Genomic DNA, 230686 nt, shown 5'->3' with positions numbered 1-230686 from the left:
AGTCAAAGGTTTTTCGTCCCATGACTATAATATTATTTTTCACCGTCTGATAAAAATATTCAAACTCCTTAGTATAAGACCAAGGCATCTGGCCTTTATTACCTATCACCCCTTGTGGGTCACATGCCATTATACCGATGATTTTTCTATTTTTCATAAGATATAGTGAATCATATGGTCTGCTACAAAAAATCTTTGATGCTCTATAACATTATGCACTCGTAAATAATCAACTACGTTTTCCATTAAATATTTTGATATTGCTATTATTTCTAAGTCTCTTTCTGATGCTTTGGAATTATAAAAAGCAGAAATATAAGATTTTCGTGAGTGTCCTAGCAATATCTCACATCCTAGATTTTTAAATTCTTTAATTAATATGTTGTAATATATAAATTTTGATAAACGGATTTTCCAAAACCAATTCCAGGATCAAGAATGATATTTTTCTATCAAATCCACATTTTTCTAATTTTGTTATTTTTTGTTCTGTCTATATATTTAAGCTAGCAAGCGGAGATTTATCGAAATCAAGACATTTTTGTTTTTGCGGTGGAACGGTTAATGAATGCATAGTAATAATTTTACAATTATAATCGGCAATTAATCGTAATGTATAATAGATTATTTTTAACCAAGTTGATACAGGAAATAGGGTATTTTTTAAAAACACGTTTAATTACTTCAGGAGTAAAACTATTAATACTGACTATAACTTCCTTAAGCTCTTCAAGAACATTATTAAGCCTTGCATATTCTTCATCTTCATTAATAATTAAAGCAGAAGGACGTGTTGATTGTGATCCAAGCTCAATTATTGTAGCCCTTCATTTATCAAGCGTACAAAATTTCTAACGGCATCTCCTTTATGAAAACTCAATCCTCCATCAGAAAAAGAATCAGGAGTAATGTTTAAAATACCGACAAATTGAGGATTTAAAACAAGAGAGCGTATAACTCCTTGATTTTCAATTAAATGTGCTATTTCTGCAAAGGTTTTATTGTTGTAAAAATTATTGATCGGACATGAATAACGACATTCCAAGCTTAAACCTGCAATTAGATGAATAAGAAACGGTCTGTTTAATAATTCAGGATGCGGTATCTTTAAATCAGGTAAATCTATATGACAATTATTCCAAAGTAGGATATCTAAGTCAATAACTCTTGGAGACCATTTATAGTAAGAGCTTGCTCGACCTAGTTGTTTTTCAATCTTTTTAAGCTTAATTAGAAGTTTACTAGGCGTTAAAGTACTTTTGCCCTGCACCACCATATTTAAATATGATTTATCCCAAGCTTTATCTGCATTAGGTGGTAGAATAACTTGTGTTTCAAAGGTGATTTTAATTTAGTAACGGTTACGTTTAGAAAAATCTTTTCTAATTTAGATTCGATAAAATTTTGATAAATAATATCATATATTTGTGCAGCTAAATACTCGATAAGATTAAAGTGATTTTCTTGAGAAAGTTTTTGTACTAGCCGTACGATTTCTGCATAACAAACAGTATCGTTTATATTATCCGTTACAGTAGCAAGGGGAGAAGTTAAGAGAAAGAGTTTTATGTTAATTTTTACAGGTTGAGCGTGGTGTTTTTCTTGAGTACTGCAGCCAAGATGTACCCAAGTTATTAATTCTGAAATATTAAGTTTACATGAATAATTTAAGTTGAAAGCTTGATACCTATCATAATATTAATGTTAGTTTAGTATAAGCTCTTTATAAAAGATACAATAGTTAAATTGATATACTGCCACTTTTTTTAAAGCCGACATGAGCTTTTTCAAGTTTTTTAATAAATCTAGGTGAATATGATTTAATGTCTTGTTCCTTGCCGCCTTCATATTTTTTAGCGAGTTTCATGCCCCCTTTGATCATATTATAGGCGAAGTTCATTAGCTTCGTTTCGCCTGCTATTCTTTTTGGGTTCATAAACATATAAATTTGGTAAACGGCAAAGCTTTTTAATAAACGTTTTAAGTCTATTCTAGCTTGTTTGGTTAAACCTTGTAATTTGTCTTTTGGGTTTGCAAGGTTTTTATTAGCATCTTTAACTATTTTAGAATGCTGATGCATTAAATAATTACTGACTTCGGCAACATTCTTGTTAATGAGCTTCTCATCCATTTTAAGCATTTTAAGCTTTAAGTTTTTAGTTTTATCTAAATACTTACGGATTAATAAGATAATCCGACTTTGCAGTTGAGTTAAATCCATAGTTTGTTCATTTAAGATAGCAAGCATTCGTTCCATCTCATATTCAAATTCTTCATTTTGGCTTAATTCTTCAAAAATTTCCTCTACCTCTTTACTTTCAAGTACAAGATCGTCACTAATACCCATTAATGCATCTTTTATTTGATCAGCAATTTTTTTGGTATCTTCGGAAAATTGATTATTTGTCATAATCTAATTCATCGTTAAATATAGCTATTTTTATACTAGCACCACATTTCTGCTTGTCTATAAAAATTGTATTAAGAGATATTAAATTTTTCTCATTGAGGATATTCTGAGGAATTATAACAAGCACCTAACATATTGCTAGAATCTTCATTATTATCATAATATGGTCTAAATGAAGCATTAAGGTTTAAATCATCGAACTGAAGTAAAGGTTCTTTAAAGTATGAATCATGTGACCGGCTTGTCGTAATATTCGTATAATTAGTTTTTAGTTTTTCTTCTTTAAATTTTTCTGCTAAATTTTTATATTTTTCAGTTTTTTGTATAAATTTAAGTTGACTACACGGTGAAGAAATTATTGATGTTAACTCTTTAGACAAATCATATAATATTCCATAAGGTTTAGGTCTTCCTTGTTCTGCTATGAGAGCTTTCGTATTAAGACAAAATACTTTTAGTGAATCTTGCAGACTTTTTTCTGATATATCTAGATTATATTGGTTATAAAAATCACCTTGGCTTGAATATAATTCAATTATTTCTGATGCTAATTTAGCTATATCTTGCGGATTCTTTTGCTGTATTTTCTTTTTTAGTTCTGATTCTTTGAGATGTAATAATTTATTAAAAGCTTCTTTTGCATAAGATATATGAGTAGTATTTTTAAAATATTCTAAAGCTTTTACATAATTTCCGCTCTTAAATTCAATCTTCCCAAGTTTTATATTTGCCTCTTCAGAACCAAGGTTAGCAGCGTTTTCATACAATCCTATTGAGTCTTTAGATAGTTTTGTTGAGCCATTAGGTGTACAGATTTGTGCTTGTTGACAATAAATTTTTGCTAATTGCTGTTTATATAAGTTTTCGTTTTTATAACAATCATTAATAGATTTATGAGTTTCTTTTAGTAATTTTTCTAATAAATTATAAATAGGTAGCGCTTGATCAGGTAACACAGGTTGATGTAAAAGCTTATCATATATTACTTTATCGAGATTTTGAGATATTTCTGTAATAGATTTAGAGGCGGTAATATACTTCCAAGGAGATTTAGCTTCTTGCTTGCTGACTGAGCCTATTTTTTTCTAAATTACTAATGCTATTATTTATAGTTATACCTAGTATATTATTAAAATTCTTAAAGCTCTTTATTAAAAATAATTTAATATTATCTAAATTTTCAATATCAGTGCTAGAATTGTTAATATGCTGTAAAAAGTTTTTTAAGTTATATATATTATAGATTACTTTTAAGTCTAAAACATCGTTATTTTTGATATCTTCATAAAATTTTTCAATAGTCTCATTTAATTTGTTATAAAATGAATCTTTATCTTTGCATATTGTATGTTTAAATGATTCTAATAACGTTTCTTTTATGTTATATGCCCCGAGGTAAATAAATCGTTAAACCATTTTGCAGAATTAAGTGTAACCAAATTTTCTTTTAAATTTGATGTTAGATAAATATTTAAGGTAATTTAGAAGATTCTCTAATTTATTTTCTGATTTCAGTAAATAAATTAGAGAATCTTCTAAATTACCTTGTTTCTAAAAGCTGATTTAATTTTTTAACGGTTTCTAAGAAAATTCCTATAGTTTTGGCATTGTCTTCTAACTGTTTATAATAATTTACTATATATATTAATTGTTTCAATTTGTCTGTTTTAGGCAAAACATCTTCAAAACTTAAATTATTTTCTATATATGTTTTAAGTTCATTGATACTAATTGGTACTTCTTTATTAATTACATTTATAGAATTTAAAATATATGTTAAATTTTCGTCGTCGATTGTTATTTTATTATATTCATCTAGAATGATATAATTATCATCTCTAATATTTAATAGCTTTGTATAGTTTTGTATAGTCTTTTGCTTGTTCGCTAGCTTGAGGTAATAAATAGAATCTTTTATTTTATTAATGATACTCTTTTGTTCATCGCTAAAATTACCGAGTTTTATAGTGTCATCAATAATTTTAGATATACGAGTATGATTATTGCTTGCTTGGGCTATCGGTCACTACTATAGATAAATTACCTTCATTTATATCAATATATCTCAATAATTTAGTAAATTGTTCAAATATACCGACAAGTTTTTCTAGATTGGCTTTGACAAGGGAAGAGTTAGAGTTTTTGGTTTCAATATTTTTTATTGCTAATATAAATTTAGTAGGAGTCATACTTAGAATTTTTTGTAGGAAAAATTTGTCAATAGTAGATTCAGAGGATGAATTAGCAGCATCCAAATAAGAACTGTTATATGTTAAATATTTTTCGTTTTTTATATAAAAACTATCTAAAATATTTGAACTTGCTGTTAGACTTTTTTTGAGAAGTCCCAATCTCCATACTCATTACTTTCTAATATTAATTCACCGTTTTTGAGAAAATTAGCTATGAGCTTTAAATCTTCTTTCTCTTGCCCTAATATAATTATAGTTATTACTCCTATCAATAATAGATTCATATTTTTCACTATCTTTATTAATTAAGTCGATAAAATTTTTATCCTTTAACATATCGGATATAAAATGTTCCATTTCTGCTTCCTTTATTTCTTCTTTTTTCAACATCATTATATCCCTCATATCTTCTACTTTATTGTGTTCAATATTATTTGTTATTTCAAACGAATTTTGATTTAGGAGTGTTTGTATCGGTTGAGTTGCATTGTTGTTGTCATTTAGTATTTGAAATAAATGGTCTTCAGAAATAGTACTATCTACTATTTCCGTATGTTCTTGTTTTTTAAATTTATCATTTAAACGTTTTATATAAACGGTATAATTGTACATAATTAATCTGTTTCTTAGTTGTTTTTTTATTTAATAACTTAGCTCAAAAATTTCAATTTAGTTAATAAATTAATTAATTTTAACTAAAAATATCACAATTTAGATATTACGATATTTAATATACTGAAAGATGATTTTTATTGCATATATGATAAGAATAAGGTTTATTATAAATAAATATTAATAATTACTTAGGTTATGAGAAATAATAAAAACCAAATGTATATTATAAAAATTTTTATAGCCCTAGCTATGATTACGGGCATAATATTTTTATGTTTATTGTATTCTTCAACTCCGTCTAAGCTTAAGATTGGTGCGAAAACTAGTAATATGGACGATTCGCCTAAAATTAAGTTTACTCTTATAGATCAAGAAGGAAAGAAATTTGATAGTACCCATTTGCAAGGTCATTTAAGTTTGATTTATTTTGGTACTACCTATTCCTTATATGACAATCAAACACTAAAAAGAGTAGAAGATATTATTAAGATTTTGAAGAAAGAGAATATTTTAGTACAAGTAGTTTTTATTACTCTAGATTCTGAGCATGATACAAGTGAAGTATTAAAAAAATATTTAGAAAAAATAGATGATAATTTTATAGGTTTAACAGGGAGAGTCCAAGATATTGAACAATTAGCAGATCAATTTAAGGTCTTCTATACATCCAAAATATTTGATGTAAAAACAAACAAATATGAATTACAACATTCTAATTTTGTGTATTTAATTAGCAGTCAGGGAAAATTTTTAAAGCATTATTGCTTAGGCTTACCGAAAAATGGTTAACAGATAATCTCTAAGCATTTCCTATTTGTGATGAGAAATGTATTTCATCAATGCCTAAGTGTTTTAATGCATTATGCCATTTACTTTCAGGATTATCGGCAAAAATAAATTCTTTATTACAATCCATAACCAGCCATAGATTTGTCTCTAATTCTTCTTCAAGCTGCCCTGGTTTCCATGCTGTATAACCGACAATGAATAAGCTATTTTTAGGTCCTTTACCGAAAGCTATATCTTCTGAAATTTCTAAATTAGAGCTTACTGCTAAATCATTATGGAAATCCAATAACAAATTTTTATTATAATCGCTAGAATGAAGAAAAAACCCTTTTTCATGTTCTACGGGTCCGCCAAGATATATAGGAACCATAACCGGGGTTGTTATTTCGTCATTTTTTATTTTAAAAAACGATTTTAAATCTATATGATTTACTAAACGGTTAAATATTAATCCTATTGCTCCTTCTTCCGTGTGTGATAACATATAAATTAAGGATTTATGGTAAATGCCTTTTGTAATTACATGCGGTGTAGCAACTAGTGTTTTACCGGATAAGTTATGAAAAATTTTATCGCCCATAAATAAAACTTTAATTATATAAGATTTAAATATATAAGATTTAAATCCAATTATTCAATAGAAGTTAACAATAATGATCACATTTTTTGATATTACTATTTTTGCTATTATTACTCTTTTCTCATTTTTCGGCTTATATCAAGGCATAATCGGGTTTGCAACTAGAATACTCGGTTTTATTACTTCTATAATGTTAGGATATTTTTTATATCCATATATTTCTGACCTAATCAAATATATGGATAATGAGATTATAAGAATAATTATTGCCGGTGTTATATCTTATGTTATTGCTTTAATTTTATGTGTTTTTATAGTTTATAAATTTCTTGCTATAATTTCATTTATGAGAAACGGTTTTATTGACAGATTTTTAGGGCTATTGGCAGGACTTGCCGTAGGTATTACTATCTCGTTAGTACTATTTTTTATAACAATGATCTTTACTTCTGAAAACTATTTTAAAAGTAAATCTTTAAAAGATTTTGTAGTAAGTAGCAAACAGAGCAAATATGGAGGAGTACTGAAAGTTTCCGTTACCACTGATTATTTATATGAATTAAGTAAAAATATTATAGTTATAATTCCAAACGAGACTTTAAAATCTATTGAAATATTTGAAAATAAAGATCTAAATAATTTCAAAAACTCTCTTAAGAAATCGAATGATTCTAACGATGATGAGGATGTATTTTCTCGAGAATTACAAGATGAGCTTTCTAATATATATGATGAATAGGATGTTATTTTGACGTCATTGCGAGGAAATTACGACATTGTTGTGCGGATCGAAAAACGCACTCGGTGTCATCGTGGCTTGACCACGGGATGACAACGGAAAACTGATCCACGCGGGCAATGCCTGCTCGCAATGACGATTACCTACCAAACAAACACCATAACCCCTACCTTTCATTAAACCAGCCTATTTCCCTTAAATTTCATAAATCACGCCATCGTAAATTCGTAAATAATTAATAAATATTAACTAATAGTAAATTTATTCATTAATTATTGTGCGTCGTAAATAAATAGTGTATAATTACCGATAAGTTAAGTGGTAAAATCATTAAAAGCAATAAGTTATAGGGGAAATTATAACTAATAAGAACAAAACTTTTTTTAATAAAATTTTACTAGCAACCAGTAGTATCGGGCTGCTTGCAAGCATGGGAGGGGCGGATATTATTCCGGCGGGAAATCCATCTTCTAATATAGGTACGATGAATGATTTGAGATATAATCACAACCATTATCTTCCACAAGATAATGACAATATTATTATCGCAGAAAATAACCATAGGGTTAATTTTGCCCAAAAATATTAATATTAATGATATTAATCTTTATGGTAATGGGGTATTTACTATTATTGAAGGCAATATTACTATAAATGCTTTAGGAGAAAGCGGTATAGTTTTTCAAAATCTCCCTACGGCATTCGGTATAAATATTGTGATTAATATTAATAGGGCTCACATGGCGAATGATGTAGCCGTACTATCAATTTTGAGGATGAGTAATGGAGTTCGTTTCTAATGGATATACTGATACTGCAGCTACCGGAACCGTTGCTTTACCGCAAGGATTACAAGTACAACAAGTAGGAGTGCAAGCAGCGGCACAACCGGCACATGCTCAAGCAAGAGCAGAAGCAGCGATAGTAGGCAACGTAATAGTAGCAAGAGAAACAGTAGATATGTTAGGACAGAGACAAGCACGACTAAGATATGGTAGCGGCTCCGGTGAGGGGTCAGCAACAAGTAGACAGAGAAAACTTAAGGTTAAGGCAAGCACAGAATGTACTAGCACGAATACAAGCTGAGCATCCGCAACAATTAGCAGATGCACAGCAACGATTAAATGCTGCACGTGCAGGAGCCGATATAGGGGACTAAAATCGAGCACAGCAAGCTTTATTTGATATTCGTAACGCTTCGTTTGTAGCACAGCTGGACTTAACAAATGCACAAAGAGAAGTACAGGTACAAATTGCAGTACTGCAGCGAGATGGACAAGCTAGACAAAGAGAGATACAATAACCAATTGATAATATAGCTCTAGAATTGGTTCAAGCTAGACAAGATCAAGTTGATGCAGAGACACAAGCTAACCTAGCCGGTTTAGTAGTACCGGCAGATGCACAAGCACAGCAACAAGCACAAGCTCAGCGTTAACGAAAGAGCTGAACAGCAAAGACTGCAAGCGGAGTATCGGCAACGTCAAGCTAACGAAATAAGAGTAGCAGAGGAATATGTTAAAAAACCTGAGTAGCAAAAATTAGCTGAGGCAATCAATAATGCTATCATTGTCCATATGGAAAATACTTTTGTAGCGGAAGCACAAAAGAAGTGATTAGAGAAAAATCTGCATTTGTTATGCAAAATCCTGAAAAACACGCTGTAGAGCTTGCTAAGGAATTAGTAAATAATAAAGCTGAGCTTAAAGAAGTAGCTAATGATGATACTGTTGTAGTGAGTAAAACAAAACAAGAACAATCCTTATTATTCGTAGCAAACTTAGCTCAAGTTGCACCTGATAATGCAAAAAAAGTAGTAGAGCATTTAACCGAGCAAGGAACAAGATCGGTTAGTGTAGTTACAGCTGAAGCAGTAACTACTAGTATTAATAATCACTTATCAGGCGGTACTATAAAAAGGATTATGGGTTGCCGGTACTTTCGGTTCAAGTAATCAAGATGCATATAAAGGTAATCCTAGCTATAAAGGCACGGTATCCGGCGGCACGATCGGCGGTGAGCTTTACATCGGGGAAAATAGTCTTGTCAGTATTGCATATAGCCGTATGAACTCTGACTTTAAGTTTAAAGGTTCAAGCACTGGTGATAAATTATCGGCAGAGCTATATTATTTCTCTATACGGTCAACAACAATTTAGTAATGGCTTTATATTACAAGAAATATTTTCAGCAAGTAACAGTAAAATCAACAAAAAGGACTTAAGACCGGTCGGACTTCATAGCTATAAAACTGCTAGCGGTAAATATACAAGCAAAGCTTATGGTTTTGAGGGTAATGTCGGTTATCAATTCTCTGCCATGGACGGTATAAATTTAATGCCTAATATTGGTATTAGATATAATACATATAAAGATACCCAAACCGGTACAGGTGTCAATAATATTTATGTCGCTGGTAAGTCCGGTAACTTAACTACAGGGATTGTAGGCATAAAATTAACCGCTCCTAAGAGATTATCAAACGATACTCAAATAGTACCGGGACTACATGCTTCTATAGAAAATAGCTTTAGCAATAAGCAACCTAAGGTGAAAGCTAGATTTATTTGGGCAGATAATTACTTTGAGAACACTACAAGTAGCAGCACACCGAAAGTCGGCTATAATGTAGGTGCAAGTTTACTTACCGCTCATAAGAATATATTTGCAACGTATAACTGTAATTTACGCAGCAAATATACTAGCCACCAAAGGTTCATTAAAGTTAAAGATATTGTTCTAAAAATATCATTCCTGTGCGGGATACCAAATCGTCATTGCGAGCAGCCGTAGGCTGCGTGGCAATCTCATGAAATAATAACAAACTCCTGAGATTGCTTCGTCAAATTACTTTGTAAATTTCCTCGCAATGACGAAAAAACAATATCCACGCAGCAATGCCTCATCGCCTTGTGAATTCCTTGCTCTTTTTGAAGTTAATCTTCATTTACCATTCTTCATTTCACATCAGTATACTCATAATTCCCTAACCGGTTTTAGTACTAACTTTTTGTTACTAAAGATATTGATTTTAGAAAAGAAATTACTTTTGGGCTTTTTAAAATCACGTTGATAATTTTCACCGGTTATAGCATTATAGCTAGTAATTAAAGAAGGTATAACCTCGTTATAATATATTTTATAAAGGTCATGCATAGTTTCTTTGGTAGTTAAATATCCCCATTTTACGGCTTGTTGTGGTACTCTTGCTAAGGCTTCAATGCAGGCTATCGCTTCTTCAATTTCAGGATTTTTATTTTTATACACGTCAGCTGCCGGTGATAAATTAGCTTGCATATCTTTAAACATAGCATCAATCATTAATGCCATATATTCATCGGTTTTAAATTTTCTTACAAATATTAGATTATTCCTACTGCTATAATTTAAAAGCCGAAATTTATATATAAAAATCATGAATTTTATAGCATAAACTTTTAAGCCGTTAACTTTATTTGCATTATAAAATTTAAGTTTCGTTTCATAATCTAATTGCTTTTTCATACCTGCTTTAAGGAGCTTACTCAGCAAATTATGACAATGTATTATGTCATTTTTTCTAGCAATTCGTACTTTATCGGTAGCTTTAGTACCGGAAAAATTAGCCGAATGGCGAGTTATTTGCCTGCCTTTATCATCTCTTTTTATATCGGCAAAATGCCCAAGCTCTTGGGCTGCGATAATCTGAAGTCTTGCTGCCGCAGCAAAGCCGTTGCCGTAAGTCGGATGATCTTTATTGTTTTCAGCAAAAGGATTACCGCCGCATGAAACAAAAATAGCTATGTCCTTGCCGTTAGTGCTTTGCATACCGCTATTACCGCCTACTCGTTGCCAGCTAACCATATCCATCATATCGCCGATATTATGTGAGTAGGTAAGAAATACTTCCGTCTTATTAAGAAGAAGCCACCTTATTACGATCGGATGAGCCGACTGAACAAAAATACGTGCTAGCATTTCGGTTACTTCTTGCTTAACCGGCTGTAGCTTTTGTATTTGCTTTTTTAAATTATCGAAAATTGATTTTATTTTTTGATCTGAAGCGGAATTTCTGTATAAATTTTGAAAAAGCTTGGTAGTTTCAGGGATTAAATGCGGGCTTGTTAGCTCTTCTTGACTAACCATTAAGCTTATATTAAGAGCAGGTTCGGTAAACCTTGCAAAATTGCAGCAATCATCGGTATCTATCCGTAATTTACCGGACTTAATTAATTGCATAGCCAAATGCTCATACTCTATTTCCATGTCCTGCTTATAAATAGCAGGAACACGGTCAAGAATGTGATATATGCTAGTCATTTTAAAAATTTAGTTGTTATTTTCTACATTACTTGTTGGTAGTACATCATCATTTTCGTCTATATTTAAAGTTATGAGCTCTAAGTTAAATACAAGTTCAGGTTCATTAGGTACGTGCTTCGGTTTAGGTTTTTCTTCAAATATGAGGTTTACAACAACATCTACCTTAGGGAATACTGTATCAAAGCAATCTTTAAAAAATTTATCTGACGATTTTAACTTTATTGCATCTAATGCTTTTTGTCTACCATCTTTATTTTTAATACAGATGTTAATTGCCTCTCTCCTAAAGAATCAATGAGAATAATCATCAAAAATTTTTGTAATTAGCTCCGGCTGTTGCTCGCTAAAATATTTGAGACATACCTTATTACCATATCTAAATATTTTATATGCTAAGAATAAGACAAAACAACCTTGTTCTTCTTCAGTAAATTTATCAGCAAAATATTTTTGATTAAGAAAATCTTCAACTCCTCTTCTGATGCCGGTTGAAGAAATCGCTATTTTTTTTAAAAGTGGTTTTGAGTAATCAACCGAAAAGCAAGATATCTTTATACTTCGCAGTTGTCCGCTTTTTGCTTTCTCAGTTATTATTTCAGATTCAGGTACTTGCTTTTCCATTTGCCATAAATCGTACTCTACATTGCCGGGAGTAGTTTTCTTTATATAATCCCATGATGTGCTTAATCCTTCTTTTGTAGTAGTTAAAATTTGATTTAACAACGATTTAGAACTCTTTAATATATCCATAACTAATCAAAGAAATAGCATCTTGAAACGCTAATTTTTCCATAGGATTACTATTCATTTCTTTGGTATTATTGGTATCATAACGAAAAAATTTATTGTGTATTGGCAATTTAGTCGTAAAGAAATTACTGAAATCTGTCTCATTATTTTTTTTGATTTCTACACTCCTTAAATTAGCAAAAAGTAAAGCTAATCTCTGTAGATCTTGTCCTACAGGTACGGTTATATCAGATTGTTTATTAATCATTTTACAAAATTTAGTAAGTACATCTACTAGCTTTTTTTCTTCCTTAGAGTTAAACATATTATAACCGGCATCATGCAGAACTGCTATTAGAGCAGTGGCAATAGAATTTTAAAAAACCGGACGCTGCTATGTCGTCAAGATAACAAACCCATTTTATAAGATAAGAGGCACTCACACGTTAAATACCCTGCATCAGGAACTACTAGGCCGTTATACTTACAGCACTAGCAGCAATACATACATTGTGTAAAGCCATATTAAAACATTTATAATATTCTTCTAATTTAGGGTTAATGACTTTCAATTCTTTAATTTGGTTGTTTATATCTGTAGTATACCCAACATTTGCAGATTGTAACATTTTTTTATGTCTGCAATTGCTTGCGCATGTCGAGCTATATCGTGGTCATATTGACTACTATCTCTCGATAACATCGGTGAATTAGTAGTTTTATTAAGTTCTGGAGTTATTTGACTGAGAATTTCCTGAAATTCTTCCTCATTCTCTGGACAAGATATATATATTTGTTAAGTACAGTACCAGCTTCGCTTAATTTGCCTGCTTTATAAAAAGCTTTTCCTAATAAAACATCAGTATCTTTAGGTTTAGATTTATATAGAGCTGCTTGTCGTAATGAAGCTACTGCCTTAAGGTAAAAGGTCTGTTTGTTCAACATTATTATAATACTCTCCCCAACACAAGTAAGTGATGCCTTCATAATAATAGATATGTAGAGAACCTTTATATTGTTTAATTTAAGGTAAATATATTAAGTGCTTCTTTATATTCATTTTTACTGAAAAGTTCTCTTCCTTTAGAGATTAATTGGTTTACGATCTCTTTCATATTCTAATCTATTTATGGCCGCCGTTGATAGAAATAGTCTCACCTGTTATAAATCCGGCATTTTCATCAACTAAAAATGCCACGGCTCTAGCTATTTCTTCCGGCTGTCCTAGTCTTTTTTTGGGGATATTATTAACGATTTTAACAAGCACGTCTTCGGGTACTGCTCCTACCATTTCAGTTGCAATATACCCTAGAGCTATACAGTTAATGGTGATATTTTTAGAAGCAGTTTCACGAGCAAGGGCCTTAGTAAAGACGATAATTCCAGCTTTAGCAGCAGAGTAATTAGTCTGCCCAAACTGCCTTGCTTGAGCATTAATTGAACTGATATTTATTATACGACCGTAATCTTGGTTTCGTATCTGCTCCATTACGCTACTAGACATATTAAAGCAAGAATTGAGATTAACGTTAATCACATCATTCCAATCTTGATGACTCGTTCTATGTAGCATTTTATCTTTGGTAATACCGGCATTTACAAGAATACTTACGATTTTTTAAACTCCTCTTCAATTTCCTTTACTGCTTTTCTACATTCTTCAAAATCTGCAACATTCCAGCGTTTGGTTTTTATACCGTATTTTTCTTCCATTTCTTTAGCAGTGTCGTAATTGCTGAAAAAATTAGCAACTACCGTAAGACCCTTATTTTTTAATTATAAAGCGGTAGCTTTATCTATTCCTCTAGTACCGCCTGTTACAATTGCAAATTCTGACATTATTTCTCCATACCTATATTTTGACGTTTATTAAATTTAACCGGTGGGGTTATACTTGGTTTAAGCTGTGATACCGATTTAGTTAACGGTTTAACAATTTTCCTATCACTGCGTATTGCGATGAATTCTCTAGGGTGATTTTTTTTATATTCTGCATCTATCTTTTTATCCATCTTTTTTTTGTCTGCAATTTTATTTATCAGTTAATGCCATTATAACAGCAAGTGTTTCTTTTCTACTTTTTGGAATGACTCTTTTATTTTATTTTTTAGTGCCGTAACAACCTATTTGTTGCACCGCCCAAATACTACCTGCTTGCTGAGCAATATCACAGTTTTTAAGTAATTGTTTATCGATGTCTGTTTCTTTTTATACCGGTATATTTTGATACTGCTTGAGATATTTTATTATGTTTATTAAGCCCTTCTCTATCTTTACCGCTGGCACACATTGTTAATATTTCCCTGAGGTAAATTTATTAAACTATTGGTTTTAGTTTCTTGTTTATTTTGTCTTATTTTCGCTGTTAAATTACTTAAGACATCTGATATATTTAGATTAATATTTTCTTTATCAAAAGATATAAAAGGAAGTTTTGTCTCGAAGGATACTCTAAAAGGAATATCTGCTTGCTCAATATTTTTTCTTAATGTTACAGCTTTTTTAAATATTTCTTTTTCCTGATCCGTTAAATTTGCATTGTTAATTGTTTCTGCTGCATTTCCTTTAGGTTTATTTATCCTAAAAAAACGTTCAAATTTGCTTCTAGGTTTAATATGTGCTTTTAATTAATCAATTCCTTTTTCAGTCGGTAAATTTTTTGCTATTTTGTTTAAAGTATCACTCACTCCTGCAAAGTTATTTGTTACTCCTATAAGCCTAAATAAATTAAGAGGAGTATTAGTATTTTTCCCACCGACATTTTCCATAGATTTTTTTGTCTGATCAACAATTGTGGGATCATTGCCACCAGCTCCTATAGGACCTGAGTTTAATGTATTAGTATGAAGAGTAACGCCGTCTTCAAGCCATTCTTGAGCTTGGCGTGCATTTAAGTCGGTAATTTTTTGTCTAGAATCTATATCATTTGAAATCGAGGCTTAATGTACCTGCATGTTTAGATGTAAGCAATGTTTCAAAATTTTTACCGTCTTTGTCGGTTATTGCCCCAATTTTCTCAAAGGCGTTTTTCATGCCAACAATTTGTCGTAACTGGGTTGGGATAACATGCCTACCGTTTTAAATTGTATCAGTATACTGATCAACAAGCTTCCTCTTCCATTCAGGCATTACATTATACCAGTTTTTACCGTCTCTATTTTGATATTCTTGCTTTTGTTCTTCTGTTAAGCCTTTAAAAGCTACTTCCGCTTCGACTACAATATGCTCTTTTCCCTCATCATTGATGACTTTTGACAAAGTTACTATATTACAATGCTCATCATTGAAATTTTGAAAATCTTTAGCAACATTTAATTTTTTATGAGCATTTTTAATACCATTTTTTCCTAGCAATTCAGCAACACTGTCAATTTCAGCTTGCATATTTTTTGAGATGTTTTCTTGTGATTTTTCCATGTTCAAAGCATTAATAATTTTACTGCTTCTTTATTTAATTTCAGCACAAGCTCAGGTTTATTTTTGCCCTTTGCTATGTTTATCGTTCCTCTGATAGCATTTAAATATTGCATTTCAAAAGCTTTAGTGCCTAAACAATTTTTTCATTGGGATTGTTACGACCGTCACGTATTAATATTGGAGTTTCACCGTTTTTCCCTTCAATTTTCGCTCTATCTATTTATTTCTAAAGTAACGCCTACTCCGGGTGTGGTTAAAAATTCTTTTGTATGATTTAATAAAAACTCCTTATCGTTATCAAATTGTTTTTTTAATGATGAAAGCATTATAAAATTCTATATGTAGTTGTGCATCTCTTGTTATTTTAATTAAAAATTATTATATATAAAAATAGTATAGTTAAAAATATAAAATAATATTATTTATATGAATATTGATAAATTTACTACACATGCTAAATCAGTGATAGCTAGTAGCCAATCACTTGCTGCTAAAAATGATCATCAGCAAATATTACCTTTGCATTTATTATCTAGTCTTTTAAGTGAAGAAACAGGTATAATTCAAACCCTTATTAATAATACCGGCGGTAATATAACCTTATTAAAAGATCAAGTTCAGCTAGAACTAAATAAAATCCCAAAAGTTCAGGTTGAGGGAGGGGGACAAGTTTATTCTTCTGCTGAAGCTCTTAAAGTTTTAGAAAAAGCTAGTAGCATTGCTAAAGACAGTGGGGATAGCTTTGTAACCATAGAGCGTATATTTGAAGCATTAACTTATGATAATACTATAGCCGGTAAAATTTTAACGAATAATGGAATTAATAATAAAAAAATAGCAACAGCTATTTTACAGCTTCGTAAAGGCAAAAAAGCAGATACCGAATCGGCAGAAAATAGTTACGATGCTTTAAAGAAATACGGCAGAGACGTAACAGAGCTTGCCGAAAGCGGTAAGCTTGACCCGATAATCGGACGTGATGAAGAAATAAGAAGAACGGTGCAGGTACTATCACGACGTATGAAAAATAATCCTGTATTGATCGGAGAACCTGGAGTAGGTAAAACTGCTATAATAGAGGGGCTTGCACAACGAATATTTAGTAAGGACGTACCTGAATCGCTTATTAATTGCCGTATTATTGAGCTTGATATGGGAGCTTTAATAGCGGGAGCTAAATATCGAGGCGAATTTGAAGAGCGTCTTAAAGCAGTGCTTAGCGAAATCAAAGAATCAAGCGGTGAAATTATTTTATTTATCGATGAATTGCATCTCTTAGTCGGTACGGGAAAAACTGACGGTGCTATGGATGCCTCGAATTTACTAAAGCCGATGCTTGCTCGTGGTGAGCTACATTGTATCGGTGCTACTACTCTAGATGAATATCGTAAATATATCGAGAAAGATGCGGCACTTGCTCGTCGTTTTCAGCCTGTTTACGTGAGTGAGCCGACGGTTGAGGATACTATATCAATACTTAGAGGAATTAAAGAAAAATATGAGCTGCATCATGCAGTGCGAATTTCCGATAGTGCAATAGTTGCAGCAGCGACGTTATCAAACCGTTATATTACCGATCGTTATTTACCTGATAAAGCTATTGATTTGATTGATGAAGCTTGTAGCCGTATGAAAATAGAGCTATCAAGTAAACCAGAAGAGCTTGATGAGCTGGACCGTCGTATTGTTCAGATAAAAATAGAGCTTGCAGCACTTAAAAAAGAAAATGACGAGCATTCTAAAAAGAAAATAGAGCATTTAACTACAGCATTAGAAAAATTAGAGTCTAAATCCTATGATATGGGAGCTAAATGGCAAGCTGAAAAGTCTAAACTACAGCAAACACAAAAGCTCAAAGAAGAACTAGACCGTAGCCGAAACGAGCTTGAACGTGCCGAACGTGATGCTAATCTCGCTAAAGCTAGTGAGCTAAAATACGGAATTATACCTGAGATTATGAAAAAGATTCAGGAAGCCGAAAGTATGGATAATAAAGGGCTGTTAAAAGAAATTGTATCGGAAAGCGATGTAGCAAGTATTATCTCTCGTATTACTGGTATTCCAATTGATACGATGCTATCAAGTGAACGTGAGCGTCTGCTTGTGATGGAGCAGAAATTACGGGAATCGGTAATAGGGCAGGATGAGGCAATTAAAGGTGTTAGTGATGCGGTAAGAAGATCACGTGCAGGGATTCAAGATATTAACCACCCGCTTGGTTCGTTCTTATTCTTAGGACCGACCGGAGTCGGTAAAACCGAGCTTACCAAAGCCTTAGCTGGTTTTCTTTTTGATGACCGTAATGCAATACTTCGTATAGATATGTCGGAATATATGGAGAAGCACGCTATTTCTCGCCTGATAGGAGCTCCTCCCGGCTATATCGGATATGATCAAGGCGGAGTGTTGACGGAGGCAGTAAGACGCCGTCCTTATCAGGTAATATTATTTGATGAGGTTGAAAAAGCCCATCCCGACATATTTAATATTATGCTGCAAATACTTGATGAGGGAAGATTAACAGATAGTCAAGGTATAACGGTTGATTTTAAGAATACTATAATAGTTTTAACATCTAATTTAGGTGCTGAGATACTCGTTAATCAGAAAGAGGACGAAGATACATATAAAGTAAAGGATGAGGTTATGGAATATGTAAAAGCAGTATTTAAACCTGAGTTTTTAAACAGACTAGACGAGATTATATTATTCCATCGCCTAAATCGTAATAATATTCATGATATAGTTAAGATACAGCTTGAAAGCTTAAAGAAAATTTTACTAGCACAAAATATTATTCTTGAATTTGATGAATCTGCCTTAAATTATTTAGCCGAAAAAGGTTATGATCCAAGCTTTGGAGCAAGACCCTTAAAACGTCTTATCCAGCGGGAAATACAAAATAATTTAGCCAAAATGATTTTAGCAGGCGAAATAAGTAGCGGTAAAACGGTTAAAATAAATGCAAAGGATAAAGAATTGAAGGTAACAATGAGTTGATTAATTTTTTCCGAATAACGAATTATTGCATAATCCACTATTCTTGTTAAAGGCACTGTTTATAATTATTGATTTTGTCATTGTGGCTATTAAAAGATTTGTTGCATAGCTCAAAAAACGCGTTTGATGTCATTCCCGCTTCCGCAGGAATGACACAAAACGAGCAATGCAACAAGACTACAACTAAAAGGAGTATGGTCATCTAGAAAAAGTAATAAAAAAATTCTATTAATTAGTATTAATAATATTCAATTTCAGCTAATGTTATACTTTCAGTACCTGATAATTTATAATAATCACTACTAGTAGAGTTAGGAATTTGTAAGTCAAATAATAGTGCTTTTTCTTCTTTATACGGATCAACTAAGTAAGAATCTGTAATATCTGTAACTATTGGCGATAAATAGGTTGTTGTTTCAATAAGCTTATCAATAGCATTCTGTCCGTCTTTTAATATTTTATCGACTAGTTTTTTATCTTTATAAAAAGTATTTACGGCCCCTATTAAGGTTGTTGATATCTCATATATAATAACAGCGTTTTTAATTATATTGGTTATATTAGAGTCTAATTTTGCTGTTTTAGAAAAAATTAAAGAAATAACAGTAGGATATTTATTAAATACATTAGGTAGTTCTAAAAAAGTATTTACGGCTGAATAGGCAGAATTGGTTGCTTCTGAAAAACAATTAAATGCTTTGTATATGTTTTCATAATTGCTATTGCTCATAAACTTACCTCTTTTTTATATATGTAATTGCCATGTTTCATGGTAATTACATATCATACTACTAAATTAAGAAGTGTCAATATTAAAAAATTATATTTCTTCTTATAGGATATCAGTAAATAAATTTTAATTACTAATATCCTCTAAACTCCACCTAGCTTTTGGACAGAAATTCAAAGGAGTAAATAACTTATTATTGTAACGCTCAAGTCCTGCATATGCAATCATTGCAGCATTATCGGTGCATAAGTGGATAGGTGGATAAATAAGCCGATAACCATATGTTTTAGCACAACTACTTAATACTTCTTGTAAATATTTATTAGCAGCGACACCGCCGGCAATAACTATATTCTTCTTATCAAAATTATTTGTTATTTGTTCATATGCTCTAATAGCATCTTGTACCTTACTACTTAGAATTTCTCCTATAGTAAATTGAAAACTTGCCGCTATATCATTGATTACAGTGTCATTAATTTCCTTTAAATTCATTATTAAAGTACGCACGGCAGTTTTAAGCCCTGAAAAGGACATATTGCAATTACCGCTGTTAATTATAGGTTTTGGAAATTTATATTTATGAGGATCGCCAAGTTTTGCTCTTTTCTCAATTTCAGGTCCTCCGGGAAAATCTAAGTTTAGCATTTTAGCTACCTTGTCAAAGGCTTCGCCTACGGCATCATCTATAGTAGATCCTAGTATTTTATATTTTCCGAGACCTAAAACTGCTACAAATTGGCAATGTCCGCCCGAAGCTAACAAGAGTAAGTAAGGATAAGGAATATTATCGGTTAGTCTTGCGGTTAAAGCATGACCTTCTAAATGATTAATTGCAATAAAGGGTTTTTTTAAAGCACTGCTTAGCGATCTTGCAAACATTGAGCCAACTATAACACCGCCGATTAAACCTGGACCGGAAGTTGCAGCAATTGTACTAATGTCCGTTAATTTAGTGTTGCTTTCTTTTAAAACATTTTTTAATGCTTTATCTAGATGCGATAAGTGAGAACGTGCAGCAATTTCAGGTACTACCCCTCCAAAAACTGCATGTTCTGTATTTTGTGAAATGATTACATTAGATAAGATTTCTCGATTTTCGGTGATTATAGAAACAGCTGTATCATCACAGCTTGATTCTATACCTAAAATTTTTATCATTAACACCCGCTTGCAATCACGATATCTATCTTTAATAATGCCTAATTTAAGATACCTTTAAGGTATTTAATTGATTATACAGCTTATAAATAGATTGTTCGGCATCAATAATTTTTTTATTAACTATTTTTAATAGTTTTTCCGAAGGTTTTTCTGTTATTTGCGTTGCAGAACTTACTTGCTCCGCTAAATTTTTAAGTGATTCTTGTATTTCTACAAAAGATTTTTTAAATTGTTCTTTGATAGTAATAGACGATTCTTCAAGCTCTTTAATTTTTAAGCATAGATTTTCTAATAAATGATCTATTTTAGTTTGCATTAAAGTCAATTTTTGCTTTTGTTTTTCACTAAGATAGCTTAAAGTTTCTTGCATTTTTGCCTGTATACGTACTTTTGTAGTACGTTCAAGTTCTGAAGCTAAACCGATTTTACTCATTAAAAATATTATCCATTTGTGAACGTCCAAATGATACCATTTTGTACCGTTACGATAATCTGAAGGAAAAGCATGATGGTAATTATGCCAATTTTCACCGAGTAAGAATAATGCCATCCACCAAATATCTCCGGCAGTGCCTTTGTAATATTTTTTACTACCGGCAAAGTGGCATAAAGAATTAACGCAGAAGGTTGCTTGTTGCTGTAGGAATCTACCAAGCCCCATAAATAAAAATCCTGCATATGCCGATTGCATAGTACCGCCGACTAAGTAACCGATAAATAAAGGCACGACAATATTCATAAAAGCTGCTATTTGCCAATAATATTTTAGCTGCCATTTTAATAAATTGTTTTTCCCGTGCTTAGCCCAAGTAATGCGATCAATAGACTTATAGCTACCGCTTCCAACTAGCATCCATACTATATGAGACCACATAAAGCCTAAAAATTTATTATCAAATTTTAAAGGAGTATGCGGATCTTGGTCTTGATCCGTATATCTATGATGTTTATAATGATTCGATGCCCAAGATAAAGCTGGTCCTTGTAATGTTCCTGCAGACAGCATAATTAAGACAAACTCGGCATATTTATTTATTTTATAGGAATTGTGAGACCATAACCTATGCAAACCGATCCCAACGGTAATATTATTAATATAATAACTAGCAATTATAAAAATAACTTCAGTGAGCCCTATTCCATAATCAAACGAATATTTAACTACAAGAGATATAATAAAAATAGGATAAAATATTAAAGCAAATAAAGCGGGCTTATTTAGTTTACTTAACATAAAATTTACAGTTTTTAGTTATAAAATATATAAATCGGCAACGAATAAAATCTTAATTATATTATACATAAATATTAATAGATATTAACATACTTAATGCATAAATACAAAGAAAATTTTGACAATAAAATTCTAGTTATCCTTATTTAGACAATAACCGATAAAACGAACGGTTGTAATAATTAAATTGTCTTTCCCTAAGGCCTCTCTAATCCTATTTATATGAACATCTATGAGACGTTCATTAAAGGTCTCTTCACTTTCCAATAAATATTTTATTATTTCTTCACGCAAAAATACTTCATTTGGAACCTGAAAAAAAGTCGTAAAATTTTAAACTCAGTAGGACCTAGACGAATATTCAGTCCGTCTTTGTATACTTTTTCATTATTTAAATCAATATTTAGATTCTTAAATTTAATAATATTATCTTGTACAACTGACTTGGAACGTCTCAATAAGCTCTTTAAAGTACCTACTATTTGTTCAGATAAGAAGGGCTTATAAAAAATAGCACGTTATCGTCTATTTCTGTTAAACGTTATTTATTGTTATTAAAGGATTTTCTTGTAATTCTGCACTAATAATCATGATAGCAAGCAGCTGACTAAAAAAATAAGTTAATGCTTTTTCTAGAGTTGAAGCCCTCATTATATTAAATCCTGCTCTCTCTATATCTCTATATCATTACTTAAAGAAATATTAACACTTTTTTTATTTTTTTCTTCTATAATTAAAACTTCAGGTAATAGCTTATCAAATACTGAATTAATCTTCATTAATATTTAGTAAATAATTAAAAATTTTTGTAATAATTTTCTAATTTATTAGGGTTTATAGCAAACTTTTATAGCAAACTTTTTATAAAAAGAAACAAAGAAATAATAATTTTTTAAAGATAATACTTGAATTTAATAGTTTTAGTTGCTATAAATAGCTTTATTTTAAAGTTTGTTTGTTGGAGATTTTATATATCATGAGCTTTTATGAATCAGTTTTTATTATACGCCAAGACGTATCATTAAACGATATAGATAAAATCGTTGATGATTTTGCTAAAATTATTAAAGATAATAATGGCACTATCATAAAAAAAGAATATTGGGGGTTAAGAACTTTAGCTTACAAAATCGGTAATAACAAAAAAGGACATTATTATTTTTTAGGTCTAGATATTACTGGTAATGTAAAAGAAGAGCTAGAAAGAAAAATGAAGCTTAACGAAAATATCATTAGATTTCTTACAATTCAAGCAGATTCAATTAGTAGTGCACCTTCACCGATATTAAAAAATCAAAGTACAGAGAATACTCCGGTAATTGACGTAACGATTAATAATTAAATTTGTAAGAATTAAGGTTAAAGATTAAAGAATGTTAAAAAGTAATAATTCTAGTGCAACAGCTGCTCGCAAGGTAGGAGATAAAACTGCTAAAAAAGTATTTTTTAGACGACGTAAAGGATGCCCTCTTTCTGTGCCTAATGCACCTGTTATTGATTATAAAAACCCTGAGCTTTTAATAAAATTTGTCTCTGAAGGCGGTAGAATGTTACCAAGCAGGATCACAAATGTTTGTGCAAAGAAACAAAGAAAGCTAAATAATGCTATTAAAATTGCAAGAATTTTAGCGTTATTACCTTTTGTATTTCAAGCTAAATAAAGGCATAATACATGGAAATTATATTAATAAAACCCGTAAGAAAATTAGGTAAAATTGGCGACATACTCAAAGTAGCAGACGGGTTTGGTCGTAATTATCTTTTACCGCAAAAATTAGCTATTAGAGCTACTGAGCCTAATAAAGAGCTAATAGTTAAACAAAAACACGAATTTGAAGCAAAAGATAAGCAAATAAGAGAAGAAGTAGAAAAAATTAATGCTCTTATTAAAGATCAAAAATTAGTTTTTATCCGTCAAACATCAGATGACGGTAAACTTTTCGGTTCGGTTACTAATAAAGAAATCGCCGATAAATTATCTGAAAATGTATCTTATAATATTTCTCATTCAAATATTATTCTTGATAAACAAATTAAATCTACCGGAATTTATACAGTTGAAATAAGACTCCATGCAGAGCTTAATGCTATAGTTACGGTTATTGTTGCAAGATCAGAATCAGAAGCACAAGATTATTTATGCGAACAAAAGACTGAAACTTTAGAAGATTTAGCTGAGTCAGCATAAATTTTTTTTATCGTCTAATTGTGTAGTTTTTTGTTACCATTGCAAAAGCAGAGCATTGTTTTATGGATTGAGAAACTTGATCTATGTCATTCCTGCGTAGGCGGGCATCCAGCATAAAACGAGATAAATCGAGCTTTTAATTTCAAAAATTTGCTGTATTTATACTTTTTTTCTGGATTCCTGCTTTCGCAGGAATGACATAAGAGCCATGCAACAACGTCCCGCCTACGCGGAAATGACATACTACTACGTTTGACCACAATATCCAAACACTTTATTATACTAAATAATACTAACATTTTTCAACCATGCTATATGAAAAATTTGAGTATAATATCAATAATCTAATAGGTAATTTTGACTTATCTAAAATATCGATTGCAGTATCTGGTGGGAGCGATTCGGTAGCACTTCTTTATCTTGCTAATATTTGGGCAGAAAAAAATAATATAGAATTATTTGTTATATCGGTTGATCATAACTTACGGGAACAGTCGAAGCAAGAGACCCATTATATCCAAAATATCAGTAATAGTCTAAATCGCAAGCATTATAGTTTATCTTTTGACCATCAAAATAATTTTTCCAATTTACAAGAAAGAGCAAGAGAAGGACGCTATGGTTTGATGACAAATCTATGTCTAGAACTCGATATATTAGTACTTTTAACTGCTCACCATGAAGATGATTACGTAGAAAATTTTTGTTTAAGATTAGAGCGTAATAGCGGTATATTTGGACTTAGTAGCAGTAATATCAATTGGTATAATAATATACACATAATTAGACCGCTATATAATATTCCAAAAAGTGAATTAGTAGAATATTTAGTCAGTCATAATATAACATGGTTTGAAGATGAGTCAAATTCATCTGATAAATATAGACGAAATGTTATTAGGCAAAAATTAGCTAAAGGTGCAGATTATATTAGACATCTTTCCAAACCAGCTTATAGAGAGGAATTTAAAGGAGACACGGAACGCAACACCGCAGCGTATAAAAAAGTACGTGAGGATGCATTGTTGCGTGGACCGGTAAAATTCACTGTGTCATCCCGTGGCTTGACCACGGGATCCATAAAGACAATAAAAAGTACTAATAATTTTAGTATTTTTAACTGGATCCCATGGTCAAGCCACGGGATGACAGAGGTAAAATTGATCCATGCAACAATGCCACGTGAGGATGCGAGTACTGGAACGGCGTCTAAATTACCTCTAGAAGCGAAGTTTGGAAAGATGTCTAAAGCCGCAATAATCTCACAACAACTTAAAACCAACAAACTTATAGAAAACGAGTTTAAGCCTGAATTAATATCGGCGATAGCTGAAGCAGTCAAGATTTTTGAATATGGCTTTGCTTTTCTTGATTTAGTTAAATTTGATAAGTTTTCAGATGAAGTGAAAGTACAAATAATTAATTTTTTACTGATAATAATTAGTGGACAATCTAGAGCAGCTCGTTTTTATTCGGTAGAACCTATTTTGAAATTAATTACTCAAGGCGTAAACTTTAAGAATACACTTCATGGTTGTATAATTAAGCGTATACAAAACGAGTTACTTATATACAGGGAATTCGGCAAAAAATTACCTGAGAGTAAAATATTACTAGATAAATCCGTTATTTGGGATAATAGATTTTGTATCACAAAAAATCAAGAAACTCCAAATTGTTTTGTAACTCATCTATCGTTAGAAGATTATAAAATAATAAAGAAACAATTAGATTTAGAACCTTTGAAAAATCTATCCTGCAAAAACCACAATGCAGTTTTATTGACCTTACCTATAATTAAAATACTTGAAAAAGTTATAGCAATACCACATATATCATATTATGATAACGACATGTGGAACTTTGAAGTATCTTTTTCTCCAAATTTTGTATCTCGTTTCACCCATTTTTGCTAACACCGGTATTTAAGAGGTTATCTGTAAATAAATTTTAACTACTAATTAAAATTTATTTACAGACCTCTCTTATACCAATAAAAATTTTTATTAGGTTTTATATCGATGAATAATCAAGGTAGAAGTATTTTAGCTTGGGCAGCACTTTTTATTTTTGTAATATTACTTTTTAATGTGTTCCAATCTGACGGTTTACTTGGCGGAAGAAATAATATAACTTTCTCGGATTTTTTAACACGAGTTGATGAAAAGACCGTTAATTCGGTAAAAATTCAGGGTAGAGTAATTGAAGGTACTTCAAATGACGGCTCTACTTTTAACACTTATGCTCCTGATTATCCTGATTTAGTAAATCGTCTTACTAGCAATGACGTTAATATTGAAGTAGTGCCTCTTGAAACAAGAATGAATACCTTTTTAGGCTTTTTAATTTCTTGGTTTCCTATGCTTTTATTGATAGGTGTTTGGGTTTTTTTCATGCGTCAAATGCATGGAGGTGGGAAAGCCATGGGGTTTGGAAAATCTAAAGCTAGGTTGCTATCAGATAAAGGACCAAAAATTACCTTTAAAGATGTAGCAGGTATCGATGAAGCAAAAGAAGAATTAACTGAAATAGTAGATTTTTTAAGAGATCCAAGCAAGTTCCAAAAGCTTGGCGGTAAAATACCGAAAGGCTGCTTACTTATAGGTCCTCCCGGAACCGGTAAGACACTTCTTGCTAAAGCAATTGCAGGTGAGGCTAATGTTCCGTTTTTTAGCATATCCGGCTCTGATTTTGTTGAAATGTTTGTAGGTGTCGGTGCAAGCCGTGTGCGTGACATGTTTGAACAGGGTAAACGTAATGCTCCTTGTATTATCTTTATCGATGAAATTGATGCGGTAGGTCGCCATAGAGGTATTGGTATGGGTGGCGGCAATGATGAACGTGAGCAAACCTTAAACCAAATGTTAGTCGAAATGGATGGATTTGAAGCAAACGAGGGAGTTGTAATCATTGCAGCTACAAACCGTCCTGACGTTCTTGATCGTGCATTACTGCGTCCCGGTAGGTTTGATCGTCAAATTGCCGTTGCAAACCCTGATATAAACGGTCGTGAGCAAATTCTAAAAGTACATTTAAAGAAAATTAAATATAATAGTACGGTACTAGCACGAATTATTGCTCGTGGTACCCCAGGCTTTTCCGGTGCTGAACTTGCTAACTTAGTTAATGAAGCTGCTCTTATTGCTGCAAGGCTTGGTAAGAAAGAAGTAGATATGCACGACATGGAAGAGGCAAAAGATAAGGTGCTGATGGGAGTTGCACGTCGCTCCATTGCAATGTCGGAGAAAGAAAAAAGGTTGACTGCATATCATGAAGGCGGACATGCATTAGTAGGACTTTATTGTCCTGCAGCATCACCTATTCATAAGGCTACGATTATACCACGTGGTAATGCTCTTGGGATGGTGCAAAGACTTCCTGAAACTGATGAATATTCTCAGAATCGTGAACAGATGGAATCATCTATAGCAGTTTATATGGCAGGAAGAGTAGCGGAGGAAATTATTTTCGGTAGAAATAAAGTTACCTCAGGAGCTTCGTCGGATATAAAAGGTGCAACTAATATTGCAAGAGCGATGGTTACAAAAGCAGGTTTAAGTGATTTAATAGGACCGATATTTCACGGTTCAAGTGGTGACGATATGTATGGTAGACAACCTAATAATGAAACCTCGGAAGCTACTGCAGAGTTAATTGATGCTGAAGTTAAAAGAATTATTACGCAAGGATATGAATTTGCAAAAGATATTTTAACAAAACATATAGATCAACTTCATACCTTAGCAAATGCTTTAATTGAATATGAGACATTGTCCGGTCAGCAAATTAAAAATTTACTTAGTGGTAGAGCTTTAGATTCAGAAGAGGAGAATAAATTTCCTTTTAATGATTCATCTACTATAAAAATAGATAAAGAAAAATCACCTGAGAAAACAAAAACAACTAAAGCTAAAAAAGAAAATGCCGCTTCCTAAGTTTAGTAGTATAATTTATGTATAAATTTATGGTTTTAGAAAAGCCTTGGAAATAAAGGGTCTTGAATGTGTTTTTTCTTCTGATATAGACAAAGACGTACAAGAAGCATATAAAAGAAATTTCGGTGATAAGCCATACGGTGATATTACGGAAATATCAGAAACCAAAATCCCTAAACATGATATTTTATGTGCCGGTTTTCCTTGCCAATCTTTTAGTATTTCAGGTAAGAGGTTTGGTATAGGAGATGTAGACTCTTGTATGAAATAATCAGAATAGTACAATATCACAAACCCTATATATTATTGCTTGAGAATGTTAAAAATATTCTGAATATTAATAATGGCAGCGTAATTGAAACTATAGACCAAAAATTAGATGAGATTGGCTATAAAGTATATAGAAATGTATTAAATGCTTCATTATTTGGAGTACCGCAAACAAACAAAGAGAAAGAGTTTATTTTGTTTGTTTACGAAAAGATTTTAGCAGTGAATATACACTCAAATATGTAAAACCGGAAGAGTCTTATGAAATGATTTTTCTTAATGATATTTTAGAACAGGATGTTGATAAAAACGTATATATTAATAGAGGTGATGTTATTTTAGATAAAACACCGGTTGAAAAGCAATTAAAACCAATTAGGATTGGTCAAGTTAATAAAGGCGGTCAAGGTGAAAGGATTTACAGCCCTTTCGGTCATTCACTTTATCAGCTTTTGGTGTTGGTGTCGGTGCTAGAACCGGTCTTTATTATATAAGTGATAAGATAAGAAGACTAGCAATCAATGCATGTAAATATTTAATGGGTTTCCCTCAAGATCATTATGTTGCAGATGGATTAAAGGGTTATCAGTAATTTCATAAATAATAGCAAATATATATGACTCAATAAAAAGAGCAGTAAATGCTCTTGATGTCATTCCCGCAGAAGCGGGAATCCAGTAAAACCTACAAAAAACTTGTTTTTTTAGGTTTATTTTGTTAGTACTGAGACTATTTTTTCTGGATTCCCGCTTCTGCGGGAATGACATCGGTATCCACGCTGGCAATATCTTGTGAGTAACTTTAAGTAGCATGGCAACCTAGAGATATTAATGTCATCCACGTAACAGGTATGAAAGATTGTGAATTAGCTAATTATTTTGTATAGTTCTAAAAACAAATTTTAAGAGAGTACTTAAATGGCAGAGTTAAGGTTACCGCCAAATTCAGTAGTAAAAAAAGGTAGAGAGCATAAAGAACAAGAGGAAATGCTTAAACCTAGAAAGATAAAAATTTATAGGTATGACCCTGATCTTGATGAGAATCCTACTATCGATAGTTTTGAGATAGATTTAAGCAAAACCGGACCGATGGTTTTAGATGCTTTAATTAAAATCAAAAACGAAATCGATTCTACTTTAACTTTTAGGCGTTCTTGTCGGGAAGGAATTTGCGGTAGTTGTGCAATGAATATTGACGGTACAAATACTTTAGCATGCATAAAACCAATAGAAGATATATCAGGCGATATCAAAATCTATCCGCTTCCTCATATGAAAGTAGTGAAAGATTTAGTACCTGATATGTCGCATTTTTATGCACAATACGAATCTATAGAACCTTGGCTCAAAACCGATAGCCCTACCTCTTCAAACTCTGAAAGGTTACAGTCGATTAAAGATCGAGAAAAGCTTGACGGTTTATATGAGTGTATATTATGTGCTTGCTGTTCTACTTCTTGTCCTAGCTATTGGTGGAACGGTGATAAATATTTGGGTCCTGCGATTTTACTACAAGCATATAGATGGATTGCCGATTCAAGGGATGATAATACCGGTGAACGTCTTGAAGCTTTAGAAGACCCATTTAAGCTTTACCGTTGTCATACGATTATGAACTGTACTAAGACCTGCCCGAAAGGCTTAAATCCTGCTAAAGCTATCGGTAAAATAAAAAGTTTAATTGCAGAACGTCACGGTGTGTGATGCTTAATTAATTATTTTTAAAAATGATAAAATAATGAAAAAAGCAAGTATTTTCTGTTGATTGTAATAATACCATGACACAAGGTGACATGAATTATTGTGTCGCTGCAGAATATAAGAAAGTTGATAAGAAACTAAATCAAATATACCAAGAAATATTAAAACATATTTCAGACAAACAAGAAATTTATGGATTAAGTACCGAGATGCTGATTGTGAATTTCGAAGTTTTAGGGTTTATGGCGGTTCCGTATATCCAATGGTACTGCTTATGTGTCTTACAGGAAAAACCGAAGAGCGTATAAAAGAATTTGAAGCCATGCTGAAATGTGAAGAAGGGGACTTAAGTTGTCTATTTATAATCAAGACTTAGAACCTAGGTTTTTTTGTGGACATTTCTAGTTGATTTGCTATTTTGAAGTATTTTGTAGCGAAAATTAATAAGATTTTTGCTGGAATAGTTATTCATTTTTCAAAAAAATCTTATAATTTGCAGCAACAAATAGCCAAAATTAAATCTTTTTAGAAATGTCCACAAAACCTAAATTAATTCATAATTTGTAATACTTTAAATAATTCTCCCATTTGTTTCGGTGATATTAGTCTTTTTACCTGTCTTTCTATTATTTGTGCCTGCTCAGACATCTTTCCAAATTCTACTTCTAGAGGTAATTTATACGTCGATCCGATACTCGCATCTTCACGTACTAAAGTGTACGCTGCGGTGCTGCGTTTCGTGTCTTCTTTAAATTCCTCTCTATAAGCGAATTTGGAAAGATGTCTATCATTAAGCTTGTCTTGCAATGTTTGTTTGCGTAATAAGATTCCATTTTCTATTAAAAAATCTCGTTGCGATATTGTATCTATTACGTTTATTTTGCTGTTTTTAGCTACCGTCTTTAATGCATAAAAATCCACATGTGCCGATAAATCAGCTTCTCCAAGATTTTCAAGGATAGGGCAATATTTATGGTTTTTAACCGCTTGTAATGTTTGATTATATTGATATCTAGTTCTACCATTCGGAGCTATATCATAGCCGTAATCTATTATTAAACCACTGCCGCTTAGTCTTTTTAGATGCTGCGCTATAAATTTTATAATTTCTATCGATTTATAAGATTCTTCAAGTATTGCCCCGTCTTTTGCTTCAATATGAGTACGCAGCAGATATTCTTGTAATTGCTTATTAACGCTTATTTTATCATATTTAATTCTTTCGTCTACCGGCTGCACTACAAATATTCTTTCATACCATAATTCCTTGACTTTAATATATTGCTTTATAGGTATAGCATCAAAGAATTCGTTAGCTATTATTATAGTAGGTTTTTTTGGTATATCTTCTACAAATGATTGATGACTAATCGGTAAATTAATATCTTGTAAATTAGCCTTTTGATGAGCAATAAAATTTTTATTAATTTCTATTAGTTCAATTGATAAAGCTTTATAAAATTCTGGTACTAATTTTGCAGTACGTAGTAAATCACGCATTAATAGACCTCGACCAGGACCAAGCTCTACTAAACTAAGACTTTTTGGGCAGCCAATTCTTTGCCACTCTCTGATACACCATAAGCCGATAATTTCACCGAATAGCTGTGAAATTTCAGGAGCCGTAACAAAGTCACCTTCATTAGCCAATGATTTTACTTGCTTATAATAGGAAGTAGGATTTAAGTTTAATATCTCCTGCATGAGGACATCGCAAGTAATATAACCGTTTTGATCAATTAATTGTCTTATTTTGGATTCGATTGACATATTAAATAACTTCCTAAAAGTAACATAGGTACAGATAAAATTTGTCCCATAGTTAAGCTATCTAAAATAAACCCGATTTGTATGTCGGGTTCTCTAAATATTTCAATAGTGATTCGGAAAAGACCGTAAAATGTTAAAAATATTCCTGAGTTTAAACCGCACTTTTTAAGAGTTTTGTGCTTAAATGTTGCATATGCTAAGATACTAAATAATACTAAACCTTCAAAAAAAGCTTCATATAATTGACTAGGATGTCTTGGCATAAAATCGCTATTCGGAAAAATCATACCAAAAGAAGAATTTGTAATACGTCCGTATAGTTCGCCGTTAATAAAATTAGCGATTCTACCTAAAAATAATCCGATAGGTACTACAGGGGCTATTATATCCGTGAGACTTAAAAAATTAATTTTATATTTTCGGCAAAACAAATAAGCAGCAATAGTCCCCCCTAAAGCTCCGCCATGGAAAGACATCCCGCCTTCATAAGTTTTTAAGATATCTATTGGATTTGAAAAATATCTAGAAGGGTTATATAATAAAACAAACCCTAGTCTGCCTCCGACTATTATGCCTATAACGGCATAAGTAATGAAATCTTCTAGATTTTTTTTGGTAATTTGAGGCTTAAATTTTTCTATAATTTTATTTGCATAGAACCAGCCTAGCAAAATTCCTATTACATATGAAAGAGAATACCAAGAGATAGCAAGTGGACCTATAGAGAAAATAATTGGATTGATATTAGGAAATGTCATAGATAAATAAGTTATTTAATTCATTTAACGTCTGAGTTATGGAACATTAAGTAAGTAATTGACGAGGCAATTCAGTTTTTTATTATTTTTATGGGTTGCCGCAGTTGCTTCGTGGCTTCGCAATGACAATATCTATATTTGCTTAGCAATACCAAATTCTTTTGAGTTAAAATTATTGATAAAAATAAAATTCTTAGTAATAATAAAAAAGATTTATATTTATAATAATAATGATAGGTAAAATATGCAATATTTAATGGATCTATATCATACCTCAAGTACTGAGTTAGTATTATTGTTTGTTATGTTAGTATCTCTTATACCGGTGATATTTCTAATTAAAAGATTAATTTTTATTCCTGTAAAAAATTATTTAACTAGACATCATTATGATGATTATGAAAGGATAAAAAAATATCCTATATTTCGTTATTTATTACATACTTTATTAGCACTTTACTTTGTATGTTGGGGAAAGATTTTTCATTCTACTTCTTTTAAAGCACATGTATTACTGGGAATCAAAGATACTATAGTAATCTTATATACTGGTATATCTGTGACGATGTTATTATTAACGCTTATAGATGCTTTTGCAGATCTGTATCACAATAGAATCAAAGCCGTTACAAAAAACGCACCGCTTAGCTTATATTTTCAAATATTAAAAATTATTGTCATAGTTATTGCAGCAATGGTAACTATTTCATATATATTAAATATTTCGCTTAGTACATTCTTAACAAGCTTAGGTGCAGCCGCAGCTCTTTTAACATTTGTTTTCAAAGATACCGTTTTAGGATTACTTGCAAGCTTGCAACTAACTACTCAAGAAATTATTAATATTGGAGACTGGATACGTATAGGCGCAATTGAAGGAACAGTTGAAAAAATTACTATTTCCGTAGTAACAATTAGGAATTTTGACCAATCTATTTCCACAGTTCCTACTTACAGTATTTTAAATTCTAACGTAACTAATTATAGAGGAATTAGTGAATCAGGAGCAAGAAGGGTAAAGAGAGTATTTAATATTAATATGGCAACTATTAACTTCTGTGATGCTACTATTTTAAAAGCACTAAAAAAATCTCCTTATATATCAAAGGATGTAATAGATAAAATCACTCTTGATAAAGACGAGAAAGATTTAACCAACATTAAACTATTCAAATTATATATTCAGGAATATCTAAAAAATAATCCGGCAGTTTATACCGAAGGGTTTACTTTTCTAGTAAGACAGCTTGAACCTACGATTAATGGGTTGCCTATAGAAATATATATCTTTGTTAAAGAAGTCAATTTAGTAGGTTATGAAAATATACAGGACAATATTTCTGAACATTTCATTTCTATACTTCCTGAATTTAAATTAAAAATATTTCAGAATGTAGGAGTGGTATAATATATCTGAAGTAAAATGAAAAGTAGTAAAAATAAAAAAATAAATTAAATTTGTATCCAAGATGGAAGTTGTCTTTCAGCTTGGATATTCACTACTTTTGAAAGCAAAGCAGTATATATACTACTTGATTATTTTCTCTAAATGCTTTAAAACTTAAAGCTTTAAAAATATTAAAATTTAAGACCTAGGAATGAATAATAATATAATTAATTTAATAGCCGCTATTATACTGTCTTTAAGTATAATTTTCGGTTGGCAGTATTTTGTTGTAAAACCTGAACAAAAAAAACAGCAACAGAAAATAGCAGTGCAGAAAGCAGAAAATTTAAAGAAACAACAGTTAAAAGCTTTAGTCGCACCTGCAACTGGTATTGTTGTTCAAGAAGAAAGTCAAGTACAGCGTATTAAAATAGAATCTGAATCACTTACCGGTTCTATTTCATTAAAAGGATTTAGATTTGATGATTTAATATTAAAGAAATATAAACAAGATTTATCTAAAAATAGTCCTGAAGTGAGATTATTTGCACCGGCTAATACAGAAAATGCATATTTTGCTGAAGTTGGTTTAGTTAGTAATTTATCTAGTGTAAAACTCCCTAACAACGATACTATATGGAATAGTGATAGTGAAATATTAAGCCCTGAAAAACCTGTTCATTTATTTTGGGTTAATGAAGACGGAGTTAAATTTTTAATTACTATTACTGTCGATGAAAACTATTTATTTACTATAGAGCAAACCATCGTTAATAATAGTGATAAAGAACTTCCTGTGCAATCTTACGGTTTAATAAATCGTAAATATATTGCCGTAGAGAAAGCGGTGAATATATTACATCAAGGACCTATCGGGTGTATAGACGAGAATCTTAAAGAATATTCTTATGATGATATTAAAGATAAGAAAAGTGAAAAATTTGCAGCAAGTAAGGTTGACTGGATAGGAATTACCGATAAATATTGGTTATCTTCCTTGATTCCGGATAAATCAAGTAATTACAGCTCGAATTTTAATTATGCTCTTAAGCAAGGGACTGAAAGATATCAGGTAGATTTTGTTTCACCGGTACAAATAATAAAGCCCGGCGAAAATTTTTCAATTAAAAGCAGAATTTTTGCTGGAGCAAAAAAAGTAGACTTGCTTGATAAATATGAAAAGCAATATGATATTAAATTATTTGATAGAGCTATTGATTTCGGCTGGTTCTATATAATTACCAAACCGGTTTTCTACGCCATGAATTATTTCTATGGCTATGTCGGTAATTTCGGTGTTAGTATATTAATTGTTACGGTTATAATTAAGCTATTAATGTTTACTTTAGCCAATAAGTCTTATCGTTCGATGAAAAAAATGAAAAATTTACAGCCGGAAATCGATAGGATAAAAAATTTATACAGTGATGATAAAGCACGTTTAAATCAAGAAATTATGGCTTTATATAAAAAAGAAAAAGTAAATCCGGTAGCTGGTTGTTTACCTATACTTGTTCAAATTCCAGTATTTTTCTCCATCTATAAAGTATTGTATGTAACTATTGAAATGCGGCAAGCACCGTTTTACGGCTGGATTAAAGACTTATCTGCACCTGACCCTACTACTATTTTTAATTTATTCGGCTTATTACCGTTCTCGCCGCCGTCATTTTTAATGATTGGAGCATGGCCTATTTTAATGGCTATTACTATGTTCTTACAGCAAAAAATGAGTCCTGAACCTGCGGATCCTATGCAAGCTCAAGTAATGAAATTTATGCCGCTAATTTTTTTATTTATGTTTAGTAGTTTTCCTGTGGGACTTTTAATATATTGGTCTTGGAATAATATTCTATCCATCATTCAACAATATTATATTAATAAATTTAATTAATTAATGAGAATAGATAAAAATTTACCTAATTATCTAACTATTGCTCGAATAATGGTAATTCCAGTTATTATACTGGTATTTTATATAAATAATTCACTTGCACGTAAACTTGGGGCATTATTATTTGTTTTAGCTAGTATTACGGATTTTTTTGACGGTTATATTGCAAGAAAATATAATTTAGTTACAAGTTTCGGCAAGATGTTTGACCCTATAGCAGATAAGCTACTTGTAGGTTGCGTTATTATCATGCTACTAAAAAAAGATAATGTAGATGAGATACCTTGCTTATTAATTTTAGCACGAGAATTTTTAGTTAGCGGTCTTCGGGAATTTTTAGCTCTAGTAAAGGTTAGTGTGCCTGTATCCAGACTCGCTAAGGTAAAAACGTTTTTACAAATGTTTGCTTTATCGATATTGATACTAGGCTCAAAAGGTTCAGGAATTATTTATTTAGATATAGTAGGGGAAATAATTTTATGGATTGCCGCTTTTTTAACAATCATTACAGGTTATTCTTATTTTAAAGCCTGTAAGAAATATTTTTAAATAGGAGAATTTTATGATACATGTAAAATATATAATTTTAGGGTTTATTATAGTGTCTAGTTTAAATCTTTACGCTGCTAACAATGATATAATTGCCAATAAGAAAGTTGTAAAGGTAGAAGTAAGTAATGAACATTTAAAAACATTAAATGAAGCTTCTACTCTTTTAATTAGTTGTGTAGATTTTAGATTAATAGACGGAACAGATAAATTAATGAAGCAATTAGGATTAGAAGATAATTTTGATAAAGTATCACTGCCCGGTGCATCGCTTGCTCTCGTTAACGACAAATATACTTATTGGGGAAAAACAATAGAAGATACTATTGAGATTTTGCAAGAATTACATAACATAAAACAAATTGTTTTTCTTGATCATAGAGAATGTGGAGCTTATAAAATACTTATAGGTCAGGAACAGCTAAATACCAAGGAAAAAGAAACGGCAACACATGCAGCAATTTTAAACAAGGCCCGTGATATAATAAAAGAAAAATTCCCTCAATTAAAAGTTTATACTTTTTTAATGGGTCTTGATGGTGTAGTAGAGCAGATTTATGAAATACCTAGCTAAAAGCGGAGTTGTTGTATGGATAGGTTTATCTGTCATTGCGAGGAAATTGCGTAGCAATTGACGAAGCAATCTCAGGAGTTTGTTATTATTTCATGAGATTGCCGCACAGCCTACGGCTGCTTGCAATGACGATTTTTGACCTGCACAATAACGGCTAAGAAAAGTAATTTATTTTGTATCTTTGCTCTTATTATCATTAGAATCAACAGTATTATTCTTTTGGTCATTTTCTACCGGTAGTTTAGAGATCGATAGTTTTTGTTTATATTTTTGTTGCTCTGCTAAAAAATTTTGAGCCTCTTTGGAAAGGCTGTTATATAGTTCACGTTTCTTCTTATTAATCTTAACTATTGCTACTCTATATTTTTGTATTTCCTCCCGTACTTCCGGTTTTATAGTACCGGCGTAAGTAGAAAAATCATCTATAATTTTTTGTGTTGTAACATCGTTAGTTTTTGCTGCATCTTTTTTTGAGCTGTCAGAAGTTGTACTATTGGCAAAGCAGCTTGTACTAAGTAAAATAGCTATTCCAAATATTATTTTTTTTATCATATAAACCTTAAGCCTTATTCTTGATAAGTAGACCATTTTTAAGTCTAATAGTCAATAGACTTCTTTTGGCACTCTACTTCTAGGGGTAATTTGTACGTCAATCCGGTACTCGCATCCTCACGTACTAGTGTATACGCTGCGGTGCTGCGTTCCGTGTGTCCTCCAAATTCCTCCCTATAAGCGAGTTCGAAAAGAAGTCTAATATATAATAGAAATTATATGTATTTTCTATTTGTATGTTATTGTTTGGTGAGTTTGGTGAGTATAAATATACTAATAGTTGGGAAAAATATACAATATTATAATAATAACGCTCAAGAGTTTTGTAGCAGAACAATCAATGCAGATTTGTCTTATAACTATAAAGCATTTACTAGCTATTTACCTGAACAAGCTCATATCTTAGATGCAGGTTGCGGAGTTGGTCGTGATACAAAATATTTTTTAAGTCAAAGATATCAAGTTACTGCTTTTGACGGTTCAACCGAAATGGTTAAATGAGCTACAAAAGCAACCGGAATATATGTACTGCACTCCACTTTTCAAGATATCGATTTTAAGGAGTCGTTTGATGGTGTTTGGGCTCAAGCAACTCTCCTTCATGTACCTTATAATGAAACAATCAATGTGTATAAAAAATTCATGCTGCATTAAAGCCGGAAGGCATTTTTTATGCTTCTTACGGATACGGTTCAGATATTATACAACGTGATGATCGCGATTTTTACAATATGCATGAAGATACAATAAAACCTTATTTTAACAGGCTTTTTAAAATAGTTAAAATATGGACGGAAAAGAGTAAGAGATTCTCTCCAAGTAAAGAGGCATTATGGTTAAATTTTATTGTTAAAAAAAGTAAAACAATATTATTAGATTAGTTTACTTATTTCTTGCTTTAATAATCAGTTTTAAAATATACGCAAAGGAATATAAAGGCTTAACATATAATCGTTATGAAAAAGATAAGCATGTGATTCATGTGTTAACTATTGATCCTAAGAATTTTGGGTTAAAACTAGTTAAAGCTCATAAGCAGGTTATAGGCAGAGAAACAGTAAACGTTATGGCACACCACACTAATGCAGCTGCTGTTATTAATGTCGGATTCTTTGAAATCGCCGGTAGTGATGACGGCAGACCAAGCCTTACTTTAATGATAGACGGCAAGCTATTTAGTCTTAGAAAACAACTACAAAGTTTGTTAATTATAGGTCAGGGCAATATTCAAATTACCAAGGCTAGTGCAAAAATTTTAGTAGCAATAGGCGATAAATCTGTTATTCCAAATCAAGTTAATTATTTTTCAAACCTAAAAGATATTACTTTCTATAATGATATTTGGGCGTCTACCAAATTAACGTCGTATACTAACAAAGAAATTTTGATTGATCAGAATAGGTCTAATGTTATTGTTACGGCAATAAGTAAGCATGGTGATAATCAAATTCCACAGAAAGGCTTTATATTGTGTCCTTTCCACAAGCAACAAGTTTGCCGGTAGTAAATATAAATGATTCTGTAAAGCTAATTTTGGAATTTATCTATAAAGACGGTAAGCTTATAAATTTAAGTAACACTGCTTCAATAGTAACCGGTATTCCCTTATTGGTTCAAAACGGTAAAAATGTTGTAGATAATCCAAAGCAAGATGATCCGGCTCATGCTTGTACTGCCGCCTTAGGAATGACGGTACTATAGTTGTAGTCGAGCATATTTATAAGCAACATGTAAAAGACCTTAAGCTTGTGCAAGTAAGATCAATATTACGGAAAGAGAAAGAAATAAATGTTGATAAATTAACAATCCCTGAAGCTTTAAAATTTTAGAAAAACACCTTGTTAATTATACTGTGATAGGATTAACTAAAACAGAACTTGCAGATTATATGTTAACTTGGATATGAATCGGCAATCAATTTAGACGGACATTATTAATGGGTGGACAAATTATAAATAATGTAACAGGTGATGAAGATGCAGCTTTAGGCGAACATCTCGTGCGTCCCGTATCCGATGCAATAGTATTATACCAAATAATATAAAGTAAATTTACGTTGCCTTAACATGGAACAATGTCATTCTTGTGAAGACAGGAATTCAGTAACTAAAAGATACAAATATATTTAATTTTTCATATTAAAAGCTTGGATAATGTCGCTTTTTTCTAGATTCCCGCTTTCGCGGGAATGACATACTCAAATTTTAGCTGGAATGATATTTGAGATTTAGAGAACTCTAAGATTTTATATTTTCCTGCTCCATTGCTTTTTTACGCATTTCTAAATATTCTTCTTTAGTCATTATTTTTTTGGGAGCTACATAATCTAAAAATACTTTTCCGTTTAGATGATCGATTTCATGCTGGATAACTCTTGCTAAAAATCCTTCTGCGATACCTTGAATTTGATTGCCATTTATATCATATGCGTGATAATGAATTTTCTTGAATCTTGCTACCGGTCCTGTAGCATTTTCAACAGAAAAGCATCCCTCGTAATCTTCATGTTTATCAATACCTATCGGTGTATATGAGGGGTTAATCCAAATAGTTTTAGGCATTGTATCCTTAAGGTCAGGATGCCATTTTTTTAACTCTGCATCTTCATGTACTGCAAATATTATTATACATTTTGATATGCCTATTTGCGGTGCAGCAAGTCCTGCACAATTTTCTTCTTGATCATATTTCTTTTCTAAAATAGATATATCACGTAAATCTTCTGAAGATAAAGGAAAGTTTAAAGTTTTTGCCTTTATTCTAATAGTTTTATCCTCTGAACTATTTAAGGTTTGAATGTTCAAAGTTACATATTGCGGTAATGAAATATTGTTTTCATTTTTCATATTACTTTTACAACCTGTTATAAAAATTATAGCAGTTAATAATAGAGCTGTTTTTAATTTGGACATATATTTTATTATAATAATTTATAAATAGAAAATTATAGATAGAAACTAAAATCAAGTAAATAAATTGTTATATTACTTTTACGCATCCTATAGTTAATAATTTTATTTAATTTCTTTTGAGAAAAAATCAATAGGTTTGACTTTTCTAACATATTCTAGTAGAATATTTATCTTCAAAATAAATAGAAAAATTTAATTTATGAATACTCCCAAAAGTGACAATTATCTCTCGGAACTAAGCAAGGTAATTTGGCCTATAGAAAGATATGAAAATAAGAAGTTTCTTCCTATGGCGTTTATGATGTTCTGTATTTTATTAAACTACTCAACGCTTCGTTCAATTAAAGACGGGTTTGTAGTAACGGATATAGGGGCAGAAGCAATAAGTTTCTTAAAAACATATATAGTACTACCTTCTGCCGTAATCGCTATGGTAATTTATGTTAAGCTCTGCGATATTTTAAAGCAAGAAAATGTGTTTTATGTTATTACTTCATTTTTCTTAGGGTATTTTGCATTATTTGCGTTTGTTCTTTACCCCTATCCTGATTTAGTTCATCCTGATCCTGAAACCATAGAATCTTGGAGTTTAGCTTATCCTAATTTCAAATGGTTTATAAGAATAGTTGGGAAATGGAGTTTTGCATCTTTTTATACTATGGCAGAGCTTTGGGGAACAATGATGCTTAGTTTATTATTTTGGCAATTTGCTAACCAAATTACTAAAACCGATGAAGCTAAACGTTTTTACTCAATGTTTGGTTTACTTGCTAATTTAGCATTGCCTGTAACATCCGTAATTATTGGATATTGCTTGCATGAAAAAACTCAAATAGTTGCAGAACATCTAAAATTTGTGCCTTTATTTGTTATAATGATAACAAGTAGCTTTTTGGTAATATTAACATATAGATGGATGAATAAAAACGTTCTAACCGATCCTAGACTTTATGATCCGGCATTAGTAAAAGAAAAGAAAGCTAAAGCTAAAATGTCATTAATAGACAGTTTTAAAATGATCTTTACTTCTAAGTATGTAGGTTATATTGCATTGTTACTTATTGCTTACGGTGTTTCAGTAAATTTAGTTGAAGGTGTTTGGAAATCCAAAGTAAAAGAATTATATCCGACGAAAGAGGCTTATACTATATATATGGGTAAGTTCCAATTTTATCAGGGTTGGGTTGCAATTGCTTTCATGCTTATAGGTAGTAATATTTTAAGAAAAGTATCATGGTTAACTGCAGCTATGATAACTCCATTAATGATGTTAATTACCGGTGCAGCGTTTTTTGCATTTATCTTTTTTGATAGTGTTATTGCTATGCATTTAACAGGTATTCTTGCTTCAGGTCCTTTAGCACTTGCTGTTATGATCGGTATGATTCAAAATGTTTTAAGTAAAGGTGTAAAATATTCTTTATTTGATGCTACTAAAAACATGGCGTATATCCCGCTTGATAAGGATTTACGAGTAAAAGGGCAAGCTGCTGTTGAAGTTATCGGAGGAAGATTTGGTAAATCAGGCGGTGCTATTATTCAATCTACATTCTTTATTTTATTTCCTGCATTTGGTTTTGTAGAGGCAACTCCTTATTTTGCTTCTATATTCTTTGTAATAGTAATATTATGGATATATGCCGTTAAAGGTTTAAATCAAGAGTATAAAGTTTTGGTAAATAAAACCGAAAAATAGAATTTGTTAAAATTTAATTTTATAAAAAAAACAAGTTTAAGAGTCTAGCAGTAAATAAATTTTCATTAATTAATATTCTTTCAAAAATCTTATAATTTGTAGCAAAAAAGCTCTTTAATTATTAATGAAAATTTATTTACTGCTAGACTCTTAAACTTGTTTTTTTATAGTCGGAGAGTTTATAATATGACAAATACAAGATCCAAAATTAAAACTCCAAGATCGCCATATGTAAAAAAATATAATAGTTGGCGAGTAAGGATTTTGTATTCTATTATTATAGGTTACGCAACTTTTTATTTTTGTCGTCAGAATTTTAATATAGCAACTCCTGCTATAAGAGAATATTTTGGGGTTACTAAAACACAAATTGGCTGGATATTAACTGCTTCATCTATTATGTATGGAGTTAGTAAAGCGTGTAACGGGTTTATTAGCGATAAAGTTAATGCTCGGATATTTATGGTTTTGGGTCTTTTATTTGTCGGGATCGTTACTATGCTAATAGGTTTTTCAGATTCTTTATGGCTTATAGGAATTTTATGGATAGCCAGTAACTGGTTTCAATCTATGGGCTGGCCTCCTGCAACAAAGATGCTTACTCACTGGTTCGCTTCAAAAGAACTTGGAACTAAATGGGCTATGGGTGCAACTTCTAATCAAATAGGTGGTGCCCTTGCTATGATAAGCTGCGGTTATTTAATCGATAAATTTGATTGGAGAGCTGCCTTTTTTGTCCCAGGTGTAGTTGCTTGTGTAGTATCGCTTTTTTTATATAATAGGCTTCGTAATTCTCCAAAAGAAGTAGGTTTATCTACCGTAGAGGAATATAAAGAATATCCACCTGAAGCTATAGGAGATTATGAGAAGCTATTAACTCCACAATTACTTAAAATGGTCTTTTGTAATAAGCTAATATGGTATGTTTGTTTAGCAAACATGTTTGTTTATATAATACGTTCCGGAGTAATTTATTGGGCTCCAACATTTTTAAAAGATTTACGTAATATAAGTCTTGCAAATGCAGGCTTACAAATCGGTTTATATGAAATGATAGGTATCCCAGGGGCATTAATAGCAGGTGTTTTATCTGATAAACTATTTCAAGGTCGTCGAGGTCCTGTTGCATCCATATGTATGGTATTGCTTAGCTTATTGTTAGTCTTGTTTTGGAAACTTCCTATTCACAGTGAATTATTAAGTATAGTAATTCTTTCTTTAATAGGCTTTTTTGTTTCAGGACCTCAGCTCCTTGTAGGTATAGCAGCTGCTGATTTTAGTACCCGTCAGGCTGTCGGTACGGCTAATGGATTATCAGGGTTATTTGGTTATTTAGGAGCGGCTATTGCGGGAGTCGGCGTAGGATGGATTAGCGATAATTATGATTGGAATGGGGTATTTATATTTTTCAGTATTTCTGCTCTTTTAGGAGGAGGATTATTTGCTTTAATATGGAATCGTTCAGCTAAAAAATACATTTAATAATTATAATAAATAGGTTACAAAATGACAATACAATATACTTTTTCAATGATTAAGCCTGATGCTATCAAAAGGAATAAAATAGGGCAAGTTAATACTTACTTAGAAAATGCCGGTTTAAAAATAGTGGCTCAGAAAATGAAATTTTTAACTAAATATGAAGCTGCATGTTTTTATGATGAGCATAAAGCAAGACCGTTTTTTAATAGCTTAGTTGAATATATTACTTCAGGAGCGGTAGTACTTCAAGTGCTTAAGGGGGAGGATGCTATAACTTTAAACCGCACCGTTATGGGTGCAACTAATCCTGCTGAAGCTGAAGCAGGCACTATTAGAAAAGATTTAGGCGAATCAATTGAGGCTAATAGTATTCATGGTTCAGATAGTGAAAATAGTGCGAAAAGAGAAATCGAATTTTTCTTTAATAAATCTGAAATTATAGAATAATTAATGCTAAAATATGACGTAATAGTTATAGGCGGTGGACATGCAGGCGTAGAAGCAGCCACTGCCTCTGCACGTCTTGGAGTTCCTACTCTCTTAATTACGTTAAAACCGGAAAATTTAGGCGAAATGTCTTGCAATCCAGCAATCGGTGGCATTGCAAAAGGCACATTAGTTAAAGAAATCGATGCACTTGATGGGTTAATGGGTTATGTTATAGACCAAGCCGGTATACATTATAAAATGCTGAATGAGACTAGAGGACCAGCAGTTTGGGGACCTAGAGCTCAAGCTGATCGAAAGCTTTATAAAAAAGCGATGTATCAAATATTAACAAATTATCCTAATCTAGATATATTATATGGAAAAGTGGAAGATATAGAAATTAAATCTTCTAAAATTGAAGCGGTTATTTTAAATAACGGTAGCAAAATTCTTTGTCAAAAAATTATATTAACTACAGGTACTTTTCTATCAGGTCTTATTCATATTGGACAAAAAAAAATTCCTGCCGGTAGAGTAGATGAAGAGCCTTCGTATGGATTATCAAATACATTAAAACAAATAGGTTTTAAACTGGCTCGTTTAAAAACAGGTACACCGCCTCGCATTGATGGACGTACTATTGATTATAGTAAAACAATTTTACAACCCGGCGATAAAATTCCTCGTCCTTTTTCTGAATTAACAAATATTGTTAATGTTTCTCAGATAAATTGTTTTATCACAAAAACAACCTCAGAAACTCATGATATTATACGTGAGAATCTTGATAAATCCGCAATGTATTCAGGGCAAATAGAAGGAATAGGACCGCGATATTGTCCTTCTATTGAAGATAAAATAGTCAGATTTAGTACAAAATCAGAACATCGTATATTTTTAGAACCTGAAGGGTTAGATGATTATACGATTTATCCAAACGGTATTTCTACTTCTTTGCCTGAAGATGTGCAACATAAATTAATCAAAACAATACCAGGATTAGAAAATGTAAAGATTTTACGTCCAGGTTATGCTATAGAATATGATTATGTTGATCCACGTGAAATAAGTGTTACGCTAGAGACAAAAAAAATAGCTGGATTGTATTTGGCCGGGCAAATTAACGGTACTACAGGATATGAGGAAGCCGCAGGGCAAGGTATAATAGCTGGTATAAATGCTGCTTTAGCAGTAAAAGATCAAGCACCGTTTATGTTAACAAGAGCAAACAGTTATATTGGAGTAATGATTGACGATTTAACAACATTTGGTACTATAGAACCTTATCGTATGTTTACTTCTCGCTCAGAATATAGATTATCTTTAAGAGCAGATAACTCTGATTTACGTTTAACAGAATTAGGTATGAACATTGGAGTCGTATCAGAAAAACGTAAAAAAATATTCACAAAAAAATGTGAAGATATAGAAAAAATAAAATCATTATTAAATACCTTGTCTTTAACTACTAGTAAACTTGCTAAAATGGGTATACAGGTTGCACAGGATGGTACATATAAAACAGTATTAGACTTATTTAAAATACCTAATTTTAATGTTGAACAAGCTATTAAAATTTTTCCTATACTTAAAGAAACACAAAATAATAACATTTTGCAATTACTCTATATTGAAGCAAAATATGCTTCATATTTAACTAGACAACACGCAGATATTAATTTATTTCAAAGTGAAGAGGCGCAGTTCATACCTAAAAATATTGACTATTTTAATATACCAAGTATATCATTAGAGATACAGGAAAAACTTTCTTCCTATAAACCTACTACTATTGGTGTAGCACGTCGAATTCCAGGGATTACACCTGCAGCAATTACGGCTATTATAATTTATTTAAAAACTAAATATAGTGATGAAAGTTCCACGTGAAATAATTGAAAAGTTAGAAATTTTTCAAAAGTTAGTTAAAAAATGGAATAAATCAATCAATCTTGTATCGGATAATACTATACATAATTTTTGGCAACGTCATATATTAGACTCATTACAATTAATACAATATATTGATAATAAAGACATACATTTGGTTGATATAGGAAGCGGTTCCGGTTTGCCTGGTATAGTATTATCTATAGCGGGGGTAACGCAAGTAAGTTTAATAGAAGCTGATTTACGTAAATGTATATTTTTAGAAAAAGCATCAAAGATATCAAATAATAATATACAAATAATCAATCAAAGAATAGAAAAAGTAGAAATAGATTGTAGTATATTAACTTGTAGAGCTTTCTCTAACTTAAATACAATATTTAATTGCATAAAAAATATTTCAGTACGAGAAAAATTTTTGTTATTAAAAGGAAAAAATTATTTAACTGAAATAGTAGAAGCTAAAGAGAGATGGTTATTTGGTTATTTAATACATCAAAGTATTACTTGTGAAGAAGGGAAAATTCTAGAAGTTAGTAATTTAACAAAAATGATATGAAAGTAATTGCTATTGTTAATCAAAAAGGAGGGGTAGCTAAAACTACAACTACTGTAAATTTAGCTACAGCTTTTGCTGCTGTAAATAAAAAAATTTTAGTTATAGATCTTGATCCTCAAGGGAATAGTAGTACCGGTTTTGGAATTAGTCAGCAACAACGCAAAAATACTATATACCAAGTATTAACAAATTTAATAGAATTGCAAGATGCAATAATTTCTACAGATATACCAAATTTAGAAATAATTACTTCAAACACTAATCTATCTGCGGCTGAATTAGACTTAACAAAATTAAAGGACCGAGAATATATTTTAATGAAGCTATTGGCAGAAATAAAAATATTATATGATTATATAATTATTGATTGCCCTCCTTCATTAAATTTATTAACGGTAAACGCTTTAGTTGCAAGCGATGAAGTACTGATTCCAATGCAATGTGATTTTTATTCTTTAGAAGGATTAAGTCATTTGTTAAAAACAATTGAAATTGTAGAGAAAAAATTAAATCCTAAGATAAAGATTGCAGGTATATTATTTACAATGTATGATAAGCGTAATCGTTTAACTGAACAAGTAGAAGATGATGTTAGAAAATGCTTAGGAGAATTAGTATTTAAAACCGTTATTCCAAGAAATATTAAACTATCTGAAGCTCCTTCATATGGAAAACCGGCTATTATATATGATTATAAATGTTCGGGAGCAGTTGCATATATAGAACTTACAAAAGAAATCTTAGAAAGATATGGCGAAAAATAAAGGACTAGGAAGAGGATTATCTTCATTACTTGGAGAAGAAGTTATTTCTATAGAATCAGAAATAGTACAAATAATCAATATTGATAAAATAAGACCAAACGAAAATCAGCCTAGAAAAAACTTTGAATATGATAAAATAAAAGAATTAGCAGATTCTATATTGAATAATGGTTTATTACAGCCTATTATTGTTGATAATAATTTCCAAATTATAGCAGGAGAGCGACGCTGGCGTGCATGTAAATTAGCAAAAGTTTTAGAGATACCGGTAATTATAAAAAATTTAGATGCTAGAGAGAGTATGGAAATAGCATTAATTGAGAACATACAAAGAACTGATTTAACAGTGATGGAAGAAGCTCGTAGCTTTAAATATTTAATAGAAAATTTTAATTATACGGCAGAAAAATTAGCTGAAAGGCTTGGTAAAAGTCGTAGTCATATAACTAATTTAGTAAGGCTTAATAATTTGCCGCAGTCTATTCAAGATAAAGTAAATGAAAATATACTAAGTATGGGTCAAGCTCGGTGTTTAATAAATCATGAACATGCAGAAGTAATAGCCGATCATATTATAAATAATGATTTAAATGTACGTCAAACAGAAGAACTAGTAAGACAATGGTATAAGAATGAGTATACAAAATCCCCGAACAATAATAACAAAATAGGAAAGCGTTTTTTAAAGGACAAAGCTACGGATAATGATTTAGAATTATTAGTAAAAGCTTTATCCGAAAAATTTGGTATAAAAATAACAATAGAAAATTATCCATTAGGCGGAAAATTAATATTTCATTATAAAGATTTGGAAGAATTAGACTTGATATTATTAAAATTAAATTAAAATGCCAGCATTTTATTTCTTAAGATAAATATCTAAACGAGAAAAACAATGATAGAAATTACAATTTCTGATTTTGAATTATATGATCATAGAGCAATAAATTCATACAATACAGTAGTAAATATATATATCAGTGTAAAATAATAATATAAGGAAATAAGTAATTTATGTCATATCAATATGTTTATGAAATGGTTGGTTTAAGCAAAATTATAAATGGTAAACGAATTTTAAAAGAAACAAATTTATCATTTTTACCAAAAGCTAAGATCGGTATAATAGGTCCAAATGGAGCGGGCAAATCGACTTTATTAAAAATAATGGCAGGTATTGATAAAGAGTTTGAAGGTAAAGCAACAGCTAAAATTGGTATAAAAGTAGGATATTTACCTCAAGAACCGTATCTTGATGCTAGTAAAAATGTTTTTGATAATATCATAGAAGGTCTTCATGAAAAGAAAAAACTTATTGATGAATTTAATGATATAAGTAACAAATTTGCTGCTGAAATCACTGATGAAGAAATGCAAAAGCTTTTTGATAAACAAGCAGAATTGCAAGAAAAAATAGACAATTGTGATGGATGGAATCTAGAACGTGAAATAGAGATCGCAATGCTTGCTTTACGTTGCCCACCAAAAGAAGCAGATATTACAAAAATTTCCGGTGGAGAAAAAAGAAGGGTGGCTTTATGTAAATTGCTTTTAGAGAAACCTGATATGTTGTTACTTGATGAACCTACAAATCATTTGGATGCAGAATCAGTTTCTTGGCTTGAGGATTATTTAAAGCATTATGAAGGTACTGTAATAGTAATTACCCATGATCGTTATTTTTTAGATAATGTTACAGAATGGATATTAGAAATAGATCGTGGAAATTGTATACCGTGGGAATCAAATTATAGTTCTTGGCTTGAGCAGAAGCAAAAAAAATTAGCTTTAGAAAGTAAAGAAGACGATGATAGAAAAAAACAATTGAATCGTGAACTTGAATGGATTCGTCAAACTCCAAAAGCTAGACAATCAAAAAATAAAGCACGTATTACAGCATATCAAGAGTTATTAAATAAACAACAAGAACAAAAAACTAATCCTACTCAAATAATTATACCTAACGGACCTCGTTTAGGTGATCTTGTTATTGAAGCAGAACATATAGCTAAAAAATTTAATAATAAAATATTATTATCAGATTTTAGTTTTAAAGTTCCACGTGGAGCTATTGTAGGAATTATTGGACCGAATGGAGCAGGTAAGTCTACTTTGTTTAATATTATTACAGGTAAAATAATGCCAGATAGTGGTTCTATTAAAATTGGTCAAACGGTAAAATTAGGTTATGTCGATCAATCACGGGATCATTTAGATGATAATAAGACTATATGGGAAGAAATTTCAGAAGGTCTAGATGAATTACAACTTGGTAATAGAATAATTAAAAGTAGAGCTTATTGTGCAGCTTTTAATTTTAGAGGCGGTGATCAACAAAAAAAAGTTGGACAACTTTCAGGTGGAGAACGTAACAGAGTACATTTGGCAAAATTACTAAAAGAAGGAGCAAATGTTATATTATTAGATGAGCCGTCTAATGATTTAGATATTGATACGTTAAGAGCGCTTGAAGATGCTATTTTAGATTTTGCAGGTTGTGTATTAGTGATTAGTCATGATAGATGGTTTTTAGATAGAATAACCACTCATATTATATCATATGATAAAGAAAATAATGCTACATGGTTTGAAGGAAATTATCAAGATTATCATGAATATATGCTAAATACTAACGGGGAAAGTATTTTAAATCCAAAATATAAACATAAGAAATTAATATAAATATGTCTTTAACGCAAATATTATTAATTTTGTTTGTAGGAATATTGGTAACAAAACCGCATGATATTTTTATAATTATTAAAGAATTAAAAAAAATAAAAGCGTATTTAATTAATATTAAGTCATCTATTGTAAAAAATATAGATGAATCGTTAGAAACAGAGCAGGTAAATTTTTATTTAAAAAAAATTATTAACATAGAAGGTTATTATCATGGTAGTTATGATTTAACAACAATAAAAGAAAAATATTATACACTAATAATTAATAATGACTTAATAGAAAATGAATCAGTACCTGATATAACAGAGAAACACTAATCCGTGCCTCGTTCAATTAATTAAATCTAAGAATTATGCAAAAAGTAGTAAAACTTAACAATATCAAAATAGGAAATGATTTACCGTTTGTTCTAATTACAGGGCCTTGTCAGATTGAAGGAAAAGATCATGCGTTGTTTATGGCAGAAAAACTTGTTAAATTAACTAGCAAGCTTGAGATTCCATTTATTTATAAATCTTCTTTTGATAAAGCTAATAGAACTTCCGTACATGGGATTAGAGGAGTTGGTATTGAGAAAGGTTTAGAAATTTTATCAAAAGTAAAATCTGAATTCGATTGCCCTATTGTTACTGATGTTCATTCAGAGAGTCAATGTACCGAAACAGCCGAAGTAGCAGATATTTTACAAATTCCGGCATTTTTATGTAGACAAACCGACTTGCTTCAAGCTGCAGCAAAAACAGGTAAAATAGTAAAAGTAAAAAAAGGACAGTTTCTAGCTCCGTGGGATATGAAAAATGTGCAAACAAAACTAGAAGCTTTTGGAGTAAAGGATATATTATTTACAGAGCGAGGAGCATGTTTTGGCTATAATAACTTGGTATCTGATATGCGTAGTCTTGCAATAATGGCAGAGTTAAATGTACCTGTAGTTTTTGATGCCACACATTCCGTTCAGCAACCGGGCGGGTTAGGAGGCAGTACCGGCGGAGAAAGAAAATATGTAGAGTTACTTGCAAAGGCGGCAATTTCTGTAGGTATCGCTGGTATGTATATGGAAGTACATCAAGACCCCGATAATGCTCCAAGCGACGGTCCATGTATGATGAAGTTGGATAATCTAGAGTCCATTCTTATCAAACTAAAAAAATATGATAAAATTACAAAAGAAAAATAACTTCAAATTTTACCTTTAAAAATATATATAAATATCCCCTATTAATTCAATTTTAAAATAGAAGTAATAATTTTTTACAATATAAAAAATAGAACTTTCTTATCGTTAGAATTTCACAAATTCGCCTTTAAATCTTTGTTGTAAATTTACTTATTTAGAATTTTTTTAAATAGTATTAATATTTATTTATTCAGCTTATAGATCAAAGATGTTTTTATTTGTATAAATGCAAATAATTTGTAGGTATAATTATTATATGGAATCAAATAAAAGCAGTTGGCAGTACACTGCTTGGTAGTCCTAAACAGGAACGAGTAATATAAAATTAAAACCTTATCAAGTAACCGATAATGTAGAATCTAATAAAGAACAAAAAAAATATTATAAAGAAGCATTAGAATGGCTTGATAAACTTACAGGATCGCAAGCTGAGCATATTATTATATCTATAAATGAAATAAAAGCCAATGCTCATTATTATTTAGGTATGATCTATGAAAATAGTAAATCGGAATTAGATTGGTTTAGAGCAATAAGAGAATATATTAGTGCTCTGGAAATTGAGAAAGATTTTAACTTTCTCTATAACCATGATACCGTACATTTTTAGCAATATTTGTAAAAAAATAGGTGGATTATTTTAAATTTAGGGAGATTCTATAAGGACGAAAATAAAAGCGAAATAGTAATTAAATTGCTTCTTGAAGCAATAAAATATTTCAAGGTAAGTTTAAGTATAGACCCGATAGAAGAGTGTAGTTTTATTCTTAGAGAAATTTTTAACATCCCTAAGAATAAAAAAGAAGTAGAGAATTATCTATCTTTAAAAAAAGATCTTTATATATCTTTAGGAGAATTTTTATTTAAATTAAATTTAATACCGCTAGCTGCTTTTGAATATTTAAAGTCTGCAAGTATAGCTAGCCCTCAGGAAGAACAAAAATTATTGTTAAAAGTTCATAAAGTTTATAGTACGGAGATGGAGGAAAATACTGCTTTTATACGCTCAATGCTTGACAAAGGTAAGATGGAAGATCTGAATATAGTTACTAAAGAGGCTGACAGAACAAAATTTTTAAGTGATACACAGACTATAATAAATGATTTTGTTTCACTGCCGGAGCCGCAAGCCAAGGAGTGGCCAGCAGTACAACAAAATCAAAATGAGCAATTGACTAATGATCAACAAGAAGTAAATAAATGCTGATTAATACAGGACATAGGCATTGGGTAAATATGAGATAATGATACAAATAAGATAATATTTATTTATAATGATCCTTTGGGCAGATCGTTAAATGATCGTCCTGACTTAGTAAAACTTATTACCGAGGTTTGCTCTGATGCAGAAATAATGGATTTAAAAACTCAACAACAAGAAGAAGGAAATACTTCGGACTGCGGAGTTTTGGTATGTGATGAGTTAATAAGACAATTTCAAGGTCTTAAAATTCTCTCTACGGAGCAATGTAAAGGACAAGGACTAAATTTAAGAAAATCTCAAGCTTGAAACATTAAAACAAAGTTTAATAGCTCTCAACAAGTCCAAGAACAACATAAGAACAACATGTTTATATTAACATTAGATAATAATGCTTCAGATAACGAAGAAGATAAAGATAATAACGTTAATAGTAATGAAGTAGAGCGTCCTCCTTATGATAATAATGACGAAGTTTAGGTAGGTGGAGCAACTATGCAACTTAATGATTAACATTAAAAGTTTGACGTTACGATGTCATTCTAATAACAATGCCCAATCGCAATACTTGCATTTACACCGAGAAAGAATTACCGCAGCCGCATTTTGCTTTAGCTTGCGGATTACTAACGTTGAAATATGAACTGCCTAGTTCTTCTATAAAATCAAGAGTGCAATCTAGCATAAATTTTTGAGAGATAGGATCAATAATAATTGTAGCATTATGTTTAGTAATGACATAATCATCTTGCTCTATATTATCTTTTGAGACTAGTTCGTAATTATACATAAGTCCTGAGCAACCGCCGCTATCAACCGAAACTCGTAGTACTAAATTCTTATCTTTTTCTAGCTTTACTAACTCGCAAACCCGTTCAAAGGCTCTATCTGTAATTGTTATCGTCACTTAAAATTACCTTGTAAAAGTCTCATAAATTATATAGTATATCTTGATATTTTTCAAGTTGGCTTTGTTGTGTGGATACCCAATCGGCATTGCGAGCAGCCGTAGGCTGCGTGGCAATCTCATGAAATAATAACAAACTCCTGAGATTGCTTCGTCACTTACTTCGTAATTTCCTCGCAATGACGAAAAGTTAGCACCACACAACAACGTCTTTCAAAATAAAGGATAACGATGCTTGCTTCATACGCTTCTGATCCTCTTAAAAGTAGGGGAAGATTATATAAGGAAATCCCGACCTCTTATAGAAACGAGTTTGAACGTGATCGTGATCGCATTATACATACTAATGCATTTAGGCGTTTGCAATATAAAACTCAAGTTTTTATTAATCACGAGGGAGATCATTACAGAAATAGGCTAACTCATTCTCTAGAGGTTTCGACTGTTGCACGTTCGGTCGCTAGTACTTTAAATTTATCAAATGATTTAGCTGAGACAATAGCACTTGCTCATGATCTTGGGCATACGCCTTTCGGTCATGCGGGAGAGCGGGCTTTAAATGAATGTATGAGAGAGTATAACGGCTTTTCTCATAATGCTCAATCTTTAAAGATACTAACATTACTTGAAAAAAGATATGCGGCTTATAATGGAGTAAATTTAACATGGGAAGTTTTAGAAGGAATAGTAAAACATAACGGTCCTATACTAGGCGAGATAAATGAATATATAGCAGAGTATAATAAGCAAAATGATTTAGAACTTAGTACCTATGCATCAGCAGAGGCTCAAATAGCAGCTCTTGCCGATGATATTAGCTATATTTCGCATGATTTGGAAGATAGTATCGGTGCTAAAATTATCGATTTTAATAGTCTTGCTGAACTTAAATATATTGATCAACATGTTGTTGAACTTAAGTCAAAATTTAAAAATATTAGTTCCTCATGTTTGATTTATGAGGTAGTACGTAAACTAATACATGAGTTAATTACTGATTTATTATGGCAAACAAAAGAAAATTTAAATAAAGAAAAAATTGCTAACATAGATGAGATACGTAACTTGAATTATCAGATAGTGGATTTTACGGAAAAAACTAATGAAAATATTAAGGAAACTAAGAAGTTTCTTCATGAGCGAGTTTATAAAAGTAATAAAATTACGGCCATCAGCCTTAAATGTACTAAAATCGTACAAGGTCTGTTTAAGGTTTATATGGATGATATTAATTTATTGCCGGTTAATTGGAAAATACTAATAGACTCTAATGAAACATATAGTAAAGCTAGAGTTGTTGCTGATTATATAGCAGGGATGACTGACCGTTTTGCCATTCAGGAATATAATCAGCTCTGCTCGACTTCCTACATAACTTGCTTCTAAGGGTCATTTGTGTGTCGCTCCGGTACTCGCATCCTCACGTACTAAAGTGTACGCTGCGGTGCTGCGTTCTATCTTATTAGCGAGCGTTTGTAAGAATTCTATTCGCTGAATTTTAATAACATTTAATAATTATGAATATATTTAATCAATTGAAACAAGATATAATTGTGGCAAGCAGGCAATTATATAATAATCAAGAAATAGCAAATACTGCTACTATTGAAACACCGAAAGATAGTTTTAACGGTGATTTATCAAGTAATATTGCAATGATTATTGCAGCTAAAGAAAGTATTGCTCCTCGGGAAGTGGCTTTAAAATTTAAAGAAGTCCTTATAACATTACCTTATATTGCAAGTATAGAAATAGCAGGACCGGGCTTTATTAATTTTACTATAAAAGCTGATAGTTGGCAGGCATCAATAAAGGATATTTTACAGCATGAAGAAAAGTTTTTTGAAATTGATATAGATAGAAGCAGAAATATTAACATCGAGTATGTTTCGGCAAATCCCACCGGTCCAATGCATATAGGGCATGCTAGGGGTGCGGTATATGGTGATGTGCTAGCAAGGATTTTGCAAAAGGTAAGTTATTCCGTTACAAAAGAATATTATGTTAATGATGCAGGCTCACAAATAAATGATTTAGTTAGTACGGTATTATTACGTTATAAAGAGGCTTTAGGTGAGCAAATTACTATCCCTACCGGGTTATATCCAGGAGAGTATTTAATTCCGCTTGGGCAAATTTTAGCGAAAGAATACGGCAATAAATTGTTAACGATGAACGATGCTGAAAGGTTCAAAATAATCAAAAGTTTTGCCGTAGAAAAAATGCTTGATTTAAATAGAAAAGATTTAGCAGATTTAGGGATTAAACATGATATATTTTTCTCTGAGCAATCATTGCATGATAAAGGTGAGATAGAGGAAACAGTTAAACTATTGGAGCGTATGGGGCTAATTTATGAAGGTACGTTACCTGCCCCTAAAGGTAAAATTCACGAAGAGTGGGATAATAGAGTTCAAAAATTATTTAAATCTACTAAGTACGGTGATAGTCAAGATCGTCCTATAGAAAAAGCTGATGGAAGTTGGTCTTATTTTGCTTCTGATCTTGCATATGCTAAGGATAAAATAGAGCGGGGAGCGAATCACTTAATTTATGTACTTGGTGCCGATCATAGTGGATATGTTAAAAGAATTGAGGCAATAGTTAAAGCTTTAGGTAAGGAGCAGGTTAAAGTGGACGTTAAAATCTGTCAATTGGTCAATTTCGTTGAAAACGGTGTGCCGGTTAAAATGTCAAAACGTCTTGGGAGCTTTGCTAGTGTACAAGACGTAAATCATGAGGTGGGGAAAGATATCATAAGATTTATGATGTTGACTAGACAAAATGATAAGCCACTTGATTTTGATTTGGTAAAAGTGAAAGAACAATCAAGAGAAAATCCTATCTTTTATGTACAATATGCACATGTGAGAACGATATCTATTTTATCAAAAGCTAGAGAATTAATGCCTGAATCTTATAATAACTTTGAATCAGGTAAGTATGATTTATCTTTATTATCCTCTGAAGAAGAAATTGAGATTATAAAACTTTTGGCTAGCTGGACCAAAACATTAGAAGCATCTGCAAAATATTTTGAACCGCATCGCATCGCATTTTATTTAATAAATTTAGCCTCAAAATTTCATTCTATGTGGAATTTCGGTAAAGAAAATAGCGATTATAGATTTGTAATTGAGAGCAATAAAGAATTAACTTTAGCACGCCTTGCTCTTGCAAGTGCCATACAGAAAGTTATAGCTAGCGGTCTCGAAGTGATAGGTGTAGAACCAATGAACAAAATGTAGTTAGGTTTTCATCGTCATTGCAAGGAGGTATTGCTGATACCGCGTCGTCATTGCGAGCAGCCGTAGGCTGCGTGGCAATCTCATGAAATAATACTCCTGAGAGTGTTTAGTCAAAACTTACAATTTTTCCTCGCAATGACGTTTTTCTATTATCAAATTACTAAATATGATCCATAATATTTTTATTAAAATATTTCTAGTATTTTTAGTATGTATATCTGCTATTTATTTTGGTTATCAATATTATCAGAATAGCAAGCCGGTAATTACTATTTATCCTGATGAGCTGCCTACAAAAATAAAACCGTCTATAATAGAAAATAACCAAATAGCTGCAGTACATAGTACTATATATGAAAATCTTATTGCTAAAGATACAAATATTAAAACCGTAAAATTGCTTCCTGACCCTGAGAAACCTATGAGTATAGATTCTCGCAACCAAAGCCAAAGCGATGAATCTTTTGATGAAATATCTAACCTTATTGCATTAATAGAGCCAAATAATAACTCCAAAAATGAAACGGATTTAAATATAATAAAGCTTGAAAAAGGAAGTAAAGCTAAGGTTAGTAATGCTAAAAATTGTAAAAATAATGAAAGTTATAAAGTACAACTAGGTTCGGTAAAATCTGAAGCAGAAGCAATGAAAGAAGGGGAAAGAATAAAAAAGCAATTCCCGAAAATTCTTAAAAATGTTGTTATCACAACCAAAAAAGTTAAATATGATGACGGCAAATTTTTCTATTTAATCTTAGCCGGTGATTATGGTAGTCTTAGTCAAGCTAAAGCGGTTTGTAAGAAATTAGCTTATAATAAGCAGAGTTGTGTGTTGAAGTGATATTTGTATACTCTTATGTCATTCCTGCGAAAGCAGAAATCCATCATAAAGCGAGATAAATCGAGCTTTTAATTTTAAGAATTTGCTGTGTTTATATTTTTTTTTCTGGATTCCTGCTTTCGCAGGAATGATATAGAGAACCACGCAACAACGATTGCTCGCAATGACGGTAAATAAAAACTAAATAACTTATGAAAGAAGCTAAAATAGAAAATGTTGACTTTGGTAATGCATTATCAGAGCGTTATCTTGCTTATGCGTTATCAACAATTATGTCACGTTCGCTTCCTGACGTACGTGACGGACTCAAGCCTGTACATCGTAGGTTATTATACGCAATGCTACAGTTAAGGCTTGAGCCGAATTCCGGCTATAAGAAATGTGCGAGGGTGGTCGGTGACGTAATAGGTAAATACCACCCGCACGGTGATGTGGCAGTGTACGATACCTTGGTACGCCTTGCTCAGCATTTTTCGTTGCGTTATCCTTTAATTGATGGGCATGGTAATTTCGGCTCTATCGACGGTGATAATGCAGCAGCTATGCGTTATACCGAATCACGTATGACAGACATATGTACGTTATTAATGGAGGACATCGATAAAGATACGGTAGATTTTCGCCCTACTTATGATTATTCCGATTTAGAACCGGTAATAATGCCGGCAAGTTTTCCGAATTTACTAGCTAATGGTTCTGAAGGGATAGCAGTCGGTATGGCAACCAATATACCGCCGCATAATTTACATGAGCTTTGTGATGCTCTAATACATTTAATCGACCATCCGAAAGCTGAAATTAACGATATAATGAACTTTATCAAAGGTCCTGATTTCCCGACCGGCGGCATAATTATTGATAAAGCTGAAGTTATTAATGTTGCATATACTACTGGACGCGGTAGTCTTAGAGTGAGAAGCAGATGGGAAAAAGAGGAGCTAAGTTACGGTACATATCAGATAGTCGTAACCGATATACCTTATCAGGTTCAGAAATCAAAACTTATAGAACAAATAGCAATATTACTAAAGGATAAAAAAATTCCCCTTGTTAGCAATATTAGAGATGAATCAACAGACATTATAAGGTTGGTTATAGAGCCGAGAGATCGGGGATGTGATCCGCAAATAGTTATGGAATCTCTATTCAAGCTAACGAATTTAGAAAGCCGCATTCAGTTAAATATGAATGTGATCGGCAGTAATAACGTGCCGAGAGTAATGAATATTTTAGAGATTTTACAAGAGTTTCTAGATCACAGACAAAATATTGTTACTCGCAGATCAACTTATCTTTTAAACAAAATCAAGCATCGTTTAGAAATTCTCAAAGGGCTTAGGATAGCTTATCTAAATCTTGATGAGATAATTAAAATTATTCGTGAAGAAGATGAGCCAAAAGCGATAATGATGGAGCGATTTAAACTAACCGAAATACAAGTAGAAGCGATATTAAATACCCGTCTTCGCTCGCTTCGCAAGCTTGAAGAGCAGGAAATTATTAATGAGCATAGTAATTTGCAGAAGCAACAAGCTATATTAGAAGAAATTCTAAATAATCCTAAAGAACTATGGAAAATAGTTAAAAAAGAAATCAAAACAGTACAAACGAAATTTGGATTAAATACGGTAATAGGAGCAAGGCGTACAAGCTTTGAGGAAGTAACGCTTACGAATCAAGTAGTTGATATAACGGCTTTCATTACTAAAGAGCCGATTACTATTATCTGCTCAAAAATGGGGTGGGTACGTTCGTTAAAAGGTCATAACACCGATTTATCGACTATCAAATATAAAGAAGGTGATGCAGAAAAATTTATTTTAGAAGCTTACACGACTGATAAAATATTAATAGTTAGTTCAGAAGGCAGATTTTTTACTTTGCTTGCCGATAATATTTCCAAAGGTAAAAGAACAGGGGAATCTATAAAGCTACTTGTGGATATAGGTAATAACGATATTACGAATATTTTAGTCTATAAACCTGATCAGCTTTTATTACTTGCAAGTAGTGTAGGTAAGGGGTTTTTAGTTAATTCAAATGAAGTAATGGCTCAAACAAAAACAGGAAAGCAAATTATGAATGTACCGGATGGTCATGTATGTATAGCTTGTTTACCTGTAAACGGGGATAGTATTGCTTGTATCGGTGAAAGTCGTAAATTACTGGTATTTAATATAGATGAAATACCTGAAATGAAAAAAGGGCAAGGTGTAACGCTGCAAAAATTTAAGAATGCTAAGCTTCTAGATATTAAAATATTCAATAAAGAAGACGGCTTAGGTTGGAATAACAATGGAAAAGTAAAACTTGAGAAAAACATTGTTGCATTTTTAGGCAAAAGAGGTAGTACCGGTAAATTACCTCCTATGGGTTTCCCAAAAAATAATAGATTTTCATCATAATCATCATAATTATAATAAAGATTGAGTATATACAAAAAAATAGCATATTTTATATGGTTTGATACAAGCAAATTATTTATAAATTCGCTTGTACCGTTCTATTATTAAAAGTTTTTATAGGCTTTTAAACTCATCTTACCTATTTAAATTAATAGATGTTACTATCTCCTACTCCTATAACATCAACCTGATCATAGTGTTACTCCTGTTTTAAAATAATAAAAATCATATATCACATGATTACCATATATTATGGTTGCATCACAATATATGGTAATCAGAGAAAATCAATATCTAAAAATAAAAAAAGTAAAATATATAATTTGATTTAATCAAAAGGCAGTATAGCATAAATTTTTCAAGGTTCGTCAGTACTTGAAGTACAAAAGCTAAGCATAATTTGACAAGAATTAGAGCGCTGTAAGCTAATAGAATGGTTGAAAGATTTAACAGAAGAGAAAACAAGATTATTACAACGATGGAACTATAAAGTTTATTGATAGTTCAATTAAAAAAATGGAATAATCAAGGCATAAGATTGCTCTAAGTCTTGATTATAATAGTGATGGCAATTAATTTGTAAATAATTAAAACTTAAGTTTTGTACCTATAAGACCAACAGTACCTCGTGTTGTTTTACTAGGTGCTTCAGGGTAATATACAGGTTTACCTTTAGCTTGGAAATGAGAAATTTCAGCATATGGTAATAAACCAGGCATGATCTTATATTCAGTAGCGAGGCTTACAGCATTAACGGTGTTTTTATATCTTGAAGTTTTAAGATATTCAAGACTTGTTTTTATAGGTCCTTGTCCATAAGCAACTGCTCCATTGTAATAATAGGTATCACGACCGACTTTATAATATTCCTTAGCGGTTAAGCTTTTACCTAAATTACCGTAAGAAGCACCACAAGAGAAATTACCGTAAGTAAATACAGCTCCAAGATTATATGCTTTTAAGTTAGAAAGCTTATAGGTATTAAGCACTTGAATTGTAGTTCCGTCCATTTTAGCATGAATAAGACGACGAGCAGGTTTACCGTATTCTCCGGTGACAGATAATTTTAAGTCTGCATCTTCGCTAATTTCATGTTCATAAGTTAAGCCGGCAGAAAAAGCATCCCTAATATTCTGATTAATAGTCATGGTTTCGTTATTCTCTAATTTAACCGTCTTTATTCCGGTTTTAGAAACACTAACTCCGTTTCTGCCTGAGCTTTCAAGCGTTAAATTATTTATATCTCTATTACCGCCTGTATTAGCAGTATCGGGAGTATAAGAAACTCCAGCTTGGAAGCCTTTCACTTTAGGCGTGAAAAAATTCAGTCTTCTAGCTCTCTCAGCTTTATCATTGATTTGATCAAAAGAATTAGAGTATGACTCAAGATAAAAGCTAGCATTAGTATCAAAATCCGATTTTAAACCATTATATCGCATATATTGACCGTCAAGTAGAGCATATCTAGACCATCCTCCGGTACCTGCAGTTACTTGACTACCGGTAATACGCAACTTAGCGCTTGCATCAGCAGGAGAGCCGAGTTCTACTTTACCGTAACTAGTTTCAATAAAGATATGTGATCCATTATAACTTGTAGAGGTTTTTGCTCTTGTAGTAGGCTGAAGCACTATTTTAGCACCTGCTATTACATCATTGATAGTTTTAGCAATAGTGGCCGCAAACGCTGCTTCCGTGTAAAACCCTAGCTTTTTCCTGTTATCAGTTACATTTTTATCAAATAAAATTAAATGATCCTGTTTAATATAACCGTTTTCAAATAAATAGAATCCTTCTAATTTTATTTCAGTATCAGAATTAGAAATAACAGGTGTTGAATTTTCTTCGGCAAGACCAGCCGATGCAAGGCAAATAATACTTGCAGTTAATAATAATTTTTTCACTTTAATAAAGCTCCTATAAACTTAAATAAAATTTACTATACAAAATAAATTTTAGTATTAATAAATATAACAACTACGCTGTAATATTAATAATTCTTTTCAGAATTGACAATAAAAAACTATTTTAATTTGTAATAATTTAATTTTAAGTATATAACGTTGTATTATTATCACTATTATTATTCAAGTAGTCTCAGACTTATAGTTTTAAAGAAAAATTTTGTATTGTAAATAATTATGAGTTATAATCATTAGTTTATTAATTAAATCAAGTTTTGATTATGGCTATAATGTCAGATAAGTGGATAAAAGAAGCTGTTATAAATCACAGTATGATAAGGCCCTTTGCAGAAAAGCAGGTAAGAGTGCATAATAAAGAAAAGATTATTTCTTACGGCTTATCTTCTTACGGCTATGATGCTAGAGTATCTAATGAATTTAAAATATTCACCAATATAAATTCTACTACGGTTGATCCCAAAAATTTCAGTGAATATAATTTAGTTGATAGAGAAGTAGATGTGTGTATTATCCCACCTAATAGCTTTGCCCTTGGCAGAACTATAGAATATTTTAAAATACCGCGTGATATATTAGTTATTTGTGTCGGCAAGTCCACTTATGCAAGATGCGGTATAATAGTAAATGTGACTCCGTTAGAACCGGAGTGGGAAGGACATGTAACTTTAGAGTTTTCTAATACTACTCCATTACCTGCTAAAATATATGCAAATGAAGGAGCTTGTCAGTTTTTATTTTTAAAGAGTGATCAAATTTGTGATACTTCATATGCCGATCGCCAAGGAAAATATATGAAACAAGTAGGCGTAACTTTACCGCTAACATAACTTTTTTATGTAGAAAATTATATTAAATTTTTAATAAGGATTTTTATGAGTACAATAAACACCGATACTAATGAGACAATGCCGCATATTTCCGTTAATGCACAATATATAAAAGATTTATCTCTTGAGAACCCTTCTGCCCCGTCTTCTCTTGCGGCTTTGGATCAACGCCCTCAAATTGATTTATCTCTAGATATAAATATTACTAATTTATCGGAAGAAAATTTCTATGAAGTAGAGTTAAATATCGAGGCAATTGCAAGAAATGAGAAATATAAATTATTTCAGATAGAATTAAAATATGCTGGAGTATTTAATTTAATTAATATTGATTCTGAACAACATCCGGTTTTATTATCCGTTCATTGTCCGGCAATGATATTTCCATTTGCCAGAAAAATTATAGCTAGCTGTACTCAAGATGCAGGATTCCAGCCTTTAATGATTGATCCTATAGATTTTGGTGCCTTATATCATAAGAAAATGTCAGAGCATCAAAACTAAGAAAATCATTTAATTATTTAATAAATTTCATTTTAAACGCCATGGTTTTTAAACCACAGATAGAGCTTAATAGTAAAAATTTTATCAATTTGATTAAATATTCTTTACTTATGTTATTAATGAATGTATAAGCACTAGATAAAAAATTATAATTTAGTTAACAATAATTAACTGTAAATTATAGCACAATATAAAAATTGAATTTTATGGAGAAAAATAATGAGAGTTTTGTTAATTGAAGGCGAGCCGGAAATGGCTAACTTAATTGAACTAACTTTAGCTTCAGAAGGGATAGTTTGCGATAAAGTTTCAGTTGGTGTAGAAGGTTTAAGACTTGGTAAAGTTGGTGGTTATGATCTAGTAATCTTAGACCTTATGTTACCGGATATTAATGGTTTTGAGATATTACTAAGATTGCGTACTGCAAAAATAAAAACCCCAATCTTAATTTTATCTAGCTTAACGGATACGTATCAAAAGATTACTGGTTTTTCTTCCGGAGCCGATGATTATCTAACCAAGCCGTTTGTAAGAGAGGAATTAATTGCTAGAATTAAAGCTATAGTTAGACGTTCTAAAGGTCATGCAGCATCAGTATTTAGGTTTGATAAGGTTAGCATAAACCTAGATACTAGAAGTGTAGAAGTTGACGGCAAAAAAGTACATTTGACGAACAAAGAATATGCTATTTTAGAGCTATTAATACTCCGAAGAGGAACTATCTTAACTAAAGAAATGTTCTTAAATCACTTATATAGTAGTGTTGATGAACCGGAAATGAAAATTATTGACGTATTTATTTGTAAACTTCGTAAAAAGTTAAGTGATGCTGCCGGCGGTAGAGATTATATCGACACAGTATGGGGACGTGGTTATATGCTAAAAGAATATGATGAGTTACAACAAAAAGAAATTTTAGCACAAGGAGCATAATTAATGCCTTTATCTAATTCTTTACTTGGTAAAAAAAGTACTTATAAAGATAGTTATGATGTGACTTTATTATTTAAAATTCCACGTATAAATCATCGAAACGAACTTGGAATAAATAGTAATAATCTTCCGTTTTACGGTGTAGATGTTTGGAATACATATGAACTATCTTGTCTTAATAAGAATGGTAAGCCATGGGTTGGAGTAGGCACTTTTTATATACCGACGGATTCTGAAAATATAGTAGAATCAAAATCATTTAAATTATATCTAAATTCTTTTAATAACTTTGTTGTTGAATCAGTAAAAGAACTAGAAAGAATGATCTTGCAGGATCTAAGTAATGTTACACACGCTAAAGTAACAGGACGTATATTTCCTATAAATACAAGAGTAGAATTTGGTGTTCCAAGCGGTAAAAATATCGATGATTTAGATATAGTATGCAATAATTACGGTGCACCCGATAATAGTTTAATTGAGTATGAAGATGTTTTGGTAGAAGAAGAGATTAATTCTAATTTACTCAAATCAAATTGCCTAGTAACCGGTCAACCGGATTGGGGTACAATCGTTATAAAATATAAAGGAAAAAAGTTAAAATATGATTCTTTTCTGAAATATTTAATATCTTTTAGAAATTGTAATGAGTTTGCAGAGCAGTGTGCTGAGCGTATTTTTACAGATATTAAAAATGCTATAAGTCCTGATTTTCTTTCTATTTATATAGTATATACTAGGCGTGGAGGAATTGATATTTGTCCCTATCGTTCTACCGATAAAAGTTATACTTTACCTAGCGATAAACGATTTATTAGGCAATAATCACTTTTCTAATCCATACAAAAATCCGTTTGTGAGAAAAGTATTGTCAGTGTGGATTGAAAAACGCATCCGTTGTCATTCCGTGGTTTGACCACGGAATCTAGCTTAAAATACTATTAATAGTATTTTAGATTTTTTTATGGACTCCGTGGGTCAAGCCACGGGGTGACACACAGTGGATTTTGCCGGTCCATCCAGCAATGTTCAACTATATAGGAATGACATAAACGAGCCACGCAATAACGCTGATCAAGGCGGGGTAACAACCAAAAAATAATTCACGTAAGCAAGCTTTTCGCAGGATAGCAGTTAGTATAATTTTATGATTCTTTTGTAGGATTTTGTGGAGGTTTTAGGCTTTCTACTATTTTATTCAGGTCTATTTGACTACAGATCCCCAGTAATACGGGATCACGAGGACGAATAGAATTCATATTCCAATGGCTACGGGTTCTAATAGCATCTATAGTAATTTTAGTAGTACCTATTAATTTAATTATTTGATGGTCTTGGATGTTCGGATAATTACACAATAACCAATATATAGCATCCGGTTTATCTTGACGTCTTGCTATAGGAGTGTATTTAGCACGCTGTTTTTTCTGATTTTTCATCAATTCATCAGCAGGGCTGTATGAAATTTGTAAATTAGCATTAGGATCTTTACTGCAACGCTCAATTTCCTCTAAAGTTAACTGACCGTTTGCAATTGGATTTAAACCTTTTATAGATTGTGCTACTTCACCGTCAGCCATACCTTTTATTTCAAATTCATGAATACCGCAAAAATCGGCAATTTGTTTAAAAGTTAAAGAAGTATTTTCAATTAACCATATAGCCGTGGCTTTTGGCAGAAGCGGTAATGTTTTTTGCGAATTCATGATAATTGTTTTTTTGGCTTAATTTAAGAAGTTATAACAAATAGAGTTATTTAAGTCAATCTTCATTTAGAAACTTAACTATCTCCTCAACTACTTTCTTAGCATCGCCGAATAACATAAAAGTATTATCGTGATAAAATAGCGCATTTTTTATACCTGCATATCCTGATGCCATAGAACGTTTAATAAACAAAATCGTACGTGCTTTTTCGACATCGAGTACCGGCATACCGTAAATTGGACTGTTCGGATCATTTTTAGCAGCAGGATTAGTTACGTCATTTGCCCCAATCACAAGCACTACGTCAGTGGTAGCGAAATCTCTATTAATTTCTTCAAGCTCAAGTACTTTCTCATAATCTATATTAGCTTCTGCAAGTAAAACATTCATATGCCCTGGCATTCTACCTGCTACCGGATGTACGGCAAAACGTACATTAATATCTGAACGTTCTAATATATCAACCAGCTCTTTTATGATATGCTGAGATTGGGCTACTGCCATACCGTAACCGGGAACAATTATCACCGATGATGTATTAAGTAGTAAATGTGCCGCATCTTCAGGGCAGCTTGTTTTTGCTATTTTATCGTCGTCTATATCCTTGTTAATTCCAGTAGGTGCAGGCAAAAACGCCCCAAAAATAACCTTAATTAATGAGCGATTCATCGCTTTGCACATTATATAGCTAAGTATAGCTCCGCTACTACCGACTAATGCTCCAGTAATAATAAGTAGGCTATTGCTAAGCGTAAAGCCTATACCTGCTGCCGCAAAACCTGAATAAGAATTTAGCATTGAGACTATAACAGGCATATCTGCACCGCCTACCGGTATTATTAGTAATACTCCGATTAACAGTGATAAAAAGACTATTAGATTAAATAAAAATATATTCTCTGAACGAATAAACGATATTACTAGAATAACCAATATTATTGCCATTAATAAGCATATATATTGCTGACCGTAGAATTTTAATGGGCTACTTTTCATTAAGCCTTGTAGTTTTAGAAAAGCTATAATTGAACCGCTAAAAGTTAAAGCACCGATAGAGACGCCTACTGATATTTCTATTAATGCATTAATAGGTAAACTTCCTGCTATTCCTATAGAAAAATTTTCAGGAGCAAGTACTGTAGCATAAGCTACAAATACCGCAGCAAGACCGACAAAAGAGTGAAATCCCGCTACTAATTGAGGCATTGCCGTCATGGAGATTTTAAGTGCGATAATCCCGCCGATTACAGCACCTAATAATATGGTTGCTATAATGGGTAATTTATGAGTAAAATCCGGTAGGAAAAAAGTAACGACGACTGCTATCGCCATCCCCAAAATACCTATGGTACTGCCTAAACGTGCTTGTTTCTGTGAGGATAAGAATTTGAGTGATAGAATAAAGCAAACAGCCGCAACTAAGTATAATAACTGGATAATTTGTAGGGACATAGGTGAATGTATGTTTATATTATTAGCTATTTAATGTCATACCGCGGCTTAACCGTGGTATCCAAAAAAATAAAAAAACTGGATCCCGCGATCAAGTCGCGGGATGACAAATACGCTTCAAGAACCATGCAACAAGGCTAAAAAGTAAATCCTATACCTATAGAAACTATTAAAGGATTAAATTTAACTTTAGAGGCCATGGTTTTATTACCCACTAAATTCGGTTTATACTCAAGTTGAGGATTTAAGAAAAATTGTCTTACGTCAATATTGATTAAAGTATCATCTTTAGCATAAAAATCTACACCTATTTGTCCTACGGCACCGTGTCCGTTTCTAATTTTAAGACCGGTAGCTTGCGTAAGCATATAAGAACCGTGATAACCTATACCTATATATGGTCTTATTCCACCGTAAGGAGCTATATGAAATTGTCCGGTAACTGTTGCAGGAATCATATAAATAGGTTTGTTTTTTCCTAGTTTAACATTATCAACGCCATAATTATGAGCAACGGCTGCAATAGATGTATATTTAGTGCGTAAAACATTAAAGCCAAGTGATAATTCAGTAGCTAAATAATTATTAAAGAATATAGTAGTGGACACATCACCTCCATAACCGTTTTTTGCCACTTCTCCTACTGAAACAGGTTGAGGAGAGGTAGGAGTAGATAATCCTTTTTGCTTAGCACTTGAAACAACACCTCCTAGACGCATCTTGAAAACTAAACTGCCTTCGTTTTCGTAATACGGTGTACTATCATAGTCAGGAGCAGAGTCTACATCATCATACATGCTTTTAGCAAAACTATTAATACTTATGCTGGATACAAACAAAATTATCCCTAATTTTTTCACTATTCTTAACATATAATTATAACCTTTACTTGCTTAAAATTGATTACCGTATTATTATATAAAATTTTTGTTTATATAATTTATACCATTGTCATAAAAGATAGAATTCTTTTATGCTAAAAGTCAAGACATTTAAGTAAAATTATAGAAATTATTGGAGCATATTAATGAATGATGCATTAAAAACATATTTAACCGGTATAGGTTGGTTTTTACTTAGTTTAGTAAGTAGTAGTGCCAATGATGTAATGTCTAAATATCTTGGAACTCGTTTACATAGCTTTGAAGTAGCTTTTTTCCGCTTCTTTTTCAGTAGCATAGTTTTACTACCTTTTGTTGTTTATTATGGTAAAAATACTTTAAAAACAAGTCGTCCTTTTGTACATATATTAAGAGGGTTATTATTATTTTTCGGTATGACTTCTTGGACTTACGGTCTTACCATAGCTCCCGTTACTACTGCAACAGTCGTAAGTTTTTCTATTCCTTTATTTACGTTAATACTTGCCGTATTTTTTCTGAACGAAAATATTATTTGGCCAAGATGGGTAGTTACCGTAGTAGGATTTATAGGACTTGTTGTTACGCTTAAACCGCATGCCGAGGATTTTAACCCAGAAATTTTGTATTTTGTATTAGCGGCTATTTCATTTGCTATGCTTGATATTATTAATAAAAAATTCGTAATAAAAGAATCGATGATTAGCATGCTATTTTATTCGGCAATAGTAACTGCTATAGTGTCGTTACCTGTAGCATCGCAGTATTGGCTAACTCCTAGTAGTTTTGAATTAGCTTTATTGTTTGTACTCGGTAGTAGCGGAAGCTTAATATTATTCTTCCTGCTTAAAGCTTTTTCCATGGTAGATGCAACCGCTACCGCTCCTTATAGATATTTAGAGCTGGTTATTTCGGTAATAGCGGCATATTTCATATTTAACGAATTTCCTGATAAAAGCACACTTCATGGAGCAGTAATAATAATTCCTACCACCTTATTTATAATATATTCCGAAAAAACAGCTATGAATAGAAAACATGAATCGCAGTAAACTAGTATTTTCAAGCGGTATCGCTAACACTTTTGAATGGTATGATTATGTATTATTCGGTTATTTTGCACCCATAATAGGAACAAAATTTTTTCCAAATGATGATGCTAATACTTCTTTACTGCAAGCTTTTTTAGTATTTGCTATAGGTTATTTGGCAAGACCGTTGGGCGGCATATTTTTTGGTGTTATCGGTGATAGATTTGGACGCAAAGTAGCCTTAACTAGTGCGTTATTTTGCATGTCTGCCCCAACCGTATTAATAGGAATATTACCAACTTACCATACTATCGGTATAACTGCGACTATATTAATGATTTGTGTACGAATTCTACAAGGATTATCAATGGGAGGAGTTTTGACCGGCTCTATTTCCTTTGTTATTGAGCATACTAACCATAAACACCAAGGCTTAACCGGTAGTATTTCAATGTCTAGTATATGCTCCGGTTTATTGCTTGGTTCTTTTGTTTCTTATATTGTTAAGAATATCCTAACAGCTTCACAATTTGATAGTTTTGGCTGGAGAATACCTTTTTTACTTGGTTTTTTTATTCTTTTTGCAGCATTTTATATTAAAAAAAATACACACGAAACACCGAATTTTAAAAATCTAAGAGAGCAGAACAAGATTTTACAATCACCGTTAAAAAAAGTCATTACCAATTATTGGTTTGATATATTAATCTCGATTTTTATAAATGCTCCCGGTTCGATAATATTCTATCTAACTACAATTTACTTGGTATCGTTTTTAAAAATCAGCCGCAACTTTACTGAAAATGAGGTAAATAGCCTTGCTAGCGTGTGTTACGTGATTATGATAGTCGTAACTTTATTAAGCGGTTATCTATCCGATATTATAGGTCGCAGGAAAATTTTTGTAATTAATCTGATAATAATTATTGTAACAACGCCATTTTTACTTAATAATTTTGAGAGTGGGGCCTTCACAAGTGTAATTATCTCACAATTGATACTTGCTATACTTGCTGCTAGCTATATCGGTCCTGAACCGGCATTACAAGCAGAATTGTATCCTACAAATATACGTAACACTGCTCTCTCTATTTCATATAACACTGCTACAAGTATTTTTGGTGGTACTACGCCTCTTGTCTTTGAATATTTAGTACACAAAACAGGGCATGTAACCTCAGCAGTTTATTATGTCATATTAAGCTGTATTTTTGCATTGATTGCCTTATCTTTTTACAAAAATAGAAGTTTAGATAAAATATGAAAAAATTACAAAAACTGCAAACCTAGTTGAATTTAATAACAAAATTGTAGTCTTTAGACCTAAGAGTTATTACTATGGTGATGCTTGTGAACATAAAATAACTGAAAAGGGATTAGTCTTTGCCAGTATCTCTGAGGATACATCAATTATTCCAGAACTTTTAAAGAAGTAACTAGTGACGAAGCAATTTCAAGGATAGATCTAGACTTATTCGGTACATGTCATAGAGTTACTACGAGTGTAACGGCTGACCTTCTACAACAAGAAGAAAATGGTTGTTTGGCAATGAGGCTTGTTACTGCAGAAGAGATACCCAAATTACACAAGTTAGTACAAGATAATAAAATGATATTAGCATGCCAAACCAAAGAAAAAATACTAAAGATTTTAAGTGATTATTTACAGAAAGAATTTGGGATGTATGCTAATGAAACTACAGTAGCATCTTATGATGGGGTACATATAAGTGGAGCGAATAAAGATAAGAGCTTTTTTGTAAATAGTAAACGAATTTCCAAAATTTTTCTTGATTTTATGACAAATATGTGGCAAAACGGGTTTGAAATAATCTTGCTACTATAGCTCAGGGGTAGAGCACTTCATTGGTAATGAAGAGGTCGAGGGTTCGATTCCCCCTAGTAGCACCACAACACATCCTAAACTTTGTGAGTTTTTAACCTTTCTTGAAAAACTCATATGCTGATTTTAGTCTAGTTTCTATCAGATACTATTATAGTATTATGTTTATTTTATAAAGCTAAGTTGCAAATAATATAAAACTAATGTATGATTTACATTTAAAATACGGTAACGATTATTTTATTATATGATAGACATTCTTCTTTTTGTACATATTACTATTGCAATATTGCTAATTATAGTTATTCTGATGCAGCGTAGCGGATCGGATGGAATTAGTAGTATAAGCGGCGGTAATAATATGGGAGTAGTCAGTGCTAAAACAGTCGGTAATTTTCTTACTAAAAGTACTATAATACTTACAACATTATTTTTAATAAATGCAATAGTACTTGCTAACCTTTCCTCAAAAAAGAAATCTGATTTAGTTTCTAAGATTAATGAAATTGAAGAAAATCAAGCAGAAAATAGTTTACCTATAGCTAAATAGTTACAGCTTTATCTTAGTAATATCTCTCATACTTGTCATTGTCTACCGTTGTTGGTATTGTTGCGTGGATCGGTAAAAGCCACTGTGTCACCCCGTGGCTTGACCACGGGGTGACAGATAAAAGTACTGGATTCCTGCTTTTGCGGGAATGACATAACAGGAGTCATGTAACAACACCTATGGATAAATGGCATGACATGAATTTAGTATAGTTTTCAGAACTCCCAATATATATTATTAGAGTACAGCAATATTTTTGCACCTAAAATAATTTTAGAAATGTCTATAGAATTTAATATAAAAGAAAAAATTTATATCATTTTATGTACGTTTTTTACAGTCCTTATTATAGTAGGGAAACTTAATATATCAAAAATTTGTTTACCTTAATATTTTTAATTTTTATATTCTTGAATTATCTATAGGAGCAATTTTTTACCCGTTAACTTTTTTATTAACGGATTTAATAGCTGAGTTTTACGGTAAAGAAAGAGCCAATTTTTGTGTAAAGCTTGCTATTATTTTTAATATAATAGTAGTTTTAATAATAATAATAAGTCTCATGGATAAATTGGAAGCTACTAATATCTTGTTTAGCATCAACTTTTGCCTGTTATATAGCTCAACTTGTTGATATTAATATCTATTTATGGATATGTAAAATTACTAAAGGTAAATATTTATGGATAAGAAATAATTTTAGTACGGCAATTTCTTTATTTATCGATACTTTTATTGTAATTGGGATTATGAGCTTATTTAATATTTTTCCTTTTGACCAATTATGTCATCTTGTACTTAATAGCTATTCATTTAAACTATTTTTTACTATATTTAGTACTCCAGTATTCTATGCAGGAGTTTGGTTAATAAGCTTATTCATTAAGAAAGGATAAGCTCTTAGGCAAAGCTTATCCTTATTTAAATTTTCTATTGGTGATTTACAAATTGACTTTTAGTTTAATAAGTCCTTGATGGCTTTGATACTTTCTATGCGTATAATAATTATACTCAAGTAGAACATTGATATTTTTTCTACTCATAAGTATATTACTACCGATATTATATCCAAGCTTAGGTTGTTTTAGTGTAATAATTGTTTCTTGTAATGTTTGTCCTTTAAAAGTCGCTTTTGCATTAACTTTTGTATTTTTATTATTGAAGTGATACTCAATATTACCATACAAACTTGGTGTTAATACTATATTGTTTTTGGTCACTATAGGCTTAAACATTATTTTACCGCCAAGGCTACTTTCAAATAATTGATTTGATTTCTTTTGAATCATGAGATTTTCTATATCTACATTATACTCTTTATAGTTGCTAGCTCTTGAATAATCATATTGAAAACCGATATTAGGAATAAAATGTAAATCGTATTTTGTACGATATTGATAATGTAATAAAGTTTGAAAACTTAAATTATTGTTTTGATATTTTCCAATTATATTATTAATACTTTTAGATCTATTCTTAATATAATTATGACCGTAAGATGTTATAGCCTGCAATGAGAAACCTTTAATTAGTTTTTTTAGACCGTAAATGCTTAAAAGATGACCGTTAACTACTGTTTTCCCTAGTTTTTTATTATATTTAATTTGGGATTCCAAACGGCTATAAGCTATTCCTATAACATCATGACTATTGATGAATTCAGCATCAGTCCCGATAGTTATGCCGGTTATACGATTTTGATATTTTGGAATATTCTTCCAAGTGCTTTGTTTGTTGATGCTGTATAAGCCGCTAATCCATACCCCTCTGTTTATACTAGTTTCTTCATCACCGGCCCCTATTGCAGTAACCTTTAATCTATCACTTATATTATAGTGAACAGGTTTGTGAAGAGTTGAAGTCGCCTTAACTAATATTGCTGCTTTCCCACTACTAGTATCATCAGATACCTGTTGTCTCTGTGTCGCCTCATCTTGTTCTGTAATTGCTTCAGTTTTGAATGACACATCGATAGCTTCATCTTCGCTTTCTAAAACTATATCTTTTTTTAATTCTTCGTCAGTGGTGCTATTGTCAGTGGTGCTATTGCTTTCTTCTAATTCTTCTTCATCAGTTGCATACCCTTCATCGTCTTCATCACTAGATCTTAATGCTAGAAGTGATTTTTTGTCATCTGATGATTTATCATTGTTGCTATCGTTAGAACTCAATAATCTCGGTGATAAAGCGGTTGTTGAATCAGATTGCTCTGACTTTGAATCAGATTGCTCTGACTTTTTATTGCTATCTTCAGGTTGTGTATAATCCTTTGTTGAGGATTCGTCATTTGTAGCTTTGTTTTCTTGTTGGAATAATCGTAATTTTTTCGAATCTAAACGTCCTATTTTCTTTTCATTGTTACTATTTTCTGATTGAATATCACTACCATATTTTTGTTCTAGTTCAGTAGACTCTGCTAGTACTTGTTTAACAAATAGAAACAATTCTTTATCTTTTGCTAACTCTAAAAGTTGAGAAGTATAAATATCATGTACTTCTTGCCCTATTTCAGTTCTAGGACCTATAAAATCAGAGTGAGCAGTATTAAATGCCTCTTTTACCGCTTCTTCTGGATATTTTGTCAATAGCTGTGTATAAATATTATGTATTTTTTGTCCTATTTCAGTTCTAGGACCTATAAAGCTAGAGTGCATAGTGTCGACTGCTTCTTGGATTTTTTCAAAATACTTATTATTTTGATGAGCTTTAGATAAATTTTTTGAATGCTCAAATGCTACTGATTCCACTATAGCTTTTTTTAATAAATCGGCATCGGAGTATTTTGCTTTATGTCCTGCTGCTTTATGTCCTGATAAAGTAAATTCTTCATATCTTAAAGCTATATCGGAGCTAAAGTGATAAATTTTTGGAGTTGTTTTAAAAGTAGATGTATTTGTATTGAATTGAGTAATCCCTAAACTTTTTAGATAAGCTAATTCCCAATCTTGTGAATCAGGCAGTGGCGGTGGTGGTGGTATATTTCCGGTATGGATTGGTTTTTTAGCTTTTTCTTGTGAGCACTCTTTAATAGCTTGTAATATTATAGGCCCCTTTAATTTACTAGCAAGAATGCTTATTTGTTCATTGCTCATGTCTGTAAATGAAGGCAAAGCTGATCTTAATTGATCTAAATTACCTGTTAGTGTGATAGTAGAAGCTTTTAAAAGCTCTTTTAATAATTCGGGGGCTTTTTCCTTTACTATAGTAATAAACTCATTGTGAGGTAATTTTGCTGTAATTAATTCTTCAAATTTTATTGTGTTTAAAATAGCTGTTCTTAAATCATCAAGTTTAGCCTGTGCTTGATCAGAATTAATTATTTTTCTTAAGTCTGTATCTGCTGTTATTAAAAAATGAGCTTGTTGTACTATAGTTAATATATTAGGGTTGTTAATTAACTCTTCGACTTTATTGCCAAATATATCTTGATCGAAGTTTTTTGCATTAGTATAGGCAAATGCTAATTGTTCAAACAGATCTTGTTTGCTCTGTAACTCTCTCATCAATTCTGATTTATTGAATTCAAGTTTAATAGGTCTCTTTAATTCTTCAGATATTTTACATGACGATAATAAAATACGTTTTACTGCATCATCAGTGTCTTCATTGAAAAGATTTGTAATTATCTCTTCACTTGTTATTGTTTTCTTACCATTTACGGTTATATCTTTTATATACTGGTCTTGAACAAGGGTGTTAAAAGCTTCTTTAGCTTTTTCTGCGATTTCAGGGGTTGAAATGCTAAATAAATTTACAAGAGTTTTCTCGTCAGCTCCTTGGTTGGCGTATGATTCTGTTAATATTTGACGTATAACATTTGTAAGATCAGCTTGTCTTTTTATAAGCTGATCTTGTAAATCATTAGCTTTTGTACCTCCTGTCTCAGTTCTATATTCTGCATATAGTTTGGCATAAGCTGTATCTGGCGTGCTTCTGTCTGTGCTGGTTGCACTAGAAGCTGTAGGTTGAAGTAGTGCTTTTGATTGAACAGTAGTATTGCGAGTAAACTGAATATATAATGAATGTATGTGAGGATATTCTGCTTGTAACTGATTTAAATCAAAATGGTTAGAGTTGCTACTAAAGCCTTGAAAATTTAAGGGAGGTGGTGGGGGTGGCATGCTTCCATTTAGCGGTAGAGGTGGTGGGGGTGGTATGCTTCCATTTAACGGTAGAGGTGGTGGATTCGGAATGCCGCTTTGTGTTTGTTCTAAATTATTTGCATTATTACCTACTGCTAACCCTAAAATTTTATTGGTTTCATCGCTGAGTTTACTATCAGATAATATTACTTTAATTACTGAATTTAATGTGTGGTTATTTACTTCTTTGGCTAGTTTTATCATATCGTCTTTAGTTAAACTATCTCTTATTAGCCCTTTATTTTTTAGTTCTATATTTATTTCTTTTACTATTTCTGGTGTTAAAATATAGACGCTTTTTACAATGTAGGGTTGTATTCTGTTTTTTAACTCTAATTGCAGAGTTAAAAAGTTTTCTACTGAACTCTTATCTTTACTTGCTGCTAGTTTGATAAGATCTAATCGTGCCTTTTCTTCAAATTGACTATTAGATATATTTCGTGTTGCATAGTCTTGAATTCTTTCAGCAAATATAGTTTTTTCTTCAGAAGAACTATTTTCTAATAATTCTTTTAAAATAGGTCTATTTTTAACGTCAATATTGGTATTGAAATCTAATTGTCCCTTATCATTGCTAAATAATACCCTTTGAATAGTATCATCATTAAAATCACTTAAGATAGCCGTTACTGCTTCTTGTTTATAAATACTATCTACTTGAAGAGTTAATGCTGCTATAGGATCTGTTTTAATAAGATTTTTAAAGTCTTCAATATTTTCTTCTTGTTGTATTATCCTATTTAGATTGTGTTGAGACGGCGTTAATTTACCCTTACTTGCTTTAGTATTAAAGTGCCTTTTAAAAGTACCTATAGGATCAAAAAAATATTTTTGTTTCTTTTGTCTACCCATGATAATCCCTGAAGATGTTTCTGTATTATTTAATCTATCATTATAGTCGTTTTGGCTTCCGCTCTTTTTTTGAGAGCGTCCGGCAGATGGGTTAGTAGTATCATTGTTGTTTAGCAACTGGTTTGCTGCTATTCCGGCTCTTATTTGGTCTATATAAGAATTTGCTTTTACTGCCCCTATCTTAAATTCATTCATTAATTCGTCAGCGTTAGGGATAATATTATTATCTATATAGTACGATTTTTTACCAAGCATCATCTGAGTTGCTATTGATGCGATATAGTTTGTTGCCTCACCTTTATCAGCACCAAATTTCTGCTCTAGTTCTTTTTCTGTAGGAATATGGCTATCGACTATATATTGTGGCTTTTCTTTGTCCATAACTTTAAGTCTTATTGACTTAATATAGCCGTCTCTATTATCATCACGAGATATACCAAACCTCTTTTTTAACTCTTTTTCTGTAGGAATATGGCTATCGGCTATATATTGTCCCTTTGCGTTTTCCATAATTTCAGTTCTTATTGAAGCAACAAAAGATTCTGCATCATCTTTATTCATGTTAAGAACAGTCCTTACTTCTTGCATTTCAGGGATAATATCATTATCAACATAATGTTTGTATTTAATATCTCTGTTTATTGAGTTGATATATAGTTCGATTATTGCTTTTTTGTCTTTTTCTGCACGACGTACCTTTTGATTGTGTTCTACATTATTGTCTATTTTGCTAGGGTCATAACTTATTCCAAGATTTGTTGCTGCTTCTATATCTGTAGGAACTACATCTTGATTAATATATTCTTGTTTTTTTGTATCAAAATCCTGTTGTTTTACTCTTTCGATGTATAATAAAATTTCAGTTCTTGCTTGTCTTGCTTTATGTCTAGTATTATATAAAAAACTTGATAAATCTGTTTCCTTATACTTTATTCCTAGATCATCTTGTGCTTGAGTAAAACTAGGAACTAAATCTGCTTCTTGCCATTTTTTGATTTTTTCATTTGGAGTCAAATCTTTCCAAATATTTTGTTGCTGTGTTGAATTGTGCTTTTCCCATGCCGGGATTTTACTAACTAAATCTTTAAAGCTTGCCGCTCTAGCACTTGTACTTAAAAAGCTACTAGTCAACAAACATGTTGACATGAAAAAAGTTAAAACATATTTTTTTGAGTGGGAATTTTGTAAATTCATTCAAACCTCGATTAGTTATTATTTTTTAAATACAAACGAGGCGAATCATATAATTTTTGTTAACCTATGTAAACATATTAATTACTAATTTTTGTTAACCAATGAATTTTCTAGCCAAAATGTGTTTAATATATCACATGCTAATGTATACTCCAAATTTTAAACTTTTTTCAAAAGGAGTATGTAATAATACTTTTGAAAGAAATGTACTTCAGTTTTTGGTAAATAAAATATGCAAATTCAATTTCACTTATATAACACTCTTAGCCGTACTAAGGAGGTTTTTAATCCTCAAGATCAAGCTAACGTAAAAATGTATGTATGTGGACCGACTGTTTATGATAATCCTCATATAGGCAATAGTAGGTCGGGAGTAGTATATGATTTACTTTATCGTATAGTTATAAAAATATTCGGTGAGAAGGCAGTAAAATATGTACGTAACATTACGGATGTTGACGATAAAATTATCGATAGAGCTGCACTACTTGGTGTTACTATTGATGAGTTGACTGATAAAGTTACGAAAGAGTTTCATAAAAATATGGCATATTTAGGTTGTATGCTACCTAGTATTGAGCCGAAAGCTACAAAGCATATTGATGTAATGATCGCAATAATAGAACGCTTAATAGCAAAAGATCACGCATATATTGCTGATAATCATGTTTATTTTGATGTTTTATCAGCGCCAAATTATACGGAATTATCTAACCGCAATTTAGAAGAAATGTTTGAGGGAGTGCATGTAGAAAATAGTAAAACCAAAAAAAATCCACAAGATTTTGTATTATGGAAACCGGCAAAGCAAAATGAATCGGCAAATATGAATTTTGAAAGCCCCTGGGGACTTGGTCGCCCTGGATGGCATATTGAATGTTCAGCCATGAGCTACAAATATTTAGGTGAGAATTTTGATATTCACGGCGGCGGAGCAGATTTAATCTTTCCGCATCATACCAATGAGATTGCTCAAAGTAGATGTGCTTTTCCAAATTCTACCTATGCTAAATATTGGGTACATAATGGGTTTCTAACGGTTAACGGTGAGAAAATGAGTAAATCTCTTGGTAATTTTATTACCGTAAGGGATTTAATGGATAAGCAAATTCAAGGAGAAGTAGTAAGGTTATTTTTATTAAGTAGTCACTATAGGCGTCCTCTTGATTATAATGATAAAGCTATAGAAGATGCTAAGAAAACTTTAGATTATTGGTATAGAGCTATAGAAAATATTAATGTGCAGAAAATAGATTTACCTCATGATTTCATGCAAAGCTTACTTGATGATATAAATACGCCGCGTGCCGTTAAAATCATTAATGACTACGCTAAAGCTGTTTTTATTTCTAAAACTGAAGAAGAAAGGCAGCTTAACGCCTCTGCTATTATTACTTGTGCTAATTTTATTGGTTTAATGAATAAGACTCCACACGAGTGGTTTAATAGCGGTGTGGATAAACTCTATATAAATGAGCTTGTAAATAAGCGTTTGGAAGCAAAAAAACAAAAAAATTGGTTATTAGCCGATCAAATTCGTAACCAGTTATTAGAGGAAAAAATAATTCTAGAAGATCAACCTGATGGTACTACTACTTGGCGAAAAGAATAAAAGCTTGTAAATTACGCAATATGCGTATATAATTATAGGCTTGTAAGTTGTCATTGCGAGGAAATTATGTAATAATTGACGAAGCAATCTCACAGGATATTTGATGAGATTGCCACGCAGCCTACGGCTGCTCGCAATGACGATTATCCAAAACTTAAGTAAAAAATTCACACGTAAGATATATGTTAGTTCATTAGAATGGACATCTTACGGAGGTATAAACTAACAATTAGGAGAATTTAAAAATGTCAAAAATACCATCTGTTAACATTAAAGCATTATTAGATGCGGGCGTGCATTTCGGTCACAAGACCTCACGTTGGAATCCTAAAATGGCATCTTACATATATGGTGAACGTGATGATGTTCATATAATCGATTTAAGACAAAGTGTCGCTTTAATGAACGTTGCTTTGAATGCAATATATGAAACCGTAAAAAAAGACGGTAAAATATTATTTGTAAGTACTAAAATACAGGCAAGCGATATTATAGCGGAATATGCCGAAAAATGCGGGCAGTATTACGTAAATCATAGATGGCTTGGTGGTATGCTAACTAACTGGAAAACTATTGCGGGTTCAATAGAAAAGCTAAATAAGTTAGACAAAACCTTAGAAAACGAAGAAGCACTTATGGGTTATACTAAGAAAGAGATACTCGATATGAGTCGTAAGAAAGATAAATTACTTCTATCTCTTGCCGGTATTAGAAATCTTAATTCTAAACCTGATCTTCTAGTAGTTATTGACACTAATAAAGAGCATATCGCAATTAATGAAGCGGTAAAACTTAATGTTCCTATAGTTGCAGTAGTTGATACTAATTCTAATCCTGATAATGTAGATTATCCGATTCCGGGTAATGATGATTCTATAAGATCAATAAGACTTTATTGTAGTTTATTTGCAGATGCGGCATTACAAGGACTTGAAGAATCAATGAAAGCTTCAGGAGTTGATATGGGTGCTATGCAAGAGCATACAGATAAGGCGTTAACTTCTAAAAATGTTTCTAAATTAAAACAAGCTAAAAAATTCTCTAAAACGAAAAATATTGATGAAGAGACAAATACAGAATTTGAGCAAGCATTAAATGATACCGATGAAAATAAAAATTCTTATAATGCATAAGTGTTGTTGCATGGATCGGCTTTTCCATTGTTATCCCGCGACTTGATCGCGGGATCCAGCTTAAAATACTAATATTAGTATTTTAAATTGTTTTTATGGACCCCAGGAGCAAGCCACGGGGTGACACCGAGGTCGTTCTTCGAGCTACAACCCAAGCCAAATATAATAATTAAGGAGAAAGTAAGGTATGAGTGAAATAAATATAAGTGCTGCAGCGGTTAAAGAATTAAGAGAAAAAACTGGTGCAGGTATGATGGACTGCAAAAAAGCATTAATAGAAACCAGCGGTAATTTTGAAGAAGCTATTGATTTTCTTCGTAAGAAAGGTTTAGCGGCTGCTGCAAAGAAAGCCGGACGCATTGCTTCTGAAGGTTTAACGGCTGCAAAAGTTGATGGGCTTACCGGAGTGGTAATTGAAGTAAATTCCGAAACGGATTTTGTTGCTAGAAATGAGCAGTTTCAGGATCTAGTTAAGGATATTGCAAATCTTGCAGTAATTGCAAAAACTATAGACACGCTAAAAACATTTAAAATGCAAAGTGGTAAATCAGTTGAAGAAGAAATTATAGAAAATATCGCTACAATCGGTGAAAATTTAACATTACGTCGTATGGATATATTAGAGATATCTGAAGGAGCAATCGGTTCGTACGTGCATAATGAAGTTGTACCGAATTTAGGAAAAATTTCCGTATTAGTAGGTCTTGCGTCTAACGCAAAAGATAAAGCAAAACTAGAAGCTTTAGCTAAACAAATTGCTGTTCATGTAGCAGGAAATAACCCGCAAAGTATAGATGATTCAAGCTTGGATCAAGCACTCGTAGAGCGTGAGAGAAAAGTATTTTTTGAAAAATCTAAAGAAGAAGGAAAGCCTGATAATATTATAGAAAAAATGGTAGAAGGTAGAATACGTAAATTCTTCTCGGAAGTTGTATTGCTTCAGCAAAATTTCTTATTTGAACCTAAACTTACCGTTGCGGAAGTAATTAAAAATGCTGAAAAAGAACTCGGTGCAGAAATTAAAATCGCCAAATTTATTAGATACGAACTTGGTGAAGGTATAGAATACGAAGAAAAAAACTTTGCCGATGAAGTAGCTGCCATTACGCAAGGTTAATGGGCTTGTTTCATAGCTTCAATGTCATTCCCGCGTGGATACCAAATCGTCATTGCAAGCATGTGTTGTTGCGCAGACACAATTCTATCCTGTCATCCCGCGACTTGATCGCAGGATCCAGTAAAAATATAAAAACAACTAGTATTAGTTATTTTTATGAATACCGTGGTCAAACCACGGTATGACACCGAATGCGTTTTTCTATCCACGCAATAATACCTTCCCGTGGTCAATTGAACTAGGTGACAGTAAAAAACTCGTGAATACTCACTCACACCTTTTCAAAGCAAACAAAGGCGAATTTAGGATAAGTGCTTATTCTAAACTCGTATTTATAATATCTCTCTAACTACAATCAACTATCTATTAATAAATAATTTTCGGTTTTTTACTTTATAATAAAAGATTTATATTGACTTAATAATAGAAAATCTTACATTAATTATTATTATTAGTTTAAATGAAGAGCGTTTTATGTCAAGGACAAAAGAGGAATATGCTGCACAAATTTATGCTGTCAAAGAGCATCGTAGGAGACAAGCTAATTATAGTGATAATGATGCCGAATTACTTGGAGTTATTATAGTGTCGGTGATGCATGTTATAAAGCAGTAGAAGGGGCAGTAAAAGTTACCGTCACAGGAAGTAAAATTATAGAAAACGCCTATAAGATAGGAAGTGGACAAATAGCAGTACTCGGTACTGATGCCGAAAGTAAAATAACTTATATAACAAAGCATCCTTCGTCTCGAGGTAATACGAGTACTCCCACTCAGTCGATGACAACTCATCCTGTAGATCCTTTAGAGTAAACTCCCCCTAATACTCCTACCTCTAAAAGAGAAAAGGCTAAAATATACGGAAAAAAACTGGTAGATAGTACAAAGATTGGAGCTAAAACCCTTTCAAACGCTTATAAAGTGACAACCGGTACAATAGAAGTCGTCGGTCCAGGAAGTGATTTTAACAGTAATGGTAAGGAAAAATTTATATTTTCTGAACCTACTAAGCGTAAAGTTGTTCAAAAAGAATTTAAAACCGAAAACGGTTATAAGTGCGGTATTGTGTTGGAAGAGACAATTGAAGCTTCCTTAACATTAAGATTGAATAACAAGTGTATAGTTAAGATTAAAGAATTTAGAAGCATGATTGTCCCTGATACTACAGAAGATACTTTTGATATTTCGCTAATTTTAAAATATTCTGATGGGACAAACATGCTTAAAGCAGATCCTGCTTTTTTAAAGATACATTACGGTAGAGACGGAAAATTAAATAAGTTATCGTTGCCAAACCCACTATAATTTTTCATAACTAATGGTATCCGGCCTTAACCGTTTATAAAGGTGAATTATGTTCTTTGCCTATAAGTAGTGGTATTATAGGTATTTGAATAAGAAAATACTAGAAAATAACGGAAGTATAGAAATCAGTCACGTAGATCCTGAATTTACTATAGAGCTTTTAGGAGAATAAGAGTTTTTAGTTAAATTCTATCAAAGAAACTTCGTAATTACTTTTAAATATTCATCTAGGACTTTTTGGTTGTCCTTAACAAATTTTAAAGCATTTTCGCGGTAAGCTGTAAGTTCTAGAGCATTATTAGACCTGAGTAGATATGTTAGTTTAATTAGTAAATCTTCACCATTTTTGATTTGGATAGCTGCTTCATTTTGCAGTACGCCTTTAGCGATATCGGTGTTTTTGCTCATATCAGGACCGAACATAATACAATTAGAGAAATATGCTGCTTCTAAAATATTATGCCCGCCTTGTTTAAAAGAACCGCCGATAAAAGAAATTGTAGATACAGAAAAAAATAGTCCCATTTCGCCGAACCTATCAACTATATAAAGATCATCGCTTAAAACAGGTAAATCATTTTGCGACTTAGCGGTAGCGGATAAATTATGTGACTTACAATTATCGATAATTGATTTAACTCGCTCAGGATGTCTTGGAATTAAGATAATATAGCAGTCTAAAAACTGCTCTTTTAGGTTTTTGATTATAGGCAAAATCACCTCTTCATCTTCGGGGTGAGTGCTGGCAAATAGCACGACTCGCCTATTGTCTAAATGTAAGCTTAATTTTGATAACTCTTCTTGATTGACCGGAAGTTTTTCGTTGGCAAATTTAATATTGCCTAAATTCACTGCATCTGATACGCCAAGTTCATTGAATTTTTGTAAGTCACGCTCGCTTTGCACGATAATTTTACTGCAATTTTTGAGAATAAGCTGAAAAAAGCTTTTTCTTTTTAGCCAAGCTTTAAACGATTGATCGGAAATACGAGCATTAACTAGTAGTAATTTACACTGCTTTGCTCCCTCATTAATAGTACACGGCCATAATTCCGATTCTATAAAAATGCCTAAATCAGGTTGCCAATTTCTTAAAAATTTTCGAGTAAAAATAATATTATCTATCGGTAAAAATTGGTGAACTGCTATTTTAGGTAATTTGGTAGTTAATATTTTAGCGGAGCTGTTAGTCCAAGAAGTGACTAGAAAACGAACGTCCGGGTAGCGTTTATTTATATTATGTATTAATGTTAAAGCTACCATAGACTCGCCAACGCTTGCTGCATGAATCCATATCAGCCTTCGTGTATAACTTGCTTCTAAAGGTAATTTATACGTCGGTCCTAACCCTTCATCCTCACGTATTAGTGTATACGCTGTGGTTCGCAGTGAAGTGTCTCCTTTAAATTCCTCTTTATTAGCGGACGTTTGCACGAAGTCTAATAAATCGTCTTGTCTGTGTTTGCCAATAGCAAAACGCTCTTGTATGCGTCTTATATCTTCTTTACCTATTAACAAACGTATAAGAATTATGATAAAATAAACAGGTAATAATATAAAGCTTAAAGCATAATATAATAACATCATTGCTTTAAACTCTCTGTTAAGCTTGCTAATTGTTTTTCAAGGCTTATATGGTTTTGTATTTTATCATTTGTGAGTTCTAAAGGCAAGCCAACTATGATTTTAATGGTACCAAACGGTAGGGGTATTATTAATTTATCCCAACTTTTTAATCTGAAACATCTAGAAGTGGAGCTGACTATAGTAATAAGTTTTGTGTTATATCTATAGGCAATTTCGGTAATACCGCTATTTACTTTATATACCGGTCCTTTAGGACCGTCCGGCGTGACTATTATATTTGCACCTTGAGATAACTTACCTATAATATTACGTAAAGCTCCAATTGGATTTTTATTAGTAGAACCTACTATCACTCTGCAACCGAATTTTCCTACTAGATTGTTTAAAATTTTTCCGTCTAAATGCGGTGATATTAAAGCATAGAGATTTCTATGTCCTATAAACATAGCCGGACTTAAGGCAAGCATATTATGCCAAAATGCAAAGATTACCCCTTGTTCGTTTAGGAATTTTTCCTTATTGCCGTTATCGTAAAATATAAATTTCTGCTTTGAAGTAAAGTAAACAAAACGCAAATACCAATATAGTAAAATAGTAATTATACTAAGTACGTATTTATTATTTTTTAAAAATTTTTTAAAAACTTTCCGCATTATTTTTTTGTTGGTTTAGGTGGCTTTTTAACTTTTCCGTCATTGCGAGGAAATTACGAAGTAAGTGACGAAGCAGTCTCAGGATATTTAACGAGATTGTCACGCAGCCTATGGCTGCTCGCAATGACGATGTGGTATCCATGCAAAGCCTTAAGCAGGAATGACATCGATTGTTCTCTCAATTCTAATACAAGCTTTTTCTAGCTCTTCCATAGAAGTAGCATAAGAAATTCTAAAATATCCCTCTAAGCCGAAAGCGATACCAGGTACTACGGCAACTTTTGCTTCTTCAAGTAAATATTCGGCAAAATCATTACTATTTGCAATAATTGTTCCTGATTTAGTTTTATGCCCAAATATTTTATCGCATTTAACAAATAAGTAAAACGCTCCTTCCGGCTTATAGCATTCAAAATATTTTACTCTTTTCAAAATTGATAAAGCAAGATCACGCTTTTTTTGACAATTTAAAGCATTAGGCTTTATATAATCTTGAGGACCGTTTAATGCTTCAATAGCAGCCATTTGACTTATTGAACAAGGGTTTGAAGTACTTTGCGACTGAATAATAGTCATTGCTTTAATCAAAGCTTTAGAGCCTACACCGTATCCTATACGCCAACCCGTCATAGAATAAGCTTTAGATACTCCGTTTACGGTAAATATTCTCTTTTTTAAATCAGGTGCTATTTGGGCTAATGTATAAAATTTAAAATCGTCAAAAGTAATATGCTCGTAAATATCATCGGACATTACGTTTACATGTGAATATTTTCTTAAAACTTTAGCAATATTTTCTAGTTCTTCAAAATTATAGCTTGCACCTGTTGGATTACTAGGTGAGTTAATAATAAGCCACTTAGTTTTATCCGTAATTGAACGTTCTAAAGCTTCTGCACTTAATTTAAAGTTATTTTCAATTCCGCAATTTACAAAAACAGGTGTTCCTGTGCTAAGTGCAACCATATCAGGATATGAAACCCAATAGGGTGCTGGAATAATTACCTCATCCCCTTGGTCTAAAGATGCCATAAACAAATTATATATAACTTGCTTACCGCCGGTGCTTACTATTATTTCATCAAGTTCGTAATCTATATTATTTTCACGTTTGAATTTGTCTTTTATTGCTTGCCTTAAAAGAGGCATACCCTCAACGTTAGTATATTTAGTAAAGCCGTCTTTAATCGCTTTAATCGCCGCTTCCTTAATATTGTCAGGCGTATCAAAATCAGGCTCACCGGCACCGAGTGTGATAATATCAACTCCCGCTTTTTTAAGTTCAAGAGTTTTTTTAACGACTGCAAGGGTCGGCGATGGTTTTATAGAACTTAGCCTCGTAGAAATAATTGACATAATTTGAGTCCGTATTAAATGAAAGCTATAGTAAAATCGGTAATTTCAAGAAATAAATATTAATTCTTATAATGAAATCTACAATTATATATTATAATTTGTTTAGTATTGACAGAATATATTAGTCTATGTTCGTGGTTAATTCTACGTGACCATAAACCTGATAATATATGTTTTAAAGGTTCGGGCTTACCTATACCTGTAAACGATGCTTCTTGGATATTTTTTATTAGAATTTTAATACGTTCATATTTTTTAATATCGTATTTTTTCCAATACACTAAATCCTTCGCTGCTTCTAGTGTCCACTCAATCTCAATCATCTAAATTAACTTTAGCAAACTCTCCTCTTTTTGCTTGTTCGATAGATTTTTTTATTCGATTTGCATTAGCCAGATTAGATAATAAATATAATGTTTCTTTTGTAGATTCATATTCTTCTTCGGTTAAAAGAATAATATTCTTATGATTCTTTCTTTTAATAAGATAAGGGACATGATCGTTTTCTACGGTATTTAGTACAGAGCTTAAGTTTTTTCTAAATGAAGTGCCGCTAATTGAGTTCATGAGCTACCTACTGATGTACATATAACATGTACATCCTAGCTTCAATGCCATTAATTTACAAGTAAAATTATTATTTTATTTAAAAATTTATCAATATATGCTTTATTATAGTAAGTAATATTAATTTAGTAATTAAACTATGCTCGGTAAAATAAAAGACAAAATCAAACATTATTGCTTAACTATAATAAATGTACCGAATTTTATTAAGAATAAAATTTTAGAATTTAAAAATTATATAAGTGATTGTAAATATAAATTCTCTCGTTTAACCGAAACTAATTATCAACTTGGACTCGATCATTTATATAGAGGTAATTTAAATGATGCATTACTTAGGTTTAAACTAGTCGATAAATTTTTTAACCCTAATGATTCTAAAGTATATTCTCAACTCGGATGGGTTTATTTTTTAAAAAATAATTACAGGCAAGCTATAGAATATTTAGAAAAATCTAATGAAAAATATAAAACTATATTTATAAATTTTTTGAAAAATTATAAGGATATTATTGAAATACCTCAAGAAATTTGTGGAAAATATCGTGATTTAACTGCACAATATTATCCTACTATTTTTAATAACGATAAAAATATCCATCTTCCGTATAGGTTTGTTAATGAAGCACTTAAGCAGATATCTGATTTACCGGATAATTACTCTATTTTGGAACTTGGAAGTAATATAGGGCTTGTAGGTTATGAAATACAAAAACGTTTTCCGGAACGTTTTACTTTAACCGGTGTAGAAGTTTCTGCTTTAATGAATAAGTTACAAGAAACATATTACCCGAACACTAAAATTTACGATCAAATATATAATATTGCTATCGATGAATTTTTAAAACAAAACTCTAATAAATTTGATATTATTTTTAGTTTTTGCGGATTATCATTTACTAACAATTTAATGGAATATTTTAATTTAATATACTCATCTCTTAATAAACAAGGGTATTTTGCCCTTTGTTTACCGAATGCGACGAAGACACAATTTTCAGTAAAACGCAAAGAATTTATTTTTAACTTGAATGAAATAAATAATTTTTTACAACAACATAATTTTACCATATTAACTTCGGAAGAAATAATACTAGCGGAAAACAATAAATATAGTATTATTCTTTGTAAGAAAACAGCATAAATCAATGAGAATATTAATTATATTATCCATTATTTTATGTTCATTATCGATAAGAGCTGATCTTGAATATGTTGATAATGACATATATAAATATAATGGTGGAAGCAATGAAAACGGTTGCGTGGAAGTTTATGATCCATATGAAAAATTTAACCGTAAAGTGTTTGTATTTAATTCTGTGTTAGATTATATAATATTGCGTCCTTTAGCGATAGGTTATAAGAACATCACGAATGATTACGTAAAAGCACGCGTTAATAGTTTCGTCAGTAATGTCGATACACCGCTTACTGCGGTAAATTACGGGCTTCAGTTAAATTACGATAAAACTATGAAAAGCGTTTGGCGGTTTCTCATTAACACTACGCTTGGCATAGGCGGTTTATTTGACGTAGCAGGTAAAGTAGGTTTGCCGTCTGATCGTCAAACTTTCGGTAGTACCCTCGCACATTATGGAGTTGCCCCAGGTCCTTATTTAGTATTGCCGATAATCGGTAGTACTAACGCAAGAGATATGACGGATTCGGTAATTACTAATTATGCTCTTAATCCATTAATGTACTACACTCATAATGATTTTGACTTAGGAGTACTAGCAGTTAGTAAAATAAACGATCGATATGTTGTATTACCGTTTAGTGATTATGTGATGAAGAATTCTACCGATCCTTATTTGGCTATTAGATCAGCATTACATCGTGCTCGTGAAGCATCGGTTCAATATCCTGAAAATTTTAAATGTCCTAAACCCAAGAATTAATGAAATTAAAGAGGATTATATGCAAAAAATTATTACAGGTTTATTTTTATTAGTGATGACGTTTTCCGCTTATTCTAATGAAAAAGTGCCTGCCGGTTTGAACAGTTACGTTACTAATTTAGTAAATGAAGCTTCTAGTATATTAAACGATAGTAAATTATCTGAGCGAGTAAAAATTGCTAAAGCACGTGAGTTAATGTCTCAGAACCTAGATTTTGATTGGATGGCTAAATATACATTAGGCAGAAATGGGATAAAAACTTTATCAGGTGGGCAGGTTCAGGAATTCATCAAAGTTTACTCTAAATATGTTACTAAATCTTATACTGATTTAATAAAAGATTATAAAGGCAAACAGCCTAAAATAGTAGGAGTTCGTCCTTTAAGCTCAACCGATTTTATGGTTGCTATGAATATCATTAGTAATAAAGAGCAAGACCCTATTAAAGTAGAATATCTTGTACGTGAAATGAAAGGAAACGGAAAAGACGTTTTTAAAGTTTCTGATATAATTACGGAAGGTGTAAGTCTTATTGGAGCTCAACAAGACGAGTTTACCGATACTTTAAAAAATCAAGGCTTTAAGGCACTAATACAAAAATTAGAAAGTCGTTCTTAAGCTTATTTCACTGTCATCTTAAATCGTCATTGTGAGGAGGTATTGTTGCGTAGACACCTCGTCGTCATTGCGAGGAAATTGCATAGCAATTGACGACGCAATCTCAGGAGTTTGTTATTATTGTATGAGATTGCCACGCAGTCTACGACTGCTCGCAATGACTATTAGATATCCACGCAACAAAGCCCGCTCGCTAATAGCGTTGAACAACATAAATCATTCACATGAAAATCTTAGCAGGCAGTAGTAATAAGTTACTTGCAACGCGTTTAGCTATAGCATTATATATTAAATATATTGAGCCGAAAATTACCTATTTCAATGATTCCGAAATAAAAGTAGAAATTCAAAAATCGTTTCATAGTGAAGATATAATCATAGTACAATCCACATCAAAATCCGTTAATGATCGCTTAATTGAGTTGTTTTTGCTAGTAGATGTAGCAAAAAAAGCGGGAGCAAATCGAATAATTTTAGTAATGCCTTATTTTTGGTTATGCAAGGCAAGATAATATAAATTCTCAAAATATAATTCCTGCTAAGTTAATAGCAGATTTTTTAGAGACGCTCGGAGTAAACCATGTAATTTATTGATTTACACTCCGATAAAATAGAGAAATTTTTTAATATTCCTGTTTCTAATCTTGAACCTATAAATTTATATATCCCGTTTTTAAGAACTTATAGCAATTTCGTTATAGTTACACCTGATAAAGGAAGTATCACTCGAGTTCAAAAAATTAGTAATTTACTAAATATAGATTCAGCTTATATAAACAAAGAAAGGGATATAAATAATAATTGCGAGATGATATCAATAACAGGTAGTGTAGAGGGCAAAAATTGCATATTAATTGATGATATTATAGATAGTGGAGAAACAATCGTAAAAGCAGCGAGATTTTTAAAAGAACATTCGACTTTATCGGTTATTGCTTTTATAACTCATGCAGTGCTTTCTGCTGGTTCTAAAAATTCGATAATAGACCTCTTGGAGAACGAAGCTAATAAAGAGGAATTTGTAGGAAACACGGAACGCAGCACCGCAGCGTACACTTTAGTACGTGAGGATGCGAGTACTGAATTGACGTACAAATTACCTTTAGAAGCAAGTTATGTAAGAGGTCTATTAGACAATATTTTTATCACGGATACTATAGAAACAAGTGACTTATCTACACAATTTCATATAATATCCGTATTGTCTATCATCGTAAAAGAGTTAATAAATATACTATGAGCTTGTGTACTGTAGAAATAAATCTATCTACAATAAAAAATAATTACCTTTTATTACAAGATATTTGCAAAACCTCATTAGTCGGTGCTGCCGTTAAAGCTAACGGTTACGGTCTTGGAGCAGTACAAATTTCTAAAGCTTTAATAGAAGAAAATTGTAGGCATTTTTTTGTGGCCTCAAGTGAAGAAGGAGTGAATTTACGCAACGCTTTAGGATTAGATGTTAATATTTTAGTTCTTAACGGCGTTTTTGAACATGATGCTTTAGAGCTGATAAAATATAATTTAACACCTGTCCTAAATAACTTAAAACAAATAGAAATTTGGCAAAAATTTAGTAATTTGAAAAATCGATTATTGCCTTGTTATTTACATTTCAATACGGGGATTAATCGTCTTGGCTTAAGCTCTGATGAGATAGAGCAGCTAATTAATGATCGTGATTTGTTAAAAGGGCTAGATTTACAATATATTATAAGCCATCTAGCTATATCCGAGGAAATAGATAATCCTTATAATCTAGAACAATTAAACAGATTTAAAGCTTATTTACAATATTTCCCAAACGTCAAAGCAAGCCTTGCTAATTCCGGCGGCATATTTTTAGGACAGGATTACCATTTTGATTTAGCAAGACCGGGGGCAGCCTTATATGGTCTTAATCCCTTAACAAAGAACCCCGTAACCTTAAAAGCTCCTATAATTCACTTACAGAATTTGACACTAGATAGCCATATCGGTTATAATATGACTTTTACAACTAAGCGTGATAGTGTCATTGCAACGTTACCGCTTGGTTATGCCGATGGGTTTAGTCGTAATTTTAGCAATCAAGGTGAAGTATTTATTAACAGTCGCAGCGTTCCTATAGTAGGGCGGGTATCGATGGATTTAATAAATATCGATGTTACCGATCTACCACCGTCCGAGATTTTTCTAGGGCAGGAAGCGGAAATTATCGGAAATTATTGCACGCCCGATAAAATAGCGAGTATTATAGGTACTATCGGGTATGAGGTATTAACTAACCTTGGTAGTAGATATACAAGAAAGTATATCGGGTAGATATCTGTGTCATACCATGGCTTGACCACGGTATCCAGAAAAAAATTAAAAAAGACTAGTTCCCGCGATCAAGTCGCGGGATGACATTATAGGTTACTGGATTCCTGCTTTCGCAGAAATGACATAGCGTACTTAAATTAAATAGAAAAAATACAAATGTTATTCAATATAGCTAATTCGGTCGGTAAACGTACTGTAAAGTTTGCACAAAGTGTAGGTAGTTTCTCTCTATTTAGCTTTGCTGCCGTTAGCAGTATCATAAGACCGCCTTTATATTTGAGTTTAATCATCAGACAATTATTATTTATCGGGTTTCACTCGCTTCCGGTTGTTGCGATGACGACTTTTTTCTCAGGTGCGGTACTTGCATTACAGAGCTATATCGGTTTTTCCCGTTTCTCAGCTGAAAGCTCTATTGCAGCGGTAGTAGTATTGTCGCTGACTAGAGAGCTTGGACCTGTCTTAGCTGGACTAATGGTAGCGGGAAGAGTTGGGGCATCAATCGCCGCCGAAATAGCCACAATGAGAGTAACAGAGCAGGTAGATGCTTTATATACTTTATCTACCGATCCTATTAAATATTTAGTTTTTCCAAGAGTAATAACAGCTATTATTACAATGCCTTGTCTTGTTTTAATCGGGGATATAATTGGTGTTATGGGCGGTTATTTGGTAGGGGTATATAAACTTGATTTTAATAGTGCAGCTTATTTAACCAGTACTTTTCAGTATTTAGAACCGATTGACGTAATTTCTGGTCTTGTTAAAGCGGGAGTTTTTGGGTTTATTATTTCTATAATAAGTTGCTATAGCGGCTATTATTCAGGTAAAGGGGCTAAGGGAGTTGGAAGAGCAACTACCTCGGCAGTAGTAAATTCTTCTATCCTGATCTTAATCAGTAATTATTTAATAACCGAATTATTTTTTAAAGTATAGGTATACTCATTTAATTTGAAAAATTGGTTTTGTTGTTTTATATTTTTTGACCGCAGCGTACATAAACGTACGTGAGGATCAAAAAATATAAAACGCCTAGCTCTTTTCCAAATTAAACGAGTATACAGTTTTTTTGTTTATTTGGAGTATGCATGAGTGTAGAAGAATTTAAAATTAAAATTCGGTCATTATATAAATCATTTGCTAATCATAAGGTGTTAGACGGAATAGATTTGGATGTAAAAAAGGGTAGTTCATTAGTTATTTTAGGTGGTTCCGGTAGCGGCAAATCAGTTCTAATTAAAAATATAGTAGGATTGATTAAACCTGATAAAGGTAAAATTTTTATTGATAATGTAGAAATCCAAGATATCTCAAGTAAACAAAAATTTGAGATTATGGATGGTATAGGTTTTTTATTCCAAGGCGGAGCATTATTTGACTCCTTAAATATACGTGATAATATTACTTTCGAGACTAAAAAATTATCTAAGAAAGAAAAAAACGACCTTGCCGGTGCAAAGCTTAATTCCGTTGGTTTATCCCCTAGAATACTCGAGCTTTATCCTGCCGAATTATCGGGAGGAATGCAAAAAAGAGTAGCCCTTGCTAGGGCTATTTGTAGTACACCGTCGATTTTATTTCTTGATGAACCGACCACAGGGCTTGATCCTATCATGGCAAATGTTATCAACGAATTAATTATAAAAATCCAAGAAGAGTTAGAGGCAACTACGATTACTATAACTCATGATATGATTAGTGCCGCAAAAATAGCTAAAGAAGTAGCTATGATTTATCAAGGAAAAATTAAATGGTACGGTAGTAAAGATGAAATGCGTAATAGTGATAATCCTTATTTAAAACAATTTATAAATGGATTAACTACTGGGCCTATAGAGGTATAAAATGTTTAAGAACTTATTATGTATAATAATATTTCTAGGTATAAATCTAAATGTTTATGCTATAAATTCTAGCTCTTATACGACAGATGATATACTAAAAATAGTAATTATTCTTGGAATAGTTATTTTAATTTTTAGTCCTGCAAAATTCCGTATAATCGTTATCGGTACTATGTTAGGCTTGTCTTGTGCCTATTTCACGTATAAATACATCGTACCTATCTTTATTTCTTTACTAAATGGACCATAAAGATAAATATTGCTATTAGTGATGTCCCACATCTCTTCTATTTTCTCTTCTAATAGTATCAATTTAATATTCTACAATTAATCTAAAGCTCTAACTCCCCCGTGATAGCCATCTAATTCAAAAGAATTGGGATGTATATTTTTACATGCATCTAAACCTATTATACCTATTATATTAATCATATTAGTATTATTATCAATACCATTAAGTAGTACGCATATCTTCCAAGTATTTATATGATTCAGGCGAATCATTACCTCCAATTATTCGTACTTTTATTAAATCTTGTTCTATCAATTCATTCTGATTAAAGTCAGTAATTAATTGCTCTAACTGTTGTGAATTAATATTTCTAGCTAATGCTATTTTATTTAATTTTATGGAAAAGAAACTACAGGCAATCTCTTCATTTAAATCTTTAGTATAAGTTACTAAATCATCATTTATATCAAAAATTTTATATTCTTGTGAGTTAATTTCAATTTGCATAGTTTATTTACTTTGTTGATTATTTTTGTGTAAAGCAATATTTTTATTGGGAAGAGTATAGCTAGGTGCAGCTATTTTTGTCTTAGTACTTATATCTTATCACTTGTTAAGTTTAATTTTGGTTCATTTTTTGTTTTATTACTACTAAAAATATTTATGAACAAATCTTTTATTTTTTGTACACTTTTTTGTATCTAGGATTTTTTAATATTACTATCTTGTTGGTAGGTAGAATGAGTAAGTGCTAATGTTTTATTAATTTCTGAACGTACACTTTCCAACGGATTTAAATTGTTAGATAATAAATAATCAGTTTTAGCTATTAAATTATTTACAATTTTTGTTTGTTCTTGATCATTTAGATTCAATTCGTGAACTCGATTACTAATATTTTTAGTTACTACATTTTTTACTAATTTTGGATTAGTTTTTTGAATTTCCTCTGCTACTTTAGTAAGTGGTCTTGATATTTGATTAGATTGCCATTTGTCCATAGAATTAGGATTTTGATTAGATCCTAATAAATATTGCTGAATAATATGTTTTTGTTGGATTTCATTTAAAGAGCGATTAGGTATATTTTTATTTTTAGTTAAATCAAAAGCTTTATAAAGTACAGGAGTATTACTTCCTATACTTAAATGTACTTGTCTAGCAGCGGTTGTTTTATCCTCTCTACCCGGAACAGTTACATGTTATTGGATCAAATATAATTCCTAATTGGGCTCCCTTGTCTTCTATATCTGTAGATTTTATATTTACGTTAAAGTGGTTATTTAATTCTTGTGTTACTTTACGAATATTATCATCTGATACCGCAATTGATACTGCAGATCTATCACACCCTCCTACTAAATAAGCTTCTAATTTAGTATTAGGAGGAAAGTGGCTTATTACATCATGTGTTAAAGAACTAGCATCAGTAAATCTGTCAACATGGGCTAATGCAGTTTTTTTAGTTAATGGATCATGTAAAATTACAGCAACGCATTACAGCAACGCATTGTTGAATGTTATCAGTGCCTATCTTTTCTTTATCAGAAAAACCAACTTTATACTGTTCCACACGAATAGCTTCATAATCAACTATACCTTGCTGTAATGAGTAAGCATATGCATACTGCGCTATTGAATTTTCTTTACGGTTTTGAGTTTTATAAGCAGCTCCTAAAGCTAATCTTGCCATTAATTCTTTAGCTTGGTCATTATTAGCTTGGCTAATGTTTCTTGTTGTTGATGTGCAGTGACTATAATTCTTTGTATGAATTTTCTACATTATAATATTTCTTTGCTTCAAAAGAATTCTCTATGCTATCTTGAAATTGTTGAATAGCATTATCAAACAGTCCCAGTTGTTGATAGCTACGTCCTATCATAGTATTAGATATGGGAAAGAAAATTACTGTCAGTTTGACCTATAGCAATTTGTTCAGCTTGTTGTAGTGGTTTAAGAGCAACAAGATGATTATCTTTGCTATATAATTTTAATCCTTCATTATACAAAAAGCTGCTTGATTATGATCAATTTGCTCCTTTATACTTAAGATTACTAATATATTCAGGAAAACTTGAAGGCAACTCTCCTAATTTTTTAATTAGTCCGGTGATATTACCTTGAACTGGATTCCCATTAATAAGCATAGATTTATAATAGTTTAATTAATTTATATTTTTATATAAAACTCTGTTATTTAATAAAAATCAAGCATTAGCTAATACGTAGCTACAAAATAATTATCTCTTGACACTAGGGGAGTATTGCTTTATATTCTTTATCTATTGTGTATACTCGATGAACTTCAAAAATTGGCTACGTCGTTCTACAAGATCTGCGGTGCTCACGTATTAAGTATACGCTCCGCTCCTCGGCTTATGAACTCTTAGCGCTTTTTGAAGTTGATCTTCGTATATGACTCTTCATTTACTTGAAGTATATTTTATAAGTTTTAAGGTATTTAGCTTATGTCTCGTAAGTGCGAACTCACAGGTGTGGGTGTTTTATACGGCAACAATGTATCACATTCTCAGCGTAAAACTAGAAGACGTTTTGAACCTAATCTAAGGTCGGTTAAGTTTACAAGTGATATAACAGCCGGGGAATATAGATTATCGGTTAATGCTAGATGTATTAGTTCAGTGGAAAAAGCCGGGGGTTTTGATGCATATATTCTAAAAGCCGATGATAATGTTTTATCAAGTAACGCTAGAGCTATTAAGAAAAAAATAATTCAGACTAAAACAGCAAAATCATTATGAAAAGCGGTATACATCCAGAATATAAAAAGTTTTTGATTAAAGTAGGAAGCGATGTTTTTGAAACAATGTCTACTCATCCTACAGGTGAAATTTTAATGGATGTTGATTTTAGAAAGCATCCGGCATGGAATAAAGATTCCGGAAATGTAGTAAATCAATCGAACAAAAGTATTAGTGATTTCAATAAAAGATTCTCAGGTCTTTCGTTCGGTAGTAAGAAAGAAGCTAGCTAGGCTTTGTTTGTGGATAACAAATCGTCATTGCGAGGAAATTGCATAGCAATTGACGAAGCAATCTAGTAAACAATTCTGATTTATAGAATTTTTTTATTATTTTTTCTGGGTTGCCGTGCAGTCTACGACTACTCGGTATCTACGCAAGAATGACACTAACAATATTCACGTAGTATTGGACTAAGTCAAAATATAACATAGATAAATCGTCAATTCAATTATTGCGGGGTGGAGCAGCTCGGTAGCTCGTCAGGCTCATAACCTGAAGGTCGTTGGTTCAAATCCAGCCCCCGCTACCATATTTTTTAATGTCATGCTAGTTCACTTATAGTGTTATTGAAGTCTGCTGATGCCATTCCTAACTCAGTGTTGTTGCATGGTTTGGTTTTTCTGTCATTGCGAGAAGGCATTATTTCGTGGTTCGGTAAAATTCGCTGTGTTACCCCATGGCTTGCACGGGGTCCATAAAAACAATAAAAAATACTATAAATCAGAATTGTTTACTAGATTGCTTCGTCAATTGCTATGCAATTTCCTCGCAATGACGACTTGGTATTCACGCAGGCAATGCCTAATTACATCCAATACGAAAGCAAATTATGACTACTCAGAAAATAGTGCCTACAAAATCAACTGATGGCAGTAAGCTTTTTCGTCATCAAGCTAAATTTGTAGCCGGTGCTATGAATATAAATCAAATCCCCAATTTTTCATTACCGGAAATTGCTTTTGTCGGTAAGTCAAATGTCGGCAAATCAAGCCTAATAAACACGATATGTAATAATAAAAATCTTGCTAAAGTTTCTAATACTCCAGGGCGTACTAGGCAAATTAATTTCTTTAACCTTGCAGATAAACTTATTATAGTTGACCTTCCCGGTTATGGTTTTGCTAATGTTCCTATATCAGTTAAAGAGCAGTGGGGAGTGTTAATTAGTTATTATTTACGAAATAGTTATAATTTAAGGTTAGTTAACTTATTGATTGATTCAAGAAGGGGTATAAAAGAAAATGATAAGAGAGTAGCTGATCTATTATTTGCAAATAAAAGAGAATTTCAAATTATTTTCACAAAATCCGATAAAGTTACGGATCATAAAAACCTTAATGATGAAGCACAGAATTTTCTTGCAACTTTAAACTACTCATGTAATGTTATGTATGTAAGCAGTAGGAGTAAAGAGGGTGCAAGAGAACTTAAAGCTAGTTTGGCAAAATGCATCAAACCTCAAAAATAAAGAGGTAGATAGTATTTCTTCATTAAATAACATTGCTATAATTAAGAATATAATAAAGTGTAGTAGTGAGTTGAAGAATCAAGCAATAGTTCTAAAATTACCTGCTACTATTATTATTGACGATAAATTATTTACGGCTTTTATTGAATCTGTTAGATTGCTTGAGATGTGCGGTGCTAAAATATATATAGTACATGATCATATTGATTTACGAAGTTCGTCTTTAATATCACAAATAGATGAAAATTTTAGTCAAAAAATTAGTAAAATAAACGACTATAGTTCTCTAAATAATCCTATTATTATGGAAATTTTATCCAGTTACGTTAACAAGCTTATAGTAACAAAGTTAAGTAGTATAGGTTGTTATGCAGTTGGTATTTCAGGTAAGGATGCTAATTTACTGCAAGCAAAAAAATCAAAACTATCTTACCGAAAAATTGTAAATCATGATGTTATAAATATTGGTTTTTTAAGCGAGCCTATTATGATTAATCCAGAAATTTTATTAAATTTTGCAGATAATAATATTATACCCGTGATAGCACCGTTTGCGAGCGACGATCAGGAGAAAACGCATTTATTAAATGTTAACTTAACGGTAGCAACAATTGCTTCTGCATTAAGTGCAGAACATTTAATATTGCCATATGAGATATTACAGGTATCCGAGACGTTTCCATATAATATAAAAATACGAGATATTAACTTGTTGAAATCAATGTTAGATGATAGTAATAATTTCATCGAAGAAGCATTAATTAAGATAGCAGTTAATGCCCTTGAAAATAATAATGGTTACGTACATTTTGTGAATAGTGAAGCACCGAATTCAATATTGTCAACTATGTTTGATATTAATATAAATTAATAGAGGTTTTTTATGGCAGGAGCATTAGCATCTGATCTTTTATTTGTAGGGTTAACTAGACCGCCGATGATATTTGGAGTAAGTATTAAGTTTGCTGCATTAAATATGATAATGACGATGATAGTATTTATTTGGAATAACGGCATTATGATTTTATTCATTGCAGCTGCTTTGCATTTGGTAGCTTATATTATATGTTTTAAAGAACCGAGATTCATAGAGCTATATTTAAATAAAATGTCAAGAACTAGCCAATGTCCTAATAAATTTTACTACGGAGCAAATTCGTATAATATTTGAGTTTTATGTCATTCCCGCGTAGGCGGGAATCCAGTAACATTTAATGTCATATCGCGCCTTGATCGCGGTATCTTAGGACACAGTCTGTGATACAAGATCCCGTGGTCGTAGCCACGGGATGACAACAAAAAATCTGGATTCCTGCCTACGCGGGAATGACATAAAAAGAGGTATAACTGACAAAATAAATCAAAATAGTTAAGTCAGGTGAGGTAATGAAATTATTTAGAACTAGAGCAGCTAAAGAATTAAGGTCTAAACAAGAAAGACCCACTTCGCATTTTATTCCTTATAAATGTCATTGGGATAGTAATACTATTTTAACAAAAGATAATTCTTTATTACAAGTTATTAAAATAAATGGATTTTCTTTTGAAACTGCTGATGATGAAGATCTAGACATTAAAAAGAATATCAGAAATGCCTTACTTAAAAATATGGCTTCGGGAAATATCATTATGTATTTCCATACTATTAGAAGACGTAAAGCAGTAATATTTGACGATACGGAATTTACTTATGATCCTACCGTAAAAGTCCCTAATGATTTTATTACTTATTTAGGTGCAGAATGGCGTAAGAAACATGCTGGGGCTAGGTCGTTTTTTAACGAATTATATGTTAGTATTTTATATAAGCCTGATACTGGCGGTGTTGCTATAGTTGAGTATTTTCTAAAGAAGCTTAGACAGAAATCTAATAAAACCGCTTGGGAAAACGACATGAAAGAGATGAAAGAAAATCTTCAAGAAATGTCAACTAGAGTGATTAATACATTCAGAAGTTACGGAGCAAGATTACTTGGAGTTCGTCAAACGCATTCAGGTAGTTATTGTGAAATTTTAGAATTCCTTTCATCTTTAATCAATTGCGGCGATTCACCGGGTCCTATAGCATTACCGCGTGGTACTATTGACGAATATTTACCGACTCATCGCTTATTTTTTGATTCTCGTACTATTGAAGCAAGAAGTCCGCTTGGCAAGAAATATGCCGGAATTATCAGTATACTTGAATACGGTCCTAATACTTCGGCAGGAATTTTTGATGGATTCCTGCAAATGCCTTTTGAATTTGTTATGACGCAAAGCTTTGTCTTTGTTAATAGAACAGTAGCGATTGGTAAAATGCAATTACAGCAAAATAGAATGATACAATCCGGTGATAAAGCGACTTCACAAATTGCTGAAATTAATATGGCCCTTGATATGGCCACTAGCGGTGATATCGCTTTCGGTGAGCATCATTTATCGCTTTTATGTTCCGCAAATAATATTAAAGCTTTGGAAGATATATTGTCAATGGCAGCAGTTGAGCTTTCTAATTCAGGAATTCAGCCGGTTAGAGAAAAAGTTAACATGGAACCTAGCTATTGGGGACAGTTGCCGGGAAATATAGATTATATAGTGCGTAAATCCACTATAAATACTCTTAATATGGCTAGCTTTGCCTCACAACATAATTATCCGCTCGGTAAAATTAGAGATAACCATTGGGGAGAATATGTCACAGTACTTGATACTACTTCAGGTACACCGTTTTATTTTAATTTCCATGTAAGAGATGTTGGACATACTCTCATTATCGGTCCAACCGGTGCCGGTAAAACAGTTCTGATGAATTTCTTATGTGCTGAAGCACAAAAATTCAAACCTCGTATGTTCTTTTTTGATAAAGATCGAGGAGCAGAAATATTTATACGTGCTTTAAACGGAGTTTATACAGTAATTAATCCAGGTTTAAAATGCAACTTTAACCCTTTACAGCTTGAAGATACTAGTGAGAATAGAACGTTTATTTTAGAGTGGCTTCGCGTGCTTGTAACTTCTAACGGTGAAAGTTTAACTGCACAAGATAATAAAATCTTATCTCAAGCGGTAAGCGGTAATTTTAGATTAGCAAAACAAGACAGAAGGCTTAGTAATGTTATAGCATTTCTTGGTATTGATACACCAAATAGTTTGGCAAGTAGGATTGCAATGTGGGTTGGTAAAGGTTCACACGCTAAGATATTTGACAATGAAATAGATGATATTGATTTACAAAAAGCAAGAGTATTCGGTTTTGATATGACTGAATTACTTAAAGATCCTGTAAGCCTTGCACCGGTATTACTATATATTTTCCATCGTATTAATATCTCTTTAGATGGGCAGAAAACTATGATAGTACTTGATGAAGCATGGGCTTTAATCGATAATCCGGTATTTGCACCTAAGATCAAAGATTGGTTAAAAGTGTTGAGAAAATTAAATACTTTTGTTATATTTGCTACGCAGAGTGTCGAAGATGCTGCAAAAAGTAGAATTAGTGATACGTTGATTCAACAAACAGCTACGCAGATTTTTTTACCTAATTTGAAAGCTACGGATATTTATCGTAGTGCATTTATGTTGAGTCAGCGAGAATATATTTTAATTAAAACTACTGACCCTACTACACGTTATTTTTTAATAAAACAAGGAATAGATGCCGTAGTGGCAAAAGTTAGCTTAGATGGTATGGATAACATAATCAGTGTTTTATCCGGTAGAGTTGAGACTGTAATATTGCTCGATCAAATTAGAGAGAAACACGGCAATGATCCGGAAAAATGGTTACCTATATTTTATGAAGCAGTTAAAACATTATAAATGCCTGTCTGTCATCCCACGGCTTGACCGCGGGATCTTGTCTCACAGAGTGTATTCTGAGATCCCGTGGACAAGCCACGGGATGACATTTTTACAATGCGAGGCAAGTAACTAGTTATGAAATTATTTCCTCGTAGTATACTTATAACATTAGTATTAAGCTTTGCCCTAAATTTAGGGCTCGTTACTAAAACTCATGCTAAAGATACTCTTGATAGCATTATAGATATTTTGAGTGGCTTAACTTGCGAAACCCAAGGCGTAGGCGATTTGCTGCGTTCTGAATTTTCTCATACATGTATTGTTGCTCCGTTCTTTACTTTTGCGGTAATGAATCTTGTCTCTCCCGTTTTATACATGAATACGTTTTTAAAGCTTAAAATAAACGACAGTGATTTATTTAACGATAGTAACTTTGGGAATTTCCCCGGAGGTCAATGTACTCGTGAAAACAGAATTGATCCTAAAAATCCAGAATTACGCTTTGCTTTATGTAATAATGCTAAATTAATTGTATCTCGGGCAAAATCTGTTGCAGAATCGGCACTTGCTATTGCTAAAGCCGTCTTAACAGGGAGCGACCCTTGGGATGATATAAAGACAGCGTGGGCAAATAAAAAAAAGGAATATCATGTTCCATATAGTGGTAAGCCCGGTGATGACGGTTTTGCATTTGATTTAGGCTTTCCTGTAATATATTGGAAAGTTATTCAAGATAAAGATAGAATATGCGTATCGACAAAAGGATTTACAGGAGACGTTCCCGTCGGCTGTAAATATATGAAAGAGCCGTTCCCAAAATCCATGTATAATAACTTTATGGATGTAGCAGATAAGGATTTTATTGAGGATCCAAATAAAACTCCCACCGATCCTTTAGCTTTAGTTTCCTGTAGTGCAGCGGGTGATGGATGTTATCAAAAAGCTTATAATGCTTCAAAAACTGCAGTAGTCATGACTTCTCCTCTTATAGAATGTATGAGGCAAATGATTGCTAGATTACTAATTAGTAAAGATGTTTGTAGTTTTGATAATGTAAGCCAAGTGGTTAATTTGGTTTCAAGGCAAGATAGTGCATTCTTTCAGTTTCAAGTAGGAATGTATAAAATAGTTACGGCTTTTCTAACTTTATATGTTATGTTTTTTGGCTTTAAACTATTACTTGCAGGTGAAGTGCCGCCAAAAAGTGAGTATATAAATTTTATATTGAAAATGATATTCGTAACTTATTTTTCAATAGGAATTAATATAACCCCTGGTAATGGTTCTCCGTATGACCGGTTAGATGGCATGATTCAGTGGGCGTTTCCTTTCTTACTTGACGGTATAAACGGTTTAGCAAGTTGGGTTATGAATGCTGCTCCGTCCGGTTTATGTAAATTTAACAATCTTTCTTATGACGGTACCGTTTCTTATATTGCATTATGGGATGCATTAGATTGTAGGGTAGCTCATTATTTAGGGCTTGATATATTATCTACGTTACTTGTTGAAAATGCTTATCGCAGTCATGATTTTTTAAATTTTGATTTCTTTAGTTTTAGTGCTCCACCATATATTTATTTGCTAATTCCGGCGATAATCTCCGGTAATATGATGTTGGTGTCACTCGCTCTTTCTTATCCGTTACTTGTGATTTCGGTTGCTGCCTTTATGGTTAATGCAACGATTATGTGTATGATATCTATAGTAATACTCGGTATTTTGGCTCCTCTTTTTGTACCTATGTTTTTATTCTCATATACAAGAAATTATTTTGATAGCTGGGTTAAACTAATGATCTCGTTCTTGCTACAACCTATGGTGGTAGTTACTTTTATGATCACGATGTTTTCGGTATATGATTATGGTTTCTACGGTAAATGTCAATATAAGAGCAAATTAATTCACAATAGTATAGAAGACAAAATTCAAGGTGGCATTACTTCTAAGAGGGATGTTTTAATATTTTACATTAATAATGATTGGGATGATACGTCACAGTATCCTGATAAAGATGCCGTAGAAAGCTGTCAAAATAGTTTAGGTTATATGTTAAATAACCCTATTACCACGGCATTTAACTTTGCAAAAGATAGTGTAAGTGAAATTGTCGATAGTAAACCGGGTAATACCCCTACCGATAAATTTCTTGCTAAATTCCAGTTTTTATCAGGAGTAGTTTTGGGTCCCGGAATGTTTTTCATGTCTCCAAAAGTGCTTTTTGAGAAAATTAAAAATATTTTGCTTGCGTTAGTTACGGCATGTTTTACATTGTATTTGATGTATAATTTTAGTAGTCAGCTAGCTGAATTTGCTGCAGATATGACGGAAGGAGTAGCTCTTAATAATGTTGCTATAAAACCGCAAGCAATATTTAAGGCAGCTATGGCATTACTTGCTACTGCGGGTGCTGCAACTAAGGGGGGTGATCAGATAGCAAGTAGAGGAGGAGTTGGTGATTTAAAAGCTGGTCAAGGTGGAGGAGCAAGTGATTTAGAGGTAGGGAAAGGCGGACTACCAAATGATAATATTGCTGCAAGCGGAGGTACGTCGGCACCTACGGTAACAACGCCGACAGCTTCGTCTTCTGTAGCAACTTCTAGCCCAAAAACTGTAAGTAGTGAAGCAAGATCAGATGTTGTTACTCCTCCTGCTCCTACAGAAGCTGTTTCACCACCGCCTGCTAGTATTAGAACTTCTATTTCTACACCTGCACCACAAAGTAATATTGCAGCTGAAAGTGTTGGAAAAATCATAAGAGATAATAATCAAGAAAGTAAAAAAGAGATTGATAATACTCCGCCTTCACAGGAAAAAGTTGATAATGCAGCTCCACACGAAAAAGTTGACAGCACAAGTAAAGGTACAGGAGTAATTGATTATAGTTTTAACTTAAAGGAACATGATAATCCGATAGGCATAAAACAGATACGGGAAAATGCAGAGATTCGAGATAAACGTGTAAAAGTAGAAAAAGCATGGAATGAACTAGTAGCAAGCGGAGGAGCAAGAGTAAGAGAACAAGAAGAAGGAGAAATATCAGAACGACGTGCAAATGCTGAAAAGGCATGGGAGGAGTTAGTAAAAAGCGGCGTAGTAACAGAAAAAAAAGATAATAGTTCTAATGAAAACTCTTAAAACCTTAAAGCTATTTATTATAGTTTGTATAGCGTCTGTAAGCTTAGCTAGCTTTGCCGGCTTTGGAGAATCATGTTCTAGTTTACCGACTACTTCAGATGGGTATTTAGAAACGGACACGGCATATGGCTATATAATTCGTAATATTGATATGAAAGATCCGAGAGGTAATTGTAACTCAGTTGCGTCTAGTATAACGTTTTGTTTTAAAAATGTAGAAGGTAGTAGTAGCCCTTGCACCATGTATACTTTAAATGAAGGTGACTCTAAAAAGATTAGTGATTTAAGTACCGATAATAATCCTGATCTTGGAGCAAATCCTGTATTAAAGAATATCGTTTTAACGGTTAAAAAATGGGATAATGATCTATGTTTAGTTATGCCTACGTCAAGGGGACCGATGCCGGTAGCATGTAAATCTTTGAGTGCTACACCGACTCCACCTCCTTCTGAGGATGAGAATTGTAATATAGGAAAAAGTTGCTATACGGGAGCAAATTATAGTCAATCATTAATTAATTTTTCCGGTCTTGCAGTTCAGTGTTTGAGCGCAACGCTTAATAAAATATTTTTTGCTGGAAAGAGTTGTAGTGCTCAAGATCAAAATTCTAGAATAACTAATCTTGCTGCTTTTTCTACGTTTCAAGGTTATTTAAAGAGAGTTATAGGTGCGGCATTAATTCTTTATACTATGTTTTTTGCCTTTAATATGGCTCTAAATACAGAATATGCAAGTACTGAAAAAATAGCTCTTTTTGTAATAAAATTCTTATTTGTTGCTTATTTTTCTATCGGTCTTGGACCTTTAGATTTTAGCGGCGGTCAGCCGACAAAAGAAAACGGTATGTTAAAATATGGATTACCTCTTTTGACAGGAGCAGCACCGGACTTTGCGCAGATGATCTTTAATGCAGCAGGTTCTAGAGGATTATGTCAATTTGATAATTCAAAGTATAAGGACGGTTATAAATTTTACGGTTTATGGGACGCGATTGATTGCCGTATAGGTTATTATCTTGGCTTGGATTTACTTTATAATATAGATAAGAATGGAGTGTTAGGGAATGTGGTAGGCAATGGTCCCCGTGGTAATAATATACCTATACCTAATTTTGATCCTGACGGCAAAAATGACAGACCGAAGGATTTAAGTAAAGCAGGAGCACTTAGATTTTTTACCGTTATGTTTGGATTCTTTATGTCCGGAAACGTTATTATACTTGCAGCAGGTTTAGTATTTTCTGTAATATTTTTATCTATACTTTTATATTTTATTACGCATTATTTAGTTTGCATGATTACTATTTACGTTATGACATATATTTCTCCTATATTCATTCCTATGGCTCTATTTACTCGTACAAAAGCTTATTTTGACGGGTGGCTAAAAGTATGTATTTCATGTGCATTGCAGCCGGCAATAGTAGCAGGTTTTATAGCTTTATTAATAACTATGTATGATGCCGCAATATTTAAAAATTGTGAATTCCTTAGATATGATTATGAAAAAGGGGATATTAGATTTAGTACTTTTGAGTTAAGGCTTCCTGTTAGCGGGGCAGATCAATGTCAGGAAAGTTTTGGATATAAAATGTTAGAATATTATGCAGGTAAAGGTTGGGAAGAGCATTTATTGATACTTTTTCCAATAAAATCAATTGTTAGAGATGTTGTATCTATTTTAGCGGAACTTTTATGCGTATTAGTATTTTCGGTTATTTTTTATTACTTCTCTAAATCTATAGGGCGATTTGCTTCTGATTTAACTAATGGTCCTAATATGGATGCAGTAACGGCAAGTCCCACTAAAATCGTTGGTTTAGTAAAGAAAGGAGCAGCTTTCCTTAAGGATGCTGCTATGGCTTCGCAAGGTAAGCCGCTGGTAGGAGATAAGCCGGGTGTTGGAGGTAAGCGTAAAGAGGGAAAGCAGCAAAGCGGGGATTTAGAAAGCGGCACAGGCGAAGGAGCTGATTTAGCAAGCGATTCGGGTGGAGGTAAATGATAGCATATGCAGGGTAACTTATTAAAAGTTTTAGGAGTACTTGCTATAGTAGCAACGTTAGTTTGCTTTATTTTTGCAGCACTTGGTATGATAGGAGCAGTAAAAGTCGGTGACAGCTGCTACATGAGATATGCGTCGGACGGTAAAGGAGGGGCGGATTCAATAACCGGTACTATAACCCTTAATGCTAATGCTAATTATGTAAACACTTCTAAGATGTTGCCCGACGGCACGACTCTGCTTATTCCTGATCCTACTCGTTACGGTGAATGGCTAAATACTCAGGTGCTAGTAGAAAACAGCCAACCGGTGAATTTACAAGTGGTCGGTCAGGTTAGTTTGTGTTTAGCTTACATACCGAAAGATAATTTACAACGTACAGGGGCTGGATCTAATTTAGACGATAACGGTCAAATGATTCCGATTCCTCGTATTAACGATACAAATAATCCACCTGTCTCTCTAATAATGGATGCAAAAAATAATGAATGGCGTAATATTGCCGAATTATACGCCAATGATAGAGTTTTAGTTTCCGTATCTCCTAATTTTGCTAATACGGATGTGACAGTTAAGGATGCTTTTAAAGGTGCTGAAGTTACGAAAGATTGTTCAGAGAATAAAACTACTTATAATCCAATTTGTGGAAAATATTCTGTTTATTCAGGTGAGTATGTCAATGCTTGCGAGTTAAAAGAGAATTATTGGAATTGTCGAGTCACATGGAGGTGCCCTACCTGGAGGGAGCAAGTAGGTTGCGACTGGGGAGCATTAGGCTGTAATTATTATTGTGATAAGATACCAGAATGTAAAGAGAAATGTATGGCTTGGGTTAATATAACTAGACCAGCACCAGAAAACTACCTAGATGATGAGAGTTTTACATTTTCGTGGTCTGACAACACAGGTAAATTATTTATCGACTATTCAGCCCTTCAATGTTCTTATAATGCTAATATTCCTCCAGATGATAAATGTCCTGATAGTGTTCGCAATCGTAGTCCAAAAGATAAAGATTATATTGGAGGTGTAAATTGTACTTCGGGCATATGTAGCGATGGAGATTTTCAAAAGAATCGGAGATTTTGGTATACAGCGGACGGTAAAGGAGGCAAAGGACCAACTGGATTAATATATCAAATGAATGATGCGGGTTCTGTAAGTCAAGCTCTGCCTTCTAAGCTAGAATTTGCTAAATTTGTTGCAGATACAGATCAACCGCCTGACTATAAAGATAAAGACGGTAAATATTTATATAAAGTTATATATAATATACCTTTTAACAGTAATATTGCAAAAAGTTATTTACAATATAGGCTATGGTCTCCTACCTCACAAGATAGTAGTAAGAATACGGGAGGATACGTTTTAAATATTAAACAGACTAAATGCTATAGAGAAAACGGTAATAGTTTTAACGATACTTTTGATGATCGAGGACGAGTGCAATACATAATAGTAAAGCCTTCGGAAAACCCGAATACTAGCGGTAAAACCTATTCACCTCAAGGAATTAGCGTTGATAGTGAAGGTAAATATAGCTTTAACGCAAATGAGGCGGGTTATATATGGATGAAAATTCTAAATGATACTGGTAATAATTTAAGGGACTATAAAGATAGTGAAGGTAGCTATAAAGTACATTTCTCAACATCCTTAAAAGTAGGAAGTTTTACTATTAAAGTAATGAATCCGTTACTTCAGTTATTTAAAACTAAAGTGCAAGGGGCTGCTACTTCTATTTTTAAAAATATGGTATGTTATAAAGCTAATGATAGCTCATCCTGTACTAACTTTTTTACCTATATTAAAGCAATTTTAATTCTGTATGTGATGACTTACGGAGCAATGTTTTTGCTTGGTTTTGCTAAGATAAACCAAAAAGAGCTAGTAATTAGAATAGCAAAAATCGGGGTAGTTAGCGGGCTTATGAACGGTAATACCTTTGAATTTTTCAATAACTATCTTTTTGATACAATTACCAATTTTTCAGACTCAATTATTGCTAATATGAGTGGATATAGTTTGTTTACTTCTACTAATACTATTTCTAATCCTTTCATGTTTTTAGATGCAGTAATGAGTAAAATATTTTTTAGTCAAACCTTTATCGCTCAATTACTTGCACTTCTTTCTCTTGGGCTTAGCGGTATTATATATTTTATAATTACTTTTATTGCGGTTGGTATAGTAATTATTACGGCGCTTAGAGCTGTTGCCGTTTATATTATGGCATTTATGGCAACTTGTATATTAATCGGTATAGCCCCTTTATTTATTAGTTTCTTATTATTTGATTTTACTAGGTATTTATTTGATAATTGGGTGAGGTTTACGATCCGCTATATGATAGAACCGGTAGTTATGATGGCAGGTATTATAGTGCTAACACAACTATTTACCATTTATCTAGATTTTGTTTTAGGTTATAGCGTGTGTTGGAAATGTGCTTTACCGATAAAAATTCCGTTTATTGGTACTATTTTACCTATTGCCTTGCTGAATGTACCTATCTTCTGTATTAATTGGTTTGCCCCTTGGGGAATGGATTATATGTCGGGTATGATGGGAGTAAATATGCAAAATATCGTAGCTCTAGTTATTATTGCTTACGGTATGTACGGTTATGTCGAATTTTCAGGACGTATGGTAGTAAAATTAACTAGTGCTTTTGGGCCTTCGGCTACTGAAATTGGTGCTACAATGTCTCATGATGCAGGACAAAAAGCATTAAGTTCAATAGGAATGGATTATAAAACAAGACAAGGTATTACCGGCAGAGCGGAAGCACGATTAAAACAACGCAATAAGACATTAGATCAGGCTGAGAAAAATAGGAAAAATACGCCAAAAGAAGGGGGTGAAAAGACAAATGAAGAACCACCTAAACCTGAAACACCGAAATAGAGGGTGAATCGAAAATCGTCGTTGCGAGGAAATTATGAAATAATTGACAAAGCAATCTCAGGAGTTATTTCATGAGATTGCCGCGCAGCCATACAGCTGTTCGCAATGACGGGTTTACTTTTAATACTATGGACAAGCCACGGTATGACGTGTTGGATAACAATTTAAAATTATGAAAATTCTTAAGAGTTTAGTTTTATTAGTTTTGTTTATGGCGATGCCAGCTAAAGCCGATGATGCTTTTTCATGGATGTCAACCAGTTTTGGCGGGTTAAAAAGCTTATTCGGTTGTTTAGAAGTGCCTAAATTTACAAGTTTTCAAGAGGGTAATATAGGAATTAGTTTATCTACAGCCGGAATTTGGCAATCAACAGGTAATACTGTTCAGAAAGGTAAATTGTTAAAAATAAATTGGTCTACTTCAGGTATTACTCCTGAACCTAGAAAATATCTAGTATTATATAGAATTGATCCAAGGTTTAGTATGCCGCAAGTTTTCATTAAAACTTATAATTATTCTAAATTACAATTTGAAGCTTTAGGATTTCCTCGTTTTGTTACGGACAATAACAGTGAAACACTGGGGACTATACCGCCTGATAAAGACCTTGATGCACTTTCATTTACTAAAATGTCTGATTCTGTTAAATATTTTAACTATTCTAACGGTAATTCGAGAATTGAAGTTAAGGCCGGCGATGTAGTAAATATTAGTTTAGTTGGTAAAGATAATTTTTTTAGCCCTAATACTCTAAAACTTCCTAATACCGTAGATAATATTTTAACACAGGAACTTGATAGCTCGATATTCGCTGCTTCTGCACTTTATACTCAAAGTAACCTTGGAGATTTTGATAATAGAATAATTTATTCTTCTGCAGAGCAGGTGTGTAATATGATAGATGAGGAAAGAAAAAGTGTATGTAGCGGCACGGGTACTGCTACAAAGTATAAAAATACCGATAATGGGGTAATAGTCGGTAAGCCTATGATAACGGGAGCGGTACAGTATTTCATGGGCTTAATTAATGCTTGTCCTGCTAATGCCGGTATAAATACTAGCCCTGCTTGCTATTACGATCAAGGTAGAGGGATGATAATTAAAGTAGGCGGGCAGGTTATTAAGGGACGAGATCAGAGTTTTGTAAATTCAGGCAGTACTCAAAGTAGCTTTATATATTATCAAGCCACCAGCGGTGGTACTATGGATTTTACTAGTGATTGGCAAGTTAGTAACATGTTTAGTAATTCAGCTTTAATGAGTGATTGGAGCCGAAATTTTTCAAATTATGCTAGTTTTGTAGATTATATAAATAAGAATGATTGGTCAGCTAATTTTTTATATTTTGGTCGTTATTCGATGATTGTTGAAATAGGTAATGGGGCAAATTCAATTAATCCTGGTGATCAACAAAATATAAAGTTAGAATATTTAATAACGTCTGATGGTACATTACCTGATCCATCTGTTCGTGGTATGCCGGTAGATTATAACTTTGCGACTGATGCCCCGCAAGATGGATATTTATGGTTAAGGGTGGTAAATCCTAATAGTAATATACAAGGGGTAGTTAGTGTAAATTATGCTAATTATACCGGTACAACTTGGTTTTCTGATATAATATATAACGGTGCTATTAAACCTATTACCTATCAGTTTAGAACTTTTAGTCAAAACTTTTATATTAAGTTAGTTAAAAATTCTGCAGTGCAGAATTTAGCTAAAGCTGCATTAACCCTTTATGTTACTATATTTGGGCTAATGTTCGTTGCAGGAGCATTAAAATTAACTGCCGTAGAAGTAATAACACGTATATGCAAAATAGCTATAGTAGCTTTTTTAATTAGAGAAGAAAGTTGGAGCTTCTTTAATACATACTTCTTTAGTGCATTTACTGACGGTATTGATTTCTTTGTAACTAACGTAGTAGGTGCTACAAGCTCTAGATCTAATATTTTTGGTTTTATTGATCCTATATTTGATAAATATACTAACGGTAGGATTTGGGGATTACTATTTATTGAATTATTACAGATACATAATGGTTTAGCATTTATCGCTATTATAACCATTTATTCACTTATTACTTATTTTAGAGCTATTTTAGAAGTTATAATAGGTTATGTTATTGCATTCATAGGGGTAACTGTTATGATTTCATTGGCACCGTTTTTTATAATATTAATGTTATTTGAAAAAACTAAAAGTTTATTTGATAATTGGATATCGACATTGCTTAGCTATGTAGTGCAGCCGACAATATTATTGATTTTCTTTTTATTGATAGATCAGGTTTTATCTGAGCAGCTTTTAAAAGTGGTAGTTAGAGCCTGTTGGGATACTCTTATACCAATAAAAATAGGGCTTGATTTAACAAATCTTGGTATTCCGATTCATTTCTCTTTTACATTACCGTTCCTACCCGGAATACCTTTCTATGTACCGGATGTTCCAGAAATTAGTAGCTCGAATATTCTAACGAACAATGCTAATACTTTCTTAGTATTATTTACTACGGCTTTATTATTTTATTCATATTGCTTGATGTCATATAGTTTAGTAACTTTTGTAAATATAGTAGTTGGAATGCTTACAAATGTTACACCGGCACGAATATCAGGAAATTATCAAGAACGTTCTGATCCTGTGGGAGCCGTTATGCAGGATATAGATTCAGTAACAAAACCGATTAAAAAGGCTGCAATGGCTCCGGCTAGAGTTTTCAAAGACAAGATAATTGATCAAAATTATAAAGCTAGAAAACCGGAAGGAGGTGGTGAATTTACAAATAAATTTCTTGCTGAGCGTAATGATGTGAAGAAAGAGGAAGGAGAGAAGAAAGAATAATTGTAAATATTTTCACCGTCATTGCGAGGAAATTGCATAGCAATTGACGAAGCAATCTCAGGAAATTAGTACTGCTTCATGAGATTGCCATGCTCCCTATGGTCGCTCGCAATGACATTGAAATTAAGACATATGGAAATAACACATAATAAATGAACAAAAATATTTTTATTACATTATTAATATCGCTATTGCTGCTTTCCGGTTGTACCGGTGATACTTGTATTGACCCTGATGATTTCGGTTTTATCAAAGTCAATGTCTCTGCTAGATATGATCCGGAAGAAATTACTTCAAGACAGGAAGGTAATCAGGTAGCACCATGGCGTGATAGTGCTTATAAAGTAAACGGCTATCCTTTAACCATTATGGTAAGACCGTGGAGTTATATACTTGGCGATAAAAATACTTCAGGTCAGTTATCTGCATGGTGTCCATGGTATGGTCAAAAAAATAACACAACTACTTTGGCTGCTTTTTGCGTTAAGCTACAACCGTGTACTTTTTGGGATAATACTAGACTTGATATGTGTACTCCTAATCCCGCAAATCAAAATGATGCAATGATTAGTAATGCTCCATGTATAATGACAGACGGTGTCGGGCTTTATTTTCTTATTGCCGCTAAAAATACCGATCCCAATATTTCACCGGACTCACAGCGTAAACCGCAAGGTATAACTCAGCATTTAGGAGAGGAGCTTACTTCGGGCTATGAATTTTATAGTATTAGTAGTACAGGAAAATTCTTGGAAGCCGGCGGTATAAATTATCAATATAAAGGTGAAGATAAGTCAAAATATGCTCAATCTCCTCTTTATTTTAAGATTATAGATAAATTTTATAATGATAATAGCGGGCAATATAGATTAGTAATAAAGTCCGGAGTTACTGATACTAGACCCGATCCGCTACAATTTTTAACGGATTTAATAAAAGGAGTATTATTTGGTAAGGATGGGATTATAAAGAAAACTTATCAACAAATAATTGATACGTCGGGTTATAGGATGAGTCTCTCGGCTATTTTAACTCTATATATAATGTTTACAGGCTTTTCCTTTTTAATAGGTAATATAAACCTTACTCATGTCGAACTTATAGTTAGAATATTAAAAGTTAGTATAGTCTCAATATTATTAAGTACGGATAAAGCTTGGACATTTTTTCATGATTATTTATTCGTATTTTTTATTGATGGGGTTCAGCAAATACTGCAAATAATTAATGAAGCTTCGGCTACTGGTCCCGGTTCTCAAAGCTTGCTTGGGTTACTTATTTCTCCTCAAACTTTATCTAAATTATTTTCTTTACTATTTGTTGATTGGCTTGGTTTTATATATATCATTCTATATTTAATAGCCTTATATTTTATTTTCTTTCTTATATTTAAAGCCACTATTATCTATCTAACCGCTCTTATAACTATCGGTATGATTATAATTATGGGACCGATATTTATTTGTTTCATGTTGTTTAATATAACTCGTTCGTTATTTGAGAATTGGTTAAGACAATTAATATCATATGCATTACAGCCTATAATTTTATTTGCCGGTATCGCTTTTATTTCAATGATCATCAGAACCGAAATATATTCAACGCTTGGTTTTGCGGTATGTAAACATGATTTTCCTAATTTAGGTCCGATAAATGAAATATTCGGTAGCTTCCTTGAGGATATAGATCCAAGCCTGGGTCATTCAATATTTTATTGGTGGTTCCCAGTACCGATGAAAGGCGGTATAAATAATTTCCACAAAGCAAATATATTAGTTCCTAAAGATCATATAATAGTAGATGATTCTTGTAAGAATGACCCTGATAAATGTAAGCATTGTGCTGCGTATGAGTGTATAGATGAACGCTATATTGAATTACCGTTTTTAGATTTAGTTAAAGATGCAAAAAGAATTAGTAATTTTATAAATGGGAAATTTGTCCAACTTGACGGGATATTACTAATTTTTGTGTCTATTTATTTGCTAAGTAAATTTAACGATACTGCTATATCGACGGCACAATTTATTGCCGGTACTTCAGGTAATTTAACAGACATACAAAAAGTTAATCAGCAATCTTATGAATCTGCAGCGAAACAAATGAATAGACCGCTAAATTATGTGGCTAAGACGGTAAGTGCACCTGTAACTAGCCGTGTAAGTGCAGGGAAAGAGCAAGCTCGTATGTTTTTTGCTGAGAAATTTGAAAATATGATGATGGGAAGGCTTGAAAAGCAAGCTCTCGGTTCTTCAGCAAATAAAACCGTACAAAATGAGGTTAAGAGAAAATACGGTATAGATTCTAAAGATGTAAAAATGAATGCTATTACGGATTATGAAAACGGTATTGCAGGATTATTAAAGAATTTACCTAAGGGGAATGAATTAAAAGCAAAAGAACTATCGCAAATGAAGTTTACTCAGCTTCGAGATAAAATTGCTGCAAATAAATATGGAGTGAAAGATTACGCTGCTTTAAGTAAAGAACAAAAAGCTGAGCTTGATAAGTCATTAAAAGATGCTAACTTACGTGAACTCGCTAGCGATGCAAACTTTACTAGAGATTATCAAGAGGCTTATAAAAATGCTCACCAAGAAATGTCTGGGCGAGGTGTTGGTCTGTTCGGTAAGAATATAGGAGTTCTTAGAAGCTGGCAAGAGATAGAGCATCGTGTTGATACAAAACGTAAATTAAAAGAAGAAAAGCGTGTAGGTATAGGCGAAAAAATATATGCAGGTTATACAGGAATAAAAAGAGGAGCTTTAACTGCAATAGTCGGTAAAGATTTACGTGATGCTTATGAGGGTAATCTAACCAGTGCCGAATGGCATGATTTTGAATATAACGATCCAAGGCTTAGAACTTATAGCGAAAAATTAAAAGATGATGAAAAAGCACGAGAACATGAAGAGCTCCAAATGCATATTAATAAGGAGGCGCTAGCTGCTCAAGCAGATATATTATCACCGGAATATCTAGCAAGACTAGAAAAAACAGGTAGATATAGTGATGTGGAATATTATCAAGAATTAGCTAAAAGAAAGCTTATTTATGAGGTGCATGGTAGGTTATTTGAGGAAGGTGAGCCGGTAATGATGGGCGACAGATTTATGCGTGAGAAAGCTACTGATTCTCAGATGTGTGATATGATAGATAACGCTCATAGAAAACATGCAGAATTTATAGATGGAGATCGATATATTCGTCGCCAAGAGCATTATGATATTATGCACGAGAAAGCCCAGGCAAATTTAGAGCAAACTTATAAAGAGCTTAAAGATCATTTCAAAAGAGATGATATCAAGATCGAAGAAATGCCGGCATTAATAGCACAAAAAGTTAAAGATACCGCCGAGGGAGCTGAAATAGACCAAAAGATTACTGAAGAGCTTAATAACTTTAATGCTGATGTTAAAAATTATGAATATAGTACTGAAGTATTAAATAAAATAGAGGATAGAAAGCAAGCCATTACCGATGAAGTCAATGCTCAGATCGATCAGATTAATAAATATAGAGAAAATGCCAAAATGCAAACCTATGTAAAGCCTATAGTAAACGAGGGTAGAAAGCTAAGAAAATTAGAAGATCATTTAAGAAATATGAAGTAGAATAACTAATAATTGTTTTTTAAACAATTATAGTATAATAGAATATGTAAAAACAAAAATATTGATGAACGATCAAACTAAAAATGGTTATGAAGAACTCAAGTATTTATCATCAGATAAAAGCTTAAAACCGCAAAAAAGTTGGGAAGAAATATTTACAGAACTAAGCTCAAATCCTACTAATGATTTTTTTTCTGAAGGAAGAGAAGATTCTCCACCGCAAGAACGAAATTGGAAATTATTTAAATGATTGATATATAGCTCTTATGTCATTCCCGCAGAAGCGGGAATGACATTAAGGGTATTTTTCAAACTACGCAACAATGCCTACACGGAATGCGAATATACACTGTTGCGTTAATAGCATTTAAGAAATGCCCGCTAAAAACAATAATTAGTTTTCCCTTTATTAATTAACTTATATACTATCTAATTAAGTTAGTGATTATTTATTCAGGGGTTTATGAAGAAGCAACATATAATAAACGAGACTTTTTTAGATGCCATTCTAGCTAAGAAATTAGGTACTACTTATACTCCTCCAAAAGAAATCAACGATCCTGACTTTGATGAAGCAGCAAAGCATTTCATCGATCTATTACTTAGAGCCGACGGCTTTAAGCCTGTTAAAACTGCAGTAGTTCATCCGATCGATAAAGAATCATTACTCGGTGCAGTTAGAGCGGCACAATTTAATGTAATAAAACCGGTCTTGATTGGTCCGCAACATAAAATTGAATCAGTAGCAAAAGTTAATAATGTCGATCTTGAGGATTATCAAGTAATTAATGTTGAGCATAGCCACGAAGCAGCAAAAAAAGCCGTAGAGCTTGCGAAGAAAAGGGAAGTTGTGGCTATTATGCAAGGGGCGCTTCATACTGATGAGCTTATGTCTGCGGTAGTTCATAAGAAGAATGGACTACGTACTGAACGTCGTATAAGCCATGCTTTCTTAATGGCAGTTGCTACCTTTCCAAAACCGTTTATTATTACCGATGCTGCTATTAATATTCGTCCTACTCAGCTCTTCAGTTTCAGGAAATGCTGATATATTAGTAGTACCTGATCTTGAATCAGGCAATATGCTTGCAAAGCAGCTAAAATATTTGGGTCAAGCGGTTATGGCGGGTATCGTTCTTGGAGCCCGTGTGCCTATTATTTTAACAAGTAGAGCTGATCCTATGGATATGCGTATTCTTTCCTGTGTACTTGCTGCGTTTATTTATAATCACACTAAGGCGAAGCTACATATCCAAGCAGGTAAATAATGAAAAATGTTATTTTAATAGCTAATGTCGGCTCATCTAGTTTGAAAATTTCTATTTTTGAAATTCAGAATAAAAAAGTTAAGGATAAAATTTATAATATTTTTTTAGAAAAAATGATAATAAAATATTATTTCATATAAATAAAAAACAGGCATCTGCTACCGACATTAAAGATGATGCTATTGCAATGATGATTGATCTTTTTGAAGATTGGTGGAAAAAACAAGAAAATCTCAAGTTAATTGCAACCGGTCGCCGTATTGTCCATGGCGGGAAAAATTTTAATAAACCGGTTATTGTTAATGAAAAAGTTAGTGAAGATTTAAGAGCATTAATACCTCTAAGCCCCTTGCATCAACCTTATAATTTGCAGGTACTGGCTTTATTTCTTCAAAAATATAAAGAAATCTCACATATAGCTTGTTTTGATAAGTCGTTTCATTTTACCAATCCTCCTATTACAAAAGCTTTCGGTTTACCGAAAAAATATTATGATAAAGGGATAATTCGTTATGGTTTTCATGGGTTATCATATAAATATATTAGCAGCCATTTTAACGAAATGACAAAGGAAGATTTCCTACAAAGACTATTATAGCTTATTTAGGACGCGGTAGTAGTCTATGTGCTATTAAAAACGGTCTTAGTTTAACAAGTTCCATGGGCTTTAGCGTACTTGACGGTGTTATGATGGGTACAAGGACAGGTAACCTTGATCCTGGAGTGGTGTTATATCTTATTGATCATGAGCAAATGACTACGAAAGAAGTAACCGAGTTACTATATAAGAAATCAGGATTACTCGGTATGTCCAGTGAAAGCTCCGATATGCGTACTTTGCTTGCCAGTAACTCACCTGATGCTAAATTTGCTATAGATTTATTTGTGTATCACATTGTACTTGAAATAGGTAAGCTAACTGCTGCACTTGAGGGAGTTGATTGTCTAATTTTTACTGCCGGTGTTGGATAGAATACCGCTGTAATACGAGAAATGATTACTGAAAAACTTTTATGGTTAGGCATTAAAATAGATGATGCAAAAAACCAAAAAAATGAGCATCTAATAAGCGCTGAAAGCAGTAAGGTTAAAGTTTTCGCTGTGCCGACAAACGAAGAGCTAATCATCGCTGAGGAAATGATGAAGTTTTTATAACACAAATTGGTTAATTTTTAATTACTTATACCTCTATTTTTCTTTATTAACTTTTTTTGAAATATATACAGCTATAGATATATTTTTAACTTAAATTTAGGGGGAAGTTATGCCAGAAGATTTTGATAAAAAGAAAGCAGAAAAACAAATAAAGGATATTAAAAATAATAAGATAAATCCATATAATGATGCAATGAAGAAAGATTCTAGAGTGGGTTGATGCAGAGGCAAGTTATAGCTAAAAACGCAGCAGCAGGTTATAAGACAGCATTAAAAATAGAGCAGCAAGCAAAAGAAGCAGGTATTAGTTTAGATAAAGATGCTATGAGACGCTTAGAGAAAATAACAAGTCCGTTTTATATAGCATCTGCTAAGAAAGCAGAATTTCAAAAATTCCAAAGTGATCAAGCTCATAAAACGCATCAACAAAAAGCTGAAGCATTTAGGAGTGGTACAACAGCTGCTGCTAAAAAACAAAGAAAAGAAGATTATAGGACAGGTGGGTGGGGTAAATAATTAAATTATAATTTTATTGCGTTAATTGGTACTGTCTACTATTTTAAACGTATGTCTATACTTCATGCCACAATCTTAACCGTTTTTCCTGAAATGTTTCCTGGAACTCTAGGACATTCTTTAGCAGGACAAGCGCTAAATAAAAATATTTGGTCATATGACGTTATTAATATTCGAGATTTCGGTTTAACTAAGCATAAAAATATTGATGATGAGGCTTATGGCGGTGGTAACGGGCTTATAATGCGTCCTGATGTTCTAGGCAGTAGCATAGATCATGCTCTTGCTTTAAATCCTAATGCTGAAATGTATTATCCTTCACCTCGCGGTAGAGTCTTTACCCAAAGCTTTGCTAAAGAGATGTTAAAAAATAAAAACCTCATATTCTTATGTGGACGTTACGAAGGGATTGACGAACGTGTAATTGAAGAGTATAATGTTCAAGAAATTAGTGTAGGCGACTACATTTTGTCCGGCGGAGAAATACCTACCCTCACCATTCTCGATTGCTTAATTAGACTACTGCCAGGTGTTTTAATGAACCAAAATACCTTATCTTCTGAGTCTTTTGAAGAAGACGGAGAATTTAAGGGTGGGCTTGAATGCAGCCTATATACAAGACCTGCAATTTGGCGTGATCGAGCTGTACCGAGTGTTTTGTTATCTGGTAACCAAAGGCTAATTAATGAATGGAAACAAGAGCAATCACATATGATTACTAAATTACGCCGTCCGGAGTTACTTAAAGATTTATAGAGTTAAGGAGTGAAAAAATGAATATTATTGACCGCTTTGAACAGGAAAATATTTCAAAGCGTACTGCAAATAAAAAAATTCCTGATTTTGAAGCCGGCGATACAGTTAAGGTAACTGTTAAAATTATTGATAGATCGATTGAGAAAGACGGTAAGGAAAAATTAACGGAAAGATTTCAAGCCTATGAAGGTGTAGTTATCGCAAAAAGAAATCGCGGTATTACTTCATCTTTCTTAGTACGTAAAATTAGCCACGGTGAAGGGGTCGAAAGACGCTTTATGATTTACTCGCCGATAGTACACTCTATTGATGTAGTAAAATACGGAGTAGTTCGTCGTGCTAAACTTTATTATTTAAGAAATAGAAGCGGCAAGTCGGCTAGAATTAAAGAGAGACATATCCCTATTGCTAAAACTAAGGCAGCAAAAGCTTAAATATATTGGTATCTCTTATGTCATTACTGCGAAAGAGTGCATTGCTACGTGAATACTAAATACGTCATTGCAAGCAGCCGTAGGCTGCGTGGCAATCTCATGAAATAATAACAAACTCCTTAGATTGCTTCACCAATTACTTCGTAATTTCCTCGCAATGACGTATGCCTCAAATCCCTAAAGTATCTCTATAAAGCTCAAGCATAGCGTCCTGCTCGGCAAGTTTATCTTTATCCAATTTCTTTAGTTTCAATATAGATTTCATAGCTTTAACATCAAATCCATGTGAAGAAGCATCTTGGAAGATATCTTTTACTTCTTGAGATAAATCAGCTTTTTCTTGTTCTAATCTTTCTATTTTGCTTATATATTGCTCTAATTGTTCTTTTACTACTACTTCTGACATAAAAAATCATTTAACCTTTTTGAATTTACTATATAATACAAATATAATCCTTATTCAACAAAATATATAATAATGCAAATTTATCCTTTAAGACTTTTACCTAATAAAATCGATTTTGATTTTATGAATTTTAAAAAAGTTAGCTATACTTTCTCAATTATTTTATCACTCATTAGCTTTATTTGGATCGGTATATATAAATTTAATTTCGGTATTGATTTTGCCGGCGGTATAGTTATTGAAGTAAGGCTTGATCAAGCTCCTGATTTGCCAAAAATGCGTGGGGTTCTAGGCAAGCTTGGAATAGGTGAGGTGGTCTTACAGAATTTCGGTAGTGAGCGTGATTTATCAATTAGATTCGGTAGTAGTAGTGAAGAAAATCTCATGAAAAATATTGAGTTAATTAAAGCATCTTTGCAAAGTAATTTTCCGTATAAGTTTGAATATCGTAAGGTAGATTTTGTCGGTCCGCAAGTCGGTAGGCAGCTAATAGAAGCGGGAGCTATGGCGATGCTATTCTCTTTCTTAGCGATTATGGTTTATATTTGGGTGCGTTTTGAGTGGTATTTCGGTCTTGGTATACTTATCGCCTTAGTGCATGACGTAATACTCGCTCTTGGGTTTATGAGTATGACAAAGCTTGATTTTAACTTAAGTACTATTGCTGCAGTGTTAACTATTATAGGTTATTCCGTTAATGATTCGGTAGTAATATATGATAGGATTAGAGAAAATTTACGTAAATATCATAAAAAAAATATCACGGAAATTATAAATTTAAGTATTAATGAGACTTTATCAAGAACTATTTTAACTGTCATTACCACGCTACTTGCCAATTTAGCCCTTATTCTTTTTGGCGGTGAGGCAATCCGTAGTTTTAGCGTACTTGTATTTTTGGGGATAATAGCCGGTACTTATTCCTCAATTTTTATCTCTGCTCCGATACTTACAATGTTTGTTAATAGGAAGTTTAATAAAAAAGTAATAGAAAGGTAAAGAATCGTCATTGCGAGCAGGCATTGTTGCGTGGACTGGCTTCATTGTCATTGCGAATGGCCGTAGGCTGCATGACAATCTCAGGATTTTGGCACGAGAGTGCTTTGTCAAAATTTTCAATTTTTCCTCGCAATGACGTTTTTAAGCCATAACGAGAATAGTTTATGCTAAAAGAAGAAGACAAAATTTTTACTAACCTACATGGGCAGCAAAGCCATGATTTGAAATCTAGCAAGAAGCGAGGCGATTGGGAGAATACTAAAGCTTTGCTTGATAAAGGTAGAGATTTCATCGTTGAAGAGGTTAAGAAATCAGGGCTTAGAGGGCGAGGAGGTGCCGGATTTTCTACCGGTATGAAATGGTCATTTATGCCTAAAAATTTAGAGAAATCTTGCTATTTAGTAGTAAATGCCGACGAGTCTGAGCCTGGCACTTGTAAGGATCGTGATATATTAAGGTTTGAGCCGCACAAATTAATAGAAGGTTGCTTGCTTGCAAGCTTTGCTATAGGAGCGAATAATTGTTATATCTATATTAGAGGTGAGTTTTATAATGAAGCATCTAATATTCAGCGTGCCTTAGATGAAGCCTATAAAGAAGGGTTAATAGGAAAGAATGCTTGCGGTTCGGGCTTTGATTGTAATATTTATTTACATCGTGGGGCGGGTGCTTATATTTGTGGCGAAGAAACGGCATTGCTTGAAAGCTTAGAGGGCAAAAAAGGTATGCCTCGTTTAAAGCCGCCTTTTCCTGCCGGCTTTGGGTTATATGGCTGCCCGACTACTATAAATAATGTTGAGTCTATTGCAGTAGTGCCAACCATTTTAAGACGAGGAGCTAGCTGGTTTGCTGGTATAGGTAAACCTAACAATACGGGAACTAAGATTTTCTGCATATCAGGGCATGTTAACAAGCCTTGTAATGTTGAGGAAGCAATGGGTATTTCGTTAAAAGAATTGATTGAGAAATATGCGGGTGGTGTTCGTGGTGGATGGGATAATCTTAAAGCCATAATCCCGGGCGGTTCTTCCGTGCCTTTACTTCCTAAGTCATTATGTGAAGTGGATATGGATTTTGATAGTTTAAAAACCGCAGGTTCTGGACTTGGTACAGGCGGTATTATAGTGATGGATAAATCTACCGATATTATTTATGCAATAGCAAGGCTTAGTAAATTTTACATGCATGAATCTTGCGGGCAATGTACTCCTTGCCGTGAGGGTACGGGCTGGATGTGGCGAGTCATGATGCGGCTAGTTAAAGGTAATGCCAAAAAATCTGAGATAGACGAACTCCTTAGCGTTACGAAAGAAATAGAGGGGCATACTATCTGTGCTTTAGGTGATGCGGCAGCTTGGCCGATTCAAGGGCTGATACGCCATTTTAGAAGCGAGATTGAGGCGAGGATAAAGAGTTATAGCGTGGTTTGACTTTATCGTCATTGCGAGGAGATATTGCCTGCGTGGATACTAAGCTGTAATTGCGAGCGACTGAAAGGAGAAAGGAGCTTGGCAATCTCATGAAATAATAACAAACTCCTGAGATTGCTTAGTCAATTACTTTGTAATTTCCTCGCAATGACGATTCCAATTTATAAATAATTAAGAGATTATGCAAACAGATAATACAAAATCAAACACTAATAAAACAGCTAAGCAAGAGTGGGGGTCTTTTGCTTTTGTAATATGTATTGCTTTACTTATTAGAATACTTATTATGGAGCCGTTTACAGTTCCGACCGGGTCTATGAAAGCAACCATACTTGAGAATGACTATATATTTTCTACGAAATATAGTTATGGTTATAGTAATTATTCTTTATCTTTTTTTGATTTTATTCCTCTTTTTCAAGGGCGAATATTTGCTCATGAACCGGAGCGTGGCGATATTGTAGTTTTTCGTCCGCCTAACGATATGAGTGTTAGATATATAAAGCGTTTAATAGGGCTACCCGGCGATAAAATTCAATTGATTGATGACGTAATATATATTAACGACAAAAAAATAGAACGCAAAGAAGTTGGAACTTATATAAGCGAAGAGGGAATAAAATATTTAAAGTTTAAAGAAACACTGCCAAACGGTAGAACATATTTTTCTTATAAGCTTGCTCCTATTTATGGCGTTATATATAATGATAGATACGGTAATACGGATGTTTTTTATATACCTGAAGGGAAATATTTCTTTTTAGGGGATAATAGAGATCAGTCAAATGATAGTAGAGTAAATCTTGGATTTGTACCGTTTGAAAATTTTATTGCTAAAGCACAATTTATTTGGTTCTCAACAAAAATAACTTGGTGGGATAATGATATAGGAGTTATTAATCTAGTACTAAAGTTAAAGCCATGGATTGAATCTGTTAGGTTAAATCGAATTTTCAGAAATCTTTATAACACGGATGCGTAATGGAATCATTTGAGAAGTTAGAAAAGCTACTTAGCTATAGTTTCAAAAATAAAGAGCTTTTAATAGAGGCGTTAAGTCATCCGTCTTTAAGACAACATCACGAGTACAAGGATGATAAAGATTATGAACGATTAGAATTTCTAGGTGATGCCGTATTAAATTTAGTAATCACAGAAATTTTATTTAGAAATTTTGCAAATTATAATGAGGGGAATTTAGCTAAAATTAGATCATATTTGGTTTGCAAAGAAACAATATGCATGGTTGGAGCTAAACTTACTTTAAAAAATTATATAATTATGACTCATGGCGAAGAAGTAGCAGGCGGGCGTGATAATCTTAATAATATAGAAAATGCCACGGAAGCTTTAATTGCAGCTATATATCTTGATAGCAATATTGAAACAATCCATGATATTATCGAGAAGTTATGGGCAGAATTTATAAAAGTTCAGAATTTAACGGATTATGACCCAAAAACTGCTTTACAAGAATGGGCTCAAGCTAGTGATCATCACCTACCTATATATCGTCTGATAAAAAGAGAAGGAGCCTCCCATTCATCGACTTTTACGGTTCTTGTAAAAGTAAAAGATTATGAACAAACAGGCACTGGTCACACAATAAAAGAAGCAGAGAAAAACGCAGCACGAAGCTTATTGCATAGACTTAAAAATGACTAATAGACATCTTGCCAAACCAGCTTATAGAGAGGAATTTAAAGGAGACACGGAAGCACTTGCCGCAGCAGCGGCGTACACACTAGTACGCGAGGAGGCGAGTACTGGATCGACGTCTAAATTACCTCTAGAAGTGAAGTTTGGGAAGATATCTAATCAGAAAACGGTATCGGTTTGTATAATCGGGCGACCTAATAGCGGAAAATCAACTTTATTAAACAGAATAATCGGTGAGAAGCTTTCAATCGTTACCCAAAAAGTTCAAACTACTAGGTCAATTATTACCGGTATTATTACCTTAAAAGATACGCAGGTAATTTTATACGATACGCCCGGTATATTTGAGCCGAAAGGGAGCTTAGAGAAAGCAATGGTAAGATGTGCGTGGTCTAGTTTGCATAGTGCAGATTTAGTTCTGTTAATTATTGATAGTCTAAAGTCGTTTGATGATATAACGCATAATATTTTAGATAAGCTTCGCTCACTTAATATTGTTCCGATATTTTTATTGAACAAAATAGACATCGAATCAAAATATCTAAATGACATTAAAGCTTTTTTAACAGAAAATCATCCTGATAGCTTACTTTTTCCTATATCTGCTTTATCAGGCAAAAATATTGATGGATTACTTGAATATATAACAAGTAAGGCCAAAATTTCTCCTTGGCTTTATGCGGAAGACGACATAACGGATTTACCTATGCGTTTTATTGCAGCAGAAATTACAAGAGAGCAGTTATTTTTAAATTTGCAGAAAGAACTCCCGTATAAATTAACCGTACAAACCGAAAAATGGGAAGAGCTTAAAGACAAATCCGTAAAGATTAATCAAGTTATAGTAGTTTCAAGAGAGAGCTATAAAACTATAATACTCGGTAAAAACGGCTCTAAAATCAAAGAAATAGGAGCAAAATCCCGAATGCAAATGGAGAGGTTTTTTGGATTTCCTGTTCATTTATTTTTATTCGTTAAGGTGCGTGAGCTGTGGGAGAATAATCAAGAATTTTATCAGTATATGAAGATATAAAGTTGTCACCCTGTGGCTTGACAGGCTTTGTTGGATGGTTTTCGATGTCATTCCCGCTTTCGCGAGAATGACATAAAAGCCATATAATAATGCCAATAAAAATAACATTAAATAATCATGATAATACTTGGGATTGATCCGGCACTTGGGAGTCTTGGATGGGCAGTAGTGGCAAAGGAGACCGCACAGTTGAAATATTTAGCTAGTGGTATTATTAGAACAAATAGTAAGGATGCAATTCATCATAGACTTGCTTTTATTAATAGTACATTAGAAAAAGTAATATTAGAATATCAACCAAATATGGCAGCGATTGAAGAAACATTTGTTAATACTAATAGCGTGACTTCTTTAAAGCTTGGATATGCTAGAGGGGCGATAATGTCGCTGATCGGTAGATATAATTTGGACATGCGAGAGTTTAAGCCAAATACGGTAAAAAAAACCGTAACAGGATATGGGCATGCAGAGAAAGACCAAATTTTGCATATGATAAAGCTTTTGCTGCCTGGCACTGCCTTAATTACCAATTCTGATGAAGCTGACGCCGTAGCGATTGCCTATACCTGCTTAGTTACAAAAAATTATTAAAATGAATCCAATAATAATATTAGTTGCCCCGCAAATGGGTGCGAATATAGGTGCTACTGCAAGAGCAATGAAGAATTTTGGTTTAAATGAGCTTAGAATCGTGGCTCCAAGAGACGGCTGGCCTAATGAGCAAGCACGTAGTAATGCAGTCGGAGCGGTTAATATTATAGATCATGCAAAAATTTTTGATAGCCTAGAGGATAGCATTAAAGACCTCGAATATTTATATGCTACTACTTGCATTAAAAGGGCTATGAATAAAGATTATGTATTTTCACAAAATTTACCTTTAGATTATCCAAATTCTGAAAAAGTCGGGATAATGTTCGGGCGGGAAAATAATGGGCTTAGCAACGAAGAAATCGCATTTGCTAATAAGATTATCACTATTAATACAACCGAATTTAGCTCATTAAACATTGCTCAAGCGGTTATTATTATATGCTATGAGTTGTTTCGTAATTCTACGCCCAGAGAGGATTTACATAACATTCAAAAATTAGCTACTAAAGAAGAAATAGAGCATTTTTTAGTAAATTTATTCGGCAAACTCGATAAAGCCGGATTCTTCGAGGCTCCCGACAAAAAAACTGCTATGCAACAAAACATCACTAATATATTTACACGTATAAATAGTTTCTCTTCCCCTGAGGTCCAAACTCTGCAAGGTATTATTAAATCTTTAAATCAATGATATTTAGTAATTTCTTAAGTTCAGGAACATAATTTCTTATTCGGTTATATATTTTATCAGCAAGCTTTTTATCGTAAGTATGAGAGGTCATATTACGATCAGTAAGCATATAAATCCATAAACTCTCATCATTTATAATACCGGCAACAAAAGCTTCCTTTATAACTTCTTTAGGATAGTGAAGAACTGTGCCTTTTTGAGAAAAATATTCTTTTAAAAACTTCCAAGCGAGTTCAAAAGTCAATTCAAATCTTTGTATAGTGGCACCAATATAAGCCCTATCTTCTGTTGTCGATTTTAAATAAATATCTTCAAGCGTCATAAAAGCTTTATGCAATTTTTTAAGTTTAAGGTTTATTTTTGACATATATAATTTTTTTTTCTTTTAATATATTTTTATAAAGTTCAGAGCTTATTTTAGTACTTTCAAACCTTACACAATCTATTTTTAAAAGCGTGTCAGCATTCTCTATAATAGACATAACTTCTAGCCATGCTTGATCTGTAATATTAGGGCAGATAATTGCAATATCAATATCGGAACGCTCATCGTTATCCCCTCTAGCACGAGAGCCAAAAAGCCATATTTCGTTGACAAACGGTAAAGATTTTAGCTTATTAATGAATATATATGATTGTATATCTTTATCCATATAATTACCAGCTTTTGATTAAAGATTTAATAATTTCAGCTACTCTTTCTGCTTCATTTAAGGGTTTGTAGCTATATTCTTCTAGATCAATAGCCGACTTATCAAAAATTCTTGCTATCTTCTGTTCTACTAACTGCTTTATAAAAATCTTATGCTTTGAAGAATTAAAGTTTGGTGGGCAGAATATATAAAGAGGCTTGCCGCTTGAAGCTGCTTCACTGCACATTGAGATTGAGTCGGCCGTAGAGATTATATATTTTGCCTTGGAGAGCATAGCTATATAAGGATTATAGCCTGCGTCTTCGTTCGGGTCATAAATAATTGTGGAGGACGGCATATTATTTTTAATAATTGATTTTACAGTGTGTGGTGTACGTCTACTAAAGCTAATGAAAAAAGGTATTTTTTGATTAGTATATATTTTATTTAATAATGAAGCAAATAAAACTGCTTCATCTTTATGGAAATTAAATTTTTTATTATTTCCACCAATTATCACTGCAATAAACTGTTTAAGATTAGGATAATGTTTTTGGAGTTCCAAGCTCGCTGCGGCGAACTGTTCGGTTACGTTGTTGATAGCTCCGTTGATGGGGATGATGTTTTTAACGTCGTCATTGCGAGGAAATACGAAGTATTGACGAAGCAATCTAGTAAAAAAGCCCTGAGATTGCTTCAGCCACTTTGTGGTTTCGCAATGACGTTGGTCATGATAAGGCAGAATAACGGCATCAAATGCATTGTAAGGAAGATGAGGCTGCATTATTTGTATTAACTTGATATCTTTAAATTTCTTTTTTAAATAAAATGCTAGTACTGCCGTTCTTCTTCCAGCGGTAATTATCATATCAGGCGGGGACTTATCCAAAAGATACTGCAATAGCTCACTTTTTATATGAATAGGATAATATTTTAGTAAAAAGTTCGGTAGCTTAGCTAAGCAATTATATTCAAGCTTAATTGTTGTATATTCTTCCGTTAATTTTTCAGCAAGTGCAATAGCCTGATGGGTATTGCCTGTTCTATCATCCGCTAATACGTGTATTTTCATTGTAAATACTTCTCTAAAGGTAATGTTAATAAGTTTGTTAGAGGTAGTGATTTATCGCAAGCCTTGGCTATTTGCGGTGTGATAGGAATTTGAGCGATTAGTGGTATATTATATTTTTGTGATAAATGTCCGCCACTATTATTTTTAAGCATATAGCTCATATTCTCAATTATTCCCAAAATAGGTAAATTTAGTTTTTGATATAAATCTATAGAACGTATTACGTCTATTTCTGATATTTTTTGTGGTGTAGTTACGATTATTACGCCGTCTAAATGATAATTTTCTAGTATACTTAAATGAATATCACCTGTCCCCGGCGGCATATCGATAATTAAATAATCTAAATTATCCCATTTTGTTACCGATAATAATTGATAAATAGTCTTACTCGCCATAGGACCACGCCAAATAATTGCCGAGTGGTCTTTCACGAAGAAGCCTATAGATATAATTTCGATGCTTTGAGCAAGTACCGGTATTATTCGTCCATCTTTCGTTTGCGGTACTTCGTTAATGCCGAATATATGCGGAATTGACGGACCGTAAATATCTGCATCTACTATCCCGACTCGGTAATTTGCTAGACTTAACTGCTGAGCGATAAGAGCCGATATTGTAGATTTTCCGACTCCGCCTTTACCTGACGCTACTAAGATAATTTTTTTTACATTTTCTACAAAATGTTTTGGTTTTTGAATTTTTTCCTCCATCGGTTTACTTTCGGTAAAAACAATTGTTATTTTATTTACTTCCGAAATCTCGTTAAGTTTATTAATTGCCTTAAGTCTAATTTCTTCGGCTTCTAACTTGTTTTTACCTGATATATCTATTGAGAAACCGATATTATTACCTTTAATTATAATATCCGATATAACTTCATTTAAAAAAGTACCGTCTTTAAAGGTAATATGCTGAATTTTATCTATAATTTGTCGTTGGTGTAAATTCGCCATAATTAAATTTCCTTTTTAAAGCTGTTTTAAGCTCGTAACTTGACGTTATATACTATTATATATATAATTATCTCATCTTTAAAATAATATAAAACAACAAAGCAAATGCTTAATAAAAAATATATCTCAATTTTAAAAAAATCCCCATGGAAAGATTTTGATTCTGATAAAGAAGATAACATATTTACAAGACCGCGTAAAAATCAATTTAATTTTGATCAATTTCAATGCCCGTTTAATTTCAATGCTAAAACAATAATTTTAGCTGTTGTCGCAGTGGTTGCTTTATGGTTCGCTTCGGGTATTTATGAAATAAAAGAAGGTGAAGAAGCAGCGGTAATAAGATTTGGGCGTTTTGTGCGTAAGGGCTACCCCGGGCTTAATTATCATTTACCGGCGCCTTTTGAAAAGATAATAGTTGAGAAAGTTAAACAATCACGTCGGATTGAGATTGGTTATCGTACAAATAGCTCTCTGCGTAGCGGTGGCGATAATACTAAAAATATTGCCGGTGAAAGTATAATGCTCACCGGTGATGAAAATATCATTGCTTTAAATTGTGACGTAATGTGGCATATTAATAATCTTGAAGATTTTATTTTTAACGTACAAAGACCTGCAGAAACAGTAAAAGCAACAGTCGAGAGTGCCGTTAGGGAAGTCATAGGCAATACTCCTATTTCTTGGGTATTATCCGATCAAAAACAGGAGATTACTTATAAAATAGAGAAATTAGCACAGAAGATATTGGATAGTTATAATGCTGGCGTTATGATTGAGAAAGTACAATTATTAAAAGCCGAGCCTCCTGCCGAAGTAATAGACGCTTATAGAGACGTGCAAACTTCAAAAGCAGATAAAGAAAAAGAAATAAATCAAGCTCAAGCCTATAATAATAAGATTTTGCCGGAAGCTAGAGGAGCGGCTGCAAAGATTATACAAGAAGCAGAAGGTTATAGAGCAGAAGTTATATCGAAAGCAGAAGGTGATAGCCAAAGATTTAATGCTATTTATAAACAATATGCTACAGGTAGGCAAGTAACTAGAGATAGATTATATTTAGAAGTAGTCGAAGAGATATTAGGCGGTTCAAATAAAACGATTATTAATAATGCACTACTGCCGCACATGGCTATTAAACCATAGGGGTGTTATGTCATTCCCGCGAAAGCGGGAATGACATCAAGAGTGTTTTTCACTCTATACACAAATGACATCTAAACAACAAGGAATATTAAATGCAACAAAAGATTTATTATATAATTTTTACAATTGTTTTTGGGCTGATACTGATTTCTAGCTCCTTATTTTCAGTTGACCAACGCCAATCTGCAGTAGTATTCCAGTTTGGTGAGGCAGTTAGAACTATAGAAAATCCAGGACTGAATATTAAAATCCCGTTTATTCAAAATGTTGAATTTTTTGATAAGCGTCTTTTAGATGTTGAGGTTGAGGCAAAAGAATTAACGGCTGCTGACGGTAAACGAGTTATTGTTGATGCCTACGCCAAATTCCAAATTAATAATCCCGTAATGTTTTATAAAACGGTACATGATTATCAAGGTGTGAAAATTAGGCTGACTCGTAATCTTGAATCGTCAATGCGTAAGGTGATAGGTAAAATCTCGCTAAGTAGCCTTTTAAGTCAGGAACGTAGTAACGTAATGTTAAATATCTTAAATCAAGTGGACGGTGAAGCTAAAAGCTTCGGTATTGATGTTGTAGATGTTAGAATTTTAAGAGCAGACTTACCAAAAGAAAATAGTGCGGCTATTTATCGTCGTATGCAAACGGCACGTGAAAAAGAAGCAACCCAAATTAGAGCGGAAGGACAAGAAGAAAGTGTGCGTATTCGTTCAAAAGCAGATAAAGAAAGTAAAATAATACTTGCTAAAGCTTATAGAGATGCACAAATTATTAAAGGTGACGGCGATGAGAAAGCAGCAAAAATATATAATTCTGCTTATTCAGTTGACCCGGAATTTTATAAATTTTATAGATCACTTTTAGTATATAAAAATTCTTTAAAGAAAGAGAATACTAATTTTGTAATTTCACCGGATGCTGAAGTTTTAAAATATCTAAATCTAACTAAGTAGTATACTAGTCTATCTACTTTTTATTTACTTGGAGTATATGGTTAATCTGAAAATAGTTCTTGTTATAATAGTTTTAATATCAAGTAACGTTGTTCTAGCAAAAGAAAATAGTAAGTCTTTAAAAGTAGCAGCTCAAGAAGAGAATGAATTTACGGAAATAAATTCTGCTCCTTTAAAAGTAAGTGAAGCCGCCCGTTATAGCTTTGCCGATATAGTTGAACCGTTAATTCCTGCAGTCGTTAATATTTCAACAATAGAATATGTTAATAGTAAATCAGAAAATGCCGAGAAAGATCCTCTGCAAGAAAAAGTTAATGATTTTTTAGAAAAGCTTAATATACCGCTGAATTTGGAAGAGGTTGATCAAACTCCGAAAAGTGTCCCGCTTGGTTCAGGATTTATTATTGAACCTAACGGCTTAATAGTGACAAACTATCATGTAATTGCAAATGTTGATAAAATTAATATAAAACTTGCAGATAATACCGAATTATCGGCTAAATTAATAGGTAACGATACTAAAACCGATTTAGCTCTCTTAAAAATAGATAGCGAGGAACCTCTACCTTTTGTTGAGTTTGGAGATTCAAATGATGCAAGAGTAGGAGATTGGGTTATTGCGATCGGTAATCCGTTCGGTAATCTAGGCAGTACGGTGACAAGCGGTATTATTTCTTCTAAAGGGCGGGATATCGATATAGATACGGACAATATAGTCGATAATTTTATTCAAACGGATGCTGCAATTAATAACGGTAATTCCGGTGGTCCTATGTTTAATTTGGATCAGAAAGTAATCGGCGTAAATACGGCAATTTTTTCACCGCTCGGTACTAATATAGGTATCGGTTTTGCAATACCGTCAAATACTGCAAAGCCTATAATCGAACGTCTTAAGAAAGATGGAAAAGTAAGTAGAGGACGCCTTGGAGTAACAATACAAGATTTAACCGAGGAAATTTCTGAAGGGCTAGGACTTAAAAATACTAGGGGGGTGTTAGTAGCTAAAGTACAAGAAGATGGTCCAGGTGATAAAGCGGGAATTAAAACAGGTGATATAATAATAGAGTTTGCAGATATACCGGTTAAAAATACTAAAAAATTACGTGTAATTATTGCAGATGCTCCTATTGATCAGGAAGTAAAAGTAAAAATACTTCGCGATAAAAAGGAGCTTGAATTACCTATTAAAATTACTTCGGATAATGAAGAGGTTACCAAAGATTCTACAGAAGAGACCAATAAGAAAGAAATAACAAATAAAGAAGAAAATAATTTATCTATTACTAAAAATAATATTACTTTTGGTAATTTGACTGAAGAACTAAGACAAAAATATACTATTCCTCAAGATAAAATGGGAATAGTTATAACCAATATTGATGAAGAAGAAAGTAGCTTCAAAATTGGTGATCTGATAACCAAGATTAATCAGGAAAGCATAGACGATATAAGTAAGCTAGAAGAATTATATGAAAGTGCTAAAAAATCAGATAAGCAAAATATTTTGCTCCTGATTGAAAGGGGTAGTAGTAATATGTTCGTACCATTGCAGGTTATATAAGATATAGTTTTCTATGTCATTCCCGCGAAGGCGGGAATGAAAAATAACCTTAACATTGATACAAAAATTACATATTTAATAAAATAAAGCTATAAAAATAAGTTTTTTATAGCTTTTGATGGATTCCCGCTTTCGCGGGAATGACATAGAATGTAAAAATAATACCTAAATAATTTATGAATGAAAAAATAGCAATTTTAAGTGCATATAGTTTTGTTAATATAGAAGAACCAGCGAATTTGATACCGAAACTTTTGCTTATCGGTAAAAGAAAATATGTTAGAGGTACTATTTTATTAGCTAATGAAGGTTTTAACGGTTCTTTTTCAGGTTCATATGAAAATGTAAATCTTGTACTTGAAGAATTGATAAAGCTGACCGGTCCCAAAGATGTTAACGTTAAAATAAATTATAGTGATGTTCATCCTTTTCAGAAATTGAAAGTCAGACTTAAGAAAGAGATCGTAGCAATGAACGTTGATGATTTAAATGTTGATTTGTTTAAAGGCGAATATATAGAGCCGAAAGATTGGGATGAATTTATCACAAAACAAGATGTTATAGTAATAGATACTCGAAATGATTATGAAATAGAGGTTGGTACATTTAAATCAGCAATTAATCCTAATACCAAAACATTTAAACAATTTCCTGCTTGGGTTCAGCAGAATCAAGAATTGCTCAAAGGTAAGAAAATTGCTATGGTTTGTACAGGTGGTATCAGGTGTGAAAAATCCACCAGCTTACTTAAAAGCATAGGTTATGATGAGGTATATCATTTAAAGGGTGGAATACTGCAATATCTAGCAGATACACAAAACAAGAACAATTTATGGCAAGGTGAATGTTTTGTCTTCGATGATAGGAGAGCAGTGACAGATGATTTATCGCCCGTAGAAAGACATTGGTTGCAGAGATAGATGTCGTTGACTGATTGAAACGTGTAGTATGTCATTCCCGCGAAAGCGGGAATCCAGAAAAAAGAGAGCTTTTAATTTTAAAAATTCAGTATATGTGTATTTTTTAATTACTGGATTCCCGCTTTCGCGGGAATGACATAACCCTTTTTTATTTATTAGAAATATATGACTAAAACCAAACAAGAAATTTATAATAAGCGTCCAACTTCACCGCATTTAACTATATATAAGCCGCAAATAAGTTCTACATTATCAATTTTGTATCGTATGACCGGCGTAGCTTTGTTTTTTGCGGTGTCAATCTTGGTGTGGTGGTTGATTCTTAGTAAATATGACAATAATTATTTACAGCTTGCTGAATGCTGTATTATAAAAATATGCTTAGTAGCTGTTAGCTACGCTTGGTTTTATCATTTATGTAACGGCATTCGGCATTTATTTTGGGATATCGGTTACGGTTTTTCTATAAAATTGGTTAATATCACCGGTGGGTGTGTAGTGGTAGGATCTGTATTATTAACGGTATTGTTATGGGTGTAGTAATTAAAAACGTCATTGCGAGGAGATGCGTAGCATCGACGTGGCAATCTCAGAAATAATAACAAATGCCTGAGATTGTTTGGTCAATTGCTATGCAATTTCCTCGCAATGACGAAAAGCTAAAACAAATAATAGAGAAAATTAATGGTATATGATTTTAAAGCAGAAATTGTAAAAGCAAAAAATAGCGGTTCTGCTAAAAGTGGTTCTCATCATTGGTTATTGCAAAGAGTAACGGGGATTATATTAGCTTTATGTTCTGTGTGGCTAATATATTTTACGTTAACCAACAAAAATAATGATATAAATATTATTATGTGGGAACTTAAAAAGCCTTTTAATGTAGTAGCTTTGTTAATTACGGTGGTTATTTCGTTGTATCATGCGATGCTTGGTATGCGTGTAGTAATTGAGGATTATATCAGTTGTTACAAATTACGTAATACATTGATTATAATAGTGCAATTATTTTGCATTGTTACTATTGTAGCTTTTGTAGTAGCGCTGTTTTATAAAGGATAAAAATTGTCATACCGCGGCTTGACTGCGGTATCCAGAAAACAATTTATAGCATTATTGTGTATTGAATTACTGGACCCCGTGGTCAAGCCATGGGGTGAAAGAGGTAGACAATTCACGTATCAGAATAATAAAAAATTAATTTAATGACCAAAGCGTATAATATCATTCATCATAAATTTGATGTAGTAGTTGTAGGTGCAGGCGGAGCAGGTCTTCGTTCTGCATTCGGTATGGCTAAAGAAAGGCTAAATACCGCTTGTATAACTAAGCTGTTCCCAACCCGTAGTCATACTGTGGCTGCTCAGGGTGGAATTAGTGCGGCTCTTGGGAATATGGGCGAAGATGATTGGCGTTGGCATATGTATGATACGGTAAAAGGTTCTGATTGGTTAGGTGATCAGGATGCCATTGAGTATATGTGCAAAAACGCTCCCGATGCGATTTTAGAGCTAGAGCATTACGGCGTACCTTTCTCAAGAACTGAAGAGGGAAAAATTTATCAGCGTCCTTTTGGAGGAATGACAACAGAGTACGGCAAAGGAAAAGCAGCGCAGCGTACATGTGCTGCGGCAGATCGTACGGGGCATGCTATACTTCATACTTTATATCAACAGTCACTAAAACATAAAGTACAGTTTTTCGTTGAGTATTTTGCTATTGATTTATTGATGGAAGATGGTGAATGTAGAGGCGTAGTTGCGTGGAATTTAGATGATGGTAGTCTGCATTGTTTTAGAGCTCATAATGTAGTGCTTGCAACGGGCGGATACGGGCGTGCTTATTTTTCGGCGACGTCTGCTCATACTTGTACGGGTGATGGGGGCGGCATGGCGATTAGAGCCGGTCTTCCACTGCAAGATATGGAATTTGTACAGTTCCATCCGACAGGTATATATTCGGCAGGCTGTCTTATTACCGAGGGGGCAAGAGGTGAAGGGGGATATCTCGTTAATGCAAACGGTGAGCGTTTTATGGAGCGTTATGCTCCTGCTGCAAAGGATTTAGCTTCAAGAGATGTAGTTTCAAGAGCAATGACTATAGAAATCAGAGAGGGGCGAGGAGTCGGCGAGCATAAAGATCATGTATTTTTACATTTAAATCATTTATCGCCTGAGATTTTACATAGTCGTTTGCCCGGTATCTCTGAGACGGCTAAAATTTTTGCCGGTGTTGACGTGACTAAAGAGCCGATACCGGTGCTTCCTACGGTACATTATAATATGGGTGGGATACCGACGAATTATCACGGTCAAGTCATAATCAAAGACGGTAAAAATCATAATAGCGTAGTAAAAGGGCTTATGGCAATCGGTGAAGCGGCTTGCGTATCGGTACACGGTGCTAACCGATTAGGATCAAATTCTTTGCTTGATTTAGTAGTATTTGGTAGAAGTTCTGCATTAAAAGCAGCCGCGCTTATTAAGCCTGCGAGTCCCCACAAGTCTATAAAAGAAGTAAGCCTTGAAAAAATTATAAATAGATTTGATAAAGCCCGTCACGCTAACGGTAATATTTTAGTTGCAGAGTTAAGGCTTAAAATGCAAAGAACTATGCAAAGCCATGCTTCGGTATTTAGAACTCAAGAGGTACTAGATGAAGGAGCAGGAATGATTAGTGAAATAAGAAGCGGCTATAAAGATATAAAAATTAACGATAAATCTTTAATTTGGAATAGCGATTTAGTGGAAGCCTTAGAGCTAGATAATCTACTTGATCAAGCTTTAGTAACGGTATATTCGGCAGCTGCAAGAAAAGAAAGCAGAGGAGCTCATGCACGTGAAGATTATCCTGATCGTAATGATGGGGATTGGATGAAGCATACTCTTAGCTCTATCGATGAAGCAGGTAAAGTAGTTCTTGATTATAAACCTGTGACTTTAACTACTTTAACCGATGAAGTAACAGCAGTCCCGCCGGTGAAGAGAGTTTACTGATTAATGTTCTTATGTCATTCCTACGAAAGCAGGAATCTAGAAACCTTTAATGTTATCCCGCGATTTAATCGTGGGATCCAAAAATGCTTATTTTTTAGATATCGCGGTTAAGCCGCGGTATGACAAGAAAAAAATATATATAAAATATGTTTGAGTATTTAATAAAATTCTATCCAAAAATCTTTTTTATTGTAGAGGGAACTTTGGTAACTTTAAAATATAGCGTTATTGCCGTTATATTCGGTTTAGTAATAGGGATGCTGCTCGCTATTTGTAAGGTAAATAAAAATCGTGCTTTAAGGCTTTTTGCAAATTTCTATACTTCTATTTTCAGAGGAACGCCTTTATTAATTCAATTAAGTATTATTTATTTTGCTTCACCTTATATCATAGGCATTAAATTTAGTGTGTTTATGGCGGGAGCTATTTCTTTTTCTCTTAATTCGGGAGCATATGTTTCCGAAGTAATCAGGGCAGGGATTAATGCAGTTGATAAAGGGCAGTTTGAAGCGGCTGAAGCTCTTGCTATTCCAAAGTTTTTAATAACGAAAGATATAATTTTGCCGCAAGCAGTTAAAAATATTTTTCCGTCATTAATAAATGAGCTTGTAAATTTGATTAAAGAATCAGCCATTATTTCTATGCTTGGAGAAATGGATTTAATGCGTAGAGCACAAATTGTATCAATTGAAACATATAATTATTTTGTTCCAATGCTTATTGCTGCGTGCTGTTACTATATTTTAGTGATGTTAATCAGCTTTATAGCAAAAATAATTGAGAAAAAAATGATTGTTAATTAAAACATACTTGCTTTTATGGAAAAAGTAATTATAATTTAAATTTAGTGTAATTTACAAATTCTTATAATTTGTATTTAGAAATGATGGAAAATAAAGGGTGGAAGTATTTTTCACCCTTTAATGATCGTATATATAAGTTTTTTTTGGAGTATTTTTTTAATGCCGACATATAATCAATTAGTACGTTTTGGGAGAAAGTCAAAAACTCGTAAGACCAAATCTCCTGCCTTAGAATCTAATCCTTTTAAAAGCGGTGTTTGCCTAGTTGTAAAAACCGTTACCCCTAAAAAGCCTAACTCTGCACTTCGTAAGATTGCAACGGTGCGTTTAAGTAATAAAAGAACCGTAAATGCATATATTCCTGGTGAAAAGCATAGTGTAAAGGAACATGATAGGGTATTAGTAAGAGGCGGTCAGGTTCCTGATCTTCCGGGGGTGAAATATCATATCGTACTTGGTGCTTATGATATTGCCGGGGTTAAAGGACGTAAGCAAGGTCGGTCACGTTACGGTGCTCCTCGTAAACAAGTTGCAGTTACAAAAAAATAAATTATTAGTTAGAGAGAAAAAATAAAATGTCACGTCGTCATGCCGCGGAAAAGCGAGTAATTTTACCTGATATGAAATATAACAGTATTTTACTGTCAAGATTTATCAATAATATTATGAAAGAAGGGAAGAAAGCCCTTGCAGAGAAAATTGTTTATTCAGCCTTTAATAAAATTGAAAAGAAGCATAGAGTTGATCCGTATCAAACCTTTAATAATGCTATGCATAACGTGAAGCCGCATTTAGAAGTAACTTCGGTTAGGGTTGGAGGAGCTAATTATCAAGTTCCGACGCATGTTGATGAAAGAAGAGGATATGCCCTTGCTAGCCGTTGGATTATTAATGCTGCGTCAAAACGTTCTGAAAAAATGATGATTGATAAACTTGCCGAAGAGCTATTTGAAGCTTCTAATAATAGAGGCGTTGCCATTAAGAAGAAAGAAGATACTCATAAAATGGCCGAAGCTAATAAAGCTTTCTCTCATTTTAGCCCTAAAAAAATGAAATAAGGTAGGGTATAATGAGTAAAATAAATAAACTTGAGCATATTCGTAATATCGGTATATGTGCTCACATTGATGCCGGTAAAACCACAACTACCGAACGTATTTTATATTATACCGGTAAATCGCATAAAATAGGTGAAGTTCATGAGGGCGGTGCTACCATGGATTGGATGGAACAAGAACAAGAACGCGGTATAACCATTACCTCAGCTGCTACTACTTGTAGATGGCAAGATAAAATAATTAATATTATCGATACTCCTGGACACGTTGACTTTACTATCGAAGTAGAGCGTTCGCTTCGTGTGCTTGACGGTGCGGTTGCAGTATTTGACGGTGTAGCAGGTGTTGAACCGCAGTCGGAAACGGTTTGGAGGCAAGCAGATAAATATAATGTTCCTAGAATGTGTTTTGTCAATAAAATGGACAGAATGGGAGCAGATTTTTATAGATGCGTTGAAATGCTCAAAGATCGTTTAGGAGCAAAACCGCTTGTTATTCAGTTGCCTGTAGGGATTGAAGAAAATTTTAAAGGTATAATTGATCTTGTTAAAATGAAAGCAGTGATTTGGAAAGATGAAGCACTTGGAGCTGAGTATTTTGAAGAAGATATACCTGCCGATATGAAAGATAAAGCTGAAGAATATCGTGCTAAATTACTTGATATGGTTGTTGAGTTAGATGATCATGTTATGGAAAAATATTTATCAGGTGAAGAAGTAACAGCAGAAGAGATTAAAAGATTAATCAGAAAAGGTACTATTTCAGCAGCATTTTATCCGGTTTTATGTGGTAGTGCTTTTAAAAATAAAGGGGTACAGCCTTTACTTGATGCCGTAGTAGATTTCCTACCTTCGCCTATTGATATAGGTATAGTAAAAGGTATAGAAGTAAGTACTGGTGAAGAAAAAGATTTCCCTATTTCGGTAACTGAGCCTTTTGCAGCTTTAGCATTTAAAATTATGAATGACCCGTTTGTCGGTTCATTAACTTTTATTAGAATATATTCAGGTAAAATTACTTCAGGAACAACTGTTATTAATACCGTAAAGAATAAAAGAGAAAAAATCGGTAGAATGCTATTAATGCATGCTAATAATCGTGAAGACGTAAAAGAAGCATCAGCAGGTGATATAGTAGCTTTAGCAGGTCTTAAAGATACTACCACAGGTGATACGTTATCCGATATTGATCAGCAAGTAATCTTAGAAAGAATGGAATTTCCAGAGCCGGTAATTGAGCTTGCGGTAGAACCTAAATCAACAGCCGATCAAGAAAAAATGGGCCTCGCACTTTCTCGTTTAGCAGCTGAAGATCCATCATTTAGAGTGTCAACTGATCATGAAACAGGACAAACAGTGATAAAAGGAATGGGAGAACTCCATTTAGAAATTATCATTGATCGTATGAGAAGAGAGTTTAAGGTCGAAGCAAATATTGGAGCTCCTCAAGTAGCATATCGTGAAACTATAACAAAAGCTTGTGAAATTGATTATACCCATAAGAAACAATCCGGCGGTGCAGGACAATTTGCTCGTGTAAAAATTATTTTTGAGCCTCTAAAAGAGGTAAAAGATCTAAAAGATGAAGATAAAAATAAAATTTTTGTCTTTGAAAGTAAAATCATCGGCGGTGCCGTGCCTAAAGAATATATACCAGGTGTTGAAAAAGGATTAAATAATATTAGAGAAACCGGTGTTATTGCCGGTTATCCTATGATTGATTTTAAAGCAACTTTAGTTGACGGTGCGTTTCATGATGTAGATTCTAGTGTACTTGCGTTTGAAATTGCTGCAAAGGCAGCATTTAGAGAAGGGATGCCGAAATGTAATCCTAAATTACTTGAGCCGATTATGCAAGTTGAAGTTATCACTCCTGATGAATATATGGGTGATATTATAGGCGATTTAAATAGTCGTAGAGGACAAATTCAAAGCATGGATCCAAGAGGGAATGCTCAAGTAGTCACTGCGAATGTTCCTTTAGCGGAAATGTTTGGTTATGTTAATACACTTAGGTCTTTATCGCAAGGTAGAGCTCAGTTTAGTATGATATTCTCTCATTATGATCAAGTACCGAGTCAAGTAGCTGATCTTATTAAGGCTAAAAAATAATTTAGGGGTGAGGTGTCACGTCTTACAGAAATAAATGTTGTTTTACCGTGGCAGCTTATAAATTAGAAGTACTGTTTATTATAGTAATTTTTTAATAATAACAAATATTTTTAATAAATTTTATTGATTTTTTATTAAAAATATGATAGGAGTGTAGCTCAATTGGTAGAGCGCCGGTCTCCAAAACCGGAGGTTGCGGGTTCGATACCTGTCGCTCCTGCCATTATAGGCTTAGAGCTTTTTTGCTATAAAATATAGAATTTTACAAAATTTGCTTATAGAGAGAAATTTGAAAGAGGTACTTCACCTCGAATCGCAGAGTACATACTAGTATGTGAGAATTCCAGTGCTGGATCATCGTCTCAATTGCCTCTAGAAGTAGAATTTTGTAAGAAGTCTAATAAATTACCTAACAAAAATATGTTTAAAGAATATAAAATTTATAAGTTTTTTGAACAAGTTAAACAAGAAACTTATAAGGTAGTTTGGCCAACTAGAAAAGAGCTTGTTGCTTCAACATTAGTAGTGGTAGTAGCAGTTTTTATTTTTAGCCTAATTTGTTTGGTACTTGATTATAGTATACATAACATAATGCAGCTTTTGCTTAATATCGGCAAATAGTATAAGGAATAAATTGTGACGAGTATAGATAATATATTGCCTTCTTCTGAAAAAAATGTAAAGCAGTGGTATGTAGTACATACGGCATCAGGAGCAGAGAAACGCATTAAAGAAGATATGCTTAGAAAAATCGCTAAACAGAACATGACGGATTTTTTTGAAGATATATTAATACCTGTTTTTGGAGTTTCTGAAGTTAAACGCGGTAAAAATGTCAAGGTAGAAAAAAAACTAATGCCGAGTTATATCTTGATAAAGATGAATATGACTGATAAATCTTGGCATTTAGTAAAAAATATATCTGGAGTAACCGGCTTTTTAGGAAGCAAAACCACGCCAAAAGCTCTTACAGAAAGTGAAATACAAAATGTTTTTAATAATTTGGAAGCAGAAGCTAAAGAAGCAAAGAATTCTAAATTGTATGAAGTTGGTGAAATAGTGACTGTTATAGACGGTCCTTTTGAAACTTTCATGGGTACAGTAGAAGAAATAGATCAAGAAAAAAATAGGTTAAAAGTTTCAGTTGCAATATTTGGTAAAGCAACTCCAATAGAACTAAATTTTAATCAAGTAAAGAAAAATGATTAAAAGTTGGACTAAATACGGTTTATAAATTACTTAAGCTGTATTGTGCTAATGTTCAGGATGTCATTGTTGCGGGATAATGCGTCGTCATTGCAAGCAGCAGTAGGCTGCGTGGCAATCTAGAAGAAATAATACCAAACTTCTGATTTACAGAATTTTTTTCTTCCTTGTTTTGTCAAAACTTACAGTTTTGCCTTGCAATGATGGGAAACAAGATCCATGCAATTGTTACAAAGTAATATTAATTTAAGAGAAAAATAAGGATATTTATAAATGTCTCAGAAAGCAATAAAAGGTTATATTAACTTGATAATTCCGGCTGCTGGAGCCACTCCTGCACCTCCTATAGGACCGGCCCTAGGACAAAGAAAAGTTAATATTGCAGCATTTTGTAAAGATTTTAATGATGCTACGCAAGGTATGGAAAAAGGAATACCTCTGCCAACCGTAATTACCGTTTATGAAGATAGTAGTTTTTCTTTTAAAATAAAAACTCCTCCTGCTTCGTACTTTTTAAAGAAGTATGCTAAAATTACTAAAGGTTCTAGTGCTACTAAAAAAGAAGCAGTAGTAGGTAAAGTTACTATGGATGATTGTCGTGAAATTGCAAAGTTAAAAATGCCTGATTTAAATACAAAAAATATTGAAGCAGCAACAAAAATTATTTGTGGTAGTGCTGCATCTATGGGACTTGAAGTAGTAGGGAATTAATTATTATGTCAAATAAGAAAGATGTCGCTGTAAAAATTAGCGGCGGTAAAAACATAAGAGAAGCTAGAGAAAAAGTAAAATCAGATACTTTATATAATTTAACAAATGCAGTTGAACGATTAAAATCAGCATCATATGTTAAATTTGATCCAACCTTAGAAATAGTTATGAAGCTTGGAATTGATCCTAGGCATTCCGATCAAATGGTACGTGGTGTAGTTAATTTACCTGCCGGTACAGGCAAAACCGTAAGAGTTGCCGTTATTTGTAAAGAAGAAAGAGAAGAAGAAGCTAAAAGTGCCGGAGCAGATTTAGTAGGTTCAACAAATATTATTGATGAAATTAAAGCAGGGAAAATTAATTTTGATGTATGTATAGCTACTCCCGATATGATGGCAGCTATAGGTTCAGTTGCAAGAATTTTAGGACCAAAAGGTTTAATGCCTAACCCTAAACTTGGTACCGTAACTTTAGATATTAAAAATGCTATTAAAAATGCTAAAAGCGGTCAGGTAGAATATAGAGCAGAGAAAGCAGGTATAATTCATGCAGGGCTTGGAAAATTATCTTTTTCAGACCAAGCTTTATTAAAAAATTTAAATGCGTTTATTGAGGCAGTAATTAAAGCAAAACCTGCCGGATTAAAAGGAAGTTATTTAAAAGCAATGTATTTATCTTCTACTATGGGAGCATCGGTACAAATAGATTTAACTAGTATAGCATAATTTTTATAGCCGTTTAACGGTAGTATAGTAATAATAAAAAAATTTTGTCATTTTTAGCATTTGTATCAGTTTAAATATATTAAACTGTATGATAAAAGGAGAATTAAAAGGTGTTAAGATCAGAAAAATCGGTAGCAGTAGAGGATATTGTAAATATTTATAAAGAATCGCCCTCTATAATTATTACTCATTATCACGGGTTAACCGTTAGTCAAATGAGTTCGCTTAGAGAATCACTTAAATCTAAAGAAGCAGGTTTTAAAGTAGTTAAAAATACTTTAGCAAAAATAGCTGCAAATCAAACAGGGCTTGATAGTATTGCTAATTTATTTGCGGGTCCTACTGCTATTGTTTATTCTAAAGAACCGGTTGAGATGGCAAAATTAGTAGTTAATTTTGCTAAGGCTAATGATAATCTTAATATTATCGGTGGAATAGTCGATAATCACGTATTAGATGAACATTCAATAAAAGAACTTTCTAAGCTACCTGCACTTAATGAGCTTAGGGGTAAAATTGTTGGGTTATTACAAGCACCGGCTACTAAGGTTGTAGGTGTTTTACAAGCCCCGTCTTCGAGTATGGCGAGAGTAATACAAGCACATGCTAGTAAAAATTAACTTAAAGGTTACTGCATCAGGTATTTTAATTGATAATTAAAGAGCTTTTATAGTTTTAAAAAAATCTTATAATTTGAAGCACAAAAGAATTTAATTAACTTTAAAATGCCTGATGTAGTAATCTCTCAATATAAAAAAAGTAAAAAGGAAAAAATTATGGCAGATTTAGCTAAAATTGAAGAACAATTATCATCATTAACGTTAATGCAAGCAGCTGAGCTTGTGAAAATGTTAGAAGAAAAATGGGGTGTATCTGCAGCAGCTCCTGTAGCTGTAGCAGCTGCCGGTGCTGCAGCTCCTGCGGCTGAAGCAGTAGCTGAAAAAACTGAGTTTGAAGTAGTTTTAACAGCTGCTGGTGACAAGAAAGTTGAAGTAATTAAAGTTGTGAAAGATATCACAGGTCTTGGTTTAATTGAAGCTAAGAAATTAGTTGATGAAGCTCCAAAGCCGATTAAAAGCAATGTGAAAAAAGCAGAAGCAGACGAAATCAAAGGTAAGTTAGAAGCTGCTGGAGCAAAAGTTGAATTAAAATAATTATTCTGCACTAGGTTCTGTAAAGAAAAGTTGAATTATTCGTATTTTAGATGTTTGTAAGTAAAAATTAATAAGATTTTTGTTGAAACAGTTGTTTTTATTCAAAGAAAAATCTTATAATTTTCAATCAAAAACAACTAAGTATAGATTAATTTTTTTTACAGGACCTAATGTTTTTGCATTACAGGTGAAATATTTTATAGCTTTAAATTAACTTCTTAAAATCCAAAAAGCCTTATTCAAATTTAATTACTAAAATAAGGCTTTTTGGATTTTAAGAAGTTAATTTAAAGCTAATTTAAGTTATTTTTTTGAAAATTGATTAAAATAATTTTGTTAACGTACCATACGTCTAGAAATTTAAATTATTGAAATTTTCTAGGTTCTGTGAACATAAGGAATAGCTACCTATTTTTTAAAAATATTATAATTTATTGCAACAAATAAATAACCAAAATCAAATCTTTTTGGAAATGTTCGTAGAGCCTACACAAGATCTAAATAAGAAACTTACTAGGTTTCTTTAATTTAAGTTCTATGTGAAAAATTTTAAAACAATATATTTTATTTTACTGTAAATTATAAGCATTTTATTGAAATAGGTATCTATTCCAATAAAAACTTTATTGTTTAAAATATAAATAATTTAAATTTTATATACAGAACCTAGGTTCTGAACACTTTTGATTAATGATTATAATTAGGAGATATTTTTAAGCGAAAATTAATAAGATTTTTGAGAGGAGAGTTTATTACTATTTCAAAAAAATCTTATGATTTACAGCTAAAAAGAGTCATAATTATGATTATTCTATTAAAAGTGCATAGGACCTAATCACTGTAATACGTGCAGTAATTTTATCAGTCAGGAGATTATATGGTTTCATTAAGGGATAATATAGAAGCACAACCCTTGTCACATAATAGAAGAATAAGAAAAAATTTCGGTCACATAAATTTAGTAGCAGATATACCGAATTTGATTGAAATTCAAAAAAATTCATATGAGAAAAACTTTCTACAGTTAAATATTAAAGATTCTGAAAGAAAAAACAAAGGTTTACAATCTATATTAAACTCAATTTTTCCTATTTCAGATTCCTCCAATATTGCTAATTTAGAATTTGTAAAATATGAATTCGATACTCCAAAATATGATGTAGAAGAGTGCAGTCAAAGAAGTTTAAGTTATGCTGCTCCTCTTAAAGTTACTTTAAGATTAAGTATTTGGGATATAGATGAGGATACTGGTACTAGAGAAATTAAAGGGATTAAAGAGCAAGAAGTATATATGGGTGATATCCCATTAATGACTAAAAACGGTACTTTTATTATCAACGGTACGGAAAGAGTAGTTGTATCACAAATGCATCGCTCACCTGGTGTATTCTTTTATCATGATGAAGGAAAAGTCCACTCTTCTGGCAAGCTTTTATATTCTGCTCGTGTTATTCCATATAGAGGATCTTGGCTTGATTTAGAATTCGACGCTAAAGATATTATTTATTTCAGGATTGATAGAAAAAGAAAGCTTTATACTACTACTTTGCTTAGAGCTATAGGTATGAGTACTGAAGAAATTATAAAATTTTATTATAATTCAGTAACTTATAAGCTTGTTAAAAATAAAGGTTGGGCGGTTAAATTTATACCTCAGCATATTACTGCTCATCGTTTAACAAGTGATTTAGTAGATGCAGATACCGGAAATATTCTACTGAAAGCAGGACAAAAAATTACTCCGCGTTTGGCTAAAAAATATTTTGGGGAAGGGCTTAATAATATTTTAGTAGCTCATGAAACTTTAATCGGCAAATATCTATCCGAAGATTTAAGAGATCCTGCAAGCGATGAAGTATTAGCAAAAATCGGTGAAATGATTACTGTTGATATGCTAAATGTTATTAATGATCTTAAAATTAAAAATGTTAACGTATTAGTAATCAATCCTCAATCCGGTCCATATATAAGGAACACCTTATTTGCTGATAAAAATCAGGATCGTGAGGCAGCATTATGTGAGATTTTCAGAGTTCTAAGACCAGGCGAACCTGCTAATATCGAAGCGGCTGAAAGTCTGTTTTATAATTTATTCTTTGATACGGAAAGATATGATCTTTCAGAAGTCGGGCGAATAAAAATGAATTCTAGGTTAGAGCTGAATATTTCTGAAGAAGTTACGGTTTTAACAATTGATGATATTAAAAATATCGTAAGAGTTTTAGTAGAGCTTAAAGACGGTAAAGGTATCATAGACGATATTGATCATTTAGGTAATAGAAGGGTTAGATCGGTAGGTGAATTGATAGAAAATCAATTTAGAATAGGTTTAGTCCGAATGGAAAAATCTGTAATTGAAAGGATGTCGGCAGGTGATGTTGATACCGTAATGCCTCATGATTTAGTAAATTCTAAAATTTTAGTTTCAGTAGTAAAAGAATTTTTTAGTACCTCCCAATTATCCCAATTTATGGATCAAACAAATCCATTATCGGAAATAACTCATAAAAGAAGGCTATCGGCACTCGGTCCCGGAGGTCTTAGTCGAGATCGGGCAGGTTTTGAGGTGCGTGATGTACATCCGACTCATTACGGTCGTATTTGTCCTATTGAAACACCTGAAGGTCAGAATATCGGGTTAATTAACTCTATGGCTACTTATGCTAGAATAAATAAACACGGTTTTATAGAGAGTCCGTATAGAAGAGTTAAAGATGGATGTGTAACCGATGAAGTGGTATATCTTTCTGCTATTGAAGAAGGTAAATACAAAATCGGACAAGCAAATTCTAAAGTTAATAAAGACGGAAAGCTGCAAGGAGAGTTTATTAATTGCCGTGTTGAAGGCGGTAATTTTGTAATGGTAGAACCGTATGAGGTAGACTTCATTGATGTGACTCCTATGCAGGTAGTATCGGTTGCGGCTTCTCTTATACCTTTCTTAGAAAACGATGATGCTAACCGTGCTTTGATGGGTTCAAACATGCAAAGACAAGCCGTTCCTTTAATTAAAACGGATGCACCTTTTGTAGGTACCGGAGTTGAAGGGGTAGTAGCTAAAGATTCCGGAGCGTCAGTGCTTGCATTACATGATGGTATTGTTGAGCAGGTAGATTCAAATAGAATCGTGATTAGAACTCTAGAACAAAAAGTTGACGGTTCTCCTTCGGTTGATATTTATAACTTACTAAAATTCCAAAAATCCAATCATAATACTTGTATAAATCAAAAGCCTTTAGTTAAGGTCGGTCATTACGTTAAGAAAAACGATATTATAGCTGACGGTCCTAGTACGGATAACGGTGAAATTGCTTTAGGTCGAAACGTGCTTGTGGCTTTCTTACCTTGGAACGGTTATAATTTTGAAGATTCCATTTTAATATCCGAACGTATAGTAAAAGAGGATGTATTTACATCTATTCATATTGAAGAGTTTGAAGTAATAGCTAGAGATACACGCCTTGGTCCTGAAGAAATTACCCGTGATATACCGAATGTAAGTGAAGAAGCGTTGCGTCATCTTGATGAGGTCGGAATAATTTATATAGGTGCAGAAGTAAAAGCCGGTGATATTTTAGTTGGAAAAGTAACACCAAAAAGTGAATCGCCTATTACTCCTGAAGAGAAGCTACTACGTGCTATTTTCGGGGAAAAAGCTTTTGATGTAAAAGATTCATCGCTGCATGTACCTTCCGGAGTTAGTGGAACTGTAGTAGAAGTAAGGGTATTTTCTCGTAGAGGTGTAGAAAAAGACCAGCGCGCTATTGCTATTGAAAAACAACAAATTGAAAAATTTGCAAAAGACAGAGACGATGAATTAGAAATTATTGAGCATTTTGTGTTTAGTTGGCTTGAAAAGCTTTTAGTAGGGCAGGTGATTATTAACGGTCCTAAGCAAGTAAAAGTAGGACAAACTATTACTACTGAAATGCTAAAAGGCTTATCTAAAGGGCAATTTTGGCAGATTACCGTGGAAGATGCAAATGTAATGAATGAAATAGAGCAGATAAAGACTCATTATGATGAGAAAAAAGAGGCTCTTGATAAAAGATTTGCTACTAAGGTAGAGAAATTGCAAAGTGGTGATGATTTACCTCAGGGAGCTTTAAAAGTAGTAAAAGTATTTATTGCAACTAAGCATAAATTACAACCCGGGGATAAAATGGCAGGAAGACACGGAAATAAAGGTGTTATTTCACGTATCGTACCTGAAGAAGATATGCCGTTTTTAGAAGATGGAACTGTGGTAGATATCATTCTTAACCCTCTAGGTCTTCCGTCTCGTATGAATATAGGACAGATTTTAGAAACGCATCTTGGGTGGGCATCAATAAATTTAGCAAAAAAAATATCTACCTTAGTAAAGAAATATAAAAATAAACATATAGGTATTGAGCAGATTAAGAAATTCTTAATTGAACTGTATGGAGAAAATATTAATTCTATACTTGAAAGACCGGAAGAAGAGATTATTTCTTTTTGTAAGAAAGTAAGTAAAGGCGTACATTTTGCAACTCCTGTATTTGACGGAGCAAAAGTTCAGGACGTTAAAGATATGCTAAAGCTTGCCGGTCAAGACCCTTCAGGACAAGTGAAATTAATTGACGGTAGAACCGGTGAATATTTTGATCGTCTAGTAACCGTCGGACAGAAATATTTGCTGAAATTGCATCATTTAGTCGATAATAAAATTCACTCCCGTTCTATAGGGCCTTATAGCTTAGTAACGCAGCAACCACTTGGAGGTAAGTCTCATTTCGGCGGACAGCGTTTCGGGGAAATGGAATGCTGGGCATTACAAGCTTACGGTGCAGCTTATACGTTACAGGAAATGTTAACGGTTAAGTCGGATGACGTAAACGGTAGGATCAAAACTTATGATTCTATAGTACGTGGTGAAAATAATTTTGAATCAGGCATTCCTGAATCATTTAATGTTATGATAAAAGAATTTAGATCTTTATGTCTTAACGTAAAGCTTGAAGTAACTTCAAGTTAAGCAAGACAGGTCATTTAAACAGATAAAAAACTTGTTTTTTATCTGTTTTACTAGATTCCCGCTTTTGCGGGAATGACATATAGGGTGCAATAAGAACTCTGGGTAGACGAAGGTCAATTTCAAAAAGAGCTAGGAGTTCACAAGGCGAGGAGCGGAGCGTATACTTAATACGTGAGCACCGCAGAACTTGTAGAACGACAACGCCAATTTTTGAAATTCACCGAGTATATACGAGTAATTTTTAAGGAAAAGTATTTTTATGAGCGTAGTAAATTTTTACGGACAATTAAGTAATACTCAACAATTTGATCAGATAAGGATTAATATAGCAAGTCCCGATCAGGTACGTTCGTGGTCTTTCGGTGAAGTAACAAAACCTGAAACAATTAACTATCGAACTTTTAAACCTGAGAAAGATGGTTTATTTTGTGCAAGAATTTTTGGTCCGGTAAAAGATTATGAATGTCTCTGCGGTAAATATAAGCGGATGAAAAACCGTGGAATTACGTGTGAGAAATGCGGCGTTGAAGTTACGGTTTCTAGAGTCAGACGTGAAAGAATGGGGCATATTGAACTTGCAGCTCCCGTTGCTCATATTTGGTTTTTAAAGTCGCTACCTTCAAGAATTAGTACACTTCTTGATATGACAATGCGAGATGTAGAAAAGATTCTTTATTTTGAAAATTATGTAGTAGTTGACCCAGGGCTATCGATTTTACAAAAAGGCGAACTCTTAACAGAGGAAGAATTACAGAAAGCAAAAGATAAGTACGGTGAAGATGCATTTACTGCCTCTATAGGTGCAGAAGTAATACAACAAATGCTTAAAGAGCTTGATTTTTCAAAGTTAAAGCAAGAATTATACGAGGAATTACAAACCACTTCTTCAGAAGTCAAAAAGAAAAAATTAGTAAAGCGTTTAAAATTAGTAGAGGATTTTTTAGAGTCGGAAAACAAGCCGGAATGGATGATTATGGATGTTTTACCGGTTATTCCTCCTGAAATTAGACCGCTTGTTATGCTTGACGGTGGAAGATTTGCTACTTCAGACTTAAATGAACTTTATAGAAGAGTAATTAATAGAAATAATCGTTTAAAGAAATTAATAGAGTCAAAAGCTCCTGATATAATAGTCAGAAACGAAAAAAGAATGTTACAAGAAGCAGTGGATGCGTTATTTGATAACGGTCGTCGCGGTAGAGCAGCAAAAAATGCTAATAAGCGTCCATTTAAGTCATTAAGTGATATGCTTAAAGGTAAGCAGGGGCGTTTCCGTCAGAACTTGCTAGGTAAGAGGGTTGATTACTCAGGACGTTCGGTTATCGTGGTAGGACCTGAGCTTAAACTTCACCAGTGCGGTTTGCCTAAAAAAATGGCTCTGGAGTTATTTAAGCCGTTTATTTATTCTAAGCTTGAGTTGTACGGCATCGCTACAACTATTAAAGCCGCTAAAAGAATGGTGGAAGCTGAAAAATCCGAAGTGTGGGACGTGCTTGAAGAGGTAATTAGAGAGCATCCGGTTTTACTTAATAGGGCTCCGACGTTACATAGGCTTGGTATTCAAGCATTTGAACCGCTATTAATTGAAGGTAAAGCGATCCAGCTTCATCCGCTTGTGTGTGCTGCGTTCAATGCAGATTTTGATGGTGATCAGATGGCAGTACATATCCCGTTATCGATTGAAGCACAGCTTGAAGCTAGGGTATTTATGATGTCTACAAATAATATCTTAAGCCCCGCAAACGGTCGTCCTATAATTGTACCGGATAAAGATATAGTGCTTGGTTTATATTATCTAACCCTTGCATTTGATAATGAAGTAGGCGCAGGGATGATGTTCTCAGATTTAGCTGAGATGGAACATGCTTTATATAATAAATTTATAACTATTCATACAAAGATAAAATATCGCAGAAATCAGTTAAATGCCGAAGGTAAAATGGTCCCTGTTATCATTGATACTACTTACGGTAGGTTGATGGTCGGTGAGTTATTGCCTTCTAACCCTAATATAGAATTCAAGTTTATTAATAAACAACTAACTAAAAAAGACATATCATTAGTTATAGATTTAGTTTATCGTCACTGCGGTCAAAAAGCTACAGTAATTTTTGCCGATCAGCTAATGAAACTAGGTTTTAAATATGCTTGTTCTTCAGGTATTTCTTTTGGAATGGACGATATGGTAGTACCGGAATCTAAGAGTACTCATATCAACGAAACTCAGCTTGAAATAAAAGAATTTGAACAACAATATTCAAACGGTTTAATTACTTACGGAGAGAAATATAATAAAGTAGTCGATGCTTGGTCAAGATGTACCGATAGAGTAGCAAACGACATGATGAAAGAGATTGCTACGCCGCCGGTTAATGATGCTCCAAATCATCAGAAAATAAATGCTATATATATGATGGCTATTTCCGGAGCAAGAGGTTCTTTCCAGCAAATTAAGCAGCTAGGCGGTATGCGAGGTTTAATGACCAAATCAAACGGTCAAATTATACAAACTCCTATTATCTCTAACTTTAAGGAAGGATTAACTGAATTTGAGTGTTTTAATTCTGCTAACGGAATGCGTAAAGGGCAAATAGATACGGCTTTAAAAACGGCAAGCTCAGGTTACTTAACAAGAAAATTAGTAGATGTTGCACAAGATTGTATTATTACTGAAAAAGATTGTGGAACTGATAAAGGAATTGAAGTTAAGAGTGTTATTGAAGGTGGAGAAGTTATAGTACCTTTAGCTGAAAAGATTTTAGGTCGTACTGCTGCTATTGATATATTTCATCCGGTAACTAATGATCTAATTCTCAATAAAGGCGAGCTTATTAATGAATCAAAGTTAGAGCAGATTGAGTCGGCAGGACTCGACAGAATTATGATAAAATCCGTATTAACCTGTGAAAGTACTACCGGTATATGTAGCATATGTTACGGTAGGGATCTTGCTACCGGTACATTAGTATCGGAGGGTGAAGCAATCGGGGTTATTGCTGCTCAATCTATCGGTGAACCGGGTACGCAGCTTACAATGAGAACTTTCCATATCGGAGGAGCGGCAACAAAAGGTGCTGAGGTTTCTTCCGTAGACGCTTCCTATGACGCAAAAGTGAAAATTATAAGTCGTAACGTTGTTATTAATTCTGAAGAACGCAAAATTGTTATGAGCCGAAATTGTGAATTATTATTGCTTGATAATAACGGTAATGAAAAGGCTCGTCATAAAATTCCATACGGTGCTAGATTACTTGTTGATGACGGTGATATGGTGATTAAAACTCAAAAACTAGCAGAGTGGGATCCTTATACTATACCGATTATCACGGAGAAGTCAGGTAAAGTTTTATTCAAAGATATGGTTGAGGGTATTTCTATTCGTGACGTAACTGACGAAGCTACCGGAATACCGAGTAAAGTTATTATTGAATCAAAGCAATATTCACGCGGTGCAGAATTACGCCCGCGTATACAGCTTTTAGATGCTAAAGGTGAAGTTATCACCTTATCAAACGGTTTAGAAGCTAGATATTACTTGCCGGTTGGAGCAGTTTTAAGCGTAGAAGACGGAGTACAAATATCGGTAGGTGATATCATTGCACGTATACCAAAAGAATCAACCACTACTAAAGATATTACCGGTGGTTTACCAAGAGTTGCCGAGCTTGTAGAAGCAAGACGCCCTAAAGATCATGCAGTTATTGCCGAAATTGACGGTAGAGTAGAATTCGGTAAAGACTATAAATCTAAAAGACGTATTATTATACATCCGATTGATGAAACAATGTCTATTGAGTATATGGTACCAAAAGGCAAGCATGTTGTAGTTAACGAAGGTGACTTTGTTAAAAAAGGTGATTTATTGATTGACGGTAATCCGGTACTTCAAGATATTTTAAAAGTAATGGGCGTAGAGGTTCTTGCAAATTATATTGTTAAGGAGGTTCAAGCCGTTTATCGTCTACAAGGTGTAAAGATTGATGATAAGCACATAGAAGTTATTATCCGTCAGATGTTACAAAAAGTAGAGGTTACGGATTCAGGCGGAACTACGTTATTAGCAGGTGAAAAAATAGATAGACATGAATTTGATGAGATAAATGCAAAAGCTATGAAAAACGGTTTAAAACCTGCTGAAGCACAATTAATATTACAAGGTATTACTAAAGCTTCTCTGCAAACTAGATCGTTTATCTCTGCGGCATCATTCCAAGAGACTACTAGAGTTTTAACTGAAGCAGCTATTGCCGGTAAAGTAGATAAGTTGCGAGGACTAAAAGAAAACGTGATAGTTGGACGATTAGTACCTGCTGGAACCGGTTACTTTATGGATAAAATGCGTAAAGCAGCCGTAAAGCTTGATGAAGAGAATGTATAAATATACTAAGATAGAACTTGAAAAATTGGCTGTGTCGTCTGCGTGAGTCCTAGGATGCTGAACGTTTAATATACGCTCTGCTCCTCGACTTACAGGCCCTTTGCTCTTTTCCAAGCTGATCTTCGTATGTATCGGATAGTTTATAAAAAACCCGTCATTGCGAGCCAGCATTTATGCTGGCGTGGCAATCTCATGAAATAATAACAAACTCCTAAGCTGGCTTCGTCAATTACTTTTTAATGTTCTTGCAATGACGGGGTGGTATCTACGCAACAATGCATTCCTAAAAAAACTTGGTTTTTTATAGGCTTTTTCTCATTTCCCGCTTGCAGAAATGACGCTTTAATAACAAGCAATCGGTGCGGTTAAATGCTCGTAGGTTTGACCTAAATAAGATACTGGTGGTTCAAAGATATACGTATTATTGTTATCATAATTATAATTACCGTATAATTGTAATCTTGCTAAAGAATTGTCATATTGGAAGTTTTCAAGTGTTTCTTGATTTTTAGATATCTGAATTTCTGCTAAACAATGTTCAACATAAGTTTTCAGTACTTCTTGACGAATTGTATCATGTAAAGCTTTTAACATGAGTAAGTTTACTAATGGATTAATACTATTATTTGCATTAGTAGTAATAATCGTAGCTTCTTCATATTTTTGATCAATAGACATCTTTCCAAACTTCGCTTCTAGAGGTAATTTAGACGTCGATCCGGTACTCGCATCCTCACGTATGTCTATATACGCTGCGGTGCTACGTTCCGTATCTCTTTTAAATTCCTCTCTATAAGCTGGTTTAGAAAGATGTCTAACAGGCAATTCAGAAATTAAAGACTCTTCATTGCTTACTTCTACCTTCTCTATTGCAAGATTTGCTGATGCAGCATTGACTTTTTCTTCAAAATTTATCTCTGGGAAAAGTGCTGTCACATCCGTTATTTCAAGTTTTCCTCCTTTTTTACCTACTTCATAAGCTTTAGCAATAATTTGTTTATAAATAATGTCAATTAATGCTCGTTTTGTTTGCATTTCATCAGAATAGTTAATTCCTCCTTCATTCCAAAACTTTACTATTTTAGACAAAGCAGGAATATATTTACCGGCCTTTGCTAAAAATTTTTGTATAAATGTAGGCTCAATAAGAGGGGTTAATGTAGGATTTTCTTCATATTTTCTAAATACATACTCGACAATTTTAGGTATATTTTGATCTGATTCTGCTTCGTCAGGTAAGCCGTGTAATATTTTTTTGGCTGTTGCTTGACCCATCTTCTCATGCAAAATATTAACCCCGATCCATGTCCATACCGGATTAGCCGTAAAACAAAGCTTTGTTATATAACATGCTAGCGATATAGGTAGAGATAATAACTTTAAATAGTTAAGGCAAGTATACCGTATTGGATGAGGAGTGAGACTATAAATCTCACCCATATCTTGGTTTAACTCACATGATGCTTTAATCATTTTATACTTCTGCTCAATTAAATGAGAAGTGATGTCATATACTGGCATATTATTACTTAAATTTAACTAAATTCGTCAGTAAGATATAAAAAACGTTAACATTTGTCAAATGCTATTTAATGAGATTTTGCTTTAAATCAATTATATAATACTTGCAAAGTTTTATCAAGATAAATAGAATGATCCAAAGTCAAAAATAATATAAGGAGTAAGTATGCTTAATATAAATTTTGTGAATGAAGCATCATCTACTAATCAAGGTCTAGTAGTTTTTATTGATGAACAGTTAAAGCTTGATAGTAATTTAATATTACTTGATCAACAACATCATGGATTAATTTCTAAAACTATTCAGAATAAACTGCAATTTACCGGTAAATATGGACAGATCAAGGTTATTCCGTCCGTTATTAAATCAGGCGAGGTTAGATATTTGATAATAGCAGGTCTTGGGAATGAAGAAAAATTAACTGAAGCAAAAATTGAAGAGTTAGGCGGCAAAATCTTACAGCATGCAACCGGTTGTAAAATTTCTACTATCGGCTTAAAACTTACAAATAGAATTAGCAGGTTTACATCTCAAACATTTGCATCTTTAGTTGCTAGCGGTGCGTTTCTTGCTTCTTACAGATTTGATAAATATAGAACTACCTTAAAAGAAGCAGAGAAGTTCGCAGTAGAGTCAATTGAAATTTTTACCGATAATAGCACTGAAACGGCAAAATTATTTGAAATCAAAAAATTAATTGCTGAAGCAGTATTTTTTACAAGAGATATAAGTAATGAACCGTCAAATATTAAAACTCCTCAAGTTTATGCCGAAAGAATAGTTGATATACTTGAACCGTTAGGGGTAGATGTTGATGTTATCGGTGAACGTGAGATGAAAAACCTTGGTATGGGAGCATTACTTGGTGTGGGGCAAGGTTCACAAAACGAGTCAAAGTTAGTGGTGATGGAATATAAAGGTGGCAGTAAAGATGCTCCTACTATTGCTTTGGTCGGTAAAGGAGTGATTTTTGATACAGGCGGTATTTCATTAAAACCGTCAAGTGATATGCACTTAATGCGATACGATATGGGAGGTTCTGCAGCAGTTGTGGGTACCATCATTGCGGTTGTCGGTCAAAAATTACCTATAAATATAGTCGGTGTTGTAGGGCTTGTCGAAAATATGCCGTCCGGTAATGCACAACGTCCAGGGGATGTAGTAACTACCATGTCAGGGCAAACTGTCGAAGTTTTAAATACCGATGCAGAAGGGCGTTTAGTACTTGCTGATGCTGTTTGGTATGCACAAGAAAAATTTAAGCCTAAATGCGTGATTGACGTTGCAACTCTAACAGGAGCAATAACCGTAGCACTTGGTAATACATATGCTGGTTGTTTTTCCAATAATGATGAGTTAGCTGATAAGTTAATAAAAGTAGGGGAAGAAGTTAATGAAAAACTTTGGAGAATGCCGCTGCATGATGAGTACGATGCAATGATTAACTCCGACATAGCCGATATGGCAAATATCGGGAACGTACCGAGAGCTGCCGGAAGCTGCATAGCTGCAAATTTCATTAAACGTTTCATTAAAGATGGAGTAGATTGGGCTCATTTAGATATAGCAGGCGTTGCAAATAGTAATAAAGTTTCAGCACTCGGTCCTAAGGGGGCAGTAGGATACGGCGTGAGATTACTAGAGAAATTTATCAAAGAATATACTTAAATGCTATTCTTGCGTTGCATTGCCTGCATGGATACCGAGTCGTCATTGCGAGCAGCCGTAGGCTGCGTGGCAATCTCGTCAAATATCCTGAGATTGCTGCGTCAATTACTTACGTCATTTTCTCGCAATGACAGAAAAAACTATCCACATGGGTAATACTGAGCTAAGAATGAAATTAAACTTCGTCTATTTACTATTCGTTTATTCTGAATATAATTATGAACACAATAAATAAACCTTATATATTTGTTATAGGTAATGAGAAAGGCGGAGCAGGTAAAACTACCTGTTCTATGCATCTAATAATCGCTCTGCTTTATCAAAATTATTCGGTAGTAAGTATAGATACCGATTCACGTCAAAGTTCGTTAACGAATTATTTAAAAAATCGAGATTTATATAATAAACACAATCCTGATAAACCTGTATTAGTACCGAAACATTTTCATATATCGGAAAGCAAAGTAGAAGAGCAAGCAAAGAGTTTTGAGCCGATACTCAAAAATAATCAGGATGTCGATTATATAGTGATTGATACCCCAGGCAGTCATACTCCTTTATCAAGGGTTGTTCATTCTTACGCCGATACAATTATTACACCGATTAATGATAGCTTTCTAGATTTAGACGTAATAGCAAAAGTCGATAGCAAGGATGAAATTATTAGCCCATCAATATATAGTCAAATGATTTGGGAACAGAAAATGGAACGTGCTAGTCGTGATAGAATTAGTATAGATTGGGTAATACTTCGTAATCGTTTAAGTAATCTTGATGCATTAAATAAAAGACGCGTAGGAAATGTATTAGCTAAACTTGCTAAAAGAATTAACTTTAAACTCGCAGAAGGATTTAGTGAACGTGTAATATATAGAGAGTTATTTTTACAAGGTCTAACATTACTTGATCTAAAAACTGCAAAATATGATAGAGAATTTAATAGCTCACACGTGCTTGCACGTCAAGAATTACGAAATTTTTTAGACTTTCTAGGTATTAAGGCTGCGTCCAAAGGTTAATTTCTATTAAAGTTTTTCTTGTATAAAGTTAAAATATATATATATAATGTAAGTTAATATGTTTTAACTTTATAAGAGAAACAAATGCCAAATATTGCTGAAAATATTTCAAAACTACCGGAAGAACACGAAAAAGTTAATAAGCTTGTTGATCAATATAAAAATTTAACTCCGGAAGAACAAAAAATTGTTGATAGAAAACTTAAGTTACATTTTACAAAAGAAGAGCTAGAACAAGATGAGCTTAAATCAAGAATGAATAGGATACGTAGTAATTTGTCTAAGCAAGACCAAGAAAAACTACAAGCAGGTAATAATTCTATAGGTGAAATAGCAAAAGATGTATTATCGTTAGTTAAAGGAATAATAAAGCTAGTCGAAAATGTTGCAGAGATAATTAAAAATCCTAAGAAAGCAATATATGAATGTATTAAAGGTGAGTTAAATCAAGTAAAACCTCAACAACAAAATTATCAGCAACACCCATCAAAGCCAAAAGTTGCTGCAATATCAAGATAAAACTTTGGCAAGATAAATTTTTAGTTTTTATTTGCGAAAATTTGCGATTTTATGTATATAATATAGGGGAAATCGTATAATAAAAAAATAAAAATGCATAAATACAGAACTCATAATTGTAACGCATTACAAATATCCGATGTAGAAAAAGAAGTTAAGCTATCCGGTTGGGTACATAGAAGAAGAGATCACGGGAATCTAGTTTTTATAGATTTACGTGATCATTACGGTATAACTCAAATCGTGTTTACCGATCAAAACCCTCAGCTTATGGAGGATGCAAGTCGTTTGCGTTATGAGTCGGTAATTACGGTAAGGGGTATAGTTGTAGCAAGATCAGAGGACACGATTAATAATACGCTTCCGACAGGTCATGTTGAAGTGCTAGCTGTGGAATTTAGTGTTGAGTCAGCTGCGGACACTCTACCTTTTGTTATTAATACCGAAAAAGACGCTCCCGAAGAGTCTAGGCTTAAACATCGCTTTTTAGATCTTAGACGTGAGAAATTACATAATAATATAATACTCCGCTCACAAATTATTTCTCATATTCGTCATTTGATGACGGCAAGCGGTTTTACCGAATTTCAAACTCCGATTTTAACAGCAAGCTCACCTGAGGGGGCTAGGGATTTTTTAGTACCTAGTAGAATGCATCCGGGTAAGTTCTATGCATTACCGCAAGCACCTCAGCAATTCAAGCAGTTATTGATGGTATCAGGCTTTGATCGTTATTTCCAAATTGCTCCTTGTTTTCGGGATGAAGATGCAAGAGCCGATAGATCACCCGGCGAGTTTTATCAGCTAGATGTAGAAATGTCGTTTGTTACACAGGAAGACGTATTTAGTACTATTGAGCCTGTGATGTATGATTTATTCACTAAATTCACGGATAAGAAAGTATCAGAGACTCCTTTCGTTTGTATTCCATATAATGAATCTATGCTAAAATACGGCTCTGATAAGCCTGATTTGCGTAACCCTATTATAATTGCCGATGTAACTGAGATATTTAGAGATTCCGATTTTACAATCTTTAGAGAGAATATTCAAAAAGGTAGCATAGTTCGTGCAATTCCTGCACCTAAGGCAGCTGCACTGCCTCGTAGTTTCTTCGATAAAATGATAGAGTTTGCGATATCAGAAGGAGCAGGTGGACTTGGCTATATTCAGTTTAGTGAAACCGGTGAAGCAAAGGGATCGGTAGTAAAATTCTTAAGCCCGCAGCAATTAGAGAGTCTAAAAGCTACAGCTAGTATTAGTAACGGTGATGCTGTATTTTTCGCTAGCGATAAGAAAGAGAAAGCTGCTAAACTTGCCGGTAAGGTTAGAATAAGACTTGGTGAAGAGCTTGATTTACTTGAAAAAGATTGTTTTAAATTCTGCTGGATTACCGATTTTCCATTCTATGAGTTAAATGAAGAAACAGGAAAAATTGATTTTAGCCATAATCCGTTTTCTATGCCGCAGGGCGGAATAGATGCTTTAGAGCAAGCTAAAACCACTGAAGAGTTATTAGAACTTACCGCATACCAATATGATATTGTTTGTAACGGTATTGAACTGTCCAGCGGTGCTATTAGAAACCATAAGCCGGAAATTATGTATAAAGCATTTTCCATAGCAGGTTATAGTGACGAGGAAGTTGATAAGAGATTTGGAGGGATGATTAGAGCATTTAAGTTTGGAGCTCCACCACATGGTGGAATAGCCCCCGGTATTGACCGAATCGTTATGCTGCTTGCGGAAGCAACAAATATAAGGGAAATAATAGCGTTTCCTTTAAACCAGCAGGCTGAAGATTTACTAATGAACGCCCCAAGCTATGTAGAGGATAAAGCTCTAAAAGAGCTAAGCATTATGCTCTCACCGTCTGCTAGAAAAAATGCAGAAGCAGACAAAGAATAAGAATTTATAGTTGTTGTATGTTATTATGTCATACCGCAACTTGGCCTATAGTATGTCATTTCTAGCTAAAAGCGGAAATCCAGTAACTATTAATCTCATCCTGCGACTTGATCGCAGGATCTAGTCTTTTTTAAATTTTTTTCAAGCACTGAATTTCCGCTTTTAGCTAGAAATGACATTAGGACTATGCAACGACTCTGTGACTGCTCGCAATGACGTTTAAGGCATACACTCGACAATGCTTACCTTTGTTGATGTCTTTCCTTCCTAGCTTGTAATTTAGAGCATGCGATTTCTTTTACCGTTTCTACTCTTTTTGTTTGGAGTCCTTCTTGTTTCTTCTGTTGTAGTACATTACCAATTTTTATACTTTCTGTTATAAGTTTTTCTGTATTATGAATTTTATTTAAATTCTCAGGAGAAATTTGTTTCATAAAATAATTTGAGATACTAGATAAACCTCTCTTTTCACAAAAAATTCCTACCTTGTAATATATAGCATCTTTAGAATTTAACTTTAAAGATTTAGCATTTAATAAATTTGTCGTGTTTTCGATATTATCCTGATATTTTAAATTTTTCTTTATACTCTCAATATCTTGCTCGGTAAGATAATTTTCTTTTTTTAGCGCTTTCATTATATTGTCGTAGAATTTTGCTACTGCTTTATCGGTTACGTTTTTAGTTGTTGCCTGCTTTGTAAAATCAACAATTAGTGATACCAATTTTTCGCCTGTAGATTTGTCTTGTATACGCATTGATTTTGCAGGATCAGAAATTTGTACTTCTACTTTATCTGTCTTAACCTCAACTTCTTTTTCTTTCCATTTTCCGTCCACATCTTTGCGCCATTGTTGTTCCTTGATTATTTCTTTTTTCAAACCTATAGAAATTTTAATTTGGTAATTATTTTCATATGCCCACTCTTTAGCATCTTTACCTTCAATTTTAATGTTATTATCTATTGCATAGAGTACCGGGTCTTTTACAGGTGAATTAGCGAAAGCCTCTAACCAACCACCATTGTTAAATTCAGATAAAACATTACTGAATTTTGTTACTATCTCAGCGCTTTTGGCCACTTCTTGCATATTAACAAGATTTTCTTTTATACTGCCTTTGTAGTGTTTTCTCAAATCATCAAAATTTTGAATATTAGTGGATAACGCAATATTTTTTGGATCAAACCCAGCTTTTTTTAATTCATCAATTTTTTGATCAACTATTGCTTCCATCTGTTTCTCATCAAATTGACTTATCATTTGATTTAACGATTCGCTATATTTATCGATATTAAATGAGAAATTACCTGCTTCAATAGCAGCACTGTAGCCAACACCAGGATGTGTAAACATTGCAGCTGTTGATTGAACCATACTGCCAAAATTCTTATGAAATGCTAAAAAAGAGCGACCATGATCAATTTTGGTTATTGTTTTACCATCCTGTACCATTAAATTACCAGCATGATAATCTACTTCCCCCAGCATATGACAAGCAGCTATAGCTTTTTCAAATCCTTCCAACTTTTTTAAATTTTGATCATTAGCTCTGACTCTAGTTTCACCTGATAAACCGGAAAATTCTGTTAGTGTTACAGCATTATCAAAAAATTTAGAACGTACATAAAGTGAATCAGGGTATTGTTCATTCGCTATTACCAGCCCTTCTTTTGGTGCGCGATCATATAATAAAAATTGATACATGGTAGAGCCTATTAATTCTTGTACTCCGTCTCTTCGGTCAGCCAAAGCCTGTCTTTGTGCCTGAATATCTTTTATTTTTTTGCATGCAGCATGAGTTTTATAAAAATGTTTTAAAATAAAAGTATTACCGGCGTTATCTTTAGCAACATAACCGGCCGAGACGCCTGCTGTCTTTTTTCCTTGCCCCTTAAACTCAGCTTGCTGTGCCACCCTCTTATCACGTAGCATAGCATCAATTACTTTTTTAGGGTCATTAGGATTTCTTATTTCTTCAAGTTTTTTGTAATCTGCGTTATATCGGCTATCATCTAATCCAACCTGTCGTTCAATTGCCTCTATCATAACTAAATGCTCTAAAAGAGGCGCATCGATTATTTCCCTTAATTCCTTGTTTTTATCTCCTGGAAACGAGTTTTTTATTATTGTTGTAACTTTAGCTAAATCCTTAGTGTTTAAATCGGCTAGGGCCATATAGCTAATATATAGGCTTTCAGCAGTAGGAGATTGGTCATTAGAAAGGTCAATAACAGATTCGGCAATGCCTTCGCAGGTTCTAGATATTTTGGCATTCAATTCTGTATCGTTAGTTTTCAGAGCTTTAAAAAGTTGCTCTTGTAATAATAATTCTTGTTGAGTTTTCTCTTTAGACATAAAAATAACCTGCTTAATATTAACTAATAGTGAAAAAGTGTTGTTGCGTGGGTACAAAATCCTCATCATTGTGAGAAAACCACGCAGCAATTGACGAAGCAATGCAGTAAACATTCTGATTTACAGAATTTTTTTATTATTTTTTCTGGATTGCCGAGTGTGCTGCGACCGCTTGCAATGATGATTCAGTATCCACGCAACAATACCACGTGGGAATGATATTGAATAAGTTTTCCAAGCCGTGCAACAAGGCCCCCGCTTTTGCGGGGATATGACATCGAGGTCTTTTTAAAAACTATTCAGTACTATAGATTTGATCGTGATATAACAATGAAAAAACCGAAGCAATGAAATAAAATCATAACTTTGCAAGAATGATACCAATTAATCTCTTCTATTGCCTAAAAATCTCATTAAATATAGGAAAAGATTGATAAAATCTAAATATAAAGTAAAGGCTGCCATAATAGAAAGCTTTTGTCCTACTTCATCGTTTCCTGCCATGTAATACATAGACTTAATCTTTTGAGTATCCCAAGCAATTAATCCCATAAATATTACTATTCCAATAAGAGAAGTAGCAAAAGAAAGAGCCGAGCTTTTTAGAAACAAGTTGACTAATGAAGCAATGATAAGACCTATAAGACCCATTGCAAAAAATGAACCCATAGATGTTAAATCTCTACTTGTACTATAACCGTATAAACTCATTGCTCCAAAAACGGAAGAGCAAATAAAGAAAGTACGAGCTATTGATGCACCGGTATAAATAAGAGCTAAATATGCAAGCGACATACCGGTTAAACCGGCATAAACCCACAATAATATTTGTGCCGTTTGCAGGTTCATTCGTCCGAAGCCCATAAAGAAATATAAAGCAATACCGAGCGGAGCAAACATTATAATAGTACCAAAACCTGTTTGAAACATTAAATTATAAATAGGCTCAACTGATATAGTCGTTACGGCTGCTACACCGGTTAGTAAAAGTGCTAAAGCCATATAATTATATACTTTAAGCATGTATTTTCTTAAGCCTTCATCAAAAGTTTTATTTTTTGAGGCGGCAGTTAAAGTTTTTGTATAATCGATCATAAGTAACCTTAGGATTATGTTATTTACATAATAAAATATAGCCTCTTAAAGGTATTTTTTCAAGCTTATTTTATAAATATCTTGCATTGAATATAAAGCAGAAGGTTTATCTTGTAGCCAAATAGCGGCTTTAATTGCACCAATAGAAAAAGAATTTTTATTCAGAGCTTCGTGTTTTAAGGTGATTATTTCATCGTCACCTAGGAAAGATATTTCATGTATACCGTGAACATTTCCACCACGAAGCGAGGAAATACCTATTTCTTTTTCGCTTCTTAGTCTATTACCACGATTAAATGTTATATTTAATCCTTTTTTGCTTGCAATTGTTTCAGCAAGCATAACAGCAGTTCCTGAGGGTGAATCTTTTTTATTACGGTGATGCGTTTCTAGAATTTCAACATCGTAATCATCTAGTATTTTTGTTACTTCTTTAGCTAGATAGCTAAGCAAATTAGCTCCTATACTCATATTTGCAGAATATAAAACAGGTAAAGTTTGAGCTGCTTTTTCTAAAAGCTTAAAATGTTGAGGTTGGAGACCTGTGGTTCCGATTACTAATTTTGTATTATGTTTTAATGCATAATTAATTAATTTTTCTAATATTTCAGGGGTAGAAAAATCGATGATCACATCAGAATTTTTACAAAAATTATCTAAATCATCTAAATTATTAGTACTATTAAATTTTGCTGCAATTTTGCAATTTTTAAATTTATCTATTCTCTCTAGAATGGTTTCTCCCATTTTACCGGTAGAACCACTAAGACCGATATTTAACATATTGGCAATTTATACTCCTAATAAATGAACAGTAAGTAGACGAAGTTTAATTTGGACAAGAGCAAGGCGTCTAAAGTCCTTAGATCGCAGTGTATACTTAATATAGTTCGAACCGCAGATCTTATTAGACGACGCCAATTTTTCAAATTAAACTAGGTTCTGTGAATATTTCTAATTGATTGGCTATTTTGAGGTATTTTTTAGCGAAAATTAATAAGATTTTTGCTGGAATAGTTACTTACATTTCAAAAAATCTTATAATTTGCAGCAAAAAATAACCAAAATTAAATCTTTGTATACGATTTATGAAAATATAATAGAGGCTTTAAATCATTTTTAATAGCGGTATTTATTACTTCACCGATAAATATAACATGATCACCGGCATCGTAAGAAGCATATTTATTACACTCTATATGATAAGTTGCACCGTTTATTAAAGGGCAATCAGTTTTGTTGCCAAGCTCATAATTAATTTTTGTAAATTTATTAGATTGTGATTTAGCAAAATGTTTTGAGATATCAATTTGATTCTCTGCTAAAATACTAATTGCAAACTTATCACTTTTTTGAAAACTGTTTATACTAAAAGAGTTTTTATTAAGGCAAAATAATATTAACGGCGGTTTTAAAGATACGGAAGTAAGAGAACTAGCAGTAAAGCCAAAAAGTTCGTTATTGCAATTTGTTGTTATAATAGTTACTCCCTGAGGGAATCGGCTCATAGCATCTTTAAATTGACTTTCTGTTACTGTCCCAGCCATTTTTTCATAATTTTGTTAATGGTTCCGTCTTTTTTTAATGAATCGATTGCCTCATTAATTTCATTAATTAGTCCTGAGTTTTTAGACATGCCTATAGCAAAATCGGATGAAAATTCTTCTAAAGTACTGCTGTCTAAATTTGAATTATTTTCTTTTAATTTTTTGCCTTGAAATTCCTCAGAAATAATAGCATCTATGACTCTGGCTTTTAATTCTTCAACCAACATTAAATGATTTGCTAAAGAATGAACTTTAATATTTATCGTCTGTGATAGATCATGTGCTTTTTGTTCTAAAACACTACCGAGCTGTACCCCTACTATTTTATTTTCTAGATCTTTGCTATTTTGTATATTATCACCTGTTCTATATATTATGGCAAATCTTGCAGTAGCATAATTATCGGAAAAGCTGATATATTCAGCACGCTCCGGTGTTACGGAAAGCTCCGCCACCGCAACATCAATATTTTCACTAACCAAAGCTGCAAGTAAACCGTTAAAGTCGAAGTTTTTTATGATAACTTTTTTATTTAGACGTTCGCTTATTGCTTTGATAATATCAATATCAATCCCAACAATCTCTCCGTCTTGGATAAATTCATAAGGAGGATTATCTGCGGCAGTACCGACTATTAAAGTTTTTTCCGTTTCTTTTTTGTCACAAGAAACTAGTAAGCAAGATAGTAAAAATATTTTTAGAAATTTCATAAAAATAATGTTTTAAGTTTGAGTATGTTCTGTGTCATCCTACGAGGCATTGCCCTTGTTGTACGGATATCAAATCGTCATTGAGAGGAAAATTACTGAGTAATTGACGAAGCAATTTCAGGATATTTGGCGAGATTGTCACGTAGCCTACGGCTGCTCGCAATGACAGGAAAATCTATCCACGCGGGCAATACCTTCAAAGGAATAGCATCAAGAACTCAATTTCTCCTTTAAAAGCTGATTCACAAGAGTCGGATTAGCCTTACCGCCGGTTTTTTTCATTACCTGCCCTACAAAGAAACCGAATAATTTATCCTTACCACTTCTATAACCCTCTACTGATTCAGGATTTTCAGATATTACCTCGTCAATTACAGTGTTTAGCACGTTATTATCCGAAACTTGTACAAGTCCTTTTTCTTCTACTATTTTATCAGGTGCTTTACCGGTTTCAAACATAATTTCAAAAACGGTTTTTGCAATTTTACCGGAAATAGTATCATTTTCTATTAATTTTACCAGTTTTGCAAAGTTACTAGGGGTAATTTTGCATTCATTTATTCCTATCGATGCTTTATTTAATTGGCCAAATAATTCACTAGTTAGCCAATTAGTAAGCATTTTAGGGTTACATTCATTTGCTGCTTTCTCAAAATACCCAGCAACCGATTCATCGGCTACTATTACTTCGGCATCATATTTACTTAAGCTAAATTCCTTCATATATTTTTCAATCTTTTGATCAGGTAGCTCAGGTAAATTTGCTTTTAGCTCATTTATTAACTCATCAGAAATAACAAGCGGTAATAAATCGGGATCAGGAAAATATCTATAATCAAGTGCTTCTTCTTTTAAACGCATAGTTCTTGTTTCGCCGCTATCGGCATTAAATAGGCGTGTTTCTTGAATTATTTCTTTACCGCTTTCAAGCAAGTCTACTTGTCGTTTAGCTTCAAATTCTATTGCTTTAATGATGTTACGAATTGAATTGATATTTTTAATTTCGCATCTTGTGCCGAGTGGTTCGCCGCTACGTCTTACTGAAATATTAGCATCGCAACGCATCGAGCCTTTTTCCATATCACCGTCACAGCTGCCAATATAACGTAACAAATTTCTTAGCTTTTTTACAAATTCAGCTGCTTCTTCCGGTGATGATATATCAGGTTCGGTCACAATTTCCATAAGCCCAATACCGGCACGATTCAAATTGATAAAGCTGTAATGTGGTGATTGATCATGCATAGATTTACCTGCATCTTGCTCTAAATGCAAACGGTTAATACGAATAGTTTTAAGATCGCCGGTACTAGTCGGTATTTCCATAGTGCCGTTTTGTACTATAGGATAATAAAATTGTGAAATTTGGTAACCTTGCGGCAGATCGGCATAAAAATAATTTTTACGATCAAATACCGAATATTTATTTATTTTAGCTTTAAGCCCAAGCCCTGTTTTAATTGCTTGGTGTACACAATGCTTATTTAATACCGGTAACATCCCGGGCATTGCTGCATCAACATAGGCAACCTGCGAATTTGGATTTGCTGCAAAAAGAGTACTACTTCCTGAAAAAAGCTTAGATTTTGAGGAAATTTGAGCATGGATTTCAAGCCCTATTACATATTCCCATTTCCCCGTATTACCTTCAATATATGCCATAATTAAAAACCCTTTGGCTCAAATTTAATATGTTTTACACCTGACTCAATGGTCGATGCTACTTTCAAAACATTATATTCGTCTAATTGTTTACCTATAATCTGTATCCCAAGAGGTAAACCGCGTGCCGATAGTCCAGCAGGAACCGATGCACAAGGTAAACCGGCTAAACTTGCAGGAATAGTAAATAAATCGTTTAAATACATAATAGTCAGATCATTTTGTTTTTCACCAATCTTAAAAGCTGCAGTCGGGGCAGCCGGTAATAAAATGGCATCAACTTTTACAAAAGCATTATTAAAATCGTTTGCAACTAAACGACGTACTTTTTGAGCTTTTAGATAATATGCATCCATACCACTAGATGATAGCACATATGTTCCAATCATAATACGACGTTTTACCTCCTCCCCAAATCCGGTTGATCTAGTCATTTCATACATTTCGTCAAGCGTCATATTTTCACGTTCTACTCGAAGACCGTATCTAACGCCGTCATATCTAGATAAATTTGAAGAAGCTTCAGCCGGTGCTATTACGTAATAAACAGCAACACCGTATTTAGCATGCGGCAAAGTAATATCAACTATTTCAGCACCGGCGTTTTTAAGTAGTTCTATGGTATCCTGCCACATTTTCATAATATCAGGTTCAATAATACTGCCCTCACCAAGGCTAAGAGGTACGCCTATCCTCATATTTTTCATAGAACTTCCGATAGCGGATTGTAGCTCTGGAACTTCTGCTTTAATCGAAGTAGAATCTTTTTCGTCAAACCCCATCATCGCTTCAAGCATAATGCTACTGTCTAAAACGCTTCTAGTAAATATTCCTGCTTGATCAAGGGAGCTAGCAAACGATATCATTCCGTATCTTGAGCAACGACCATATGTCGGTTTAAAACCGACTAAACCCGTAAAGCTTGCAGGTTGACGTACCGAGCCGCCCGTATCGCTACCAAGAGCAGCAGATGCCATAAATCCGCTAACTGCCGCAGCTGAACCGCCTGAAGAGCCGCCTGGAACTAAATCAGCATTATCATCATTTGCTTTCCAAGGGCTAATTACATTTCCAAAACAACTAGTGATATTTGCTGAACCCATAGCAAACTCATCCATATTGGTTTTGCCGAGCATCACACCGCCCTTATCAAAAATATTTTGTGTAACACTTGATTCATAATTAGGTATAAAATTTTTCAGTATATTAGAACATGCCGTAGTTCTAATGCCTTTCGTGCAGAAAAGATCTTTAGCGGCAAACGGGATACCCTCAAGGGTTCTTGCGTTATTTTGAGCATAATTTTGATCGGCTGCTTCAGCCTGTTTTAAAGCTAAGTCAAAAGTTTCGGTAACATAAGCATTTAGGTTTCTATGCTTCTCTATTTGTTTAATATGTGCACCTATTAATTCCGTACTTGTAAAATCTTTATTTTTTAGACCTTTTATACTGTCTGCTACTGTTAGTTTATTTAGTTCCGTCATAATTATTCAACAACTTTTGGAGTGATAAAATATTTTACTTCTTTAGCCAGCTGAGCACTATTTCCACTTACATTATCAAATAACTCACTTGATAAATCAGAACTTGTAACGGTGTCCTCTCGCATTCTAGCATTCATATTAGAAACCGAAGTTAAAGGCTCTATATCTTTGCAATCTATTTCATTTAAAATATCGATCATATCCATAATAGTACTAAGCTGAGTAGAAAATTTTTCTACAGTATCTTCTTCAAATTTTAATCTAGCTAATTTTGCTATTTTCTGTGCTTCTTCTTTTGTTATCATAGTTTTATTATTTTGAGTGGTATAGTCTGATGTTATTCCCGTGAAGGCTTGCCTGTGTGTAACGGTATTTCTGTCATCCTGCGACTTGTGAGCTAGATCCTGGATACAGCCTGTGATACAAGGTTCTATAGCCAATTTTATTGCATGACTCCTTTATTTTATTAAGGCAAAAAAGCTAATTAGTTATTTTTTCTAAAATTATCTTATTATCAAAACCACCATTCACTTTCTTTTTTTGTTTTTGAATTTTTAATATATCTTTTAGTTTATAGCCATTAATATTACAGATTGTTTCAAGTACTTCTAATATATCGGTAACTTCTCCATATACTCATCTTGTAAAATTTCCTCTACTTCTTCTAGTAGTTTATTTTTTAATAATTCTTTATACTCATATGATTCAGTAATACGAGTAACTGGTATCCTGCCTGATTTTAATATAATTTTAATTTCTGGAATTAAATCTCTAACTAATTTTGTCAGTATAGATTCAATTTATGTCATTCTCGCTTGGCATTGTTGCGTGGATTAATCCCACCGCTGTCATCCCGCGACTTGATTGCGGGATCCAGTTAAAAATAAAATTATTAGTATTTTTTATTGTTTTTATGGACCCCGTGGTCAAGCCACGGGGTGACACAGTGGATTTTACCGGTCCACGCAACAAATCTAAAGCAGGAATGACATAGACAATCAAACAGTCATTATTTCTTGTTCTTTTTGTTTTATTACCGAGTCAACTTTACTACTATAATCATCGGTTAGCTTTTGTACTTGTTCAGATAAGCTATGATGCTCATCTTTTGCGATAACGTTATCCTTTTCTAGCTTTTTAAGTGCTTCATTGCCGTCTCTTCTAATATTACGTAATGAAATTTTAGTATCTTCACCGTATTTATGAGCAAGCTTTACCAGTTCTTTACGTCTTTCTTCAGTTAAAGCCGGTATCGGCAGTCTGATTAATTGACCGTCCGTTGCAGGAGTTAAGCCAAGATTTGCTATCGTAATTCCTTTCTCTACCGATGATACCATAGCTTTATCCCAAACCTGCACGTTAATTGTTCGTGCATCAGGGGTGGATAGAGAAGCAACTTGTGAAAGCGGCATTTTACTCCCGTAAGCTTCCACGGTTACGCTATCAAGTAAATTCACTGAAGCTCTACCGGTACGTAGCCCTTTAAGCTCATGATCTAAAACTTTTAGAGCTTTCTCCATCTTTTCTTGTAAGTTTTTCTTTAAATGCTCTTTATCCATCTTTATTTATCCATATATTATTATTAATACACGAATTGAGACATTGTTATGTGTATTAGGAAATGCCCCTGATGTCATTCCCGTGTAGATTGGTTTTTCCGTCATTGCAAGGAAAAACTATAAGTTTTGACTAAGTAATCTAGTAAAAAATTCTGAATCTACAGAATTTTTTATTATTTTTTCTAGACTGCCACGCAGCCTACGACTGCTCGCAATGACGATTTAGTCTCTACGCAACAACACCTATGCGGGAATGACATAAAAATCATACAACAATTCACACTACAATCATATTATTTCTCAATAGTCGTATATTCCCCTTTATCTTGTATTACTCTAGCAAAATTTCCCTGTTCTTTTATCGAAAATACCCTTATAGGTAATTTATTTTCTCTTGCAACTGCAATAGCTGCCGTATCCATGACTTGCAGGTTATTAGTTATAACATCTTTATAGCTAATAGTGAAATATTTTTTAGCATCCGGATTTTTTTTAGGGTCGGAATCATAGACACCGTCAACCTGAGTTGCTTTTAATAAAATATCGCAATTCATTTCGATTGCGCGAAGTACTGCGGCACTATCGGTTGTACAAAACGGGTTACCCGTACCGCCGGCAAAAATTACTACACGCTTTTTTTCCATATGTCTTTTAGCTTTGCGGCGAATATAAGGTTCGCACACGCTCATCATAGGAATAGCCGATAGAACTCTTGTATAGATATTGAGGCTTTCCATAACGTTTTGTAAAGTTAAAGCATTAATCACCGTTGCAAGCATACCTATATAATCCGCTGAAGCTCGATCCATACCGACAAGTGCTGCATTAATCCCGCGGTAAATATTTCCACCGCCGACTACAATAGCGACTTCTACTCCTAAATCGATAACTTCTTTAATATCGCTGGCAATCTTTTTTATTACGTCATATTCATGCCCAAATTGCTTATCTCCCATTAAAGCTTCCCCTGACACTTTAAGTAAAACTTTTTTATACTTCAGAACGTTTATATCTGATATCATTTTCTGCTTCAAGTTGTTTTTAATATCTGCTTAATTTTTTTAATCATTATACCTCTTTGTAGGTCGGTAATCGATGATTTATTGAGTGCATGCACTAATAACATATTATTATTTATATCAAGTGTTACTGTACCTGGAGTTAGAGTAATCGAATTACCATAAATTATTTCACCTATTTCTTCTAGCCCTTCTGCGTCAACCCATTCAAAAACCGGCTCTATTCCTATCTTTCTTTGCCAAATTATTTTAATAACCGCGAAAGCCGATTTCCATATTTCTAATAATAACCAAGGGAAATATAATATAAATTTAATTTTAGTGAGCATTAACATTTTCGGTTAATTTGATATTTGAAGTAAAAGGTATTAGTAACATTATAAATACAAATAACAGCCCTATCATATTAAATATATTATTTATTGCAATTACAAAAGCATCATGATTTAATTTGTTTGCTAATAACAAATATGATGCTTTTTCGGGATTCAAAACTTTTCCGTTTAATAATTCAGTATAAGAATCTAGTTGTTCTAATGCCATTATAGAAGTAGACGAGATATTTTCCGATAAATATTGCATAAAGGTTTTAGTATCATTAGTAAGTATAGTACTGATTATTGCAAGCCCTACCGCTCCTCCTAAATTACGAGTAAGATTATAAAGCCCGCTAGCGTTACCTACTCTTTCTTTCGGCATATTGCCAAGAGCTATATTATTAGTCGGTATAAAACAAAACATTAATGAAAGTCCTCTAACAAATTGAGGAAGCACAAATGCAGCAAATTTAGAATCAGGAGTTAGAAAACTATTCAAATGACATCCAAGAGCAAACCCTCCAAGCCCTATAATAAGCATCAGGCGTAAATCTACCCCTAGCCCTAACATTCTACCGGCGAGTGGTGCAGATAAAAATTGTGCTCCGCCCGTCACCATCATAGTAGCCCCGATTTGTAATGTATCATATCCGGCAATAGTAAAGAGAAATAGCGGTAATATATATACTGCCCCGTATAATCCGATACCCATAACGAACGAATAAAGGCAACCAAAAGTAAAGTCTTTATAAAGAAATGTTTTTAAGTCTAAAATTGGATTAATAAAGGTTAGTTCTCTAATGATTAATAAAATAAAACCTAAAACTACTGCAATACTTAAGAATAATATTAAATTATCCTCAAGCCAACCTTTTTTGTTTCCTTCTTCTAACACATACTGTAATAAGCCGAGCGTTAAAGCCATTAATAATATACCGAGAAAATCAAAATTTTTCAGTAATTTATAATTTGGTTTATCAAAATCCCCATATAAAAAAACTACAGTGCATACGAAAATACCGGGTATGACGTTTAATAAAAACATAAAATGCCATGATAAAATCTCTGTAATATATCCACCGAGTGTAGGTCCTAAAGTAGGGGCAACAGTTACGACAAGTCCAATTAAGATAGTAACGATAGGACGTTGCGATGCAGGAAAAATTATAAAAACGGTACTAAAGACCGTCGGTATCATAGCACCGCCAAAAAAGCCTTGTAATGCTCTAAAGATAATCATGGCTTCAATATTAGTTGCAAGCGAACATAATACGCTCATAACCGTAAACCCTAAAGCTGCAATAAAATAAGAAATTCTAGTAGTAAGTAACCTTGCTAAAAAGCCGGTAATAGGAATAATGATAACTTCAGCTATTAAGTACGATGTTTGAACCCAAGAAAGTTCATCGCTTGAAGCGGCAAGACCAGCAGCTATTACGGATAATGAGCTAGCGACAATTTGAATATCAAGTACCGACATAAACATGCCGACAACCATACCAAAAAAAGCAAATAATTGCTTTTTAGAAAGAGCAGGCGGTTGTAAATTATCATTTGACATAATTAAATTATACAGTTTAAATTAAATAAAGTTAATAAGTGACATATATGTTTAAAATAAAAAATTATTGTACAACTTTTAATTTTTAATTAAACTATTTATTAGGATATAAGTAGACAAGACATAATATATGGTAATCATTTTATTTATATTTAGCAAATAATAAATATGTGATTGATTTATTAAAAATATTTACTATAATGTTAATTAACTATAATTGATTTATCAATATGCAAAACCCAGCACAAAAAGTTATATCTTTTTCAGAGCATAAATCTGATATAGAACGCATAAAGAAATCAATAGAAGAGGGGTGGGCGATAGTAAAGCTAGTACCTAATAACGACCGTTTCATCGGACTTTTAGAAAAGATTTCGCATGCTGAAGATGACACAATCTATATTCCTCCAAGAAAAAAGATAATAGTTAATTAACACGAATAGCGAATTATTACATAATCTGCTATTCGGCTTAAGAAGTTGAATATAAAAGGTGACAATTGGCTTTCACTTTTTATATAAAGCTAAATATATATTATTTTTTAGCAAAAACTTATAATTCTTTACAAAATATAATGGAATTACCTAAAAAAGGTAGTTTTGTTTTACACCATTCTTAAAAAGACCTTATTGTCATTTCCGTGTAGCATTGGTGTTGTTGCATGGATTAATTCCACCCTGTCATCCTAGCTCATTTGTAGCGAGATCCAGTTTAAAATACTCAGGTGACCTTGCAGTTAATAAAGTGCATTACCGCAGTTGCTACAATCTGGCCTATATTTATGGCTCAGGGAATCATGAATGGCGTCATGTTCTCTTGTTACCGTCCTGCTCTAAACGACTGTAAGCACTTAGCAATATCCCGTTATTAGAAATTAAAGCCGGAGTAACGCTCCCCGCTATTTTATTCGCTATCTTCTGGCCTAAACCAGATAGTGCGTTGTTATTTACAGCATTTACTGCGAGTTCCGTTACTTTTTCTATCGCTATCATCTTCGCCAGCTGTACTCCCGATGCTTTCGCTAGCTCTATGATGGTCTTAAAAAAGTTGCCCACTTCAATCTTTCAAGCATTTTGATAGTTCAATACTCATAGGTCTTATTGGTAAAGGTTTATTTTCTGCTATAGCTTGCTGACGTTCTTTCGTGATTGCTTCCCAGTATCTGTAATCTTCATCTTGTCTTTTCATTAAATCAAATTGGGCAAGGTAGGTATTTAGCTTTTCTTGAGCCTTTGTCACTTCTCCATCTTTAGCGTGTAAAAATTCTATTAGATGCGGGACATCTTCTGGAAATAGTCTTGGATTACACATTTGTATATAATTTACTATCAATAACCAACCTAAATTACTTCTATCCTCTTTAGAAGATTTAGGATAATTTATATATTTTTCATCATCCATAAAAACATAATCGAAATATTCTTATAATATTTCTCCAGTATCATATAATTCGCCTAAATGAAAATGATATTGTTGATAATGTTTTAACATTACTTCTAAAAAGTCACCTAAATTTTCTAAGGTTATATCTTCTACTGCTTTAAATTCTACAGAATCAAAGAAATATAAATCTATATATTCTTGAAGTGTTTTTCTGATATATTCATCTTCTCCATTTATTTTTTCATACCATAATTTATCTGTCATTGTTTATTTCATTTTGTTATTCCAATAATTTATACCGCTTCGAGGTTTCATTAAAGTTTTTATTACCTTATTTGCATATTTTTGTTGTGATTAGGTTATTTTTTAAAACAGCATCTCTCTCTATTTCTTGATATGTCCTTACATGAGCTACATTACCACCTGTATTATCAAATATTACAAACTGGTCATTTTTTATATCAACAGCAATAAGTCTTTCAGTATCATTACTTATTTTATAAGCATTTTTTAAAACTGCTTTAGGTTCTTTAGATGCTGGACTTTTTGACCACTTGGATTGATGGTGATAATAAATGATTAGTATTTTAAGTTATTTTTTTGGATATCGTGGTCAAGCCACGGTATGACACGAATGCGTTTTTCTATACATTATTAGTATATCAGGTTCTACCACGCCTATCACAAATAGGGCTATAGTTTTATTTAGAAGATGGTGCCAATGTGGGGATTTGAACCCCAGACCTACGCATTACGAATGCGCCGCTCTACCAGCTGAGCTACATCGGCTGAAATATGATTATATTATGCTGAGATATGAATTCCTACGAGACATGTTTCGTCATTGCGAGTGATGACTGACAAGGAGCGTGGCAATCCAATAAAAAATTTTAAAATGCTAAAGACTAGCATCCTTAATTGGACCCTGTGGTCAAGCCACGGGGTGACAATGAAACATCTTTATAAATGCGTCGAAAATCTTAAATGAAAATGCTGCGTATCGTCATATTTCTTCTTCTTAACCGGGAAACCCCAATCCATTCTGATCGGTGCAAAACGTGTTACCCAAATAAAGCCGAAACCAACGGAAGCTCTAAGAGATTTATCGTTATAAAAACCGTTTGGAGTTTGATATTGTTTCTTATTTAGGCCTACTCCCCAAACGCTTCCTAAATCCATAAAGACTGCACCGGTTAAATTAAATTCCTCAGGTATAGGTGTTGGGAAATTAAGCTCTGTTGAGAATGTGTAATATCGCTCACCGCCAAGTCCTTCGTTAGTGACCTTTTCACGAGGTCCTACACCACCGCTTGCAAAGCCTCTTAAACTATAATCACCTAAATTAAATCGATCGGAAATTCTAATAATTTTTCCTCCAAGCCCTGCAATATCGCCTCCGGAAGCAGATAATTTTAAAGTAAGCTTGTTATGTATGAAAGACTTATAATATTTACCGTCAACTTCATGCTTTATATATTTGTTATCACCTCCAACGCCGGCAAATTCTTGTGTGCCGCTTACTAAATAACCGTTCTTTGGAACAATTTTATTATCGGTTTGATCATAAGTAATAGTATGTCCTATAGCAGAAGTAATGAATCTTCCCATTTGCTCTTTTAAGAATATTGAGCTTGATGGAGTTGGAGCACTTAAAATATCACGTTTGATTAAATAATCTATTTCGTGACCTAAATCCTCTTTAATTTCATAACCAAGAGAAGTTTTGACTCCTATAGAGTGTAACTTATAGCTTTGATCAGTTGTATTTAATACACTAGCACCACGTCCGGTATAGTTTCTAAATGCGTTTACGCCAAGTGATAAATCACGATCTAAAAAGTGCGGTGCGGTAATACCACCGTAATAGCTTGTAGTGTTTTTACTTACTTGCACACCGGTATTAAGCAGTTTCCCGGTACCGACTAAATTACGCTCTAAGAAAGAGAAACGTCCGAATAAACCGCCAGCAGTATTATATCCTAAATCAAAACCTATAGAGGAAGTAGATTTTTCATCAACTTCAACGTTAACATCATATTTATCTTTAGCTTTAGTCGGAGCTAAGCTAATTGCTACTTTCTCAAAATAATCTAAATTTCTAAGATTACGCTCACCTTTTTCAATATATGAACGATTAATTATATCACCTTCTTCTATTTTAAATTCTCTTCTTATAACAGGGTCTTCGGTTTTAAGGTTATTAATAATATTAATTTTATTAATATAAACCTTATCGGCTTTTTCAATAATAAATTTAATATCTGCAGTATGATTAGCATTTTTCATTATATCCGGATAAACATTTACCGCAGGGTAATCGTTCGCTGTAAAATATTCTCCGATTTTTTCAGCTATATCATCAACCTTTTTCATATTGAAAACCTTGCCTTGCTTAATATTAACAATTTTATTAAGCTGTGTTATATCTATATTAGTTAATTTATTGTCTATTGTAATATTACCGAAGCTATATTTTTCTCCCTCTTCAATGGAATAGGTAAGGGTGAAATATTCTTTAGTATTATTGAGTTCTGCCGATGCCGAAATTACTCTAAAATCTGCAAAACCTACAGATTGATAAAACTCTCTCAGTAATTCTTTATCATACTCCACTCTATCAGGATCGTAAGTATCGTTACTTTCTAAAAAACGAAACCAACGAGATTCTTTAGTTAAAACAATAGATTTAAGTTCTGAATCACTATAATTTTCATTACCGCTAAAATAAATATATTTAATACCGGTTTTTGGTCCTTCGGCTATATCAAAAATAACCTTAACTCTGTTGTTTTCTAAATTTTCGATTTTAGGTGTGACTGTAGTAGCAAAACGTCCGCTACGTTTATAAATTTCTAATATTTTCTTTACATCTAATTCAATTTTAGCTTGGCTAAGAGATTCACCCGACATTGTGTAAATTTCTTTAGCGAGCATATTAGTTTTGATTTTAGAATTACCGCTAAATACTACACTACTTATAAAAGGCGTTTCAGTAACGTTAACTATTAAATTACCATTATTTGTTATATGCATATTTATATTTCTAAAAAGTGAGGTGGCATATAAACGTTTTATTACCTCATCTTCTTTAGAATTATTATAGGTTTCTCCTACCTTAAGCTTTAAATAGCTTTCAATAGTAGAACGCTCAACCCTGTGGTTACCTTCGATAGTTATTTTACGAATTACAGAGTTAGCTAATGAAATATGATAATAAAAAATCGTTAATAATAAAATTGTTAACTTACTAATTGATCTGATTGTCACCTAAAACCTTCTTTAAGATTTAATTTAAATTTCTGTGTTTAAACCCAATGTCATCCCGTGGCTTGACCACGGTAAAAATAATAAATTAGATACCGCGTTCAAGTCGCGGTATGACAAAGAACTGGATTCTCGCTTTTAGCTAAGAATAATACAAAGTTCTCCTAACTAATGCATTCAAACATAATCAATGTACTCCACTATAGTAGATAATATAAACGAGAGCAAGCAAATCTAATAATTCAGGAAAACAAATTTTGTATATCGTTGGAAACAGCAATTATAATAAGAAAAATTATGATTATTGCTCCTAATTGTAACAAAATATTTTTAGTCTTAGGATCCGGTAATTTACCTGTAATTGCTTCATATAATATAAATACTAAATGTCCGCCGTCAAGCATCGGTATAGGTAGTAAGTTAAGTAACCCTAAATTAACGGAAAGCATTGCTATAAATAACAGATAAATTTGAGTTCCACCAGCTATAGATTTGCCTGACTCTTTAGCAATAGCTATCGGCCCTCCTATCTCATCGAATGAACGTTGTCCTACAATCATTTGCGATATTGCGTTTAGAGTTAAAGCAGACATATCTATAGTAGTATTAATAGCTTCCCAGAATCCTCCTAAAATTCCTATTTTAGTATGAATAGGTTCATTTTTAGCTATAATACCGATGCGAAGAGTTTTCTTAACTTGCTTTTCTTCGGGAGGTGATATAATTATTTCTTGAGGCATTATATTAACGATAAATTCCTCACTTTTTCTTTCTATAGTTAAAGTAGAAGAGCTAAAACCGTTAATTAATATCTCTCTCTGCACGTCCCCGAAATCTTTAACAGATTTATCGTTAACCTTAACAATTTTATCTCCTGCTCTTAAGTTTGCTCTCTCTGCCGGTGATGAAGCTACTACATCACCTATTATAGGAGGAATCTCTGTTTTTCCAAAGTAACAATAAAAACCTGCAAATATTATTATGGCAAGTAAATAATTAATTAACGGACCTGCTGCAACTATTAAAAAACGTTCTAAACAAGATTTAGCATCAAAAGCTACTTTTTCGTTAACTTCTTTAGTCTTATACATAAGGCTGCGATCATAGCCGTAAATCTTGACATAACCGCCAAGCGGTATAAGGCAAATCTTCCACCTAACTCCTTTTTTATCGGTAATGCCTATTAGTGCTTTACCGAAACCTATCGAGAACTCCTCAACTTTTACATTAAAATATCTAGCAATACAATAATGCCCAAATTCATGGATAAATACCAAGATACTAATTGTTATAATAAATCCTATTATAGAGAGCATAAAAATTTTATAAGTTTACTAATAAATTATTTTAAGGTATACCTTGCAAGGTTATAGATATCATTTCGTCGTTGTGAGTGGACGTTGCTCCTTGGTTTCCGATGTCATTCCCGCTTTCACGGGAATGACATCACGCCATATCACACTCGCAATGACGAAAATTAAATTTTAAATTTCTTTTCTTTATGAGTCCAAATAAAATTAATAAAAAGTCTATTGCACGTATTGCAGCAGTGCAAGCTATTTATCAAAACATATTGCAAAATAATGACGATATGGATGATATCATGCAAAATGTACTTTCTTTTTATCAAAATAATAATTCTATAACAGATTTACCTGAGAATTTAAAAATATCATTAAGTATAAGTCATTTTAAAATGCTGGTAAAGTCAGTATTTGAAAATATTAATAAACTAGACGAAATTATCGACAATCATTTAACAAATGATAAAGATCCTGCACATATGCCGATCTTACTCCGAGCTTTATTGCGTGTTAGTATATGTGAGCTATTATTTTGCCCTACTACGCCTGCTAAAGTAGTAATCAACGAATATACGGACATAGCAAATGATATGTTAAATGAGCATGAAATTGGTTTTGTTAATTCTGTATTAGATAAAATAGCAAAAGAGCATACTCGTTTAATTTGAAAAATTGGCTACAAGTACTGTGGTACTCAAGTATTATTAACGGCTTTCGTGCCTCGTCTTGTGGATTCCTTGCTCTTTTCCAGATTAAACTTCGTCTACTTATTCTTCATTATATTTATTAAGTATAAAAGATTTTATGACAAATAATTTAAGCGGTTATAGAAATAAATTTGTTAGAGTTAAGACTTCTAAAAAACGCACCGTCTCTTCTAGTAATTGGCTTAGACGCCAATTAAACGATCCGTATGTTGCAAAAGCACGTATAGACGGTTTTAGGTCGAGAGCTGCATATAAACTACTTGAAATTCATGAAAAATTTAAACTTTTTACTCCTAACATGAAAATTGTTGATCTAGGAGCAGCTCCTGGGGGATGGAGTCAAGTAGCTTCCAAGCTTATTAAAGCTTCGGATAATAACCTAAATAATAAAATAATCTCTATCGATGTGTTAGAAATCGAACATATTGCTGGAGTTGAATTTTTTCAACAGGACTTTTTTGAAGTAGATACGGAAGAATTAATGATTCAGGCTTTAGACGGTAGAGCTGATATAGTAATGAGTGATATGGCATCAAATACCATAGGTCATAAAGCTACAGACCATATAAGAACCTTACTTTTATGTGAGCAAGCTTTTGAATTTGCTTTAAAAGTACTAAAACCCTCCGGTCATTTTATTGCTAAAATTTTTCGTGGCGGTGCAGAAAATGAATTATTACATAAAGTAAAGCGTGAATTTAAAACAGTGAAACATTTTAAACCTTCATCCAGCCGCAGTGAATCTACGGAAATCTATTTAGTTGCTCTAAATAAGAAATAATGAATATGAAAGGCGAAAGGTGATTTCTGCCTATAATATTATATATGTTATTTTTTTATTTAACATATTAGAGGATATAGATGATAATTACTTATATCTCCTGTTGTTTGGACTTCCTGAGCATATTCTTGACTGCAGCTTTGAAAATTATTATACATCCCAACTAAATTAGCTCCGGTTTCAGTTTCAACTATTTGATTATATAAATTATTTTTTAAATTTAGAGTATTTTTAGCATATTTTGGTGTTGCTGCTTCCCAATCATCTATGGTTAAAGTAATATTCTGTTTCAAATCAGAAAAATTAACAAGCCCATGTTTACTGATTCCGGCTATGATTTCTTCAAAGCCTTCGACTATTCCATTAATTCCTAGATATTTTGTAACTTTTTGTTTGACAAAATTATATAAATATGATGCCCATTCTTCTGATTGTGATAGTGCTGTTTTTTTACCAGGAAGTACCATTGTTGTTTTTCCAAAATGCTTATTAGTAATATTAATAAGATTATGTTGTGCATTATATATCTTAGAATGGGTAGCTAGCTCTTTTATTGGAGTTGTTACTTTTCCGGTAAATAAATTTTTTTCTATGCCTCTTTCAATTATCGGTTTTGAGCCAGGGCTGTCAAAAGTTATAGATTTATTAAAATTTAGGTTGCGAGAATGTATTTCTACTAAGGTTAAATCTGCAATTATTGCTCCAAGTGAATGACCGCTAGTATTAAAACTATATTCTGTGGCTTTACTTAAGCCGCCTAATTTGTTAATTATTTCATTAACAAAATCCTGAAGTGGAGTTAGTTTAGTAGGTAAATAGTGCAGAGCGATAAGCAAGTCGTCTAATAAATCATATATATTGAATTTTGTGCCGGCACTAGCAATATGAACTTCTTTAGTTTCTTTATTTATAAATGCGACGGCTTTATAATCATATTTAGCAGTGTTGATATTATCACATGAAGCAGTCAGTATTTCCCAGCCGCTATCTGTTAATTGTTCATTGACCTTTGATGCTTTTAGCTTATAAATATTTAAATCATCTGTTTTATATGCGAGGTCTAAACCTATATAAGCAAGCTTTTTAGTGCTAATATGTTTAGAATTTTTGTATGTAGGCATATCTACCTCTTTTTGATCAGTTTTACCATAAAATATGGTTTTTTTCTAAAAAATGTCAAGTCAAATATTAATGTTTATTAATCTAAAATAAAGGATTGATATCTGATTACTTTTGTTGTATAGTGCATTTGTAACCATGAAATATGGTGACTTAAATAAGGAGATAGACTATGTTGACATTATTAATACGAAACTTATTCGGAAGTAATAAACCGGTTACTTACTTATCTTTAATAGAAAAAGCAAAAGCAGATTATAGTTTTTATACAAAATTAGCATCAGGAAGCTTTTTTGTAGGAATAAGTAGTTTTTTTTCATCTAGTAGTTGGTTAAGCAAAATACCTTTAATAACAGGGGGTGTTTTTGGTACTAGTTATGGGGCAAAAGGCATTATGGAGAGTAATGAACAAATAAAGCTTTTTACTCAAGCTCATGAAGCAACTAAAGTTGAAGAGTATTTGGCTACTTCGGGGTTAGGAAGTTTTGTATACGGTACTGCTATAGATAAAAACGGTATAGATAAATTTACCGGTAAATATATTGAAGGAACAAACGGTAAGATAATATCTAATGAAATAACTCGCGTACCAACCTTAAGTTTAACGGGAGACGGCGTTGGTTACAAACATAATGGTGGCTATGAAATAGTAGAATCAACAGATCGTGCTTTATATCAGGCAATACCTGGCGTGAAAGGACAATATACAAATAAATTAGTTCCAGATACTAGTATTCTTCCTTTACATGCTTGTATTATTCAGCAGCTAATACAAAATGGCTATTCAAGTGAAGATATTGAAAAAGCTTTAAGTTTAGGAACTGTTGCAAAGAGAGAAAGTTACAAAAATAAGCAATTAGCAGAATACAAGCCAAATTTGACAAGTAAGTTATGGCATGGTACAGAAAAAGCTATGCAAAATAAAGTATTAGAACTTTCAAAAGAAATACAGAAATATGCTGAAATAAATGAAGCTTATGAAGAATTATTTAATTATCATACTTCCAGTACTAGTGAAGAACAAGAAGAGCAGTTTTATAGCCTTGATTATAATAATCTTAATGATGATCAAACTCAAATCTTAGGAGATGAAGGATATATATCTGATATTGCCTAGTAACTAAATACAAAACTTTCTAAAGAGTAAGGTTATAGATCTATAACCTTACTCTTTTTTATTTAATAACCTCTTTAGCTCTTCGTTCAAAAGCTATAATCATTTTTTCGGTTGCTTTGGTAAAATAAGTGCCGATTAATTTATCCAATATTACGGATTTCATTTTAAAATCAATAAAGAATTTTAATTCAGTTCCTGCCGTGTATGGAACAAATTGCCAAGTACTTTTTAAATATTCAAAAGGTCCTGAAATAGCTACTGTATTAATCAAATATATTCCATCATCTGTTATTTCACGTGTAACTCGTGAGTTATATTTTTCTGAAAAGCCTTTTAACTGAATTACTAATTCAGCAATAACCTCTTGATTATTTTCTGAAATAATTCTAGAAGCAGAACACCAAGGCAAGAATTTAGGATAAGATTTTACATCCCAGACCAAATCAAACAATTCTTGCGGTTTATAGGGTAAAATTTTAGTGTGTTGAAGGCAAGGCATTAGAAATCTGTGACTTTACATTTATGCTGCCAGTCCCCGTATCTTGTCGGTTCTAGACCTTTAACACCGCCAATTTCTTTTTCTTTTGGTAAATTTTCTGCTTCTGATATATTATTAGACATCTTTCCAAACTTCGCTTCTAGAGGTAATTTAGACGTCGGTCCGGTACTCGCATCCTCACGTATGTCCATATACGCTGTGGTGCTGAGTTCCGTGTCTCCTGTGAATTCCTCTCTATAAGCTGGTTTGGAAAGATGTCTATTATTATCGTCCATAGTACTAAATATATGAAATATAACCGTATTTATATTAATAGTCGTTTAGCTGAAAATAGCAAGATAGAATTAGCAAGTGATCATGTTCATTATGTCAAAACGGTGCTACGTCTTAAAGTAAATGATGGTTTACGTCTCTTTAACGGTACGGATGGAGAATTTCTAGCACAAATTAACGATATAGGTAAAAATAACCTATCGGTTAGACTTAAAGAACAGTTAAAAAAGCCTTATACAGAATCTACGTTAACTCTTGCTGTTGCTATAATAAAGCAAGATAAATTAATGCTTGCAATAAATATGGCTACGCAACTCGGTATCACTAAAATTATTCCGTTAATTACTAGGTGGTGTCAATTGAGATCGGTAAATATCGAACGTTTAACGAAATGTGTTATTGAGGCAACAGAGCAATCAGAACGTCTTACTCCCCCGATAATTGAAAAAGCTATCACAATACAAGATTATCTAAAAAAGAATAATAATTTGATGTTATATGCTAATGAACATGAAAAAGAAGAAAATTCTATATTACGAATTTCATCATCACTTAGTAATAGTGATATAACTATTATTGTAGGACCGGAGGGAGGCTTTACTAATGATGAGCTGGAACTTCTTGCCTCATATAAGAATACAAAATCTATAAGTTTAGGAAGTAATATATTACGTGCTGAAACAGCAGCAATAACTGCTATAGCACAAGTGAGGTTGTTAGGTAGTCATTGCGAGGAAATTGCATAGCAATTGAGGAAGCAATCTCAGGATTTTGTTATGATTTCATGAGATTGCCACGCAGCCTACGGCTGCTCGCAATGACGAAAAGGTAGAGTTACTTCACCTTTTCTATTTTGGGTTTACAAAATAGCTTACCTAAACAAAGGCAAGAATATACACCACAAAAGCCTATAATTATATAAAGTATTGTAACAATAATTGGAAATGAGCCAAATAAAAGTGTGACTAAATTAAAATTAAATAATCCGACTAAGCCCCAATTTATAGCACCTATAGAAGATAATAAATGTACAGTAGTAATAAGTGGATTATTAGAAGTATTTATTAACATATTTAAGCTCCTTTTAGTTAAACGTAAAAGACCTTGTTGCATGGCTCATACCTCTGTCATCCCACAACTTGATAGCGGGGTCCAGTTAAAATACTAAAATTACTAGTATTATGGGTTACATTTTTGGATCCCGTGGTGAGGCCTCGGGATGACACTATATGCGTTTTCCGAGCCATGCAACAAAACTAACGTAAAATAATCATTTCTCATTTTGAGTTATATGTCTACTAAATTTTATTATTCTATAATTTATTAATCCTTCTTAAAAGTTTGATATATTACAGGTATAACAAAAATTGTAAATATAGTACCGATGCTTAATCCTCCAACTATTACAAAGCCTATAGAATTACGCGCAGCAGCACCGGCCCCGTCTGCAAAAACTAGAGGTAAAGCTCCGACTACGGCAGCAAGAGTAGTCATAAGAATTGGACGTAAGCGAAGTTTTGAGGATTCTATTATAGCTTCTTGAACCTTTACTCCTTTTGCTCTTAGCTGATTAGCAAATTCTACTATCATAATAGAATTCTTAGTAATTAATCCAATTAAAGTAATAAGTCCTATATTACTATACATATTAAGGCTATTACCGGCAAGCCAGAGAGCAAGTACACCGCCGGTTATTGAGAAAGGTACGGCGAGTAATATTAATAAAGGGTCAGTAAAGCTTTCAAATTGAGCTGCAAGCACTAAATAGATAAATATAAGAGCAAACACAAATGTTATAAGCATATTACTGTCTGCCTCTCTCATTTGTTTAATTTCTCCGATATATTCAATTATAGTATTACTAGGATCAAGTAACTTAGCGGCTATTTTATTGATTTCATTAATTGCGTCATCAATTTTCCCGTCAGGAGCAAGATCGGAAGAAATAGTAACGGATTTTGAATTATTATAATGATTATATGATTTTACTGATATTTTTTCCGTAATATTGGCTATCGATTCAAGCGGTAACATATTATTATTTTTTGTTCTGATTAAAATTTTACTAAAATCGCTAATATCTTTTCGATCTTTTTGATTAAATTGTAATATAACGTCATATAAATCATTACTCATTCTAAAATGCCCGATTTGTTGACCTGCAAGTAAATATTGTACCGTTTTGCCTATATTTGCCAAATCCATTCCGTATAAATAAGCCTTATCACGGTTGACTTCTATACTTATAGTCGGCATTGCCGATTGTAAATTTCTATTGACGTTTAAGAAAATAGGATTTGTTTTCATTATATCAATAAATTGTTGTGATATTTTATCTAGATCATCATATTCAAGGTTTGTTTGAATAGTAAACTCGATAGGGCTACGTGCATTCCCGCTAACCATTGAACGTGGATCCATAGCGCAAATCGACATGCCCGGTATTTCAGAAAACTGCTTATTTAACATATTCTTAATAGTTTCTTGGGAACAAGAACGCTCACCCCAATTTTTTAGAGGAATGAATCCAAAAACATTATCGCTACTGCCTGCACCTATTACCATCAGATAACCTAATATATCTTTATAATTAGCAAGGATTTTTTCGGCTTCTTTCACTACTTTAGTAGAAGATTCTAAATTAGAACCTTCAGGACCTTTAAGAGAAACTTGTAAAAATCCATCATCTTCTTGGGGTACGAAAATTTTTTGAGTAAATTTAAAACTAATAATCAGCACTATAAATGATGATGCAATAATGATGACAAATTTCTTTTTATTGTCAAAAGTTAGCTTTAGATAGTAAATATATTTATTTTGAATAAATTGTAGAATGTCGTTAAACTTTACTAAGAATTTTGGTAAGTCCGTATTATGTTTTGTAACCATACGACTTGACATCATAGGAGTTAAAGTTAAAGCAACAAATCCTGAGAATAAAACACAAAATGCTAAAGTCCAAGCAAATTCAATAAATAATTTCCCGATAAAACCCCCTATAAAACCCACGGGTAAAAATACGGCAGCAAGCGTAATAGTCATAGCAATGATTGCAAAGCCGATTTCTTTAGAAGCAAGCATAGCCGCTTCCATGGGTTTATGCCCCATTTCATTATATCTAAAAATGTTTTCAAGCATAACTATCGCATCATCGACCACTAAACCTATAGCAAGTATCATAGCAAGGAGCGTAAATATATTAATAGAAAATCCAAAAGCATACATTACGCTAAAAGTACCGATCAACGATACCGGAATCGTTACAAACGGAATTAAGGTAATTCTAGCAGAAGCAAGAAATAAATAAGTGACTAAAACTACTAATATTAAAGCTTCAAAAATTGTTTGAAATACTGCATAAATTGATGCTTTTATAGGTGTTGCTCCATCATATGCGATACCCATGCTTATTCCTTTGGGCATGGATTCTTTAATTCTTTCTAGTGCTTTAGTTACTTCATGTGATAAATCTATGACGTTAGTTTTTGATTCTTTTATAAGACCAAGGGCAATAGAGCTTTTGCCGTTATATCTAAAAATTATGTCCTCATCGGGAGAAGTTAAAGATATTTTTGCTATATCTCGTAATTTTATGATACCTCCGTTTTGTACTTTTAGAATAATATTACCGAATTCTTCCGGTGTAGATAAAGAACCTTCAAGAGTTACTATAAAATTATTGCTTTTTGTTTTAATCGTACCTGCGGGATAATCTTTATTTTGCTCTTTTATTGCGGATTCAATCTCCAATAAAGAAATTTTATGTTGATATAATTTTTTAGAATCGGGTTCTATTCTCATTATATATTTCCGACCGCCGTAAATTTGTGACTGTCCTACGCTTTCAAGTTTATCTAACGGTGTTTGTAGATTATCTTCGACGATCTTTGTTAATTCTAAATCGCTATATTGATCACTTTCAATGCTTATGAAGAGGCTTGGGAAATTATCGGCATCAAGTTTTGCAACTGACGGGGCTTTCATATCTTGCGGGAACATATAAGTGATATCCGATATTTTAGCACGGACATCGTTTAGTGCTACTTCAATATCGGTAGATAATAGAAACGATAAGGTAATACTACTTTCGCCGGTAGAACTTTGAGAAGTTATATAATCTAAATTTTTAACCGTCTTTAAAGCTTTTTCTATACGTGTCGTTATTTCTTGCTCCATATATAAGGCATCGGCACCTGCATAATGAGCTTCGACATTTATAATAGGAACTGAAATATCCGGAGTACCTCTAATTTGTAGTTTGGTAAAAAAAATTGCTCCAAGAGCTACGATAACCAAATTCAAAACTGTAGCAAAGACAGGGCGTTTAATACAAATTTCAGACAATAACATTGGATTTAATATATTTTTCTTTAAAAATTTTATTCTTAATGTGAATAGCGAATTATTACATAATCTGCTATTCGGTTAGAAATATTCTATATAAAGGGTGAAAGACGGCACTTTTTATGTAAATTAAGTATATATTGTTTTTTATTAAAAAACTTATAATTTTTTATAGAGTAGAAAATTAGTTTTTGTAATTTACTACTGACAATAAATTAGGGTTTTAATGATAAATTTTCACTTTAATTACTTGATTAAGATAGTTTTAACAGTATAACTGATGTAAAATGGCTACATTTTTCTATAAATTAATATAATAACGTATATATTTTAAACTTTGTAAATAACTGGCATTTGCAGTATGTGGGTAGTTTGTTATAATTAACTCACATAAAAAATATATTGATGTATATTATTGCCAGTTGTATATATTGTTTTATAAAAAAACGTCAATACATATTAACCTATCAAAGGAGAATTGATTTTATTATGAGTACACATAACAAAAAAGAATCAAAAAAAATGAATAAAACCGAATTTATAGCATTTATGACCGACCATGGTCATAAACATGCTTCACATAAAACATTAACAAAAGCTGAGGCCGAGAAAGCACTGAATTTAGTTCTCGATAGTGTGATTAGTGCTATAAAGAGCCACCATAATATTAATATAACAGGTTTCGGTTCATTTGAAATACATCATAGAAAAGCACGTGAGGGTCGTAACCCAAAAACCGGAGCAAAAATGAAAATAGATGCTTACAATCAACCTACTTTTAGAGCCGGAAGAAAAATGAAAGAAGCTTGTAATTAAAAGAAGTAACGTATTTACAGTACTAATAATTTCCGAACCCCGTTACACGCTTGCGGGGTGACACTAGAAAAACCGGTTCATGCAATAATGCTCTGCAAAAGCCGGAATGATATAGAATACTTCTTAAGTACAATTCATAATGATATTACAACCATTGATAATTGAACGCCTAGAGTTTAACTTAAAACATAATAAGCTATACAATAGTTGGCTTATCGAAGCCGAAAATATAGAGCAAGCTTTAAAAGATTTAGAAGAGTTTATATATATTAAGCTTTTTAAGAATAGCATTCCTCTTGAAAACAATCCTGATTATCATTTCATCGCTAGGGAAACTTCAGCTACATCTAATGCTAAAAATATTTCTATTGAACAAATAAGAAAATTACAAGACTTCTTAAGTAAAACTTCTGCAATTTCAGGTTATAAAGTTGCAATAATTTATTCGGCGGATCTTATGACTTTGAATGCAGCGAATTCATGCTTAAAAATTCTTGAAGATGCACCAAAGAATAGTTACATTTTTTTAATTACTTCAAGAGCTGCAAGTATTATTTCTACAATTAGATCCAGATGTTTTAAAATTAATGTTAGATCATCTATCCATCATACTAAAAACGAATTATATTCCGAATTTATTCAGTCGATAGCAGATAACCAAACGTTAGATTTTATTAATCGCTTTACTACTAAAGACCGAGAATTATGGCTAGATTTTATTGATAATTTATTATTATTAATGAATAGAATCCTTAAAAAATCTGCCAATGTTAATATTGAACTTCTAAATTTGGAAAATAAGATTTTTAATAAACTATCAAATAGACACCCTTCATATTTACTGCAAAAATTTACCGACATAAAAAAGTTAATATATAATACCATTGATTATGATTTGGACTTAAAAACAAGTTATATATTAGTGGTGAATGAGTTTTCTAGTAATTAACACGATATCACTACGTTCCTTTCTATGTTATCCATAAAACAACAAAATATATTGAGTACTCCTTTTTGTTAAAAAATAGTTAATAGATATTCAAGATAGAAAGCGGTTTCCCTCTAGAATATAAATTTAATTTATGTTTTATTTTGACTATTGTTCATTTACTCGTAGTATATATTAGGTTTTAGGAACTTTATAAATTAAATTATTTGCATGTTTAAAACTTTAACACAAAATTTAACGAAGATTTTTGATAAGCTAGTTAGCTCAGGCATTTTGACGGAAGCCCAAATAGATGCTGCTATGCGGGATATAAGAGTGGCTCTTTTAGAGTCAGATGTTGCATTACCGGTGATAAAAGATTTTATAGCGGAAGTTAAACAGAAAGCTTTAGGGCAGGAGATTATTAAGTCTGTTTCACCTGGACAGATGATAATTAAAATTATCCATGAAGAGATGATCAATCTCTTAGCTTCAAGTAAAAGTGAGACAAAGCTAAATTTAAATTCAAAGCCGCCCGTAAATTTCCTAATGGTAGGGCTGCAAGGGAGTGGTAAAACTACGGCAAGTAGTAAGCTTGCTTTACGGCTTAGAAATCAAAATAAGAAAGTTTTACTTGTTTCTTTAGATACTTACAGACCGGCCGCACAGGAGCAACTCGCTATACTTGCAAACTCAGTACAGATTAATTCATTACCTATTGTGCAAGGTGAGAAACCCCTCGATATTGTCAAAAGAGCTATTGCCGAGGCTAAAATTTCTGCTTATGATGTCGTAATTTATGATACGGCAGGTCGTACACAAATTGATAAAGCTATGATGGAGGAAGCGCTTGCAATAAAAAAGATAGTGGAGCCTACAGAAACTTTGTTAGTAATCGACAGTATGACAGGGCAGGATGCAGTAGTTACGGCAAGTAGTTTTAATGAAAAGTTAGCAATTTCAGGATTAATTTTATCTAGAATTGACGGCGATTCCAAGGGTGGTGCAGCACTCAGTGTAAAATATATTACTAAAAAGCCGATTAAATTTTTAAGTAGCGGTGAAAACCTAACTGATTTAGAAGAATTCGATGCTGAACGTTTAGCTTCTCGAATACTGGATATGGGTGATGTTATCTCTTTTGTTGAAAAAGCAGCTAGTATCGTTGATAGAGAAGAAGCCGAAAAAACGGCAGCTAAATTAAAAAAGGGTAAGTTTGATTTAAATGATTATCTTCAGCAAATGAGAAGTATAAAAAAAATGGGAGGTTTTGGAAGTATACTTAGTATGTTACCGGGTAGCGGTAAAATTATGGATCAAATAGATCAATCAAAATTAAATAGTAAAATAATTGAACATCAAGAAGCAATTATTTTATCTATGACGCCAAAAGAACGTAAAAATCCCGATATAATTAATGCTTCTCGTAGGAAACGTATAGCTGCTGGAGCAGGAACTACAGTACAAAAGGTAAATATTTTGCTAAAGCAATATAAACAAATAAGCGAGATAATGAAAAAAGCCAGTAAAATGAATCCTAAAAATCTATTACGTAGCGGAATTGGAAAATTGTTTTCTTGAATTTATATTATATATACATTATATCATTCCTGCGAAGGCGGAAATCCAGTCAAGCATATAAAAACAAGTGTTTGTATGGTTATTTTATCAAGTATATAACTTCTGTAGCAATATTGAAGTTATTTTTCTGGATTCCCGCCTACGCGGGAATGACATCGAGTAGGTTTTCCGATCCATGCAACAATGCCGACTTGATCGCGGGATCCAGTTAAAAATACTAAAATTATATGGACCCTGTGGTCAAGCCACGGGGTGACCTTTTCCTTCAGTTGACATCTGTGTGTCTTCGCAGAAATGACATCGATGTTTTTTTTTAACTATCCAGTAGTATAATAAGTAACACATATTGACCTAGTATTAAATTTAATTAATTTTTAATTTCAAAGCATTTGCAAAAAATGTATAAATATTGATCAAATAATTGGCACTATCTTTTAAATCACTACCACTACCATGCCCACTATATACACTTCCTAGAAAGTAAGTTTTAGTATTTGGATTTTTCTCAAGCACATACTCAAAAATTCTTCCATGTCATGGGTGTACACGCTGCTCTAATACTGAATCTGTAATTAAACAGCTTGGTATTTTTGCGTTAAAGATAAATTCTCTAGCGGTGCATATTTTTTGATATGTACTAAATCTTCTACTTTGGATCACCATATTCTGTAACCCATGAATGTCCTGCTCCGAATTCTTTATATCGTATCAAGTATCGGCACTTCACATGCTATAGCTCCAAATAAATCAGGACGCTGCGTCATTGCAACACTTACTAGCAATCCGCCGTTACTTCCTCCTTTAATTCCTAAATACTCAGGGCTAGTAATATTTTGCTTTATTAAATCCTCTGCTACTGCAATAAAATCATTCAATCCGGTTTGACGTTTTATTCCTTGAGTCGCCTTATGCCACTCAGGACCAAACTCTCCGCCACCTCTAATATTAGCAAGAACACTAACCCCGCTATGTTTAACCCATACTTCATTTTCCATGCGAGAGAAATATGGAGAGTTGATTACTTGAAAACCGCTGTATGCTTCAAGTAATGTTGGATTCTGACCATCAAATTTTGTACCTTTTTTATAGACAATAAAATATGGTATTTTAACTTCATCTGAGCTTGTAGATTCCTTTTGATCTACAACATAATTTTTGCTATCAAACGGATATAAAGGCTTTCTAATAACTTTGAATTCATGAGTTTTATCCCATAAATAGCTAGTGGGAGGAACTATAGAATTTTCTATAGTAATTAATGCATCTTCCTCCTCATCATCAGACAATATACCAAAAATTGTATTTTCATAAGACAGTAAAGTTACCGGTTTTGCTCATTCATTATTTTCTAATGTAAATGTTACTACTTTTGAAATAACATTCTCATAGCTAGTTAAAAATACCGTATCTTTAGTCATTCCTACAAAATACAATACTTCCCTCTCTTTGGGGTAAATAATATTTTTAAGCTAGCTTTATCGCCATCTTCTTTTAGAAGATCAGCGTATTGTATGGCAACAAGTGAACCTGCTTTATATTACTATCTTTAAATTGCCAATCGGAACGCAGTAGCCAAAATACATATTATTTAAAAGAACCTTCAGGTGTTGCATCTGATGGCATATTTATTTTTTGTAATTTTAAGCTCTCATCTTTAGTATCTAAAATATAATTATCGTAATTATAAAAATCCTTATCTGCAGATATAAATATTAAAGATGAAGAAATATTATCGGATAAAAGCTTACTGGCTGATACAACGTATATAATTCTTTGGTATTTCAAATAGTTTTTTGGCTTTCTCTATAGGTTCTCCTCGCTTCCATACGTAGAGCGAGCTAGGATATAAAGAGTCAGTCACTTCCTCTTGATGTAAAACTGGATAAATATAATAGTATCTTGATCAACCCAAGTAGGGACAATAAATTTACCTTCTAGTAATTTCCCGCTACTTGTTTTTGGCTCAAAACCATTTTTTACAAAATCTTTTTTCTCTAAATCCCATGTTCTAAAAAACATCTTATCCTTACCGCCAAATGACATGGTAATTAAGAAACGATTAGGGTTTTGAAAACAATCACTCCCATCTCGATACATTACTTTTTTACCGAGTTTTTGGGATAATTTATCAAAATCGATTAGAACTTCCCAATTTGGTTTATCTTTCGAGTAATTCTCAACCAATGTCCTACGCCATAACCCTTGCGGGTTTTTATAATCCATCCAAAAATTATACACGTAACCTTTACGTATAGCACCAAAAGGAGTGTTGCTTTGATCATAGCAAACAGATTCTATTTCTTTCTTAACTAACCTTATAAGTAGGCATAGATTGGCAAGCCTTTTCTGTTTTATCAGTATGCTCTTTTGCCCATTTTAGAGCTTCAGCTTCTTCTAGAAATTTAGTGTCTTTTGGGTTATATATTTGTTCATTATTACTTCCCATAGCTTGAACATAAAAAGTTAATAAAAAAATTATTAAATAGTTGGTAATTTTTTTCATAATTTTAATAATATCTATTAAATTAAAAGCTTTATTTAAAGTTTGCTTTGAATTAGAATAGTATTTTATCATACACCTTGAATAAAATCAAAGAAAATGCTAGGTTTTGTAGACATTGCTAATTGATTTGCTATTTTGAGGTCTTTTTTAGTGAAAATTAATAAGATTTTTGTAGAAATAGTTATTCATATTTCAAAAAAATCTTATAATTTGTAGCAAAAAATAACCAAAATTAAATCTTTTTAGAAATGTCCACAAAACCTAAGCTAGCACTAGCAAAAATACAAAATATGAGAGTTATGGCTAATGATTTAAGTATTTATATTCATTGGCCTTTTTGTTTGTCAAAATGTCCGTATTGTGATTTTAATTCTCATGTAGCAAGTACTATAGATCATAATCAGTGGCTTAAATCTTATGAAACTGAAATTGAATATTTTAAGGATATTATTCAAAATAAATATATAAAATCTATTTTTTTTGGGGGCGGTACTCCCTCTTTAATGAATCCTGTAATAGTTGAAGGAATAATAAATAAAATCAGTAATCTAGCAATTATTGATAATCAAACCGAGATAACTCTAGAAACTAATCCCACATCCTTTGAAACTGAAAAATTTAAAGCATTCAAAGCCGCCGGAATTAATCGTGTTTCAATAGGAGTGCAATCCTTAAAAGAAGACGATTTAAAAAAATTAGGTAGAACTCATGATTGTATGCAGGCCATTAAAACAATTGAGGCGGCAAATACGATTTTTCTACGAGTGTCATTTGATTTAATATATGCACGTAGCGGTCAGACATTAAAAGACTGGCAAGAAGAATTAAAACAAGCTATGCAGCTCGCTACCTCACATATTTCTCTTTATCAATTGACTATAGAAAAAGGCACGCCGTGTTATAAATTATTTAAGGAGGGTAATCTGATTTTGCCGCATTCAGATGCGGCAGCTGAAATGTATGAATGGACGAATCATTATCTAGAATCTAAAAAGTATTTTAGATATGAAATATCCAATTATGCTATGAGAGAGCATGAATGTTTGCATAATTTAACTTATTGGAATTATAATAGCTATTTAGGTATAGGCCCCGGAGCTCATAGTAGAATCATTGAATCCTCAAATTCGGTATCGGCAATTATGATGTGGCATAAACCTGAAAAATGGTTAGATTCGGTTAAAACAAAAAATGTTGGTATTCAAACTAATACTAAGTTAGCACATCAAGAGATTATTGAAGAAATGCTAATGATGGGTTTACGCATTAGCAAAGGTATAAATATTTCTACATTAGAGCAGAAATTAAACACGAAATTAGAGAATATTTTAGATATGAATAATCTTAAGCATTATCAAGCGTTAGACTTAATTAGACTAGATGAAAATATCTATCTTACCGACAAAGGTTTAATGCTGTATAGCTACATAGTACCTAGATTGATTATATGAAAATTATTCAAGTAATTTTAAAGTTTATAATTATTTTTATTATTTCTTCTATTCATGTTATGGAATGTAAACTTAAAAAAGATATATGTGAATGGTGTTGAGTATGCTCAAAAAGTCGGAAATCCAATTACACCGATAGCAGATGCTATTAAAGCAGATAATATTGATGAAGTAAAAAAATATTAGATGAGGGATATGGAGTAAATCAACCATATATCCCTCATCTAATATTTTTTTACTTATTTGGGCTGGACTCCTTTAGATTATGCTATATCGAATAATAATATAAAAATTGCCGATTTTTTATTAAAGTGTGGTGCACCTATGAATTTAATCCATATAAATATAGGATTTATGAAGCCGGAAATTGCCAAACTTTATAATTAATCAGGGAATGAGTCCTAATTTAAGATATGAAGACGGTATTACCGGAATGATGCTAGCCGCAGAAAGAAATAATCTTGATTTAATAAAACTTTTGCTTAAGTTAGGTGTTAATCCTAATGTTCAAAATTCTAAAACCGGAATGACTTCCCTTATTATGCATCATCATATCTTAATGTTGAACCTACTCGTATTTTATTAGAATATGGAGCGGATCAAAAAATTAAAGATTGCAAAGAGAAAAGAGCTTGAGATTGGATAGTGGTGGATGCTAATAGAACTTTACATGCTTCTGACGCAGAATACTACTTCTCAATTCTCACCGTTAAATTTTTGTAGCGTTTCTATTTATACTGCACAAGTTAGGATAAAAACCTATCTTAATTTTCTGCCTTATGTTCTGTATCTGTCATTGCAAGAAAATTACATAGCAATTGACGAAGTAAGGAAGAGAAAAAATCCTGATTTACAGAATTTTTTTTATTATTTTTTGGGGAGTGCCATGCAGTCTACGACTGCAATGTTGTTAGCCCGATTAAGATATCTTGGTAGCTCAATTAATTTAATATACCTTTAAGGCTAATATATATTATAGGTAGATTCTCATGTCCTTTATGTACAATCCCCAAAATTAAATAGTCAACTATAGGAGATAAGTTATCACTCTTCTTGGTCATTTGGACGGTATGCAGCATCTACATGCCAATCTCAATCATTATACGGCGATTGAGAGCTACGTTCATTATGCGAATTACGTCTTGGTGCTACTGCTCTAATAATATTCTTATCTTCTTTATATAATACAGGCAAACTACCAATTATCCCTATTACTCTATACATATGACAAATTAATTCTTCTATTCCGCTAATCCGTACCTCACCGTCATCGGGAGTCATTATATTATAATTTTTTTGATCTATATTTTTTATATGTATAATTTCTGCATTATTATTTACGGCATCTTTAATTTCTTTTGTATAATTTACATATTTTGTATTTACTCAATATAAATCTTTGTTTTCTTTCAACCAGCTAGTTAATCTAACGATTTTATTGTTTAAATTTTCTAATTTTGCTATACAAGTTTTTTCATCTAAAATTTTCCTCCAAACATCATAGCACGCATTATTATAGTCAATATTAGTATCTTCAATGATGCTAAAATACCTATAGTATTAATATGAGCATCTTCTATTCAAAGTATAGGATGTACTATTTCAGATATTTTTTCTTTTGGGAATATTGCCTCTACTTTATTAGAATCACCTTGTAAAAATTCTATTCTATTATCTTCTTTTTGATAACTATATTTTAATTTCGCTTTTCCTTGGATTCCTGCTTTCGCGGGAATGACATAAAACGTATTTTTCAATTCAGACAACAATGCTTATAGTTGCTCGCAATGACAATGTCTGGTCTTAGTTAGCAATATCATTAAGATAAATATACTTCCTTATCTAAAGTATCTTCACTGTTATCTATAATCATAGTAATTGTTGCATCGCCGGTAATATTGATAGTAGTACGTAGCATATCAAGTATTCGGTCAATACCAGCAATAATTGCTACTCCTTCTATAGGTAAGTGAACCGAAGAAAGAACCATAGGAAGCATTATCAAAGAGGCACCGGGAATACCGGCACCACCGATAGATCCAAGTGTTGAGGTGAGAATAATGACTAAATAGTCGTGAGGAGCAAGCGTTACTCCCATCATCTGAGTAAAAAATATGGTGGTAAGAGATAAATTTATAGCAAAGCCGTCCATATTAATTGACGCACCTATCGGAAGTACGAACGAAGTACTAGACTCTGAAATGCCAAGCTTTTCACGACAAACTTGCATAGTAGTTGCAAGAGTTGCCTTACTGCTTGAAGTAGAAAAAGCAAGTATCTGATACTCAAAACTTTTCTTATAAAAAGGTATAGGTGAAACACGACAGAATACAAAGATAAGTAAGCCAAAAACTAAATATTGGAATGTCATCGCCACAACTACCGCTACAACAAGTTTCGATAAACTAATCATTACCTCAACTCCCTGCATGCCTACAATCCAGCCTGTTAAAGCAAAAGCACCGTAAGGGGATAATTGAATAACAAACGATATCATTTTTAATATTAATTTTGACATTACATGAATTAAATCAGTAATAGGTTCACCGATAGATTTCATTTTGTTTAAGGTAATTCCAACAAAAATAGCAAAAAATACAACTTGTAAGACATCACCGTTTGCAAAAGCCCCAACAGCATTATCAGGGACGATATTTACAAAAAAATCAATTATATTAAATGAAGTTCTGCTTGTCGTTCCTGAAGAGGTGAAATCTATATGTACGCCTACTCCTGGCTTTAATACTAAGGCAACAGTGAGTCCAAAAACCGTGGCAAAAAAAGTAGTACCTAAAAAAGCGGCTACCGCTTTCATTCCTACTCTACCAAGGGCAGAATCATCATTCATACTAGTGATACCGGAAACCAAACTGAAGAAAATTAAAGGGGTAATGATCATTTTTATCAAACGTAAGAAAATGTCACCGATAGGTTTAATATAATTAACATATTGTGGTAAGTATATACCAAATATAATACCTAAGATTAACCCTAAGGTAACTTTTTGCCATAATTTCATAATTTACTTACTTAATTTTTAAATTTGCTCAACTATAAGTTTATTTATTATTGTGGTTAATCCATTCTAAGTACTTTTGAAAGCCATAGTCAATATTTATTTTTATTATTTGCGGTAATTCATAATTATGAATTTCAAGGAGTTTATTTTCAATTTCATTATAATTAGAAGATTTTGTTTTAATTACAAGTCTATATTCAGTTTCTAAAGTTACTCTACCATCCCATCTAAAGTAACTTTTGACATCGTCAATTTGAATGCAGGCAGTAAGATTTAATTCTAACAAAACAGATGCGATTTTCTCGGCAATTTGCAAATCATTAGTAGTAGTTAAAATTAAACAGCAATCTTGCATGCCTAAACCTCAACAAAACAATTCGGTGTTTCATATAGTTTGAGGCTCGTTACGAAGAAGTTTTGACTTACGAAAAGTTTAGGAAAAATTTCATTCTTTAAATGCGTCGCTATATTTTCTGCAGTCGGGTTATTTTGCATGTAATATATTTTTTGACCGGTACAATTTTCTATTTGCTGCCCCATTTCCTTATCGTCTTGATGTAGGATTAAGCTATGATCAAAATTTTCATCAATCCATTTTTTAGCTAAATCCTTAATTAAACCAAAATCGATTACCATACCAAGTTTATCGGTTTTGTTTGCGGCTATAGCGATCTCAAGAACATAGCGATGACCGTGCAGGAATTGACATTTATTTTGATGTTCTATAATTCTATGTCCCGCATCGAACTCAATACGACGAGTACATTTTATCATTATTATATACTTCCTTTCTTTGAATGATTTTACTTTTTTTTCAAAGAGTAAAAACGGGACCACGTCATTGTGAGGAAAATTACGAAGTAATTGACGAAGCAATCTCAGGAGTTTGGTTATGATTTCATGAGATTGCCACGCAGCCTACGGCTACTCGCAATGACAATTGTTTACAAATTTAACAATAACTTTTCGGGATTCTCAATAAGCTGCTTAATTTTTACCAAGAACGATACTCCTTCTTTCCCGTCAATTATACGATGATCGTAAGATAAAGCTATATACATCATCGGACGTATTTCAATTTTACCGTCTATAACTACAGCTCTTTCCTCGGTTTTATGTAAGCCTAGAATACCTGATTGAGGAGGATTAATAATCGGTGTAGATAATAATGAGCCATATACGCCTCCGTTAGAAATCGAGAATGTCCCACCTGACAAATCAGCAATAGAAAGCTTACCCTCACGAGCTTTTTTAGCCAAAATTCCTATAGCTTTCTCCACTTCGGCAAATCCCATTTTATCGGCATCCCTCACAACCGGTACAACAAGCCCTTGCTCTGTTCCGACAGCTACACCTATATCATAGTAATTTTTATATACTAAATCATCGCCATCTATTTCAGCATTTACCGACGGAATAAGCTTTAAAGCTTCAATTGTTGCTTTAACAAAGAAAGACATAAACCCAAGTTTCACAGCGTGCTTTTGCTCAAACTCTTCTTTATATTGATTACGCAAAGCAATTACTTTTGACATATCGATTTCATTAAAAGTAGTCAAAATAGCTGCTGTATTTTGTGAATCTTTTAAACGCTGTGCAATAGTTTTACGCAAGCGTGACATACGAACACGCTGCACTCTTTCTTCATTAGATTTACTTATTGCAGGAGCAGAAATAGCCGTAGTGTTTATTGTTGCAAGCACGTCACCTTTGGTAATTCTACCGTCTCTACCTGTTCCTTTTATATTATTGAGGTCAAGCTTATTTTCGGTAACTAATTTTTGTACAGAAGGAGCAAGAGTATTATTAGCCACGGCAGGTTTTTCTGAAGTAGGTTGTGTTACTGCTTGAGCTTTAGCAGATTCATTATTAGTACCGGCAGTATTTGCAGCTGCTCCTTCATTTATTTCGCCTATTTCTTCGCCAACTGCTACATTTGCACCGTCAGTTTTCGATATTTTACCTATAGTACCATTGCAAGGAGCATTAACTTCTAAAGTCACTTTTTCGGTTTCGATTTCTAACAGTAATTCATCGGTTTTAACCGAATCGCCTTCTTTCTTATACCATTTGGCAATAGTTGCTTCCGTTATGGACTCCCCAAGCGACGGTACTATAATTTTAACGCTCATAATTTATTTTACTCCTATATTTGTATAGCATCGCCCTGTATAGTTTTATCGTCATTGCGAGAAGACGCTATAAGCGTCGACGAAGCAATCTCAGGCAAATTCCTGAGATTACCACGCTCCTTTTAGTCGCTCGCAATGATGATTATTAGGCAATACCCTAAGAATCATATTCCCAATGCTGCCCTTAATAGTTTCTCTTGCTGTTTATTATGTGCTTGCAGCGAGCCTACTGCCGGAGAGGCTGATTCCTCTCTACCTACATATTTAAATTCATTATTAATTCCTGCTTCTTTTAAAGCATCGTTTAAGTGAGAAACTATATAACACCAAGTTCCCATATTCTTTGGTTCTTCCTGACACCAAATAAATTCCTGCGTCCTATTATATTTTTTTAATAGCGATGCTACAAGTTTTTTTTCAAAAGGGTATAATTGCTCAAGCCTAATAATCGCTATATTACTGTTATTGCCACGCATTTCAAATAGATCGTAATATACCTTACCGCTGCATAAAATTACTTTAGTAATATTGTTTGTATCTACTTTAGTTACTTCATCTAAAACCGGTAAGAAAGTAGTATTTTCACCTAGCTCGTCAAATTTAGATACAGCATATTTATGACGTAATAATGATTTCGGCGACATTACGATTAAAGGTTTACGGGTATCATCAAGTATTTGGCGACGTAGCAGATGGAAAATCGAAGCAGGGGTAGTAGGGTATGTAACATACATATTATTCTCAGCCGCCAGTTGTAAGAACCTCTCAAGTCTTGCCGAACTATGCTCCGGTCCTTGTCCCTCAAATGCATGAGGTAACAAAACCACAAGCCCGCTCATACGAAGCCATTTAGTTTCGCTGCTTGAAATAAACTGGTCAAAAATAATCTGAGCTCCATTAGCAAAATCACCAAATTGTGCTTCCCATAAAACTAAATTTTTTGGGTTTGCGAGTGAATAACCATACTCAAAACCAAGCACCGCATATTCAGATAAATTACTATCGGCTACCTCGTATTTTGCTTGTTCTTTAGATAAATTATTTAGAGGTATATAGGTAGTACCATCAATTTGGTTGTGCAATACTGAATGACGATGCGAGAAAGTACCGCGTCCCGAATCTTGTCCGGTGAGCCTTATATTTGTGCCTGAAGCAAGCAAGCTCGCAAAAGCTAGCTGTTCTGCCGTCGCCCAATCAATAGGTTGATCAGCTGTTAGAGTGGCTTTTCGAGTTTCAAATAGTTTTACAAGTTTTGGATTAACGGCAAAATCTTTCGGTATTTCGCATAGTTTAGTGCCTAAATCGTGTAATGTTTTTTTACTGATACCCGTTATTGTAGCTTGTGTACGAGTACGAGAAATACCTTGCCATAATCCGCCTAAGAAATGTGCTTCTTGCTTATAACTTTTTGCCTGCTTATATTCCTTATCTAGTTTTGCTTTAAATTCTTCTTTTAACTTAGCAAAATAATTATTGTCGATTACACCGCTTTTTACTAACTCATTTGCGTAAATATTTCCAGGGGTCAGTTTGTTTTTAATAATGTTATACATCTTGCCTTGAGTATACATCGGCTCATCGCCCTCATTATGCCCATATTTACGGTAACAAATAATTTCTACTACAACATCCTTACCGAATTTCTGCCTGTATTCTACCGCAATATTGGTGGCTTTTAACACTGCTTCTATATCGTCACCGTTAACGTGTAAAATCGGGGCAGCTATGATTTTAGCAAACTCCGTAGAATATCTACTAGCTCTAGTATCTGCAGCATTAGCAGTAAAACCTAACTGATTATTAATGACGAAATGCAATATCCCGCCGATATCATAAGCAGCTAAAGGTGACATTGATAGACTCTCGGCAACCACGCCCTGACCGCAAAAAGCAGCATCGCCATGTACTAAAATAGCTTTGACTTTGCTGCGTTTAGTATCTCCAAGAATATCTTGCTTTGCTCTTACTTTTCCTGCAACTATAGGATTTATCGCTTCTAAATGTGAAGGGTTATCGGCTAGCGACAAGTGTATTTTCTTATCCTCTAGAGTTCTATCGGACGAATAGCCTAAATGGTATTTTACATCGCCTGAAACATTTAGCTCATCAGGAAATACGCTGCCGCTTATGAAGCCTGCAATAACGGCTTTATATGGCTTACCTACTACTTTAGTTAGAGTGTTTAATCTCCCTCGATGTGCCATACCGATAACGATTTCTGAGACGCCCTGATGCATGGATAAATCTATAGCTTTACTTATAGCAACGATAGAAGCATCACCACCCTCAATGGAAAAACGCTTAGCTCCAGGAAATTTTGTATGTAAATACTGTTCAAACCCTTCTACTTCTACTAAATCATTTAAGATAGTTTTTTTGTCTTCAGAAGAAAACGTAACTTCGCTTTCTAGCTTATTATATAACCAGTTTTTTTCTGCTACATTTTCTATTTGCTCAAACTCTACACCTATAGAACCTGTATAAACTTTATCGAACTTGGTCACTAATTCAGATAATTTACAGTTCCAAGTACCGACAAATTCATCCGTAATATTGATATTTTCTTCTAGCTGACCGCTATCAAGACCAAAAGTTTCTATATTAAGCTTTAAATCATTTTTTGTTTTACGTAGCTCAAGACCAAGCGGATCAAGATTCGCTAAATAGTGAGCATGCTTGCGATAAGCATTGATCATTTCCTTAGCTTTTAAACTATTTAAGTCTTCAGACGATAAATTATTATTTAACGATTCCTTTTTTATTTCATCAGGGATAATTATTTTTGCCGTACTTTTATTGAGTAAAGTATTATTATCCTTAATGCCGGCAAAAAATTCTTGCCAAGTTTGATCAACCGAGGCAGGGTTGGCTAGATATTGCTTATATAGCTCTTCAACAAAAACAGCATTCCCGCCAAATAAATAACCTGTTTTTTTTAAGTTTTCTTCCATATTATTGTTTGTATTGTTTAGTTTTTGTCATAAGCCGTCATTGCGAGCGACTGCAAGGAGCGTGGCAATCTCAGCAATTCTTCCGAGATTGCTTCGTCAATTACTTCGTAATTTCCTCGCAATAACGATTTTATTACTATAAATACTTCCCTTCTAAATATCTTATATACACCTCAGGGCTAATTTTTTCCTCACCGCTAGCACTTTTTAATAAATCGGCTGAATTTTTTAACGAACCGAGATTTCTAAAATTCTTATTTAGATAATTATTTAGATTACTAAAATCACCCTTTAATATATCATCTTTTATATTTGAATGCATCTCTTTTACTTTTTTCATCACCATTGATGCGATAATTGCACCGTTTGTATAGGCGGGAAAGTAACCGAAATTTCCGTGTGACCAATGAATATCTTGAAGACAGCCGTTACTAAAACTTACCGGTTTAACGCCTAAATATTCCTGCATCTTACTATCCCAACAGTTTGGTAACTCATTGAGATTCAAGTCGCCATTGATAAGCATTTCCTCTATCTCAAAACGTAATATTACATGCATCGGATAAGTTACTTCATCTGCATCTACTCTTATAAAATCAGGCGTAACTCTTGTAATTTTTCTATATAAACTTGCCGCTGAATATTCTTCGCTTTTAAAAGCAAATTCGTCTCTAAGTAATTTAGCTAAAAATTCGGTAAATTCTCTTGATCTACCTACTTGCATTTCCATAAATAAAGATTGGCTTTCATGGAAGGCCATACCTTTAGCAAGCTCAACCGGCTACCCTTTATATATTTCCGGTAGATTCTGTTCATATAAAGCATGTCCTGTTTCGTGAATAATTCCAATTAAACCGCTTATGAAATTATCTTTATCATACCTAGTAGTTAAACGTATATCGTTTGGCGTTCCACCACAAAAAGGATGAGTCGATTCGTCTAATCGTCCTTTTGTTAGATCAAACTGCATAATTCCCATAATGCGTTTTCCGATACGCTTTTGCATTTCAGGAGCTAGTTTGCTGTGTTGTACTAGTTCTTTCTCGGTTTTCTGTTTTTCTAAAACTTTATTTATGAGCTGTGGAAGTTTTTTTTAGTACTGAAAAAACTTGTTTGATCTCGCTACTTTTTCTGCTTGGATCAAACATATCTATTAATGAGTCGTATAATCCGCAATTAAAAGCATCTGCTCGTACTTTAGCAACTTCTTTCGTATAATCTAAGACTTTTTGTAAGTGTGATTTAAATAAATTATAGTCGTTATGTTTTCTTGCTTCTCGCCAAACAAGTGCGGCTTTAGTAGTAGCTGCTACCAATTTCTTTTGTAGCTGCTCGTCAATACAATTTGCACCTGTTACTTTTCTCTCAATCTCTCTAATATTACCATTCTGCCATTCATCAAGGTTCTTTGATTCTTCTTTTGCCTTGCTAAGTAGCTCCTTTAGAATAGGAGATTTGAGCATAGAATGAACTAGCGACGTTAAAGTTACTATTTCGTTTGTCCTACTCTCACCTGAACCCATAGGCATATTTACGGCAACATCCCAGTATAATATGCTCAAGATATTATTAAAATGTGAGATGGTTGCAAATTCGTTTTCTAATTTTGTATATTTGTTGTTCATATGTTCCCTATTATGTCATCCCTGCGAAAACGAGAATCCAGTAAAACTTTTTTATAGGTTTTACTGGATTCTCGTTTTCGCAGGGATGACATAAAAACCGTACCGCTAGTGCCTATTACAAATGCAACAACTCTTTTGCTGCTTTTAAACTTGCTTTGGTGATTGTTTTACCTGAAATCATGCGGGCGAGTTCCTCCTGTCTTTCAGATAAATTTAAAGCTTTTACCGTTACTTTCGTTTCTTCCTCTAGCTGTGTTTTCTCGATTTTTATATGCAAATCCGCTTTACCTGCTACTTGCGGTTGGTGCGTAATAACTATTACTTGAGTAACGCTACTAAGTTTTTTTAATCGCTCACCTACTTTATCTGCGACCTCTCCGCCAATCCCGACATCTATTTCATCAAATATAATAGATGGTTTTACCATTTTATCAAACAAAGAAGTTTTTAAAGCTAACATGAATCTTGATAATTCACCGCCGGAAGCGATTTTATTAATTGCTGCAGCTGCCGTCCCCGGGTTAGTAGACGCTTTAAACACAATATCGTCATTACCGTCAGCTGTTGGTTCTTTAGCATTTATCTCAATCTCAAAAATTGCTTTCGCCATTTTAAGCTGCTTTAGCTCCTGATGCAATGATTCTTCTAGATGTTTTGCAACAATAAGACGCTTTGCAGATAAATTACTCGCTAGTTCATAATATTTTTTCTGCATTAGTACTTCTTGAGCTTTCAACTCATTACTATTTGCTATTTTGTTTTTTAATATATTGAGTTGCTCTAAAGATTTATCTAAAAATGCACCTAACGCATCAGCAGGAACATTATATTTACGGCTAATAGCTTTTATTAAAAATAATCTTTCTTCTGTTTCTTCAAGATTATATTCCTCATAATTGAAACTATCTAACAGATTTGATAATTCTTGGCGTGCTTCTTCTAGATTATTATAGGCTTCCTCTAAACTTGTAACGATAGCTTCAAAACGCTCATTGTTGCCTTGCCTTGCTAATAATTTCGCTGCTCTATTAATCGATGTATTTATTTCAGGGTTATTAATCTGTTCTAGAATATCTTTTATTAGCTGTAAATCCTTATCTTTATTTTGTAAATCTTTTCGTAGATTGGCTAATTTTTCTTCTTCACCTGTTTGAATGTTCAGTTTAGTTAATTCTTCCGTTGCAAAGCTCAAATAATCAATTTCTTGTTCTATAGCATTTTGCTTAAGTGTTATTTCGGCCATTTCTTTCCGAGTATTTTGCCAAGTCTGATAGCATTTGGAAAGTTCCGCTCGAAAGTCCAAAAGATTTCCATAACTATCTAAAATATCGCGCTGCGTATTTGCTTCTAGAAGAGAAATATTATTATTTTGTCCATGAAGCTCGAATAAATAAGTAGCTAATTGCTGCATAAGAGCTTTAGTAACCACTTGATTATTAATGAAAAAATTTTTTCGTCCTTCGGCTTTTTGCAGACACTTTACAAACAATAACTCTTCAGGTTCAATAAAATTTTGAATCAGAAAATTTTTTATTTCTTCATTTAAAGAGAATATTATATTAACAACAGCGTAATCTTTTCCACGCTTTATTATATTATTTAAAGTTTTATAACCTAAGCAAAATAAAATAGCATCAAGTAAAATAGATTTACCGGCTCCCGTTTCACCGGTAATAACACATAAACCTTTATTAAACTCAATTTCCAGCTCGTCTATCAGAATGAAGTTTTTAACTGAGAGACTGTAGAACATATGCCGCTTAATTTTGGTGGTTCTGAACTAGCCTGTACGCATAACTATACCATTGACTCTCAGGATAGTTGTAACCTAGCACTGAGGCATATTTTTTTGCTTCATCCGGAAGTCCGAGCATCATATAACTCTCGGCTAAACGGTAAAGAGCTTCTACCGAGTGAGAAGTAGTTTGATAATTATCAATTACCTCTTCAAATCTATTTATAGCTGCCATCGGATTCTTTTTCTTTAAGTAAAACCGACCTACCATCATCTCTTTACCTGCTAAATGATCGTTTACTAGGTCAATTTTTAAAGATGAATCAATAGCATATTTAGTATTTGGGAATTTTGCTATTACGTCTTCAAAACTATCTTTAGCTAGGAAAGTTCTAGATTGATCATGATTTACGTCTGAAATTAACATATAATATGATAATGCTTTAAGGTAATATGCATAAGCAATGTCAACATTTGCAGGGTGCAAATTAATGAACATATCAAGCACATCAACTGCTTCTTCATATTGAGCGGCGAGAAATAAAGAATAAGCCTGCATCACTTCGGCTTGCGGTGTCATTTCATTACCTGGATGCTGGTAAAATATTCTTCCGAATTCTTCTGCAGCTTTCTTATATTTTTTCTTTTCCAATAAGGTAATACCTTCATTATAAAGGGTAGGGATAGGGACTACTATGTCATCACTGTTTTTTTTGTTTTTGCACCCGCCTAAAACTAACCCTATAACTAAAAGGGTACTCAATAATTTTGTTAATTTCATAAGAACTTAAATTCAGTTAATAACTAAATATACATATAGGCTTACAGAATTTCAAGGATTCAATTTAAAATCTCACAAACTTATAAATTAGACCTATTCAGAAACTCGTTTATAAGGAGGCATTTGAGGGAAACACAGAACGCAGAACCGCAGCGTACACTTGTACGTAAGGATTCGAGTACCGGATCGACGTACAAATTACCCCTAGAAGTAGAGTTTCTGAATAGGTCTATATTCTTGGACTTATTTCTCTACCCAATGTCCTTTATCATTTTTATGTTATTTTTTTCTACGGCCGACCATGCTACTTTATGTGCAACTGTCTCTCTAGAGTCATTTCCACGTCTTTTATCGGCATCCTTATATGGTTCAAATGCCATGATTAAAAGCTTCGCGATAAATATCCTTAGCATGGCTCGGAAGATGATTTTTAACTGAATCAGGTAAATAGTTATTATTTTTATAAGGCATAAAAACCTCCGGTAATATTATGCAAATAATATTTTATAAATTTTATAATATTGGAGGTTTCATTTCTATAGGAAAGGTAAATAAAATTTACGACCACAGACTTTTCATTTTATTAAAAAAGCTGCCGTCATTTTCTTTTTCATTTATGGATTCTTTTTTGAATTCTTCTAGTAATTCACGTTGTCTTTTAGATAAATTTTTAGGTACTTCGACATGAATATGCGTAAGCATATCACCCCTAATAGTTGATCTCATTTTAGACATACCTTTGCTGCGTAGCCTTAATTGATCCCCGTTTTGTGTGCCTGCAGGAATTGTTAAGTTTACTTTTCCGCCTTCAATTACCGGTACTTCTATCTCTCCTCCAAGAGCAGCATTCACAAAACTAATAGGTAGTTTACAATGTAGATGTGCTCCATCTACTTTATAAATATCATGTGGTTTTATTGTTATATCAACGTATAAATCACCGCTATTACCGCCTCTAATACCTGCTTCCCCTTCTCCGGTATGTCTTATTCTAGTACCGTTTTCAACACCGGCAGGAATGTTTACCGATAAATTTCGTTGTTTATGGTAACGTCCCATGCCATGACATTTCTTGCAAGGATTTTTTATAATGTGTCCGTTACCTTGGCATTTATGACAAACTTGTTCGATCGTAAAGAATCCTTGCTGCATTCTAGTTGCTCCAACACCGCTGCAAGCATCGCAAGTAGTTACGGTTTCACCTTTTTCAGCACCGTTACCGTGACAAGTATCGCATTTTACTGCACTAGCAAAGCTAATATTTTTTTCTATACCGTGAAATGCTTCCTCTAGGTTAATTGTCAGATTATATTTTAAATCTGAGCCTCTAACTTTAGCTGAAGTTGGGCGTGATGATCTTCTGCTGCCTCCCATAAAGTCGCTAAAGAAGTCACCGAATATGTCGTTAATATCAGGGTGAAAACCGCCATGATTTCCTCCTCCCCCTCGTGATTGTTGATTTTGAAAAGCATCGTGTCCCAAACGGTCATAAGCAGCTCTTTTTTGCTCATCTTTTAGAACATCATAAGCGGCATTGATTTCTTTAAATTTCTTTTCAGCATCTTTAGCATCAGTAGTATCAGGGTGATATTGTTTGGCTAGCTTGAGGTAGGCTTTTTTAAGGTCAGCTTGGCTAGCTGTTTTACTAACCCCTAGTATTTGGTAATAATTTTGTGACATAATTTAATTTATAAAATGAGATTGTAACGTCATTACGAGGAAAATTACATAGTAATTTGACTAAGCAATCTCAGGATATTTAACGAGAGTGCCACGTCGCTTCGCTCCTCGCAATGACGAAATTACTTCTACTTCTTCTCTACATCTTGAAAGTCGGCATCTACTATTTTTTCATCATTAGCGGCACTTTCTTCAGCAGGTTGGCTCTCGCTTTGTGCTTTATACATCGCTTCACCGATTTTCATGCTAGCTGCAGTTAAACTTTCGGTCTTTTCTTTAATCAAAGCAGCATCTTCCGACTCAAGCACGGCTTTTAAAGCGGCTAGTGCTTCTTCAACAGCTCCTTTATCGTCTGATGATAATTTATCGCCATATTCTGTAAGAGTTTTTTCAGTAGAATAAACTAAACTATCGGCAGCATTTTTTGCTTCAATAAGTTCCTTACGCTTTTTGTCTTCATCAGCATTTTGTTCGGCATCTTTAACCATTTGTTCAATTTCTGCATCGCTAAGACCACCGGAAGCTTGAATAGTTACTTTCTGCTCTTTACCGCTTGCTTTATCTTTAGCTGAAACATGCACTATTCCGTTAGCATCAATGTCAAACGTTACTTCTATTTGCGGCAAACCTCTTGGTGCAGGAGGTATACCTTCGAGATTAAACTGACCAAGTAATTTATTATCTTTTGCCATTTCACGTTCACCTTGGAATACTCTAATAGTTACGGCATGCTGGTTATCATCAGCAGTTGAGAATACCTGACTTTTCTTAGTAGGTATAGTAGTATTACGATCGATTAATCTTGTAAATACGCCGCCAAGAGTTTCAATGCCAAGGGATAGAGGTGTAACGTCTAATAATAATATATCCGTTACTTCTTTATTAAGTACTCCGCCTTGAATAGCAGCACCGAGAGCTACAACCTCATCGGGATTTACGCCTTTATGAGGCTCACGTCCGAAGAATTTTTTTACGGCTTCTTGTACTTTCGGCATTCTAGTCATACCGCCTACTAATACTACTTCTTGAATATCAGAAGCTTTAAAACCTGCATCCTGTAATGCTTTACGGCAAGGCTCAATTGTTTTTTCAATTAAATCATCTACTAATTTTTCTAGTTCAGCTCTAGTAAATTTAATATTTAAGTGTTTTGGACCGCTACTATCAGCCGTAATATAAGGTAAATTAATATCGGTAGTTACTGCAGAAGATAGCTCTTTCTTAGCTTTTTCCGCGGCTTCTTTCAAACGTTGAAGTGCTAAAGGATCTTTACTTAAATCTATACCGTTTTCTTTTTTGAATACATCTATTAAATGGTTTAATATTCTTGTATCGAAATCTTCACCGCCAAGGAATGTATCGCCGTTTGTTGATTTCACTTCAAAAACACCGTCAGCGATCTCAAGAATTGAAACATCGAATGTTCCGCCGCCAAGATCGTATACTGCAATAGTTTTACTTGCCGATTTCTCGAAACCGTAAGCAAGAGCTGCAGCAGTCGGCTCGTTGATTATTCTCAGGACCTCAAGACCTGCTATTTTACCGGCATCTTTTGTTGCTTGACGCTGTGCATCATTAAAATAAGCAGGTACGGTAATTACTGCTTGTGTTACTTTGTCCCCTAAATAATTCTCAGCAGTTTCTTTCATTTTTTGTAAAATGAATGCACTAATTTGACTCGGTGAATATTTATTATTATCCGCTTCGACCCATGCATCCCCGTTATCGGATTTAACTATATTATACGGTACAATACCTTGGTCTTTCCTGACCATAGGATCGATAAAATTTCTACCGATTAATCGCTTTACCGCATATATAGTATTGCGAGGGTTAGTTACTGCTTGCCTCTTAGCAGATTGCCCGACTAATTTTTCGCCGTTTGCAAAAGCTATTATTGACGGCGTAGTTCTTTCACCTTCTGCATTTTCTATTACCTTTGGTTCTTTACCTTCCATGACCGCAACACAAGAGTTGGTAGTCCCAAGGTCGATACCTATTACTTTTCCCATAAGTTTCCTCGTTTTCTTTATTTTTATTTTATTATGACTTGTGATTTGATATAGTGCGGCTTAAATGATTTTACAAGAGGTGACAATGAAAAAACTACCGATTTTACTAAAACTTTTATTTATTATTAATTTAGTTGTCCTAAATAATATAGTTTTAGCATCTAGCGAACCAAGCACTATTATATTTGAAAAAGCAAAGAAAGCAATCGTAACGATCGATACTAGAATTGCCGTATCGGCATATGACGATACAAGTAGTTGGACTGGAACAGGATTTATCAACGATAAGAACAACGGTTATATAATTACTAATACTCATGTTGTCGGCGGTGCGTCTATCGGAACTTATTTTGTTACTTTTTATAACGGTGAGCAGGCAGAAGCAAAACTTATCTATTACGATATTTGGCAAGATTATGCCGTTTTAAAAGTAGAGAGTAAAGATATACCGGCATCAGCAACGCAAATATCTTTTGCAAGCGAATTTCCAAAATTAAATCAAAAGGTTTTTGTAGTCGGTAACACAGAAGCAAAAGGTTTTTCTTTCCATACCGGTTATTTGTCTGATCTTTATAATATTGAAGGTTTAATGCCGCAATGTACTTATGTTATTAATTTAAATACTACAGGAGGTGCTAGCGGTTCACCGGTATTAAACGATAAGATTGAGGCTATAGGAGTATTATATGGTGGCGGTAAAACTCATTCTCTAGCGCTGCACGGTGATTATGTAGCTCGCACTTTAGAAAGTTTAAAGAATAATAAACAACCAGGCAGAAAACATATAGGAATAATAAGCGAGTTATATTCTTTAAATAAAGCAGTGAGACATCACAATTTCCCTAAAGAAGAAATGGATAAATATATAAAGAAATTTCCTGATAGTAGAAATAGAGTGATAAGCGTTAAGGCAGTTCTAGCCGGATCACCTGCCGAAAAATCTTTAAAAGCCGGTGATATTATTTGGGCAGTTAATGATAAGGAACTCGGCGGCAATCTAGCATTATTTGATAGAGAAATGGATAATTTTAAAGGAATCGCTATTAAACTTACTATATTTCGTGATGGAAAAAAGCTAGAACAAGCAGTAGATTTATATGATGTGAACAATAATAAAATCGCTAAAATGATAAATTTCGGCGGTGCAGTATTTTTTGAAGCCGATGATTATTTTAGTAATAAATCAGGTATTCCGCTTAAAGCTCTAAGTATAGCTTCCGTTCAATCCGGTAGTAGCTTTAGCTCTATACCAACGTTTTTTACTAAAGATTATAAAAATGTTTATAGATTGCAAATTTTTGAGATGAAAGATTTAGCGTTAAGTAATCTTGATGATTTGGTGAAATTCTTACCTGCTATTACTAAAGAGAAGTTTATAACGGTTAGATTTAGAAATTATCAACCTTATTATGCTAATTTCGGTTATAATGAACTTATCTCGTCGCATGATGATATGATTGCTGATGTAACTCTAGATTCTATAGATACTAAGCCTTATATATTAAAGTATAATACTATTTCTCATGATTGGGATATGGAAAATATAAAACTTCAGTAATTAATGACATTGTGATAAATTAACAATTCTTAATCAATGAAGTAATATATAATTCAACTTGGTTTGTTGCGTTATTATTCTTAAATTTATAATCTTATATTTTAGGAGAATCAATGACTAAAGAACAAATACTACGGTCGATAAAAAAACATCTTTTTTTAAGTTTTTTACAAAAAATAGTAATAACTCTAATACTCAGGATTCACTAACATCACCACGTTCAGATGATGATATAGAGAGGGATGTTTCTAAAAAAGAAGCTTCTTAAGAAAATTCAAAGCAGAATGATGAAGCTGCACTAAAAGCATTTCTATTTGATAAAAATAATAAGTATATCTTACATGATGCGGTTGAGGATAAAGAACAAACATTAGTTGAAAAAATATTAGAATTAGCTAAATACGTAACAGAGATGATCTATAACGATTCAACAGTGTTACATTCAGCAGTTACAGGAATTGCTAACAAAGAGATTATCAAAGCTTTATTAGCAAAAAATCCTTATTTAGTAATGATCAAAGATGCTTCAGGTCTTACTCCATCATATTATAATACTAGTAAAGAAATATTAGAAATATTGCAAAATTGTGAACGAGATATTATAGACCAAATATAGAACCATGGCACGGTTGGGCAGAAGATATACACAAATATTTAGAAGATGATATGTCTATAATTGGAAAAAATAAGCATACAATAATGGAGCTTGTATAAAAATTTTGTAAATTATCGGACAAGCATCTTCCTTGTAAATTTAACATAGAGCATTAGATTTGCAAGGAAGATATAGAGAGTTCTTTAATAAAAAACGGTAAGTATGTAAAACTTACCGATTAAATTTAGCTTAAAAAATTATAATTCAGTGATAGGGATATACTTGATATTTCCATCTTCTCCTATCAATGGGTAATACTCTGTTTGAGGGTTATAAGCATCATAACTAATTGATGTTTGTGATGATAGTGTTTGTGCTAATATTATCAATTTTTCTTCATATAACTCAAAAGATTTTGCTAAATCCTCTTTTGTAACCTTTACAGTTTTAGCGTCATCTGTATTTACTTTGCGTGTTTCAATATTTTCTGTTAAGCTATATTTTGTTAAAGTTACTTTTTTTAGTATGGGAAAATATGTTCTTATTTTTACCAATGCTATTCTTATTTGTATTGAAATATTTAGAACAAGTTTATTTAATAACATCTAATACCTTAAAAATTTTGAAGTGCAGAATACAAGTCTCACTTATTAATGTCAACATAATAAATATTAATAAGCTCATTATTATATTTTCTTTCACAAAATCGAAATAAACTGTTATTAATATAAAAAAACAATCTTAATCTAATATATGCGCTCTTTATTTGTAATAATTATATTCTTTCTAATGAGCAGTTGTAATTTAAAACCGGTATATAGTGAAAAATACAGTAGAAATAATGATTTAGAAGCTATTGAAGTTGAACCAATTCGAACAATTGAAGGGGCTGAGTTTTATCATCGTTTAACTAGTATTTTACCTCAGAAAGTACAAGCAAAATACCTGCTTAAAGTAAAGCTTATCGCAACAACTATGCCTGCTACTATTGAAAAAAACTCCAATGTTTTAAGGGAATATATTAATCAATTAGTTAGATATAAATTAATTGATATAGAAAGCCAAAAGGTTTTAATTGAAGAGAAGTTTTACCAAAATACGTCATATAATGCTATTTTTACACCATATGCGACAAATGTTGAAAGAGATAAAACAGGAATAGACTTGGCATATCAAGCAGCAGAAGAAATTCGTAGCAGATTAATTTTATATTTTACACGGAAATAGTTAAGCTATGAAATTTTATTTTTCACAAATAGGTAGATTATTTGAACTAATAACATCCGGAAAGATTAGAGCTCTTTTACTATATGGTCCTGATAAAGGTTATATAGAAAAAATTTGTAAGCATTTAGTAAAAAGCTTAAATATGCTACAAACTTCTATAGAATACGCAGATCTTAATATTTCATCTTTAGCAATATTACTTAATTCGTCTAATTTTTTTGGTCAAAAAGAATTAATTAAAATTAGATCGGTTGGGAATTCAATCGATAAGAATTTAAAAATAATTCTAAACAGGGATTATATAAATTTTCCTGTATTTATAGGTGAAGAAATAACTTCTAGTGGGAGCATTAGAAAGTTTTTTGAAACGGAAGAATATTTAGCGGCAGTTGCTTGTTATCATGACGATGAAGCAAAAATTGAACGAATTATTTTAGGTAAAGTAGCAAAAACTAATAAAGTTATAAGTAAAGAAGCTATTACTTATTTAAAAGCTCATTTAAAAGGTGATCATGATTTAATTTGTAGCGAAATAAATAAATTAATATATTTTGTTCACGACGCACGCGAAATTACTTTAAACGACGTTCTAGAAGTTATAAGTAGCGAAATTACGGCAAACGGCAGTGATTTAGCAATGTATTTTTCAAAAAAAGATTATAGTAATTTTCTGCAAGAGCTTGATATATTAAAAAAACAAAATATCAATGAAGTTTTAATTATTAGAGCATTAATAAGGCATTATTTAAATTTATATATAGTGTTGTCGAAAGTAAAAAACGGTGAGAGTTTGGAACTCGCAATAAAATCATTATCACCACCGATTTTCTATCAGAATATTAATGATTTTACGAAGATAGCAAACGGTTTTAGCCTCACTGAATGTCTAAAGACTTTAAAAGTGCTACAACAGGCAGAAGTGGATTATAAGTTAAATCCTGCTAGTTTCGATTTATTCCAAAGTATACTCCAAAGTAAATGAAGAGTAGACGAAGTTTAATTTGGAAAAGAGCAAGGAGACTATAAGGCGAGGAGCGGAGCGTATACTTAATACGTGAGCACCGTAGCTCTTATAATATGACGTAGCCAATTTTTCAAATTAAACAAGTATACATTATGCCTAGACCTGATTTTTCTGACCCTGACAAACAAATTCACGAGATAATTAGAGTTAATCATGCCGGAGAATATGGTGCAAAAAGAATTTATCAAGGACAGCTAAAATATATTAAATCTCAAAATGATCATATATTGATTAAAGAAATGCTTGACCACGAAGAAGTGCATTTAAATTATTTTGAAAAAAAATTACTGGAAAAAGAAATAAGACCCACGTTTTTATTATTTTTTTGGCATCATTACGGATTTTTACTTGGTGCTTTATCTTCCTTGATGGGAATAAAAACGGCGATGCTTATTACCGAGAGTGTAGAAGAAGTAATAGAAAAACATTATGAACAGCAAATAAATTATTTAGAAAATAAAAATGTTGAGCCAGAATTATTAAATAATATTATTAAATTTCGACTTGATGAAATTGAACATAAAAATATTGCTATAATGAATGATAGTACTGAGGCAATATTTGCAGAAATAACTAGTAAAATAGTGAAGATAATTTGTCGTATCTCTATAATTTTAAGTAAGAAAATTTAGAGTTAACAACTTAATTAGTTAAAAAATCTAGAAATATTTTACTTCTAAGATATTAAGAAGATAATAAAAAAACATTAATAATATTATTAGAAATGGTGATGCAAAGAAAAACTTTTTTAAATTTGTTCTTTATTTTTTGCATTTGTATTTTTTAGAATTAATAAATAAAGGTACCAGGGGTTAAGCTCCGTTGCTGTAGGACAACAACCTCCATTATACTTCATGATTTTACTCACTTATAATAATAGACCCCTGGCATAACTTAATATTAAGTTTTGACAGATTGGTCTTGCAACAATGGAGCTTAAACATTATTAGCGGTCTATATATTAGTTGAGTAATGTAAAGAGCCAAGAGATTTTAGTTGTCATTGATAATCAATAATGTAATTCTGAGTTACTGGGTATATTTTCTATATAATCTGCTTCTAGCATTTGCTTTTACATCAATAATAATTTATATTTATTTTCACTCATGCGAATAGCAGATTACTTTTGTAGTTTGTTATTGGTGATAATTAGGAAATATAAAATAACAATATGAGTCAAAAGATAATTTTAAATAATTCATATTCTATTACTAAATCGCACTTATTCCATATAGTAGACCCAAGCCCTTGGCCCGTCCTAACATCTTTTGCTTTACTTCTTTTGGTTATAGGCGGCGTCTCGTTCATGCATAGCTACAAGTTTAATATATATATTTTATCTGCAGGGATTATTTCAGTAGGTTACTGTTTATATTCTTGGTGGAGAGATATAGTGAAAGAAGGAATAGTCGAACATCAGCATACTAGTCCTGTTAGAAAAGGTTTACAAATAGGTATGGCGTTATTTATCTTAACGGAAATAGTATTTTTTGGTGTATTTTTTGCTTCTTTTTTTAAATCACGTCTATCACCCGTAGGTCTTTTAGACGGTGTATGGGTTGTAAAGCAGGGCATTTGGCCTCCACCTACAATTAAAACTTTTGAGCCGTTTGATATTCCTTTTATCAATACTTTAATACTACTCTTATCAGGCACTACCATTACTTGGGCTCACTACGCCTTAGAAGAAAAAAATCAAAAAGATTGTGTAACTGCACTTGCGCTTACCATATTGCTTGGAATATTTTTTACAACTATGCAGGCATATGAATATTACCATGCGGCGTTTAAATTTACAGATGGTATATATGCTTCTAATTTTTATTTAGCCACGGGTTTTCATGGAGCTCATGTAATTATAGGTACTATATTTCTAATAATTTGCTACTTTAGAGCAAAAAGAGGAGATTTTACTACAGAAGGTAATGGATATTTAGGGTTTGAATGTGCTGCATGGTATTGGCATTTTGTAGATGTGGTTTGGTTATTTTTATTTACGTTTGTTTATATATTTGGAAGTTAAATTATACTATATGTGATTATAATATTACTTAAAATAAGTATTTTTAAAATATTTTTGCATATTAATTAAATTTGCATATATTTAGGAGTTGATTTATATATAAATAAATTATACATTATTTTTTAAATGCTAATTATTTTATTGAGGTAAAACATATGAACTTTCCTATTCGTAAATTAAACGAAGAATTAATCGATTATAATCTATCATTACGCATATTATTTACTATTCTAGGCGTGGCTATTATTATGGTAGCTTTTGATAGCTTAGGTAGTGCCGACGATCCTGTAGGTAATGCATTATGTAAGTTAATTAAAGTGTTCAGAGGCAATACTGCAAAAGGTATAGCTGTTGTCGGTATAATTGTTCTGGGAATTCAAACATTAAGAGGAAAATTGCAGTGGGAAGTAGCTTTAGTGGTAGTGACTGCAATCATTATATTATTTAAAGCTCCAGATATTGTTAATATGGTATCAAGTGATACTAATAGCTCAACTTGTGGTGTTTCCTAATACACGAAAAAATTATTATATCTTTAGTAATACCCATAAGCTTCGGCTTATGGGTATTTTTATTTTTAAGTGATGTTGTTGCATAGCCCCTATGTCATTCCCCACATGGCATCGTTGCGTAGGTCAAAAATGCGTTAGGTGTTATAGTGTGGCTTGACTCTCTATTGTATGAACGTTTAGTATGTCATTCCTGCAAAGGTAGGGACAAGACAATCTTAATATAGATTACATATTTAATAAAAATAAACATATAAAAACAAGTTTTTATATGTTTTTCTGGATTTCCGCCTACGTGGGAATGACATAGGGGCTATGCAACAACATCCTCACTTAAATAAAAGTCCTAATCTATTACCTATAACAATATCAATATATTTTGCTGTAATAGGGATCCCTTCAATATTCATTTCTAGATATATTGCTTGTTTTGCAGGGATTTTTGTTTGTAGTTTTGTAATTGATACATATTCATCTAAAGCTTGATTATTAGTATCTATTACTCTCACTTTGATTATAGGATCGGAAATTAAATAATCAGACTCATTAGATAATTTATAAAATATCTTCATACCGCCTATATGACGAGATTTACCTAAATTAATTTCTTCTATCTTTAATTGATCATATTTACCTAAGAATTTAAAGCTATCTATTAGTAATATCACTAAACAAAAAATTATAAAGCTAGTCCATAATATTGGAAATATATTATATTTTTTCTTATTAGGAATATACGGTAAAATAACCGGCACATTAGCATTGTAATGATTTTTAATAGGAGTTTTAATAGTTCCCGTGTTTACTTTATCTTTAAAGTCATTTAATGTACTATTATTATAGTCTAATTTTTGATACCACAAATGGCTACATTTGGAACATTTTACTCGTCGTCCGTTAATACCTATTTGATTGCTTGTCACAATAAATCTTGTTTGGCAATTTGGGCAAGTAATATGCATAGTTAATTATAATTATTATGTTTGACTTTATGATAATCTCATTTATTATTTTTGGCAATAAAACAGTTAAAAGATATGTCCTCTCTTATTAAAGAAATTGAAGAAGCTTGGCAAATTAAGGACAAACTTCTTCAAGATTTTGCAAAGCTTATAACATTAAAGCAAACTCTTAATGATAGTATAGAAAGCTTAAATCAAGGTACGATTCGTGTTTGTGAAAAGAAAGAAAATAGTTGGCAAGTTAATGAATGGGTAAAGAAAGCTATATTGCTATATTTTATCACTACGGAATCACAACTTTATAATAACAATTATAATAGTTGGTATGACAAAGTTGCTCCTAAATTTTCTGCAGATACTGATAAAAATACATTCAAAGAAGCAGTTATACGCACAGTGCCCGGAGCTGTTGTTAGAACAGGTACTTATATAGCTAAAAATGTTGTAATTATGCCTTCTTTCATTAATATAGGTGCTTATATAGATGAGGGAACAATGATTGATACATGGGCTACTATCGGCTCATGTGCTCAAATCGGCAAGAATTGCCATATTTCAGGCGGCACGGGAATAGGTGGGGTGCTTGAGCCGTTGCAAGCAAAGCCTGTTATCATTGAAGATAATTGTTTTATTGGTGCAAGATCGGAAATAGCAGAAGGTGTAATAGTGGAGGAAGGAGCAGTAATTAGTATGGGGGTGTTTATCGGTAGCTCTACAAAAATAGTATACAGAGATACAGGTGAAATTATTTACGGCAGAATTCCGGCTTATTCCGTTGTAGTTCCAGGAGTATTACCTGCTAAGGAAGCCGGTAAGCCTGGACTTTATTGTGTAGTTATCGTAAAACAAGTCGATAAAACTACTAGAGCTAAAGTAAGCATAAATGATTTACTAAGATAGATAGATCAATGTGAGCGTTCATGGGTTTTTCACTGTCACCCCGTGGCCTGACCACGGGGTCCAGAAAAAATAACTTCAATATTGTTACCTACACTACATGTTTAATAAAATAAACATATAAAAATAAATTTTTATTTTTATATGTTTTACTGGATTCCGTGAATAAATCACGGGATGACAGAGAGGAATAATAAGCCGCTTAACACCAGTGAACGGTCACAGATCAATAATATCGCCGATTATACCATTAAGATATCCCTCTCTTTATTGTTGTTCTGAAATATCTGTTTGTTGAATTGTGTTATTATTTGGGTTTCCTAAGAAAGTATTGTATGCCATAAGCATTGCATCTCGTTGTTTTTGAGGATCACGTACAACACCAGCTGCTTTAAAATATGATTCTGCAGCATCTGTTTCCTGTTGTTTTTGAAAGCAAAGTTTGTTTCCTTGCTCAATATATCACCTATTTTAGAGTGGCAGCTAGCCTATAGTTTGAGTCACTTCTGCTTTGTTCGAGTACTTATTTAACCACTCTATGGCTTTTTTATAATATTGCACTGGTTGATTGTGTTTAGGTTCTATATTTTTTATAGAAGATAGATAGTGATTTTGTATGAATAAATCACATATTTCAATTAAGGAACTATAGCAATCATTGGATTGAGACCATGTTGTAGATAAAAATAATGATAATTCTTTAATTTGTAGGTTTAATACATATCGGTAAGCTTGAATAACCGGTTTATTGTCTGTGAATTTCTCAATAGAGTCTAAAATTTGAAATATTACCCCTATAAGGTTATTAGCTTGTTTGTTTAATATGATAGCTTGAAATTCTGATCATTGTGCTAATCCTTCAAAACAAGAAAGAGTTTTTTCTATAGCCGGTATTGTATTGGAGAACTTGGTAAATATGGTTTAATATAATCCTCATAGTTAAAAAATTTTGAGTAGTTAAGAGGTGTATATACATTAAAGTCTTCAAAAATTGATTGGATAGTATTAATTATACATTATATATTTATCTGTATTTGTGTATGTAAATTTTCTATCAGACTGTCTTGTTCCTTTAGCAATGAACTTAGCTGCTTTATCTCTAAATTTTGTACTCCTTTTTTCTCTTCTAGGTGTTTTAGTTCTAGAGAGAGGTTTATTTCCCCATTTTGAGAAGTAGGTTTATAGAAAAATTTTATATCAGAGAATTCTAATATATCCTTGTTAATAGCAATGCTATTTTGTACATCGGTATAATGTTTTCATGATTATTTTAATTATGTTGTGTTATTACGCATATAACATTTCCTTTTAATTTTTTGTGTTCTTCTGTAGGAAAAATATTTTTAAAGTCTTCTATAATCCTGTTAAAGATACTAGGGGATTTTACGGTCTCTTCTTTTACTACTATGATAAATTTTAATTTATCGGTCATTTGAACTAGCTTTTGAATGAAAAATACATTGATTAACTCTTGCACTGTATCGGGTACTCCGTTAGAGCATGCCCAAAATACTTTTTCTGCAATTTCAAATTTTTTGGGATCATATATAGCCGGTTCATATTTATGCTGAATTTCCGGCGTTGTTTTAAAATCAAATAATTTATCAAATGTAAATTCTTCACCGTTTTCGATAATCTTAAGGCTGTTCTCAAGAGCATTTAAAAATGTGCTTTTCCCGCTATAAGGTAATCCTATTACTACTGTAGCTTCTGGTGTTTTTCCTGCTGGTATTAGTGAATAATTCACTTCAGTCAATGCATTTAGAATATTTGCTTTTAAAGAATCAAGAGCAGTTTCTGCTTCTGTGAAAGGTTTAATATCAATTTCTATGGGAATTTTAAATTTTATATATAACCGCTAATCTATTCTTTAATATAAATTTTTATACTGTCGCTTTCGCCGCTATCGCTGATAGCTCTAATAATAAATTCACCGGCTTTTGCTTTCCATATTACTGCTTCGTTTGGTTTCGCGGTTGCTATTAATGCATTTTCCACAAACCAAAAAATATTGTTGGTTTTATTATCGCTAATCGCACTAAAAGTAATGTTATCACTATTTTTAATTGAATGTACGGAATTTTTTAACGGGTATATAATTTTAGGTTTTTGATGATGCCAATTTATCAACCTATTGCAATGGTTTGTAGGTATCGGTTTCGGTAATATATGTATTCCTGCTTTTTGATAAACCGAAAGCATATCTGTTGGCCATAAATTTACTGTTTTATATTCTGTTTGTCCTTTAATAAAGTTACAAGCAGGCATACCGGTTTTTAAATCTATCAACATTTTTCTATAAATACCGGATTGTTTTATCGGTGATTTGCCTTGAATGAATAAGGTTTCTGCTTTAACCGGACACATATCGTTATCGATATCTCCCGTATCTGCACAAACTTTTACTTTAGTAATATTTAGTGCATTAATTTTTGAAAGGATTAAATCCTCATCTTTATTTGGTCTAGCTATGGATTCGATAATATTAAAGAATAAAGGGGCTGCAGAAATATTACCCGTAAATGTTCCGTGAGTTTGCCCTTTGAAATCCTCAATCCAAACAGCAAGTACGTATTTCCCGAATATGCCGACGCTAAGTGCATCTCTAAATGAGCTGGAAGTACCTGTTTTCCAATAAATCGGTAAGTTATGCTTTGTATTATTATAGGTAATAGGACGAGTCGTATCTTTTATAATATCAAGTGTTAAATAGCTTGCCTCGGGGGATAGTAGTACGGTGTCCGTGTCATCCTTGTCCTCTCCTGTGTCATTCCCGCGAAAGCGGGAATCCAGTAAATCATATGAAATTTTTGTTCCAACATTTAGGTAATTTTTTATGGATTCCTGCTTTCGCAGGAATGACATAGTAGAATCCAATACTTTTCTAAGCGGTTTATAAGTACCGAAATTAGCAAGCATAGCATAAAGAGTAGTTAACTCTTCAAGAGTAATTTCTGCTGTGCCGAGTACTATAGATAAACCGTAATTTTCAGGTTTTCGTAAGCCGCTAATTTTTGCTTGTTGTAAGAACTCATAAAAATTCGGGTTTTTTAACTTAGACGCCAGAAATATTACAGGTACGTTACGGCTCTTTATTAACGATTCTCTAGCACTTAAACCGCCTGCAAACCTACTATCAAAATTTTCCGGTTTATAATGATCGTAGTAAGTAGGTGTATCCTTTAGTAAAGTTAACGGATGTATTATTGATTGATCAAAACTAAGTGCATAGACAAACGGTTTTAAAGCTGAGCCTGGAGATCTATGGCTTTTAGTGCCGTTAATCTGTCCACAAATATCGTTATTAAAAAACTCTCCGGAGCCAATACTTGCAAGCACTTCCATAGTAGTAAAATCAATAAGAATTACGGCGGCATTATTAATGCCATATTTTCTCCGATCATTAATATATAGCTGCACTTGTTTTTCTATAGTAGCTTGCAGATTTTTATCTATAGTAGTGCGTATAATAGGGCTATCATTATTTGCTAGTATGTCTAAAGTAAAATGCGGTGCAATAAAAGGCAGCTTTTTATTTTGATTAAATTTAACCGGCAAACTAATTAACTTATTATAAATAATATCTTGTGGGTGAATTGTGAGCCACTTGGTAAATAGATATTTACGTGCTTTAAAAATATTAATATCATTCCCGTCTCTTTTAAGCGGATTTTGTGGGATTACTGCAAGGTTTAGAATATCGATCAAATTTAAATCTTTTAGGTCACGATTGAAGTAAATATAACTGCCGGCTGCTATCCCTTCAATATTACTACCGTAAGGTACTAGATTTAGATAAGCTTCTAGGATTTCATCTTTTGAATAATGTAGCTCTACATGAATAGCTTTAATGATTTGATGGATTTTACCAAGAATAGTAGAAGAGTTTATTCCATATCTTAAACGTGCTACTTGCATTGTTATAGTAGAGTCACCTATTTTACTATTATTCTGTAAATAAGTAGAATAAAAAGCTTTGGTTAAAGAAACGGGGTTAACGCCAAAATGCTCATAAAAATGCTTGTCTTCATATAATAGTACTGCTTCTATAAAACTTGCCGGTATTTCACGTATAGGAGTGAATATCCTATATTTATCGTCTTTAGAAAGCGAAATACGCATTAACTTGCCGTTTTGGTCAAATACTCTTTGTGAGAAACTTACGTCTTTAAGTAAAGGCGCAGGAGGAATAGCAAAATATAATATTATAATGCCGCTGATTGTAATAAAAAGTAATTTGGTTTTGAGAGACAAAGTATATACCTTATAGTTTAATGTCATTTCCGTGTAGGCAAGAAAGCGCGGTTGCGTGGAACGATTTTTGCGTCATTGCGAGGAAAAACTGTAAGTTTCGACGAAGCAATCTCAGGAAAAATTCCTGAGATTGCTACGCTCACTAACGTTCGCTCGCAATGACGACTTGGGTATTCATGCGGGAATGACATCATGTTATATAACAATCATTATAAAGCATTTTAAAAATAATGAAAATTTTAATAATATAGCTTGCATGTATAGAAGTCATACCGTATAATGTTCCACAAGATTTTAATAAATTAACTAAACGTTAATAATAAGCTTTACATTTTCTATAAATACTAAAATATCATATAAAATCCACGTTACTATCCTATTTTATAACTCATCAATATAAATTTTAACATAATATTTTTTATGTATCATTATCTTCAATAACAAAAAAGTATTAATATTTTAAGTAATTGCTAAGATTTATTAAAGAGAAATTAGATATTATGAAAATATTAAATCTATAAATTCTAAACTTACAAAATTATTCTTACTTAGCTGTGCTAATGCTGCAATCCTTACCGCTGTGACCGGGGAAGCAAGAGCAGATATAGAAATCTATGATATATTGAACCATACTGCTGACTACCAAATATTAACTCCTGCTCAAAAGCTTAATGTTATAAAAGGAATTCAGGACCGTACAGATTTTGGTGACCTTGTTGACGATCTTATGCCGGGGGAAAGCAGATTATTCAATAACGCAATAATAGAAGTCACTAGACTTCAAGCAGTTGCTCCTGTACTTAACGGTGCTAGAGCAAGAAGAGAAGCACGTGCAGCCGGTGTTGAAGTTATTGATTTAACAGGTAATACAGCAGTAGAAACAGGACGTAACGAGCAAGAGATGGTTCTAGAAAATAGACTGCAAGTATTGGCAATCCTTGCTAAAGCTGAAGGGGCAAATGCTGTCAGTATTAACGATAAAATTAAAAAGGCTATACATTTGATAACATAGAAAATTTAAATACACCTTTGGAGCAGTTAAAATATATAGCTATGACAGGCGGTGTAGATGCTAATGACGATTTAAAAGTTGTAAATAATTATGTTGAAGCTCCTTTAATAACAGAAGCTCTTGAACATGTATTTTTTGGTACTAATATTACTGATCCTACTGTAAGAAGCATCGATATTAATGCTAAATACTCTGAATCAGGAAACAGCCCTTTATTAAATAAGTTTGAAAGCGTAGCTACTCCGGAAGCAAAACATAAATTATTAGATCAATTTAAAAACTATGTTAATCAAAACTTAGTTGAGCTTGAGTCTAAACAATCTAGTATTCCCATAAGACAATCCGTAATGAAGTTAGCTGATCCTGCAATAGTAGTTAATTATTGAGAGCAGATGGCTAAATTAAAAGAAGCATATATTGATAACGGTAAAATTAAGATAGTGAATGAAAACGATAAGGTAGTTGATGAGCAAGGTTTAAAAAGTTATAACAAGATTTTAAAAGATGCCGGTTTAATAACTAAAGATTTGGATGGTAAGAAAATGCAGGCATTGATAAATAATTGCGATGCTTTAACAATGAGTGATCTGGTACTTGTCCTAAAAAAGACTGTAGGTGAAATAAGAATAGATAATGAGGGTCTAGTAGGTCTTGTAATATAGCACCTCAAGCAATGGCAGGAGTAGTACTGCCTATTCCGCCTCTACCGGGTGGAGTAGCAGCTCCTCCTCCGGCAGGTGTAGTTATAAGACTTGCAATAGCTAGGGATATAGCAAATCTAGATGCCATAGGTGATGATGGAACTAAAATTAGCAGGTTATAAATCTAAAAGCAAAAGAAGATGCTACATTAAGAGGAAGAATAGCTGCACCGACACCGGTTGTAGGCAGAGCAGTCGCAGAAGTTCTTGTAGCTCCGAATACTTTAGACAGAATATTTCATAATGAGATGTATTTAGCTAAAAATAATGGAAATCCCAGAAAGCTAGAAGTAAGAACATTAGGTGCAGAAACAGATTTAGGGATTACTATCAAAACACTTTTAACTTTAGAAGAAAGGAAAAGTTCACTTAAGTCTTTAGCATTATTTTCAGAAGCAAAGCCTGATAAAGCACAATTAATGATAAAAGCTGAGAATATTTGGAATAGACTAAAAGATGATGATGTAATAAAGCAAATTTCAAGGCAAGCTTTAACTTTAAATAATAAAATAGCCAACAAGGAATTTTTTAAAGGGCTATTTAATGAAGAAGAACATAATGCAATAGACCGTTAACCTATACTTTTGATAAATTACCGCTGGACTTACAAAATCATATTACGGCAAGACGTACTGAAATAAAAATAAAAGATAAACTACAAGATAAGAAAACAATTATATCAAGAATAGATTATATTGCTAAAAATGAAAATGTTTTAGGAGCAAATTCTTTAAATAATGAAATAGAGATAAAATTTTCCGATGTACTAGATCTAGCTCTTAATAAAGGAGACGTACGCGATAATATAGCCCTTACTCCTAAAGCAAACGAAGTAAATACTCAAATAAATAATTGGATTAATAGCAACATTGTTAATTTAACAGTGGAAAGTAATATAGATAGCGGCTAACATTTTTACACAATAAAGCTGTACCGGCAACATTATCAAGAATTTATGAAACGGCAGTTGATACTAACGCTAGATTACTAAGAAAAGTTTGAGCCGATAATGCAGCTGGTTTATCTAAAGCTTCTAAAACCGTCCGTCATTCAGATATATCAGTGTTACGCCTGTACTTCAAGCATCTGTAGAACATTACTTTAATGATAATAGTAAAAAACTTAATGCTAAAGTAAAATGGAAAGATAGAGAAGTTAATGAAACTATCGCATTACCGAAGCAACCTAAAGTCGCTTATAATATCGGTGCTAGCGTTTTAACTGAAAAAGATAATGTAAGCGTATTACTTGACTATAACTGTCATTTACAAAAGAAATATCAAAGCCATCAAGGCTTTGTGAAGTTGAAAGTGAAGTTATAACAGCCAAAATCGTCATTGCAAGAAAAAATTGTAAATTTTGACGAAGCAATCCAGTAAAAAATGCTAATTTATAGCATTTTTTTTATTTTTTGTGGATTGCCACGCAACCTACGGCTGTTCGCAATGACGATTATGGACCCACGCTAGCAATGCACTCCCAAGAGTCGTAAATAATTATTACTCGTCTCTTACTACTAACACTGATATATCTGAATGACGGACGATTTTAGAAGCATTAGGTCCAAGCATATAATCTTTTAATTGTAGTCTGACTGCAGAGATTATTATTAAATCGGCTTTAATTTCATTAGAGTGCTTAATTATTTCATCATAAACGGCACCGCTACCTATATAATAATCTGTTTCAATTTCATCGGGAATATATTGTTTGATAAGCTCTTTAATTTGAGCTTTATACTTTTCTTTTTTCTCCGTTCTCCAATGTTTAGGTAAATAATCTTCAAACATTTTCGTACCGAATTCAGGAATTACATACATAAAATGTAATTTTGCTTGAAAGTTCGTCGCAAGCATTAAAGCCTTAGAAAGAATACCTTTTATAGATTTTTTATCATTTAAATCTATAGGTATCAGTATATTTTTAAATATAGTATTTTCAGACATAATATATTGTTAGTTTTTGTTTCTTACTGAATCATGTTTTGGTAGAACAAAATTTTTAGTATCGGCGAAATAGTTAATGTCCAGGTTATTTAATAAGTAATTAGAAAGTTTAAAATTTGCTACGTTTCTATGAAAAGCTCCGATAAATTTATCTAAAATATCACGATTCGCCTCATCTCTAGTTACTAGGATTGCCGATACTTTTACTGTAGTTTGATTATCGGTAATCCCTGGATATAAGCCCTTATGAAGTATGGCTTTATGAAAAGCTCTATTTTGTTTTATTAATTCCGTTATTTTATCATTGTCAATAGAAATGAAATCAATTTCACACTTATTAGCTATGAAATTTACTAAGGGGTTAGGATGTCCAACCATCATTATTATAGCATCTATTTCCTTATTACAGAATTGATCACTAGAATCTTCATAATTAATATGTAGCTCTTCAGGTTCCTTAGCAAATTTATATAAAGAACGTACGAGATCATAAGTAATATGACTACTGGAAAATGTCGGACCATTAGTTATTTTTTTTCCGTCAATATCAGCAAAAACTTTTATTTTATCCTCATCTTTTACAATAACCGTAAAAAACTCATCATGTAGATTAAGCACCTGACGTAAATTTTGCATTTTTTCTTGATCGTGATAATAACCTATGCCCTCATATGCTTCTACTGCAATGTTAGCTTGCACTAGGGCTAAATCAATTTTGCCTTGTTGTAATAATTTTAAATTTTCTATACTACCGTTTGTTGCAACAACTTCGCATTTAATATGTTCATTATTTTTATCGTCATTTGTAATAGTCTTGCATAAATCAAGTCCAATAGCATAATATCCTTTTAAAATAGAGCCGGTACCGATTTTAATGACTTTTGGAGCAGCATAAATATGACTGCAAATAAGGAATATGCTAATAATAGTTGCTAGTTTAAAATTGTTCATAAAACGAATTTGAATTATTTGCGGTATTTTTGGTCTTCTTTATGTTCACCAAGTTTTAGTTCTAATAAATTAATAGAACCGATATTTATTCCTTTGTCTGAAAACTCAATATCAAACTTAGCTTTTTCTATATTGTTGTAAGCCGAATTTGCATTATTTTGCTCTGTATTTAATTGCGCGTCGGAAGCTTTATTAATTGCTTTAGCAATAATTGTTTTAATTATTTTCTTAGAAAAAATAATATTATTCGGTAATAATTTATCAACTATGGAATTATAATTTTCCAGCTCAAAATATAGTTTTCCTTTCGGTAATTTATTGGCAAAGAGTTGTAAATCACCGTTTAAATTAACTTTAGAATCATTATCACAAGTAAAAATAAATCTTTCTATATTAAAATTTTGTAAAATAGCTGAATCTTCTCCGTCTGCAGCAAATTTTAAAGAAGCAGCAATATCTAAATTAGCATTTTTAAAATTCACAATATCTTTTTCTG

Annotated in this window: 202 protein-coding genes, 4 tRNA genes and 26 pseudogenes (2 of these 232 running past the window's edge); 138 read left to right on the top strand and 94 right to left on the bottom strand. The window is 32.8% G+C overall.

Going from position 1 to position 230686, the window contains the following annotated elements; translation table 11 throughout:
- The 10 genes and pseudogenes from GCO76_RS04800 to GCO76_RS04755 all read right to left on the bottom strand — a co-directional run.
- Positions 1–157, bottom strand: the start of a protein-coding gene (locus GCO76_RS04800; protein ID WP_410956347.1) for a dihydrofolate reductase. The gene continues 338 nt to the left of window position 1, outside the view; the window shows 157 of its 495 coding nt (coding positions 1–157); it begins with the start codon at positions 155–157; its stop codon lies beyond the left edge, outside the window.
- Positions 154–418: pseudogene (locus tag GCO76_RS04795) on the bottom strand (dihydropteroate synthase). Before GCO76_RS04795 ends, GCO76_RS04800 begins: the two are co-directional and overlap by 4 nt.
- 172 nt (positions 419–590) lie before the next feature.
- Complete coding sequence (locus tag GCO76_RS04790; RefSeq protein WP_410956477.1) at positions 591–773, bottom strand: hypothetical protein; 183 nt, start codon at positions 771–773, stop codon at positions 591–593.
- Positions 774–814: 41 nt separating this feature from the next.
- A complete protein-coding gene (gene folK, locus GCO76_RS04785) occupies positions 815–1270 on the bottom strand; it encodes a 2-amino-4-hydroxy-6-hydroxymethyldihydropteridine diphosphokinase (protein ID WP_410956346.1) in 456 nt (151 codons plus the stop codon).
- A gap of 8 nt (positions 1271–1278) precedes the next feature.
- Positions 1279–1635, bottom strand: a complete 357-nt coding sequence (locus tag GCO76_RS04780; RefSeq protein ID WP_410956476.1) for a dihydroneopterin aldolase — start codon at positions 1633–1635, stop codon at positions 1279–1281.
- Positions 1636–1741: 106 nt separating this feature from the next.
- Positions 1742–2410: a DUF5394 family protein gene (locus tag GCO76_RS04775; protein ID WP_410956345.1), complete on the bottom strand. Its 669-nt coding sequence runs from the start codon at positions 2408–2410 to the stop codon at positions 1742–1744.
- A gap of 92 nt (positions 2411–2502) precedes the next feature.
- A complete protein-coding gene (locus GCO76_RS04770) occupies positions 2503–3366 on the bottom strand; it encodes a hypothetical protein (protein WP_410956344.1) in 864 nt (287 codons plus the stop codon).
- Between the two features lie 420 nt (positions 3367–3786).
- Positions 3787–4085, bottom strand: a pseudogene (locus GCO76_RS04765) (hypothetical protein).
- 325 nt (positions 4086–4410) lie between these two features.
- Positions 4411–4761, bottom strand: coding sequence for a hypothetical protein (locus tag GCO76_RS04760; RefSeq protein WP_410956343.1), 351 nt, complete (start codon positions 4759–4761; stop codon positions 4411–4413).
- A gap of 48 nt (positions 4762–4809) precedes the next feature.
- A complete protein-coding gene (locus GCO76_RS04755) occupies positions 4810–5214 on the bottom strand; it encodes a hypothetical protein (protein WP_410956342.1) in 405 nt (134 codons plus the stop codon).
- 198 nt (positions 5215–5412) lie between these two features.
- On the opposite strand from GCO76_RS04755, the gene GCO76_RS04750 reads away from it, so the two are divergent.
- The gene (locus GCO76_RS04750; protein ID WP_410956341.1) at positions 5413–6006 is read left to right on the top strand and encodes an SCO family protein; all 594 of its coding nucleotides are present in this window, start codon (positions 5413–5415) and stop codon (positions 6004–6006) included.
- Between the two features lie 10 nt (positions 6007–6016).
- Here the strand turns inward: GCO76_RS04750 and GCO76_RS04745 are convergent, their stop codons facing one another.
- Positions 6017–6586 carry a YqgE/AlgH family protein gene (locus tag GCO76_RS04745; protein WP_010976730.1) on the bottom strand — a complete coding sequence of 190 codons (570 nt, stop codon included), beginning with the start codon at positions 6584–6586 and terminating at the stop codon, positions 6017–6019.
- Between the two features lie 73 nt (positions 6587–6659).
- On the opposite strand from GCO76_RS04745, the gene GCO76_RS04740 reads away from it, so the two are divergent.
- From GCO76_RS04740 to GCO76_RS04720, 5 genes and pseudogenes are all read left to right on the top strand, one after another.
- A complete protein-coding gene (locus GCO76_RS04740; RefSeq protein ID WP_410956340.1) occupies positions 6660–7325 on the top strand; it encodes a CvpA family protein in 666 nt (221 codons plus the stop codon).
- A gap of 530 nt (positions 7326–7855) precedes the next feature.
- On the top strand, positions 7856–8125 hold the full coding sequence (locus GCO76_RS04735) for a hypothetical protein (RefSeq protein ID WP_410956339.1): 270 nt from the start codon (positions 7856–7858) through the stop codon (positions 8123–8125).
- On the top strand, positions 8109–8411 hold the full coding sequence (locus GCO76_RS04730; protein WP_410956338.1) for a hypothetical protein: 303 nt from the start codon (positions 8109–8111) through the stop codon (positions 8409–8411). Before GCO76_RS04735 ends, GCO76_RS04730 begins: the two co-directional genes overlap by 17 nt.
- 526 nt (positions 8412–8937) lie before the next feature.
- The gene (locus GCO76_RS04725; RefSeq protein WP_410956337.1) at positions 8938–9279 is read left to right on the top strand and encodes a hypothetical protein; all 342 of its coding nucleotides are present in this window, start codon (positions 8938–8940) and stop codon (positions 9277–9279) included.
- A gap of 28 nt (positions 9280–9307) precedes the next feature.
- Positions 9308–10118 (top strand): annotated as a pseudogene (locus tag GCO76_RS04720) (autotransporter outer membrane beta-barrel domain-containing protein); the annotation flags it as partial.
- 183 nt (positions 10119–10301) lie between these two features.
- Here GCO76_RS04720 and GCO76_RS04715 read toward each other — a convergent pair.
- The 9 genes and pseudogenes from GCO76_RS04715 to GCO76_RS04675 all read right to left on the bottom strand — a co-directional run bounded on the left by GCO76_RS04715 (position 10302) and on the right by GCO76_RS04675 (position 15773).
- The gene (locus tag GCO76_RS04715) at positions 10302–11624 is read right to left on the bottom strand and encodes a DUF2748 family protein (RefSeq protein WP_410956336.1); all 1323 of its coding nucleotides are present in this window, start codon (positions 11622–11624) and stop codon (positions 10302–10304) included.
- Positions 11625–11633: 9 nt separating this feature from the next.
- Positions 11634–12160: pseudogene (locus GCO76_RS04710) on the bottom strand (hypothetical protein).
- Between the two features lie 194 nt (positions 12161–12354).
- Entirely contained in the window at positions 12355–12681 is a 327-nt protein-coding gene (locus tag GCO76_RS04705; RefSeq protein ID WP_410956335.1) for a hypothetical protein, read from the bottom strand.
- A gap of 145 nt (positions 12682–12826) precedes the next feature.
- Positions 12827–12985: a hypothetical protein gene (locus GCO76_RS04700; RefSeq protein WP_410956485.1), complete on the bottom strand. Its 159-nt coding sequence runs from the start codon at positions 12983–12985 to the stop codon at positions 12827–12829.
- A 106-nt stretch (positions 12986–13091) separates the two neighbouring features.
- Positions 13092–13326: pseudogene (locus tag GCO76_RS04695) on the bottom strand (hypothetical protein).
- Positions 13327–13479: 153 nt separating this feature from the next.
- A pseudogene (locus GCO76_RS04690) lies at positions 13480–14195 on the bottom strand (SDR family oxidoreductase).
- A complete protein-coding gene (locus GCO76_RS04685) occupies positions 14195–14368 on the bottom strand; it encodes a hypothetical protein (RefSeq protein WP_410956334.1) in 174 nt (57 codons plus the stop codon). Before GCO76_RS04685 ends, GCO76_RS04690 begins: the two are co-directional and overlap by 1 nt.
- Positions 14369–14983: 615 nt before the next feature.
- Positions 14984–15124, bottom strand: coding sequence for a hypothetical protein (locus GCO76_RS04680; RefSeq protein WP_410956333.1), 141 nt, complete (start codon positions 15122–15124; stop codon positions 14984–14986).
- Positions 15125–15434: 310 nt separating this feature from the next.
- Positions 15435–15773, bottom strand: a complete 339-nt coding sequence (locus GCO76_RS04675; protein WP_410956332.1) for a hypothetical protein — start codon at positions 15771–15773, stop codon at positions 15435–15437.
- Positions 15774–16199: 426 nt separating this feature from the next.
- Between GCO76_RS04675 and clpB the strand changes: the two genes are divergently transcribed.
- Positions 16200–18773, top strand: coding sequence for an ATP-dependent chaperone ClpB (gene clpB / locus GCO76_RS04670; RefSeq protein WP_410956331.1), 2574 nt, complete (start codon positions 16200–16202; stop codon positions 18771–18773).
- A gap of 238 nt (positions 18774–19011) precedes the next feature.
- Here clpB and GCO76_RS04665 read toward each other — a convergent pair whose 3' ends face one another.
- The 4 genes from GCO76_RS04665 to GCO76_RS04650 all read right to left on the bottom strand — a co-directional run bounded on the left by GCO76_RS04665 (position 19012) and on the right by GCO76_RS04650 (position 22168).
- Positions 19012–19503, bottom strand: a complete 492-nt coding sequence (locus GCO76_RS04665) for a DUF5424 family protein (RefSeq protein WP_410956330.1) — start codon at positions 19501–19503, stop codon at positions 19012–19014.
- 126 nt (positions 19504–19629) lie between these two features.
- Positions 19630–20664 (bottom strand): tRNA (adenosine(37)-N6)-threonylcarbamoyltransferase complex transferase subunit TsaD, encoded by a 1035-nt coding sequence (tsaD, locus tag GCO76_RS04660; RefSeq protein WP_410956329.1) that lies wholly within the window; start codon positions 20662–20664, stop codon positions 19630–19632.
- Positions 20665–20710: 46 nt separating this feature from the next.
- Positions 20711–21901 carry a fatty acid desaturase gene (locus tag GCO76_RS04655; RefSeq protein WP_410956328.1) on the bottom strand — a complete coding sequence of 397 codons (1191 nt, stop codon included), beginning with the start codon at positions 21899–21901 and terminating at the stop codon, positions 20711–20713.
- Between the two features lie 132 nt (positions 21902–22033).
- Positions 22034–22168: a helix-turn-helix domain-containing protein gene (locus tag GCO76_RS04650; protein WP_410956475.1), complete on the bottom strand. Its 135-nt coding sequence runs from the start codon at positions 22166–22168 to the stop codon at positions 22034–22036.
- Positions 22169–22877: 709 nt separating this feature from the next.
- Between GCO76_RS04650 and rpsF the strand changes: the two genes are divergently transcribed.
- The 9 genes and pseudogenes from rpsF (at position 22878) to GCO76_RS04605 (ending at position 30370) form a co-directional block, all read left to right on the top strand.
- Positions 22878–23243: a 30S ribosomal protein S6 gene (gene rpsF / locus GCO76_RS04645; protein WP_014013784.1), complete on the top strand. Its 366-nt coding sequence runs from the start codon at positions 22878–22880 to the stop codon at positions 23241–23243.
- Between the two features lie 31 nt (positions 23244–23274).
- Positions 23275–23562 carry a 30S ribosomal protein S18 gene (gene rpsR, locus GCO76_RS04640; protein ID WP_410956327.1) on the top strand — a complete coding sequence of 96 codons (288 nt, stop codon included), beginning with the start codon at positions 23275–23277 and terminating at the stop codon, positions 23560–23562.
- 11 nt (positions 23563–23573) lie between these two features.
- A complete protein-coding gene (rplI, locus tag GCO76_RS04635) occupies positions 23574–24089 on the top strand; it encodes a 50S ribosomal protein L9 (RefSeq protein ID WP_410956326.1) in 516 nt (171 codons plus the stop codon).
- Between the two features lie 308 nt (positions 24090–24397).
- Entirely contained in the window at positions 24398–26005 is a 1608-nt protein-coding gene (tilS, locus tag GCO76_RS04630; RefSeq protein WP_410956325.1) for a tRNA lysidine(34) synthetase TilS, read from the top strand.
- Positions 26006–26110: 105 nt separating this feature from the next.
- On the top strand, positions 26111–28024 hold the full coding sequence (gene ftsH / locus GCO76_RS04625; RefSeq protein ID WP_410956324.1) for an ATP-dependent zinc metalloprotease FtsH: 1914 nt from the start codon (positions 26111–26113) through the stop codon (positions 28022–28024).
- 46 nt (positions 28025–28070) lie between these two features.
- Positions 28071–28540: pseudogene (locus tag GCO76_RS04620) on the top strand (DNA cytosine methyltransferase).
- A 20-nt stretch (positions 28541–28560) separates the two neighbouring features.
- Complete coding sequence (locus GCO76_RS04615) at positions 28561–28788, top strand: hypothetical protein (RefSeq protein WP_410956323.1); 228 nt, start codon at positions 28561–28563, stop codon at positions 28786–28788.
- Positions 28789–29211: 423 nt separating this feature from the next.
- On the top strand, positions 29212–29997 hold the full coding sequence (locus GCO76_RS04610) for a succinate dehydrogenase iron-sulfur subunit (RefSeq protein WP_410956322.1): 786 nt from the start codon (positions 29212–29214) through the stop codon (positions 29995–29997).
- A gap of 74 nt (positions 29998–30071) precedes the next feature.
- A pseudogene (locus GCO76_RS04605) lies at positions 30072–30370 on the top strand (lysozyme inhibitor LprI family protein).
- A 173-nt stretch (positions 30371–30543) separates the two neighbouring features.
- Here the strand turns inward: GCO76_RS04605 and GCO76_RS04600 are convergent.
- Positions 30544–31764, bottom strand: coding sequence for a class I SAM-dependent methyltransferase (locus GCO76_RS04600; RefSeq protein WP_410956321.1), 1221 nt, complete (start codon positions 31762–31764; stop codon positions 30544–30546).
- Positions 31743–32522: a prolipoprotein diacylglyceryl transferase gene (gene lgt / locus GCO76_RS04595; RefSeq protein WP_014013794.1), complete on the bottom strand. Its 780-nt coding sequence runs from the start codon at positions 32520–32522 to the stop codon at positions 31743–31745. Before lgt ends, GCO76_RS04600 begins: the two co-directional genes overlap by 22 nt.
- Before the next feature lie 244 nt (positions 32523–32766).
- Here lgt and GCO76_RS04590 point away from each other — a divergent pair, with 244 nt between their 5' ends.
- The 4 genes from GCO76_RS04590 to GCO76_RS04575 all read left to right on the top strand — a co-directional run bounded on the left by GCO76_RS04590 (position 32767) and on the right by GCO76_RS04575 (position 36926).
- On the top strand, positions 32767–33930 hold the full coding sequence (locus tag GCO76_RS04590; RefSeq protein ID WP_410956320.1) for a mechanosensitive ion channel family protein: 1164 nt from the start codon (positions 32767–32769) through the stop codon (positions 33928–33930).
- Positions 33931–34120: 190 nt separating this feature from the next.
- The gene (gene yidC / locus GCO76_RS04585) at positions 34121–35803 is read left to right on the top strand and encodes a membrane protein insertase YidC (protein WP_410956319.1); all 1683 of its coding nucleotides are present in this window, start codon (positions 34121–34123) and stop codon (positions 35801–35803) included.
- Positions 35804–35806: 3 nt separating this feature from the next.
- Entirely contained in the window at positions 35807–36352 is a 546-nt protein-coding gene (gene pgsA / locus GCO76_RS04580; RefSeq protein WP_392505898.1) for a CDP-diacylglycerol--glycerol-3-phosphate 3-phosphatidyltransferase, read from the top strand.
- Between the two features lie 13 nt (positions 36353–36365).
- Positions 36366–36926 carry a carbonic anhydrase gene (locus GCO76_RS04575; RefSeq protein ID WP_410956318.1) on the top strand — a complete coding sequence of 187 codons (561 nt, stop codon included), beginning with the start codon at positions 36366–36368 and terminating at the stop codon, positions 36924–36926.
- A 168-nt stretch (positions 36927–37094) separates the two neighbouring features.
- On the opposite strand, the gene GCO76_RS04570 is transcribed toward GCO76_RS04575, so the two are convergent.
- Together GCO76_RS04570 and GCO76_RS04565 are read right to left on the bottom strand one after the other, a co-directional pair.
- Positions 37095–37478: a hypothetical protein gene (locus GCO76_RS04570; RefSeq protein ID WP_410956317.1), complete on the bottom strand. Its 384-nt coding sequence runs from the start codon at positions 37476–37478 to the stop codon at positions 37095–37097.
- A gap of 50 nt (positions 37479–37528) precedes the next feature.
- A pseudogene (locus GCO76_RS04565) lies at positions 37529–37678 on the bottom strand (palindromic element RPE1 domain-containing protein); the annotation flags it as partial.
- A 58-nt stretch (positions 37679–37736) separates the two neighbouring features.
- Between GCO76_RS04565 and GCO76_RS04560 the strand changes: the two are divergent.
- From GCO76_RS04560 to GCO76_RS04545, 4 genes are all read left to right on the top strand, one after another.
- Positions 37737–37979 (top strand): class I SAM-dependent methyltransferase, encoded by a 243-nt coding sequence (locus GCO76_RS04560; protein ID WP_410956316.1) that lies wholly within the window; start codon positions 37737–37739, stop codon positions 37977–37979.
- Positions 37980–38209: 230 nt separating this feature from the next.
- A complete protein-coding gene (locus GCO76_RS04555) occupies positions 38210–38359 on the top strand; it encodes a tellurite resistance-like protein (protein WP_410956315.1) in 150 nt (49 codons plus the stop codon).
- Positions 38360–38460: 101 nt separating this feature from the next.
- On the top strand, positions 38461–38982 hold the full coding sequence (locus GCO76_RS04550; RefSeq protein ID WP_410956314.1) for a hypothetical protein: 522 nt from the start codon (positions 38461–38463) through the stop codon (positions 38980–38982).
- A complete protein-coding gene (locus GCO76_RS04545) occupies positions 38949–39179 on the top strand; it encodes a hypothetical protein (protein ID WP_410956313.1) in 231 nt (76 codons plus the stop codon). Before GCO76_RS04550 ends, GCO76_RS04545 begins: the two co-directional genes overlap by 34 nt.
- Positions 39180–39715: 536 nt before the next feature.
- Here the strand turns inward: GCO76_RS04545 and GCO76_RS04540 are convergent.
- Positions 39716–40390 carry a peptide deformylase gene (locus GCO76_RS04540; protein WP_410956312.1) on the bottom strand — a complete coding sequence of 225 codons (675 nt, stop codon included), beginning with the start codon at positions 40388–40390 and terminating at the stop codon, positions 39716–39718.
- A 199-nt stretch (positions 40391–40589) separates the two neighbouring features.
- Between GCO76_RS04540 and tlc1 the strand changes: the two genes are divergently transcribed.
- The 12 genes from tlc1 (at position 40590) to GCO76_RS04480 (ending at position 52582) form a co-directional block, all read left to right on the top strand.
- Positions 40590–42086 (top strand): ATP/ADP exchange transporter Tlc1, encoded by a 1497-nt coding sequence (gene tlc1, locus GCO76_RS04535; protein ID WP_410956311.1) that lies wholly within the window; start codon positions 40590–40592, stop codon positions 42084–42086.
- A 186-nt stretch (positions 42087–42272) separates the two neighbouring features.
- Positions 42273–43568, top strand: coding sequence for an MFS transporter (locus GCO76_RS04530; protein ID WP_410956310.1), 1296 nt, complete (start codon positions 42273–42275; stop codon positions 43566–43568).
- Between the two features lie 24 nt (positions 43569–43592).
- Entirely contained in the window at positions 43593–44015 is a 423-nt protein-coding gene (ndk, locus tag GCO76_RS04525) for a nucleoside-diphosphate kinase (RefSeq protein ID WP_410956309.1), read from the top strand.
- A gap of 3 nt (positions 44016–44018) precedes the next feature.
- Positions 44019–45887: a tRNA uridine-5-carboxymethylaminomethyl(34) synthesis enzyme MnmG gene (gene mnmG, locus GCO76_RS04520; protein ID WP_410956308.1), complete on the top strand. Its 1869-nt coding sequence runs from the start codon at positions 44019–44021 to the stop codon at positions 45885–45887.
- On the top strand, positions 45868–46446 hold the full coding sequence (rsmG, locus tag GCO76_RS04515; RefSeq protein WP_410956307.1) for a 16S rRNA (guanine(527)-N(7))-methyltransferase RsmG: 579 nt from the start codon (positions 45868–45870) through the stop codon (positions 46444–46446). The genes mnmG and rsmG overlap by 20 nt, the downstream gene beginning before the upstream one ends.
- On the top strand, positions 46443–47210 hold the full coding sequence (locus GCO76_RS04510) for a ParA family protein (RefSeq protein ID WP_010976770.1): 768 nt from the start codon (positions 46443–46445) through the stop codon (positions 47208–47210). The genes rsmG and GCO76_RS04510 overlap by 4 nt, the downstream gene beginning before the upstream one ends.
- A complete protein-coding gene (locus GCO76_RS04505) occupies positions 47197–48057 on the top strand; it encodes a ParB/RepB/Spo0J family partition protein (RefSeq protein ID WP_410956306.1) in 861 nt (286 codons plus the stop codon). The genes GCO76_RS04510 and GCO76_RS04505 overlap by 14 nt, the downstream gene beginning before the upstream one ends.
- 167 nt (positions 48058–48224) lie before the next feature.
- Entirely contained in the window at positions 48225–49892 is a 1668-nt protein-coding gene (gene ettA / locus GCO76_RS04500) for an energy-dependent translational throttle protein EttA (protein ID WP_410956305.1), read from the top strand.
- A gap of 2 nt (positions 49893–49894) precedes the next feature.
- Entirely contained in the window at positions 49895–50212 is a 318-nt protein-coding gene (locus GCO76_RS04495) for a DUF2672 domain-containing protein (protein ID WP_410956304.1), read from the top strand.
- A 35-nt stretch (positions 50213–50247) separates the two neighbouring features.
- Positions 50248–51072 (top strand): 3-deoxy-8-phosphooctulonate synthase, encoded by an 825-nt coding sequence (gene kdsA / locus GCO76_RS04490; protein WP_410956303.1) that lies wholly within the window; start codon positions 50248–50250, stop codon positions 51070–51072.
- 694 nt (positions 51073–51766) lie between these two features.
- Positions 51767–52279 carry a hypothetical protein gene (locus tag GCO76_RS04485; protein ID WP_410956302.1) on the top strand — a complete coding sequence of 171 codons (513 nt, stop codon included), beginning with the start codon at positions 51767–51769 and terminating at the stop codon, positions 52277–52279.
- A 75-nt stretch (positions 52280–52354) separates the two neighbouring features.
- Positions 52355–52582 carry a PLC family EF-hand domain-containing protein gene (locus GCO76_RS04480; protein ID WP_267185170.1) on the top strand — a complete coding sequence of 76 codons (228 nt, stop codon included), beginning with the start codon at positions 52355–52357 and terminating at the stop codon, positions 52580–52582.
- Positions 52583–52847: 265 nt separating this feature from the next.
- Here GCO76_RS04480 and GCO76_RS04475 read toward each other — a convergent pair whose 3' ends face one another.
- Positions 52848–53180: an iron-sulfur cluster assembly accessory protein gene (locus tag GCO76_RS04475; RefSeq protein ID WP_012150318.1), complete on the bottom strand. Its 333-nt coding sequence runs from the start codon at positions 53178–53180 to the stop codon at positions 52848–52850.
- Positions 53181–53411: 231 nt separating this feature from the next.
- Between GCO76_RS04475 and GCO76_RS04470 the strand changes: the two genes are divergently transcribed.
- From GCO76_RS04470 to parC, 4 genes are all read left to right on the top strand, one after another.
- Positions 53412–54566 (top strand): deoxyguanosinetriphosphate triphosphohydrolase, encoded by a 1155-nt coding sequence (locus tag GCO76_RS04470; RefSeq protein ID WP_410956301.1) that lies wholly within the window; start codon positions 53412–53414, stop codon positions 54564–54566.
- 131 nt (positions 54567–54697) lie between these two features.
- A complete protein-coding gene (gene argS / locus GCO76_RS04465; protein ID WP_410956300.1) occupies positions 54698–56428 on the top strand; it encodes an arginine--tRNA ligase in 1731 nt (576 codons plus the stop codon).
- A 166-nt stretch (positions 56429–56594) separates the two neighbouring features.
- The gene (locus GCO76_RS04460; RefSeq protein ID WP_103897629.1) at positions 56595–57269 is read left to right on the top strand and encodes an SPOR domain-containing protein; all 675 of its coding nucleotides are present in this window, start codon (positions 56595–56597) and stop codon (positions 57267–57269) included.
- Positions 57270–57460: 191 nt separating this feature from the next.
- A complete protein-coding gene (gene parC, locus GCO76_RS04455) occupies positions 57461–59674 on the top strand; it encodes a DNA topoisomerase IV subunit A (RefSeq protein ID WP_410956299.1) in 2214 nt (737 codons plus the stop codon).
- A gap of 587 nt (positions 59675–60261) precedes the next feature.
- Here parC and GCO76_RS04450 read toward each other — a convergent pair.
- Positions 60262–61578 carry a porin gene (locus GCO76_RS04450; protein ID WP_410956298.1) on the bottom strand — a complete coding sequence of 439 codons (1317 nt, stop codon included), beginning with the start codon at positions 61576–61578 and terminating at the stop codon, positions 60262–60264.
- Positions 61579–61859: 281 nt separating this feature from the next.
- On the opposite strand from GCO76_RS04450, the gene dcd reads away from it, so the two are divergent.
- From dcd to queF, 4 genes are all read left to right on the top strand, one after another.
- Positions 61860–62426, top strand: a complete 567-nt coding sequence (gene dcd / locus GCO76_RS04445; RefSeq protein WP_024704438.1) for a dCTP deaminase — start codon at positions 61860–61862, stop codon at positions 62424–62426.
- Positions 62427–62471: 45 nt separating this feature from the next.
- Positions 62472–62930, top strand: coding sequence for a protein-export chaperone SecB (gene secB, locus GCO76_RS04440; protein WP_004996787.1), 459 nt, complete (start codon positions 62472–62474; stop codon positions 62928–62930).
- A gap of 219 nt (positions 62931–63149) precedes the next feature.
- Positions 63150–63863, top strand: coding sequence for a response regulator transcription factor CtrA (gene ctrA, locus GCO76_RS04435; protein WP_410956297.1), 714 nt, complete (start codon positions 63150–63152; stop codon positions 63861–63863).
- Positions 63864–63866: 3 nt separating this feature from the next.
- Positions 63867–64688, top strand: coding sequence for an NADPH-dependent 7-cyano-7-deazaguanine reductase QueF (queF, locus tag GCO76_RS04430; RefSeq protein WP_410956296.1), 822 nt, complete (start codon positions 63867–63869; stop codon positions 64686–64688).
- 320 nt (positions 64689–65008) lie between these two features.
- Here the strand turns inward: queF and GCO76_RS04425 are convergent, their stop codons facing one another.
- The 3 genes from GCO76_RS04425 to GCO76_RS04415 all read right to left on the bottom strand — a co-directional run bounded on the left by GCO76_RS04425 (position 65009) and on the right by GCO76_RS04415 (position 67894).
- A complete protein-coding gene (locus tag GCO76_RS04425; protein ID WP_410956295.1) occupies positions 65009–65569 on the bottom strand; it encodes a cell cycle transcriptional regulator TrcR in 561 nt (186 codons plus the stop codon).
- A gap of 55 nt (positions 65570–65624) precedes the next feature.
- The gene (locus GCO76_RS04420) at positions 65625–67022 is read right to left on the bottom strand and encodes an NAD(P)(+) transhydrogenase (Re/Si-specific) subunit beta (protein WP_410956294.1); all 1398 of its coding nucleotides are present in this window, start codon (positions 67020–67022) and stop codon (positions 65625–65627) included.
- Positions 67023–67159: 137 nt separating this feature from the next.
- Positions 67160–67894: an OmpW family outer membrane protein gene (locus tag GCO76_RS04415; RefSeq protein WP_410956293.1), complete on the bottom strand. Its 735-nt coding sequence runs from the start codon at positions 67892–67894 to the stop codon at positions 67160–67162.
- A gap of 155 nt (positions 67895–68049) precedes the next feature.
- Here GCO76_RS04415 and GCO76_RS04410 point away from each other — a divergent pair, with 155 nt between their 5' ends.
- The 6 genes and pseudogenes from GCO76_RS04410 to GCO76_RS04385 all read left to right on the top strand — a co-directional run bounded on the left by GCO76_RS04410 (position 68050) and on the right by GCO76_RS04385 (position 72202).
- Positions 68050–68934 carry a DMT family transporter gene (locus tag GCO76_RS04410; RefSeq protein WP_410956292.1) on the top strand — a complete coding sequence of 295 codons (885 nt, stop codon included), beginning with the start codon at positions 68050–68052 and terminating at the stop codon, positions 68932–68934.
- The gene (locus GCO76_RS04405; protein WP_410956291.1) at positions 68921–70177 is read left to right on the top strand and encodes an MFS transporter; all 1257 of its coding nucleotides are present in this window, start codon (positions 68921–68923) and stop codon (positions 70175–70177) included. The genes GCO76_RS04410 and GCO76_RS04405 overlap by 14 nt, the downstream gene beginning before the upstream one ends.
- A gap of 279 nt (positions 70178–70456) precedes the next feature.
- Positions 70457–70660 (top strand): annotated as a pseudogene (locus tag GCO76_RS04400) (hypothetical protein); the annotation flags it as partial.
- An 89-nt stretch (positions 70661–70749) separates the two neighbouring features.
- Positions 70750–70824, top strand: a tRNA-Thr gene (locus GCO76_RS04395).
- 179 nt (positions 70825–71003) lie between these two features.
- Positions 71004–71306, top strand: coding sequence for a preprotein translocase subunit SecG (gene secG, locus GCO76_RS04390; RefSeq protein WP_004996773.1), 303 nt, complete (start codon positions 71004–71006; stop codon positions 71304–71306).
- A gap of 279 nt (positions 71307–71585) precedes the next feature.
- A pseudogene (locus tag GCO76_RS04385) lies at positions 71586–72202 on the top strand (queuosine precursor transporter).
- 45 nt (positions 72203–72247) lie between these two features.
- Here the strand turns inward: GCO76_RS04385 and GCO76_RS04380 are convergent.
- Positions 72248–77494 (bottom strand): autotransporter domain-containing protein, encoded by a 5247-nt coding sequence (locus tag GCO76_RS04380; RefSeq protein WP_410956290.1) that lies wholly within the window; start codon positions 77492–77494, stop codon positions 72248–72250.
- Between the two features lie 232 nt (positions 77495–77726).
- Between GCO76_RS04380 and cysS the strand changes: the two genes are divergently transcribed.
- From cysS to GCO76_RS04355, 5 genes are all read left to right on the top strand, one after another.
- Positions 77727–79106 carry a cysteine--tRNA ligase gene (cysS, locus tag GCO76_RS04375; RefSeq protein ID WP_410956289.1) on the top strand — a complete coding sequence of 460 codons (1380 nt, stop codon included), beginning with the start codon at positions 77727–77729 and terminating at the stop codon, positions 79104–79106.
- A 245-nt stretch (positions 79107–79351) separates the two neighbouring features.
- On the top strand, positions 79352–80239 hold the full coding sequence (gene rpsB, locus GCO76_RS04370) for a 30S ribosomal protein S2 (protein WP_410956288.1): 888 nt from the start codon (positions 79352–79354) through the stop codon (positions 80237–80239).
- A 187-nt stretch (positions 80240–80426) separates the two neighbouring features.
- Complete coding sequence (tsf, locus tag GCO76_RS04365) at positions 80427–81356, top strand: translation elongation factor Ts (protein ID WP_103897337.1); 930 nt, start codon at positions 80427–80429, stop codon at positions 81354–81356.
- A gap of 474 nt (positions 81357–81830) precedes the next feature.
- Complete coding sequence (locus tag GCO76_RS04360) at positions 81831–81971, top strand: hypothetical protein (RefSeq protein WP_410956287.1); 141 nt, start codon at positions 81831–81833, stop codon at positions 81969–81971.
- Between the two features lie 305 nt (positions 81972–82276).
- Positions 82277–82660: a hypothetical protein gene (locus GCO76_RS04355; protein WP_410956286.1), complete on the top strand. Its 384-nt coding sequence runs from the start codon at positions 82277–82279 to the stop codon at positions 82658–82660.
- Positions 82661–82852: 192 nt separating this feature from the next.
- Here GCO76_RS04355 and waaA read toward each other — a convergent pair whose 3' ends face one another.
- The 5 genes from waaA to GCO76_RS04330 all read right to left on the bottom strand — a co-directional run bounded on the left by waaA (position 82853) and on the right by GCO76_RS04330 (position 86823).
- The gene (waaA, locus tag GCO76_RS04350; RefSeq protein WP_410956285.1) at positions 82853–84247 is read right to left on the bottom strand and encodes a lipid IV(A) 3-deoxy-D-manno-octulosonic acid transferase; all 1395 of its coding nucleotides are present in this window, start codon (positions 84245–84247) and stop codon (positions 82853–82855) included.
- Positions 84244–84900 (bottom strand): lysophospholipid acyltransferase family protein, encoded by a 657-nt coding sequence (locus tag GCO76_RS04345; RefSeq protein ID WP_410956284.1) that lies wholly within the window; start codon positions 84898–84900, stop codon positions 84244–84246. Before GCO76_RS04345 ends, waaA begins: the two co-directional genes overlap by 4 nt.
- 150 nt (positions 84901–85050) lie before the next feature.
- Positions 85051–86256, bottom strand: a complete 1206-nt coding sequence (locus GCO76_RS04340; protein WP_410956283.1) for a pyridoxal phosphate-dependent aminotransferase — start codon at positions 86254–86256, stop codon at positions 85051–85053.
- Positions 86257–86315: 59 nt separating this feature from the next.
- Positions 86316–86579, bottom strand: coding sequence for a Txe/YoeB family addiction module toxin (locus GCO76_RS04335; protein ID WP_410956282.1), 264 nt, complete (start codon positions 86577–86579; stop codon positions 86316–86318).
- Positions 86572–86823: a type II toxin-antitoxin system Phd/YefM family antitoxin gene (locus GCO76_RS04330; protein ID WP_014013838.1), complete on the bottom strand. Its 252-nt coding sequence runs from the start codon at positions 86821–86823 to the stop codon at positions 86572–86574. The genes GCO76_RS04335 and GCO76_RS04330 overlap by 8 nt, the downstream gene beginning before the upstream one ends.
- A gap of 139 nt (positions 86824–86962) precedes the next feature.
- Between GCO76_RS04330 and GCO76_RS04325 the strand changes: the two genes are divergently transcribed.
- The 10 genes and pseudogenes from GCO76_RS04325 to GCO76_RS04280 all read left to right on the top strand — a co-directional run bounded on the left by GCO76_RS04325 (position 86963) and on the right by GCO76_RS04280 (position 93744).
- Positions 86963–87967, top strand: a complete 1005-nt coding sequence (locus GCO76_RS04325) for a methyltransferase domain-containing protein (RefSeq protein WP_410956281.1) — start codon at positions 86963–86965, stop codon at positions 87965–87967.
- 4 nt (positions 87968–87971) lie between these two features.
- Complete coding sequence (locus GCO76_RS04320) at positions 87972–88727, top strand: MlaA family lipoprotein (protein WP_410956280.1); 756 nt, start codon at positions 87972–87974, stop codon at positions 88725–88727.
- Positions 88728–88746: 19 nt separating this feature from the next.
- Positions 88747–89346: an MlaC/ttg2D family ABC transporter substrate-binding protein gene (locus GCO76_RS04315; protein ID WP_014013841.1), complete on the top strand. Its 600-nt coding sequence runs from the start codon at positions 88747–88749 to the stop codon at positions 89344–89346.
- A 224-nt stretch (positions 89347–89570) separates the two neighbouring features.
- On the top strand, positions 89571–89858 hold the full coding sequence (locus tag GCO76_RS04310) for a ribose-phosphate pyrophosphokinase-like domain-containing protein (protein ID WP_410956279.1): 288 nt from the start codon (positions 89571–89573) through the stop codon (positions 89856–89858).
- Between the two features lie 77 nt (positions 89859–89935).
- Positions 89936–90268, top strand: a pseudogene (gene prs, locus GCO76_RS04305) (ribose-phosphate diphosphokinase); the annotation flags it as partial.
- A gap of 66 nt (positions 90269–90334) precedes the next feature.
- A pseudogene (locus GCO76_RS04300) lies at positions 90335–90580 on the top strand (palindromic element RPE1 domain-containing protein); the annotation flags it as partial.
- A 2-nt stretch (positions 90581–90582) separates the two neighbouring features.
- Positions 90583–91650, top strand: coding sequence for an alanine racemase (locus GCO76_RS04295; RefSeq protein ID WP_410956278.1), 1068 nt, complete (start codon positions 90583–90585; stop codon positions 91648–91650).
- A gap of 156 nt (positions 91651–91806) precedes the next feature.
- Positions 91807–92586 (top strand): MlaE family ABC transporter permease, encoded by a 780-nt coding sequence (locus GCO76_RS04290; RefSeq protein ID WP_410956277.1) that lies wholly within the window; start codon positions 91807–91809, stop codon positions 92584–92586.
- A 152-nt stretch (positions 92587–92738) separates the two neighbouring features.
- A complete protein-coding gene (locus GCO76_RS04285) occupies positions 92739–93494 on the top strand; it encodes an ABC transporter ATP-binding protein (RefSeq protein WP_014013843.1) in 756 nt (251 codons plus the stop codon).
- A 1-nt stretch (position 93495) separates the two neighbouring features.
- Positions 93496–93744 (top strand): DUF5510 family protein, encoded by a 249-nt coding sequence (locus GCO76_RS04280; RefSeq protein WP_103897329.1) that lies wholly within the window; start codon positions 93496–93498, stop codon positions 93742–93744.
- Between the two features lie 77 nt (positions 93745–93821).
- Here the strand turns inward: GCO76_RS04280 and GCO76_RS04275 are convergent.
- The 3 genes and pseudogenes from GCO76_RS04275 to GCO76_RS04265 all read right to left on the bottom strand — a co-directional run bounded on the left by GCO76_RS04275 (position 93822) and on the right by GCO76_RS04265 (position 95419).
- A pseudogene (locus GCO76_RS04275) lies at positions 93822–94041 on the bottom strand (hypothetical protein).
- A gap of 386 nt (positions 94042–94427) precedes the next feature.
- Positions 94428–94727 carry a hypothetical protein gene (locus GCO76_RS04270; RefSeq protein ID WP_103897328.1) on the bottom strand — a complete coding sequence of 100 codons (300 nt, stop codon included), beginning with the start codon at positions 94725–94727 and terminating at the stop codon, positions 94428–94430.
- A gap of 181 nt (positions 94728–94908) precedes the next feature.
- Positions 94909–95419, bottom strand: a pseudogene (locus GCO76_RS04265) (hypothetical protein).
- A gap of 776 nt (positions 95420–96195) precedes the next feature.
- Between GCO76_RS04265 and rpmB the strand changes: the two are divergent.
- The 18 genes and pseudogenes from rpmB (at position 96196) to rplS (ending at position 120384) form a co-directional block, all read left to right on the top strand.
- On the top strand, positions 96196–96489 hold the full coding sequence (gene rpmB, locus GCO76_RS04260) for a 50S ribosomal protein L28 (RefSeq protein ID WP_004996729.1): 294 nt from the start codon (positions 96196–96198) through the stop codon (positions 96487–96489).
- A complete protein-coding gene (gene rpmE, locus GCO76_RS04255) occupies positions 96486–96722 on the top strand; it encodes a 50S ribosomal protein L31 (RefSeq protein WP_103897326.1) in 237 nt (78 codons plus the stop codon). The genes rpmB and rpmE overlap by 4 nt, the downstream gene beginning before the upstream one ends.
- A gap of 222 nt (positions 96723–96944) precedes the next feature.
- A tRNA-Met gene (locus tag GCO76_RS04250) sits at positions 96945–97021 on the top strand.
- Positions 97022–97321: 300 nt separating this feature from the next.
- Positions 97322–97960 (top strand): ribosome biogenesis GTP-binding protein YihA/YsxC, encoded by a 639-nt coding sequence (yihA, locus tag GCO76_RS04245; protein WP_410956276.1) that lies wholly within the window; start codon positions 97322–97324, stop codon positions 97958–97960.
- A complete protein-coding gene (locus GCO76_RS04240; protein ID WP_410956275.1) occupies positions 97908–98831 on the top strand; it encodes an amino acid kinase family protein in 924 nt (307 codons plus the stop codon). Before yihA ends, GCO76_RS04240 begins: the two co-directional genes overlap by 53 nt.
- 12 nt (positions 98832–98843) lie before the next feature.
- On the top strand, positions 98844–99131 hold the full coding sequence (locus tag GCO76_RS04235) for a type IV secretion system protein VirB3 (protein ID WP_010976817.1): 288 nt from the start codon (positions 98844–98846) through the stop codon (positions 99129–99131).
- A gap of 215 nt (positions 99132–99346) precedes the next feature.
- Positions 99347–101764, top strand: coding sequence for a VirB4 family type IV secretion/conjugal transfer ATPase (locus GCO76_RS04230; protein ID WP_410956274.1), 2418 nt, complete (start codon positions 99347–99349; stop codon positions 101762–101764).
- A 117-nt stretch (positions 101765–101881) separates the two neighbouring features.
- Positions 101882–104884 (top strand): TrbL/VirB6 family protein, encoded by a 3003-nt coding sequence (locus tag GCO76_RS04225; RefSeq protein WP_410956273.1) that lies wholly within the window; start codon positions 101882–101884, stop codon positions 104882–104884.
- The gene (locus GCO76_RS04220; RefSeq protein WP_410956272.1) at positions 104871–106886 is read left to right on the top strand and encodes a TrbL/VirB6 family protein; all 2016 of its coding nucleotides are present in this window, start codon (positions 104871–104873) and stop codon (positions 106884–106886) included. Before GCO76_RS04225 ends, GCO76_RS04220 begins: the two co-directional genes overlap by 14 nt.
- 6 nt (positions 106887–106892) lie before the next feature.
- Positions 106893–109793, top strand: a complete 2901-nt coding sequence (locus GCO76_RS04215) for a TrbL/VirB6 family protein (protein ID WP_410956271.1) — start codon at positions 106893–106895, stop codon at positions 109791–109793.
- A 172-nt stretch (positions 109794–109965) separates the two neighbouring features.
- Positions 109966–112641 (top strand): TrbL/VirB6 family protein, encoded by a 2676-nt coding sequence (locus GCO76_RS04210; RefSeq protein ID WP_103897320.1) that lies wholly within the window; start codon positions 109966–109968, stop codon positions 112639–112641.
- Positions 112642–112793: 152 nt separating this feature from the next.
- Positions 112794–116255 carry a TrbL/VirB6 family protein gene (locus tag GCO76_RS04205; protein ID WP_410956270.1) on the top strand — a complete coding sequence of 1154 codons (3462 nt, stop codon included), beginning with the start codon at positions 112794–112796 and terminating at the stop codon, positions 116253–116255.
- 64 nt (positions 116256–116319) lie between these two features.
- Positions 116320–116505: a hypothetical protein gene (locus GCO76_RS04200; RefSeq protein ID WP_410956269.1), complete on the top strand. Its 186-nt coding sequence runs from the start codon at positions 116320–116322 to the stop codon at positions 116503–116505.
- Between the two features lie 213 nt (positions 116506–116718).
- Positions 116719–117523, top strand: a pseudogene (locus GCO76_RS04195) (phosphate acyltransferase).
- Positions 117523–118678, top strand: a pseudogene (locus GCO76_RS04190) (acetate/propionate family kinase). Before GCO76_RS04195 ends, GCO76_RS04190 begins: the two co-directional pseudogenes overlap by 1 nt.
- Before the next feature lie 219 nt (positions 118679–118897).
- Positions 118898–119194 carry a hypothetical protein gene (locus GCO76_RS04185; RefSeq protein WP_410956268.1) on the top strand — a complete coding sequence of 99 codons (297 nt, stop codon included), beginning with the start codon at positions 118898–118900 and terminating at the stop codon, positions 119192–119194.
- A gap of 51 nt (positions 119195–119245) precedes the next feature.
- Positions 119246–119950 carry a tRNA (guanosine(37)-N1)-methyltransferase TrmD gene (gene trmD / locus GCO76_RS04180; protein ID WP_410956267.1) on the top strand — a complete coding sequence of 235 codons (705 nt, stop codon included), beginning with the start codon at positions 119246–119248 and terminating at the stop codon, positions 119948–119950.
- A gap of 17 nt (positions 119951–119967) precedes the next feature.
- Positions 119968–120384 (top strand): 50S ribosomal protein L19, encoded by a 417-nt coding sequence (rplS, locus tag GCO76_RS04175; protein WP_014013863.1) that lies wholly within the window; start codon positions 119968–119970, stop codon positions 120382–120384.
- Between the two features lie 169 nt (positions 120385–120553).
- Here rplS and GCO76_RS04170 read toward each other — a convergent pair whose 3' ends face one another.
- Positions 120554–120790 (bottom strand): DUF2312 domain-containing protein, encoded by a 237-nt coding sequence (locus GCO76_RS04170; RefSeq protein ID WP_004996682.1) that lies wholly within the window; start codon positions 120788–120790, stop codon positions 120554–120556.
- 72 nt (positions 120791–120862) lie between these two features.
- Between GCO76_RS04170 and secF the strand changes: the two genes are divergently transcribed.
- The 7 genes from secF to GCO76_RS04135 all read left to right on the top strand — a co-directional run bounded on the left by secF (position 120863) and on the right by GCO76_RS04135 (position 127196).
- Positions 120863–121789, top strand: a complete 927-nt coding sequence (secF, locus tag GCO76_RS04165; RefSeq protein ID WP_410956266.1) for a protein translocase subunit SecF — start codon at positions 120863–120865, stop codon at positions 121787–121789.
- A 164-nt stretch (positions 121790–121953) separates the two neighbouring features.
- Complete coding sequence (nuoF, locus tag GCO76_RS04160; protein WP_410956265.1) at positions 121954–123219, top strand: NADH-quinone oxidoreductase subunit NuoF; 1266 nt, start codon at positions 121954–121956, stop codon at positions 123217–123219.
- Positions 123220–123400: 181 nt separating this feature from the next.
- Positions 123401–124201 (top strand): signal peptidase I, encoded by an 801-nt coding sequence (lepB, locus tag GCO76_RS04155; protein WP_410956264.1) that lies wholly within the window; start codon positions 123401–123403, stop codon positions 124199–124201.
- Positions 124201–124884, top strand: a complete 684-nt coding sequence (gene rnc, locus GCO76_RS04150) for a ribonuclease III (RefSeq protein ID WP_410956263.1) — start codon at positions 124201–124203, stop codon at positions 124882–124884. The genes lepB and rnc overlap by 1 nt, the downstream gene beginning before the upstream one ends.
- Entirely contained in the window at positions 124877–125911 is a 1035-nt protein-coding gene (era, locus tag GCO76_RS04145) for a GTPase Era (protein WP_410956262.1), read from the top strand. The genes rnc and era overlap by 8 nt, the downstream gene beginning before the upstream one ends.
- A gap of 117 nt (positions 125912–126028) precedes the next feature.
- Positions 126029–126502 carry a crossover junction endodeoxyribonuclease RuvC gene (gene ruvC / locus GCO76_RS04140; RefSeq protein WP_014120519.1) on the top strand — a complete coding sequence of 158 codons (474 nt, stop codon included), beginning with the start codon at positions 126029–126031 and terminating at the stop codon, positions 126500–126502.
- A gap of 1 nt (position 126503) precedes the next feature.
- The gene (locus GCO76_RS04135) at positions 126504–127196 is read left to right on the top strand and encodes an RNA methyltransferase (protein ID WP_410956261.1); all 693 of its coding nucleotides are present in this window, start codon (positions 126504–126506) and stop codon (positions 127194–127196) included.
- On the opposite strand, the gene GCO76_RS04130 is transcribed toward GCO76_RS04135, so the two are convergent.
- The 4 genes from GCO76_RS04130 to GCO76_RS04115 are packed head-to-tail and all read right to left on the bottom strand — an operon-like array spanning position 127177 to position 129856.
- Positions 127177–127563: a nucleotidyltransferase substrate binding protein gene (locus GCO76_RS04130; RefSeq protein ID WP_410956260.1), complete on the bottom strand. Its 387-nt coding sequence runs from the start codon at positions 127561–127563 to the stop codon at positions 127177–127179. The genes GCO76_RS04135 and GCO76_RS04130 overlap by 20 nt on opposite strands.
- Positions 127544–127849: a nucleotidyltransferase domain-containing protein gene (locus GCO76_RS04125; protein WP_410956259.1), complete on the bottom strand. Its 306-nt coding sequence runs from the start codon at positions 127847–127849 to the stop codon at positions 127544–127546. The genes GCO76_RS04130 and GCO76_RS04125 overlap by 20 nt, the downstream gene beginning before the upstream one ends.
- Before the next feature lie 4 nt (positions 127850–127853).
- On the bottom strand, positions 127854–128900 hold the full coding sequence (locus GCO76_RS04120; protein ID WP_410956258.1) for a mitochondrial fission ELM1 family protein: 1047 nt from the start codon (positions 128898–128900) through the stop codon (positions 127854–127856).
- Positions 128897–129856: an Mrp/NBP35 family ATP-binding protein gene (locus GCO76_RS04115; RefSeq protein WP_410956257.1), complete on the bottom strand. Its 960-nt coding sequence runs from the start codon at positions 129854–129856 to the stop codon at positions 128897–128899. The genes GCO76_RS04120 and GCO76_RS04115 overlap by 4 nt, the downstream gene beginning before the upstream one ends.
- A 105-nt stretch (positions 129857–129961) precedes the next feature.
- Here GCO76_RS04115 and hflK point away from each other — a divergent pair, with 105 nt between their 5' ends.
- The 20 genes from hflK (at position 129962) to rpoC (ending at position 154580) form a co-directional block, all read left to right on the top strand.
- The gene (gene hflK / locus GCO76_RS04110; protein WP_410956256.1) at positions 129962–131002 is read left to right on the top strand and encodes an FtsH protease activity modulator HflK; all 1041 of its coding nucleotides are present in this window, start codon (positions 129962–129964) and stop codon (positions 131000–131002) included.
- A gap of 92 nt (positions 131003–131094) precedes the next feature.
- Positions 131095–131955 carry a protease modulator HflC gene (hflC, locus tag GCO76_RS04105; protein ID WP_004996654.1) on the top strand — a complete coding sequence of 287 codons (861 nt, stop codon included), beginning with the start codon at positions 131095–131097 and terminating at the stop codon, positions 131953–131955.
- A gap of 37 nt (positions 131956–131992) precedes the next feature.
- Positions 131993–133519, top strand: a complete 1527-nt coding sequence (locus GCO76_RS04100) for a Do family serine endopeptidase (RefSeq protein WP_410956255.1) — start codon at positions 131993–131995, stop codon at positions 133517–133519.
- 176 nt (positions 133520–133695) lie between these two features.
- A complete protein-coding gene (trhO, locus tag GCO76_RS04095; RefSeq protein WP_410956254.1) occupies positions 133696–134439 on the top strand; it encodes an oxygen-dependent tRNA uridine(34) hydroxylase TrhO in 744 nt (247 codons plus the stop codon).
- A gap of 165 nt (positions 134440–134604) precedes the next feature.
- On the top strand, positions 134605–134979 hold the full coding sequence (sdhC, locus tag GCO76_RS04090) for a succinate dehydrogenase, cytochrome b556 subunit (RefSeq protein WP_410956253.1): 375 nt from the start codon (positions 134605–134607) through the stop codon (positions 134977–134979).
- 144 nt (positions 134980–135123) lie between these two features.
- Complete coding sequence (gene sdhD / locus GCO76_RS04085; RefSeq protein WP_014013881.1) at positions 135124–135501, top strand: succinate dehydrogenase, hydrophobic membrane anchor protein; 378 nt, start codon at positions 135124–135126, stop codon at positions 135499–135501.
- 143 nt (positions 135502–135644) lie between these two features.
- Complete coding sequence (gene sdhA / locus GCO76_RS04080) at positions 135645–137435, top strand: succinate dehydrogenase flavoprotein subunit (protein WP_410956252.1); 1791 nt, start codon at positions 135645–135647, stop codon at positions 137433–137435.
- A gap of 146 nt (positions 137436–137581) precedes the next feature.
- Positions 137582–138238 (top strand): amino acid ABC transporter permease, encoded by a 657-nt coding sequence (locus GCO76_RS04075; protein ID WP_410956251.1) that lies wholly within the window; start codon positions 137582–137584, stop codon positions 138236–138238.
- 159 nt (positions 138239–138397) lie between these two features.
- Positions 138398–138787 carry a 30S ribosomal protein S12 gene (rpsL, locus tag GCO76_RS04070; RefSeq protein WP_004996647.1) on the top strand — a complete coding sequence of 130 codons (390 nt, stop codon included), beginning with the start codon at positions 138398–138400 and terminating at the stop codon, positions 138785–138787.
- 26 nt (positions 138788–138813) lie between these two features.
- Positions 138814–139296, top strand: a complete 483-nt coding sequence (rpsG, locus tag GCO76_RS04065) for a 30S ribosomal protein S7 (protein WP_004996646.1) — start codon at positions 138814–138816, stop codon at positions 139294–139296.
- An 11-nt stretch (positions 139297–139307) separates the two neighbouring features.
- Entirely contained in the window at positions 139308–141407 is a 2100-nt protein-coding gene (gene fusA, locus GCO76_RS04060) for an elongation factor G (RefSeq protein WP_410956250.1), read from the top strand.
- A 147-nt stretch (positions 141408–141554) separates the two neighbouring features.
- Positions 141555–141630 (top strand) — tRNA-Trp (locus GCO76_RS04055).
- 197 nt (positions 141631–141827) lie between these two features.
- Entirely contained in the window at positions 141828–142028 is a 201-nt protein-coding gene (gene secE, locus GCO76_RS04050; RefSeq protein WP_004996644.1) for a preprotein translocase subunit SecE, read from the top strand.
- Between the two features lie 12 nt (positions 142029–142040).
- Positions 142041–142616: a transcription termination/antitermination protein NusG gene (gene nusG / locus GCO76_RS04045; RefSeq protein ID WP_410525782.1), complete on the top strand. Its 576-nt coding sequence runs from the start codon at positions 142041–142043 to the stop codon at positions 142614–142616.
- A gap of 270 nt (positions 142617–142886) precedes the next feature.
- Complete coding sequence (rplK, locus tag GCO76_RS04040) at positions 142887–143324, top strand: 50S ribosomal protein L11 (RefSeq protein ID WP_004996639.1); 438 nt, start codon at positions 142887–142889, stop codon at positions 143322–143324.
- A 5-nt stretch (positions 143325–143329) separates the two neighbouring features.
- Positions 143330–144049, top strand: coding sequence for a 50S ribosomal protein L1 (gene rplA, locus GCO76_RS04035; protein WP_014013888.1), 720 nt, complete (start codon positions 143330–143332; stop codon positions 144047–144049).
- A gap of 110 nt (positions 144050–144159) precedes the next feature.
- Positions 144160–144669, top strand: coding sequence for a 50S ribosomal protein L10 (gene rplJ, locus GCO76_RS04030; RefSeq protein ID WP_103897292.1), 510 nt, complete (start codon positions 144160–144162; stop codon positions 144667–144669).
- A gap of 156 nt (positions 144670–144825) precedes the next feature.
- Positions 144826–145203 carry a 50S ribosomal protein L7/L12 gene (gene rplL, locus GCO76_RS04025; protein ID WP_014273192.1) on the top strand — a complete coding sequence of 126 codons (378 nt, stop codon included), beginning with the start codon at positions 144826–144828 and terminating at the stop codon, positions 145201–145203.
- An 877-nt stretch (positions 145204–146080) separates the two neighbouring features.
- On the top strand, positions 146081–150202 hold the full coding sequence (gene rpoB, locus GCO76_RS04020; RefSeq protein ID WP_410956249.1) for a DNA-directed RNA polymerase subunit beta: 4122 nt from the start codon (positions 146081–146083) through the stop codon (positions 150200–150202).
- Positions 150203–150461: 259 nt separating this feature from the next.
- Positions 150462–154580: a DNA-directed RNA polymerase subunit beta' gene (gene rpoC / locus GCO76_RS04015; RefSeq protein ID WP_410956248.1), complete on the top strand. Its 4119-nt coding sequence runs from the start codon at positions 150462–150464 to the stop codon at positions 154578–154580.
- Positions 154581–154922: 342 nt separating this feature from the next.
- Here rpoC and GCO76_RS04010 read toward each other — a convergent pair whose 3' ends face one another.
- Positions 154923–156101 (bottom strand): palindromic element RPE1 domain-containing protein, encoded by a 1179-nt coding sequence (locus GCO76_RS04010; protein WP_410956247.1) that lies wholly within the window; start codon positions 156099–156101, stop codon positions 154923–154925.
- Between the two features lie 166 nt (positions 156102–156267).
- On the opposite strand from GCO76_RS04010, the gene GCO76_RS04005 reads away from it, so the two are divergent.
- The 4 genes from GCO76_RS04005 to aspS all read left to right on the top strand — a co-directional run bounded on the left by GCO76_RS04005 (position 156268) and on the right by aspS (position 161216).
- The gene (locus GCO76_RS04005; RefSeq protein WP_410956246.1) at positions 156268–157770 is read left to right on the top strand and encodes a leucyl aminopeptidase; all 1503 of its coding nucleotides are present in this window, start codon (positions 156268–156270) and stop codon (positions 157768–157770) included.
- Between the two features lie 218 nt (positions 157771–157988).
- Positions 157989–158789, top strand: coding sequence for a division plane positioning ATPase MipZ (locus GCO76_RS04000; protein ID WP_410956245.1), 801 nt, complete (start codon positions 157989–157991; stop codon positions 158787–158789).
- Between the two features lie 84 nt (positions 158790–158873).
- Positions 158874–159308, top strand: coding sequence for a DUF3106 domain-containing protein (locus GCO76_RS03995; protein WP_410956244.1), 435 nt, complete (start codon positions 158874–158876; stop codon positions 159306–159308).
- A 93-nt stretch (positions 159309–159401) separates the two neighbouring features.
- A complete protein-coding gene (aspS, locus tag GCO76_RS03990) occupies positions 159402–161216 on the top strand; it encodes an aspartate--tRNA ligase (protein WP_410956243.1) in 1815 nt (604 codons plus the stop codon).
- A 242-nt stretch (positions 161217–161458) separates the two neighbouring features.
- Here aspS and risK1 read toward each other — a convergent pair whose 3' ends face one another.
- The 13 genes from risK1 to GCO76_RS03925 all read right to left on the bottom strand — a co-directional run bounded on the left by risK1 (position 161459) and on the right by GCO76_RS03925 (position 174527).
- Complete coding sequence (gene risK1, locus GCO76_RS03985; RefSeq protein WP_410956242.1) at positions 161459–163573, bottom strand: T4SS effector phosphatidylinositol 3-Kinase RisK1; 2115 nt, start codon at positions 163571–163573, stop codon at positions 161459–161461.
- Between the two features lie 384 nt (positions 163574–163957).
- Entirely contained in the window at positions 163958–164668 is a 711-nt protein-coding gene (locus tag GCO76_RS03980; protein ID WP_410956241.1) for a Bax inhibitor-1/YccA family protein, read from the bottom strand.
- A gap of 45 nt (positions 164669–164713) precedes the next feature.
- Positions 164714–165451, bottom strand: a complete 738-nt coding sequence (gene dapB, locus GCO76_RS03975; protein ID WP_410956240.1) for a 4-hydroxy-tetrahydrodipicolinate reductase — start codon at positions 165449–165451, stop codon at positions 164714–164716.
- 284 nt (positions 165452–165735) lie between these two features.
- Positions 165736–166215 (bottom strand): flavin reductase family protein, encoded by a 480-nt coding sequence (locus GCO76_RS03970; RefSeq protein ID WP_410956239.1) that lies wholly within the window; start codon positions 166213–166215, stop codon positions 165736–165738.
- A complete protein-coding gene (locus GCO76_RS03965; protein WP_410956238.1) occupies positions 166200–166925 on the bottom strand; it encodes an ABC transporter substrate-binding protein in 726 nt (241 codons plus the stop codon). The genes GCO76_RS03970 and GCO76_RS03965 overlap by 16 nt, the downstream gene beginning before the upstream one ends.
- Positions 166926–167135: 210 nt before the next feature.
- A complete protein-coding gene (gene gatB, locus GCO76_RS03960; RefSeq protein WP_410956237.1) occupies positions 167136–168587 on the bottom strand; it encodes an Asp-tRNA(Asn)/Glu-tRNA(Gln) amidotransferase subunit GatB in 1452 nt (483 codons plus the stop codon).
- A gap of 2 nt (positions 168588–168589) precedes the next feature.
- Complete coding sequence (gene gatA / locus GCO76_RS03955) at positions 168590–170071, bottom strand: Asp-tRNA(Asn)/Glu-tRNA(Gln) amidotransferase subunit GatA (RefSeq protein WP_410956236.1); 1482 nt, start codon at positions 170069–170071, stop codon at positions 168590–168592.
- A 2-nt stretch (positions 170072–170073) separates the two neighbouring features.
- A complete protein-coding gene (gene gatC, locus GCO76_RS03950) occupies positions 170074–170376 on the bottom strand; it encodes an Asp-tRNA(Asn)/Glu-tRNA(Gln) amidotransferase subunit GatC (RefSeq protein ID WP_045805319.1) in 303 nt (100 codons plus the stop codon).
- 303 nt (positions 170377–170679) lie between these two features.
- Positions 170680–170859: a nucleoside triphosphate pyrophosphohydrolase family protein gene (locus GCO76_RS03945; RefSeq protein WP_410956474.1), complete on the bottom strand. Its 180-nt coding sequence runs from the start codon at positions 170857–170859 to the stop codon at positions 170680–170682.
- 210 nt (positions 170860–171069) lie between these two features.
- Positions 171070–171630, bottom strand: coding sequence for a ribosome recycling factor (gene frr / locus GCO76_RS03940; protein ID WP_410956235.1), 561 nt, complete (start codon positions 171628–171630; stop codon positions 171070–171072).
- Positions 171631–171923: 293 nt separating this feature from the next.
- Positions 171924–172652: a UMP kinase gene (pyrH, locus tag GCO76_RS03935; protein WP_410956234.1), complete on the bottom strand. Its 729-nt coding sequence runs from the start codon at positions 172650–172652 to the stop codon at positions 171924–171926.
- An 8-nt stretch (positions 172653–172660) separates the two neighbouring features.
- Positions 172661–172984, bottom strand: coding sequence for a monovalent cation/H+ antiporter subunit E (locus tag GCO76_RS03930; protein WP_004996606.1), 324 nt, complete (start codon positions 172982–172984; stop codon positions 172661–172663).
- Complete coding sequence (locus GCO76_RS03925; RefSeq protein ID WP_410956233.1) at positions 172968–174527, bottom strand: DHA2 family efflux MFS transporter permease subunit; 1560 nt, start codon at positions 174525–174527, stop codon at positions 172968–172970. The genes GCO76_RS03930 and GCO76_RS03925 overlap by 17 nt, the downstream gene beginning before the upstream one ends.
- Positions 174528–174757: 230 nt before the next feature.
- On the opposite strand from GCO76_RS03925, the gene GCO76_RS03920 reads away from it, so the two are divergent.
- The gene (locus GCO76_RS03920; RefSeq protein ID WP_016925982.1) at positions 174758–174961 is read left to right on the top strand and encodes a DUF2674 domain-containing protein; all 204 of its coding nucleotides are present in this window, start codon (positions 174758–174760) and stop codon (positions 174959–174961) included.
- A 372-nt stretch (positions 174962–175333) separates the two neighbouring features.
- Here GCO76_RS03920 and GCO76_RS03915 read toward each other — a convergent pair whose 3' ends face one another.
- The 5 genes and pseudogenes from GCO76_RS03915 to rseP form a co-directional block, all read right to left on the bottom strand.
- The gene (locus GCO76_RS03915) at positions 175334–175519 is read right to left on the bottom strand and encodes a hypothetical protein (RefSeq protein ID WP_014013909.1); all 186 of its coding nucleotides are present in this window, start codon (positions 175517–175519) and stop codon (positions 175334–175336) included.
- 64 nt (positions 175520–175583) lie between these two features.
- Positions 175584–176174: pseudogene (locus GCO76_RS03910) on the bottom strand (hypothetical protein).
- Positions 176175–176623: 449 nt separating this feature from the next.
- A tRNA-Thr gene (locus tag GCO76_RS03905) sits at positions 176624–176699 on the bottom strand.
- A 171-nt stretch (positions 176700–176870) separates the two neighbouring features.
- Positions 176871–179177, bottom strand: coding sequence for an outer membrane protein assembly factor BamA (gene bamA / locus GCO76_RS03900; RefSeq protein WP_410956232.1), 2307 nt, complete (start codon positions 179175–179177; stop codon positions 176871–176873).
- A 239-nt stretch (positions 179178–179416) separates the two neighbouring features.
- Positions 179417–180490, bottom strand: coding sequence for an RIP metalloprotease RseP (rseP, locus tag GCO76_RS03895; protein ID WP_410956231.1), 1074 nt, complete (start codon positions 180488–180490; stop codon positions 179417–179419).
- Positions 180491–180675: 185 nt separating this feature from the next.
- On the opposite strand from rseP, the gene nusB reads away from it, so the two are divergent.
- Both nusB and GCO76_RS03885 read left to right on the top strand, forming a co-directional pair.
- A complete protein-coding gene (nusB, locus tag GCO76_RS03890) occupies positions 180676–181146 on the top strand; it encodes a transcription antitermination factor NusB (protein WP_410956230.1) in 471 nt (156 codons plus the stop codon).
- A gap of 136 nt (positions 181147–181282) precedes the next feature.
- On the top strand, positions 181283–181966 hold the full coding sequence (locus GCO76_RS03885) for an RlmE family RNA methyltransferase (protein ID WP_410956229.1): 684 nt from the start codon (positions 181283–181285) through the stop codon (positions 181964–181966).
- A gap of 59 nt (positions 181967–182025) precedes the next feature.
- Here the strand turns inward: GCO76_RS03885 and rlip are convergent, their stop codons facing one another.
- Positions 182026–183087, bottom strand: coding sequence for a secreted effector lipase Rlip (gene rlip, locus GCO76_RS03880; RefSeq protein WP_410956228.1), 1062 nt, complete (start codon positions 183085–183087; stop codon positions 182026–182028).
- A gap of 170 nt (positions 183088–183257) precedes the next feature.
- On the opposite strand from rlip, the gene GCO76_RS03875 reads away from it, so the two are divergent.
- A complete protein-coding gene (locus GCO76_RS03875) occupies positions 183258–184202 on the top strand; it encodes a hypothetical protein (protein ID WP_410956227.1) in 945 nt (314 codons plus the stop codon).
- Positions 184203–184260: 58 nt separating this feature from the next.
- Here GCO76_RS03875 and GCO76_RS03870 read toward each other — a convergent pair whose 3' ends face one another.
- A complete protein-coding gene (locus GCO76_RS03870; protein WP_410956226.1) occupies positions 184261–184701 on the bottom strand; it encodes a type II toxin-antitoxin system RatA family toxin in 441 nt (146 codons plus the stop codon).
- Positions 184701–184976, bottom strand: a complete 276-nt coding sequence (locus GCO76_RS03865; protein ID WP_410956225.1) for a DUF1674 domain-containing protein — start codon at positions 184974–184976, stop codon at positions 184701–184703. Before GCO76_RS03865 ends, GCO76_RS03870 begins: the two co-directional genes overlap by 1 nt.
- A 12-nt stretch (positions 184977–184988) precedes the next feature.
- Between GCO76_RS03865 and GCO76_RS03860 the strand changes: the two genes are divergently transcribed.
- Positions 184989–185720 carry a 16S rRNA (uracil(1498)-N(3))-methyltransferase gene (locus GCO76_RS03860; RefSeq protein ID WP_410956224.1) on the top strand — a complete coding sequence of 244 codons (732 nt, stop codon included), beginning with the start codon at positions 184989–184991 and terminating at the stop codon, positions 185718–185720.
- An 88-nt stretch (positions 185721–185808) separates the two neighbouring features.
- On the opposite strand, the gene GCO76_RS03855 is transcribed toward GCO76_RS03860, so the two are convergent.
- Together GCO76_RS03855 and GCO76_RS03850 are read right to left on the bottom strand one after the other, a co-directional pair.
- On the bottom strand, positions 185809–186045 hold the full coding sequence (locus GCO76_RS03855) for a DUF378 domain-containing protein (RefSeq protein WP_410956473.1): 237 nt from the start codon (positions 186043–186045) through the stop codon (positions 185809–185811).
- A 252-nt stretch (positions 186046–186297) separates the two neighbouring features.
- Positions 186298–189324, bottom strand: coding sequence for an efflux RND transporter permease subunit (locus GCO76_RS03850; protein WP_410956223.1), 3027 nt, complete (start codon positions 189322–189324; stop codon positions 186298–186300).
- Between the two features lie 483 nt (positions 189325–189807).
- Between GCO76_RS03850 and GCO76_RS03845 the strand changes: the two genes are divergently transcribed.
- The 3 genes from GCO76_RS03845 to ffh all read left to right on the top strand — a co-directional run bounded on the left by GCO76_RS03845 (position 189808) and on the right by ffh (position 192643).
- Positions 189808–190134 (top strand): HU family DNA-binding protein, encoded by a 327-nt coding sequence (locus tag GCO76_RS03845; protein ID WP_410956222.1) that lies wholly within the window; start codon positions 189808–189810, stop codon positions 190132–190134.
- Positions 190135–190273: 139 nt separating this feature from the next.
- Positions 190274–191083 (top strand): DNA polymerase III subunit delta', encoded by an 810-nt coding sequence (locus GCO76_RS03840; RefSeq protein ID WP_410956221.1) that lies wholly within the window; start codon positions 190274–190276, stop codon positions 191081–191083.
- Positions 191084–191293: 210 nt separating this feature from the next.
- The gene (ffh, locus tag GCO76_RS03835; protein WP_410956220.1) at positions 191294–192643 is read left to right on the top strand and encodes a signal recognition particle protein; all 1350 of its coding nucleotides are present in this window, start codon (positions 191294–191296) and stop codon (positions 192641–192643) included.
- A 363-nt stretch (positions 192644–193006) separates the two neighbouring features.
- Here ffh and GCO76_RS03830 read toward each other — a convergent pair.
- Positions 193007–195146, bottom strand: a pseudogene (locus tag GCO76_RS03830) (prolyl oligopeptidase family serine peptidase).
- Positions 195147–195394: 248 nt separating this feature from the next.
- Here GCO76_RS03830 and hemW point away from each other — a divergent pair.
- Both hemW and GCO76_RS03820 read left to right on the top strand, forming a co-directional pair.
- Entirely contained in the window at positions 195395–196597 is a 1203-nt protein-coding gene (gene hemW / locus GCO76_RS03825; RefSeq protein WP_410956219.1) for a radical SAM family heme chaperone HemW, read from the top strand.
- A 243-nt stretch (positions 196598–196840) separates the two neighbouring features.
- Positions 196841–197183, top strand: a pseudogene (locus GCO76_RS03820) (ankyrin repeat domain-containing protein).
- Positions 197184–197689: 506 nt separating this feature from the next.
- On the opposite strand, the gene GCO76_RS03815 reads toward GCO76_RS03820, so the two are convergent.
- The 10 genes and pseudogenes from GCO76_RS03815 to GCO76_RS03770 all read right to left on the bottom strand — a co-directional run bounded on the left by GCO76_RS03815 (position 197690) and on the right by GCO76_RS03770 (position 208840).
- Positions 197690–197878: a hypothetical protein gene (locus tag GCO76_RS03815; protein WP_410956218.1), complete on the bottom strand. Its 189-nt coding sequence runs from the start codon at positions 197876–197878 to the stop codon at positions 197690–197692.
- Between the two features lie 299 nt (positions 197879–198177).
- Complete coding sequence (locus GCO76_RS03810; RefSeq protein WP_410956217.1) at positions 198178–198363, bottom strand: hypothetical protein; 186 nt, start codon at positions 198361–198363, stop codon at positions 198178–198180.
- A gap of 53 nt (positions 198364–198416) precedes the next feature.
- The gene (locus GCO76_RS03805; protein WP_410956216.1) at positions 198417–199616 is read right to left on the bottom strand and encodes a dicarboxylate/amino acid:cation symporter; all 1200 of its coding nucleotides are present in this window, start codon (positions 199614–199616) and stop codon (positions 198417–198419) included.
- Between the two features lie 40 nt (positions 199617–199656).
- Complete coding sequence (gene cutA, locus GCO76_RS03800) at positions 199657–199971, bottom strand: divalent-cation tolerance protein CutA (protein WP_014013932.1); 315 nt, start codon at positions 199969–199971, stop codon at positions 199657–199659.
- A gap of 2 nt (positions 199972–199973) precedes the next feature.
- The gene (locus tag GCO76_RS03795; protein ID WP_004996555.1) at positions 199974–200390 is read right to left on the bottom strand and encodes a 6-pyruvoyl trahydropterin synthase family protein; all 417 of its coding nucleotides are present in this window, start codon (positions 200388–200390) and stop codon (positions 199974–199976) included.
- Between the two features lie 170 nt (positions 200391–200560).
- On the bottom strand, positions 200561–201748 hold the full coding sequence (gene odhB, locus GCO76_RS03790; protein ID WP_410956215.1) for a 2-oxoglutarate dehydrogenase complex dihydrolipoyllysine-residue succinyltransferase: 1188 nt from the start codon (positions 201746–201748) through the stop codon (positions 200561–200563).
- Between the two features lie 164 nt (positions 201749–201912).
- The gene (locus GCO76_RS03785; protein WP_410956214.1) at positions 201913–204699 is read right to left on the bottom strand and encodes a 2-oxoglutarate dehydrogenase E1 component; all 2787 of its coding nucleotides are present in this window, start codon (positions 204697–204699) and stop codon (positions 201913–201915) included.
- A 136-nt stretch (positions 204700–204835) separates the two neighbouring features.
- A pseudogene (locus tag GCO76_RS03780) lies at positions 204836–206324 on the bottom strand (carboxypeptidase M32).
- A 115-nt stretch (positions 206325–206439) separates the two neighbouring features.
- Positions 206440–208077: a DNA repair protein RecN gene (gene recN / locus GCO76_RS03775; RefSeq protein ID WP_410956213.1), complete on the bottom strand. Its 1638-nt coding sequence runs from the start codon at positions 208075–208077 to the stop codon at positions 206440–206442.
- 7 nt (positions 208078–208084) lie between these two features.
- Positions 208085–208840 (bottom strand): outer membrane protein assembly factor BamD, encoded by a 756-nt coding sequence (locus GCO76_RS03770; RefSeq protein ID WP_103897653.1) that lies wholly within the window; start codon positions 208838–208840, stop codon positions 208085–208087.
- Between the two features lie 113 nt (positions 208841–208953).
- Here GCO76_RS03770 and GCO76_RS03765 point away from each other — a divergent pair.
- A pseudogene (locus GCO76_RS03765) lies at positions 208954–209074 on the top strand (palindromic element RPE1 domain-containing protein); the annotation flags it as partial.
- Positions 209075–209091: 17 nt separating this feature from the next.
- On the opposite strand, the gene GCO76_RS03760 reads toward GCO76_RS03765, so the two are convergent.
- From GCO76_RS03760 to dnaK, 4 genes are all read right to left on the bottom strand, one after another.
- Positions 209092–209220: a cation transport regulator ChaB gene (locus GCO76_RS03760; protein WP_410956212.1), complete on the bottom strand. Its 129-nt coding sequence runs from the start codon at positions 209218–209220 to the stop codon at positions 209092–209094.
- Positions 209210–209311, bottom strand: coding sequence for a ChaB family protein (locus tag GCO76_RS03755; protein ID WP_410956211.1), 102 nt, complete (start codon positions 209309–209311; stop codon positions 209210–209212). The genes GCO76_RS03760 and GCO76_RS03755 overlap by 11 nt, the downstream gene beginning before the upstream one ends.
- Before the next feature lie 87 nt (positions 209312–209398).
- Positions 209399–210520, bottom strand: coding sequence for a molecular chaperone DnaJ (dnaJ, locus tag GCO76_RS03750; protein WP_410956210.1), 1122 nt, complete (start codon positions 210518–210520; stop codon positions 209399–209401).
- A 128-nt stretch (positions 210521–210648) separates the two neighbouring features.
- The gene (dnaK, locus tag GCO76_RS03745) at positions 210649–212532 is read right to left on the bottom strand and encodes a molecular chaperone DnaK (RefSeq protein ID WP_410956209.1); all 1884 of its coding nucleotides are present in this window, start codon (positions 212530–212532) and stop codon (positions 210649–210651) included.
- Positions 212533–212596: 64 nt separating this feature from the next.
- Here dnaK and GCO76_RS03740 point away from each other — a divergent pair, with 64 nt between their 5' ends.
- Together GCO76_RS03740 and GCO76_RS03735 are read left to right on the top strand one after the other, a co-directional pair.
- Positions 212597–214090 (top strand): S1C family serine protease, encoded by a 1494-nt coding sequence (locus GCO76_RS03740; RefSeq protein WP_410956208.1) that lies wholly within the window; start codon positions 212597–212599, stop codon positions 214088–214090.
- A 433-nt stretch (positions 214091–214523) separates the two neighbouring features.
- Positions 214524–214804, top strand: a pseudogene (locus GCO76_RS03735) (hypothetical protein).
- A gap of 138 nt (positions 214805–214942) precedes the next feature.
- Here GCO76_RS03735 and GCO76_RS03730 read toward each other — a convergent pair.
- The gene (locus tag GCO76_RS03730; protein ID WP_410956207.1) at positions 214943–215290 is read right to left on the bottom strand and encodes a hypothetical protein; all 348 of its coding nucleotides are present in this window, start codon (positions 215288–215290) and stop codon (positions 214943–214945) included.
- Positions 215291–215438: 148 nt separating this feature from the next.
- On the opposite strand from GCO76_RS03730, the gene GCO76_RS03725 reads away from it, so the two are divergent.
- The 5 genes from GCO76_RS03725 to GCO76_RS03705 all read left to right on the top strand — a co-directional run bounded on the left by GCO76_RS03725 (position 215439) and on the right by GCO76_RS03705 (position 219471).
- A complete protein-coding gene (locus GCO76_RS03725; protein WP_410956206.1) occupies positions 215439–215912 on the top strand; it encodes a hypothetical protein in 474 nt (157 codons plus the stop codon).
- 7 nt (positions 215913–215919) lie between these two features.
- The gene (gene holA, locus GCO76_RS03720) at positions 215920–216894 is read left to right on the top strand and encodes a DNA polymerase III subunit delta (protein WP_410956205.1); all 975 of its coding nucleotides are present in this window, start codon (positions 215920–215922) and stop codon (positions 216892–216894) included.
- A 134-nt stretch (positions 216895–217028) separates the two neighbouring features.
- On the top strand, positions 217029–217568 hold the full coding sequence (locus GCO76_RS03715; protein WP_014013946.1) for a demethoxyubiquinone hydroxylase family protein: 540 nt from the start codon (positions 217029–217031) through the stop codon (positions 217566–217568).
- Positions 217569–218107: 539 nt separating this feature from the next.
- Positions 218108–218959: a cytochrome c oxidase subunit 3 gene (locus GCO76_RS03710; protein WP_410956204.1), complete on the top strand. Its 852-nt coding sequence runs from the start codon at positions 218108–218110 to the stop codon at positions 218957–218959.
- Positions 218960–219114: 155 nt separating this feature from the next.
- Positions 219115–219471 (top strand): TrbC/VirB2 family type IV secretion system protein, encoded by a 357-nt coding sequence (locus GCO76_RS03705; RefSeq protein ID WP_410956203.1) that lies wholly within the window; start codon positions 219115–219117, stop codon positions 219469–219471.
- A 326-nt stretch (positions 219472–219797) separates the two neighbouring features.
- On the opposite strand, the gene GCO76_RS03700 is transcribed toward GCO76_RS03705, so the two are convergent.
- A complete protein-coding gene (locus GCO76_RS03700; RefSeq protein WP_103897663.1) occupies positions 219798–220430 on the bottom strand; it encodes an MJ0042-type zinc finger domain-containing protein in 633 nt (210 codons plus the stop codon).
- 75 nt (positions 220431–220505) lie between these two features.
- Between GCO76_RS03700 and dapD the strand changes: the two genes are divergently transcribed.
- Entirely contained in the window at positions 220506–221330 is an 825-nt protein-coding gene (gene dapD, locus GCO76_RS03695; protein WP_410956472.1) for a 2,3,4,5-tetrahydropyridine-2,6-dicarboxylate N-succinyltransferase, read from the top strand.
- Between the two features lie 1204 nt (positions 221331–222534).
- On the opposite strand, the pseudogene GCO76_RS03690 reads toward dapD, so the two are convergent.
- Together GCO76_RS03690 and pbpC are read right to left on the bottom strand one after the other, a co-directional pair.
- A pseudogene (locus GCO76_RS03690) lies at positions 222535–222804 on the bottom strand (hypothetical protein).
- A 386-nt stretch (positions 222805–223190) separates the two neighbouring features.
- Entirely contained in the window at positions 223191–225581 is a 2391-nt protein-coding gene (gene pbpC, locus GCO76_RS03685; RefSeq protein ID WP_410956202.1) for a penicillin-binding protein 1C, read from the bottom strand.
- 580 nt (positions 225582–226161) lie between these two features.
- Here pbpC and GCO76_RS03680 point away from each other — a divergent pair.
- From GCO76_RS03680 to GCO76_RS03660, 5 genes and pseudogenes are all read left to right on the top strand, one after another.
- Positions 226162–226593, top strand: a complete 432-nt coding sequence (locus tag GCO76_RS03680; RefSeq protein WP_410956201.1) for a cell surface protein — start codon at positions 226162–226164, stop codon at positions 226591–226593.
- 17 nt (positions 226594–226610) lie between these two features.
- Entirely contained in the window at positions 226611–226979 is a 369-nt protein-coding gene (locus GCO76_RS03675; protein WP_410956200.1) for a hypothetical protein, read from the top strand.
- A 6-nt stretch (positions 226980–226985) separates the two neighbouring features.
- Entirely contained in the window at positions 226986–227255 is a 270-nt protein-coding gene (locus GCO76_RS03670; protein ID WP_024704462.1) for a hypothetical protein, read from the top strand.
- 11 nt (positions 227256–227266) lie between these two features.
- Positions 227267–227537, top strand: a pseudogene (locus GCO76_RS03665) (hypothetical protein).
- A 4-nt stretch (positions 227538–227541) separates the two neighbouring features.
- Positions 227542–227868, top strand: a complete 327-nt coding sequence (locus GCO76_RS03660) for a cell surface protein (protein ID WP_410956199.1) — start codon at positions 227542–227544, stop codon at positions 227866–227868.
- 924 nt (positions 227869–228792) lie between these two features.
- On the opposite strand, the gene GCO76_RS03655 is transcribed toward GCO76_RS03660, so the two are convergent.
- The 3 genes and pseudogenes from GCO76_RS03655 to GCO76_RS03645 all read right to left on the bottom strand — a co-directional run.
- The gene (locus tag GCO76_RS03655; protein WP_012736528.1) at positions 228793–229239 is read right to left on the bottom strand and encodes a universal stress protein; all 447 of its coding nucleotides are present in this window, start codon (positions 229237–229239) and stop codon (positions 228793–228795) included.
- 9 nt (positions 229240–229248) lie between these two features.
- A complete protein-coding gene (locus tag GCO76_RS03650; RefSeq protein WP_410956198.1) occupies positions 229249–230190 on the bottom strand; it encodes a TAXI family TRAP transporter solute-binding subunit in 942 nt (313 codons plus the stop codon).
- A pseudogene (locus GCO76_RS03645) lies at positions 230177–230686 on the bottom strand (RP198 family tick cell line-upregulated protein) (it continues 580 nt past the right edge of the window). The gene GCO76_RS03650 and the pseudogene GCO76_RS03645 overlap by 14 nt, the downstream one beginning before the upstream one ends.

It is taken from the genome of Rickettsia koreansis (assembly GCF_046532895.1).
Classification (GTDB): Bacteria; Pseudomonadota; Alphaproteobacteria; order Rickettsiales; family Rickettsiaceae; genus Rickettsia; species Rickettsia rickettsii.
This window is presented reverse-complemented; position numbering and strand designations above follow the sequence as displayed.

Bases quoted from the DNA above. Each gene is read 5' to 3' on its own strand.
- GCO76_RS04775 (WP_410956345.1), bottom strand. From the start codon at position 2,410: ATGACAAATAATCAATTTTCCGAAGATACCAAAAAAATTGCTGATCAA.
- GCO76_RS04755 (WP_410956342.1), bottom strand. From the start codon at position 5,214: ATGTACAATTATACCGTTTATATAAAACGTTTAAATGATAAATTTAAA.
- GCO76_RS04750 (WP_410956341.1), top strand. From the start codon at position 5,413: ATGAGAAATAATAAAAACCAAATGTATATTATAAAAATTTTTATAGCC.
- GCO76_RS04745 (WP_010976730.1), bottom strand. From the start codon at position 6,586: ATGGGCGATAAAATTTTTCATAACTTATCCGGTAAAACACTAGTTGCT.
- GCO76_RS04740 (WP_410956340.1), top strand. From the start codon at position 6,660: ATGATCACATTTTTTGATATTACTATTTTTGCTATTATTACTCTTTTC.
- GCO76_RS04735 (WP_410956339.1), top strand. From the start codon at position 7,856: ATGACAATATTATTATCGCAGAAAATAACCATAGGGTTAATTTTGCCC.
- GCO76_RS04730 (WP_410956338.1), top strand. From the start codon at position 8,109: ATGGAGTTCGTTTCTAATGGATATACTGATACTGCAGCTACCGGAACC.
- GCO76_RS04715 (WP_410956336.1), bottom strand. From the start codon at position 11,624: ATGACTAGCATATATCACATTCTTGACCGTGTTCCTGCTATTTATAAG.
- GCO76_RS04705 (WP_410956335.1), bottom strand. From the start codon at position 12,681: ATGTTTAACTCTAAGGAAGAAAAAAAGCTAGTAGATGTACTTACTAAA.
- GCO76_RS04700 (WP_410956485.1), bottom strand. From the start codon at position 12,985: ATGTTACAATCTGCAAATGTTGGGTATACTACAGATATAAACAACCAA.
- GCO76_RS04685 (WP_410956334.1), bottom strand. From the start codon at position 14,368: ATGGATAAAAAGATAGATGCAGAATATAAAAAAAATCACCCTAGAGAA.
- GCO76_RS04680 (WP_410956333.1), bottom strand. From the start codon at position 15,124: ATGGAAAATGTCGGTGGGAAAAATACTAATACTCCTCTTAATTTATTT.
- GCO76_RS04675 (WP_410956332.1), bottom strand. From the start codon at position 15,773: ATGGAAAAATCACAAGAAAACATCTCAAAAAATATGCAAGCTGAAATT.
- clpB (WP_410956331.1), top strand. From the start codon at position 16,200: ATGAATATTGATAAATTTACTACACATGCTAAATCAGTGATAGCTAGT.
- GCO76_RS04665 (WP_410956330.1), bottom strand. From the start codon at position 19,503: ATGAGCAATAGCAATTATGAAAACATATACAAAGCATTTAATTGTTTT.
- tsaD (WP_410956329.1), bottom strand. From the start codon at position 20,664: ATGATAAAAATTTTAGGTATAGAATCAAGCTGTGATGATACAGCTGTT.
- GCO76_RS04655 (WP_410956328.1), bottom strand. From the start codon at position 21,901: ATGTTAAGTAAACTAAATAAGCCCGCTTTATTTGCTTTAATATTTTAT.
- rpsF (WP_014013784.1), top strand. From the start codon at position 22,878: ATGAGCTTTTATGAATCAGTTTTTATTATACGCCAAGACGTATCATTA.
- rpsR (WP_410956327.1), top strand. From the start codon at position 23,275: ATGTTAAAAAGTAATAATTCTAGTGCAACAGCTGCTCGCAAGGTAGGA.
- rplI (WP_410956326.1), top strand. From the start codon at position 23,574: ATGGAAATTATATTAATAAAACCCGTAAGAAAATTAGGTAAAATTGGC.
- tilS (WP_410956325.1), top strand. From the start codon at position 24,398: ATGCTATATGAAAAATTTGAGTATAATATCAATAATCTAATAGGTAAT.
- ftsH (WP_410956324.1), top strand. From the start codon at position 26,111: ATGAATAATCAAGGTAGAAGTATTTTAGCTTGGGCAGCACTTTTTATT.
- GCO76_RS04615 (WP_410956323.1), top strand. From the start codon at position 28,561: ATGATTTTTCTTAATGATATTTTAGAACAGGATGTTGATAAAAACGTA.
- GCO76_RS04610 (WP_410956322.1), top strand. From the start codon at position 29,212: ATGGCAGAGTTAAGGTTACCGCCAAATTCAGTAGTAAAAAAAGGTAGA.
- GCO76_RS04600 (WP_410956321.1), bottom strand. From the start codon at position 31,764: ATGTCAATCGAATCCAAAATAAGACAATTAATTGATCAAAACGGTTAT.
- lgt (WP_014013794.1), bottom strand. From the start codon at position 32,522: ATGACATTTCCTAATATCAATCCAATTATTTTCTCTATAGGTCCACTT.
- GCO76_RS04590 (WP_410956320.1), top strand. From the start codon at position 32,767: ATGCAATATTTAATGGATCTATATCATACCTCAAGTACTGAGTTAGTA.
- yidC (WP_410956319.1), top strand. From the start codon at position 34,121: ATGAATAATAATATAATTAATTTAATAGCCGCTATTATACTGTCTTTA.
- pgsA (WP_392505898.1), top strand. From the start codon at position 35,807: ATGAGAATAGATAAAAATTTACCTAATTATCTAACTATTGCTCGAATA.
- GCO76_RS04575 (WP_410956318.1), top strand. From the start codon at position 36,366: ATGATACATGTAAAATATATAATTTTAGGGTTTATTATAGTGTCTAGT.
- GCO76_RS04570 (WP_410956317.1), bottom strand. From the start codon at position 37,478: ATGATAAAAAAAATAATATTTGGAATAGCTATTTTACTTAGTACAAGC.
- GCO76_RS04555 (WP_410956315.1), top strand. From the start codon at position 38,210: ATGCATGAAGATACAATAAAACCTTATTTTAACAGGCTTTTTAAAATA.
- GCO76_RS04540 (WP_410956312.1), bottom strand. From the start codon at position 40,390: ATGTCCAAATTAAAAACAGCTCTATTATTAACTGCTATAATTTTTATA.
- tlc1 (WP_410956311.1), top strand. From the start codon at position 40,590: ATGAATACTCCCAAAAGTGACAATTATCTCTCGGAACTAAGCAAGGTA.
- GCO76_RS04530 (WP_410956310.1), top strand. From the start codon at position 42,273: ATGACAAATACAAGATCCAAAATTAAAACTCCAAGATCGCCATATGTA.
- ndk (WP_410956309.1), top strand. From the start codon at position 43,593: ATGACAATACAATATACTTTTTCAATGATTAAGCCTGATGCTATCAAA.
- mnmG (WP_410956308.1), top strand. From the start codon at position 44,019: ATGCTAAAATATGACGTAATAGTTATAGGCGGTGGACATGCAGGCGTA.
- GCO76_RS04510 (WP_010976770.1), top strand. From the start codon at position 46,443: ATGAAAGTAATTGCTATTGTTAATCAAAAAGGAGGGGTAGCTAAAACT.
- GCO76_RS04505 (WP_410956306.1), top strand. From the start codon at position 47,197: ATGGCGAAAAATAAAGGACTAGGAAGAGGATTATCTTCATTACTTGGA.
- ettA (WP_410956305.1), top strand. From the start codon at position 48,225: ATGTCATATCAATATGTTTATGAAATGGTTGGTTTAAGCAAAATTATA.
- GCO76_RS04495 (WP_410956304.1), top strand. From the start codon at position 49,895: ATGTCTTTAACGCAAATATTATTAATTTTGTTTGTAGGAATATTGGTA.
- kdsA (WP_410956303.1), top strand. From the start codon at position 50,248: ATGCAAAAAGTAGTAAAACTTAACAATATCAAAATAGGAAATGATTTA.
- GCO76_RS04470 (WP_410956301.1), top strand. From the start codon at position 53,412: ATGCTTGCTTCATACGCTTCTGATCCTCTTAAAAGTAGGGGAAGATTA.
- argS (WP_410956300.1), top strand. From the start codon at position 54,698: ATGAATATATTTAATCAATTGAAACAAGATATAATTGTGGCAAGCAGG.
- GCO76_RS04460 (WP_103897629.1), top strand. From the start codon at position 56,595: ATGATCCATAATATTTTTATTAAAATATTTCTAGTATTTTTAGTATGT.
- parC (WP_410956299.1), top strand. From the start codon at position 57,461: ATGAAAGAAGCTAAAATAGAAAATGTTGACTTTGGTAATGCATTATCA.
- dcd (WP_024704438.1), top strand. From the start codon at position 61,860: ATGGCTATAATGTCAGATAAGTGGATAAAAGAAGCTGTTATAAATCAC.
- secB (WP_004996787.1), top strand. From the start codon at position 62,472: ATGAGTACAATAAACACCGATACTAATGAGACAATGCCGCATATTTCC.
- ctrA (WP_410956297.1), top strand. From the start codon at position 63,150: ATGAGAGTTTTGTTAATTGAAGGCGAGCCGGAAATGGCTAACTTAATT.
- queF (WP_410956296.1), top strand. From the start codon at position 63,867: ATGCCTTTATCTAATTCTTTACTTGGTAAAAAAAGTACTTATAAAGAT.
- GCO76_RS04425 (WP_410956295.1), bottom strand. From the start codon at position 65,569: ATGAATTCGCAAAAAACATTACCGCTTCTGCCAAAAGCCACGGCTATA.
- GCO76_RS04420 (WP_410956294.1), bottom strand. From the start codon at position 67,022: ATGTCCCTACAAATTATCCAGTTATTATACTTAGTTGCGGCTGTTTGC.
- GCO76_RS04415 (WP_410956293.1), bottom strand. From the start codon at position 67,894: ATGTTAAGAATAGTGAAAAAATTAGGGATAATTTTGTTTGTATCCAGC.
- GCO76_RS04410 (WP_410956292.1), top strand. From the start codon at position 68,050: ATGAATGATGCATTAAAAACATATTTAACCGGTATAGGTTGGTTTTTA.
- GCO76_RS04405 (WP_410956291.1), top strand. From the start codon at position 68,921: ATGAATCGCAGTAAACTAGTATTTTCAAGCGGTATCGCTAACACTTTT.
- secG (WP_004996773.1), top strand. From the start codon at position 71,004: ATGATAGACATTCTTCTTTTTGTACATATTACTATTGCAATATTGCTA.
- GCO76_RS04380 (WP_410956290.1), bottom strand. From the start codon at position 77,494: ATGAATTTACAAAATTCCCACTCAAAAAAATATGTTTTAACTTTTTTC.
- cysS (WP_410956289.1), top strand. From the start codon at position 77,727: ATGCAAATTCAATTTCACTTATATAACACTCTTAGCCGTACTAAGGAG.
- rpsB (WP_410956288.1), top strand. From the start codon at position 79,352: ATGTCAAAAATACCATCTGTTAACATTAAAGCATTATTAGATGCGGGC.
- tsf (WP_103897337.1), top strand. From the start codon at position 80,427: ATGAGTGAAATAAATATAAGTGCTGCAGCGGTTAAAGAATTAAGAGAA.
- GCO76_RS04360 (WP_410956287.1), top strand. From the start codon at position 81,831: ATGTCAAGGACAAAAGAGGAATATGCTGCACAAATTTATGCTGTCAAA.
- waaA (WP_410956285.1), bottom strand. From the start codon at position 84,247: ATGATGTTATTATATTATGCTTTAAGCTTTATATTATTACCTGTTTAT.
- GCO76_RS04345 (WP_410956284.1), bottom strand. From the start codon at position 84,900: ATGCGGAAAGTTTTTAAAAAATTTTTAAAAAATAATAAATACGTACTT.
- GCO76_RS04340 (WP_410956283.1), bottom strand. From the start codon at position 86,256: ATGTCAATTATTTCTACGAGGCTAAGTTCTATAAAACCATCGCCGACC.
- GCO76_RS04335 (WP_410956282.1), bottom strand. From the start codon at position 86,579: ATGATTGAGATTGAGTGGACACTAGAAGCAGCGAAGGATTTAGTGTAT.
- GCO76_RS04330 (WP_014013838.1), bottom strand. From the start codon at position 86,823: ATGAACTCAATTAGCGGCACTTCATTTAGAAAAAACTTAAGCTCTGTA.
- GCO76_RS04325 (WP_410956281.1), top strand. From the start codon at position 86,963: ATGCTCGGTAAAATAAAAGACAAAATCAAACATTATTGCTTAACTATA.
- GCO76_RS04320 (WP_410956280.1), top strand. From the start codon at position 87,972: ATGAGAATATTAATTATATTATCCATTATTTTATGTTCATTATCGATA.
- GCO76_RS04315 (WP_014013841.1), top strand. From the start codon at position 88,747: ATGCAAAAAATTATTACAGGTTTATTTTTATTAGTGATGACGTTTTCC.
- GCO76_RS04310 (WP_410956279.1), top strand. From the start codon at position 89,571: ATGAAAATCTTAGCAGGCAGTAGTAATAAGTTACTTGCAACGCGTTTA.
- GCO76_RS04295 (WP_410956278.1), top strand. From the start codon at position 90,583: ATGAGCTTGTGTACTGTAGAAATAAATCTATCTACAATAAAAAATAAT.
- GCO76_RS04290 (WP_410956277.1), top strand. From the start codon at position 91,807: ATGTTATTCAATATAGCTAATTCGGTCGGTAAACGTACTGTAAAGTTT.
- GCO76_RS04285 (WP_014013843.1), top strand. From the start codon at position 92,739: ATGAGTGTAGAAGAATTTAAAATTAAAATTCGGTCATTATATAAATCA.
- GCO76_RS04280 (WP_103897329.1), top strand. From the start codon at position 93,496: ATGTTTAAGAACTTATTATGTATAATAATATTTCTAGGTATAAATCTA.
- GCO76_RS04270 (WP_103897328.1), bottom strand. From the start codon at position 94,727: ATGGACAAATGGCAATCTAATCAAATATCAAGACCACTTACTAAAGTA.
- rpmB (WP_004996729.1), top strand. From the start codon at position 96,196: ATGTCTCGTAAGTGCGAACTCACAGGTGTGGGTGTTTTATACGGCAAC.
- rpmE (WP_103897326.1), top strand. From the start codon at position 96,486: ATGAAAAGCGGTATACATCCAGAATATAAAAAGTTTTTGATTAAAGTA.
- yihA (WP_410956276.1), top strand. From the start codon at position 97,322: ATGACTACTCAGAAAATAGTGCCTACAAAATCAACTGATGGCAGTAAG.
- GCO76_RS04235 (WP_010976817.1), top strand. From the start codon at position 98,844: ATGGCAGGAGCATTAGCATCTGATCTTTTATTTGTAGGGTTAACTAGA.
- GCO76_RS04230 (WP_410956274.1), top strand. From the start codon at position 99,347: ATGAAATTATTTAGAACTAGAGCAGCTAAAGAATTAAGGTCTAAACAA.
- GCO76_RS04225 (WP_410956273.1), top strand. From the start codon at position 101,882: ATGAAATTATTTCCTCGTAGTATACTTATAACATTAGTATTAAGCTTT.
- GCO76_RS04220 (WP_410956272.1), top strand. From the start codon at position 104,871: ATGAAAACTCTTAAAACCTTAAAGCTATTTATTATAGTTTGTATAGCG.
- GCO76_RS04215 (WP_410956271.1), top strand. From the start codon at position 106,893: ATGCAGGGTAACTTATTAAAAGTTTTAGGAGTACTTGCTATAGTAGCA.
- GCO76_RS04210 (WP_103897320.1), top strand. From the start codon at position 109,966: ATGAAAATTCTTAAGAGTTTAGTTTTATTAGTTTTGTTTATGGCGATG.
- GCO76_RS04205 (WP_410956270.1), top strand. From the start codon at position 112,794: ATGAACAAAAATATTTTTATTACATTATTAATATCGCTATTGCTGCTT.
- GCO76_RS04200 (WP_410956269.1), top strand. From the start codon at position 116,320: ATGAACGATCAAACTAAAAATGGTTATGAAGAACTCAAGTATTTATCA.
- GCO76_RS04185 (WP_410956268.1), top strand. From the start codon at position 118,898: ATGCAGAGGCAAGTTATAGCTAAAAACGCAGCAGCAGGTTATAAGACA.
- trmD (WP_410956267.1), top strand. From the start codon at position 119,246: ATGTCTATACTTCATGCCACAATCTTAACCGTTTTTCCTGAAATGTTT.
- rplS (WP_014013863.1), top strand. From the start codon at position 119,968: ATGAATATTATTGACCGCTTTGAACAGGAAAATATTTCAAAGCGTACT.
- GCO76_RS04170 (WP_004996682.1), bottom strand. From the start codon at position 120,790: ATGTCAGAAGTAGTAGTAAAAGAACAATTAGAGCAATATATAAGCAAA.
- secF (WP_410956266.1), top strand. From the start codon at position 120,863: ATGCAAATTTATCCTTTAAGACTTTTACCTAATAAAATCGATTTTGAT.
- nuoF (WP_410956265.1), top strand. From the start codon at position 121,954: ATGCTAAAAGAAGAAGACAAAATTTTTACTAACCTACATGGGCAGCAA.
- lepB (WP_410956264.1), top strand. From the start codon at position 123,401: ATGCAAACAGATAATACAAAATCAAACACTAATAAAACAGCTAAGCAA.
- rnc (WP_410956263.1), top strand. From the start codon at position 124,201: ATGGAATCATTTGAGAAGTTAGAAAAGCTACTTAGCTATAGTTTCAAA.
- era (WP_410956262.1), top strand. From the start codon at position 124,877: ATGACTAATAGACATCTTGCCAAACCAGCTTATAGAGAGGAATTTAAA.
- ruvC (WP_014120519.1), top strand. From the start codon at position 126,029: ATGATAATACTTGGGATTGATCCGGCACTTGGGAGTCTTGGATGGGCA.
- GCO76_RS04135 (WP_410956261.1), top strand. From the start codon at position 126,504: ATGAATCCAATAATAATATTAGTTGCCCCGCAAATGGGTGCGAATATA.
- GCO76_RS04130 (WP_410956260.1), bottom strand. From the start codon at position 127,563: ATGTCAAAAATAAACCTTAAACTTAAAAAATTGCATAAAGCTTTTATG.
- GCO76_RS04125 (WP_410956259.1), bottom strand. From the start codon at position 127,849: ATGGATAAAGATATACAATCATATATATTCATTAATAAGCTAAAATCT.
- GCO76_RS04120 (WP_410956258.1), bottom strand. From the start codon at position 128,900: ATGAAAATACACGTATTAGCGGATGATAGAACAGGCAATACCCATCAG.
- GCO76_RS04115 (WP_410956257.1), bottom strand. From the start codon at position 129,856: ATGGCGAATTTACACCAACGACAAATTATAGATAAAATTCAGCATATT.
- hflK (WP_410956256.1), top strand. From the start codon at position 129,962: ATGCTTAATAAAAAATATATCTCAATTTTAAAAAAATCCCCATGGAAA.
- hflC (WP_004996654.1), top strand. From the start codon at position 131,095: ATGCAACAAAAGATTTATTATATAATTTTTACAATTGTTTTTGGGCTG.
- GCO76_RS04100 (WP_410956255.1), top strand. From the start codon at position 131,993: ATGGTTAATCTGAAAATAGTTCTTGTTATAATAGTTTTAATATCAAGT.
- trhO (WP_410956254.1), top strand. From the start codon at position 133,696: ATGAATGAAAAAATAGCAATTTTAAGTGCATATAGTTTTGTTAATATA.
- sdhC (WP_410956253.1), top strand. From the start codon at position 134,605: ATGACTAAAACCAAACAAGAAATTTATAATAAGCGTCCAACTTCACCG.
- sdhD (WP_014013881.1), top strand. From the start codon at position 135,124: ATGGTATATGATTTTAAAGCAGAAATTGTAAAAGCAAAAAATAGCGGT.
- sdhA (WP_410956252.1), top strand. From the start codon at position 135,645: ATGACCAAAGCGTATAATATCATTCATCATAAATTTGATGTAGTAGTT.
- GCO76_RS04075 (WP_410956251.1), top strand. From the start codon at position 137,582: ATGTTTGAGTATTTAATAAAATTCTATCCAAAAATCTTTTTTATTGTA.
- rpsL (WP_004996647.1), top strand. From the start codon at position 138,398: ATGCCGACATATAATCAATTAGTACGTTTTGGGAGAAAGTCAAAAACT.
- rpsG (WP_004996646.1), top strand. From the start codon at position 138,814: ATGTCACGTCGTCATGCCGCGGAAAAGCGAGTAATTTTACCTGATATG.
- fusA (WP_410956250.1), top strand. From the start codon at position 139,308: ATGAGTAAAATAAATAAACTTGAGCATATTCGTAATATCGGTATATGT.
- secE (WP_004996644.1), top strand. From the start codon at position 141,828: ATGTTTAAAGAATATAAAATTTATAAGTTTTTTGAACAAGTTAAACAA.
- rplK (WP_004996639.1), top strand. From the start codon at position 142,887: ATGTCTCAGAAAGCAATAAAAGGTTATATTAACTTGATAATTCCGGCT.
- rplA (WP_014013888.1), top strand. From the start codon at position 143,330: ATGTCAAATAAGAAAGATGTCGCTGTAAAAATTAGCGGCGGTAAAAAC.
- rplL (WP_014273192.1), top strand. From the start codon at position 144,826: ATGGCAGATTTAGCTAAAATTGAAGAACAATTATCATCATTAACGTTA.
- rpoB (WP_410956249.1), top strand. From the start codon at position 146,081: ATGGTTTCATTAAGGGATAATATAGAAGCACAACCCTTGTCACATAAT.
- rpoC (WP_410956248.1), top strand. From the start codon at position 150,462: ATGAGCGTAGTAAATTTTTACGGACAATTAAGTAATACTCAACAATTT.
- GCO76_RS04010 (WP_410956247.1), bottom strand. From the start codon at position 156,101: ATGCCAGTATATGACATCACTTCTCATTTAATTGAGCAGAAGTATAAA.
- GCO76_RS04005 (WP_410956246.1), top strand. From the start codon at position 156,268: ATGCTTAATATAAATTTTGTGAATGAAGCATCATCTACTAATCAAGGT.
- GCO76_RS04000 (WP_410956245.1), top strand. From the start codon at position 157,989: ATGAACACAATAAATAAACCTTATATATTTGTTATAGGTAATGAGAAA.
- GCO76_RS03995 (WP_410956244.1), top strand. From the start codon at position 158,874: ATGCCAAATATTGCTGAAAATATTTCAAAACTACCGGAAGAACACGAA.
- aspS (WP_410956243.1), top strand. From the start codon at position 159,402: ATGCATAAATACAGAACTCATAATTGTAACGCATTACAAATATCCGAT.
- risK1 (WP_410956242.1), bottom strand. From the start codon at position 163,573: ATGTCTAAAGAGAAAACTCAACAAGAATTATTATTACAAGAGCAACTT.
- GCO76_RS03980 (WP_410956241.1), bottom strand. From the start codon at position 164,668: ATGATCGATTATACAAAAACTTTAACTGCCGCCTCAAAAAATAAAACT.
- dapB (WP_410956240.1), bottom strand. From the start codon at position 165,451: ATGTTAAATATCGGTCTTAGTGGTTCTACCGGTAAAATGGGAGAAACC.
- GCO76_RS03970 (WP_410956239.1), bottom strand. From the start codon at position 166,215: ATGGCTGGGACAGTAACAGAAAGTCAATTTAAAGATGCTATGAGCCGA.
- GCO76_RS03965 (WP_410956238.1), bottom strand. From the start codon at position 166,925: ATGAAATTTCTAAAAATATTTTTACTATCTTGCTTACTAGTTTCTTGT.
- gatB (WP_410956237.1), bottom strand. From the start codon at position 168,587: ATGGCATATATTGAAGGTAATACGGGGAAATGGGAATATGTAATAGGG.
- gatA (WP_410956236.1), bottom strand. From the start codon at position 170,071: ATGACGGAACTAAATAAACTAACAGTAGCAGACAGTATAAAAGGTCTA.
- gatC (WP_045805319.1), bottom strand. From the start codon at position 170,376: ATGATAACAAAAGAAGAAGCACAGAAAATAGCAAAATTAGCTAGATTA.
- frr (WP_410956235.1), bottom strand. From the start codon at position 171,630: ATGGATAAAGAGCATTTAAAGAAAAACTTACAAGAAAAGATGGAGAAA.
- pyrH (WP_410956234.1), bottom strand. From the start codon at position 172,652: ATGATATCAGATATAAACGTTCTGAAGTATAAAAAAGTTTTACTTAAA.
- GCO76_RS03930 (WP_004996606.1), bottom strand. From the start codon at position 172,984: ATGTTAATGCTCACTAAAATTAAATTTATATTATATTTCCCTTGGTTA.
- GCO76_RS03925 (WP_410956233.1), bottom strand. From the start codon at position 174,527: ATGTCAAATGATAATTTACAACCGCCTGCTCTTTCTAAAAAGCAATTA.
- GCO76_RS03920 (WP_016925982.1), top strand. From the start codon at position 174,758: ATGCAAAACCCAGCACAAAAAGTTATATCTTTTTCAGAGCATAAATCT.
- GCO76_RS03915 (WP_014013909.1), bottom strand. From the start codon at position 175,519: ATGATAGCGATAGAAAAAGTAACGGAACTCGCAGTAAATGCTGTAAAT.
- rseP (WP_410956231.1), bottom strand. From the start codon at position 180,490: ATGCTCTCTATAATAGGATTTATTATAACAATTAGTATCTTGGTATTT.
- nusB (WP_410956230.1), top strand. From the start codon at position 180,676: ATGAGTCCAAATAAAATTAATAAAAAGTCTATTGCACGTATTGCAGCA.
- GCO76_RS03885 (WP_410956229.1), top strand. From the start codon at position 181,283: ATGACAAATAATTTAAGCGGTTATAGAAATAAATTTGTTAGAGTTAAG.
- rlip (WP_410956228.1), bottom strand. From the start codon at position 183,087: ATGCCTACATACAAAAATTCTAAACATATTAGCACTAAAAAGCTTGCT.
- GCO76_RS03875 (WP_410956227.1), top strand. From the start codon at position 183,258: ATGTTGACATTATTAATACGAAACTTATTCGGAAGTAATAAACCGGTT.
- GCO76_RS03870 (WP_410956226.1), bottom strand. From the start codon at position 184,701: ATGCCTTGCCTTCAACACACTAAAATTTTACCCTATAAACCGCAAGAA.
- GCO76_RS03865 (WP_410956225.1), bottom strand. From the start codon at position 184,976: ATGGACGATAATAATAGACATCTTTCCAAACCAGCTTATAGAGAGGAA.
- GCO76_RS03860 (WP_410956224.1), top strand. From the start codon at position 184,989: ATGAAATATAACCGTATTTATATTAATAGTCGTTTAGCTGAAAATAGC.
- GCO76_RS03855 (WP_410956473.1), bottom strand. From the start codon at position 186,045: ATGTTAATAAATACTTCTAATAATCCACTTATTACTACTGTACATTTA.
- GCO76_RS03850 (WP_410956223.1), bottom strand. From the start codon at position 189,324: ATGTTATTGTCTGAAATTTGTATTAAACGCCCTGTCTTTGCTACAGTT.
- GCO76_RS03845 (WP_410956222.1), top strand. From the start codon at position 189,808: ATGAGTACACATAACAAAAAAGAATCAAAAAAAATGAATAAAACCGAA.
- GCO76_RS03840 (WP_410956221.1), top strand. From the start codon at position 190,274: ATGATATTACAACCATTGATAATTGAACGCCTAGAGTTTAACTTAAAA.
- ffh (WP_410956220.1), top strand. From the start codon at position 191,294: ATGTTTAAAACTTTAACACAAAATTTAACGAAGATTTTTGATAAGCTA.
- hemW (WP_410956219.1), top strand. From the start codon at position 195,395: ATGTCCACAAAACCTAAGCTAGCACTAGCAAAAATACAAAATATGAGA.
- GCO76_RS03815 (WP_410956218.1), bottom strand. From the start codon at position 197,878: ATGACTCCCGATGACGGTGAGGTACGGATTAGCGGAATAGAAGAATTA.
- GCO76_RS03805 (WP_410956216.1), bottom strand. From the start codon at position 199,616: ATGAAATTATGGCAAAAAGTTACCTTAGGGTTAATCTTAGGTATTATA.
- cutA (WP_014013932.1), bottom strand. From the start codon at position 199,971: ATGCAAGATTGCTGTTTAATTTTAACTACTACTAATGATTTGCAAATT.
- GCO76_RS03795 (WP_004996555.1), bottom strand. From the start codon at position 200,390: ATGATAAAATGTACTCGTCGTATTGAGTTCGATGCGGGACATAGAATT.
- odhB (WP_410956215.1), bottom strand. From the start codon at position 201,748: ATGAGCGTTAAAATTATAGTACCGTCGCTTGGGGAGTCCATAACGGAA.
- GCO76_RS03785 (WP_410956214.1), bottom strand. From the start codon at position 204,699: ATGGAAGAAAACTTAAAAAAAACAGGTTATTTATTTGGCGGGAATGCT.
- recN (WP_410956213.1), bottom strand. From the start codon at position 208,077: ATGTTCTACAGTCTCTCAGTTAAAAACTTCATTCTGATAGACGAGCTG.
- GCO76_RS03770 (WP_103897653.1), bottom strand. From the start codon at position 208,840: ATGAAATTAACAAAATTATTGAGTACCCTTTTAGTTATAGGGTTAGTT.
- GCO76_RS03760 (WP_410956212.1), bottom strand. From the start codon at position 209,220: ATGGCATTTGAACCATATAAGGATGCCGATAAAAGACGTGGAAATGAC.
- GCO76_RS03755 (WP_410956211.1), bottom strand. From the start codon at position 209,311: ATGCCTTATAAAAATAATAACTATTTACCTGATTCAGTTAAAAATCAT.
- dnaJ (WP_410956210.1), bottom strand. From the start codon at position 210,520: ATGTCACAAAATTATTACCAAATACTAGGGGTTAGTAAAACAGCTAGC.
- dnaK (WP_410956209.1), bottom strand. From the start codon at position 212,532: ATGGGAAAAGTAATAGGTATCGACCTTGGGACTACCAACTCTTGTGTT.
- GCO76_RS03740 (WP_410956208.1), top strand. From the start codon at position 212,597: ATGATTTTACAAGAGGTGACAATGAAAAAACTACCGATTTTACTAAAA.
- GCO76_RS03730 (WP_410956207.1), bottom strand. From the start codon at position 215,290: ATGTTATTAAATAAACTTGTTCTAAATATTTCAATACAAATAAGAATA.
- GCO76_RS03725 (WP_410956206.1), top strand. From the start codon at position 215,439: ATGCGCTCTTTATTTGTAATAATTATATTCTTTCTAATGAGCAGTTGT.
- holA (WP_410956205.1), top strand. From the start codon at position 215,920: ATGAAATTTTATTTTTCACAAATAGGTAGATTATTTGAACTAATAACA.
- GCO76_RS03715 (WP_014013946.1), top strand. From the start codon at position 217,029: ATGCCTAGACCTGATTTTTCTGACCCTGACAAACAAATTCACGAGATA.
- GCO76_RS03710 (WP_410956204.1), top strand. From the start codon at position 218,108: ATGAGTCAAAAGATAATTTTAAATAATTCATATTCTATTACTAAATCG.
- GCO76_RS03705 (WP_410956203.1), top strand. From the start codon at position 219,115: ATGAACTTTCCTATTCGTAAATTAAACGAAGAATTAATCGATTATAAT.
- GCO76_RS03700 (WP_103897663.1), bottom strand. From the start codon at position 220,430: ATGCATATTACTTGCCCAAATTGCCAAACAAGATTTATTGTGACAAGC.
- dapD (WP_410956472.1), top strand. From the start codon at position 220,506: ATGTCCTCTCTTATTAAAGAAATTGAAGAAGCTTGGCAAATTAAGGAC.
- GCO76_RS03670 (WP_024704462.1), top strand. From the start codon at position 226,986: ATGGCTAAATTAAAAGAAGCATATATTGATAACGGTAAAATTAAGATA.
- GCO76_RS03660 (WP_410956199.1), top strand. From the start codon at position 227,542: ATGTATTTAGCTAAAAATAATGGAAATCCCAGAAAGCTAGAAGTAAGA.
- GCO76_RS03655 (WP_012736528.1), bottom strand. From the start codon at position 229,239: ATGTCTGAAAATACTATATTTAAAAATATACTGATACCTATAGATTTA.
- GCO76_RS03650 (WP_410956198.1), bottom strand. From the start codon at position 230,190: ATGAACAATTTTAAACTAGCAACTATTATTAGCATATTCCTTATTTGC.